Source organism: Mesorhizobium sp. BH1-1-5, assembly GCF_020165615.1.
GTDB lineage: Bacteria > Pseudomonadota > Alphaproteobacteria > Rhizobiales > Rhizobiaceae > Mesorhizobium.
Genome location: NZ_JAIUIM010000002.1, coordinates 113,376 through 333,809 on the forward strand (window position 1 = coordinate 113,376; position 220,434 = coordinate 333,809).

Genomic DNA, 220,434 nt, shown 5'->3' on the forward strand with positions numbered 1-220,434 from the left:
TGTCAGCGGATTGAGCTGCAGCACCGCCATGCGCGACATCGAGGCCGGCGGAATGCCCGGCGGGCTGATGGCGGAAAAGCCGAAGGTCGATTGCGCCGCGAACTCGACGCCCTTGTGATCGCTCCCGCCCCTGATGCGCACAGATCCCGACGCCGCGTCGCGCGCCATCTTGATGATCTTCTGCGCCTGGTCGGGATTGTCGTCGCCCTCGAGCTCGTCGATGAAGATCGGCAGGCTGTCATGGCCGACGATCTGGTAGAGGCCGGCCTCACTGGCATTGGTGGTCGACAGCATCGAGCGGCCGAGCACCGTGCGGAAAAGGCCCGTCTTGCCCGAGAGCTCGCTTTTGCCGCTGCCGCTGTCGCCGACGATGAAGATCGACGGTCGCCATTCCAGCGCCGCGCCCATGAGCGAAATGCCCTTGAAGCCCAGGGCAATCATCACATCGACGTCGCCGCGCTCGAAATTCCATGTCCGCAGCGCCTTGACGATGTCGATCGCCGGGTTGATGTCGGCCGTCACGGGTTCGGACCAAGGCACAAGCGAGGCCTGACGGCGGACGTAGAAGTAATCGCCGAGCTCGCCGGTGTCCTCGAGGCGGCCGTTGACCCACAGATATTCGCCGCAATGCAGGACGAGGCGGCCTTCATTGTCGAGCCACGCGCCACGGCCGCGCACGCGATCGGTCGGGGTCCAGGGTCCGCGCGTGCGGCAGGCGGCATAGAGATCGCGCCGCACTTCCTCCGCCTTGAACCCGGTCACGCGGCGGTTCTTGCCGGCCGACCAGCTGGGCCATGCCCAATAGAGAAAATCCTCGCAGCCGGCGAACAGCTTCTGGACGCGCTCGACGCCGAGCGCCTTGTCGCCGCTGTTGAACACCTGGCCGGACGTATCGACGAAATAATAGTCCTCGCCGGAATAGCCGAGCGGCCGCACAGGGCAGTCCGCCGGCAGATAGCCCGTCGTGTCGAGCTCGCCTTCCTCGCGCCAGGCGCCCGGCGTGATGCCCTCGTAAGGCATCCCCTTGAGCGGCCATCGAATGGCCTGGCGCTTCAAGGCATGCTCGATCCGGCCAACCGATGCGCCGATGACGGCCGACACCTTCTTTTTGCCCGCAGATTTTTTTTCGGGTGCGCCGCCGAACCCGTCATTTTGGCCAGTCATTGATGCTCGCGGTTGACAATTTTCCGGAAAATTTCAGGAGCACGCGCCTCGGGTCCGGGGCTCGAGGCGCGCGATAAGCGATCAGCGCTTTCGGTTGCCACGGCCGCCACGGTTCACAGGCGGCGCCGCCGGCGTCTCGCCGATCGACATCGGCGCCGGCTTCGTCGGCGGCTTTGCGCCAGATGCCGTCGACCTGGTCGCGCGCTTGGCGGCGTCGGCAAGGCGCTTCGCTTCGCGCTTGGCCCTCCTGTCGGCCGCCTGCGCCTGATCGTACTCGGCGATCCCCTTCTGCGCCGCGACGGCCTCAGGCCTCTGAGTGCCAAGGCTTTCCTCTTTCTCGAAGATCGTATCCGCGACGTCGATCGCCGCCGGCGCCGGCCTGGTGGCGAGCTCGAGCGCTTTCTCGGCCGCGTTCTGCGCCTCGACGATGCGCGCGACGACACTGCCGGCCGTCGAGGCGAAAAGGTCGAACGCCATTTTGATCGCGGGATCTTCCGCGTTCCAGTCGCCGACATTGCGATGCAGATACAGCGTTTCGCCACCGCAGCCGCGCTTCGCGACATAGGCGGTCATATCCTCAATCTCCGGCGTCACGTCGATGCCCTGCTCGAGCTCGTCATGTGTGAACCAGGCGGGGATCGGCTTGACCTCCCCGAATTTGAGCAGGCCGGCGAGCTCGGCCGCCGCGACATGCGCGACGCGGCCGGCGAAGCTGACCGCATTGATTTCCAGAATGTCCATTTGGTGCCTCTAGAGGGTTTGGGCGGCATTCGCGCCGCCCGGAGGGTTCGGGATCAGCGCGGCTGCTTGGTGACGGCCTTGACGGCCCACATGGCGGCGCTCTCGATTTCCGTCATGGCGACGGCCGCGCAGCGCGCGCCGGGATGGTCGCGATTGGCGGCGATCGGCGCCAGGATGTCGATCAGCTCGGCCGCCTTGGCCTTGACCAGGTCGACCGCCGCGTTGCCGCTCGGGTTGAAGTTGATGCCGACGCGATACTCGCCTTCGGTGAGCGCGCGGCCGTTCTGTGCATTGTCCATGTTTCAGTCCTCTTGGTTGAGAGCGTCGTTGACGTCCTTGCCCCAGTCTGCCGGCATCGCCAGCACCTCTACGGGCTTCTTGAACGATCGCAGGCGCGCAACGGCGCGCTCGAACAGCGCGGCCGCTTGCGGCTTGCCCCAATCGTTGTCCTTGAAGACGATCCAGGCGCTGACCGCCGGATGGTCGTGAATATGCAGGAGGCCCGACAGCGAGCCCGCCGACCACATGCGCAAGGCCGGATGCGCGACGGCGGCCGACAGCGCGTCCTCTATGCCTTCCGTGATGCCGCAGATCCCGGCGACGCCCGCCTCTGCAGCGCGCTCGGCCGAGAGGCCGGACGGCCCGTTCGTACAGCGGATGACAAAGCCCTGGACGTCGCCCTTGAACAGCTTTTCGTTGATGTCCTTGGGATCGAGGCCCTGGCGCTCGCCGAGCTCGCGCACCGGCGCCTTGCGCATGCCGTCATGGTCGATGAAGGTCAGGTGCAGCGCGTTAAGCCGGCCGTCGCCCGATACCATGGCCGAGACCATGGCGGGAAAGAGCGGGCCTCGCCCGAGCCGGCGGCCCTCGCCGTCGACTGGCGCCAGCGGCCAATACTCGCAATCAGGCCGGAAACGAAACGCCGGCGTGATGTTCGGCACGTCGGCCAGCACCACGCCGCGCGTCGCCAGATATGTCTCGACCGGCGTGCCCAGGATCTTCGGCTGGCAGGCATAGAACGTCTTGCGCACCCGCTCGCGCTGCTCGGCCGCGCTTTCGACAGCCGCCTGTTCGGCGAGATCGCGCCGATCGGCGGCTTCCTTGTCCATTTTGGCGCGTGTTTTCGGGTCGAGCTTGCGGATCCCGTAGCGGTCCTCCGCCCATTCGATCACCCGTATGCGGCTGTCCGGACTGACCGACCCTTCCTTGCCGAACGCGACCAGGTCGATGATATCGCCGGTTTCGCCTGTCGTGAAATCCTTCCAGCCGCCGGCGCGCGCGCCGGTCAGGTAGACATGCAGATTGGCCGACTTGGATCCGCTCCAGGGATTGATCAGCGCCCAGCGCAGCCGCTTCCGGCGCTTTGGATTGGCATTGACCGAACCGAACACGTCGGCGATCACCGACTTGATGTCGCCCTGCAGCTTGTCCTTCACCAGGCGAAAGCGCGAGCTCATCTGAGATCGACCAGGGCTTGACGGGCCAGGGCGCGAGCCGCGAAAGGATCGAAGCCGCGTTCCTCATAGGCCCGCTCAGTGAATTCGTGCGACGAATGGATAAGGTCGATCTCCATGCGGCGTGGGGAAAAGCCGGTCTCGAGCGCGCGCGAGATCTTCACCGTGTCGTAGTTGAACGGCGCTGCAGCGATGACGCGGCGGATGTTCGGCGGCAGGCGATCGAAATACTGCATCAGCTCGACGCCAACCGGCGGCGTCGTCGAATATTTGACGCCGCCGATCTTCTCGCCGCTGTTGCCGCGATCTTCCCTCATACAAAGCCGCTCCCGGCTCGCCGGCGGAAACGACGGACCAGCAACCGCCCTTCGGCGGTCAGCTCGAGCACGCCCTGCAGGCCGTGACCATCAGGATCGAGCGCGCCCTCGAGAAGCCCGAGCGACAGCGCATCCTTGGTCGGCGACGGCGCGTTGGCGATCGCCATGAAATAGCGCACGGGCTGCGCTAGATCTTCGCCCGCCCAGGTGAAGGCGAGATTGGCGACCACATTGAACCGGGTCGACTCGATCGCAGCCAGGCGCGCATCCATGTCAGTGCTCGCAACCGGTCCGGAGTGCGACCAGGCGCGGCAGCTCTCGCTCGATTTCCTTGATCTGCATGCGCCGGGCGTAGCGATGCGGCGCCATGGCGATGAACTCCGCCTGGATCGACGTCAGCGCTGCCATGACCGCGTCGACGGCCGGCTGTCCGCCATTGGCTGCGATCTCGAGATTGACCGTATTGAGCGCCTGCTTGATCGCGTCGCGAAACTCGCGGGTCTGGCCTTCCTGGCTGATCATCGCTAGGCGCTCGCGCTCGGCGATCTGCTCCGGCGTCAGTTCAATCGCTTCCATCGTCATGTTCCTCCAAAGAGCTGGCGTTCCAGCCGCTCGAGCGCCTGGTCGAATTGCGCGTCTTCGCGCGCGTCCTCGACGCGGCGCAGATGCTTTGAGACGTTCTGCTTGGTGCAGCCGACGATCGCAGCCACGGTAGCGCCCGGCAGGTTGCAGCCGACCGTCAGGAGGTAGAGTGCCACCGGCCGGCGCAGGTCCGCCGCCAGGCCGGAGGCCTCGACCACGGCGTTGACACCAACCGCCGCGATATGCCCCGCGCGTTCGATCAGGCGCGTCATCGCCGGCGTACCGGCGACATGGCGCTGCAGATTTCCTGCACCCGCTCGAACTTCGCCAAGGCGTCTTCGACCGACCGACCGCGCCAGTCAGTCCAGGGATCGCCACGGAAATCGAAATCAAGATTGATGACGCGGCCGTGTTCGTCGGTCATGTCCTGGAAAGCGCCCGTCGCCGTGCGAAACGCGACGCTCGTCCGCATGTCCGCTTCATTGCGGTAGATCCGGACATTTCCGCTCATAGCGTTTCGCCCTCCGCTTCCTTCTCTCGCGCGATCGTGCGCAGCGCATAGGTCAGCGCCCGGATGTGGCGAGGAAACGCGCACTGGTCCCGGCGCATGTTGGTCAGCGTCCGTTCGGTCATGCCGGCGCGGCCGGCGAGCTCCGCCAGCGTCACGCCGAGCGCGGCCCGCTTGGCCTCGATCCTCTCGAGCTCGGCCGTGGCGTCAGGCCGATACGGCTTTCGCTTTGGCTTTTCGGCGTTTTTGTTTCTGCGCGGCATGTCCCACCCGTTCCCGCCTGAAAGGGAAAGAGCGCGCCGGCTGTTGGGGCCAAACCGGCGCGCAGGGAACCGCCGCCAGACGACAACCCGGCGGATCCCAAAACGCAAAAGCAACACGCAACGAAAAGTCAGATATCGATCGACGGCGGCCCCTTCGCCTGGCCGAGCTGCGGCGCGTCGAGCGGCCAAAGCTTCGCGGCTTCCGGATCTTCCTTCTGCACCGGCGCGCCGGCCGCATAGGCCGAGAGCTCCGCGCGCAATGTCTCGAGCTCGAGCGCGATCGCGGCCGGCAAGCCGCCGGCGGCCGAGCGCACCATGTGCATGGCATTGGTCCGCTGCAGCACGAAGAGCTCGCCCGCGGGGAAATCCCGGCAGGCGTGGAGGAACACCTTTTCGTACTTCAAAACCACCGCATCGGGGCAGCGCAGCAGCACGTCGGCGCGCGCCCGATCGCCATCGGCATTGTGCAGCTGGTCGATGATCGGAAGTTTGTTGCTCATGATGCGGCCCCCCTAGTGCTTTTGCTTGAGGCGCTGGCCGGACTTCTCCCGGCATTCCGCCGCGAGCTTCACCAGCTCGGCAGCGATCGTCTCGGCCTTGTCGGGATCACAGGCGAAATGCCTGTGCGCGCCCGTCTCCGGATCGATGATGACCATATTGACGTGCGGGCAGTCGCATACGCTCAGATGCAGTTCGGTCCTGGTGGTGCTCACGCCGCTTTCCTTTCTGCTTTTTTCTTGTCGACGAGGTATTGCCGGACGTCGGCGACAGTCGCCGCGCCCTCGCCTGGCCGCAGCGCGATCACCGCCATCGGCGGCTCGCCCTTTTTCTCGATCCAGTCGGCGTCATAGAGTTGCGTGCCGATCCAGCCATCCTGCAGCGCCGCCACCTGTAGGCGCCCGAGCATGGAGGCAATGAAGGTCTGCCGGTCCTTGTACTGGCCGGTGAAGACATCGGCCGTGACAAAGCGCAGGGACGTTCTCATGCGCGCCTCCGGTAGCGCGCCTCGAGCGCGGCGCCGGCGTCAGTGTGGGAAAGGTCGATCGCGGCGCAGCAAAGCGCGCAGACGTAGAACGTCATCACCTTGTTGCGGTCGCGGTCGCACTCGCTTTGCGCCCGCACGCGGCTCTTGGCCGGGATGCCCTCGCCGCAGAGCACGCAATCATGCGGCTTGCGCGTCACCACCATGCGGTTTTCGATCAGCCGGACATTCGCGTCCCGATCGCTGGCGAAAAGGTCGAAGGCCAACACGCGCCGATCGAGCAAACTCAATTGCGGTTGCTGCAGCTTTTCGCGCCGGGTGGCGCGCATCGAAGGCGACCAGTTCATCCCTGCGCCCTCTTTTGTGCGAGGACTGCCGCACGCTCGGCGAGCTCACCCGGCGCGACGTCCTGGACGGCAAAGCAGCGCAGCGTCCGCGTCGTCTGCATCGCCGCTTCCATGTCGACGACGGCATCGACCATGTCGCGGCGATCGGTGGCGCCATGGCAGCGCCTGGTGAGCTCGCCGAGCGACAGACCAAGGTTGAACGCCCGATCGCAGGCGCGGCGAAACCAGGCGCTCATTTGCCCGCTTCCTTCGCGGCCAGACGGTCAAGCCGCTCGATCTCTGCCAAGATCAAAGCGCCAGCGCGCACCAGGTCGCGGCGCCGGTCTTTCGGCTTCCAGAATTTGAAATCCCATGACTGCGGCCAGTAGGCCGGCACGATCCAATCGCCTACGCGCTTCAACAGCGGACGAGGTTCGGCATAGAGAGCGGCGACCATCGCGAGACTTCCGTCACCGTGCTCGTCATCGTGCTCCGGCGTCCAGCCTTCAGCGTCTTGCTGCCGGTTCCGCTCGTTCATCACATCGACCAGAGCCTTTGACAGGTCTGCCGGGTCCAACCAACCGGCCTCGATCGCCGCCTCGAAGGCGCTGTCATCGGGCTCGCCCCAGGCTTCGTAGCTCATGGCCGCTCTCCGCTGTAGCTGTCGATTTCGTCAAGGATTGCTTCGATCTGGTCGGAGCGCCGTGAGACGAAGCGGATCTTTTCACGGCGCGGAAAAGGGATGATCTCGGCGCGGCGCACGAAACGCTGCTCGCCGGCGGAGAACAGCCAGTAGCCGCCCTCCCTCGACAGCGGCAGGACTGGCGCGCCGTTCATGCCGCGTCCCTTTCCACCAGGTCGGGATGCAGATGCATGAGTTGCTGCAGCAAAGCCCGCTCGCGCGCCTCGAGCACGCGTTGCACGGCGCGCAACGTGCGCAGCGTCGAGCCGCCGCCGGTTCGCCAGCGCGAAGACGTCGAGGCGGCTAGGCCAGCCTCGACCGCAAGCTTTGAAATCGGCACGCCGATCGCGGCGGCGCGCTCGGCAATGGCTTCACTGGTCAGGATTTCCGTGCGATTTTGCATTGCTTTTTTGCTCGGCGCAGGTGCATTAATGCAACCCAAATCTGATTTGGCTTTGTTGTGTCAAGTGTGTTTATGCAACGCGCGTCCGCTGTCCCCATAACGCATCCTGTTGCTCCGTTTGTTGGAGTAAGGCGGATGACGAGTGACGAGGGTTCAAGTGCTGCAACAGCCGAGTTGATCCGGCTGCAACGCGATTGGCTGCTGGACATCTGCAGACAGCTCAACCTCACGCCGACGCAGATCGCCTTGGCGGCCGGCATGGCCAAGACCACGCTGACGCGCTTGGCCGCCGACCCCAACCATCCGCACGCCTTGTCCTCTATGACCATTGACAAAATCGTGCGCAGGTTCGGCGTTTCGCCGCCGGCGTCGCCCGCCGAAGAAGCCTTCCGACACGCGGTCGAGCAGACCGTGGCCGCTCTTCACAGCCGACAGGCGCTGCAGCTCGCCTCGCCGGCGGACGTGGCGCGCACCGTCATCGAGCTCGCCGACTGGCTCGCCAGGGCCGGAAACGGCAAGGCAGAGCAGTTCGAAGGCGTCGTTTCATTCCAGGTCGAACAGCTCCGGCAGAAGCGTTCCACGTGAAACCGAAATCACTGGCTTGTTGCATTTTTTAAACAGCCAGTTGCATTAAAGCTACTTTCGAGCCATTTTTCACCCCGCAACTGATTTGCGAGGTGAGGCCATGAATTTTCAGGTACTGCCCGGGCGGCTTTCGGAGCGGCCGCCGGAACGGCAGGTGCTCAACGCGCTCGAGGTAGCGCGTTTGCTCCGGTATCGCTGTCGCGAGACCTTTCACAAGAAACAGGCGGAGCTCGAGGCGGCCGGCTTCCCCACGAAACTTCCCGGCCTGAACGGCTGGTCGAGGCCGGCAATCATGCGCTGGCTCGAGAACAACGGCAAACCCGCCGCCGCCAGCAATGATGACGCGCCGCCGGCGGCCCGGAAGCCGACCAAGCTGGAAAGGATGTTCGGATGATCGATCCGCGCAGCCTGACGGCGGCCGAGCGCGTGGCCGTCGAAATGATCCACGATCATGACCTTTACGCCAACGCCAGCGGCTACTACGGCCGCCGGCCGCACCGCATCACCCGCGCGCTTGCCGCCGGCCTGATAGGCAACGGCCTGGTCAGGCTCGACACGATCGGCGCGAAGGGCAGCAAGCTGACCCTCACCGGCGCCGGCGTCATGACCTACAACGTCATGCTCGAGCGCCGCCAGCAGCAAGCGAGGCGCGCATGACCAAGAAGCACCAAAGGACAGCGGACGAGCTGCGCGATTTTGTCGTCGCCACCCTAACGACGCGTGAAGCTGTATGCCGCAACGCCTCCTTGAAACACGAGCGAAGCTCTAAAGGCCGGGCTTGGGAACAGGGCCGCGCCGATGCCTACAAGGATTTCCGCGAGTACCTGCTTAGGCTGGACCTCTCGGCGCCGAACCTATCGGGGCAGCCATGACACCGAAGATGGAAGCCGCCCTGCAGGCCGCGCTGGACGCCGATGCCGCCGGCGGCCTTTGCTACACGGTCGCCGGCTGGATCGACCCCGGCAACTGCTGGACCTATCACGGCCCCGTCATCGTCTCGCGCCTGGTGTACGATCGCGGCTTTCTGGCGGAGGCCGGCAAACGCGGGCGCGGCCCGCAAAGTCGAAGGATCATCACCGACGCCGGCCGCGCCTATCTGGCGGCCAAGACGGTCAAGGTCGACCCCCGGAGGATCGTCACGTGACCGACGTCCTTCTCATGGCCGCGATCGGCGTCGGCCTGGCGCTCATGCTCGCCGCCGGCGTCGAGGCCGCGCACTGGCGGCCGATGCCGCGCCGCGTCGGCTTTGCCGTGCGCTACGAACATCTGCCCGAGCGGCACAACAGTTAGATCCCGTTGGGGGATCGGCCCGGCGGGATGGCTTCCTCCCACCAGCGTACCCGCCGGGCCTCTGAAACCTCGCCGTCGACGAGAGTTCGGCGAGCACCTTGGGCGGGCGGCCGTGAATGGCGCCCGCCGCATTTCTACCAACCAGGAAAGGAAGTGGAAGATGAGCAGTGCGCTATTGAGCCATGAGTTGACGATCATCGATCCGGTGAAGCTCGACGAGGCCCGCAAGGCGTTCCTATCGGTCAACAAGGCCATCCGGCGCGGAAAGGTAGCGGGGAAGGAACAGCTCGACGAGCGCCTGCGGCGCGCAATCGCCGCCTACAAGGCAGGCACGGCGATCTGATCAATACACAGGCATTTTTGACAAGCGGAAAGGATTTCACCATGGTCGCCGGTTCCAGACCACGCGAGGGGCGCCCCATGGGCCGCGTCGAAATCCGTATTCCGCTTGTCACCTGGCGCGACGGCCGGCCGCGCTTCATTCCGCCGGAGAGCCTTCGAAAACTCGGCTACAAGGGCGAGGATCTTCGCCACGGCAAATCCGGCCCATGGTTCTCGCTCGACGAGGCGATCGCCTGGTCGCAGCGCCGCGAGCTCGAGATCGTCGAGAAGCGCGCGGCGATCGCCGCCGGCGAGACGACGCCGAAGAAGCTCGCCAACGCGGCCGAGCGCGCCCGGCTCGCCGGCGTCACCACCATCAGCCAGCTGGTCGAGGCCTTCCTCGACAAGAACCCGCGTATGAAGGGCGTGCCGATCATCGACGGCAAGAAGCGCCGCAAGCCGCTCTCGGCCGCGACGGTGCGCGGCTATCGCGGATCCGCGCGCGTGCTCGAGCATCTGGAAGACGGCGCGGCCTGGCATGAGCCGGCCGACGATGTGACGCCCAAGGTGCTGACCGGCATCCTGGACAAAGTCGAGGTCAAGCACGGGCTCGCCCAGGCGCGCGCGCTGCGCGCCATGATCTCGGCCGCCTATGGGTTCGGCCGCTCCAAAGCCGGCGGCTACATCGTCAAGCACAATCCCGTTGCCGGCCTCGAGGATACGCTCCCGGTGCTCGAGCCCAGGATCCGCGTCGGCTCGATCGCCGAAATGGTGCACCTGGTCGCCGTCTGCGACGCGCTCGGCTTCCCCGACATCGGCGACAGCGTCACGCTCGGCCTCTACACCGCGCAGCGCCAGGCCGATCGCCTCGCCCTCGAGGACAGCAAGATCACCAGCGAAGGCATCCTCTTTCACCAGAGGAAGAAAGGCGGCCAGCCGCTCTTGATCCCGATGGTCGAGATCCTGCGCGATCGCGTCGTCGCCGCGGCTAAGCGCCGGGCCGACTGGCGGCTGAACTACGCGCACGTCCTAATCGACGAGCGCCTGCGCCGGCCTTGGGACGATCACCGCTACCGCAAGGCCTTCCGCGTGCTGCGCCACGCTGCAGCGTTCGGCACGCTGGAAAAGGTCGAGGGCAAGAACGCGCCGACGCCAATGGCCGTGCAGCTGCTCGGCAAGATCGACGTCCGCGCCGTGATGGACGCCGCCGGCTTGAAGCCGATGCCCAGCCTGGCCGACTTCCACGACCAGGACCTGCGCGACACGGCCGTGACCTGGTTGGCGCTGGCCGGTTGCACGAAATGGGAGATCGCCTCGATCACCGGGCACAGCTTGAAGTCGATCGACGAGATCCTGAAACACTATTTCGGCCTGCATCCCGAGCTCGCCCGCTCCGGCATGGCCAGGATGGAGAAGTGGCGGAGGACGGCACGATGACGGCCGAGCAGCTTGTTCTCTTGGCGTTTGTAGGCGGTCTTGTGTGGATGGCGTTCTTCGCTAGCACGCGGCCTTGACGCCGCCACCGGCGGCGCCATCATTTAGCGATGGCTGATAGAACGACCGACATCGACATAGGCGACGAGATCACGCTCGAGATCACGATCGTCAGGATGCTGGACCAGGAGCGCGCCAGCTGTCAGATCGCCGGCTACGACTTCCCGTTTTCCATGAGGGTGCCGCCCAAGTCTAAACCCGGCGATCACCTGGAATTGACGCGCGAAGCCCTCCGCGTCGACGACGACCTTGGCACCGTCACCGTGAACGTCGGCTACCCTATCACCGTGCGCCAAGCATCTGTCGGCGTCACTAAGGCCCCATCTCGCAAGAAGCCATTGCGCGACAAACCCACTTAGAGGAAAATTTTCCTGCGCCGCTTGACGGCCGCCGCCGGCGGAACGAAATCGGAACGATGGATCCGCTTTTCGACGCCGTTCCCGGCAAGGCCTACTATGCCATCAGTTTCCGCGACATCCCGGAAACCTACATCTTGGGCGGCCGCTGCATCCTGTGCCGGCATATCGGCCCGGTCGATCGGCACCGGATCGAGAAGCGCCACGGTGCCGGCGAGCAGCTGCGCTATGTCGGCCGCCATTTGCGTTGCCTCGCTTGTGGCAACACCGTGCGCAATCACTTCACGGTCGTCGGCTGCTATCTCACCCGACTGTTGACCTAGCCGACGTCAAGTTCCGACATTGCCTGGGCCAACAGCTGTTTCACCTTATCGCGCGTGTCGCTGGTAAGCTCAAACGAGCCTTCAAGCCGGGCCGCCACCTCTTCGTTGAAGCTGCGGCCGTTTTCGGCTGCAGCAACCTTCAGCTTCTTTTTGAGCTCCGGCGTCAGACGGATATGAGAATCAAGGCGGCTGGTCATATCGATTTTATGGCCGAAAGCGAGACGCGGGGAAATCGGCCCAACTAGTGGGTTAAAATGCCCACAACAGCGCCCACTTTTCCCCGCTCTTCACAGCCCGAAATATTTGGACACACTAATGTGATTGATCGACCCGGTTGCGGCTGTAAGTTTTTCTAATCCCGCCGGATTGAAGCGGGACGGGCAAGACCAGTGGCGGGGTCATGCGGCTTCCTGTGTGAGGGACGGGAAGGAGCGGCGGAATTTCGCGCGGTTTTAAGTTCGAGGCAAACCAGCAACGGCGGCCGCAAGAGAGGCCGGCGAAGCCAAACTGCGTGGAGTTAAAAAAAGAAATGGACAACGACGGGCGTATCAACGCGATCGATCTCTATAACAACGAGGTCGAGGGCATCCTGGACGTTCTGGTCTTCATCGGGATCGAGGCCGATCCGGACCAGCACCAGGCGCTCAATGGAGCTTGCGTGACACTGCTCTATCTGGCCAGGGAGCGCTTAAAAAAGGCCGGCGCAAAACTGCACGAGCTGCGGGCCGCCGCCTGAAAGCTCACGTGAGCCGTGAGCCGGTCTCATGACCGGCTCATGTTCTCGGCCTGTTCCAAGGCTCTATCACCTAAGCGATTGAAAAGATTGGTGGGTGTGACAGGGATCGAACCTGTGACCCGCTGATTAAGAGTCAGCTGCTCTACCAACTGAGCTACACACCCACACCGCCGGAAAAACCAGCGTCGGCGGCGCATATAGCCGCCGCTTTCGGGGATGTCCAGCCCTGCCGGGATCATTTCCCGACAAATCGCCTAAGTGCCGCACCCATCAAACAAAAAGCTGGCCTTCAGCCACCTTGATCGCATGGCCGCCGATGCGCGCGGAGGCCAGTTTTCCAGCTTCGACATTGAGCTCGAGCCGGATGCGCGACGGCCTGCCCATTTCCAGCCCCTGCTCGATCCAGAGCTGCGAGATGCCGTCGGTCGGAGCGTCGAAATGCATGATTGCGCCGGCAAAGGCCGCCGCGGCCGAACCGGTCGCGGGATCTTCATAGGAAGGCGTGCCGGGCACGATCATGCGCACGTGGAAGGCGCTGTCGTGATGGACCCGCTCGCGGCAATAGACATAGGGGCTGGCGAAGGCCCACTCGCTCTTGCGTGGTGCCAATTCCGACCACGCCTGGTCGTCCAGCCTGATCTTGGCCGCCTCTTCCAAACCGGCAACCGGGATCGTCACATAAGGCACGCCGGCCGACCAGAAGGCGACGCGGTGATTCTCGAAGCCGATCTCGTGCGGGGCAAGGCCGAGCGCCGCGCCGATTGCTTCGGGATCGGCCTTGAGCTCCAGCGGTTCCGGCAGTTTCGCCAGATCGAACTCGGCGAAGGTCGAGCCGTCATGCTTGCTCACCGCGCAGCGCACCGGCCCGATATTCTCCTCCAGCACGAAGATGCCGGCCGCCTCGCCGGCGAGCTCGGCCAGCGCGATCGCCGAGCCGACCGTCGGATGCCCCGCAAAAGGCATTTCATAGTCGGGCGTGAAGATGCGGATACGGTTGCGGTGCTTCGGATTGTCGGGAGGCAGCACGAACACCGTCTCGGAAAGATTGAATTCGCGCGCGACAGCCTGCATGCCGGCAGTGTCGAGCCCATCGCTGTCGAGCACCACCGCGAGCGGATTTCCGGCCAGCCTTTCGGTGGTAAACACATCGTAAAGCAAGTAATTGCGCGCCATGGAGAAGACCTTTCGCCTCGCCCCGAATTTCTGCCTCAATCCCAACATGAGGGAAATTTAATTTGAAATTCGAACCTTAAGGCCTGATTTGTGCACGGATAGGGACATCAATTTTCAGCATAGGGGTCCGGCGTGGACCAGCTTGTCAATCCGCCAAATGCGGAATCCGGTACTTCCATAGAGGCAGCGCTCGGGCTCGACCGCAAGGGCGTGAGCCGCAAGCGCCGCCGCTTCTGGCGCTACGCGCTGCTGGCGATAGCGATGGTCGCGGCCGGCATTGTCCTCTATCGATGGTATGCCGCAGCGCCCCCCAGGATCGAATACACCGCCGTGCCCGCGGCGATCGCCGACCTCACGGTCGAGGTATCCGCCACCGGCACGCTGCAGCCGCTGACCCAGGTCGACATCTCCAGCGAGCTTTCCGGCATCGTCCGCTCGGTCGCGGCCGCAGAGAACCAGCAGGTCAAGAAAGGCGACGTGCTGGCGACGCTCGACACCGCCAAGCTGGAGGTCCAGATCGAGCGCGCCACCGCCTCCGCCAAGGCGGCGGCCGCGTCCGTCGAGGACGCCAAGGTGACCTTGCAGGAAAACGAGAACGCGGTTGTGCGCGCCAGCGCGCTGACCAAGCGCGGCATGGCGACGGACCAGTCGCTCGAAGCGGCGACCGCGACGCGCGATCGCTCGAAGGCGGCGCTCGACAGTGCCGAAGCCAATCTCGCCATCGCCCAGGCCGACCTCAAGGCACAGCAGACCGATCTGGCGAAAAGCACCATCTATGCGCCGATCGACGGCATCGTGCTGACGCGCTCGGTCGATCCCGGCCAGACGGTCGCGTCCTCGCTGCAGGCGCCGGTGCTCTTCGTCATCGCCGCCGACCTGAGGAACATGGAATTGCAGGCCGCGGTCGACGAGGCCGATATCGGCGCGGTGAAGCCCGGCCAGCATGCCCGCTTCACCGTCGACGCTTTCCCGGACCGGCCGTTCGACGCCGAGATCCGCGACATCTCCTACGCTTCGGTCACCACCGACGGCGTCGTCACCTACAATGCGCGGCTTGAAGTCGATAATGGCGAGCTTCTGCTCAGGCCAGGGATGACGGCGACGGTCTCGGTCGTCACGAGGCAGGCCAAGGGCGTGCTCACCGTTCCCTCGACGGCCTTCCGCTATCGCCCGATGCAACAGCAGGCGCGCGGCTGGAGCCTGCGCGACCTCTTCACCGGCCGCATGGGCCGCCCCAACCGGCAGCGCGAGGCGACGAAGGCGCCGGCCGACGGCTCGCGCACGCTTTATGTGCTGGAGAACGGCCGGCCGCGTCCGGTCAATGTCAGGATCGGCTCGACCGACGGCGAGTTGACCGAGATCACGTCAGGCCTCGACGAGGGCGTGCAAGTCATCACCGGCGCGCAGCAGCGGAGCTGACGAAATGTCGGCTCCCATGCTCATCACGTTCGACAAGGTCTGGAAAAGCTATGGCGAGGGCGAGGCCCGCGTGCACGCGCTGGCCGGCGTCGATCTCGCCATCCGGCGTGGCGAATTCGTCGCCATCATGGGTCCTTCCGGCTCGGGCAAGTCGACGGCCATGAACATCATCGGCTGCCTCGATACGCCGACGGCCGGAACCTACTCCTTCATGGGCGTCGATGCCGGCCGCCTCGACCGCAACCGCCGCGCGCTTTTGCGCAATCTCTATGTCGGCTTCGTCTTCCAGGGCTACAATCTCCTGCCGCGCACCACGGCGGCGGAAAATGTCGAGCTGCCGCTGATCTATCGCGGCGTCGCCGCGCACGAACGTCGCGAGCTGGCCATGCAGGCGCTGGCCGAGGTCGGGCTGGTCGGGCGCGAGCACCACACCCCGGCCGAGCTCTCTGGCGGCCAGCAGCAGCGCGTGGCGATCGCCCGCGCCATCGTCACCAGGCCGACGCTGCTGGTCGCCGACGAACCGACCGGCAATCTCGACACCGCGCGCACGCATGAGATCATGGAATTGCTGACCCGGCTCAATGCCGGGCTCGGGCTTTCCATCGTCATGGTCACGCATGAAGCCGATGTTGCGGACTATGCCGGCCGCACCATCCGTTTCCTCGACGGCCATGTCGCCTCCGATACCTTGAAGGCGGAGGAAGCGGCATGATCTGGGAGACCGTTCGCCTCTCGCTGCGCTCGATCCGCCGCAACGTGCTGCGCTCGTTCCTGACGCTGCTTGGCATCGTGATCGGCGTCGCGGCCGTCATCGCCATGCTCACCATCGGCTCCGGCACGACGGAGAAGGTCAAGGCCGATATCTCGAAGCTTGGCAGCAACCTTCTCGTCGTACGCGCCGGCCGGCCGGCAGGCCCCGGCGGACCGGGAGGCCTCGACCAGGCGGTGCGGCCGCTGGCCGAAAAGGATATCACCGCGCTCGACGCGCATCTGAGCGGCGCGCGCGCCATTTCGCCGGCGTCGCAAAAACAGGTCCGCGTCATCTTCGGCACCGAAAGCCTGACTTCGGGCGTGACCGGCACCGACAGCGCTTATCTGGATGCCCGCGACTGGAAACTGGTGTCGGGTCGTCCCTTCAGCGATTCCGAAACGCGTGCCGGCGCCGGTGTCTGCCTGATCGGCGAAACCGTGCGCCAGCAATTCTTCGGCGCCGGCGATCCGGAGGGCGAGATCATCCGCGTCAACCGTACCTCCTGCAAGATCATCGGCCTGCTCGAGCCGAAGGGCTATACCGGCTTCGGCCAGGACCAGGACAATGTCGTGCTGATGCCGCTGCACGCCTATCAGCGCCGCATCGCCGGCAACCGCGACATCGACAACATCTATATCGCCGCCGACGACCGCACGCCGACCACCGAGTTGCAGCCGCGCGTCGAGGACATCTTGCGCGACACGCGCCGCATCACGCCCGACCGCGATCCCGATTTCGCCATCCGCGACATGACCCAGATCGCCGACGCGATGACCAGCGCCACCACCACCATGACCGGCATGCTCGGGGCCGTCGCCGGCGTCAGCCTCCTGGTCGGCGGCATCGGCATCATGAACATCATGCTGGTGTCGGTCACCGAGCGCACACGCGAGATCGGCATCAGGCTGGCGATCGGCGCGCATGAAAAACACATCCTCATCCAGTTCCTGGTCGAGGCGACCGTGCTCTCACTGCTTGGCGGCATCATTGGCATCCTGATCGGCCTGTCGCTGGCCGGCCTCGCCTCGATGGCGCTGACAATACCTTTTGCGCCGAGCCCGGCCGTCATCCTGCTCGCTGTCGGCTTTTCGGCGCTGATCGGCATGGTGTTCGGCTTCTTCCCGGCGCTGCGCGGCGCCAGGCTCGACCCGATCGACGCGCTGCGGCACGAGTAGGGCGGCATTTGCCGCCCCCTTGGCTGCGGACCATCAAAACGGCAGCCGCGCGTTCTCCTTGACCTCCTTCATGACGAAGAAGGTCCTGGTTTGCCGAACGCCAGGCAGCGCGATCAGCTTCTGGCCATGCAGCTTGTTGAAATCCGCCATGTCGCGCACGCGTATCTTCAACAGATAGTCGAAGTCGCCGGCCACCAGATTGCAGTCCAGGACCTCCTTGAGCTTGAGGGCGGCATCCTCGAAAGCGGCGAAGCTTTCGGGTGTCGAGCGGTCGAGCACGACGCCGACCATGACCAGCGCGCCGAGCCCGACCGCGGCCGGCGCGATCTCCGCCCTGACCCCGGTGATGTAGCCTTCTTCGAACAGGCGTTGCGTGCGCCGGTGGCATGTGGCGGCGCTGACATTCACGCGGGCCGCGAGCTCCGCGTTGGTCAGCCGCCCCTCGGCCTGAAGCGCCCGCAGGATCTTGATGTCGATGCGATCAAAAGTCTGGTCGGAAGATTCTTCCATCTTTGCCTGCTTCTATGGACGATTGAACTAAATGTAGCGCAACTCGTTGCAAAGATGCAAAAAAGCTGAGGCCTCTTCGAGAGCACCTTTCGCCCCAGTTCGTCTATTCTCTGGGCATCGAAAAACGAACACGGCGGAGGCAACTCGATGTCACTTCTCGACAAGTTTGAACGGTATCCGCTGACCTTTGGCCCGACGCCGATCGAGCATCTGCCGCGCCTCAGCGCGGCGCTCGGCGGAAAAGTGCAGGTCTACGCCAAGCGTGACGATTGCAATTCCGGGCTGGCCATGGGCGGCAACAAATTGCGCAAGCTCGAATACATCGTGCCCGATGCGATTGCGTCCGGCGCCGACACGCTGGTGTCGATCGGCGGCGTGCAATCGAACCACACCCGCATGGTCGCCGCGACGGCTGCCAAGATCGGCATGAAATGCGTGGTCATCCAGGAGAAATGGGTGCCGCACTACGATGCGGTCTATGACCGGGTCGGCAACATCTTGCTGACGCGGCTGATGGGCGCCGACAGCCGGCTGGTCGAAGACGGTTTCGACATCGGCATCCGCAAAAGCTGGCAGGATGCGATCCAGTCGGTGAAGGACGCGGGCGGCAGGCCCTATCCTATTCCCGCCGGCGCCTCGGTGCACAAGTTCGGCGGTCTAGGCTATGTCGGCTTTGCCGAGGAGGTCGCCAGGCAGGAGAGCGAGCTCGGCTTTGCCTTCGACTACATCATCGTCTGCGTCGTGACCGGCTCAACGCAGGCCGGCATGATCGTCGGCTTCGCCGCGCAAAATCGCGCCGACCGGGTGATCGGCATCGACGCCTCCGGCACGCTCGACCAGACCCGCGCGCAGGTTCGCCGCATAGTCGACGACACCGCCGCTCTCATCGGGCTGGGCCGCGCCGTGCGCGAGGACGAGATCGTCATCAATCCCGACTATGCCTATCCCGCCTATGGCGTTCCGTCTGAACAGACGAATGACGCGATCCGGCTGGCGGCCCGAACCGAAGCGATGATCACCGACCCGGTCTACGAGGGAAAGTCGATGCAGGGGCTGATCGATCTGACCAGGAAAGGCTTCTTCCCGGAGGGATCGAGAATTCTCTATGCGCATCTCGGCGGCGCGCCGGCCATCAACGGCTACAGCTATTATTACAAGGATGACGGCGGCCCGCGGAAAGGCGCGCAGCATGACCGCGACGCGCTGCCGCCGCTCTTTCCATAGGGCGCACCCGCCGGCACCGATGCCGCAGGTCAGGAAACCTTGCTGCCGTCGGCGAAATGCCACTCGATCAGCGGCTTCATGTGGGGCATCAAGCCGTCGGGCAGATCGGCGGCACTACGGATGATGACCGGGCCTTCGATCTCCGGGTCCGTCTCGGTGGCGACGAAGGCGCTGATGCGCCGCGCCAGATCGTCGGCCGTTTCGGCCACGCGGTAGCGACGGAAGATCACCGTGCCGCTCGGCGTCGACAGCGCGTAATAGCGCTGTCCGCGTTCGGCCGTCGAAAGATCGAGCCCTGTCTCCTCCCCCACCTCGCGGATCATGTTGAAGTCGACATCGACCAGCCCCTCGCGAAAGTCGATCGGCTCGAACGAGCCGGCGGCGAAATAGACGCGGCCGGCATTGACCGTGCGCGGCCCCATGCGGATCGCCACCAGCGCATTGTCGCCGGCCACCAGCACGGCGTGCGCATAGGCGTGCTCGGCGCCGGAATTCTCGCGCCGCTTGCGCCACAGCAGGAACGTGGAATAGTTCACGGCATGGCAGCGGCCGACGAGGCGATTGTCTCGATAAGCAAGTTCGGAAAGCAGCACCACGGTGCCGTCGAACAGCGCCGGATTGGCCGCAATTTCCTGCCGCCAGTTCTCGGCGATCGCCTCTGCGTTGCCCAGTACGAAGGGATGCGGGCCGGGATCGAGGCGGACGTCGACCGCATCGACCGGCAGGATGACGTTGCGCGGCAGGTCGAAACTCAAGATGGTCACGCCATGTCCAGGGTGATCGCCACCGGACAGTGATCGGAGGCCTTTGGCCTGTCCCAGCCGGCGCGCGGAAAACGCTCGACCTCCTGTCCGGGCGGAAAGATGGTGCGCCAGGGCTGACCGTTGCGGATGATATCGGGAACGGCTGTGGCGTTCTTCGCGGCCAGCGCCTTCGACAGCAGGATATAGTCGAGCTGGCAGAGATGCCGCTCCTCCGGGCCGCGCGTGTGGTAGAAGCTCCAGCGGTCCATCTCCGGCCGCCGCTCGACGACATTTTCGCAAAAGCCGCCGGCGGTAAGCACATCGATCGAGGACCGGGCTTCGTCGACAACCTCGAAACGGTAGCCGTCGATGGTGTCGCCATCGATCTTCACACGCTGCCGATAATCGTTCATGTCGCCGCAGACCGCCCAACGCTTGTCGGCGGCGTGGTCCTTGCCGAAACGCTCCTCGATGATGCGGCGCACCGCCTGCGCCTCGGCAATGCGCAGCGGCATTGACGCCTGGCGGCCGTCCAGCCCGTTGCGCGGCGGACCCATCGATTTGAAATGCACGAGGTAGAGCGTCAACGGCGCGCCGCCGACCCGCAGGTCGATCTCCAGGCAGTCACGGCGAAAGATACGCTCATTGGCGAGGTAGCCGAGCGTGGCAAGTTCCGGCGTGAACAGCCCGAACTGCTCGAAGGTGACATAGGCGTGGCTGGTCATGCGCACGAACTCGATCGGCTGCCCCTGCGCGGTCTCGTTGCGCATCATCACGGCGACATCGATGCCGCGCGTGTCGTTGCCGGCGGTGGTGTATTTCTGCCGGTAGCCCTGCCCGACCATCTTGAACAGATAGCCGTATTCGAAAGCCTTCAGGGCCTCGATATTGTCGACCTCCTGCATGCAGATGACGTCCGCGCGGGTGGCCGCGATGGCGAGCGCCGTCAACTGGCGGGTGTCATCGGACTGGGCGATCGCGCGGGCCTGCTCGAGGATGCGGTATTCCGCCTCGCTCTGGATGTCGAACAGCGCCAGCGTGCGGTCTTCATTGAGCTGGTTGCGGTAGCCCGAGAAATCGAACCTGTTCATCAGGTTCTCGACATTGAAGGTGGCGAGGCGCAGCGACATGGCCGTGACCTTTGCCTGCAAGCGATGGCGAAGACAAGGGCCAGGCCAATGCTCGTCATGGTTGATGGAACCTTTCCGTTCATCCCCCGTTCAGACGGAAAGTTCCAACAATGGGCCTTTCCCCGGGGTGTGCTGGGCGTGGGGCCTTTACTCCTTGGAGAGTGAGATGAAACCGCTTTTTTCTTCCCTGAGATCCGGGCTCCTGGCCCTGGGCCTCGTTGCCGGCGTGACGGCGCCATCGGTCGCGGGTCCAATCCTGCAGCCCGATCTCGGCGTCGCGACGAACACCGCCGCGCCGAATATTATTCCCGTGCGCGCCGGCTGGGCCGGCAACAACAACGGCGGCAACTTCCAGGACTGGCGCTGGCGTAACCGCGGCGGCGACTTCAGATGGCGTGGCGGCGATCGTCGCTTCTCGCGCCACTGGGATGGTGGCCGATGGGACGGCGGCGGCGACTGGCGCTGGCGGCACCACCACCGCCGGCACTTCCGTGGCGGCGACGCGGCGATCCTTGGGCTGGGCCTCGGCCTAGGCTTGGGCAGTGCCTATGGCAACTACTATGATCCCTATCAGTACGATTACTACCCGCGCTACGCTCAGCCGCGGCGCATTTACCGGACCGAGCGGCTCTCCAGCGCGCATGTCCGGTGGTGCTACGACCGCTACCGGTCGTATCGCGCCTGGGACAATACTTTCCAGCCCAACTATGGCCCACGCAAGCAATGCTGGTCGCCCTATAGGTGAGCGGCCGCCAGCACAGACATAAAAACGGCGCCCTTCGCGGCGCCGTTTTTATTTTGCGGCAACTGTGGCTACGATAGGCGATAACCCTAAATTTATCGGCGGCTTCTATTCAGCCATGCCAATGTCCCGACACGACGATTCGCGCGAACAGGGTGCGAGGACGTGCCCGCCATGGCCGAAAACGAACACAGAAACCAACACAGGCAACGCGTGCTTAAGGGCGCCGCAATCCTGACCGGCATCAACAATTCCGAAGTGAAATGCGCGGTGCGCAACATGCATTCGAAGGGCGCGGAGTTGAAAGTGCCGATCGACGCACGCGTGCCGGACGAATTCCTGCTCTATGTGCCGGTCGACGGGATCGGCTACAAGGCGGTGGTGCGCTGGCGCCGCGAGGATCGCATCGGCGTCGAGTTCACCGGCACTGAGCCCAAGCCGCACTGGCACTACGGCTGAGCAGCACCAATTGGCTTGCCTGGCAAAGAAAGAGGGCCGACGGATCGCTCCGCCGGCCCTTGTCAGATGCATACGGAAGTCGAGAATTAATTTTTCGCCTTGTCGACCAGCTTGTTCTTGGCGATCCACGGCATCATCGCGCGCAGCTTCGCACCGACTTCCTCGATCTGGTGGCTGTCGTTGTTGCGGCGGATGCCCTTGAAGCGCGACAGACCGGCGCGATATTCCTGCATCCATTCCGAGGTGAACTTGCCGGTCTGGATGTCCTTCAGGATGCGCTTCATCTCGGCCTTGGTGTCGGCGGTGATGATGCGCGGACCCGAGACATACTCGCCCCACTCGGCGGTGTTCGAAATCGAGTAGTTCATGTTGGCGATGCCGCCCTCATAGATCAGGTCGACGATCAGCTTCACTTCGTGCAGGCACTCGAAATAGGCCATTTCCGGCGCGTAGCCGGCTTCCACCAGCGTCTCGAAGCCGGCACGGATCAGCTCGACCAGGCCGCCGCACAGCACAACCTGCTCGCCGAACAGGTCGGTCTCGCATTCCTCGCGGAAATTGGTCTCGATGATGCCTGAACGACCGCCGCCGACGCCACAGGCGTACGACAGAGCGAGGTCGAGCGCATTGCCCGAAGCGTCCTGGTTGACGGCGACCAGGCACGGCACGCCGCCGCCCTTCTGGTATTCGCCGCGCACGGTGTGGCCCGGGCCCTTCGGCGCGATCATGACGACGTCGACTGAAGCCTTGGGCTCGATCAGGCCGAAATGCACGTTGAGGCCGTGCGCGAAGGCGATCGCGGCGCCGTCGCGGATGTTCGGCGCGATCTCGTTTTTGTAGATATCGGCCTGCAATTCGTCGGGCGTCGCCATCATCATCAGGTCGGCCCATTTGGCGGCGTCGGCCACGCTCATGACCTTGAGGCCGTCGGCCTCGACCTTCTTGGCGGTGGCGGAACCGGCCTTGAGACCGATGGCGATCTCCTTGGCGCCGGAATCCTTGAGGTTGAGCGCATGCGCCCGGCCCTGGCTGCCATAGCCGATGATGGCGACCTTCTTGCCCTTGATCAGATTGAGATCGGCGTCACGATCGTAATAGACACGCATGTTGGTCTTCCTTCCCGTTTTGAAAATCAGGGGCTTTGCAGCCGGTTGTTTGCTCCGAAGAGAGCGAGAAACTGCTGCGTCGCGCGGCGGGCATCGCCGCCGATCGCCGCCTCAGTCGATTCCACCCGGTCGCCGAGCAGCAGACGGATCTGCACGTCGCGGCCGACCAGGCCGAAAAAGGTCCGGAACGCCGTCTCGGCGTCCTCGAAATCGAGCAGCCCGGCCTGCCGGCCTGCTTCAAGCACCGGCTTCAGCCGCTTGGCAAGCGCGAAGCGGCCATTCTGCAGCACGATCGCGCCGAGATCGTCCTTGCCGGAACCGGCATGGCTGACTGCCACACGGTTCAGCGCGATCGAAGTGTCGCTGGAGATAACCTTCAGCCAATCCGAAGCGAAACGGTCCAGGCTCGCCGTGAGCGAACCGATATCCAGTCTTTCACGGTCGATGGCCGCCACACGCACCTTGGACGCCTGCCACTGCACCGTCGCCGTTAGCAGGCCATCGCGGTCGCCGAACCATTTGTAGAGCGTTTCCTTGGAACAGCTTGCCCGCCGCGCCACCGCCGTCATGGTCAGGTTGTCGCCCTCCTCGACCAACAGGCGGAGCGCCGCGTCGAGAACGGCCTGCTGCCGCTCGGTGAGCGCTTCGCTCGTATCGATCTCCGCTGGCTGCAACACCGCTGTTCCCAATTCCGAATGCGTATTCAAGGCGTACCGTACGTTACGGTTCGGCTTATGGCGCATTCCGGTTTCCGATGCAAGGGGCCATTGTCGAAAATCAGGACGGCAGGGGCGGAAGAAGACCTCGCAATAGGTTCCCCCAACACACCGGTCGTATGTTTGTGTTGGCAGGTCACACACCTTGGAGAGTGGGCGTTTCGGCCAATCTCCAAGGCCTCCCCCCTGCCAACGCTGACAACCGGTCAAATCCCCGTGCTGGGGAACTAAGCGCTGGTCGGCGGATCCCGCAGCCGCCCGAGCAGGCTGGCCAATGTCTTCAGGTCCTGGACTGAAAGCCTGTCGCCCAATCGCTCGGCGATGGAAGCGCCATAGATCGCCCAGATGCGGCGGCGCATCTCACGCCCGCTTGCCGTGATGCGAACGGTCTGCCCGCGGCCATCGTCGGAGACAGGCAGCTTTTCAATCAGGCCATCCACTTCCAGCCGGGCCAGCAGCCTCGAGACGCCATACTGCGCCAACAGCACGCGATCGGTCAGCTCGAACGGCCGAAGGCCCCCCTCGCCCGCTTCGGCAAGCTCGTGCAGCACGTCGTACCAGGCGAGCGGCGGCAAGCCGTTTGCCTTGAGCGCATCCTCGATCCTTTCGACCAATTGACGCGAGACGCGCACGAGGCGCGCCCAGGCGGCGATGGCCTCGGGTGATGGGGATTTCTTCGTCATCGGCGCAGCCTATTGGATAGATGCAGTTGCATCAAGCTTGACGATCGATGCATTTGCATTCATATAGATGCAATTGCATCGACAAGGAACTCTCCGATGAAACATGAAATCTGCAAGATCGCCGATATCCCGCGAACCGGCAGCCTGATCGCGCCCTTCTTCGGCCGTGAGGTCCATGTCTGGCGCAGCGGCGAGCGCATCCGCGCCGCGGCCAATGTCTGCCTGCATTTCGGAGGATCGCTGGACTGCAAGGACGGTGCATTCGTCTGCCAGTGGCATGGCGCGAAATTCGACATGGATAACGGCGAGCGTCTCGAAGGGCCGGCGCCGAAGGGCTCGCGCCTGTTGTTCCTGTCGACCCGCATTGAAGACGACGCGCTCAACTATGTCTGGGGAGAGTGAAATGACCGCAACGCTCACCCTCGTCAGCCATCATTTGTGCCCCTACGTCCAGCGCGCCGCGATCTCGCTTGCCGAGAAAGGCGTGGCGTTCGAGCGGGTCCATGTCGACCTTTCCAACAAGCCGGAATGGTTCAAGGCCGTCTCGCCGCTCGGCAAGGTGCCGCTGCTCCGCGTCCGGCATGACCATCCGGAGGAAGTGATTTTCGAATCCGCCGTCATCCTCGAATTCCTCGAGGAGACCGAGGCCAATCCCTTGCACCCGGCCGATCCGCTGGCGCGAGCCAGGCATCGCGCCTGGATCGAATTCGGCTCGGCCATCCTCAACGCCATCGGCCGCCTCTATTCCGCTGCCGACGAGGCCGCTTTCCTCCATGAAAGCAGAGGTTTGTCCGACATGTTTTCACGTCTGGAAGCAGAACTGTCGGCAAGGCAAAGCGGTTCGTGGTTCGCCGGCGGGCGCTTCTCGCTGGTCGATGCCGTCTACGGGCCGATCTTCCGCTATTTCGACACCTTCGACCGTATCGGCGATTTCGGTATCCTCGACGGCAAGCCGCTCGTCCAGGCCTGGCGCGCGGCCTTGAGCAGGCGGCAATCGGTCAAGGAGGCGGTCAGCGCGGACTATCCGCAGCGGCTGCATGCCTTCCTGCTGGCAAAAAGATCCTACATGTCCGGGGTCATTCGGCTGCAGGCCATTGCAGTTCCGCAAGCCCGATCCGCCTGAACGGGTCGATCACGGTTCCGGCGACCATGGCGGCGAGGAATTGCGGCCCCGGCGGGATCCTCGCCAGTGCCGCCACCATGCGGTCGCGGACAAAGGGCAGGGCCGCGGAGTCCGACTGGTAGAACGGGGTCAGCGACAGCGACAGCGCTTGGAAGACGCGCACATGCCAACGGCGCGCGCTCGCATAGGTCTCCAGCGCGTGCTCGACGCTTTTCGCTTGCGCCAGCGCGTGGCTGACCGCCGCCGCGTCGAGCAGCGCCATGTTCGCGCCTTGCCCGAGTTGCGGGCTGGTCGAATGCGCGGCGTCGCCGATGACGGCAAGCCGCCGGCCGGCGGGCAGCGACATCGTGTGGTGGCCGTAACGGGCGAGCGAGAGCTGCTCGAAACTGTCGATCTGGCTGGTGAAGGCCTCGCACTCAGGCCACACCGAAACCACCCTCGCCTTCCAGGCACCCAGGCCCTTCGCCTTCACCTGTTCCGCGTCGCCCGGCTTGAGGCTCCAGAAGAAAGCCGCCATGTCTTCCGCGCCCCCCTCCGGCCGGCCGATCGGCAGCACGCCGACCATGACGCTTGCCTTGTCGTAGCGCTGCAGCAGCGCGCGTTTGTCGAAGCCGTCCCGCCAGCCGAGCGACGCCCAGAATGCTCCATAGGCGAGCGGCCGCGGCATTGCGGCATCGCCGAGATAATGCCGCAGCTTCGAGCGCGCGCCGCTGGCATCGACGATGAGGTCGAACGGCCCGAGCCGCCTGCCGTCGCCGCAGACGAGCATCGCGCGCTCAGCCGTCTCCAGCCTCTCGACCTCGACATTGGTTTCGATGGCGATCGCTTCGCGCAAGGCAGCGCGATAGAGCACCCCGAACAGCGCCGCCCGATGCACGGCGAGGCCGAAACGACGGCCGCGCCGCGCGTCGTAGCGGACTTCGAGCACCGTGCGGCCGCTGCCGGCGTCGGTGCCGTGCAGCCGCTCGATGCGGCTGCCCAGCGACAGGATCTCGTCGAGCAGGCCGAGATCGGCAAGCACGGTCAGCCCGGTCGGCTGCAGGATGAGGCCGGAACCGACCGGCTTCGGCACATCGAAGCGCTCGAAAACGGTGACCTTATGCCCGGCCCGCTTAAGGTAGAGCGCTGCCGCCAGCCCGGCCGGACCGGCGCCTGCAATCGCGATCTCGTAAGACTTGCCCATCGCCCCCCCGAACCGGCGGGGACAATCCCGCGTGGAACGCGCCGGATCAATCGGGCGCTTTGACGCTTGTAGCGGGAAATCAGTCTTGGGTGGCGTCGAAGGCGGCGCGCGCGTTGCGCACCGCGTCATGATTGAGCTCGGCCCATTGGACGAGATGATAGAGCGGGTCGAACATCGATCGTCCGAGGTCGGTCAGGCTGTATTCGACGCTCGGCGGCTTGGTCGGGAACACTTCGCGATGCACATAGCCGTCGCGCTGCAGGTCGTGGAGCGTTTGAGTCAGCATGCGCTGCGAAATGTCGGGGACTAGGCGACGCAACTCACCGAAGCGATATGGCTTCTCGGCCAGCGCCATGACCAGCAGCGAACTCCACTTGCCGCTGATGCCCTGGATGACGTCGCGGACCGGGCAGTCGGCGAAATTGGCGCCATTCGTCATGGCCTTATAGACCTCGAGCTTGGCTTTCAGATTGAAGATCTTGCTGTCCATGGCGACATCCGCTGATCGAAAACTCGGCCACCCAGGTGGTTCCCCGGCTGTGCCTACCTCCCGAAAAACTGCCTTCTTTACGGCTCGAGGTCAATTCCTATTTTAGTGCTGGTCTCTTTTTGAGACCACTCAACTCGACCCGCCTCTTGGCAATTCAAGGGATCCCCAATGTCCGAAACCCTTCTCGTCACCGGCGCTTCCGGCCATCTTGGCCGAGCCGTCATCAATCATCTGCTGAACACATTCAAGGTTCCAGCGGAACGCATCATCGCCACCACGCGCACGCCGGCGAACCTTGCCGAGCTTGCCGGGCGCGGCGTCGCAGTCCGGGAAGCCAATTTCGACGACACGGCGTCACTCGCCCAGGCTTTCGCGGGCGCCAGCCGCGTGCTCATCATCTCGACCAGCGAACTGGTGATCCAGGGGAAGCGGCGCGAGCAGCAGCTTGCCGCCGTCGCCGCAGCCAAACAGGCGGGCGTCGCCCACTTACTCTACACCTCGCTGCCCGATCCGGAGCCGGGCTCGCCAATCCTGTTCGCGCCCGACCACTACGATACCGAGCAGGCAATCAAGGCGGCCGGCATACCCTACACATTCTTCCGCGACGGCTGGTATGATGAGAACCTGTTCATGTCGCTGCCGCAGACCCTAGCGTCGGGACACTGGTATACTTCGGCGGGCGATGGCCGGATCTCCTATTGCGCGCGCGACGACATGGCGGCGGCGATCGCTGGCGGGCTGGCCTTGGCCTCCGATCAAAGCACCACCTACACGCTGACCGGCCCGAAAGCCTACACCGTCGCCGAAGTTGCCGCCCTGGTCACCGAAGTCACCGGCAAACCGATCGAGGTCGTGCAACTCTCGGACGAAGCGCTGACAGAAGGCATGAAGGCGGCAGGCCTGCCCGAGCCTATCGCCCGGCTTCTCGTCTCCTTCGACGCCGCCACGCGGGCCGGCGGCCTCGGCATGGTGACCGATGCCGTCGAGAAACTGTCTGGCCGGAAGTCCCTGTCGCTCCAGCGGTTTTTGGAAGCCAACAAGGCCAAGCTGGCTGGTTGAATATCTTTCTGCGCGGCGGGAGGCCTTATCCTGCCTGTCGCCGCGCTACTTCGCCTTCTTGAGCAACCCAAGCCGGACCAGGCTTTCCGCGGTGGCAACCAGCGCATCCTCGCGCGATCGCGGCGTCCAGCCCAGCATGCGCGTGGCCTTGGCGCTCGTGGCGTTCCTCGGCTTGCCCAGCTCCGTCACGATCTGGGCCGCCTGCCCATCGAACATCCCGACGATCCGGACCAGCCAGTCCGGCAGCACTCTGGTCGTGATGCGCGATCCCGCGTTGCCCAGCCGCGCCTTCAGCGTCCGCGCGATCTCCAGCATCGTCATGAAGTCGCCGCTGATGGCCAGGAACCGCTGGCCCCGGGCGGCGGGATTGGTCATGGCGCGCAGATGCAGGTCCGCGACGTCGCGCACGTCGACCACGCCGAACACCATGCGCGGCAGGCCGGGCATCTCGCCATCCATCAGGCGCCTGATGAAATCCGTCGAGGTCGAATGATCCGGCCCCAGGACCGGCCCGAAGATGCCGACCGGATTGACGACGGCCAATTGCAGTGATCCGCCTTCGCGATCGATGAAATCCCAGGCCGCGCGCTCGGCCAGCGTCTTCGACTTCACATAGGCGCTGACCTTCTGCGACAGATCGGTCCAGTTCTCTTCCGTGAACGGACGGCCCGCGACCGGTGTCTGGCCATAGCCGATAGCGGCAAAGGACGAGGTGAGCACGACGCGTTCGACGCCGGCATCGCGCGCCGCCCGCAGCACGCGCAACGCCCCTTCCCTGGCCGGAACGATCAGCTCGTCCTCGTGCTTCGGCACGCCGGGCGGGAACGGCGAAGCGACATGAAGGACGTATCGGCATCCGGCGACCGCTTCGGGCCAGCCCTTGTCGCTGATGAGATCGGCATAAGCGAAGGAAAGCGCGTCGCCCGGCTCGGCGCCGCCGACCTTCAGCATGGCAAGAACATCGGCTTCGCGCCTAGCCGAGCGCACCGTCGTGCGCACGCGGTAGCCCGCGTTCAACGCCGCAAGGATGCAATGAGCGCCAAGAAAGCCGGACCCGCCGGTCACAAGCACCAACTCGCCGCCCATGCCCCGCCCCTTTCGAAAGCGATCCCTGGAAAACTGCGTCTTCCATCCGGAATTGCGTGACGTCAGCCTGTGCGGCGCAGTCTGTCAGATCGCGACCTGCGTGCCAATCTCCACCACGCGCCCGGTGGGAATCTGGAAATACTCCGTCGCATCCGCTGCCGTCTTCGCCAGGCCGATGAACAGCCTGTCCTGCCAGATCGGCATGCCGGAATTGGGCGACGCCTTCAACGAGCGACGCGACAGGAAGAAGGACGTCGTCATGATGTCGAACTTCCAGCCCTGCTTGCGGCAGATGGCCAGGGCGCGCGGAATGTTGGGCTGCTCCATATAGCCGAAGGTCAGCGTCACGCGCATGAACAACTCGTTGACCGTTTCCAGCTTGACGCGCTCGCTGTCGGGCACCACCGGTTGCGGCGCCGTCACCACCGACAGGATGACGTTCTTCTCGTGCAGCACCTTGTAGTGCTTCAGGCTATGCATCAGCGCGGTCGGCGCGCTCAGCGGATCGCTGGTCAGGAACACGGCGGTGCCCGAGACCAGTTGCGGTTTCTTCTTCAGGAGATTCCCTGCCAGGAAATCGAGCGGGATCTCGTTGCGGCGGGTCTTGTCGAACAAATAGCGGCTGCCGCGGACCCAGGTCCACATGCCGAGGATGATGGCGAAGGCGACCGCAAGCGAAGCCCAGCCGCCCTCGAACACCTTGACGATGTTGGAGGCAAAGAAGCCGATGTCGATGAAGGCGAACACCGCCGTCAGTGCGGCGGCCGGCCAGATGTTCCATTTCCAGATGCGGGTCATGACGATGAACAGCAGCGTCGTCGTCACCAGCATGTTGCCGGTGACCGAGATGCCATAGGCCGAGGCGAGCTTGCTGGATTCGCCGAAACCGACCACCAGCATCATCACGACCAGCGCGATCAGCATGTTGACGCGCGGCATATAAACCTGGCCCGACTGTTTCTCCGACGTGTGCAGGATTTCGAGCCGCGGCAGCATGTTGAGCTGCACCGCCTGTCTCGTCAGCGAATAGGCGCCGGAGATCACCGCCTGGCTGGCGATGACCGTTGCCGCCGCCGCCAGCACCACCATCGGGATAAGCGCCCAGCCCTCGTTCATCTCGAAGAACGGGTGGCCGACCGTGCCGCCCTTGGCGAGCACATAGGCGCCTTGCCCGGCATAATTCAAAAGCAGGCACGGGAATACGATCGCCAGCCATGCCAGAACGATCGGCTTGCGACCGAAATGACCGAGGTCGGCGTAGAGCGCCTCGGCGCCGGTGACGGCCAGGAACACTGCGCCGACAGTGACAAAGGACACGTCGGGCGAATTGATGAAGAAGGCCACGATGTAATGTGGGCTGATTGCCCACAGGATTTCCGGATCGTCGATGATGTGATTGAGGCCGGACAGGCCGATGGCGAGAAACCAGATGGCGGTGACCGGGCCGAAAACCAGGCCCACGCCGCCGGTGCCGAAGCGCTGGACCGCAAACAGCATCGCAAGGATCAAAAGGGTCAGCGGCACGACATAGGGCTGGAAGGCCGGCGTGACGACATTCATGCCTTCGACCGCCGACAGCACGGAGATGGCGGGCGTGATGACCGCGTCGCCGAAGAACAGCGATGCTCCCACGATGCCGATGCCGAGCACGATCGCCGAACGTGTCGGGAAAGTACCGCGCGCCAGCGCCATCAAGGACAGCACGCCGCCCTCGCCGCGGTTATCGGCGCGCAACACGAACATGATGTACTTGACCGTGACCGTTATCGTCAGCGACCAGATGATCAGCGACAGCACACCCAGAATGTCCGCGCGATTGGCGACGTCGCCGCCTGAGGAAGCATGCAGCGCCTCGCGGAACGCGTAGATCGGGCTGGTGCCGATATCGCCATAGACGACACCGAGCGCGCCCAGCATCAGCACCTTGGTGCTGTGCTGCTCGATTTCCGGGTGGCTCGATTGGTCGGCGGGTTCTGCCTCAGCACCATTGGCAAGGGCCATGGACGACACTCCGATAAAACGCGCGGTGCTCTACGCTTGCTGCGGTGCAATATCAAGTGCCCTGACGTGAGGGCTCCCATGCCGCCGACGCACGGCTTTCAGTTACGGAACGGCCGGGCCTCTTCATCCGGAAAAAATCGGCGTCGTCAGATGGCGACCTGCGTGCCGATCTCGACCACGCGCCCGGTGGGAATCTGGAAATATTCGGTAGCGTCGGCCGCCGAGCGTGCCAGGCTGATGAACAGCCTGTCCTGCCAGACCGGCATGCCGGAATTGGGCGACGCCTTCAGCGAGCGTCGCGACAGGAAGAAGGATGTCGTCATGATGTCGAACTTCCAGCCCTGCTTGCGGCAGATGGCCAGGGCCCGCGGAATGTTGGGCTGCTCCATGTAGCCGAAGGTCAGCGTCACGCGCATGAACAGCTCGTTGACCGTCTCCATCTTGACGCGCTCGCTGTCGGGCACCACCGGCTGCGGCGCCGTCACCACCGACAGGATGACGTTCTTTTCGTGCAGCACTTTGTAGTGTTTCAGGCTGTGCATCAGCGCCGTCGGCGCACTCAGCGGATCGCTGGTCAGGAACACAGCGGTGCCCGAGACCAGCTGCGGCTTCTTCTTCAAGAGGTTCGCCGCCAGGAAATCGAGCGGGATCTCGTTGCGGCGCGTCTTGTCGAACAAATAGCGGGTGCCGCGGATCCAGGTCCACATGATCAGCCCCATGAGGCAGGCGACGGTGATCGACACCCAGCCGCCCTCGACGATCTTGACGACATTGGCCGAGAAGAAGCCGAGATCGATGACGCCGAACAGCATGGCCAATGCCAATGCGGCCGCAACCTGCCATTTCCAGAGCCAGCGCATGACGACGAACAGGAGAATCGTCGTCATCAGCATCTCGCCCGTCACCGAAATGCCGTAGGCGGACGCCAGCGCGCTCGAGCTGCCGAAACCGACGACCAGAAGCATCACGCCGAGCGCGACGAGCAGGTTGACCCTCGGCATGTAGATCTGGCCGCGCTGCATCTCGGATGTGTGCTGCACCTCGATGCGGGGCAGAATGTTGAGCTGCACCGCCTGCCTTGTCAGCGAAAAAGCGCCGGAAATGACCGCCTGGCTGGCGATGACCGTGGCTGCCGTCGCCAGGCCCACCATCGGCATCAGCGCCCATTCGGGCAGCATCTGGAAGAACGGGTTGGTGGGCTTGCCGCCATGCGAGAGCACGAACGCGCCCTGCCCGAAATAATTCAACAGCAGGCAAGGGAAAACGATTGCGAACCAGGCCATCACGATCGGCTTGCGGCCGAAATGGCCGAGGTCGACATAGAGCGCCTCGGCGCCGGTGACCGCCAGGAACACGGCGCCGACGGTGACGAAGGCGCCCGTCGGCGTGGTGGCGAGATAATAGAGCGCGTAATACGGATTGATCGCCAGGAAAACGGATGGATCGTCGACGATGTGGTAGAGGCCAGCCGCGCCGATCGCCACGAACCATGTCGCGGTCACCGGCCCGAACACAGCTGCCACCTTGCCCGTGCCGAAACGCTGCACGGCGAAAAGCACCGCCAGGATGACCAGCGTGATCGGAACCACGTAGGCATCGAGCGCCGGCGTGACGACTTCCAGGCCTTCGACCGCCGAAAGCACGGAGATCGCCGGCGTGATGATCGAATCGCCGAAGAACAGCGCCGCGCCGCAGAGGCCGATCACCAGGATGAGACGCGAGCCCGGAGGATAGGCGCTGCGCGCCAGCGCCATCAGCGACAGCGTGCCGCCCTCGCCCTTGTTGTCGGCCCTGAGCACGAAGGCGACATATTTGATCGTGACGATGATGGTGAGCGCCCACACGATCAACGACAGGACGCCCAGCACGTCATGGCGGGCGACCGAGCTCGACGAGGCATGCAGCGCCTCGCGAAAGGCGTAGATCGGGCTTGTGCCGATATCGCCGTAGACGACGCCCAGCGCGCCAAGCATCAGCACCTTGGTGCTCTGCTGCCGTTCGGTCTCGGCATGGCCCGGGCGTTCGAGGGATTCCGTCTCGCTGGCGTTGGCTAGCACCATGAACCCCACTTCACCGGATTCGTCACGCTCCGAGGCCGCCGCAACGCGCGGGACGCACCAAGACTGCCGAAACTACGCAAGGCGCCCTACCATCCGCAGGCCTTCAAGAACCGCCCGACCGTGCCGGCCATGCCATACTCCAGCGCATCGGCTGTCAACCCGTGTCCGATCGATACTTCGGCCAATGCCGGAATGCGCTTGGCCAGTGCCGGCAGGTTTTGCACGGTCAGATCGTGGCCGGCATTGACGCCGAGCCCGGCCTTGAATGCAGCGTCCCCGGTTTTTCCCAATCTTTCCAGTTCTTTCGCCGCCTTTGCGGAATCGGAATGGAAGCCGCCATAGGGGCCGGTATAGAGCTCGATGCGGTCGGCGCCGGTGTCGCGAGCCGCATTGACCGCGTCCGGAGCCGCATCGGAAAACAACGACACGCGGAACCCGCCTTTCTTCAGCCGCTTGACGATCGGAGTGAGGAACGCCGCCTGGGCGACGAAGTTCCAGCCATGGTCCGAAGTCGCCTGCGCCGGGTCGTCCGGCACCAGCGTCACCTGCTCGGGCTGGGTTTTCTCGACAAGCGCCAGGAAATCCTCGGTCGGATAGCCTTCGATGTTGAACTCGGCGCCCGGAAATTCGTCGTCGATCAGCGCCCTGATCTCCGGCAGGTCGGAATGCCTGGTGTGCCGCTCGTCTGGCCTCGGATGCACCGTCAGCCCATGCGCGCCGGCGGCAAGGGCGATGCGGCCAAGTCCGGTGACGCTCGGCCATGGCAGGTCGCGGCGGTTGCGCAGCATGGCGACGGCGTTGAGATTGACCGAAAGCTTGGCGGGCATGAGCTGGGTCCAGTGGATCGGCGCGCATCTATACCGTCTTTGACGGGAACAGATAGAGGGTTTCGCGTGTTCCAGGGGATAGATGGAGGCTAACGTAAGGATCTATCAGTGAATTTCCTCGAAGCCGTGCCGGCGATCCGCCGCATCGAAACCAATCGCGACGCGCTTTTCGCCATTGACGTCGTCGGCGACGTCTCGCCGGCCGATGCGGAAAATCTGTTCGGCCTGCTGGAGGCCGCCTACGCGCTGCATCCGAGGATCGACGTGCTGGTCAGGCTGACCGACGAGGAAAGCGTGGACTGGGCCAATATTTCCAAGGACACGCTGCGTCAGGGCGTTGCCGACGCGATGCAACATGTCGTGCGCTGCGCGGCCATCGGCGAGCCGGGTTGGGCCGCTCTCGTCACCGGCGTTTTTCCCAAGACGCCGCCCTTCGAATTCAGACGCTTCGATGTCGACGACGAGGAGGCCGCCTGGCAGTGGCTTGGCGCAAGGCCGACGGATTAGGCCAGCCTCTCCTGAACCCCGACGCCCCTAGCGTACCACAGTCAGCCGCTCGGCGGCGCGGGTAATGGCGGTATAGAGCCAGCGCTGCCTGGTTTCCTTGAAGGCCCAGCTTTCGTCGAACAGCACGACGTCGTTCCACTGCGAGCCCTGCGCCTTGTGCACGGTCAGCGCGTAGCCATAGTCGAAATCGTCGAAACGCTTCTTCTGTTGCCAGGGGATTTCGGCATCCGGGTCCTCGAAGGCCGCCTTGAGCAGCTTGATCTTGGCGACGCCGCGGTCGGGATCGTCCTCTTCCGGCGAGACCAGAAGATTGATGCCGGGCTTCACCGTCTCGCGCGACGAGGTCATCACTTTCCACAGCGAACCGTTGAGCAGCCCCTTGGCCGGATCGTTGCGCAGGCAGACCAGCTTGTCGCCGGCCTGCGGAAAATCGGCATTGAACCCCTTCAGCTCGCGCAGCCTTTGATTGTAGCGCCGGCGCGTGCGGTTTGTGCCGACCAGCACCTGATCGGCCTTGAGCACGAGGTCCTGGTTGACGCCTTCCCTGCCGATGACCTGCGCCGTGCCGTAGTCGCCATGCATGAATTCACGGCCTTCGCGCACGTCGAGGGCGAGGCGGATGATCGGATTGTCGCGCGCCTGGCGGTGGATCTCGGTCAGCAGCACGTCTGGTTCGTGTTCGGTGAAGAAGCCGCCACCCGAGATCGGCGGCAGCTGCGCCGGATCGCCCAGCACCAGGATTGGCGTGCCAAAACTCTGCAGGTCGCGGCCGAGCTGCTCGTCGACCATCGAGCATTCGTCGATGACGACGAGCTTCGCACGCGATATCGGGCTTTGCCGGTTGAGCGAAAAGGTCGGCGACATCGAGGTCTTGCCGGTCACCTCGTCCGCGACCGATTCTTCCCCCTTCGGCCTATAGATCAGCGAATGGATGGTGCGGGCGTTGGTCGCTCCCTTCGAGCGCAGCACCTGGGCCGCCTTGCCGGTGAAGGCAGCGAACTGCACCTGCCCGTCGACATGCTCGGCGAAATAGCGCGCCAGCGTCGTCTTGCCGGTGCCGGCATAGCCGAACAGCCGGAAGACCTGCGGCCGGCCCTCCTTGAGCCAGCGCCCGACCGCTTTCAGCGCCTCATCCTGTTGGGGAGAAAATTCCATCAGTGCGACAGACCGGATTCGCTGACGAAAGACAAGGTTGGCCGCAATGCCGGCCGTTGTCGGCAGCAATCGCTAGCGCATCCGACAACTTAGGCTATCAGTCACAAGCCGGAACGTAAAGAGAACAAAATTGCAGTGCCTCGGTTGGCTCCGACGAAGAACAAGTCAGCCGAAGGCAGCCACTGCCGGCGGCGGGGGCGGATCGCTGCCAGCCGTCGGAACGGGCGCGTAGTGGTCGAACTGCATCGTGTAGGTCGCGCGGTCCCGGCTTATCGAGCGCAGGTTGTCGAAGTACTTGAACATGGTGGCCAGCGGCACCATCGCGTTGACGACGATGGCCTCGCCGCGGCTTATCCGACTCTTGACCAGACCGCGGCGGCCGTGCAGGTCGCCGATAATGTTGATGACATAGATTTCCGGCGTCACCACCTCGACCTTCATGATCGGTTCGAGCAATTGTACGCCAAGCTTGGGTGCGGCTTCGCGGAAACAGGCGCGGCCGGCGATCTCGAATGCGAGCGCCGAAGAGTCGGTATGATGGTAGGCGCCGTCCATCAGTGTCGCCTTGACGCCGCTCATCGGGAAGCCGGCAAACGGGCCGGACGTCATGACGCTGCCGATGCCCTTCTCGACACCCGGGATGTATTCCTTCGGAACCGCAGCACCGACGATCCTGGATTCGAACACGAACTCGCTGCTGTCCGGGTTCGGTTCGAACAGGATCTTGACGCGAGCGAACTGGCCCGTACCGCCGGTCTGCTTCTTGTGCGTGTAGTCCAGCTCGTGCTTGCGGGTGATGGTCTCGCGATAAGCCACCTGCGGCGCGCCGACATTGGCTTCCACCTTGAACTCGCGACGCATGCGGTCGATGATGATGTCGAGGTGAAGCTCGCCTGTGCCGGAAATGATCGTCTGCCCCGATTCCTCGTCAGTCTTGACGTGGAAGGACGGATCCTCGTTGGCCAGCGTCGACAGGGCGACACGCAACTTCTCCTCCTCGGCTCTCGACTTCGCCTCGATCGCGATTTGCAGCAAAGGCCATGGTGCGGGAGGCTTTTCCATCATGACGACATGGTCGCTGGTCGCCTCAATATTTGCAACTGAGGGCGGACGCGAAATCCAGACGAAGATAGTAAAAGACTAACTGGCCGTTTGGTCTGACTGGCGTAGACGCCGTCAGGGCCCTGGATCGTTCTCCAGCAGGATCGGCTTGCCGTGCGGCGTGGCATGCGCGGCGCGTTCCCATGCGGCAGCCAACTCATCGACCTCGCCCTTTCCAGCGACCCCCTTGCGCGACAAAAGCTTCTCCAGCGCCGCCAGCCAATGCTCGTAATAATCGTGGCCGTCCGTTGCCGCGTCCGGCTTCTTCACCTCGGCCGACAAGGCCTCCGCCCATTCGCTCCATGAAAACAAGCCCTTGCCGTGCAGCGCGACCGTCAGGGCGAAGGCTTCGGCCTGCCACGGCTCGGCGAAGACCGGCTCGTCGAAACCCGCCGGCAACTTGGCCTCATGCAGGCTCAAGATAGCTCTCCCAGGCATCGACCGAGACGCTGAGCGTCGGATCGGCGCCCTCGCCCCAGATTTCGGCTCCGTCGAACACCACCGTATAGACCCATTGCGGGTTCTCGCCCTTGCCATGCGCGTTGCTGTCGGGGAAGACGAAGCCGTCGCGCACCGCCTCGATCGTCCCCGTCTTGCCGCGCGCGTAGCGCGGCAGGCGCGTATGGCCGGTCGGGTTGAAATTCTTCGTGCGCACCCGATCGCCCGCCTGGAACCGCGCCGGCGTGGCGCCCGGCCGGGCGCACGGGCCGCCCTTGGCCAGCACCGCCGGCACATCCGCCGCCTTCAGCACTCTTTTCGGCGTCGCGGCCGCATCGACGGCCTTGCCGGCGGCAAGGTCGCGCTCGCTGACGAAGCCGTGGCGTTTCAAGAGCGTTTCCAGCGCCTTGATCCATATCTGATAGTAGCTCGACGAATAATAATCGGCGGGATGCAGCGATTCCCGCGCATGCCGGCTTTCATCGATGTTCCAGGCGCCCATGCCGCCGGCCGTCAGCGTGACGCCGAGCGCCCGCCTTTCCCATGCCGCATGGAAATAAGGCTCGTCTTTCTCGGGCGCGACCGGTCCGAAACCCATCTGCCCGCCGAGATCCTGCGGCCCGTTCATGCGGGTTCCTTCGCGACTGCCGTGCCGATCATCGCGTCGCGGCTGACCAGTCCGGCGAGCTGCTCCTCGCTCCAGCCTTCGGTGCCCTTGGGCCGCATCGGCACAACGAGGTAGCGAAGCTCGGCGGTCGAATCCCAGACGCGGATTTTCTTCTCCGCCGGCAGCGTCAGCCCGAACTCCTCGAGCACGCCGCGCGGATCGATCACCGCCCGCGAGCGGTAAGGCGGCGCCTTGTACCAGACCGGCGGCAGGCCGAGCACCGACCACGGATAGCAGGAGCAGAGTGTGCAGACGACGAGGTTGTGCGTCTCCTCGGTGTTGAACACGGCTTGCATGTGTTCGCCCTGGCGGCCGGTATAGGAAAGCTTCTCGATCGCCGCGGTTGCGTCGCGCTTGAGCCACTCGGCATAGGCAGGATCGTTCCAGGCCTTCGCCACCACCCGCGCGCCGTTGCGCGGACCGATCTTCGTCTCATAGGTGTCGACGATGACGTCGATGGCGGCAGGATCGATCAGGCCCTTCTGGGTGAGGATCGTCTCCAACGCGCGCACGCGCGCTGCGAATGGATCGAGCTCGTTGTCGTGATCATGGGACATGGCCCAAAACTACGGCCCCAATGCGCCAGCCGCAAGCGCAAGGCCTTGGGCCAGCGTCTATCCGAGCCGCATCATACGGTCATTCGGCAGCTGTTTTCTGCGGCTCTCTCGGGATGTCGTCATTGGTGCCGAACAGAGAGGGCTGGTCGCCATTTTCAACGACACTCAACTCCGCCTTCCGCTTCGGCATGAGCCGGATCAGCCAGCCCGAGAAATTCTCCATGTACACGTAGATCACCGGCGTGACGAACAGTGTCAGCGCCTGCGAGGCGAGGAGGCCGCCGACCACCGCGACGCCGAGCGGCTGACGCAGCTCGGCGCTGGCGCCGGTGCCGAGCGCGATCGGGAACGTGCCCATCAACGCCGCCAGCGTTGTCATCATGATCGGCCGGAAACGCATCAGGCAGGCCTTGTGGATGGAATCTGTTGCCGACATGCCCTCTCGCCTGAGCTCCAGCGCCACGTCGACCATCATGATGCCGTTCTTCTTGACGATGCCGATCAGCATCAGGATGCCGATCACCGCGATCACGGACAGGTCCATTCCGGCGAAGCGTAGCGCAACGAGCGCCCCCAGCACCGCCGAAGGCAGGCCGGTGAGGATGGTGAGCGGATGGATGAAGCTCTCATAGAGCATGCCGAGCACGATATAGATCGTCAGGATCGCGCCGCCGATCAGCAGGCCCTGGTTGGCGAGCGAATCCTGGAAGGTCTTGGCCGTGCCGGCAAAGCTCGTCGAGATCTCCTTTGGCAGGCCGATCTGGTCCTTGAGCTGCTCGATGCGGGTCACCGTGTCGCCGAGCGACACGCCCTGCGGCAGATTGTAGGAAATCGTCACCGCCGGAAGCTGGCCGAGCTGATTGACCGTCAGCGCGCCGGCCGTGCGATCGACATGCGCGAAAGCGCCGAGAGGCACCAGGCTGCCGCTCGCCGTCCGCATCTGGATGGCGAGCATCCGCTCGGGCGACCATTCGATCTTGGGATCGAGCTCGGTGATGACCTCATAGCTGTCGGCAGAACCGAAGATCGTCGAAACCTGGTCGGTGCCGAAGCCGCCATAAAGAGCCGTGCGCAGCGTGTTGGTATCGATGCCGAGCTGGGCGGCCTTGTCACGGTCGATCACCAGAGAAGCCTGAAGGGCATTGTTCTGCAGATCGCTGGTGACGTCGGTAAAGTGTGTGTGGTCGGCTGCCATGGCGTCATCGAGCTTCTGCGCCCAGATGTCGGCCTGGCCGGTATCGAGGCCCTGCACCACGAGCTGATAGGCGCTGGCCGACGACCGTGAGCCCAGCCTGAGATTCTGCACCGGCTGCATATAGGCCTCGATGCCGGCCACGTTCGACAGTTGCTTCCTCAGATCGGACTGCACCTTCTCGATGTCGGGGCGCTGGCTCTTGTCCTTCAGCTGCACATAGAGCCGGCCTTGATTGAGCGCGCTTTGGCTGCCGCCTACCGACCACGCGACATGCGTCACATAGGGAGAATGCGAGAAGACGTCGGCAACCTTGCCCTGCAGCTTGACCATGGCGTCGAAGGAGATGTCCTGGCGCGCGAGCGTGGTCACCGAGATCTGGCTAATGTCCTCCTGCGGAAAGAAGCCTTTCGGCGAAACCTGGATCAGCCACACCGACGCCGCCGCCGTTGCCACGAAGACGAGGAACACCAGGAAGGTGTTTCGCAGGCAGAAGCCCAGGATCCGGTCGTAGCCGCGCGTGATGAAGTCCGGCCTGTGGCCGGGGGCATGCTTTTCGCGATCGGCCTTGCTCACCGACAGCAGGCGCGAGCAGAGCATCGGCGTCAGCGTCAGCGACACGAACATCGAGGCCAGGATGGCGACGGTCACCACGACGGCGAATTCGTTGAAGATGCGGCCGATGACGCCGCCCATCAGCAGCACCGGAATGAACACCGCCACCAGCGAGATCGAGATCGAAATGATGGTGAAGCCGATTTCGCGCGCGCCCTTCAGCGAGGCGTCGAAGGCCGACAGCCCGTCTTCTTCCATGTGGCGGAAGATGTTTTCCAGCATGACAATGGCGTCGTCGACGACAAGGCCGACGGCAAGCGTCAATCCCATCAGCGAGATGTTGTCGATCGAGAAGCCGAACAGGAACATCGCGCCGAGCGTGGCGATCAGCGAGATCGGCACCGCCACGGCCGGAATGATCGTCGCCGTCACCCGGCGCAGGAACACGAAGATCACCATCACCACCAGGGCGATGGTCAAGAGCAGCGTGAACTGGACGTCGTCGACGGCTTGCCGGATCGAGGTCGAGCGGTCGTTGAGCAGCTTGATGTTGGCCGCCGCCGGCATCTGGTCCTGGAAGGACGGCAGCATCGCCTTGACCTTGTCGACCACCTCGACGGTGTTGGCGTCTGGCTGGCGCTGGACCGCGAGGATGATGGCGCGCGTGCCGTCATACCAGCTTGCCGTCGTCGTGGTCTCGACCGAGTCGACGACGCGCGTCACCTCGCCCAGCCGCACCGGGTGACCATTCTTGGTGGCGATGATCAGGTTGGAGAAGCCAGCGGCGTTGTCGAACTGCGTGTTGGCGGTGATGGTCAGCTGCTGCTTGTTGTTCTGCAGGACGCCGAGCGGCGTGTTGCTGTTGGCCGAAGTGATCGCAGCCTGCAGCTGATCGATCGAGATGCCGCGCGCGGCGAGCGCGGTCGGATCGATCTGGATGCGCACGGCATATTTCTGCTGGCCGTAGATCGAGACCTGCGCCACGCCGTCGATGGTCGACAGCGAGGGTGAAATGACGTTTTCGGCGAAGGCGTCGAGATCGGTCAGCGGAACCGTGTCGCTGACCAGCGACATCAGAAGGATCGGCGCGTCGGCCGGATTGACCTTGCGATAGCTCGGCGGCGCCGTCATTTCCGGCGGCAGCGATTTCTGCGTGCGCGCGATCGCCGCCTGGACATCCGCGGCCGCCGCGTCGATATCGCGGTTGAGCACGAACTGGATGGCGATCGAGGTCTGGCCGAGCGAGTTGGTGGTCGAGATCGAATCGATACCGGCGATCGTCGCGAATTGCTTGATCAGCGGCGTCGCCACCGATGTCGCCATTGTCTCCGGCGAAGCGCCGGGCAGGCTGGCCGAAACGTTGACCACCGGAAATTCGGCGCTCGGCAGCGCCGCCACCGGCAGGAACTTGTAGGCAAAGATACCGCCCAGAATGAGGGCGAACGACATCAGAAGGGTGGCGACAGGCTTGCGGATGCAGAATTCGGAGATCATTGGCTCGCCCCGCCGGCCTTGTCGGCCTCCGCGACCTTGGGCGATGCCTGATCACCGGATCCAGCCACGGCTTTGCCTTCATGCACCGCCGCGCCGTTCTTCAGTCGCGTCTGGCCTTCGACGACGACCTTCTCGCCGCTCTTGAGGCCATCGCTGATGGCGCTGTTTTGGCCTTCCGTCAGCGCCACCTGCACCGGCCGCATCTCGACGGTGTTGTCCGGCTTGACCACGTAGACGAACGGACCCTTCTGGCTTGGCTGCACCGCGACCGTCGGGATCGAGGTCATCTGCGGCATCGTGCCGGCCTCGAGCACCACGTTCACATATTGCCCGGGCCACAGCGAAAGATCCGGGTTCGGTATGGCTGCCCGCGTGGCGATGGTGCCGGAAGCCGTATCGACGCTGGAATCGACGAAATCGAGCGTGCCCTTGCCGATCGGCGTCGGATTGCCGTCCTGGGTCAGCGTCACGCCGCCTTGCGTCGGATTCGCCAGTTCCTTGTGCAGCAGAGCAAGGTTGCTTTCCGGCAGGGTGAAGTTCACCTGTAGCGGGTCCATCTGCGTGATGGTGACCAGCGGCGTCGCCGTGCTCGAATTGCCGTTGCTGACGGTGACAAGGTCGCCGACCGAGACGTTGACGGCGCCGAGCCTGCCCGCGATCGGCGCCGTGATCGTGGCAAAGCCGAGCTGGACATTATCGGCGTCGATCGTCGCCTTGTCGGCGTCGACGGTCGCGGCCGCCGCTTTCTGCGCCGCTACCGCCTGATCATAGGTTTGCTGGGTTCCGGCCTGCTTGGCGACAAGGTCCTTGGCGCGCTGGAGATCGGAATTCGAACTGGCAAGCAGCGCCTGGTCCTTGGCTAAAGTGGCCTGATCCTTGGCAAGTTGCGCCTTCAACGCGCGGTCGTCGAGCTGGAACAGAACGTCGCCGGCCTTCACCATCTGGCCGTCCTTGACGTCGATCGACACGATCTGGCTGGAAACGCGGGCATTGATGCTGACCACCGCCGGCGACGAGACGAAGCCGATGGCATAGCGGCGTATCGGGAAATCGGCGGTCGTCGCGGTCGCCGAAACGATTGAGGCCGAACGCCCGCCGCCTTTCGCATTATCCGACGCACTGGCTGTCTTGTCACCGCCGGCCGTCTTGTCCGCCGCGACAGCGCCAGCCTGCTGGCCTGAAATCAGTTGCTGGACCTTGGCCAACGTCGTGGGCGAAAAATAGAGCCCGGCGCCCGCCAGACAGGCGACCGCTGCAACTGCAAAGGCGATTTTTCCGCGCATCGACAAATAAGCCCTCTACCCGACACGCCGATCTCGGTGGTCCATCTTAGCTCGATTCACGGCCCTTTGCCGCGATTTTCGCCGAATAGATAGGACAAGGCTCTGGCGGAAAAGGGCCAAAACGCGGCATTACGAAGATTTAATGTGCAGTGCACAATCGTTGGGCAGCCGGCAAACGAGGTCGCGAGCAGCTTTGCGGCCCGTGCGAAAAGCTGCCTGGATGTGTTGATATCCAGGTCAGGCCGGCCTCACCTGAATATCGGCGCGTCTAACGGAGCATCGGCCACAGCGTCGCCGCGAGCAGCACGCCCATGGCGATGTTGAACCATTTCAGCCGCACCGGATCCGACAGGAAGCCGCGCAGCGCCGTGCCGAATCCGGCCCACACCGAAACGCTGGGCAGGTTGACGACGGTGAAGGCGATCGAGATCAGCGCCACCGAGACGAACGGGTGGTCGGAATTGGTGTAGACGGCCATGGCGGTGATCGCCATCACCCATGCCTTAGGGTTGACCCACTGGAATGCGGCGGCGTCGATGAAACGCATCGGCCGCCCCTCCGCCCCTTTCCTGTCGCTCATCGAGCGCGACATGGCGATCTTCCAGGCGAGGTAGAGCAGATAGGCGGCGCCCGCGATCTTCAGCGCCGTATGCAGCGCCGGGAACGCCGTCAGCACCGCGCCGAGCCCGAAGCCGACGGCCAAGAGCAGCACCAGAAAGCCGATGCTGATGCCCAGCATGTGCGGAACCGTCCTAGCGATACCGAAATTGACGCCGGAAGCCAGCAGCATGAGGTTGTTCGGTCCCGGCGTGATCGAAGTCACGAAGGCGTAGACCAACAGGGCAAGGAATGCGTCGAGCGACATGATATCCTCCCGGATATGTCAGCCTTGCTGTCCTTTTGGCGGATGCGCAAAAGCCAGGAACAGCCAACTGCCGGGCCAAAGCTGCAAACAGGCCAAAGCTGTAAACAGGCCAAAGCTGCAAACAGGATGGTCGTCCTGTTTACATTCCCTGCGGGCCGCGGTTCATCGCCGCCACACCGGTGCGGCAGATCTCGACCAGGCCGAGCGGCTTCATGATGGCGATGAACTGGTCGAGCTTGGACCCCTTGCCGGTGATCTCGAAGATGAAGTGCTCGGTGTTGGCGTCGATCACCGAGGCACGGAAAGCATCCGCAAGGCGAAGCGCCTCGACCCGGGCATCGCCGGTCCCGGCGACCTTGACCAGCGCGAGTTCGCGCTCCAGCGGCCGATCCTGGCCCATCTCATGCGAGCGCACGGTCAGATCGACCACCCGATGCACCGGCACGATGCGCTCGAGCTGGTGCTTGATCTGCTCCATCACATGCGGCGTGCCACGCGTCACGATGGTGATGCGCGACAGATGCCGTTCGTGCTCGGTCTCGGAGACGGTAAGGCTCTCGATGTTGTAGCCGCGACCGGAAAACAGGCCGATGACACGGGCGAGCACGCCCGGCTCGTTGTCGACCAGCACGGAAAGCGTGTGCGTTTCCGGCTTCTCGGTCTCCTTGGCGATGAAATAGGCGGAGCCGGTCGGTTGAAGGTGCTGTGCGTTCATAAGGTGAATCTCGATTTCAGACTTTTGAGCTAATTCTCTGTTTGCGCACGGCTTTCTTGCGACAGCCCCGCCTTTGTGGCTGGTGTTATGGCTGGAGCATGATGTTGCCCGAAAACCGCTTCACACTTTACGGCATCATGCTCTAGACCAGTTCCCTGCCCTTGGCGTCGATGGCGTTGGCCACCGCCTCGTCGGTGGCCTCGTCCGGCAGGAGCATTTCATTGTGCGCCTTGCCCGACGGGATCATCGGGAAGCAATTGGCCAAGGTCGCCACGCGGCAGTCGAACAGAACCGGCTTCTTCACCGAGATCATCTCCTTGATCGCGTCGTCGAGCTCGTCCGGCTTGTCGCAGCGTATGCCGTGGCCGCCATAGGCTTCCGCCAGCTTGACGAAGTCCGGCATCGCTTCGGTGTAGGAATGCGACAGCCGGTTGCCGTGCAGCAATTGCTGCCACTGGCGCACCATGCCCATATACTGGTTGTTGAGGATGAAGATCTTGATCGGCGCCTCATACTGCACCGCCGAGCTCATCTCCTGCATGGTCATCTGCACCGAAGCGTCGCCGGCGATGTCGATGACCAGCGCGTCGCGATGCGCGATCTGCACGCCGAGCGCGGCCGGCAGGCCGTAGCCCATCGTGCCGAGACCACCGGAGGTCATCCAGCGGTTCGGCTTGTCGAAATGGTAGTGCTGCGCTGCCCACATCTGGTGTTGGCCGACCTCGGTGGTGATGTAGGTGTCCATGTCCTTGGTCAGCGCATAGAGCCGCTGGATCGCGTATTGCGGCATGATGACGTCGTTGTTCATCTTATAGGCGAGCGAATCCCGCGCGCGCCATTTCGCGATCTGCTCCCACCATGGATAGAGCGCCTTCTTGTCGGCCTTGACGGTCGCCCGCCACAGCCGCACCAGATCCTCCAGCACGCGGCCGACATCGCCGAGGATGCCGACATCGGCATGGACGTTCTTATTGATCGACGACGGATCGATGTCGATGTGGATTTTCTTGGAGTTCGGCGAGAACGCAGTCAGCCGGCCGGTGATGCGGTCGTCGAAACGCGCGCCGATGCAGACCATCACGTCGCAGTCATGCATGGCCATATTGGCTTCGTAGGTGCCGTGCATGCCCAGCATGCCGACCCAGTTCTTGCCGGATGCCGGATAGGCGCCGAGCCCCATCAGCGTCGAGGTGATCGGGGAGCCGGTGAGGTCGACCAGCTCGCGCAGCAGGTGGCTCGCTTCCGGACCGGAATTGATGACGCCGCCGCCCGAATAGATGATCGGCTTCTTCGCGCCCGCCATCAGCTCGACCGCGGCCTTGATCTTTTCCAGATCGCCCTGGACCTTCGGCTTGTAGCTGGTACGCGGCGCCGTCTGCGGCGGCACATAGATGCCTTTGGCGAACTGCACGTCCTTCGGAATATCGACCACCACCGGGCCGGGGCGGCCAGTGGTCGCGACATGGAAGGCCTCGTGGATGGTGGCGGCGAGCTCGTTGACGTCCTTCACCAGCCAGTTGTGCTTGGTGCAGGGGCGCGTGATGCCGACCGTGTCGCATTCCTGGAAGGCGTCGGAGCCGATCAGCGAGGTCGGCACCTGGCCGGTGAGGCAAACCAGCGGGATCGAATCCATCAGCGCGTCCTGCAACGGCGTCACCGCATTGGTGGCGCCCGGGCCCGATGTCACCAGCATGACGCCGGCCTTGCCGGTCGAGCGGGCATAACCCTCGGCCGCGTGGCCGGCGCCCTGCTCGTGCCGGACCAGGATGTGCTCGACATCGTCTTGTTGAAAAATTTCATCGTAAATCGGGAGAACGGCGCCGCCCGGATAGCCGAAGACGTGCTTGACGCCGTTGTCCTTCAGCGCCTGCACCACCATCTCCGCGCCTGTCATTTCGCGCCGCTCGTTCTGTCCGTTGCTCATCGGTCTGGTCCCGTACTGTCCGCCATCTGGCGATTTGCTGGTCGTTTAGTCGTGTTTCAGGCAATAAAAAAGGCCCCCGAGGGAGCCTGTGTGATGCGCATGGGAGGTTTTCGCCCGGCGGTTACACCGCCTTGCCCACGCGCCAACTTACGAGAATGAGTGCCGTTTTCATGGGCGCGGACAATAAGGGCGAAAACGCGGGCTCGTCAATGGGGTCCCGTGCGAATTCACCCGTCTGTGAGAACGGCGCTGGCGCGCCCCCATGATACAGCTACCATAGTACAGTTGAGCGTGCCTCTCCGGCGCACCACTATGCGCTGGCAAAGGACGTGCGAGGAGGACGCATGGCTGGCGAACGGGAGCATATCCGCGAGATCGAGCAGGTTTTGTCCGGCGCGCGATCCGTCCGCGACGATATCGTCGTTCAATCCTGGCTGCGTTGCATCGATACCCACCGGCTCGACCCGGCGCGGCCGACGGAAGCCTACATCGTTCCCGACACTCAGCTGCGCGAGCACCGGGAGCAGTCGGAACGGTTGATCGCCATCGCCCGCAGCGGGCTGGAGACATTGTTCAAGCAGGTGGCGGGCCAGAACTACGTCCTGCTGCTGGCCGATGCCAAGGGCGTCACCGTCGACTTCCTCGGCGACCCGCTGTTCATGGACCAGTTGCGCACGGCCGGTCTCTATCTCGGCTCCGAATGGTCGGAAAGCCGCACCGGCACCTGCGGCGTCGGCTCCTGCATCGTCACCGGCGAGGCGATGACCATTCACCAGACCGACCATTTCGACATCACCCACACGCCGCTCTCCTGCACTGCCGCGCCGATCTTCGACACCAAGGGCGAATTGACCGCCGTGCTCGACATATCGCTGCTGCGCTCGCCGCAGCCGAAGGTCAGCCAGAACCTCGCGCTACATCTGGTGACGGCGTCGGCCCGGCGCATCGAGCTCGCCAATTTGATGGCGCAGATGCATTCGGAATGGGTGCTGCGCTTTTCACGCTCGCCCGAATTCCTCGACGTCGATCCCGAAGCGGCCATCGCGCTCGACGCCTCGGGCCACATCCTCGGCACGACGCGCGGCGCGGCGCTGCTCCTGGCGCAGGCCGGCGGTGTCGACTGGCGGCGCTCCTCGCCGATCGGCCAGCCGATCTCGCGTTACCTCGACATGGATATCGACGACTTGCCGAGTTTGACGCGCGGTCGCCCGACCGAGGAGCGGCTGGTGTTCGGCCGCAACGGCAGCGCGCTGTTCGCGCATGCCATCGAGCCGCAGCCGTCGAGCGGACGCCGCGCGCCCGTCGAGGCGCTGCCTGGACCGATCGCCGAGCTTTCCGGCGGCGACCCGGCCATGGCGGCAATGCAGCTCAGGGCCGCCAAGCTGGCGCGCACCACGATCCCGATCCTGATCCATGGCGAGACCGGTTCCGGCAAGGAATATCTCGCCCGCGCCCTCCATGACAGCTCCGGGCGCCCCGGCCCGTTCGTGGCCATCAACTGCGCGGCGATCCCCGAACATCTGATCGAGAGCGAGCTGTTCGGGCACGCAGCGGGTGCCTTCACCGGCGCCACCGCCAAGGGACGCAAGGGGCTGATCGAGAGCGCCGACGGCGGTACGCTGTTCCTCGACGAGATCGGCGACATGCCCTACGCGCTGCAATCGCGTCTGCTGAGGGTGATCGCCGAGCGCGAACTGGTCCCGGTCGGCGGCGTTGCGCCCCGGTCTGTCGACATCAAGATCATATCCGCCTCGCATCATGACCTGCGCCAATTGGTTGCCGAGGGCCGTTTCCGCGAAGACCTGTTCTATCGGCTCAACGCCGCCTCGCTGACATTGCCTGCGCTGCGCGAGCGCACCGATTTCGAATGGCTGCTGGAACGGCTGGTCGGCGGGCGCGCTCGTCTTGCCGGCCGGCCGGCAAGACTGTCTGCGGCGGCGCGGCTGGCGCTGATCCGCCATGACTGGCCCGGCAACATCCGCGAACTCGTCAACGCCGTGGATCTGGCGGTGGCGCTTTGCGATGATGAGATGATTCAGCCCACGGACCTGCCCGATTTCGTCACGCACCGCGTGGCGCCCCCGACTTCGTCCGCCAGCTTAGTCGCGCTTCGCGCCCCCTCGCCCGAGGAAGAGCGCAGCGCCCTGCTGGCCGTGCTGGCGGCAACTGGCTGGAACATTTCCGAGGCCGCGCGGCGTCTCGGCGTCGACCGCACCACGGTGCATCGCCGGATGAAGCGCCTGCGGCTGGAGGCGCCGAACTGATAGTGCAAGGCTGTGGCGCGCCGTAGCGCGTGCAACGCGGGCGCCACAGGCAAGGCGACGGAAGAGCGTCCTAACAGGTTGATTCCATTGTAATCCATGATCAGCGCTACGGTTGGCACGCCGCTTGCTGCTCATGGCACACTCTAGCAAAAGTGGAGGAGAACAAATGCTCGAGAGAACACCCACCACCAAGGCGCAGGCGCTGCTCGACAAGTTCGGCAAGGCACTGGAGGCCGGCGATATCGACAGCGCCGTCAATTGCTTCCAGGCCGACTGCTACTGGCGCGACCTCGTCACCTTCACCTGGAACCTGAAGACGATGGAAGGTCAGGACCAGGTTCGCGCCATGCTGCAAGCAACGCTGGCCAGCACCAAGCCGACCGGCTGGGCGGTGGCCAAGGGCGAGGAAGCGGGCGAGGACGGCGGCATCATCACCGCCTGGATAACCTTCGAGACGAGCGTGGCGCGCGGCTTTGGCCTTGTGCGGTTCAAGGGCGACCTGATCTGGACCCTGCTCACCACGATGGCGGAGCTGAAGGACCATGAGGAGAAAGCGGGCTTCACCCGTCCGCTCGGCGCCAAGCATGGCCACGGCAAGGACCGCAAGACGTGGCGTGAAGAGCGCGACGACGAGATCGCCGAGCTCGGCCATACCAGGCAGCCTTATGTCGTCATCATCGGCGGCGGCCAGGGCGGTATCGCGCTCGGCGCCCGGCTGAAGCAGCTCGGCGTGCCGGCCATCATCATCGAGAAGAACGAGCGTCCGGGTGACTCCTGGCGCAAGCGCTACAAGTCGCTCTGCCTGCACGACCCGGTCTGGTACGATCACCTGCCCTATATCGACTTTCCGAAGAACTGGCCGGTCTTCGCGCCGAAGGACAAGATCGGCGACTGGCTGGAAATGTACACCAAGGTGATGGAGCTGAACTATTGGAGCTCGACATCAGCGAAATCCGCCAAATACGACGAGAAGGCCAAGGAGTGGACGATCGTCGTCGAGCGCGGCGGCAAGGAGATCGTGCTCAAGCCGAAGCAGTTGGTGCTGGCGACCGGCATGTCCGGCAAGGCGAACTGGCCGAAATACAAGGGCCAGGACGTCTTCAAGGGCGAGCAGCAGCATTCATCGAGTCATCCCGGCCCGGACAGATACCGCGGCAAGAAGGTGGTGGTCATCGGCTCCAACAACTCGGCGCACGACATCTGCGCCGCGCTATGGGAAGGCGGCGCCGATGTGACCATGGTGCAGCGCTCGTCTACCCATATCGTCAAATCCGACACGCTGATGGATATCGGCCTCGGCGCGCTCTATTCCGAGCAGGCGGTCGAGAACGGCATGACGACGCGCAAGGCGGACATGATCTTCGCTTCGCTGCCCTACCGCATCCTGCACGAATTCCAGATTCCGCTTTACGAACAGATGAAGGAACGCGACGCGAAATTCTACGCGGACCTCGAAAAGGCCGGCTTCCTGCTCGACTGGGGCGACGACGGCTCGGGCCTGTTCATGAAATACCTGCGCCGCGGCTCCGGCTATTACATCGATGTCGGCGCCTGCGACCTCGTCATCGACGGCTCGATCAAGCTGAAAAGCGGACCGGGTGCCGCGGTGCAGGAACTCACCGAAACCGGCGTCAAATTCGTCGACGGCACGGAATTGCCGGCCGATCTGGTGATCTATGCCACCGGCTACGGCTCGATGAATGGCTGGGCCGCGGACCTCATCTCACAGGAAGTCGCCGACAAGGTCGGCAAGGTCTGGGGCCTCGGCTCCGCCACCACCAAGGATCCCGGCCCTTGGGAAGGCGAGCAGCGCAACATGTGGAAGCCGACGCAGCAGGAAGCGCTGTGGTTCCATGGCGGCAACCTCCACCAGTCGCGCCACTACTCGCAATATTTGTCGCTGCAGCTCAAAGCCAGGCAGGCCGGCCTGCCGACGCCTGTCTATGGGCTGCAGGAGGTCTTTCACAAAGGCTAGACGATTTCCGAACCCTTCTCGGCAAAGGCGTCGCCCTGGCGGCGCCTTTGCCGAACCGTCGACAACGCTTTGCCTTCGGGCGGCCGCGATGCGGCGGCGCGCTCGTCTGGCTTAGCTTCTCTGCATTCATCCGGCTGATATGCCACCAATGCGTGTTCGCCGTCGAAGCAGAAACACATGGCTTTCTCCCCAGACTTCTTCGCCCTCTAAGCCGCCTTTTGCGCCGCGAACTTTTTCACCACGCGCTGCAGCAGCGGCACGTAGTCGCGAAAGGCTCGCGTCTTCATGTCGGCGATCTTGCCGCCCTCGTCCCAGATGCGCACGCGCACCGCTTCGTCGTGGAAGGGATTGCTGCGGAACTCCGCCACTTCCTCCGCGCTCATCGGCCCGCCTTGCAGCGACAGCGTATGCACCGAAGCCTGCGACAGCTTGCCGAAATAGGTCGGATCGGTGGCGCAGAGATAACGCTTGGCCGAGACATGCAGTCGGACGCACTCGACGATGACCGGCGGAAAGAAAGGCGCAAGCACCTCGCCGCCCGCCTCGTCATGGTGCTTGTCCTCGACATCGTCGGGCGAATAGGTGCCGAACTCGCTGGTGTAGTGGCCGATGTCGTGCAGCAGCGCCGCCGCAACGAGCTCCTCCGGCGCGCCGTCCTGCTCGGCCAGCCATGCGCCCTGCAGCATATGCTCCGACATGGTGACGGGCTCGCCGAGATAGGATTCCGCCCCGCGGCGCTCGAAGATATCGGCGATGAACTCGACGATGTTTCCCGCATTCAATTCCTTCGGTTTCATTCCGCCGCCTCCTTGAAGCCGTGCTCGATCGCCGCAAGCGTCGAAAGCAGGCCGTCCTTGTCGGCGTAGCAGCCTTGCAGCCAGCGCTTGCCGCTCCCTGAAAACGCCTTGCGCGCATGCATGACGCGGGTGTTGTCGACGATGAAGGATTCTCCCGCCTCGAGCTTGAAGGTCACTTCGAACGAAGGATCCTCGATCAGCTCGGCGAAGCGGCGATAGGCTGCGTAGTATTTCTCCATCTCGGCGAACGGCACGTCGACGGCCGGCGCCAGCGAGCGGTTGTTGAAGCGGATGCAGATGAGCTCGCCATCAGACCCAAGCTCGATCATCGGCCGCTTCGACTGCAGCCGCACACCCGACGAGCCGGCATATTCGAAGCGCGCCGGACAGGAAGACAGCAGCCGGAAACCGTCCGGGTTTTCCGCCTGGAGTGCTGCCGCCACCGCGAACCCGTCGACGACGCTGGATTCGCCACCTTCGACCGTGTTCTCGATGCAGGCCAGGATCTGCAGCGTCGGCACCGGATCGCGATAGGGGTTGTCGGTATGCGCCTGCAGGCCGAGATTGGTGTAGGCGAGATTGCTCGGATTGACCTCGGCGCGCACCTCGAACCAGCGCCCGTAATTGGTCTCCCGGATATAGCCGAAGAGGTCAGCCACCTTGCACAGCGCGCCGGATTCGGTCGGCAGGCCGTCCATGACGGCGAAGCCGTAACTGCGGACCGCAGCCAGCCATTGCCGCAGCACATCGCTGTCGCGGCTGGCGTCGGCATAGGCCGCGCGCGGCACGGAATTCTGCATCGTGGCTTTCGTCCAGCGCCGTATGTCGCCCGCCGTCCAGCCGGGCTCGCGAGCCTCCTGGCGATCATAGGCATGGCTGCGCAGCCAGCCGGCGGGAAAGCCTACGGTCTTGCCTTCGGGAGCGAATGTGACTTCGAGCACCTCGCCCTTGATCGAGGCCGCGGCGATCCGCGTCTCGGCCGGAATGTCGAGGATGGTGATCAGCCGCTGGCCGTTGCCGGCGCTGCGCGTCTTGTCGTCCAGCGCATTGTCGCGCAGCCACATGGCATGGAAGCGGCTCACCGCTCCGTCTTTCCAGCCAAGCTCGATCGTTCGTCCGCCTTCGCCCGGCGTTACCGTCGTCAACATATCCCGGAAGCTCCCATCCTCTGCCCGCCACCACGGCCACGGGTTGCATGGTGGCTTCATCAAAGGCATAATTCAAATTATCGTTTTGTGGATAATGACACTAAATTTCTGATGGCTGGAAAAGCTTTCGATACGATGCCCCCGCTCGACTGGCTGCGCAGTTTCGAGGCCGCCGCCCGCCTGTCGAACTTCACCGCAGCGGCTTCGGAGCTCGGCCTCACCCAGGCCGCGGTCAGCCAGCACATCCGCTCTCTGGAAGAACGGCTCAAGACGCGGTTGTTCGCGCGCCTGGCGCGCGGCGTGGCGCTGTCGCCGGAAGGCGCGGCCTATCTCCCGCACATCCAGTCGGCATTCGCGACCATTGGCAACAGCACGAACGAGCTGTTCGAGCCGCGCGCAGTGCAGACCGTCAGCGTCCGCGTCCCCATCTCCTTCGCGCTGCTGGTGCTGGTCCCGGCTCTTCCGGACCTGGCAAAGGCGCTGCCGCGGGTGAGGCTTGATCTGGTGACCATCCATCGGCCGACCGACTACGACCAGCCGGGCTCGGCGCTCGACATACGCTTCGGCAACGGGTCCTTTCCCGGGCGCGAAGCCGACCGGCTGACGGTCGAGCGGCTTGTCCCGGTCGCGGCGCCAACACTCGCCCTCGGTGGCGATTGGACGTCGTTGCCGCTTCTCCTGGTGGCCGGCGCGCGCGAGATGTGGGCGGAATGGTTTGCCGCAGCAAGGCTTGCCGGCCATTCCCGGCGCTCGCATCGCTTCGACAGTTTCGTCGCCGCCTTGGAAGCGGCGAAGACCGGCGCCGGGGCGCTGCTGGGCTCCCGGCCTCTGGTCGACGCCGCGCTCAGGGACAAGGCTCTGGTCAGGCTTTCGGATTTCGAGCTGTCGAGCCCGTCGGGCCATTTCCTGACGAGGCCGTCATCGTCGCGACTGTCCGGCGCCGAGCAGGATTTTCGCCGCTGGCTCCTGTCGCGCATCGCCAAGGTTTCAGCATAGCGCGCCGGCTGCCGCTCCGATCCGTTTCCAGTAGATAAGGGTGCCGGTCAGCCCGCCATGCGGCTTGAGCGCGAAATCGGGGATCTCGCCGGTCAAGGTGAAACCGAGTTTCTCATAGAGGCCGGCCGCGCCCTCCTCGCTCGCCGTGTCCAGCACGAGCAGCGTGCGGCCCTTCTCGACGGCGAGTTCCTCGGCGGCGCGCATCAGGCGGGTCGCGACGCCTTTGCCGCGATGGTCGCGGCCGGTCATCAGCTTGGCGATCTCGGCGCGGTGCGGCTGATTGGCCGGGAAGTCGAGCAGCAGCGTGACGGTGCCGGCAAGCGCCCCGCCCCGCCATGCGCCCAGCACCGCCCTTTCGCCGCGCGCGGCCGCGGCAAGCGACTTGCACCAGAAATCCCGCGCTGCTCCAGGTGACAATGGATGCATGAAGCTCACCGATCCGCCGGCCGCAACTGTCTCGATCAAGAGATCGGAGAGCATGGCCGCGGTTGCCGCGTCGTCGGTCAACGTCCGGATTTCAAGGGAGTTCATGCTGGTGCTCCAGGGGTATCGGGGACGAGATCATTCGAAATGGCTGGTCCGCTTGCGTCGTCGCGCCCGCCTGATTTCGGCGATACGGTCGGCATCGTCCTCGCTGAGATGGCGCCCGCGCTCCAGGATCTCGAGCGTGTATTCCTCATAGGTCAGCCCGAGCCGCTCGGCCCTCTCCACCCGCATCAGCATGATGGCCTGGCTTGGCGCCTTCCAGGCCTTGTCATGGGCGGCGCGCCAGGCGAGGAAAATGTAGGCGTCGCCCTTGCCCCAGGGCGGGCCGTCATAGTCGTCGAGCGGCGGCCCGCCATTATGCGAGCGTTTTGGCCGGCGCGGCATCGCAATCAGTCCCTGACCAGCGCCACGAGATACTCCGCCGCGTCCGGCCCGGGAGCACGAAAGACGCAATCCGAGGGTGCGCCCAGCGCCAGGCAGTCGCCGGGCTCGAGCCGGTGCACCACATCGCCCTCGGTGAAATCCAGCCTCCCGTCGATCAGCCATATCTGCTGCTTGATGAAGGCGTAGGATGCGGCCGGGAGGCTGACCTTGGCGCCCGGCGGCAGGCTGACCCTGATCAGCTCCAGCGGCATCCGCGATGACGGCGACAGATGCCGCCGGATGTAGCCGGTTGCCGGATCCCGCCAGACCGGCTGCTCGTCCTTGCGCGAAACGCCGCCGCCTTGCATCTCGGCTCGTGCGATCAGCGTCGACAGCGTCATGCCGAAGGCCGCCGCGATGCGCACCAAGAGCGCCGCGGTCGGGCTGGTCGTGCCGCGTTCGATCGCGCTCAGCATCGCCTTCGAGACGTCCGAACGTTCGGCCAATTCGGCAAGCGACCAGGCCCTCACCGTCCTCTCGGAGTGTATCCGCCTGCCGATCGTGGCGTTGAGGTCATTCGATATATCGTTCATTCGTCCAATATATCGGAATCCTGCACGCTGAGAAGAGGGTTTCGATCGAATTGCCGCGGCTGGCTTAACGCTGCCTACACCATCCGACCTCACCTGACTTTAACCCCGATTGGATAGGGTCGACGCTCCAGGGGAATGGGACCAGGGCATTATGTTTGTTGAACGCGAAGCCTCCGTTGGGGAACCGACCTCGCAGGAACGCCGCAACATCCAGCAGAACGACAAGCGCATTCTGGGCAATGTCGTGCAATGCGACGGCGCGCGCGCCACCATTTGCGCCTATGCGGAAGACGCCGAAGGCGCCGTCACCGGCCTTTGGACAGTCGGCAAGATGATCTCCATCAATCTCGGCTCGACAAGAACGGTCGGCCTTGTCTATGCCATCGGCAAGTCGGACCTCGCCTGGAACCACGAAGGGCAGAACCTGATCGAGGTCAGCGTCGAACTGGTCGGCGAAGTGCGCGACGGCGCCGAGCCCGGCTCCAAGCCGGTGTTCGACCGCGGCATCACCACCTATCCGCATATCGGCGCCATTGCCCACAGCATCCGCAGCCGCGACCTGCAGGCGGTCTACGACCTGGCCGGGCGCCATTCGGTGACCATCGGTACGCTATCGCAGGATGAATCGATCGATGCCAACATCGCCATCGACGACACGCTGGCGCGCCATTTCGCCATCGTCGGCACCACCGGCGTCGGCAAGTCGACGGCGGTCTCGCTGCTCTTGCGCAAGACGATCGAGGCGCGTCCGGACTTGCGTGTGCTCATCCTCGACCCGCACAACGAGTTCGCCGCCTCGCTGCCGGAATATTGCGTCAAGGTCGATTCCAAGACGCTCGACCTGCCGTTCTGGATGTTCAGGCTGGAGGAGTTCGCCGAAGTGCTGTTTCGCGGCCGCGAGACGGTGCCCGAGGAAGTGGATGTCCTGCGCGACCTGATCCCGGCCGCCAAGAACCTCTACCGCAACCCGAATTCCGGCACCTATGTCCGGCGCGGCAGCGATGCGCTGACGGCGGACACGCCGGTGCCTTACCGCATCGCCGATCTCATCAAGCAGATCGACGAGCGCATGGGCCTGCTTGAAAGCAAGAACGACCGCCCGACCCTGAAATCGCTGAAGATGCGCATCGAATCGGCCGCCGCCGATCCGCGTTATCGCTTCATGTTCAATTCACGCCTGATCGAGGACACGATCCACGAAACGATCGGCAATATCTTCCGCGTCCCCAGCCATGGCCGCCCGGTCACTTGCTTCGAGATGGCGGGCATGCCTTCGGAAGTCGTCAACTCGGTCTGCTCGGTGCTGGCGCGCCTGGCCTTCGACCTGGCCCTGTGGAGCGAGGGCCGGCTGAGGCTGCTCCTGCTTTGCGAAGAAGCCCACCGCTACATGCCGGCAGATCCGCGTCTCGGCTTCGCGCCGACCCGCCATGCTTTGTCGCGCATCGCCAAGGAGGGCCGCAAATATGGCTGCTATCTCGGCGTCGTCACCCAGCGCCCAGGCGAGCTTGACCCGACCATCCTGTCGCAATGCTCGACCTTCTTCGCCATGCGGCTTGCCAACGAGCAGGACCAAGCGATTATCCGCTCGGCCATCGCCGACTCCTCTGCCTCGACCCTGGCCTTCCTGTCCTCCATGGGCCAGCGCGAGGCCATCGCTTTCGGCGAAGGCGTCGCGACAACCATGCGGCTGAAGTTCGAGAAGCTGCCACAGCAATTCATCCCCGGAACCGCCAAGGGCGAGCAGATCGAACCCTCCGTGGACGGCAGCGACGTCGACCTGGCCATGATCGTCGAGCGGCTGCGCAACGTTCCGAAGCCGCAGCAATCCATGGCGTACGCCGAGGCCGTGGACTCTTCGCGCCAGGCCGGCGACCCGGACTATAAGAAGCCGGCCACCGCCGCCGCCCGCGTCCAGCCCGACGACGACTTCGACACGCGCTACGGCCTGAAGCCCTCGACCTTCGGCATGCGCCAGCTCAACGATTGATCGGCCATCCTCGCAAGCAGGTAAATCCCGCCAGGAAATTCGTCAGGCTCAGTCGGGTGAAGTCGCCTTCGAGAACCGAAGCGAAGCGGACATAAAGTCCGTGAGCACGCGCATGACCCCGAAAATCGAGAGCGATTTTCGGAAAGGCTCACGCGCAAAGTCAAAAGTGCTACAGCGGCCTTTGCGCGTCCGAACGGGCGCGCGGCGCTGTAGAAGCGCAGAAGGCGGCTTCAGACGGCCAGCCTGACGAATTTAGTGGTGGGATTTCAGGCGCAGACGCGATTGCGGCCCTGCTTCTTCGCCTCATAGAGCTGGCGATCGGCGCGGCGGTAGAAATCCTCCGCGCTCTCCTTATGATCCCAGACGGCAAGGCCTACGCTGGTGGTGACCTTCAGCCGCACATTGCCCGACATGATCGACATGTTGGCGATCGCCTTGCGGATGCGCTCGGCGAACCTGGCGAGCAGTTCGACATCCATGTTGGGGGTGACGACGGCAAACTCCTCGCCGCCCAGCCGCGCCACCACATCGTGATAGCGCGTCATGCCTCTCAGGCAAGTAGCGACGGCCCTCAGCACCTCGTCGCCGACATCGTGCCCATGCGTGTCGTTGACCTGTTTGAAATGATCGAGATCGAGGATCATCAGCCCGACCGGCCTGTCGATGCGGCGAAACTCGTGCAGATATTCGCGCAGCGCATCGTCGAAATAGCGGCGGTTCTGCATTCCGGTGAGACTGTCGGTGAGCGCCGCCTGCTCGAGCGTCTGCGAACGGGCGCTGAGCGAAACCGTCATGGCCCTGAGCTTGCCCTCTTCCCGCACCTGGCCGCGGATCAGCGGGTAGATGAAGAAGGTGCCGAAGAACAGCGCGGTCGCCAGCAGCGCGCCGGTGACGAACAGCAATTTGTTGAGATAGATGATTTTGTCGACGCGCGAAGCCGTATCGAGGTCGGCGGCGATGTCCTGCAATTGGCCATAGGCATGGAAGGTCACCAGGCCCGCGGCCAGGATCACAAAAATAAACACGAAAAATGCGGATTCCGCCTTATGGAAACGCATCTACTCCCCGCGGCACTGTAGCCCCTGAGGTTATGGCATGGCTGACCTTACGGACCGTTAACCCGGACAACCTTGGCGAGAATTAGAGCCGGGGATTTTAAGGTGCTGATTGAAAAAGCTTTTAGTCAGTCCTGGACAGCCGATTCGTCGCCCGCCGCAGCCTGCGCCATTCCGCTCCCAGCTGGTGCCTGAACCAGGTCGACTGGCGCTTGGCATACTGCCGCGTCGCGATCTTGGCGCGTTCGATGGCTTCGGGAAAATCCGACTGTCCGGCCATTGCCGCCTGGAGCTCGCGCACGCCGATCGCTTTCATCGCCGGCAGATCCGGGTCGAGGCCGAGCGCGGTGAGCTGACGCACTTCGTCGAGCGCGCCCTTGTCGAGCATCTGGTCGAAACGCGCCTCTATGCGCCGCACCAGTTGCTCCCGGTCCGGCTCGATGACCAGGAAGCGCGCGCTGTCGCGATCGATCAGCGGTCGGCCGCGCTCCGCCTGCCATTCCAGGATCGAGCGCCCCGAAGCATCGAGCACCTCGAGTGCCCGCACGATGCGCTGGCCGTCGGTCGGCCTGAGCTGCATGGCCATAGCCGAGTCCTCGTGCATCAGCAGGCGATGCAGTCTTTCGGCCCCTTGTTCCTTGAGCTCGTAGCGCCAGCGCTCACGGACGGTCGGTGGAATGTCCGGCATATCCGAGATGCCTTCGGCCAGGGCGCGGAAGTAGAGCCCGGTGCCGCCGACGAAAACGACCGGACGGCCCGACAGGACGCCGTCTTCTATGAGCCTCGTGACATCGCGCAGCCAAGCACCGGTGGAATAGGCCGTGGAGGGATGCACATGGCCGTAGAGGAAGTGCGGAACGCGTGCCATTTCGGCGGCGCTCGGTCGCGCCGTCAGGACATCGAGCACCGAATAGCCCTGCATGGAATCGGTGTTGACGATGACGCCGCCATCGCGCCCGGCGAGATCGAGCGCCAGCGCCGACTTGCCGCTGGCGGTCGGCCCGGCTATCAGGATTGCGTTCTTGACGCGGCCTTCGCCCGCCTGCTTGCCGGAATTCTCGATGCCGCTGATCGCCACTTTAGTGTCCCGTCCAGAAGCCCGCGCCGTGCCGGCCTCGCTTGCGAATATGGCCTTGCGGGCCGCCGGCGCAAGCGCCGTTCATTGGCTGGCCGAGGACATCGCCTGCGATCTCGTTTTGCCGCAGACGCCCGATATCGGCGAAATGACCGCCAATCTGCGCGCCGCATTGGCGTCCGAGCCGGTCGACGTGATCGTCCAGCTCGCTGAAGCCAGGCGCAAGAAGATCCTGCTTGCGGACATGGATTCGACGATGATCGACCAGGAATGCATCGACGAGCTTGCCGACGAGATCGGCGTCAAGGACCATGTGGCGGCGATCACCGCGCGCTCGATGAATGGCGAGATCGCCTTCGAACCCGCTTTGCGCGAACGCGTCGCCTTGCTCAAAGGCCTCGACACCGCCGTTGTCGACCGCATCATCGCCAACCGGCTGACGCTCGCCGCGGGCGGCCGCGCCTTGGTGCAAACGATGCGCGCCAACGGTGCCTGGACGGCGCTGGTCTCCGGCGGCTTCGACGTCTTCACCAGCCGCATCGCCGATATGCTCGGGTTCCAGGAAAACCGGGCCAACCGGCTGATCGAGGACGGCGGCGAATTCACCGGCATGGTGGCCGAGCCGATCCTCGGCCGCGCCGCCAAGGCCGAAGCGCTGCTCGACATCGCGGGGAGGCTCGGGCTGACGACCGAGGATGCCATCGCGGTCGGCGACGGCGCCAACGATCTCGACATGATCCGTCTTGCCGGCACCGGCGTCGCGCTTCACGCCAAGCCGGCGGTGGCGGAACAGGCGCGGATCCGCATCGATCATGGCGACCTGACCGCGCTGCTCTATCTCCAGGGCTACCGCCGGGACGAGTTCGCCGAATGAGACCTCTTCAGAATTCGCTCCGGCGAGACATGTGGCGTGGCTGTCGAGAACCGGAGCGGAGCGGACATTTGAGTCCGTGAGCACCGGAAGCGCAGAAAGCCGCGTCAGATGTCCGCCGGAGTAGAATTATCAAGAGGTCTCCCATGACGCCGATCCGCACCGAGCGCCTGATCCTGCGCAACTGGGAAGAGCGCGACCGCGCGCTTTTCCATCGCATCAACTCCGACGAGCGCGTGATGGAATTCTTCCCGTTTCGCCGCGACCGTGCCGCGGCCGACGCCAAGATGGACGAGGTGCGCGCCTGGATCGATGAGGATGGCTACGGCTTCGCCGCGGCCGAGCTTGCCGCAACTGGCGAATGCATCGGCTTCGTCGGATTGTCCGGGACGGAAGACATCGATGTGCTGGCGCCCGGCACGATCGAGATCGGCTGGCGGCTGGCGCCGGAATTCTGGGGCAAGGGCTATGTCACCGAGGCGTCGGAAGCCTGGCTTGCCTTCGGCTTCGAAACGCTTGGCGTCGACGAAATCGTATCCTTCGCGGTCGCCGGCAATCATCGCTCGATCGCCGTCATGAAGCGGCTCGGCATGCGAGCCGATGCGGACGCCGATTTCGATCATCCTGCTGTCCCCGGCAGCCACCCGCACCTCAAGCGGCATGCAATGTACAGGCTGTCGCGCGAGGACTGGCAGGCACGAAAAAGGGCGGTCCGCTAGCCGCCCTTTTCATTGAAGCCGAGTTGGTTGGGCGCGTTTGCGGACTCAATCCATCCGGATCGTGACGAAGCGCAGCTCACCGGTCTTCGAGGCCAGCATCAACAGCGCGTTCTTGCGGCCCTGTTCCTTCAGCGCGCCGATCCGGTCCATCACATCCTTCGGCGTGCCGACCGATTCCTGCGCGATCTCGGTGATCACCTCGCCGGGCTGGATGCCGCGCTCGGCCGCCGCCGAATCCTTGGCGACATCGGTGATGACCACGCCCGACACGTCGGCCGCGATGCCGAACTTCTGCCGCGTCTGGTCGTTGAGTTCGCCGACCGTCATGCCGAGCACCGAGGCCGTCGATACCGGAGGGGCCGCCTTGTCGCCCTTGTCCTGGTCGGTGTTGCCGTTCTCGCCGCTGGCCAGCTTCTCGCCGTCCTCGAGCCGGCCGAGCGTCACCTTGACGGTCTGCTCGACGCCCTTGCGCACGATGACCACGTCGACCGCCTTGCCGACCGGGCTTTCGGCGACGACGCGCGGCAGGTCGCGCATTTCATGGATATCCTTGCCGTCGAACTTGATGATGACGTCGCCGGCCTGGACCGAGCCGTTGTCGACCGGCCCGCCCTTGATGACGCCGGCCACCAGCGCGCCCTTGGCGGTCGCCATGCCGAGGCTTTCGGCTATGTCGTCCGTCACCGGCTGGATACGCACGCCAAGCCAGCCGCGCCGCGTCTCGCCATACTGGCGAAGCTGGTCGACGACGCCCGCGGCAAGCTGCGAAGGAATCGAGAAGCCGATGCCGATCGAGCCACCCGACGGCGAGATGATCGCCGTGTTGATGCCGATGACCTCGCCTTCGGCGTTGAACAGCGGACCGCCGGAATTGCCGCGGTTGATGGCGGCGTCGGTCTGGATGAAGTCGTCATAGGGTCCTGAATTGATGTCGCGGTTGCGCGCCGAGACGATGCCGACCGTGACCGTGCCGCCCAGGCCGAACGGATTGCCGATCGCCATCACCCAGTCGCCGACGCGCATCTTGGTGGAATCGCCGAATTTCACCGCGGTCAGCTTGTGGCCTTTCGGATCGACCTTCAGCACCGCGACATCGGTCTTGGTGTCGGTGCCGACCAGCGTCGCCTTCAGCGTGATGCCGTCGGAGAAGTTGACCTCGATATCGTCGGCATCGGCGATGACGTGGTTGTTGGTCACCACGATGCCCTGCTCGGCGTCGATGACGAAGCCGGAGCCGAGCGACTGCACTTTCTGCGCGGCTCCCCCCTTGTCACCGCCACGGTTCTTGAAGAAATCGTCGAAGAAATCCTGGAACGGCGATCCCTCGGGCAGTTGCGGCATTGGCACCGCGCCCGGTCCTTCCGTGCCTTTCACCGTCTGCGAGGTCGAGATGTTGACCACTGCGCCGAGCAGCCGCTCGGCGAGATCGGCCACCGAAGGCGGTCCATCGGAGGCGATCGTCGGCGTGACGAAAGACGGAACGGCAACAATGCCAACCGCGAATGCCGTGGCGCCGGCAAAGACCATGCGCCGTGCCGCGCGCAACAGGGTGTCGGATATCATCATGGCCTCCCGGTGTTTCTGAAAAGGAAAAGCGCATCCGCAAAGGCGCCTGTCCGGTTCATGTTGGCAAGAAATAAGGCACGTTTGCGGCCATAGCTATCGGCAGAAGATAAATCGTCAATCGCTTCGGCACCAAGGAATTTTCATTCGAGCAATTCCAGGAAAAGTGCCAAGCGGTTTTCCGTCCGGAATTGCGTAAGACAAACAATTAGCCGCGGACCAGCCAGATGATGCCGACACCGATGGCGATCGCCACCAGCCCGCCGATCCGCAGCACATTTTCCGGCACCGACAGCACCTCGGTGGCGAGTTTCCGGGCCAAAGCCGGAAACCCTCCATAAACCAGCCCTTCGATCACCAGGACCAGGCCGATCGCCGCCAGAAAGTCCTGCACCGCCCGCTACTGGGCGGTGCCGGTCGCAGGCGCCGGAGCCGTCGCAGGCGCGGCAGGTGCCGGCCCGGGCTTGCTGTCCGGATCGCGGAAGTAGCGGAAGAACTCGGACTCGGGCGAGAGCACCATCGTCGTTCCGGTGTTGTCCAGCGCCGTGCCATAGGCATTCATCGAGCGATAGAAATCGAAGAAGGCCGGATCGCGCTTATAGGCGTCCGCGAAGGTGGCGCTGCGCTGCGCATCGCCCTCGCCGCGCAGGATTTCCGATTCCTTCTGCGCCTCGGCGACGATCTCGACGACCTCGCGGTCGGCTCGCGCCCTGATGCGCTGCGCAGCCTCGTTGCCGCGGGCTCTCAGCCGCTCGGCTTCCGCCAGGCGCTCGGCCTTCATGCGGTCGTAAGTCTGCTGCGAGACCTCCGCCGTCAGATCGGTCCGGCGGATGCGCACATCCTCGATGTCGAGGCCGAGCGAGGTCGCATCGGGGCGAAGCTGGTCGCGCACCTCGCGCATCATGACGCCGCGCTCCTCGGAGAGCGCAGCCTCGAAGTCGCGCAGGCCGTAGACACGGCGCAGCGCCGCGTCGAGACGCGTCCTCAGCCGGGCTTCGGCCAGTTCCACCTGTCCGGACACCGCCGCGCGGAAGGTGCGCGGGTCCGAAATGCGGTAGGCGATGAAGGCGTCGACCTCGTAGAACTTGCCGCCCGACACCTGCACGCGGATGTTGTCGAGGTCGAAGCGCATTACGCGCTTTTCGACCATTTGCACGCTATCCGCATCGAAGAAGGCGAACGGCGCCTTGAAGTAGACCCCGGGCTCGCTCTTGACGTCGATGATCTCGCCGAACCTGAGCACGATCGCCTGCTGACCGGCATTGACCACGAAGATCGAGGAGTAGAGCAGGAACAGAAGGACGGCCGCGATGACGGCGATGATGGGAAGACGGTTGGCCATCACTGGTTACCTCCCGTCGTCACGCCCAGCGCCGGCGCCGGTGGCGCCTTCGGCTGCAATGCCGGCAGCGGCAGGTAGGGCAGCACGCCCTGACCATTGCCCTGCTCGACGACGACCTTGTTCGAGTCCTTCAGGATCTTCTCCATGGTTTCGAGATAGAGGCGCTTGCGCGTGACGTCGGGCGCCTTGGCGTATTCGTTGTAGACGGAGATGAAGCGCTGCGCCTCGCCCTCCGCCTCCTGCACGACACGGTTCTTGTAGGCGGCGGCGTCCTCGCGGACCTGCGCCGCCTGACCGCGTGCCTGGCCGAGCTTCTGGTTGGAGTACTGGTTGGCCTGCTCGACGAACTTGTCCTCGTCCTGCTCGGCGCGCTGCACCTCGTCGAAGGCATCGGCCACTTCGCGCGGCGGCGCTGCGTCCTCGATCGAGATCGCGTTGACCTGGAGGCCGGTCTTGTAACCGTCGAGCGTGCCCTGGATGATCTCGCGCACCGCCGTTGCGATACCCTGGCGATCGTCGCGGAAGATGTCCTGGGCCGGGCGCCGGCCGACGACTTCGCGCATGGCGCTTTCGGCGACCTGGGCCAGCATGCCGTCGGGATCGGAAACGTCGAACAGATAGGCCTTGGGATCGGAGACCTGGTAGGCGACGGAGAACTGCACGTTGACGATGTTCTGGTCGCCGGAGAGCATCAGCCCGGAGCCGCTGCTCGCGCCGCCACCGACGCTGACGAGCTGCTCGGAGATCTTGGCGGTCTCGACCGTTTCGATCGGCCACCAGTGGAAATGCAGGCCCGGCTGCGAAAGCTCGGCCTTCGGCTTGCCGAAGCGCAGTTCGACCGCGACTTCGTCAGGCTGCACGGTATAGATCGCCTTGAAGGCCCACAGCGCGATGAGCGCCAGCGCGATCAGTCCGAGCACGGCCGGGCTGGCGCCGCCACCTCCCGGAAGCGCGCGCCGCAGCCTGTCCTGGCCGCGGCGGATGATGTCCTCGAGATCGGGAGGCGAACCTTGCGGACCGCTTGGCCCTTTCGGTCCCTGCCCCCAGGGCCCCTGATTGCCGCCGCCGCCCCAAGGGCCGCCGCCACCGCTCTTGTCGTTCCAGGGCATGAATGTCCTTTCGCTTCGGTTCCCTCAGGCCTTACGGCGCAATCCTAGCGCATGACCCCAAAAACCCATATCGGTTTTCGGAAAGGAAACATGCGCCAAAATCAAAGTTTTACAGCGACCTCTTGCGCGTCCGGTTGGACGCGCGCTGCTGTAACATCGTTCTTCTATAGGGACGCGTCGATCCGCTTTCAACGCGATGTGCCGTCGCCACGATGCGATTTGGAGAGGTAGCGACCCTTTGTCGTCGTCAATGAGCGTCGCGACGGCGTTCGTACACTGTATAGCGCGTGGCGTGGCTGTCCTTCTCGCCGGCAGGAAAATCCTCGGCGCGGACAACTTGCCAGACATCTGGATCGATCGGCGGGAAATGCGCGTCGCCACCGACGCTGGCCAGCACATGCGTCACGTGCAGCCGGTCGGCAAGCGGCAAAGCCTGCGCGTAGATCTCGCCGCCACCGACCACGCAGATCTCCTCCGCTCCCGCCATGCAGCGGCCGCGCACCTTGGCCAGCGCGATCGCGTCATCCAGCGAGTGGGCCACTTCTATACCCTCGGCGCGCCAGGTCTCGTCGCGCGTCACCACGATGTTGAGACGGCCGGGCAGCGGCCGGCCGATGCCTTCATAGGTCTTGCGGCCCATGATGATCGGCTTGCCCATCGTGTCGGCCTTGAAGCGCTTGAGATCGGTGGAAAGCCGCCACGGCAGGCCGCCCTCCCGGCCGATCACGCCGTTTTCGGCGATGGCGACATAGATCGCGATGTCCATCAGCCGCCGTTCCCGCCATTGTCCGACGGCTCCAGCAGCAGGATGTCGATGTCGTGCTCGGGATAGAAATCCTTGGCGGTGATCTCGAACGTCGTCGGCCCGACCTTTTTGACATTGTCGCCGCAGAAGGAGACGAGGTTCTTGGGGCTGCCCTTGTCGATCGTCAGCTTGAAGTTGCCGATAGTGCCGGAGGCCCAATTACCCCCCGTGGTCAGGATGTAGGCGATCCGGCTCTCGTAATATTTCGGATAGCCGTCGGGGTTTTCCTTCGCGGCCTTGCGGACCGCGTTCTCGAACGCGCCGTCCATGCAATAGCGGGTCTTGTAGGCCGCATACTGGCCCTGGAACTGGCCGTCGGAGAAGAAACTGACCGAGGAGGTGCCGCCGACGCTCGGCTTATAGCGGTGCGAAACATGGACCTCCTTGTTGGCAGGGAAGGTCGAGCGCCACCAATAGGTCGAGCGCAATTGCCAGAACGGCGCATAGGCGGTTTGCATGCCCGAGCCGTCATCGGCGGTATCCTCGATGATGATGCCGCGGTCTTCCCAATCCTTGGCGACATCCTTTGGCAGCTTCGCCAGCGCCGCCTTGGCGGCATCGCCGAACGGATAGAGCGGCACGTTCTGCGCCTTGAGGTCCGTGGTGATGTCGATGCCCAGCGCAAACGCCCTTTGCTCGAGCTGGGGCTTCGCGTCGACGCCGTCGATCGTCACCTCGAAGCCGAGGAAATTGTCGCTCTGCGCTTCCGGGATCGCCGGCATCTCGTTGGGATCGCCCTCGATGTCGGGCATCGGGAACGCGACGATGGAGCTGACATCCTTGTCGGTGTTGTTGCGGAAGACATAATCGACCGTCACCTTCTCCGGCGAGATGAAAAGATCCTCGCTCTGCATGGCGACCGCATCGCTGCGCGACAGGATCAGCCCGCCGGTGCCGAGCTCGGCGACGGAATCATTGGCGAGGGCCGGAGCGGCCATGATTGCCAGCGCTGCGGCCACTACGGTGCGTAACATGGACCCTCCTCTCTGCAACGATGCCGGGACCAGCCGGATGCGCGCTTCCATCTAGCCGTTTCCAGACGGCGTTTCAAAGCCCTTCGTCACCCTGTACCGGTACTTCTGGACACCGCGCCGCCGATCGGGCAGGAGATCGCCATGCGCAAGCTTCTCGTCATCGGCATCGGCGCCGGCAATCCCGACCACATGACGGTCCAGGCCATCGACGGCCTGAACCGAGCCGACGTGCTGTTCATTCCCGACAAGGGAGCGACGAAGAACGATCTCGCCGATTTGCGCCGGCAGATCTGCGACCGCTTCGTCACCAATCCGAAATCGCGCCCGGTCGAGTTCGATGTGCCGGTTCGGGCCGAGCCGACATCGTCTTACCGGACGACCGTCGACGACTGGCACGAGGCGATCGCCGAAATCTACGAGACCTTGATCCGCGAGGAGCTTGCCGAAGATAGCTGCGGCGCGTTCCTGATCTGGGGCGATCCGTCGCTCTATGACAGCGCGCTGCGCATCCTCGAGCGCGTGCGCCTCAGGGGCAATGTCGGCTTCGAGCTCGAAGTCATCCCCGGCATCACCGCGATCCAGGCGCTGGCCGCCGCCCACGCGACAGCACTCAACCGCATCGGCGATTCGATCCTGGTCACCACCGGGCGGCGGTTGACCGAAGAAGGACTGCCAGCCAATGCCGGCTCGACCATAGTCATGCTCGACGGCAAATGCGCCTTCAACACGCTGGCCGACCAGAACGTCCTCATCCAGTGGGGCGCCTATCTCGGCACGCCGGACGAGATCATTATCGCCGGCCGGCTGGGCGATGTCGGCGCCGAGATCCAGACGGTGCGTGAAGAAGCCCGGCGAAAGAAGGGCTGGATCATGGATACGTATCTGCTGAGGAAGCCAGAGGATTAGGCAGTAGGGATTAGGCAATAGAGAGTCGTGGAATTTCGTGCGCGTCGAGCAACGCTCGGACATCACTGCCTACTGCCTACTGCCTACTGCCTACTGCCTACTGCCTACTGCCTACTGCTCATCCCGCATCGATTTCCGACTGCAAGGCCTGCATATGCACGGCGGCGGCCGATGAAGCGGCTCGCTCTATCGCCCGAAACCGGCTGACGACCGCCAGACCCACCGATGTCAGTTGCGCGCCGCCGCCTTTGCGGCCGCCTGTCTGCGCCGCGACCAGCGGCTTGCCGAATACCCGGTTCATGTCCTCGACCAGGTCCCAGGCATGCTTGTAGGACATCTCCATGCCGCGCGCCGCGGCCGAGATCGAGCCGAAGGCGGCGATCTGTTCCAGCAACTCGATCTTGCCGGGGCCGATCCGGCCGTCGGGGTCGAGATTTATCCGCAGGCTCAACGATGGCATGCCTTGTCCTCCGCGATCATGCACAGATTACCCTCTCTGGCGCCAGATCGCTATTCCAAATCAACATAGCGATATTGCTCTTTCGTCAACCATCGGCCTCAATCGACAGCCCTGCCCCGGTCGTCGCGCTGTCGAAGCTCACTGTCTTGATCACCGCGAACACCTGGCGGCCAAGCGCCAGACGAAGGGTGTGTTTGGACTGTTCGGTGATACGCGCCAGCACGACCGCGCCATTGCAGTCGATGGCGATTTCCACCGTCGGCCCTATGCCCGGCCTGACAGCCGTGATCGTCCCCGCCAAAATGTTAAGCGCGCTGAGGCCCGCCGGCTGCTCGGTGGCGATCATGACGTCGCGGGCGCGGATGCGCAGCCGCACCGTGGCTCCGACCGGCCGGGCCAGCCGCGGCACACGTATCTCACCGGCCTCCGAGCCGAGCACGGTCATGCCGAATGCCTCGTCGTGGCGCAGAATTTTGGTATCGAGCACCGCTCCGCCCTCGCCGCGCTCTTCCGCCGGCAACAGGTCGAGCCGCTGCATGATCGCCTCGGTCGGGCCTGAGGCCGCGACCTTGCCCTGAGACAGCACCACGACGTCGCTCGCCAGCCGCGCCACCTCGGCGACGGAATGGCTGACATAGACGATCGGGATCTTCGTCTCGTCGCGCAGCCGCTCGATATAGGGCAGGATCTCGGCCTTGCGCGCCTCGTCGAGGGAGGCGAGCGGCTCGTCCATCAAAAGCAGTTTCGGGCTGGCGAGCAGGGCACGGCCGATCGCGACACGCTGTTTTTCACCGCCCGAAAGTTTCGCCGGCCGCCGGTCGAGCAGATGCCCGATGCCGAGCAGATCGACCACCGCATCCATTTTGGCGTAGCGTTCGGAAGCCGGCGTGAACCAGCGGCCGTAGCGCAGATTGCCGGCGACGCTCATATGCGGGAACAGCCGCGCATCCTGGAACACCATGCCGATCCGCCGTTTGTGCAGAGGCACGAAGACGCCCGCAGCGGTGTCAGCCAAAACGCGCCCGTCGACGGCGATGCCGCCCTTGTCCGGATGGATCAGGCCAGCGATCAGGTTGATCAGCGTCGACTTGCCCGAGCCGGACGGCCCGAACAGCGCCGTCAGCCGGCCGGCGCTCTCGAAACGCGCTTCCAGGGCGAAATCGCCGAGCCGATGGCTGATGTCGACGGAGAGCGTCATTCGATGTCCATCCGCCGGCCGACGCGCCGCGCCAGCACTTCCGACGCGATGAGCGCGACCATCGAGATGGCGATCGAGATCAGCGTCAGCCTGAGCGCGCCTTCATCGCCGCCGGGAACCTGGGTGAAGGTGTAGATCGCGGAAGGCAGCGTCTGCGTTTCGTTGGGGATGTTGGAGACGAAGGTGATTGTGGCGCCGAACTCGCCCATCGCCTTGGCGAAGGACAGGATCGCACCGGCGATGAGGCCGGGCAGGATCAGCGGTAGGGTGATGGTGGCGAACACCCAGAGCGGATTGGCGCCGAGCGTGCCGGCCGCTGCCTCGATTCTGCGGTCGACAGCCTCGATCGACAGCCGGATCGCCCGCACCATTAACGGAAAGCCCATGACCCCGCAGGCCAATGCCGCGCCCGTCCACCGGAACGAAAAGACGATGCCGAAATGCTCGGCAAGAAAGGCGCCGGCCGGCCCACGCCGGCCGAAGGTCAGCAAGAGGAGATAGCCGGTCACCACCGGCGGCAAGATCAGCGGCAGATGCACCAGCCCGTTGAGCAGGTTCTTGCCCCAGAAACGCCCCCGCGCGAGCAAGAGCGCTATCAGGATGCCCGGCGGCAGGCTGGCGATCATCGCCACCGTCGCCACCTTGATCGACAGCCGGACCGCATTCCATTCGTCGGGAGTGAGGTCCAGCAGCCAATTCATGGTAGCGTTTGCGCGGTCTTTCTCAGTTGCTCGGCGCGAGCACCGTGAAACCCTGCTCCTTGAAGAGCGCGGCGGCCTTGGCCGACTCGACGCATTTCAGGAAAGCGACCGTATCCTTGTCCTTCGAATCCGCGGTCTGGGCAATCGGGTAGATGATCGGCGGATGCGAATCTTCCGGGAAGGTGCCGACGACCTTGACGCCCTTCTCGGCATGCGCGTCGGTGGCGTAAACGATGCCCAGCGCCGCCTCGCCCGTCGACACCAGCTTCAGCGCCGCGCGCACATTCTCGGCCTGCGCGACCTTGCCCTCGACCGACGACCATACGCCGAGCGATTCCAGCGCCGCCTTGCCGTATTTGCCCGCGGGCACGGCCTTGAAATCGCCCATGGCAAGCTTGCCGTCACCGATCAGCTTGACGAGGTCGAAGCCCTTCTCGACCTTGGTCTCGACCGTGGAATCCTTCGGCGCCACCAGCACGATCTGGTTGCCGAGCAGCTTCACTTCGGTATCCGGCTTGGTCAGCTTCTTGTCGGAGAGGTATTTCATCCAGTCGAGATCGGCCGAGACGAAGATATCGGCCGGCGCGCCGCCTTCGATCTGCTTGGCGAGCGCCGAGCTCGCCGCGTAGGAAATGGTGGCGGCCTCGCCGACTTCCGGCTCGCAGGCCTTGTTGACGGCGTCGAGCGCGTCCTTGAGGCTCGCCGCGGCAAACACGACCACCTTGTCGTCGGCATGGGCAGCCGGAACCGCCGCCATCAGCATTGCCGTGAGACCTCCAATAGCGATCGCCTTCAACCCAAAACCCTTGCCCGTCATGGAGTCTCTCCCTGGTTTCAAAATCCGTACGGCCCAAAGCCTCGGACCGATATATCCGTATGAACATAACAAGGAAAGGCTTTTCACCTGTCGCGGCATTGTGCGCGGTCGTGGTCTCAGCCTACGATGAATGGAAACGAAACGGCGAAGCTCAAAAGGAAAGACGCATGAAGATCAGCGCCCGCAACATCCTCAAGGGTAAGGTCACCGAGATCGTCAAGGGAGCCACCACCTCGCATGTCAGGATCGATATCGGCGGCGGCGTCATCGTCACCTCCTCGATCACCAACGAAGCCGTCGCCGACCTTGCGCTCGATAAGGGCAAGCAGGCCTATGCGGTGATCAAGGCCTCGGACGTCATGGTCGGCATCGACTGATGCCGCAAGTCTAATGCGGCGCCAGAGGTGTGTTGAGATTCAGGTCAGACCGAGTCGAAAACGGTGACTTCCGAGAACCGGAGCGGAGCGTACTTGAAGTACGTGAGCACCGGAAGCGCAGGAAGCCGCCGTTTGCAGGCCGGGCTCACCTGAATATCAACATACCTCATACGGCGATAGGCGCCTTGATGCTCGCATCCGCGAAATAATTCTCGAGCCGGAAATCCTCGAAGCGGAAGGCGAAGAGGTCCTTCACCTCCGGATTGATCCACATCGTCGGCAAGGCCTTGGGCGTACGCCGCATCTGCTCGCGCGCCTGCTCGAAATGGTTCGAATAAAGATGCGCGTCGCCGAGCGTGTGGACGAAGTCGCCGGGCTTCAGCCCGGTCGCCTGCGCCACCATCATGGTGAGCAAGGCATAGGAAGCGATGTTGAACGGCACGCCGAGGAAGATATCGGCCGAGCGCTGGTAAAGCTGGCAGGAGAGCCGGCCTTCCGAGACATAGAACTGGAACAGGCAGTGGCAGGGCGGCAACGCCATCGCCTCGACTTCGGCCGGATTCCAGGCCGAGACGATCAGCCGGCGTGAATTAGGATTCTTGCGTATCTCTTTCAAAAGATTCGCGATCTGGTCGATCTCGCCGCCATGCCCGTCCGGCCATGAGCGCCACTGCTTGCCATAGACCGGTCCGAGATCGCCGTTCTCGTCCGCCCATTCGTCCCAGATGGTGACGCCATGATCGTTGAGATATTTGATGTTGGTGTCGCCTGCCAGGAACCACAGAAGCTCGTGGATGATCGACTTCAGATGCAGCTTCTTGGTGGTCGTGACCGGGAAGCCGCGCGAAAGGTCGAAGCGCATCTGGTAGCCGAACACCCCACGCGTGCCGGTACCGGTGCGGTCGCCGCGGTCGGCGCCGTTCTCCAGCACGTGCTTCAACAGGTCAAGATATTGGCGCATCGGCTCCGCCTCGATTCGGGCTTACAGCCAATCATAGCCGACTGACAGCCCGTCGAACACCGCAAAGCAGGCTGCGGATGTGGATCGCGCCAAAAGTTTACGGTGCCGGCACGGTTACGTGCCGGCCGCCGGATGGCAGTGCCTCAGAGCGAGCCGAGTTTGCCGAGATCCTTCGCGACCAGATAATAGAAGGTCACGCGGCTTTTGGTGTTGTCGGCATGCATCGCCTTGCAGGTCTTCTCGATCGATGCGTTGGCCTTTGCGGCATCCGCGATGCCGAGCTTCTTGCCGATCCAGTTCTCCCGCACGCGGTCGAGTTCCTTCGGGTCGGTGCAGGACACCAGCGAGGAATCGCGGTTCCTGAGCGCAATGCCCAGATGCTTGACGATCTTATCGACCGTGTCGGCGCTGGCGCCGGCATCGTATTTCTTCACATCCGCAAGATAGTCGGCCATCAAACTTCCCCTCGTCGGCGCCACCGATCCGATCGGTGAGGGTTGTGGCGCGCTACGCAACCTGTGCGCTAAGTCAGAGACTCCTCACCGGGAGCGAGATTTGATTGACTGGGCGCGCAAGTCAACCCTTGGCTGCACAGTTTGGCATAACCGGATAAGCGCCGGTTTGGCCTTTCTTTTTCCGTTATCGGTCCCTATATTCGCTTCGTCGGCTTGACCGACTATGGCGATAAACAGGCGATGAAATAAGCCGTTCGGACCCGGGGGCGGTACCCGGCGCCTCCACCAAAAACCGCTCTCCTAAATGGGAGCGGCTTTTGCTGGGGGCGAAATAGGATCGACGAAGGTGTAAAGATCGTACTTTTGCCCGGCATTGTACCACCGTCATCGGGCTAAACTTATAGTTGCCAACGACAACTATGCGGAAGCTCGTCTCGCTGCTTAATGCGGCGCGAACGCTTCAAATCAAGTCCTAGCGGTTCGCACTTCTAGGCGGGGTTCGGAGGTACCTGGCAACAGAAACCTCCACCTTCCCCCTCTTTGCGTCTTCCCAGACCAACCGCACGGCCAAGGCTCGTCCGGCGCTCGATGCGCGGCGTGCAGCCTTGCCGTCCATCATCCATGGACAGCGATGCAAAACGATTGCGACCGATTCTTCGTGCTGACCGGCGGTCCGGGTTCCGGCAAGACCACCTTGATCGAGGCGCTGCGGGCCCAGGGTTTCGCGACAGCCCCCGAAGCCGGACGCGGCATCATCCGCGACCAGATGGCCATCGACGGCCCTGCCCTTCCCTGGCAGGACCGCACGCTTTTTGCCGAGCTGATGCTGTCGTGGGAGCTGCGCTCCTGGCACGCCGCGCGTGCCAAACCGCCCGGCCCAATCTTCTTCGACCGCGGCGCGCCCGACACGATCGGCTATCTCAGGCTCTGCGGCCTGCCGGTGCCCGACCACGTCGCAAGCGCTGCGCGGAAATTCCGCTACGCGCGCCGTGTCTTCGTCGCGCCGCCCTGGCCGGAGATCTTCACCCAGGACGAGGAGCGCAAGCAGACGCTCGACGAGGCCGGGCGCACATTCCGCTCGGTGACCGGCGTCTATGCGGAGCTCGGTTACGAACTGGTGCCGTTGCCTCTCGCCCCGGTCGAGGAACGGGTGCGCTTCGTCCTCGATCGGAGTGCGGTCTGAGCGGCCTTGCGGCCGCTCAGGGCACCGTCTCCACCCTGCCGCTCCCGCTGACATGCGAGCTGATCTTCGGGTTGCCATGGACCTTCACATTGCCGCTGCCCGACACGCGGATGTCGGCCTGGTCCTGCGGAGCGACATCGGCGTCGCCGCTGCCGCTGATCTGGATACTGGCGGTCTTGGCCGCGAGCTTGCCAAGGTCGCCCGAGCCCGAGCCTGAGATACGCAAGGAGAGATCCTGGACGCTGCCGCTGGCGCGCCTGGGCGACATCCTCTTCGCTGCGCCCGGAAGCCCGCGCCTCGTCGAAATGGGCAGCGTAGTCGGCGACGATTTCGTCGACTTCGGCCGAAGGCAGTCCGGCCAGGCTGGCGCGCAGGGAAACAAGGAACGAATCGCGGCTCATTGCATCTCTCCAAGGAACAGGTCGACGGCATCGACAAAGCTCCGCCATTCCTGGCTGCGCGCTTCGTAGGCGGCCCTGCCGGCCGGGGTGAGCCGGTAGTATTTGCGAGGGGGCCCGCTCGTCGATTCGACCAGCCACGTCTCGACGAGCCCGTCGCTCTGCATGCGCCGCATCAGCGGATAGATCGTCCCTTCCCCCATGCCGACACGCTCGGCAAGCGTGCTGGCGATCTCGTAGGCGTAGCTTTCGCGTCGGGCGAGCAAGGCGAGCACACACAATTCGAGCGCCCCCTTCTTCAGCTGGACGTCATTTGGATCGGTCATGGTCGCTCCCGCCGTCTCCGGTACAACATATAGGCAGGTATCTTTTTATACAAGGTACCAACTTAAATGTGATAGCCGTGTAACGGCAGCGGCGCGGCCGACCAAGTGGCTGAAGCTCTCAAACGACATTGCTGATGAGATAGCCGCATCGCGCAAAGCCGCGGCCTCGGGTGCAGTTTATGCCAGACACAAAAAAGGCCGGGATCGACCCGGCCTTCCTGTCTTGTCGGCGATTGCTTACTCCGCCGGCGCTTCGACCGCTTCGCGTGCTCGGCCGAGCGTCAGCTTGGCCAGCGTGAAGGAGATCACCGCGCAGAGCGTGATGCCGGCCACCATCGGCAGCGGCGTGCCGTCGAAGAAGATGCCGGCAACGCCCATCGCCAGCGCACCGATGGCGAAATGCAGCGTGCCCATCAGCGCTGAGGCCGTGCCGGCGATCTCGCCATGCTCTTCCATCGCCAGCACCGAGGTGGTCGGGATGACTAGGCCAAGGAAGCCGTAGCCGACGAAGAGCAGTGCGGCCATCACATCGAGCCGGTCGACGCCCGAGGCCATGATGGCGAACAGCGCCACCATGACCGTGGCATAGCCGGTGACCGCCACCCAGACGACGCGCTTCAAACCAAAACGGTCGGCGAGCATCCCGGTCAGCTGCGACATGCCGATGAAGGCGACAGCGTTGATCGAGAAGAACACGCTGTAGACCGACGGCGACAGGCCGTAATGGTCGATCAGGATGAAGGACGAGCTCGACAGATAGACGAAGAAGCTCGCAATGCCGAAGCCCGCGATCGCCACAAGGCCTAGGAAGTTGCGGTCGCCCATCAGGTAGCGGTAGCCGGCAAGCGCCGTGCCGAAGGACGAGCCGGCGCGCTCCTCGACCGGGCGGGTTTCCTTGAGCGAGGTGGCGAGCAGGATCGTTGCAAGCGCCGCGGCGCCCGTGACGGTCCAGAACACGGCGCGCCAACCAAAACTCTCGATGATCTGGCTGCCGGTCAGCGGCGCCAGGATCGGCGACACCGAGAACACCAGCATCAGAAGCGACATCAGCTTGGCGGCCTCGTTGCCGGTGTGCAGGTCGCGCACGATGGCGCGCGGCACCGCCATGCCGGCGCTGGCGCCGAGCCCCTGCAGGAAGCGGAAGGCGATCAGCCACTCGATGGTCGGCGCCATCGCCGAGCCGACGCCGCCGACCATGAACAGCGCGAGGCCGGCATAGAGCGGCGCCTTGCGGCCGACCATGTCGGAGATCGGGCCGACGACGATCTGCCCGAAGCCCATCGACAGGAAGAAGATCAGAAGGCTCATCTGCACGGCGGCCGTGCCGGCATGCAGATCCTGGCCTATCGAAGGCAGCGCGGGCAGATACATATCGATCGCAAATGGGCCGATCGCGGACAACAAGCCGAGCACGACCGCGATGCGGAGGAATTTAGGACTCATGATAAGGCTCTTTTCGGATCTGGTTGTCGCCGCAAATACCGGCGTCTGAACCCAGGACGTTCCATCCCGTGGGAAATCCTACAGTCCAGAGCGAATTCATTCGCCTGTCAGGGCGAACATATTCGTCTCTCCAGCGGGATTCCCCCTTGTTTTGTCCACAAATTTAGACAGGCTTGTCCAATTCGTCAATCACCGCTATATAGATTTTCATGAAGCACGGCGTTTCTCCTGACACTTTCCCGCCACGCAGCCATGAGGCCAAGCGCGTGTCGGTGGTGGATGCAGCCGCTTCCGTCTTCTGCCGTGAAGGTTATGCCGGCGCCAATATCGACCTGATCGCGGCCGAGGCCGGCGTCTCGCGCCAGACCGTCTACAACCATCACGGCGATAAGGAAAAGCTTTTCGTCGCCGTCGTGCGCGACCTGACGGAGCGCTGCAATGCCGGCATCTTCGCCACCATCGCCAGTTTCCCCGACCAGCCCACGGACCTGGAAGCTGATCTCATCGCCTTTGCCGTGCGCATGAACCGCAACTGCATCTGCAACCGCGACGGCCGTTTCCTGCGCAAGCTGATCCAGGCCGAAGGCGAGCGTTATCCGGAACTGTTTGCCGAATGGCGCCAACAGGGCCCGAGCCGCACCTGGTCGGCGCTTGCCGCGCGCTTCGCCCGGCTTGCCTTCGCCGGGCATCTGTCGATCGGCGATCCCGACGTCGCGGCACGTCAGTTCCTCGCCCTCGTCAACGCCGAGCTTCAGATCACTTTCATGCTGGGCGGCATGCCGACCGAGGAAGAGGTGCTGCGCTCCGCCACCAACGGCGTGCGGACCTTTCTCGGCGCCTTCGCCAGGAAGAAGTCGCCAGCCGGCAAACAGGCAGCGCTCGTTCACGCCTGAGCGATCAAATCGCCGGCACCCCCCTTGGCCTCACGCCTTTGCGCCTATATGCGGTTTACGCCGCGCCCAAGCTTGATTACAGCTATGCGGACGATTCAACGGAACCCGACCATCAGATGGCCGACGACCACATCCGTTACGATATTCTGGCCCAGGAGGCTCTGCGCGGCGTGATGCGCAAGGTCCTGGCCGAGGTCGCGCGCACCGGCCTTCCGGGCAATCATCATTTCTTCATCACCTTCCTGACCGGCGCGCCCGGCGTGCGCATCTCGTCCAGGCTGCGCGAGCGCTATCCGGAGCAGATGACCATCGTCATCCAGTTTCAGTATTGGGACCTCAAGGTGACGGATGCCGGCTTCGAGGTCGGGCTTTCCTTCTCCGACGTGCCGGAGAAGCTGGAGATCCCCTTCTCCGCCGTGCGCGGCTTCTACGATCCGTCGGTCAATTTCGAGCTCGAATTCGACGTCAAGACGGAGAGCGCCGAAGACGAGGCCGCCGCTCCGGCGCCCGAGCCGATCGCGGTCGTCCCCGAGAAGAAGGCGGAAACGAAGAAGAAGGCCGCCGAGGCCGAAAAGAAGCCGGCGGTCGCCGAGACAGGCGGCAAGGGCGCCGACGTCGTTTCGCTCGACGCCTTCCGCAAGAAGTAGCCCGGCGCCATGGGCGAGGTCGTCAATCTCCGCCAGGCCCGCAAGCAGAAAGCGCGCATCGAGAAAGAACGCCAGGCCGGCGAGAACCGGGCGCTGCACGGCCGATCGAAGACGGAACGCGAGCGTGACCGGCTGGCCTCGGAAAAGGCCGAGAAATTCGTGGCCGGCCATCGCCGGGAAAAGCCCGACGACCCCGGCAAGCGCTGAGTCTGACAATGGCCGCGGTCGAAAAACGTTCGGTAACGATCCGCGGTCACCGCACCAGCTTTTCCCTGGAACAGCCTTTTTATGACGACCTCATCGCCATCGCCGCGCAACGGTCGCTGTCGCTCGCGGCCCTGGTTGCGGAGATCGACGAGACGCGCACCCGCGACGCCAACCTGTCATCCGCGCTGAGGCTCTATGTGCTGGCCTGGGCGAAACGCGGCGGCAACGCGACCTAGAGCGTTTCACCGTTTCACCGAAACGGCGAACCGCTCTATCTTCTTGTTTTGACGCAATTCCGGACGGAAAACCGCTCACATTTTTCCTGGAATTGCTCTAGGCCGCGCTGTCGCTGACGCCTTTTTGCGCCTTGCGCTTTGCGCCAAAGCTGAGCAAGGCGGTGCGGTCGCGCTCCTCCGCCTGCTTTTTCGACCGCACCCGCATCATGTCTTTCCAGCCGATATAGCCGATGAGCCGTTCATCCTCGCGTGAGACCACCGGCAGGTGCGAGACATTGGCAAGCAGCAGCTTGTCGGAAAGCGCCTCCAGATATTCGTCCGGATAAGCGAGCGTGATCTTGCTGCCGGCGAGCAGTTCGCCGAGGGTCGCATTGCGGTGCTTGCCGTTACGACGCCAGCGCAGGATCGCCGGCGGATCGATGACGCCGAGCACATGCCCCGCTTCATTGATCACCGGAAAGCTCGGATGCCGTGTGTCCGGCGCGGTCAGGAACGTTGCCGCGCCATGCAGCGTCATCGTCGCCGGCACGCTCTCGACCTTGGTCGTCATCACTTCATTGACCCTGGTCAGGGCGAAAGGATCGACGCGGTATTCGCGCACGAGGTGATGCCCGCGCCGCGCCACTTTCTCGGTCAGGATCGAGCGCTTCATCAACAGCACGGTGACGGCGTGCGCGGTGGCGCAGGCCGCGATCAGCGGCACCAGCACATGCGTGTTGCCGGTGAGTTCGGTGGCGAAGAAAGTCGCGGTCAGCGGCGCGCGCATGGTGCCGCCCATGGTCGCAGCCATCGCCAGCAGCGGCCAGAAGCCGGGGCTCGCCTCGGGCAGGATGCCCGAAAGCACCGCTCCCATCGCGCCGCCCATGATGAGCAGCGGCGCCAACACGCCGCCCGAGGTTCCCGACCCCAGCGCGACCGCCCAGATGACGGCCTTTACCACCAGAAGCAGCAGCGCGGCGGTGGCGACCGTGCGGCCGTCGAGCATGTTGGCGATGTTGTCGTAGCCGACGCCAAGCGCGTGCGGCTCGATCAGCCCGCCGATGCCGACCACCAGGCCGCCGATCATCGGCCACCACATCCAGTGTATCGGCAGCTTCAGGAAGGCGTCCTCGCAGGCATAGACCAATTGCGTCAGCAGTCCCGAGAGCAGCCCGGCGGCGATGCCGACCAGCACCCAGCCGCCCAGCCCGGCGATCGATGAATCCATGGTCCCGGAGAACGGAAAGATCGGACTCGGCAGGTGCAGCAGGGTGCGCTCGACCTCCGCGACGATCGCGGCGACGGCGACAGGGATGAAGCTGCGCGGCGTCCACTCGAACAGAAGCAGCTCGACGGCAAGCATGATGGCGGCGATCGGCGTGCCGAACACCGTCGTCATGCCGGCCGCCGCGCCCGCCACCAGCAGCGTCTTGCGCTCATTGTCGCTGACCGGCAGCATCTGCGCGATCAGCGAGCCGATGGCCCCGCCGGTCATGATGATCGGGCCTTCGGCGCCGAACGGTCCGCCCGAGCCGATCGAGATCGCCGAAGACAGCGGCTTCAGCACCGCGACCTTGGCGTCGAGCCGCGAGCGTCCGAGAAGGATCGCCTCGATGGCCTCGGGAATGCCGTGGCCGCGGATCTTCTCGCTGCCGAAGCGCGCCATCAGGCCGATGATCAGCGCGCCGACCACCGGCACGATCACGGCGGCGAGCCCAAGCGGCGTATCCTCGAGCTTGAGGTCGGCCAGCGAGAACTGGCCGAAATAGGCGATGTTGGTGGCAAGCCTGATGAGCTTCAGGAGCACGATGCCGGCAAGGAGCCCGGCGGTCGCCACCACCACGGCGATGGCGGCGATGAGGAGCACGCGCGGATCGGTCGTGAAGTCGCGAAGATGGCCGTTGCCGGCGTGAGCGGATTTCATTTTGGGAGCCTGAACTTTCTGGCGGCGCGAAGGCCGTCCGGTTTCAGCTGGCCTCATATCGTAATACGATATAAATCTTCAAGTCGTTTTCGAACGCTGCGCCGCGTCATTTTGCACAGGATCGCGACGGCCTGTTGAGCTTTTGCGGGAAAGGACCATAAGTCGGGGAATGACGCCGCCGAAACCACGCCCCGCCATCAGCCAGGCTGACTACCAGCGGCTGTCGCAGTTCCGTTACCTGATCCGCCGCTTTCTCGAATTCAGCCAGGTCCAGGCGAATGAGGCGGGCCTCACGCCGCGCCAGCATCAGGCGCTGCTGGCGATCAAGGGATTTCCCGGCGGCGGACCGGTGGCTGTGGGCGATCTCGCCGAGCGGCTGCGCATCCGCCACCACAGCGCGGTGGAACTGGTGAACCGCCTTGCCGAGGCAGGCCTGGTCATTCGCGACCAGGACAAGAGCGATCACCGCCGTGTCTTGCTGCAGCTCACCTCTTTGGCCGACGACCACCTGGCCGACTTGTCGGCCGCGCATCTCGACGAGCTTTCGCGCATCGAGCCAGTGCTGCGGCGTCTGCTCCCGCGCCAGGAAGAGTCGTAGGCGCCAAGATATTCAAGTAGGCCGTGAACTCATAAACGCCGGGGCCGGTTCTCGAGTGTCCGCTATCCGGTAGTCGCGAAGCGTCGGGTGGACTTCCGAAATGCGCCAATAACGGACACACTCCCAACCTGTTCAACCCTGCAACATGCCGCATTTGCGACTATAGCATTCACAATGCAGGACGAACCTATCATCGGCACTGTCTCGCTCGTCCGGAGACGGCCGCTTCAACTTGAGGAATATTAGTTGAAAGAAACCACTCTTTCTTCCGTGCCTGACGCAAAATCACCGGCAGGGGCAGATATCCGTTTCATCATGGACGGCGCTACTGGGAATATGATCCACAGCACCGTGCCGCCCCGTCAGATTAATAGAGCAACGATTCACGCGACGGTCAGTGAGTTCTGGTACGTGTTGGAGGGAGCGGGAGAAATCTGGCGAAGGGACGAGACAGAAGAGCGTGTGACGGCGCTCGTGCCCGGAGTGTCTGTCGACATACCAGTTGGCACCGCCCTTTCAATACAGAAACGTCGGTGACACCCCCTTCAAGTTCATCTGCATCTCAATGCCTCGGTGGCCGGGGGACCACGAAGCGTCGCATCTGATTGGTGCGTGGGAGCCTTCCATCTGACTTAGAGATGCAGGTGACGTCGCTTTGGGTCATTTTGCGAATTAGGTGGGCGTTTCGTCCAATCTCCAAGGCATGCCAACGCAAACAGAACCGACCGGTCAAATCCCTGTGCTGGGGAACCAGGTCCGCCAAGCGTGTGACGTGAAGCTCAACCGCCGTCGAGCGACTTCAACAGATTGTCGATCGTGAACGGATTGGCCTTCGGCTTCGCAGGTGCCGGGGTCGAACCGTCATTGACGCCGGGCAGCGATCCGTCGACCTTGCGCATTTGCTCGGCCGCCTTGCGTGCTGCTTCCAGCTTCGCCTGCTCCGCCTTCTTGCGATCGGCTTCCGCCTGCGCCTTGGCCGCCTCGTCCGCGGCCCGCTGCTCGGCCTCGGCCTTCGCTTGTGCATCGGCCTTCGCCTTGGCATCCGCGTCGGCCTGCGCCTTGGCGTCGGCTTCCGCTTTCGCCCTCGCCTCTTCGTCGGCCTTGGCCTTTGCCTCGGCTTCCGCCTGTGCCTGCGCTTCAGCTTCGGCTTTCGCCTTGGCTTCCGCCTCGGCCTTCTGCCGCGCCTCTTCCTCTTGCCGGCGCAGCTCCTCGGCCGCGTTGTCGCGCTCCGTCTGCAGCGCCGCGTAGTAGCGCACCTCGCGCCGCAGCCGCTGCTTCTCGAGCAGTGCCGCCTGCATCGCCTCGACTCGCTGCTGTTCTTTTTCCAGCGCGCGCTGCGTCAGGAATTGCGCCAGCGGACCGCTGTCGAATTGGGGCGCGGTCGCCCCGAGCGGGCCGGCCAGGCTGAAATTGACGGCAGGTTCGGAGCCGACCAGCGCCTCGTCGCCGGGGCGGTAGGTCAGCGCCCCCTTTGCCGTGACGGTGCTCGTGTTGAGATCGGCCGTCACGTCGGCGGACAAACTCGCGCCTGGATTGTCGAGGCTGATCGGCGGCGCCCGCAGCGTGCCGTTGGCGACGGTGAAGGCTACATCCGTGTCGCCGGCGGCAAAGCTGCCCTCCCCGACGATCTGCGGCGCGAAGTCCGCCGTCTTGGCCGTGTCGATATCGCGTCCGATCGCATCGGCCTTGGCGATGATCGCGCCAAAGCCGTCCGGATTGACACCGTCGACTTTCAATCCCTTCAGCGCCGCGGTGCCGGATCCGGACAGGGCCGCGATCATGGCATCGACCGATTTGCCGCTGGTCGACAGCGCCGCCGAAAGATCGCCGCTGCCGCCGATACCGGCGCCCGGCATGACCGCGGAAAGATCGCCGCCGGCGAGCCTCATCTGGCCGGAGAACAGGCCGGTGCCCTCCGTGTTCTTCAAGTCGAACAGGCCGGTCAGATCGCCGCCATAGAGCTTCGCCTTGAGCTCGGAGACATGGATGCCTTCGCGATCGAGCTTGAGCGAGAATGAAGCGTCATGCGCCGTCGCGAACGGCCCGGCGGCGAGCGCCGACGTGTTGAGATCGAGGTCGGCGTTGAACGGCAGGGTCGATTTCTGGCTGAACGGCGTCGTCGGCCATCCGCCCTTGGCGGGGGCGAAGGACTGATCGCCGAACAGCGAGACCGCCAGCGGATCGAGGTCTAGCTCGTCGAGCGCCAGCGCTCCGGCAAGATGCGGCAGCCCGTCCTTGGCGTCGATGTTGACGTCGCCGGAGACCGCCGCCTTGTTGATCGAACCGTTGAGACCGCTCAGCACCAGGAGCCCATTGCCGAAATCGGCATCGGCCGAAAGCGACGTCGACGTCCCGGTTCCCATGCCGGGCAGGCCTACCCCCGTCGTCATCAGCCACGGCTCGATATCGGCGGCATCGAGATTGACCTTGCCTTTGGCGGTGGCGCCTTGCGCCGCCGCGGCGACGGTGCCGTCGAAGCTCGCCTTGAAGTCATCTGCCGTCAGGTTGAAGCTGGTCGCGAGACCGCCGGCGAGCGAGCCCTTCGCCGAGACGTCGGTGTTGGCGTGGCCGAGCATGCCGAGCGGCAGCGCCGGCAGGCCGTAAAGAGCAAGCAGCGTGGTGGCATTCTCGTTGCGGGCGTTGAAGGTGATCGACACCGGTGCCTCGGAGAGCTTGTCCGCGGCTCCCTTGCCGGAAAGCGAGGCCGAGAAGGCCGAGCCGCCGGCCTTGCCCTGGGCTGAGAGCGCCAGGCCCGTGGTGCCGTCGCCATTGTCGGCGGCGCTGGTCAAAAGGTCGATGCGCGCGTCCTGGAACAGTTCGGGATAGGCCGCCGCGCGGCTGGCCAGGCCCTTGAGCACGCCACTGTCGGGATAGTGCTGGGCCGCGACATCGATCAGCGGCTTGAGGTCCACCGCTACCACGGAAGCGTTGAGCTTGCCGGTCGGGCTCTGCGGAAAATCCTTGACCCGGCCCGTGGCGCTGATCGAGGCGCCGGCCAGGCCGCCGATCGAAAGCCGGTCGATCTCGAGCAGGCCCTCGCGCAGCCGCAGCGCCGTGTCGACGGTGTCGGCGCTCAAGCCGCCGGCGCTGACCGGACCCGCCTTGATCTGGAAATCGAGGTCGCGATCGGAAAAGCGGTTGGCGCCCTTGTCGCTGATGAAGATCGAGGCGAAGGCCGCTAGCCCGTCCAGGTCCATTTCGCCGCCTGTCAGCCGCATCAGCACCGATGGCCTGGCGCCGTCCGGCTGGCTGGAATCGATGCTGCCCGAAAATTTCGCCTTGCCGAGGATGAGTTCGAGATCGCTGAAGGACTGCCGGTTCTCGCTGAGATCGACCTTGGCCTTGAAGCCTGCCGCGGGCAGCCGGCGGATGGCCTCGTCGACATCCTTCGACAGCCAGGCGGCAAAGCCGGAAGGCTGTCCGACGGCCAGCAGCAACGAACCGGTGAAGCCGAAATGGTCCTCGACGCTGAGCATGCCGTCGGCTTCGAGCGTCGTGCGGCCAGGCAGCGTCGCGGCAAGCGACTTCACCGACCAGCCGCCTTCGACCGGCTCGGCCGACAGCCGCACGTCGCGCACCGTCGTGTCGCCCGCCACCACCGCCGGCAGCCTTACCTCGACCGTGCCCGGTATCGTCGGCTTCGGCATGTGCTGCAGCGTCTGCTCGAATGCCGCCATGCGCTGGTCGAGCGTGAAGCCGGCGCCGGCGGCCGCGCCGACGGCCTCGTCGAATTGCACCTGCGCGCCGCTCGCCTCGACCGCAAAATGCGGCTTCAGGCCGAGATCGACCGATGCCTTGCCGTCGGCGGTATAAGGATTGTCGAGCGGTCCGGTCTCGAAGCGGAACTCATCGACATTGAGCTTCTGGTGGTCGAGCGCGAACTTGCCGTTCAGCCGGAAGCCCGGGTCGGGCTTGCCAGTGCTGATCTTGACCGGCTCGCCACCATTGCCGCGCAGCTCGGCCGAGTTCTTGTCCGCACCGGAAATCTTGAACTGGCCGGAATAGACGGCCGCACCCTTGACGATGCCGGCATTGCCGTCGGTTTCGATGATCAGCGGATAGGCATCCGGATCCGCTTTCAGCCTGAGCCGCATCTGACCGTCGGCCTCGAGCTTGCCGGTGGAAGCCGACACTTCCGCGCGCATGCCATCGAAGCGCAACGTGCCGTCCATGCGCCAGGGCCCGATGAGCGCCTTGGCTGAAATCGTCGAGTTGATCTTGGAGATCACGTGACGGCGTCCGCCAGCGGCATGGCGCAGTTCGATCTGCCCTTCGGTCACGGTCAGCTTCTCGATGGCGATCTGACCCGGGTCGAATGGCGTCGACGGCCGGATCGCCCAATCGACCTTGCCGTCGCCGGCGACGTCTATGGTCGCCTTGGGGCGCACCAGCCGCATGTCGAAGATCAGCACCTCGCCGCGCAGGAAGGGCGCGAGCTCCGCGTCCATGGAGAAAGTCTCGACCGTCATCGCCGGCTGACCTTCTGGACCGCCCGCGACCTCGACATTCGAGAAGGTCACCGAGGGAAACGGCAGCAGCCGCGCCGTCGCATCGCCCTTCACCGTCACCTTGCGGCCAAGGAAAGCGCTCGCCTCGCGCTCGAAATCGCTCCGGTAGCCCGTCCAGTCGATGAAATACGGCACCACCAGCGCCGCGCACAGCACCAGCACGAACAGGCCACCGAAGATCACGAACAGGCGGGCGAGCATCTGTTTCCCGGGTTGAAAGTCAGCCGCACTCTACCTGCATCCGCGTGTCGATAAAGAGGCAATTCCACCATCGACGGCTTGTGATTGCCGAGCAGTGTCCGCTGTTGCGCGACCGCAAGCGGTCGCGATATCTTTTTCCGGACCATCCCGCCCCAACGGCCATGTCCTGGCCGTCTCATCTGAACCCAGCACGGAGCATTCCCGATGTCAGGCAAGAACTGGGATAGAGTGCCTATCGACGCACAGAGCGTCGACGCTCCTCTATCGATGGCCGCGATTTTCCTGGTGGTGACGGTCGGCAGCGACAAGGCCGCGTTGTCGAAGGTCGCTTCGGTGCTGGGCGAGCTTGACGACCTCGTCAAGAATGTCGGCTTCCGCGACCTATCGGGCCGCCTGTCCTGCATTGCCGGCATCGGCGCCGGGCTGTGGAACCGTCTGTCGCCCAACCGGCGGCCGCGCGAGTTGAAACCCTTCGCGCCGATCGAGGGAGCGGCGCATTCGGCGCCCTCGACACCGGGCGATCTGCTCTTCCACATCCGCGCCGAGCGGCCCGATATGTGCTTCGAATTCGAGCGCATTTTGCTGAACGGCCTGGGCGACGGCGTGACCGTCGTCGACGAAGTTTCGGGCTTTCGCTATTTCGACGCGCGCGACCTTTTGGGCTTTGTCGACGGCACCGCCAACCCGACCGGCCTCGACCTGCCTGCTTCCGCCTTGGTCGGCGACGAGGACGGCGACTTCGCCGGCGGCAGCTATGTCGTCGTGCAGAAATACCTGCACGACATGGCCGCCTGGGGAAAAACGCCGACTCATGTCCAGGAAGAAATCATCGGCCGCACCAAGATCGACAACATCGAGATCGATGACGACGACAAGCCGCGCAAGTCGCACAAGTCGCTGGCCACGATCGAGGACGACGCCGGTAACGAATACGACATCCTGCGCGACAACATGCCGTTCGGCCGTCCGGGGCAGAACGAGTTCGGCACCTATTTCATCGGCTACACGCGCTATCTGTGGGTGATCGAGAAGATGCTGCAGCGCATGTATGTCGGCGAGCCGCCCGGCGCCTATGACCGGCTGCTCGACTTCTCCACCCCGCACACCGGCACGACCTTCTTCGCGCCGACACGGCCCATGCTGCAGAAGCTGGTCGAGGGGGCGGCGGAATAGATTTGGGCGGCGGGCTATCCCGCCGCCGGCAAAATCTTGCCCGGGTTCATGATGTTCAGCGGATCGAGCGCCTGCTTGATCGTGCGCATGACATCGACGCCATGGCCGAGCTCGTGGCGCAGGAAGCCGACCTTGCCCTGGCCGATGCCGTGCTCGCCGGTGCAGGTGCCCTCCATGGCAATGGCGCGCATGTTGAGCCGGGCGACGAATTTCTCGGCGAGCGCGATCTCGGCCGGATTATCGACATCCATCAGCACCAGCACGTGGAAATTGCCGTCGCCGGCATGGCCGACGATCGGTGCTACCAGTCCCATTTCCGCGATGTCGGCTTCGGTCTCGGTGACGCATTCGGCAAGCCTGGAGATCGGCACGCAGACGTCGGTCGACAGCCCCTTGGCGCCCGGGCGCAGCGTTAGCGACGACCAATAGGCATCGTGCCGCGCTTTCCAGAGCTTTGTTCGCTCCTCGGCGACACTGGTCCACAGGAATGGTCCGCCGCCATTCTCCTCAGCGATCATGCCGAACGTCTCGGCCTGTTCGGCGACTCCGGCGTCGCTGCCGTGGAACTCGACGAACAGGCACGGGCTCTCCGGATAGTCGAGCTTGGAATAGTTCTTCATCGCCCGCATCTGCAGCGCGTTGACCAGTTCGATGCGCGCCACCGGAATGCCCATCTGGATGGTCGCGATCACGGTGTTGCAGGCCGCCTCCAGGCTCGGAAACGGGCAGACGCCGCCGGAGATCGCCTGCGGAATGCCCTGCAGCCTCAGCGTCAGCGAGGTGATGATGCCGAGCGTGCCTTCCGAACCGACCAGAAGCCGCGTCAGGTCGTAGCCGGCCGAGCTTTTCTTCGCCCGCTTGCCCGTAGTCACCGTCTCGCCGTCGGCCATGACGGCGGTCAGCGACAGCACGTTTTCGCGCATCGTGCCGTAGCGCACTGCATTGGTTCCAGAGGCGCGCGTCGCCGCCATGCCGCCGAGCGAGGCGTTGGCGCCCGGATCGATCGGAAAGAACAGGCCGGTGTCGCGCAGGTGCCTGTTGAGGTCCTCGCGCGTCACCCCGGGCTCGACGGTGCAGTCGAGATCCTGCGGATTGACGGCGAGGATCCGGTTCATGCGCGAGGTGTCGATGGAGATGCCGCCGCCCGGCGCGTTGGTGTGGCCCTCGAGCGAGGAGCCGACGCCGAAGGCGATGACCGGCACGCGGTGGGCGGCGCAGGCGCGCACGATCTCCTGCACATCCGCGCTCGTCTCGACGAAGGCGACGCCGTCCGGCGCCTGGGTCGCGATATAGGTGGTGGTGTGCGCGTGCTGGCCGCGTATCGCCTCGCCGGTCTGGAAGCGCTCGCCGAAGCGCTGCTTGAGGATGCCGAGCACCGTGGCGATGCCTTCCTCGTTTCGTTCGACCGGGTTGAGGTCGCTCAAAGCCATGAATTCCTCCGCGAATGGACCAGCGGCCACCCTTGTTATGCAGCTATGGATGATGCCTAAAGCAATTCGAGGACAAGTGCCAAGCGGTTAGGCTCGGCGACTTTGCGCCAGAACAACGAGAATCTTAGCAGCCACGCCCTGTCCAGCGACGATCAAGGAAAACCAATGACGATCCCTGCCCCTATCATTTCCCGCCCATTGGCGATCGAGAAGGACTGGATCGACTATAATGGCCATCTCAACATGGCCTATTACAACGTGCTGTTCGACCGCGGCACCGACGAAGCGTTCACAATGATGGGAGTGGACGCAAACTATACCAGGGAGCGCCACCTCAGCGTCTACACCGCGGAAGTCCATGTCTGCTACGTGCGCGAGCTGCATCTCCACGACACGGTCATGGTCTCATTCCAGCTCATCGATCATGATGACAAGCGGTTGAGAACCTATCAGGAAATCCGCCATGTCGACGGCTGGCTCGCCGCCACGTCCGAAACGCTGTCGCTGCATGTCGACATGGACGGACCGAAGGTCGCTCCCTTCCCTGCCGATGTGATGGCCAAGTTGGAAGCCGTGCGCGCCACCCATGCGGCGCTGCCGATGCCGGAGCGCGCCGGCCGCTCGATCGGCATCAAGCGCAAGAGCGCTTGAAGCACCCGAACGCCCGCGTTAACCTTACCAAGGTTTTAACGTGAACAAGTCGGTTGAGTCCGTTGAACGACTCACTGGCGCGTTCGAAAACCGCCCCGGGTTTGCGCGCGGGCGGCTGGCGGAATGCGGTGCGAGGACAGTGCATGAAAACCGACATCAAGGTCGAAGTGGAACGGTTGGCGGCCGATCCACGCATTACCGACTATGATTTCTGGCGATCGCTGAAGAACGTCAACAACGAGATCTTCCACATCGCCAACAACAACGAACCTATCCCGTTCGACATGATCCGCTGGCGCGCGATTCTGAAGCAGGCGCGCATGAAGCGCGGCCACGCCTGACCTTCCTGTTCCTGCGCAATTCCGAACCGCGCGGCGCTTTCCGGGATTGCTCTATCGGCCCGTTACTTCTGCTTGAAGCCACCCAGCGGCGAGCGCGGCTCGACCGGTGACGACTGGATGATGGCGGTGTTGGTCATCGCATAGGGGATGATCCGGTCGATGACGCGCTCGAGCTCGCTCACCGAGCCGACATGGGCGAGCGCGATGAAGCAATCCTCGCCGGTCACCCGGTCGCATTGCGCGATTTCCGGCAGTTCGCGGATGATGTCCGCCACCACGGAAAGTTGTCCCGGCACGGGCCTTATCCTCAGCCATGCCGACAGCTTCATGCCGAGAGCGGCCGGGTTGATCCTGACCGTGTAGGCCTCGATCACGCCGTTCTCCTGCAGCTTGCGGATGCGCTCCGCGACGCTCGGCGCCGACAGCCCGACCGCGCGCGCCAGTTCCGCCGTGCTGATGCGCGCATCCTTTTCCAGGAGCCGCAGAACCTTCAGATCGATCGCGTCGAGATCGACATTTTCGCTTCGAAGGTTTTTCAAATCGAATCTCTTCCATAAGAAAGCAAAATGGCTTCCAAGCCATTCACGACGCATATAGTTCGCGAATTTCGCCTGCGATAATGCGCGCATGAAAACTCAAACGCAAATCCCTGCTGCAAACCGGGCCACCGGTGATGCCGACGCGCGGCCCGCCCTCGCCCGCCCCACGACACTTGCTGGAATGGCCAACACGTTGCCGCCGCATGTCTGGTTCTGCGTCAGCGCCGTGTTCCACTATCTGGGGCCGGCCTTCGCGGTGCTGCTTTTCGACCAGGTCGGGGTGCTCGGCATGGCCTGGCTGCGCATCGCCACCGCCGCTCTGATCTTCGCCCCGTTGACCAGACCCTGGCGCGTTTTCGCCGACGCGGATCGCGCTCAGCGGCTCCTGTTGCTGGCATTCGGCATCTGCCTGGCGGTGATGAACTGCTCGTTTTATCTGGCGCTCGACCGGCTGCCGATCTCGCTGGTGGCGGCGATCGAATTCGTCGGCACGATCGGGGTGGCGCTGGTCGGCCTGCGCAGCCGGCGGAACTTAGCTGCGCTGGCCGTCGCCGTCATCGGCACCTTGCTGCTCATAGACGTGAAATGGTCCAGCGATCCGGTCGGCTTGTTCTGGGCTTTTTTGAACGGCGCGCTGTTCGTCGGCTACATCGTGATCGGCCACCGCGTCGCCCAGGCAGGCATCGGCATCGCCGGCCTCGGGGCCGCCATGGCGATCGCATTCCTTATCGTGTTGCCCATCGGCTTCCGCGAGGCGCTGCCCGCCTTCTCATCGCCGCAACTGCTCGCCGCCGCTATCGGCGTCGGCGTCTGCTCCTCGGTCATCCCCTACATCTGCGACCAGTTCGCCATGGCGAGGCTGCCGCGAGCGAGCTTCGCGCTGATGCTCTCGCTCCTGCCGCTCACGGCAACGCTGATCGGCGTCATCGTGCTGCACCAGGTGCCGAGCATCACAGACTGCATGGGTATCGCGCTGGTGATCGCAGGCGTCGCCTTCCACAAGCCGGCGGCAAATGCCTAGACGACTCGGCTATGCGAGCTTGTCTTTCAGGAAGGCGATCGTTCGACCCCAGGCGAGATCGGCGGCCTTCTTGTCAAAACGCGCGGCCGAGGTGTCGTTGTTGAAGGCATGGTTGGCGCCCTCATAGACATAGACCTTGTATTCGACATGCGCGGCGTCGAGCGCCTTCTTGTAGGCATCGATGCCGGCATTGGTGCGCGTATCGAGCCCGGCGTAGTGCAGGAGCAGCGGCGCCTTGATCTTCGCGGCGTCCTCGGCCTTGGGCTGCATGCCGTAATAGGCGACGCCGGCGCTGAGGTCGGGCGCATGGACGGCGAGTTGGTTCACCGCGCCGCCGCCCCAGCAGAACCCGACCGCCCCGACCTTGCCGTTGCCGTCCTCGAGGCCCTTGAGATAGGCGATCGTCGCCACGCCCTCTGCCGCGACTTGGGCAGCGTCGAGCTTGGTGAACATGTCGCGCGCCTTGTCCTCGTCGGAGGGGGTGCCGCCAAGCGGCGACAGGAAGTCCGGCGCCAGCGCGACGAACCCTTCCAGCGCCACACGCCGCGCGACATCGCGGATATGCGCGTTGAGACCCCTGTTCTCATGGATGACGATGACGGTGCCGCGCTTGCCGGACTGACCGGCCGGCTTGACCAGGTAGCCCTTCATCGCGCCGCTTGAACCGGGATAGGTGATGTCCTCGCCCTTAACGCGGCTGTCGTCCTCGGCGACGATCGCCGCCTTGGCGGAATTGGCCGCCAGCATCGGCGCGATCGCGGCCGCCGCGGCGCCCGAGCCCGCCAGCTTCGTCAATTGCTCCATGAAGCGGCGGCGGTCGAGCGTCAGATGCGTGTATTCGTCATACGCATCGATCATCGCCTGAGTGATGGCGGGTTCGGTCATGGCTGTCCTCGACAGTTCAGGGATGATCCGCAAGATAGGGTCGAGAATCACGCGGTCCAGTCACGCTCGGGTGACGATCCCTTGCAGAGCCTTAGTAGAGCCGCTTTGCCGACAAGCCAGCTTGATTCATCACGTTTTGGTCATTTCCGAAAGTCTTGATGGTGTTGTCACATTAGGGGGCGAGGTTGCCTGAGCCGCCGCACCGACACGAATGACGAAAGGGGAATGCCATGAACGTCCAGGATATCATCAACACCGTTTCCTCGAAGGCCGGCCTCGACGAGCCGACCACCGAGAAGGTTGTCGGCACCATCTTTTCCGTGCTCGAGCACGAGGCTGAAGGCACCAGCGTTTCGTCCTTCTTCGACCAGATCCCCGGCGCCGGCGCGCTAGCCCAGAAATATGACGTGATGGCCGCCGGCGCGGCGGCAAGTTCGGGCGGCGGACTTCTGTCGTCGCTGCAGGGCGCGCTTGGCGGCGTGCTGGGCGAAAAAGCCGGCGCGCTGATCAACGGCGTCGCGGCGCTCAAGGCTTCGGGCCTCGACATGGCGCAAATCCAGAAGGCCGGCGAGACCTTGATCCAGCAGGCCGAGGCCGCCGCCGGCCCTGACCTGACCAACCAGGTGTTGGACCAGGTACCGAGCCTGAGGAGCCATCTCGGGCTTTGAAGCATTCCGAACGGGTCCTGGGTGGCCATTCGGCAACGGGCTGATTCGCTTTTTTGCCGGTCGCGTTCGACGACAGATCGCGGGATATCCCGCCGGATGCGGCTCTGTTTGCCTGGAATATCGATATTATTCCTACTTTAGAACCTTCGTACATATTCCGGAAACCATTTCCATAGCCGCCAAGGCTCCGTTAATTGCAATTAACCACCCATTAGAAGTTGCATCCGATTGTGCTGATTGAACTATCGGTATCCGCATTGGGGGCGGCTGCCTTTCATCGCCTCGGTCAAACCCCTCGCCCGGATATGGCAATCGGCCGTTCGCGCTGACGGACGCCGGGCGGCCGTTTGAGGAGGCAAGAAGGTCCGGCACCCCCGAAAACGAAGGGTTACCCGGCCATGATGCGCGTCATCTCCTGCGTGACGGTCGATCACAATTTGTGGCTCGTGCTGGTCGCTGCGCTGGTCTGCAGCGCTGGCTCCTGGGCGACGATCCGGCTTTTCCTGCGTGCGCATGAAGCCAAAGGCCTGCAGCAGGTCGGCTGGCATTTCCTGACCTCGGTCTGCGCGGGATCATCCATCTGGTGCACGCATTTCATCGCCATGCTGGCCTACGATCCCGGCGCCCCGATTGCCTTCGATCCGGTGCTGACGATCACCTCGCTGTTCATCGCCATCACCGGCACCGCCGCCGGCTTCATCGCGGCAACGACCCACGCTCCGCGCGTCGCCCCGATCGTCGGAGGCGTCATCGTCGGCCTCGCGATCTCCGGCATGCACTACACAGGCATGGCCGCCTATCATGTCGACGGCATCGTCGAATGGAACACGACCTATATTGCCGCCTCTGTCCTGCTCTCCGTGGTCTTTGCCTGCCTCGCCGTGAGCGCCGCCCTCAACGAGCGGCTGTCCGGTCGCAACTACTGGGCCGCGGCCGTTCTGGTGCTGGCCATCGTCAGCCTGCATTTCACCGCGATGGCGGCGGTGCAGGTGACGCCGCTGGTGACGCGCGGCGCCAATGGCGATGCGATGGCCTTGCACGCCATGGCGCTCGGTGTTGCCGTCGCCGGCCTGATCATCATCGGCACGGGCCTTGCCAGCTATCTGATCGACGACCGGACGCGCTCGGAAGCCTTCCAGCGCCTGCATCATCTGGCGATGAACGACACGCTGACCGGGCTGCCCAACCGGGCGAACTTCAACGATCATCTCGACCGCGAGATCGACCGGGCCCGCGAGCTCGGCGGCAAGGTCGCGGTGATCGGCATCGATCTCAACCGGTTCAAGGAGATCAACGACATCTGGGGGCACGGCGCCGGCGACCAGACCTTGAAGAACCTGGCCGAGCGCATGGGTGCGCTGCTGCAGGAAGGCGAGTTCGTCGCCCGCCTCGGCGGCGACGAGTTCGCCGGCGTGAAGCGCATGAAGAACCAGTCGGACCTTGTCGATTTCATTTCGCGCCTCGAAGCGGCGCTGTTCGCGCCGATCAGGGTCGGCGACATCGAAACCACCACCGGCGCCAGCCTCGGCATCGCCATCTACCCGAATGACGCGCACAACCGCGAAACGCTGGTCAACAACGCCGACCTTGCCATGTACCGCGCCAAGGCGAACATAACCCAGAATGTCTGCTTCTATGAGCAGGCCATGGACGAGGCCGTCCGCGCCAACCGGACACTGGCCAACGACCTGCGCGATGCCGTCGAGAATAGCCAGCTCGACCTCCATTACCAGGTCCAGACTTCGGTCTCGACCGGCGACATCCGCGGCTATGAGGCGCTGTTGCGCTGGAAGCATCCGACCAGGGGCAATATTTCTCCGGCCGAGTTCATTCCGCTGGCCGAGGAAAACGGTCTCATCCTGCCGCTCGGCGAGTGGGTGCTGCGCACCGCTTGCGCCAAGGCCGCCTCCTGGGATCATCCCTACAAGGTCGCGGTCAATCTCTCTCCGGTCCAGTTCGCCCATGCCGACCTGCCGAAGCTCGTCCACGAGATCCTGCTCGAGACCGGGCTCAAGCCGAGCCGGCTGGAGCTCGAGATCACCGAAACCACCATCATCGCCGACAAGATCCGCACCTTGAACATCCTGCGGCGGATCAAGGCGCTGGGCGTCACCATCGCCATCGACGATTTCGGCACCGGCTATTCCTCGCTGGAGACACTACGCGCCTTCCCGTTCGACAAGATCAAGCTCGATCGCTCCTTCATGTCGGAGGTCGAAACCAGCCCGCAGGCCAAGGCCATCATCCGCGCCGTTCTGGCGCTCGGCCAGAGCCTCCACATCCCGGTGCTGGCCGAGGGCGTCGAGACGCACAGCCAATTGTCGATCCTGCGCGCCGAAGGCTGCAACGAGGCGCAAGGCTTCCTGCTCGGCCGCCCGGCGCCCTTCGGCGAGATCTTCGCGCTCGGCCACCGCGCCGAGGTCGCGACAAGCGCAGCGTCGTTTACGGCACCTGCCCAAGCCGTTGCCTAGCGCATAGGTGTGCTGAGATTCAGGTCAGGCCGAGCCGAGAATGGCTCGGTCCGAGAACCGGAGCGGAGCGTGCTAAAGTACGTGAGCACCGGAAGCGCAGGACCGGGCCATTCGCAGGCCGGCCTCACCTGAATGTCAGCGCACCTATTTGGGCAGCGTGTAGGCCATCACATAGTCGCCCGGCTTGGTGCCGACCGAGCCGTGACCGCCGGCGACGATGACGACGAACTGGCGGCCGTCGGCAACCGTATAGGTCATCGGTGTCGACTGCCCGCCCGCCGGCAGCCGCGCCTGCCAGAGCTGCCTGCCGGTGGTGAGGTCGTAGGCGCGCAGATAGTCGTCGACGGCAGCGCCCAGGAACGCGACGCCGCCGCCCGTGATCATCGGCCCGCCAATGCCTGGAACGCCGACCTTGAGCGGCAGAGGCAGCGGCGTCATGTCGTAGACGGTGCCGTTGCGGTGCTTGTAGGCGATGTTTCCCGTCTTGAGGTCGACGCCGGCGACATAGCCCCAGGGCGGCGCCTGGCAGGGAACGCCGAGCGGCGATAGGAACGGCCCCATCACCACCGCGTAAGGCGCGCCCTCGTTGCGGTTCAGCCCCTGCTCGCTGCCCTTGGTGTTGTCGCCCGGCGCCGGCACGTCCGCGCGCGGGATGAGCTTGGACGTGAAGGCGAGATATGTCGGCATGCCGAACATCACCTGCCGCACCGGATCGACGGCGACGCCGCCCCAGTTGAAGACGCCGAAATTGCCGGGATAGATCAGCGAGCCCTGCAGCGAAGGCGGCGTGTAGCGCCCCTCATAGCGCAGCTTCTTCAACTCGATCCGGCACGCCAGTTGGTCGAACATGGTGATGCCCCACATGTCGGCGCCGGTCAGCGGCTTCGGATTGAAGGAGAGGTCCGAGGCCGGCTGCGTCGGCGAGGCATGATCGCCCTCGATCGCGCCGCCGGGCGCGGGCACTTCCTTCACCGGAATGATCGGCTCGCCCGTTCGCCGGTCGAGCACGTAGAGATCGCCCTGCTTGGTCGGCCCGACCAGCGCCGGCACCACGCCGCTCGCCGTGGTGATGTCAACCAGCGACGGCTGCGCCGGCACGTCCATGTCCCACAGGTCGTGATGCACGGTCTGCCGTACCCAGCGCAATTGCCCGGTGTTGAGGTCGAGCGCGGTGATCGAGGAGGAGAATTTCTCGACATTGGCGCTGCGGCCCATGCCGAGCTGGTCCGGCGTCTGGTTGCCGAGCGGCACATAGAGCAGCCCGAGCTTTTCGTCGGCGCTGGCGGTCGACCACATGTTGGGCGAGTTGTGCGTGTAGGTTTGCCCGGCGGGCAGTGGCGTCGTCACGTCCGGATTGCCGGAATCCCAATTCCACAACAGCGCGCCGCTGTCGACGTCGAAGGCGCGGATGACGCCTGACGGCTCCTCGGTCGAGTAATTGTCGTTGACCGCGCCACCGACGATGATCTTGCCGCCAACGATCAGCGGCGCCGACGTCGAATAATAATAGCCCGACTTCGGATAGGGCATGTTGGCCATCAGGTTCAGCGTGCCGCCCTCGGCGAAGGACGGACACGCCTGCCCGCTCGCGGCGTCGAGCGCGATCAGCCTGGCGTCGGAAGTCGGCAGATAGACGCGCGCGGCACAAGGCTGGCCGGCGGCGACTTTGGCGTCGGCGTAGTAGGACACGCCACGGCAGGTCTGGTGCTGGCGATCGGGATCGAGCTTGATCTTCGGGTCGTAGCGCCATTTCTCCTTGCCGGTCGCGGCATCGATGGCGATGGCGAAATTGTGCGGCGTGCAGATGAACAGCGCGGCGCCCACTTTCAGAGGCGTCACCTGGTAGGTCGTCTCGCCGATATCGTCGGGGCCTTTCACGTCGCCGGTACGGTAGGTCCATGCCGGCTGCAGCTTGGCGACATTGTCGGGCGTGATCTGGTCGAGCGGCGAATAGCGCTGGCCGAACGGCGTGCGGCCGTAGAAGTGCCACTCGCCGGCCGGCGTGTCGCCGCCGAGATTGGCCGCCGTGGCCACCTTTTCAGTGCCGAGCGTGCCGCCGATATCCTTGGGATCGGCGGTCATCGAATAACCGGCGACCGCAAGCGATGCCAGCACGGCCAGGATCAGCGGCGCGCGTCCGTCCGGCCCCCGCAAGCCCCGCCTTGCCCACGGCGTCAGCAGCCACAAGGCGATGAGCACGATGATGCCGCCGCGCGGACCGAGCTGCCACCAGTCGAAGCCGATTTCCCAGACCGCCCAGCACAAAGTGGCGAGCACGAACAGCGCGTAGAGCCAGAGCGAGGTCGACCTGCGCCTGAAAAGCAGCCAGCCGGTGACCAGGAAGACCAGGCCGGCGATCAGGTAATACCAGCTGCCACCCAGCGCGACGAGCCAGATGCCGCCGCCGCCGAGAACGAGACCGATGAGGAAAAGGACGAGGGAGGTGATGGTGACAGCCAAGACGTGCTCCTTCGACTGTTGCGCGCTTTCAAGCAATTTCAGGAAAAGTGTGAAGCGGTTTTCCGTCCGGAATTGCGTCAAACAAAAGATAGAGCGGTTCCAGGCGACGACACGCCGTCCCCTGCCTGCGCAGCTTTCCCCTGCCCGCTCCGGCTGTCAAGTTGGTCCGGGACACGCGAAACTAGAACAAAACGTAGACAGTTCTGGTCTTTCGCCCCCGAATCACTACATTCGGTGGCGATGTCGGGCTTTTCCGAGGACATGCCTTTTTTCGATGAACCGAATGCGCGGCCGGCGGCGGCCCCATCCGGCATAGCCGCGCGCGCCATGGCGGCGCGTAGCGGCCAGAACAGTGCGCCTGATTATCTGAAGGGTTTGAACCCGGAGCAGCGGCTCGCCGTGGAGACGACCGAAGGTCCGGTTCTGGTGCTCGCGGGCGCCGGCACGGGCAAGACGCGGGTGCTCACCACCCGCATCGCCCACATCCTTGCCACCGGCAGGGCTTTCCCCTCGCAGATCCTGGCCGTCACCTTCACCAACAAGGCCGCGCGCGAGATGAAGCAGCGCATCGGCCACCTGATCGGCGAAGGCAATGTCGAGGGCATGCCCTGGCTCGGCACCTTCCACTCGATTGGAGTGAAGCTGCTTCGCCGGCACGCTGAGCTCGCCGGGCTGAAATCGGATTTCACCATCCTCGACACCGACGACGTGGTGCGGCTGATCAAGCAGCTGATCCAGGCCGAAGGGCTGGACGACAAGCGCTGGCCGGCGAAAACCTTCGCGCAGATGATCGACGGCTGGAAGAACAAGGGGCTCGGCCCCGACGAAATCGCCGAAGGCGATGCGCGCAGCTTCGCCAACGGCAAGGGCCGCCAGCTCTACAAGGCTTATCAGGAACGGCTTCAGACGCTGAATTCCTGCGACTTCGGCGATCTGCTCTATCACCCGATCCGCATCTTCCGCGCCTATCCGGACGTGCTGAAGGAATATCACCGCAAGTTTAAATACATACTGGTCGACGAGTACCAGGACACCAATACCGCGCAGTACATGTGGCTTCGCCTGCTGGCCCAGCGGCCCAATGTCGGGCGCAGCGCATCGGCCGAAGGCCGCAAGCCCGACCGGGCGTCGGCCGGTCAGGCCGCCCCCGCGGAGGCCAGCGAGCGGAGCGAGCGCGCGGCCGTGAGCGAGAACAAAGTGAACATCTGCTGCGTCGGCGACGACGACCAGTCCATCTATGGCTGGCGCGGCGCCGAGGTCGACAACATCCTGCGCTTCGACAAGGATTTCCCGGGCGCCACCATCATCCGGCTGGAGCGCAACTACCGCTCCACCGCGCATATCCTCGGCGCCGCTTCCCACCTCATCGCCCACAATGAGGGCCGCTTCGGCAAGACGCTGTTCACCGACCGCGACGACCCCGAGGACGACAAGGTGCATGTCCATGCCGCCTGGGACTCCGAGGAAGAGGCGAGAGCCATCGGCGACGCCATCGAGGCCTATCAGCGCCCCGATAGACAAGGGAATCGGCACAAGCTCAACGACATGGCGATCCTGGTGCGCGCGTCTTTCCAGATGCGCTCCTTCGAGGACCGCTTCATCACGCTCGGCCTCAACTACCGCGTCATCGGCGGCCCGCGCTTCTACGAGCGGCTGGAAATCCGCGATGCGCTCGCCTTCTTCCGCGTCGTCGCCAATGGCGGCGACGACCTCGCCTTCGAGCGCATCGTCAACACCCCGAAGCGCGGGCTCGGCGAAGCCACCATCCGCCAGATCCACGACACGGCGCGCGCCATGCGCATTCCAATGCTGGAGGCCGCGGCCACACTTGCCGAAAGCGACGAGTTGAAGCCCAAGCCGCGCGCGGCGCTGCGCGAGGTCGCGGCCAATTTCGAGCGCTGGCAAAAGGCGCTGGAAGCCACGCCGCACACCGAGCTCGCCGAGACCATCCTGGAGGAAAGCGGCTACACCGACATGTGGAAGAACGACCGTTCGGCGGATTCGCCTGGCCGGCTGGAAAACCTGAAAGAACTGATCCGCTCGATGGAGGAGTATGAATCGCTGCGCTCCTTCCTCGAGCATGTCGCGCTGGTCATGGACGCCGAGCAGAATGCCGAGCAGGACGCGGTCTCGATCATGACGCTGCACTCGGCCAAGGGCCTCGAATTCGAGACCGTCTTCCTCCCCGGCTGGGAGGAAGGCCTGTTCCCGCACCAGCGCGCGCTGGATGAAGGCGGCCGCTCCGGCCTCGAGGAAGAGCGCCGGCTCGCCTATGTCGGCCTGACGCGGGCGAAAAAGAACCTGCACATCTGGTTCGTCTCCAACCGTCAGATTCATGGACTGTGGCAATCGACCATCCCGTCGCGCTTCGTCGATGAACTGCCGGAAACCCATGTCGAAATCGCCGACAGCGGCAACAGCTATGGCGGCTACGGCAACCCCTATGGCGGCGGCTCATTTGCTTCCGGACGCGGCGGCGGCCGGCAGAATCCCTACGGTGCCTCGCGCTTCGACAATGTCGGCGCCAAGGACCAGGGCAGCTTTTCCAACACCTATGCCACGCCCGGCTGGCAGCGCGCGCAGGCCAACCGCACCGAGGCCACCGACCGCAACTGGGGCACCCGCTCCGGCCACCAGGTCGAGCGCATCGGCTATGGCGAGACCGATAGCGGCTATGGCGCCGGCCGCACCTCGGTCAAGGGCCGCACCATCGAAGGCGAGCTGGTTGCCAAATCCGTCGCCGACACCCCGTCCGCCTTCAATGTCGGCGACCGCGTCTTTCACCAGAAATTCGGCAACGGCAACATCGCGGCCATCGAGGGCAACAAGCTCACCATCGACTTCGACAAGGCCGGCCAGAAACGCGTGCTGGACGGGTTTGTGGTCGGCGTTTGAAGTTCACAGCCGACCCAACCGAATTCTCCTGCCTCACCGATACCTTGCCTGGTTCCACTTGTGGCCGAGCAGCGACAGGATGATGATCAGCCCGTTGAAGAACTGCACGTAGAAGCCGCTCAGGCCTGCCGCCACCACGCCGGTCTGGATGAACGACACCGTGACCGCGCCGATGGCGCCGCCGACGACGGTGCCGATGCCGCCCCAGGTCGGCGTGCCGCCGACGAACACCGAGGCCAGCACGGGCAACAGATAGCCGTCGCCCGCCGTTGGCCACCAGGTGAAGTTGATCATCACCGAGAACGTGCCGGCGATCGCGGCCCCTATGCCGGTGAAGACGAACACCTTCACCCGCACGAGCTTGACGTCGATGCCCATCTGCTTGGCGCTGTCCGGATTGTCGCCGACGACCTTCACCTGCGCGCCGAAGCGGTGGCGGTTGTAGAGCAGCGCCGAGAAGACGACGAAGGCGATCGCCCAGAAAATCTGCACCGGAATGCCCCAGAGCTGGCTGGAGAAGATCGCGTAGGCCGAGCTGTCGGCAAGGCCGGTCAGCGCCATCGACTTGCCCTCGTTGATGATCTGGATCAGGCCGCGCAGCAGGAAGTTCATGCCGAGCGTGGCGATCAGCGACGACAGCCCGCCATAGACGACCAGCGACCCGACGAGGAAGCCGAGCAGCGTGCCGGTGACCAGCGCCGCCGCAATGCCGATGAACGGATCGTAGCCCGCCTGCACGACCAGCGCGAAGACCCATGAGGCGAAACCCATCGTCGCGGGAAATGACAAGTCTATCTCGCCGCAGGTGACGACGAAGACCAGCGGTACCACCACGAACAGCGCGACGGGAAGCGTCGTCAGCACCGAGCTGTAGAGATACCAGGTGGTGAAGACGGTTGGGTTGGCGATCAAGAACACCGCCATCATGACGATGAACACGGCCAGCGTGCCGAGGGCCGCGCGGTTGTCGAGGACGAAGCCGCGCAGCCAGTGTTCGGACGGATGGCTCCATTCCTTAGCCGCTTGGCCGCTTGTTCTTCCCAGAGAAGACTGCAGATCGGGTTCCATGGCCTTGCTCATCACGCTCTCTGCTCCGCGTCCGTGCCCTCGTGCAGGCCCGGCAACCCGCCAGGATGCGCCACATCTTCCATAAAGTTGATCAGGTCGTCGGCCGACTTGACCTCGCTGCGGTCGGTCGTCAGCGCCACCTTGCCGCGATCGAGCACCACGAAACGGTCGGCGATGTCGAAGACGTGGTGGATGTTGTGGCCGATGAACAGGATCGAGCGGCCGCTCGCCCGCACCTGGCGCACGAAATGGAAGACCTTGGCGGTCTCGGTCAAGGACAGCGCCGTCGTCGGCTCGTCGAGGATGATCAGCTCGGCCTGCTTGTAGATGGCGCGGGCGATCGCCACGCCCTGGCGCTCGCCGCCCGAGAGCTGGCCGACGATCGAGTGCGGCGTGAACACTTTCGAGGTGAAGCCGATCTCACGCATCAGCCGGCTCGCCTCCTCGACCTCCTTGTTAACCTTCAGCCAGCCGAGAAAGCTTGTCAGCTCGCGGCCCATGAAGATGTTGCGCACGATGGTCTGCTGCACGGCCAGAGCCCGATCCTGGAACACCGTTTCGATGCCGGCGTCGCGCGAGCGCGCCGCGCTCCATCCGCTGACCGGCTTGCCGCGCACCAGGATATCGCCGTTGGTCGGCTTCACCACGCCCGACAGTATCTTGATCAGCGTCGACTTGCCGGCGCCGTTGTCGCCGATCAGGCCGACCACCTCGCCGCGATCGACGCTGAGATTGACCCCGCCCAGCGCATAGACCTGGCCATAGGATTTCTTGATGTCGCGCAGTTCGATGATGCGTTCGCTCATGCGATCCTCGCTGGAATTGTCTGCCTGCCGGTCGTCTCGCCGGCCGGGCAATAATCCCGGCCGGCAGCCTGGGAGGTCAACGCAGCGCCTGCTTGGCAAGCTCGGAAACGATCTCGTAGTTCTGCGGCGTGACGAAGCCGGCGCCGGTATCGACATTCATCGGCGCCAGCCCGAGCACCACCTGCTGGCAGAGGCTGAGGATCGGCAGATAGCCCTGCAGGAACGGCTGCTGGTCGGCCGTCAGCTGCACCCAGCCGCCCTTGAAACCCTCGACGATCTGCGGGCTGGTGTCGAAGCCGAAGTTGAAGATGTCGCCGGGCTTGCGTCCCGCCGCCTGCATGTAGGTGGCGACGTTGCCGAGCATCTGGCCGCCGGGATAGCCAACCGCCTTGACGTCGGGGTGGTTGAGCAGTGCTGCCGTGATCACCGGAATGGCGAGGTTGGGGTCCGACGCCCATTCGCCGCTCGGTGGCGAGGACAGCTGGATGACCTCGACCCCCGCTTCCTTCAGCGCAGCGACCGTGCCGCGCTCGCGCGCGCCGCGGCTCTCGTTTTCGAACGGACCGATCATGATCGCCTTGTCGCCGGCCTTGAGCTTGCCGAGCTTGAACGCCTCGGCGCCGAGCGCGCGGCCCTGCTGCTCCTGCTGCGCGCCGACATAGCCGCCTCCGAACGCGGCCGTCACTTTAGGCACCGGGACGTTCTGGTACATCATCTTGATGCCGTCCTTGTGCGCCTGCTCGGCGAGCGGCATGATCGCGGCGTCGCCCGGATGGCCCATCATGGCGATGCCCTGAGGCTTGACCGCGACCGCCTCGCGCAATTGCTGCACCATCTTCTCGACATCCCACTGGGAGAAGATGTAGTCGACCTTCGGCCCGAGATCGGCGGCCGCCTGCTTGGCGCCATTGTAGACGATGGTGCCGAAGGCGTCGCCCTCGGCGCCGCCGACGAAAAAGCGGATGTGGACGTCCTTGCACCATTGGGCGTCGAGCGCCTGCGCCGGCAAGGTGGAGATCGAGGCGCAGAGCGCCGTGGCGGCCACCACGACGGTCGAGCGCAGAACAGTCCTTCTGGTCGTCATGCTCATGCACGTTCCTCCCTTTTTGTCCCTCGCAATCGGAGGGCGTTTTCGACGATTGCTTCGGCTCAGCGCCGCAGTCTTCAGCCGGCTCCTCCCGCCGGCCGCTGCTCAAGCCGGATTGGGCAGGTAGCTGTTCCCTCCCCGGCATTGCTTCAGGTAGTCGAGCGCGCGCGCCTGGCCGGTGATCTCGAGATCGCCGCGATAGACCGGGTCATGCCAGCCTTCGATGTCGATGGCGCCCTTGTAGCCTGCCGACCGCAACTCGCTGATCACGCGTGTCCAGTCGCTGTCGCCGAAACCCGGTGTGCGCATCTGCACGAAGGGCAGGCGGCCGAACACGCCATGCTCGCGGATCACGTCCCAGCGCACCGTCGCGTCCTTGCCGTGGACGTGGAAGATGCGCGGCGCCCATTTGCGGATCTGCGGAATCGGGTCGATCAGGTAGACGAGCTGGTGGCAGGGCTCCCATTCGAGCCCGAGATTGTCGTTGGGCAATTCGTTGAACATCAGCTCCCAGGCGTCGGGGTTGTGGGCGATGTTCCAGTCGCCGCTCGCCCAGTTGCCGTCCATGGCGCAGTTCTCGAAGGCGATGCGCACGCCCTTGTCGGCGGCCCGCTTGGCCAGCGCCCCCCACACCTCGCGGAAACGCGGCAGGCTGTCGGTCAGCTTCTTGCCGCGGAGGCGGCCGGTGAAGCCGCAGACCATTGAGGTGCCGAACAGATGCGCGTTGTCGATCACCGTCTCCCAGGCCGCGAGCACGCCGCGATCGGCCTCGTCCCCTTCCAGCGGATTGCCGAACACGCCGATCGACGACACCGTCACGTCGGCGTCCCCGATCGCCTCGCGAATCTCACCGGCGAGACGCGGCAGATCCTTGCCGCCCAGCGTCTGCCAGAAGAAAGGCTGGATACTCTCGAAGCCGAGCGGCAGGATCTGCCTTACGTAGGCGGCCGGATCGTCGAGATTCGCCCGCACCATGGTGCCGATCCTGATATCGAGAAGCGGGTTCGGCATCATTGTGCTTCCTGTCTGATCGCCACTCGCCGTCCGGTTTCGGCGCTTTCGATCGCACCGAACACCATGGCGAGGCTCTTGATGTTGTCGGCGCCGCGCGTCTCGGGCTCAGTGCCGGTTTCGATCGCGTGCATGAAATCCTTGATGATGCCGAGATGGCCGTCGACCCGGTCGGCGGGATCGAGCGGTGGCACCTCGATGGCTTGCGTCTTGTCGATGATACCGTCGCGGCCGGTCGCAACCACCTCCGCCTTCAGCCCGTCATGGCCGTCCCACAACAGGCTGCCGCGCTGGGCGACGATGCGCCAGCTGCCTTCCCAGCTCGTGCGGAAGCCGTCGGCGCACCAGGAGCCGGCATAGGTGAAGACCTTGCCACCGCCGAGGTCGAAGACGGCACTCGCCGACGAACCCTGCCGGTACCAGGAATTGGCCGGCTCCCATTCCTGGCAATAGACGCTGGCCGGCTCGCCGGCGACCATGTAGCGGGCGGCATCGAAAGTGTGGATCGCCATATCGAGCAGCAGCACGTGGCGCATCTCCTCGCGAAAGCCGCCGAAATGCGGCGCGACGAAGAAATCGGCATGGATGCTGGTCGGCTTGCCGATGGCGCCGGAATCGAGGAACCGCCTGATCCGCCTGACATCGGCGATATAGCGGCGGTTCTGGACGACGGCGTGAACGCGTCCGGCGCGACGCGCCGCCTCGACAATGGCGCGCGCGTTCTCCGGGCTGTCGGCCAGCGGCTTCTCGGTCAGGAGATGGCAATTATGGGCAAAAGCGGAAAGGGCCACTTCGCGCCTGGCCGCTGGAACCACGACGTCGAACACGGCATCCGGCTTTGTCTGGTCGAGAACGGCGTCAACGCTGGTGCCAATGACGGCGGCGGCAAGCCCGTATTCGCGCGCCCTCGCCTGCGCCCGCTCGGCATCGAGATCGACAAGGCCGGCAACGGCCAGCCCTTCGATCTGCCTTGCGGCGTCGAGCCAGCGGTTGCTCATGGCTCCGCACCCGACCAGGACGACCTTCATCATCCAGCGCTCCTCCCGCTCGGCCCCTCCAGGCCAAGTGTCACAGCGTCGACGGCATCACCGTAAACGTTTACGAGAACACACCCGATGGCGTAGAATGTCAATCACCTGCTCGCGAAAATCGACATCCACTGCTTGGCCTGAGGGTCGGCCGGTGCTAGCGAAGACAGGGGGAGAACGGCCTTGGCGTCCAGCATCCACGATCTCGCGCGTCACCTGAACATTTCGATCGGCACCGTGTCCCGCGCGCTGAACGGCCGCGCCGACGTCAATGCGGAGACGCGCCAGCGTGTGCTCGAGGCGGCCAGGAAGCTGAACTATTCGCCCAACCAGTCGGGCCGCAGTCTGCGCCAGGGCGCCACCCGCTCGATCGCCTTCATGCTGCAGCCGCATCCGGGCGACCAGCAATATGGCGAGCCTTTCTTCATCCCGTTCCTGACCGGCCTGCAGGCGCGGTTCGCCGAAAGCGACCTCGATCTGATGGTCGTCATGGGTGAGCCCGGCCAATATCAGCCGGAGAGGCTGCGCCGCGTGGTTGAAACCCGCCGGGCCGATGCGGTCGTGTTGGCTAACACACGGCGGAAAGACGATCGGATCGACTATCTCAGCAAGGCCGGCTTTCCATTTGCCACGCTTGGCCGGAGTCAGTCCGGCGGCGACACCTATCCTTCGCTCGATATCGATTTCGAGAGGGCGGGCGATGAAGCCGTCGACCGGCTGGTCGCGCGCGGCCACCGCCGCATAGCGGCCATCCGCCCTTCGCTTGATCTCAACTTCGGCTACCTGTTCCTCGACGGCTACCGCAAGGCGCTGAAGAGGCACGGCATCGAAGTCGACCCCGGCCTGATCGCCGACGGCTTCATCAACGAGACCGGCGGCTACGAGGTGACGCCGCGCGTCATGCTCTCCAAGGAAAGGCCGACCGCCATCATCTTCAACAATGACGCCATGGCCCTCGGCGGCTGCAAGGCGCTGGCCGAGATGGGCATCAGGCCGGGCCACGACGTCGCGGTGATCGTCATCGTCGACACGCCGCTTTGCCGCTACTTCTCGCCGGCATTGACCGCCTTCCGTCCGTCGCTGGAGCCGATGGGGCGGCGGCTGGCCGAGATGCTTCTGGCGTCGCTTCCCGCCTTCGCCGGCCCTGAAGGTACGCGCATCATCCGCGAGGTCTGGCCGCTGGAGCTGGCCGCAAGAGAGAGCGATTGAGCACCTCTCCCTTTTCCCCTTGTGGGAGAAGGTGGATCGGCGCGCAGCGCCGAGACGGTTGAGGGGTGTTCCAGCGGAGTGAAACGTTAGCATTCCCTGGAACACCCCTCATCCGACCGAGCTTCGCTCGGCCACCTTCTCCCACAAGGGGAGAAGGAGAGACCCTCCTGTCACGCAACCATCACGTTCGCGTCCTAGACCGCTCGACGGCAAGGGTAGGCCGCATCGTCGATGCCACGCCCTTCTGAGCCAATGGTCGCTCTGCTCGTCAAGAAGGGGATATCGATGAAACATCTCAACCGAACCGTCGCGCTCGGCGTGGCACTTGCCCTGTTCACCGCTCTGACCCCGGCGCTCGCCGACGGCGTCGCCTATGTCAACAAGGGGTTGGTCGGCATCGGCCGCATTCCGGCCAGCCAGAGGGACAAGTTCGGCGAGACCTTCGGTTCCGGCTCCGGCATGTCGATCGACACCAAGGGCTGGGCGCGCGACGGCGCGGGCTATAAGGGCTCGCTCTGGCTGCTGCCGGACCGCGGCTATAACGTCGTCGGCACGACCGACTATCGCCCGCGCCTCAACACGATCGCGATCGAGCTGGCGCCGACCGCTCCAGGTGCCGCGCCCGCCGCTGGGCAGGAACAGACCGGCGTCAAGGCGACGCTTGCCGACACCATGCTTCTGACCGACGACAAGGGCGCCGATACCACCGGCCTCGATCCTCTGAACGGCGTGCGACCGGCCGCCGGCGACATGCCGATCCTGCCGCAGGCCGACAACGGCAAGCTGGCGCTGGACGACGAAGCGATCGTGCGGCTGCCCGACGGCACAATGTTCATCTCCGACGAATATGGACCCAACATCTATCGCTTCTCGGCCGAAGGCCGCCTGATGTCGGCGACGCAGCCGCCCGCGGCCCTGGTGCCGATGCGCCACGGCAAGCCGAACTTCGCTTCCGACAATCCCGGGCCGGGCGCCGCCGAGCCCGATCCGAAGGATCCCGAGACCGGCCGCCAGAACAACCAGGGCCTCGAAGGCATGTCGATGACGCCGGACGGCAAGTTCCTGATCGCCGTGCTGCAATCGGCGACCCGCCAGGACGGCGGCGATTCCGGCTCGACCCGCCAGAACACCCGCGCGCTGGTCTATGATGCTTCCGACCTCGCTCACCTCAAGCTGGCGCACGAATATGTCGTGCCGCTGCCGGTGTTCAAGGACGCCAAGGGCAAGACCAAGGTCGCCGCGCAGAGCGAGATCGTCGCGCTCTCCGACAAGAGCTTCCTGATGCTGGCGCGCGACTCGGGCAACGGCCAGGGGCTGAAGGGCGACGAGTCGCTCTATCGCAAGATCGAGATCGTCGACCTTTCCACCGCGACCGACATCGCCAACGGTCCGTTCGATGCCGCCGACAAGCCGGTCGCGCCCAAGGGCGTCGTTGACCCGTCGGTGACGCCTGCCAAGCTCACCTCCTTCATCGACATCAACGACAAGGGCGAGCTCGGCCGCTTCGGCCTTCACAATGGCGCGCCGAACGACAAGGACAATCTCTCGGAGAAATGGGAAGCAATGTCGCTGGTCTCCGTGCTCGACCCGAAGCTGCCCGACGACTATTTCCTGTTCGTCGCCAACGACAACGACTTCCTCACCCAGGACGGCTTCCAGGTCGGCGCGCCCTACAAGGCCGAGGACGGCGCCGATGTCGACACCACCTTCCTGGTCTATCAGGTCACCTTGCCTGGCCTTTCCGGCAACACCACCCAGTAATGGGACACGGGCGGCGACGGCAGCCGTTGCCAAGCGTAATGGGATGCATGAGCGTCAGGCCTGCGATAGCATCGCGGGCCTGATTCATTTTCGGTGCCCACCATGGATAACAACATGGATGACAAAAAGCCCGCCCGCCGGCGGACCCACGACCTGACCAGCGGCCCGATCCCGCGCACGCTGCTGTTGTTTGCGCTGCCGGTGCTGGGCTCCAACGTGCTGCAGTCGCTCAACGGCTCGATCAACGCGGTCTGGGTCGGCCGCTTCCTCGGCGAGGCGGCGCTGACCGCGACCTCCAACGCCAATCTGGTGCTGTTCCTCATCCTCGGCACGGTCTTCGGCATTGGCATGGCGGCGACTATCCTGGTGGCCCAGTCGGTCGGCGCCCGCGACCTCCCCGAGGCCCGGCGTATCGTCGGCACCAGCGCCACCTTCTTCTTCCTCGTCTCGGTCGTGTTCGCCGTCTGCGGCTGGATCTGGGTCGACGCCATCCTGACCGGGCTCGGCACGCCGGCCGATGCCTTGCCGCTGGCGCGCGCATACTTACGCATCATCTTCGTCGCCGTGCCGATGATGAACCTGTTGTCCTTCGTCATGACCGTGCTGCGCGGCGCCGGCGATTCGCGCACCCCGTTTGTCTTCATGGCACTGGCGGTCGTCCTTGACGTCGTGCTCAATCCGCTGCTGATCCGCGGCATCGGCCCCTTCCCCGCGCTCGGCATTGCCGGCTCGGCGACGTCGACATTAATAGGTCAGACGGTGAGCGTGATCGCCATCCTGATCGTGCTCTATGTGCGCAAACATCCGCTGCGGCTGGCGGGCGCCGATCTCGCCTTGCTCAAGCCGGACCCGGCGCTGCTGCGCATCGTCGTCTTCAAGGGCATTCCGATGGGGCTGCAGATGATCGTCATCTCGGCCGCGGCATTGACCGTGATGGGCATCGTCAATTCCTACGGATCGCAGGTCGCGGCCGCTTACGGCATCGCAGCCCAGCTCTGGACCTATATCCAGATGCCGGCTCTGGCGATCGGCGCCGCTGTCTCCTCGATGGCGGCACAAAATGTCGGCGCCGGGCGCTGGGACCGCATCGGCAAGGTTGCGGCGTCCGGCGTCGGCTTCAACCTGGTGCTGACCGGCGCGCTGGTGGCGCTGCTTTTCGTCTTCGACCGCCCGGTGCTCAGCCTTTTCCTCATCGGCGACAGCGCCGCGATCGACATCGCCGCGCACATCAACAAGGCGGCGTCCTGGTCGTTCATCCTGTTCGGCGTCACCATCGTGCTGTTCGCCACGGTGCGCGCCACCGGCGCCGTCATGCCGCCGCTGATCATCCTGATCATCTCGGTGCTGATCATCCGCACCGGCTTCGCCTATTCCATGCGCAGCGTCATCGGCCAGGAAGCGCTGTGGTGGAGCTTTCCGGCCGGCTCGATCGCTTCGCTGGTGCTGGCCGCCGCCTATTATCGCTTCGGCCGTTGGCGGACCATGCATATGATCGAGGACCGGCCGGCCGCGGGCGAGCCGCCCGACACGGGCCTCGGCGTGCCGCGCCAGCGCGCGCAACTGCTGCCGGAGCCACCGAACAGCTAACACTACCGCGCGTATTTGGCGCCGAAGCCGAGCGCCACCAGCGAGAAGACGATGATCATGCCGGCAAAAGCCAGGCTTGCCATGGTTGCGTTCGCCAGGCTCGACAGGATGCCGATGCCGATCACCGGCAGCGCGTTGCCGCAGAAGCAGCAGATGAAGAAGGCCGACACGACCTCGGCGCGGCGGTCGGCGGGCGCGATCTGATTGACCACTTGCAAGCCGCCGCGATAGCCGAGCGCCGCCGCCACGCCGCAGACCGCCGTCGCGGCGATCATAAGCGCCATCGATGCGTAGACCTGCGCCGCCACGACCAGCGCCACGGCGGGGATCATCAGCGCCAGCGCCGCGAGCATGGTGGAGCGGCTGGAGAGCCAGGCGGTGGCGACGATGGTGATGGCCGCCACAATCGACAGCTCGAAGAAAAGCCCGCCGGCCTCGGCGTGATTGGTTGCATGGAGCTGCTGTGCTAGGATGCTCGGCGCCAGCGCGGCATAGAAGCCGACCAGCGCCATGGCGCCGAAACCGGTCACCGCCGGCGCCACGAATTGCGCGCGGATATTGTCGGGCACCGAAAGCTGTGGCCGAAGCGACACGTCGGAGAACCGTCCCGGCCTGGAGACGGTTTCCCGCGTGCGCCAGATCAGCAGGGTGACCAGCGCAAGCAGGAGGAGATAGACGGCAAATGTCAGCCTGAGCGGCCAGGGCGCATATTGGGCGAGCAATCCCGACATGAGCGCGCCGACGCCGAGGCCGACGAAGTTGGTGCTGGTGGCGATGACGGCGGCGCGCGACTTGTCCTTGCCCTCGATCAGTTCGGCCAGCCACGCGGTTCCGGCGCCCGCGCCGATACCGATGCCGAGCCCGCTGAGGATGCGGGCGATGTCGAGCCAGGCGAGGTTTTCGGCAAAGAGGAAAGACAGCGCGCTGACCAGCGCAACCGCCATCGCGGCGAGTGCCGCAGGGCGGCGTCCGACGGCATCGGACAGGCGGCCAAAAAACAGCAGCGCCGCCAGGTTGCCGACGACGTAGACCGCATAGACCAGCGTCAGCGTGATCTGCGAGAAGCCGAAGGCCTGCTTGTAGATCACGTAGAGCGGCGTCAGCGCGGTGCTGCCGGCAAAAAGCACGGCGATCATGGCGGCGACGGCGGCCTTTGCGGCGCCCCCGCCAAGTTCATTGTCACGCGTCATGGTCTGAGCGTAGCTGGTCATGGCGACCTCCGGCGGTTGCAAGCCCAACGCCTAGTTAATGACGGCTGTTCCAGCCGGCGAACGCCCTCCTGACAATTCTGGCAGGATGGCCAGGCGCCGCGTCCTCCCGTAACGTCTGCCCGGAGTGAGGGAGGAATCATGGGCAAGGGACGGGTCGAGGCATTCACCGATGGCGTCGTCGCCATCATCATCACCATCATGGTGCTGGAGCTGAAAGTGCCGCATGGCGAAGATTTCTCGGCGCTCATGCCGCTGTGGCCGATCTTCTTCTGCTATGTGCTGTCCTTCATCAATGTCGGTATCTACTGGAACAATCTGCACAACATGTTCCACACCGTGCAGCGCGTCGACGGACGCGTCCTGTGGGCCAATCTGAACCTCCTGTTCTGGCTGTCGCTGATGCCGGTGACCACGGCGTTCATGGGAGAGAACCACTTCGCGCCCGCGCCGGTCGCCGTCTATGGCATCGACCTCGCGCTTTGCGCCGTCGCCTACACCATCCTGGTCATCAAGCTTCGTCATCTGCACGGCGTCGACACGACCTTCGCCAAGGCAGTCGGCCATGACAAAAAGGGCAAGATCTCGCTGGCGCTCTATATCGTTGCCGTGCTGCTGAGCTTCTTCAACCAATGGATCAGCGTGGCGATCTATGTGCTGGTGGCGGCCGTCTGGTTCGCGCCGGACAAGCGCTTCGAGAGGCTGATCGAAAAATAGGACCTACTTGCGCATCGCCTTCAGTTTCTCCGCCGCCGAGGCGGCAAGGTCGGCATAGCGTTCCTCCAGCCGTTCGGCCGCCTTGATGACCGGAAAGTCGTGGCCGAACTTTTCCAGGGCGAGACGCAGCTTCTCGGCGAAATCGGCGTGCTTTTCCAGCGCCGAAAACAACGTCTTCACCTGCGCTTCGTCGATGTCGGGATTGGCGAGCATCTTCGGCACCTCGCGGCCCATCTGGTCGCCGTTGGCGGTCTGCTCCTTCAGGATTCCGATCCAGTCGGTCAAATGTCGAACTCCTTTTCAGGACAACATGCGCGGCGGGCGCTGCAACGGTCAACCCGTTGCGGCAACCGCGGTCAACCGGTTGCCGCCATTGCGGTCAACCCGTTGCCGCTCCTGCGGTCAACCATCGGGATGGACCGGCCTTGCCTCGGCGGCGCCTCGCGTTAAGTTCGGCCCGACCCGAACCAGGATAAAAATCATGACCAGCGACGCCCAGATCCAGACCGCCCTGCCCGCTTTCGCCTCCGGCAATGTCGCCGTCATCACCGGCGGCGCCAGCGGCATCGGCCTTGCCGCCGCGAAACGCTTCGCGGCGATGGGCATGAAGGTGGTGCTTGCCGATATCGGCGGCATGCGCCTCGACCAGGCAAGAGAGGCGGTCGCGGCGATCGCCGGCGACGATGCCGTGCTTCCGATCCCCACCGACGTCTCCAAGGGAGAAGAGGTCGACCGGCTGGCGGACCTCGCCAACGGCGCCTTCGGCGCGGTGTCGGTGCTGATGAACAATGCCGGCGTCGGCAACAATCCGGGCAAGCCCTGGGAGAACCGCGACGCCTGGAAGCGGCTGCTCGACATCAATTTCTGGGGCGTCGTGCATGGCGTCGAGGCCTTCGCGCCGCGCATGCTCGCGGCAGGCGAACCGGGCCTGATCATCAACACCGGGTCCAAGCAGGGCATCACCACGCCGCCCGGCAACCTCGCCTACAACGTTTCCAAGGCCGGCGTGAAGACTTTTACCGAAGGGCTGGCGCACGCGCTGCGCAACGAGCCTGGAGCCAGGGTGTCCGCGCATCTGCTGATCCCCGGCTTCACCTATACCGGCCTGACCGAAGGCGCGACGGAAAAGCCCGCCGGCGCCTGGACCGGCGAACAGGTGATCGACTTCATGCTGACATCGCTGATGGACGACGACTTCTACATCCTGTGCCCCGACAACGACGTCGCGCGGCCGACGGATGAAAAGCGCATGGCCTGGGCGATCGGCGACATCATCGAGAACCGCCCTGCTTTGTCGCGCTGGCATCCCGATCACAAGGATGCGTTCGCGGCCTTCATGAACCGCTGACGGCTCTCAAGCCGCCGCCTTCTTCTTCGAGGCGTTCTTCCCGGCCGCAGGCTTCTTTGCGGCCGCGCCGCCGGTCTTGGGCGCATGCCCGGTACCGTTCTTTCCGGCCACGGCCTTCTTGGCCGCCGTTTCCGCGATCTTGCGGCCATGCCGCTTTGCCGCCGCCTCGCATTTGTCGCGGATTTCCTCGACCTCGGATTCCGTCAGGTGCTCGATGCCGATGAAATGATTGTGGGCGCGGCTGACCCTGATCAGCTCGTCCAGCTTGGCCTGGATCGCCGCGCCGTCGCGGTTCTGCGTGTTCTGGATCAGGAACACCATCAGGAAGGTTATGATGGTGGTGCCGGTGTTGATGACCAGTTGCCAGGTGTCCGAGAACCCGAAGACCGGGCCGCTTGCCGCCCATGCAACCACGATCAGCACGCAGATGGCGAAGGTCGGCGGCAGGCCCGCCAGATGCGCCACCCTGTTGGCTATCGTGGTGAAAACCCTTTCGATCATGCAAATCCTCGAAAACCGTGGACACGCGGACATTTGCGAAGAAACAAACTGCCGCTGCTTGCGGTTCCCAGGGATTGAACTTTCTTGGCCACAGCCGGTCGCAATCGGATGCACGCAAGAAGCGCAGCCGCGTGAAAAACCACCTTATCGGTTTGTTTGCGATAGTGCCGAGGCAGGCAAAGAAGCCTGTTCCTTCCGCTTCACGGCGGTTTACCTCCAGCCCCTTCCGCTGCGCCACCCCCGCATGGCGGAAGGGGCAACAATTCCCAAGAACAAGCGTAGCATCCAGACAGCGCCGTCATGCTTCTTGACGACGTTCTCTGCTGCGGGTCAGTGGGTATTATCTTCCCAACGGTCGAGGAAGGCTTCGATCGGCATGGCCTGCATGTCGGGGATTGCGCGCGCCAGTTTCTCCGGCGCCCAGTCCCACCAGGCGAGCGCTTCGATGCGCGCCGCGACAGCCGCCGGGAACCGCTGGCGCAGCGGCTTGGCCGGAACGCCGGCGACGATCGTGTAGGGCGCGACGTCGTGCGTCACCACTGCATTGGCGCCGATGACGGCGCCGTTGCCGATCGCAACGCTCGGCATGATGACCGCGCCATGGCCGATCCAGACATCGTGGCCGACGCTGACCGGTTTTGCCTGCCGCCGCGCGCGGAACTCCGTGTCGACGCCCAGCCAGCGGAAATACTCGTTCGGCCGGTAGCTGACCTTGTGCTGCGTCAGCCGCTCGATCGGATGCTCGAGCGCGTTGATGCGGCTGTTCGCGGCGATCGAGCAGAACTTGCCGATCGTCGTGTAGATCGCCTCGCAATGACGCTCGAAATAGGAGAAGTCGCCGACGCTCACCTCGCGCAGGATCACCCGCTCGCCGATCGAGGCATAGCGGCCGAGCTTGCAGCCTTTGAGCTCCGCGGTCGGATGGATGCGCGGCTCGGGATCCTTGAGGACGAGGTTTTCAGGACGGTCCATGACGCGGCTTTACGCTGGCGGGGACGCCCCCGCAAGCGCGACCTGCCCCCGGCTAAGCCTGTCGGGAAGCTATTGCGGCTTGCCCTTGGTCCACACCACGTTCTGGCCGTAAAGCGGCACGGTCGTGATCGACATCTTCGCCGAGCCGTTTTGCACCTGGCGCGAATGCGACAGATAGATCAGCGTCTCGTTCTTCTTGTCGTAGATGCGGTTCACCACCTGCTTCTTCCAGATCAGGCTGAGGCCTTGCTTGAACACCTCCTCGCCGCCCCCGCTCATGTCGATGTCGCCGATGGTGATCGGCCCGGTCTGGCGGCAGGAAATCGAGGAATCGGAGGGATCCTCGAACCAGTTGCCCTTGTGCAGCCGGTCGATGATGCTGCGGTCGAAATAGGCGACATGGCAGGTGACGCCATCGACCTTCGGATCCTTGATGGCGTCGACCATGATGTCGTTGCCGACCCAGTCGACACCCACTTTGCCCACCTCGTCAGCCATGGCCGCACCGGCGCTCAGGGCAAGACAAGCGGCGAACAAGCCGATCAGTTTTCGCAAGTAAGCCTCCACGGTTCACATTTGCCGATGTCAGGTGGGACGGGATCGTGGCGTTTGCAAGCCGCACGATGATCGAGAAGACCTAAGCCTGCCGGAAGGCCAGCATCTGCCGCAGCACGTTCGACTTCAGCACAAAATGCTGGACGAGCGCGCCGGCGATGTGCAGCAGCACCACATAGAGCAGGATGTTCTTGCCGAGGACATGCACCAGGCCTGCGCCGGGCACCTGCAGGAACCATGCCGCGGCGCCGGAAAGCGGCACGATGAAGATGAGTGCGTAGATCGCCAGATGCGTCAGCCTGGCGAGCAGCCGCAGCGCCGGATGCTCCATGCCCGATACCGGCGGGACGCCGCGGGTGGCCCGTAGCCACAGCCGCCAGGCGGCAAGGACCAGCACCGCGAGGCCAAGCACGACATGCATGTAGGCCAGCGGCCAGTCGCCGGCGGCGGCCTCCTGCCCGCGGCGCAGCGCGCGCCACACATGCTCCATGCCGTCATGGGCGACGAACTGGACCAGGATAAGCGCCGCGATGCTCCAATGCAGCCAGATCTGGGTCTTCGAATAGGATATTGGCGCGCCGGCCATCGGTTGCTCCATCATCAAAGTCTTATGGAAGATAGAAGATAGGTGGCCGGCAAAGCCGTTCAAATTAAGGATCGGTAAGGCGCAGCACCCCGACCGGCCTGCACCGGCAGCTTGCGGCAACGCGACATCTTTGCGCGCCCGGCGCCGACCCGTTAAGACTGTCGCCAAACTTGGCTTCCTGCCAAGGCAATGGCGACGGACATTCACTGATGATGCGTTCAATCCTGGTCGGCATTCTCGTCCTGATGGCGGCGGGCATCGGCTGGCTGACATTCGACTGGTACCGGGGCCACTATGGCGGCGAGCCCTTCGGCGCGCCCTTCACCCTGGTCGACCAGAAAGGCGCGCCGATCACCGAAGCGGCGTTCAGGGGCCACCCGAGCGTCGTGTTCTTCGGCTTCACCCATTGCCCGGAAGTCTGCCCGACGACCCTGTTCGAGCTTGCCGGCTGGCTGAAGACGATGGGCGACGGCGGCAAGAACCTCAACGCCTATTTCGTCACCGTCGACCCGGAACGCGACACGCCGGAGACGATGAACACCTATGTCAGCAATTTCTCCGACCGCATCACCGGCATCACCGGCGATCCCGACAAGGTGCACGCCATGGCCAAGGCCTTCGGCATCTACTGGAAGAAGGTCGACACCGGCGACGGCGACTACACGATGGACCACACTGCTTCGGTGCTGCTGCTCAATGCCAAGGGCGATTTCGCCGGCACCATCGCCTATGGCGAGAGCGCCGACACCGCCATCGCCAAGCTGAAGCGGTTGGCTGGCGGTGGGCAAACCTAATGGGGCAGACCAGGCTCCATTTCACCGCCAACAAGGTCGAGGCCGACCGCATCTTCGCGGCGCTCGACGCCGCTTTCGAGGATGATGGCCTGCCGATCGCCGTGCTGGAGTTCGACGAGGAGAAAGACATCCACGAAGTGTCGCTCTATGCCGATGGCGACGTCGATCCCGTCGAAGCGCGGGTCAGGGATATACTCGCCGGTCTTGGCCTGCCGAAGCCCGTCGAGCGCGAGGTCCTTCCCGATGTCGACTGGGTGTCGCGCTCGCTGGAAGGCTTGAAGCCGGTGCGCGCCGGCCGCTTCCTGGTCCATGGCTCGCACGACCGCGCCAAGCGCCACGCCGGCGACCTCGCCATCGAGATCGAGGCGGGCCTTGCCTTCGGCACCGGCCATCACGGCACCACCGCCGGCTGCCTTGAAATGCTGGACCTGGTTGTGCGGCGCGAGAAACCGCGCAACGCGCTCGACCTCGGCACCGGCAGCGCGGTGCTTGCGATTGCGCTCGCCAAGCTCGCGCATATCCCGGTGCTGGCGACCGACATCGACCCGGTCGCCGTCCGCGTCGCCGCGGCCAATGCCCGTCTCAACCATGTCAAGGCGTTGGTCGAGGCGGTGACGGCGCCCGGCTTCCATCATCCGATCTTCGCCAGGCGCGCGCCCTTCGACCTCATCGTCGCCAACATCCTGGCCCGGCCGCTGATGCGGCTCGCGCCGCAGATGGCCAAGCACATCAGCCTGGGCGGCTCGCTGGTGCTCTCCGGCATCCTGGACCGGCAGCGCGACGCGGTGATCTCGGCCTATGTCGGCCAAGCCTTCCGCCACGTCCGCACGCTGCATCGCGAAGGCTGGGTGACCATCCACCTCAAGCGCTGAAGCCGGCCATCCGCCGGCCGGCAGCGCCTGGTGTCTAGAACTTGACGCCGAGATTGGCCTTGAAGCCATTGTCGAAGGCGTCGGGACCGAACTGCCCGGCATAGGAAAGGCCAAGCGTCATATTGGCCGCAAGCCGGACGTCGAAGCCTACTTCGACCAGCATCGCATCCCTCGCGATCGGCACGCCGGCGATGCTGAAATCGTCGCCGCCGGCAAAGGCGAATGTCGAGGTCGGCATGACATCGCCATAGGTATGGCGCCAACCGAACATTCCGCGCGCCGTGGCCGAAATTCCGCCGAGCGTAACATCGGTCGAAGCCCTGACGCCGAGCGTGGTGAAGGTGGCATCGGTGGTCGAGCTGGCGCTGGTCACCGCGGCCGCGCCGCCCGTCTCGGCAAAACCGTCCGTGTGCAGATTGACATAGGCGAGATTGGCGAAGGGTTCGAAGGCAAACGGCCCGGCATCGGTCCTGTAGGCCAGTTCGCCGAAGGCCTGCGCGGTCCCGGCATCGTAATCGGCCGACAATTGGTCGGCGAATCCCTGGAAAGCGACCGAACGCGACGTCGAGATCCTGTGCCAGCTATAGGCAGCACCGGTGCGCAACGCGATCGAACCCCAATTCGTCCCGCCATAGACGCCGAGATGATAGTTGTCGCTGTCGCCGGAAGAATGCCGGTCGTCGACATCGAAGCTGGTGTGGCTGTAGCCGCCGACAAGGCCGACGCGCCAATCGCCCATCATGCCGTCGGCGCCCATCAGGAAACCGCCGGTCGAGCGGTCGAAAGCGGCGGCGTCGCCGTTGCTGTCGGCGCCACCCCAGGAACCGAAGCCCTGCCCCCATACGGCGAAGCGATCCGTATCCGCGGTCACCGGCTGAACGCCGTCCTCGCCATAGGCCATGACGGGCAGCGCCGCTGTCGTGCCGCTGTCGCCGAAGGCGGCGCGCAGGCGCGCCGTCACGGCGTCCTGCAGGAAGTGGCTGTCCTGGACGAGCGCGCCCTTGGCGGAAGCATGAAGCTCGCCCGACAATTGATCGAAGGCGTCCTGCGCCGCCGCATCGCTCGGCAGCGCAAGCACCGCGCTGGTCAGGGCGCTGCCGGCCGCACTGTCCAGCCCGGCGCCGGCCGCGATCTGGTTCGGTGTCAGTCCGGCCGAACCGAAGCTCTTCGTCTGGTCGATGTCGACGTAAGCGTGGGTTGCGTCGGAGACGGCTGTCGCGCTGAGGAAAGCGGAAAGCTGCGGATTGTTCACCGTGAAGGTGCCGCTGACGCTGCTGGCCTCGAGCACGGTATAGCGTGTGCCGGCAACGAGGCCGCCGGCGCCGACATTGGTCACGGTCAGGCCCGCGCCGCTGGCGATGGTGGCCGCGCCCGACGCATCGATCAGGTCCGATAGTCCGGCGGAATTGAGTTCCACCGCATAGGTCGAACCCGACTGGAAACTCGCGGCGCCGTTGACCGTCAGCGTCCCGATTGCGTTGTTGCCCGGCGCGACGGTGCCCGAAACATCGAGCGACTTGATCGTGCCTCCGCCGCCAAGCGTGGCGCCGCCGTCGACCTTGACGGCGGAACCGCCCAGCGAGCCGCTGACCAGCAGCGTCCCGGCCTCCACCTCGGTGGTGCCGGACAACGTGCTCGCGCCCGAGAGCTCGAACGTGCCGCTGCCCATCTTAGTCAGGCCGCCCGAACCCGAGAGAGTCCCGGAGAATATCGTCGACTTGCCGTTGCCGCCGGTCGTCAGCTTCGCCGAACCGTTGTCGACCGTGCCGGCGCCGGCGAGCGAGCCGATCGCCTGGCTGAAATTGTTCAGCGAAAGCGTGGCACCGCTCTCGACCGTATAGGCGCTGTAGGCGCTGAAAATATTGGTCGCGTCCGCCTTAAGCGTGCCCTCGGCGACATCCGTGGCGGTCGAATAATTGTTGCCGCCGGACGTGCCGGTGATCGTCAGCGTTCCGGAGCCCTTCTTGGTGAAAGTTCCCGACGGCGTATCGATATCGGCCATGGTCGCGCCGATGCTGAGATCGTACGCCTGCGTGTCGATGGCGCCGCCATTGGCCGTGAACTGGAGGAAGGTGTTGGGCAGGTCGAGATTGTCGGCGCCGGCCTGCAGCGTGCCGCCGTCCAGCGTGATCGGTCCCGTCCCAAGCACATGGTTGCCCGTGACCTGCAGCGTTCCTTCCTTGATGTCGGCTCCCGAGCCGAAACTGTTGCCGTTGTTGGTAAGGACGAGCGTCCCGCCACCGGTCTTGACGATTGTGGACGGGTCGCCAAACTCAAAAATCTGGCCGGCATAGGTCCCGGTTGCTCCCGAGCCGACATTGAATATCTGACTGACGTCGATCGTCATGTTGTTGTTGATCGTGACGCCGTCCTGGATGTCGATCACGGTTCCGTCGAATGCGGACAGCCATCCGGTGCCCAATGCGTTGTTGTCGTCCAGGCTGAGCGTGCCGGCGTAAAGATTGGTCCCGCCCGTATAGGTGCTGGCTCCGTTCAGCGTCAGCGTGCCGCTTCCGGTCTTGGTCAAGGACGCCGGACCGCCGCTCTCGCCGATACCCGACGACAGCGTGAGATCGCCATCGCTGGTATCGATCGTTGCCGACCCGTCGAGCGTGACGGTTTGCGCGAATATGCGCGCCCCGCCGCTGGCGCCGAATGTCGTGCCGCCGGCCATGGTCAGGCCACCGCTACCGAGCGCCGCGTCATTTCCGATCAGCAGGGTTCCGCCGCTCAGGATCGTCCCGCCGCTGTAGGTGCTTGCCCCCGTCAGCCTCAGCGTGCCCGACCCGACCTTCTCGATCGACAGCACGCCATCCTGTTCCTGGATCTGGGCGTCGAGCGTCGTGGTATCGGCGTTGACGCCACCAATCTGGAACGTGCCGGTCGAGCCGCTCGGATTGCCGTAATAGGAGAGGACACCGGAGCCTTCGACCGAGCCGAGCGTAAGCGTGCCTGATCCCGACAAGGAGATAGAGCCACCATTGAGCACAAACGTCGCGTTCGCTCCCGAAGCGTTGGCGCCGGAATAGAAGGCCAGACCGCCATAGGCATTGACGGTGTAGACAACGTTGCTGCCGGCATCAGCGTTCTGGAAATTGATGAACGACCCGGCCCCGCTGCCCGAATCGCCCGTGACCGTGAAGTTCTGGGTCGTGCCCGAAGTGTTGGTCACCCCGCCGAAGATGTTCAGATAGGCCGTGTTCGAGACATTGACCGTGTAGGCGCTGCCCGGATCGTTGAAGGTAACGGTCCCCGCGGAGTAGAGGCCCTGCGGTGGAGAGGCGCTGTAGGCCTGATTGAGATCGACGGTGGTGGTGCTCGCGCCCGCGCCGAAGATCACCGACGCAACATTCGAGTTGGGAACCGAGCCGCCGCTCCAGTTGCTGCCGATCGTGTAGTCGGAACTCGTCGCGCCGGTCCATTGCTGCGCGGAAGCGTAACCTGCCGTCAGCGCCAAGCCGGTGAGCGCCGAACTGGTCAGAAGGCCCCATCGCCATGCGCGCTTGGCGGCCCTATCGGCCGAATGGCGCCCGATACGCGAATTTTGCTTGTACACCCGAATCCCCAACCCTGACGCGATCAGGGGACCCCACCGCCCGATCAAACCCAGCACCAGCACAACAGATAGCTTGCCCGGCAGACCGCCGCATTTGCAAAAGATGGCCCGTGCTGACTTTTTCTGGTGTGAATTCCGTATGTTAGCAAAATCTGAAATTCCAATTGGATGTCGGCTTAGCTATGTGATTGAGGTAATCGCTGGCCCAAGCGCCCACAGGTTGAAAACCGCCAGACCCCATTGCACCTTGCCATGTCGCGAGAGCCGGAAATCGATTCCGATTTCCCGGAGCATCGGCTACGGTCAAACCCGCGGTGGCGTAAGAGGGAGCCAAAAATGTTCCAGACCTTTGATTCCGCTGGTGATCCGGCCGTCGGCAAGCCGCGCGTGGCGCTGCTGCGGCAATGGCTGGCCGAGAACGGCCTGGATGGCTTCCTTGTCCCCCGCGCGGACGAGCACCAGGGCGAATATGTCGCCGACCGCTCGGCGCGGCTGAAATGGCTGACCGGCTTTTCCGGTTCGGCCGGCGTCGCGATCGTGCTGCGCGACCGCGCCTTCATCTTCGTCGACGGCCGCTACACACTGCAGGTGCGGGGCGAGGTCGACCTTTCGATCTTCACCGTCGAAAGCCTCATCGACAACCCGCCGGCCAGCTGGATCAAGGACAATCTCGGCAAGGGCGCAAGGCTCGGCTTCGACCCCTGGCTGCACACGGTCGGCGAGATCAAGGCGCTGAAGGCGTCGGCCGAACAGTCCGGCGCGACACTGGTACCGCTCGACAGGAACCCCATCGACATCATCTGGAAGGACCAGCCGGCACCGCCGCGCGCGCCCGTCGAGATCCATCCGCAAAACCTCGCCGGCGAGCTTGCCAAGGACAAGCTGGCACGGCTGGCAGGCGCGATCGAGAAGGATGGCGCCACCCACGCCGTGCTGACCGATCCCTCCTCGATCGCCTGGGCCTTCAACATCCGTGGCGGCGACGTGCCGCACACGCCGCTGGCGCTCGGCTTTGCCATCCTCGCCGCCGACGGCAAGCATCAGCTGTTCATGGACCAGCGCAAATTCTCGCGGCAGGTCGCGGCCTATCTCACCCAGCTTGCCGATCTGCATGATCCAGGCGAGTTCGAAGCCGCGATCATCGAGCTCGCCAAGGGCGGTGCGAAAATCGCGCTCGATCCCGTGCTGGCGGCGGAGAAGCTCCGCATGCTGGTCGAGGACAATGGCGGCAAGGTCGTCTTGGCGGCTGACCCGGCGCGTATTCCCCGCGCCACCAAGAACCAGGCCGAGATCGCCGGCAGCCGCGCCGCGCATCGCCGCGACGGCGCCGCGGTCGCCAAGCTGCTGTGCTGGCTCGACCGCCAGAAGCCTGGCACGCTCGACGAAATCGACGTCGTCACCAAGCTCGAGGAAGTGCGCCGCCGGACCGGCGAGGAAACGCAGATGCCGCTGCGCGACGTCTCCTTCGACACGATTTCCGGCGCCGGCCCGAACGGCGCGATCATGCACTACCGCGTGTCGCGCGCCACCAGCCGTAAGCTGCAAAGCGGCGAGCTGTTCCTGCTCGATTCCGGCGGGCAGTATCAGGACGGCACCACCGATATCACCCGCACCGTGCCGATCGGCCAGCCAACGGAGGAGATGCGCGAGCGCTTCACGCTGGTGCTGAAGGGCATGATCGGCATCTCGACGCTGCGTTTCCCCGCTGGCACGCGCGGCTCGGAAATCGATGCCGTCGCGCGCATGGCGTTGTGGAAGCATGGCTGCGACTTCGCCCATGGCACCGGCCACGGCGTCGGCTCCTATCTCGCCGTGCATGAAGGGCCGCAGCGCATCGCCCGCACCGGCACCGAAAAGCTGCTGGCCGGCATGATGCTGTCCAACGAGCCGGGCTACTACAAGGAAGGCGCCTACGGCATCCGCATCGAGAACCTGATCCTGGTCACGCCGGCGGAGCAGATCGAGGGCGGCGACATCGCCATGCAGGGCTTCGAAACGTTGACGCTGGCGCCGATCGACAAGCGGCTGATCCGCACCGACCTGCTGCACCGGGATGAGTTGCAATGGCTCGACCGGTATCACGCCTGGGTTCTGGCCGAGATCGGCCCGATGGTCGATGGCGAAACGCTGGCCTGGCTGGAAAAAGCCACCGCGCCGCTGCCGCACGACGCAAAGATTTGAAACTGGCTCTTTCTCCCCGTTCTACGGGTAGAAACGCCCGGGAGGGCAATGAGGGGCAGTGCCGACGATCCGAAACGATCGCGCCAGCAAGGTCCTATCCGACGAACTGACGCGCCAGAATAAGGACAGCGGCCCCGGCCAAAAACATCGCCATCAGGCCGCCGCGCAGCGATACCAGCACCGTGACGATCAGAGCCGCCCATTCTGCCGGCCCGGCATGCAGCAGCTCCGGCGCTACGAGCGTCGTCAGCACGGCGGCCGGCACGGCGTTGAGGCCGGCCTCGACGCGCGGATGGATGGTCTCGAAACGCGAGATGACGAGGTGGCCGCCGACGCGGGTCAGGTAGGTCGCGACGGCGCCGGCGAGGATGATCCAGAAGGTCGTGCTCATGGCCGCTTGCCCACGCCGCTGTGGTGTGGCGGCAGGATCACCGCCAGGAGGACGCCGGCGAGCGCGCCGATCGAGACGTGCCAGGGCGAGCCGACGGTTCGATAGGCGATGATCGAGGCGACGGCGCTGGCGGCGACGACGGGCGCCCAGAGCGGCCGCTTGCGGAAGCCAAGCACCAGGCCGAGGAAATAGATCGGCAAAAGGAAATCAATGCCTAGCGCATGCGTGTCCGGGATCATCTTGCCGAATACGGCGCCCAAGCCGCTTTCGACCACCCAGAAGAGATAGACCGGCAGGCCGAGCCCCAGATACCAGATGAAGCCGACGGGGCGGCCGGACTCGGCCCTTGCCTCGGCGATGGCGAATTGCGGGTCGGTGAGGATGAAATAGCCGGCGGCCTGCTGCAGCACCGGCCAATGCGCGATCCGCCGGCCGATGCCGGCCGAATAGAGCACATGGCGGAAATTCACCGCGAAGATCGACAGCACGATCAGCCACGGCGCGACGTGCTGGCCGAACAGCTCGATGCCGACCATCTGGCTGGCGCCGCCATAGATCATGGCGCTCATCAGGAAAGCTTCGAGGACGGAGAAACCATTGTCGACCGCGATCGCGCCGAACAACACCGCGAACGGGGCCGAGGCCACGACGACCGGCATCGACAGCCGCACGCCGTCCCAGAAATCGCCGATGGTCCTGCCTTCAGAGATCGCTTCCGCCGTCATCAAGCCGCTCCTAATGCATGTCGCCCAGAAGCGTGCAGCGGTTCTGGGACAACGACATGCATCAACAAAAAGACTTAAAGCGCGTCGCCTGGATTGGTTTCAGCGCGACGCGCTTCAAGAGCGGCCTGATTTAGGGAGCGTCGTCTCGCTTGTCACACCAATTCGCTTGACCCAGCGATCAGCGGAACTGATTGCCGGGTTGCAAAGCGCCGAAGGTCTGCTGGCTCAGCTGACGAAATAGCGCTGCCATTCGAAGTCGGTGATATGCGACGCCTGCCAGGCATCGAACGCTGCCTGCTCGGCGCGGCGGCTTTCGGCGTAGTTGTCGCGGAATGCTTCGCCGAAAGCCTCGGCGCAGAAATCGGATGCGGCAAAGGCTTCGATGGATGCGTTCAGCGTGCGCGGCAGCTTCGGCTTGTCGAGATGGGCAAGGTTGGACGTCACCGGCGCCTCGAGCGGCAAATCCTTCTCGATGCCTTCGCAGCCGGCCGCCAGGATCGCGGCGATCGACAGATAGGGATTGACGTCGGCGCCCGGCGCCCGGTGCTCGAACCGGCAGGCGGCGTCGTTCGGCGTGGTGATGGCGCGGATCGGCGCCGTTCGATTTTCGAACCCCCAGGCGACGTCTTCCGGCGACCACGCGCCGCGATCGAAGCGGCGGTACGAATTGACCGTCGGCCGAAAGAAGATATGCGTCTCCTGCATGCGATTGAGCACGCCGGCGAGGAATTTTTCCGCGACCGGCGTCAGCCGGTTCGGGCCGGCGGCGAAGGCAGGCTTGCCGTCGCGCCACAGGCTGACATGGTGGTGCGCGCCGCAGGCGCTTTCCTTGCCGGGCGGCTGGAAGCGCGTCATGAAGGTGGCGACCAGTCCGCGCTCGGCGCACAGCTCGCGCAGATGCAGCTTGGCGCGCATGGCTGCATCCGCCGCGGCGAGAGCGCTCTTCGGCGTCAGCGCATATTCATACATGCCGTAGCCATATTCGGTCACCAGCGAGGCGACGCCGATGTCGATGCTCTTCATGCGCGTGATGAACTCGGCGGCGAAATCCTGGTACTCGCCGCTGCGCACCAAGTCGTAGTTGATCAGCGAATGGCCCCACGGCTTCAGCTCGCGATAGCGGCCGGCGCGCATCAGATCGTGGTCGGCGTGGAAGATGCCGAACTCGTATTCGAGCGCGAATTTCGGCTCGTAGCCGAGCGCCCTGGCGCGCTCCTCGACGCGCGCCAGCACGCCGCGCGGATCATACGGACAGACCGCGCCGTCGAGCATGTAGGAGCGCGTGATGGCCGAGGCGAACTTAGGCTTCCAGCCATGCTGCACGACCGTGTCCGGATCGATGATGCCCTTGATGTTGGGAAAGCCGTTCTCCTCATTGGCGCTCGGCGAAGCGAAGGCCACGTCCCCCATCGGTTGCCCGTCGCCATGCGTGACGCAATAGAGAATGGCGTTGATCGCCTCGCCATAGGTGGAAAGCTTCAGCGGCGTGATCTTGGAGCGCACGACGCCCGACGTGTCGACCGTATGCACCTCGACGAACTCGACGCCGCGCTTTGCAAGCTCTGCCTGCAGCGCCTCGAGCTTCGGCGCATATGCCGCCACCCTCTCCTCAAATTCCACGTTCAACCCTCCACCAGGAAATGACTGAGCTATTTGGCGTTGCGACGCAACAGAAGCGAGAACAGCTCGTCTAGCTCATGCCGGCCGCTGATGCCGCTTGGCCGGAACGCCATGCAAAGCACGATGACCACGCCGAGCGCCACGCCCGACAGGCCGAGCAGCTGCGGCATTTGGATACCCGCGACGGTCACGCCGGACTCGATGCTGCGGATGAATTCCAGCCCGATCGAAAGCACGATGACGCCGGTGACGGCCCCTGTCACCGTCGCCATGCCGCCGAGAATCAGCATCGCCAGCGTGTTGAAGATCATCTGGAAATAGAACAGCTTCGGGCTGATCGTGCCGGCGAAATAGGCGAAGAGCACGCCGGCGAGCCCGCAGATCAGCGCCGACAGCACCCACGACATCAGCCGCAGTTTCTTGGCGTCGATGCCGAGTGCTGCCGCCGCCTGCGGGCTCTGTGCGCTGGCGCGCAGCTGCAGGCCCCAACGGCTGTCCTTGAACAGCCGCGCCAGAACGATCGCCAGCACCGCGAAGACCAGCATCCATGGCAGGCCGACCACTTTCGGAATGCCGAAGAAAGCCTGGTTGCCCTTGAACAGGTCGGTCCAGTTGAGGAATACCGAGTGGACGATGATCAGCAGCGCCAGGCTGACGATGGTCGCCGCTACCCCCGACAGCCGGCTGATCACCTTGCCGCTGACCAGCGCCACGATGCCGACGACAGCGAGCGCGATGATCGCGGATGAAACCGGATCAAGCTCCAGCGTCGCAAAACCGAAAGGCGCGTTGGGGATCGACAGCTTCTTCATGGCAAGCGGCGTCGACAGGATGGCGACGCCATAGGCGCCGAGCCCGACAAAGGCGCTGTGGCCGAGATTGGCGATGTTGGAATTGCCCATGAACACCTGCAGCCCGACCACCACGATCAGGTTCACGAAGGCGCCGAGCGCCAGGAAGGTGTAGTAGGTCGGCGCGAAGTTCAGCACCAGGAGCCCGATCACCAGCACCGGCAGCGCCGTGACCAGCCCGCCGATCAGCGAGCGGACAAGCGCATTGCTGGATCGCTTTGCGCCAGTCGGCGCCGCCATCTGGTCGACCGCTTGCGAGAGTTCGGAGCCTGTCACGTCAGATCTCCCCGCCCTAAATCTCTTTATCGCCGAGTTCGATGCGCTGGCCGAGCAGGCCTTCCGGCCGGTAGACGAGCAGCGCGACGATGATGGCGTAGGTAAGCGCATCCCTGAAGCCCGCATATTCCTGCGGCAGGGCGACGAGCAGGCCGACTTCGATGAAACCGAGCAGCATGCCGCCGACAGCGGCACCGGGCAGCGAGCCGAAGCCGCCGATGACGCAGGCGACGAAGGCCTTCAACACCAGGCCGAAGCCGAGATCTGGCGAGACGCTGCCGCGCCGCGCCAGGATGAAGACGGCGGCGACACCCGCCAAGGCGCCTGAAATCGCAAAGGCCGTGGCAATCACCCGGTTGGCCTTGATCCCCATCAGCCGCACCGTTGCGAAGTCGCGCGAGGCGGCGCGGATGGCGAGCCCCAGCGTCGAGCGGTTGAGGAACAGCACCAGCGCAAGGATGGTCAGCCCCGAGACGATCAGTTCCATCACCTGCAATGACGACACGGCGAACGGGCCGAAGAACCACATCTGGTTCAAGCCGTTGAGGATCGAGACCGACTGCGGCTTGGGCGAGATCAAAAGCATGAAAAGGTTCTGCACCACGATCGACACGCCGAAGGCGGTGAGCAGGCCGGTCGTGGTCGGCGCGTAGCGCACTGGACGGAAGGCGACGCGCTCGAACACGACCGCCGCCAGCGCCGCCATGCCGACGGCAAGCAGCACCGCGACGAAGGGCGAGGTCAGCCCGAGCGCGGCAGCCAGGAATACGCTGTAGGCCGAGACGCCGATGATTTCGCCATGCGCGAAATTCACCAGGCCCATGATCGAGAAGACGACGGCGAGCCCGAGCGCCACCAGCGAATATTCGGCGCCGAAGGCGAGCGCGTTGAGAAGCTGCTGCAGAGCATAGTCCATCTCGCCGCCTACCCGCCGATATAGAGGTTGAACAGGCCGTGCTCGTCGGCGAGCTTGGCCGGCGGTCCGTCATAGCGCAGCGTGCCCGAGCTCACGACATAGACGCGGTCGGCGAAGCGCAGCGCCTGCTTGGCGTTCTGCTCGACCACCAGCAGCGTCAGCCCTTGCGCCTTCAGCTCGCCGATGAAATCGAAGATGCGCGCCACGATCTTGGGCGCCAGCCCGAGCGACGGCTCGTCGAGCAGCAGAAGCTTCGGCCGCGACATCAGCGACCGGGCGATCGCCAGCATCTGCTGCTCGCCGCCCGAAAGCGTGCCGGCCGCCTGGCCGAAGCGTTCGGAAAGCACCGGAAACAGCGACAGGAACCGTTCGATGTCCTGGCGTACGCCCGCGGGGTCGCGCCTTGTCGCGGCCCCCAGCCGCAGGTTTTCGCCGACGCTCAGATTGGAGAAGATGTGCCGGCCTTCCGGCGTCGAGGTCAGTCCGGCGCGGATGCGATCCTCGGTGCGGACATGCGAAATATCCTTGCCGTTGAGCACGATGCGCCCCGAAGCCGGCGTTACCAGGCCGGTCAGCGCATTGATGGTCGAGCTCTTGCCGGCGCCGTTGGGCCCGAGCAGGGCGACAAGCTCGCCCTGCCCGACCTCGAGCGACAATTCGCGCACCGCCGTGACGGCGCCGTAGCGCACGACAAGCTTCTCAACCTTCAGCACCTGGTCCCCGCCCCGCCTTAGTTCAACGCCGGAACGAAGGTCGGCGGCGTGTCGGTGATCAGTACCCGCTTGCCGTCGGCAAAGCCCATCACCGGCACAGCCTTCACCGGATAACCCTTCTTCTCGGCGAAGGAGATCGTCGGCGCCGTCGTGCCTGGATAGCCGCCCGGTGCCCGGATCGCCTCGCGCAAGGCTGCGGGGTCGACGGTGCCGGCCTTCTTCGCCGCTTCGTAGCTGATCTGCACCATGTCGGCGCCGAGCGCGTCGAAGATGCCGTTGATCTTGTAGCCGTCGGCCTTGCACTGGGCGAGGAATTTGTCGATCGGGCCGTCGACGCCCGTCGCGCCATGGGTCGCGAACATCACCTTGTCCAGCGATTTCGGATCGCCGACGGTGCCTTCCAGCGACTTGTCGTCGAAGGCGTCGCAGCCGGCCACCCAGCCGTCATAGCCATTGGCGCGCAGCTGGCGGATGAGGATGCCGACATCCGGCAGCACGGCGCAGATATGGATCGCGTCCGGCTTCTGCGGCAGCGCCTTGATCGAGGCGATCTGCGGCGACCAGTCGGTGGTGCCGTAGGAATAATTGAACTTGCCGACCACCTTGCCGCCGAGATGCTCGAACACCTCGCCGAACCATTCGGGCAGCTTTTCCGAGTAGGAACCGGCGTCGGGCGACACCATCAGCGCGACAGTCCGCGCACCCTTGCCGTAAAGCGCGTTGGCGGTGGCCGAGGCGTTGATCGGATCGGGCACGGCGCCGGCGATGAAATTGTCGAGGCCGGCCTGCTGCATCTCGAGCTGCGTGTTCGGCGCCGAGAACACGGTGGCGCCGTAAGGCTGCGCGGTCTGCGCCATCGGGATCAGCGCATCGGGAAACGGCACGCCGGTGATGATCTGCGCGCCGGCATCGAGGAATTTCTGGCCGAGCGAAACCGAAAGCTGCGGGTCGGAGCGGTTGTCCTCGATCATCAGCTCGACCTTGGGATCGTTCGCGCCCGCAGCCTTGTTCAGTTTGTCGGCCATGCAGCGCGCGCCCTCCGCCTCGCTGTAGGGCGCGTAGGCGCCGGTCATGGCGACCGCGAGCCCGATCTTGAGATCGGCGGCGCCAGCATGCCCTGCCTGCAGCAGGCCGGCGGTCAGCACCGCGGCTCCCAGCAAAATCTTTTCCATTCTACCCCTCCTTCCTCTCGTTGTGGTTGTTCTTCCCGGGCCCTCAGGCTGTCTCCGACTGCCCGACATAGACCTCGATGACGCGCGGATCGCGCCACACTTCTTCCGTCTCGCCCGAAGCGATCACCTGGCCCTGGTCCATCACGCAAAGCCGGTCGCAGAGCCGGTTGATGAAGCGCAGGTCGTGGTCGATGACAATGGTGGCGCAGCCGACGTCGCGGCGGATGCCTTCGATCGCCATCGCCAGCGTCTCCGACTCGACCTCGTTGAGGCCGGCCGCCGGCTCGTCGAGCAGCAACAGCGACGGCGCCAGCGCCAGCGCGCGGGCGATCTCGAGCCGGCGCTGGCTGCCATAAGGCAGCGTGCCGGCCGGGCTGTCGGCGAAGCCCGCCAGCCCGTATTGCTGCAGCAGCTGATCGACGCCGATCCGACCGGCGGCGTCGGGGCGCACGGCGCGGCAGGTGATATGCGCCACCTCGACGTTCTGGCGTACAGTCAAATCCTTGAACAGCTTGATGGTCTGGAAGGTGCGGCCGACCCCTGCCCGCGCGCAATGCTCCGGGCTGCGGCCGGTGATCTCCTCGCCCGCCAGGCGCACGCTGCCGCTGTCCGGTTTGAGCACGCCCGAAATGGCGTTGACGAGGGTCGACTTGCCGGCGCCATTCGGACCGATGAGGCCGAGAATCTCGCCGGCCTCGCAGGTCAGCGAGGCGTTGCGCAACGCCTGCACGCCGCCGAATGTCTTGCTGACTGCCTCAACCGACAGCATCGGTCATCTCTCCCATTCCCGGCCGCTGGCTGTTCTCCTGTCGGCCGGTCAAAAGGATGCTAGTCCCCCGACTTTTCCAGAACAAGTATTTTTTTCCATTTTAGAAAAATTCTTGAGCGGAAAGGCCTGGACCCGTCGATCAGGCGCCTGCCCGCGGCGGCAACCCGTCGCGCGGCACGGTGTTCGACATCAGCATGATGACGGGCTCGTCGCCGAGCGCGACATAGGCGTGCTGCATTTCGCCGTCGAACAGAATGCTGTCGCCAGGCTGCAACACGGTCGGGTCGTAATGGAGCGTGTGGAGCTGCAGGCTGCCGCTCAGCACGTGGATGAACTCCTCACCCGAATGGCTGCGCCAGCCGCCGTTTTCCTCGAAGTTCCTGGCGTGCAGCGTGACGCGCCAGAAAATGTTGGTCTTGTCGCGGAAATCGCTGCACAAGACCTCGAATTCCATGGCATTGCCTTCGTGCAGGATGCCGCTGCCGGCGCGCGTGATCGAGCGCCGCGCCTGCGGTCCGGGCTTCGGGCTGAACAGGAACGAGGCCACCGGCACGTGCAGCACGCCGGCGATCATCAGCGCGATGTCGACCGTCAGCCTGGCTTTGCCGTTCTCCAGCTTCGACAGTTGCGAGACGGAAAGGCCGGAGCGCTCGCTGAGGTCGCGCAAGGTGATGTTTTGCTGCTTGCGCGCGTCGCGGATCTTGCTGCCCACATTGCCTTGCATCGTCCACGCCCATGGCTGTCGTGTTTCCAATTCGACAAGCTCTAGCGTTCCGCTATTTGAGCGTCCAGCCTTTAGACGGCTACGGCTGATTGCGGCCATAAGGATATCGCGACGGTGGCAAAGGCAGCCTCCAAGATGCGGCTGATGCGTTCGAATGTTTCCGGATTGGCCAGGAGATCGTTGCGGACCTCGAGGTAGAGGCAGGGCCGGCCCTGTTGCAGCCCATGCCGGTTCAGCGTGTAACCGACAGCCTGGCGCCAGTCGTAAGGTTCGTTGTCGCCGATCCTGAAGCCTGCGTCCGCGCCCTGGGTCCTGAGCGTTTTCAGCACCGCGGTGACGAAGGGCGACTGGTCCCGCCACAGCACGCCGATATCGACATTGCGCTGCACCCCGCCCATCACCGGCGTGAAGGAATGCACCGAGATCAGCGCCCGCCTGCCGGCGGTCGCTTCGATGATCGCCCGCTCGACCGGCGCCCAGGCGACAAGCTTGCGCAGCCGCAAATCCGCGGCATCGACTGCCAGATTGCCCGGCACCGGAATGCCGCCGAGGTCCGGCCGCATGAAGTCCCATTCCTCGGCCGGTCGGTTGTAGTCGAGGAACAGCCGAGAATAGCGCGCGATCACCGCCGGCGCCCGCAACGTTTGCGAGAGCCGCCGCGTCAGCGCATCGACACCAATATCGACCGCGAAATGGGTGCCGAGATAAGGCTCTGCCAGGCCAAGGTCGCGCCACGCCGCCGGCACGGCGTTGCCGGCATGCTCGGCGATCAAAAGATAGGGGCTGGCCGCTTCCGGCAGCAGCCGTTCCACCCCGGCCGCGGCAAGCGCCGCGACCGCCGCATCGCCAAGCTTTTCAAGGCCCCGCACGGTCGGATGCCGCTGGCAGTCAGGCGATGACGGAGCGGACATGGTAAGCTTTCGCCGCCGTCGCCTCGATCAGGCCGGCGCGCCCGTTGGTGCGCCCGAGACCGGAGTTCTTGATGCCGCCCCACGGCAGATAGAGGTCGGCATGGTCGCAACGGTTGAGATAGACCGTGCCGGCCTCGACCTCGTCGAGCAAGGTCACGCCGCGCTCGACATCGCGCGTCCAGATCGAGGCGCTGAGGCCATAGTCGCTGTCGTTCATCAGCCGGATCGCTTCGTCGTCACCGCTCACTGCCTGGACGCAGGCCACCGGCCCGAACAGCTCGTCGCGCATGATCTGCATGGTATGATCGACGCCGGTCAGCACTTCAGGCGCGACATAGGCGGTCCCGAGCTTTGCCGCCTTGAGCGCGCCGTCCTGCGGCATCAGGCGCTTCGCCCCTGCCCGCACCGCGCTTTCGGTAAGGCCGCGAATGGTGTCGGCCGCGACCGCGCGCACAACCGGACCGACCATCGGCTTTTCGCCGATCGGGTGGCCGATGGACCATTTCGCCGTCTCGGCGACCAGCGCCTCGACGAAACGGTCGTGGATCGAGCGGTCGACATAGATGCGCTCGACCGAGCAGCAGGACTGGCCGGCATTGGAATAGCTGCCCTCGGCGATCAGCGGAACCGCCGCTTCGAGGTCTGCATCCGAGCGCACATAGGTCGGATCCTTGCCGCCGAGCTCCAGATGCACCTGGGTGAAAGTGCCGGCCGCCGCCGCATGCACGCGCCGGCCGCCATTGACCGAGCCGATGAAATTGACGGCGTTGAAGATGCCCGACGCGATGAGGCGCTCGGCATCCGGATGGTCGAGATGCAGGCTCTGGAAAACGCCTTCCGGTCCGCCGGCGGCCCGGAAAGCCTCCTCGGCAAGCTCCGCGATCAACGGGGTCTGCGGCGAATGCTTGAAGACCACCACATTGCCCGCGGCAAGCGGCGACGTGACCAGATAGCCAAGCATGGCGGTCGGGTAGTTCCAGGCGCAGATCGAAAGATGCAGGCCGCCCGCCACCGGCCTAGCGTAGCGGCGGATGCTCTCGTCCGACGGATAGGGCATGTCGGCCAGCGTCTCGGGGGCGGCGCCTGCAAGCAACTCGCCGATCAGCGCCAGGCGCGGCGTCTCGTCGGCCTGCCATAGCGGCCTGCCGATCTGCCATGCCACCGCCTCGGCCAGCGGGGCGGCGCGCGCCTTCATCTCCTGGCCGAAGCGCAGAAGGATCGCCAGGCGCTCGGCCAGCGGCGTGCGCCGCCAGCCCGGCAGCGCCGCGCGGGCCCGGGCAACAGTCGCCTCGATCGTCGGGCCGTCCGCATAGCTGCGCGTGGCGTAGATCGAGCCGTCGACAGGAGAGGTCACCGAAAATGTCCGCGTGCCGGAATGCAGGTTCATGGTCTTGGAATCCACCCATAGGAAGCTGTCGATCGCGGCACGATATCGCGATTTTCCATTTTGGCAAATTTTTTCGAATACGGCTTGATGGTTTTTTTGTCCGCCCCTATTGTCCCGCTATTGCGCCTTGGCGCCAACACCAAGAGGGGTGACGGATGGTCGTCTTTGATTTCACCGGCAGGCATGCGGTCGTGGCTGGTGCCGGCGGCGGCATGGGCGAGGCCATCGCGCTTGCGCTGCTCGATGCAGGCGCCTCCATCACCGCCATCGACGTCAAGGCGCGTCCGGCCTCGCTGGCCGGATATGACGACCGGCTGACCTTCGCCCAGGGCGATCTTACCGACGCCGCCTTCGTCGAAGAGGTCATCGGCACTGCCGGCCGCGAGCGCGGCGGCATCGACTATCTGGCCAATGTCGCCGGCGTTCTGTGGTTCGGTCGCGACAGGTCGGCGCTCGACATGGATCTCGGCGTCTGGGATGACGTCTTCAACATCAACCTGAAATCCTTCGTGCACACGGCGCGCGCGGTCGTCCCCCATATGCGCGCCGGCGGGCGCGGCGGCGCCATGGTGCATTTCTCGACCATCCAGTGGTATCGCGGCGACCCCAACCCGCAGGACGCCTATCAGGCCTCAAAAGCCGGCGTGTGCGCGCTGTCCAAGTCGCTAGCCATGCAGCTTGCGGGCGAGCGCATCCGTTCGAACGCGATCTGCCCCGGCATGGCGCTGACACCGTTGCAGGCGCGCTGGGACACCGAGGAGAAACGCGCCGCCGTGGCGAGTTACGCGCCTCTCGGCCGCATCGGCACGCCGCAGGACATGGCCAACGCCGCGCTCTTCCTGCTCTCTGACGCCGCGAGCTACATCACCGGCATCGAACTCGCTGTCGACGGCGGCCTCTTGATGCGGATGTGAGCGGCTGGCGACCGCCGGACGGCGGCGTCAACACATGTCTCCCGAAAGTGGGAACCGGTTTCGGGATAAAGACATGCGTAAAATCAAGAACCTAAAGCGCATGGAGCGAATCTGAAAGATCGCGACGCGCTTTAGGCCGCCACGGCCGTCCCCTGGATCGCCCTGCCCCAGTCGAGCAGCGGCTTGGCGCCAAGCGTGAACCCGACGAGATCGTCGACCAGCGCCGGCGAATGGATCGTCGCCGGATCGATGTCGTGCCGGACCACGAAATGCCGGTTGCGCACCGCTTGCGCAAGATCCTCGTCGCCGACGTCCTCGAAGCCGCGCGGCGCGCGCTTGAGGCGATCCTCCGCATCAAGCTCGAGGCCCGCCTTCTTGAGTGAAGTGACCATGGCGCGGAACGCGGCCGGCTTGGTCACGATCGCCTTGCGCATGGCCTGCAGCAGCTCCGGCGCCGGCTGCCACCATGCAACGCCGGCGAAGCAACGCTCCAGTCCGATATGCACATAGAAGACGCCTTGCGACATCTTGCTGCCGTCTGGCGACAGGATCGCCGACAGGTGCCGGTTGTAGGGCCGCTTGTCCTTGGCGAAGCGCACGTCGCGATTGATGCGGAACAGCGATCTCTTGCGATCGCCGCGCAGACCGAGCTTCGCCGCCTCGAATCGCTCTGTGAGCGTCTCGACCAGATCGCAGAGCGGCCCATGCAGCTCACTGTCGTAAAGGTCGCGATTCTCCTGGAACCATTCGCGGCTCTGGTGGAAGTCGAGCGCCTTGAAGAAAGGGATGGCTTTAGGCCCAAAACCCTTGAACTCGCCCGTCATCACGCCTTGCCGACCCGCTGCAGCCAGGTGTCCTCGTCGATGACTTCGACGCCGAGTTCACCGGCAAGTTTCAGTTTGGAACCCGCCCCTGGCCCGGCCACCAGCAGATCGGTCTTGGCCGACACCGAGCCCGCCACCTTGGCGCCGAGCCGTTCTGCCATTGCCTTGGCCTCGGACCGTGTCATCTTTTCCAGCGTGCCGGTGAAGACGATGGTCTTGCCCGCAACCTCGCTATCGGCCGAAACGGTGACGATATACGACTTCGGCTTGACCTGCTCGAGCAGCCTGTCGAGCACGTCATCGTTGCGTTCGTTGCCGAAGAAGTTGCGCAACGCATCGATGACGGTGTCGCCGATGCCATTGATCGACGGGAACACGGTGTGGGGATCCTCCGCCTTTGCCGTTTCCTTGCCGATGCGGATCAGTTCCTCGATGGTCGAGAACTGGCGGGCAAGCACGGCGGCCGTCGTCTCGCCGATATGGCGGATGCCGAGCGCGAAGATGAAGCGGTCGAGCTCCGGCTCGCGCCGCGCGTCGATGGCCGCGAAGAGCTTGTCGAGGCCTTCATAGTTGCGCTCCTCGACGCTGCGCACATTCTTGCGTGTCTTGCCCGAGGCTTCCTCGCGCAGCCGCGCTTGCTCCTCGCGCCGCTCGGCCAGCGCCTTGGTGACCGCTGGCCTTCGGTCCTTCAGCGTGAAGATGTCGGCCGCTGTCTTGACCAGCCCCGAATTGAAGAAGAGGTCGATGTTTTCCGCGCCGAGGCCCTCGATATCGAGCGCGCCGCGCGACACGAAGTGGCGCAGCCTTTCCACCGCCTGCGCGGCGCAGATCAGCTCGCCGGTGCAGCGGCGGCGTGAGTCTTCCTTACCCGTCTTCTCGTTGATCTCGCGCGTCGCCGGCGAGCCGCAGACCGGGCAGGTATGCGGGAATTCATAGGGAACCGCGCCGGCCGGCCGCTTGTCGATGACGACGCTGACGATCTGCGGGATGACGTCCCCTGCCCGCTGGATCACCACCGTGTCGCCTATCCGCACGTCGATGCCGTCGCGGATCGGCTGGCCGTTGCTGTCGAAGCCTTTGATATAGTCTTCATTGTGCAGCGTGACGTTTTCGACCACCACGCCGCCGACCGTGACCGGCGCTAGCCGCGCCACCGGCGCCAGCGTGCCGGTGCGGCCGACCTGGATGTCGATCTTCTCGACCGTCGTCATCGCCTGCTCGGCCGGGAATTTGTGGGCGACGGCCCAGCGCGGCTCGCCGGTCACGAAACCCCATCGGCGCTGCAGCTCGAGCTGGTCGACCTTGTAGACGACGCCGTCGATGTCGTAGCCGAGCGAGGAACGCCGTTCCTCGATCTGGTGATACTGCGCGATCAGGTCCTCGATCGACTTCGCCCGCACCATCAGCGGGCTGACCTTGAACCCCCACTCGCCGAATTTCTGCACCGCCTCGAACTGCGTCGGCGCGGGGTCCGCCGTCGTGTAGCCCCAGGCATAGGCGAAGAATTTGAGGTTGCGGCTGGCGGTGACCGACGGGTCCTTCTGGCGCAGCGACCCTGCCGCCGTGTTGCGCGGATTGACGTATTCCTGGCCGCCGACCGCCGCCGAACGCTGCTTCAGGGCCTCGAATTCGGCGTAGGTCATGTAGACCTCGCCGCGGATTTCGATCGTCTCCGGCCAGCCCGACCCCCTCAGCGCCTTCGGAATGTCGGCAATCGTCTTCAGATTGGCGGTGATGTCCTCGCCGACAGCGCCGTCACCGCGCGTCGCGCCCTGCACGAACACACCGTTCTCGTAGCGCAGCGAGGCCGACAGACCGTCGATCTTCGGCTCGGCGGTGAAGGCGATGTCGAGGTCCTTGTCACGGTCGAAGAAACGCCGGCCGCGTTCGATGAAATCGGCGACGTCCTGGTCGGTATAGGCCTTGGCGAGGCTGAGCATCGGCACGGCGTGGCGTACCTTGGCAAAACCTTCCGCCGGCGCGGCGCCAACCCTGAGCGACGGCGAATCCTCACGCAGCAGCCCCGGGAACTGCTCCTCGATGGCAAGATTGCGCCGCCGCAGCGCGTCATATTCGGCATCGGTGATCGTCGGCGCGTCTTCCGTGTGATAGCGCCGGTCGTGCTCAGCAATCTCGGCCGCCAGCCGCTTCAGCTCATCAGCTGCTTCGCTTTCGCTCAGCGATTCGACTGGTTTTTCCGACATGCTGCGCGATCCTCAAAGTGTGGCAGGCCACTATAAATCAGGATTCGCCGGCAAGGGGATGGCCTGTGGAAAAATCATTGGCTGACAGGAAGATACAGACATCTCCTGACTCTGCTTCCGAGGGGCCAAGGCGTCGAACTTCTAAGCGGCGGCCGTGTTCTCGCGCAACAGTCGATCCGCCGCCGCGCGCGCTTCGTCGGTGATGGTGGCGCCGGCCAGCATGCGGGCGATCTCTTCCTGGCGCGCGGCGCGGTCCATCTCGGCGATGCCGGTGGCGACGCGGTCCTTGCCGCCGGATTTCGAGATCAGGAAATGCGTCGCCGCGCGTGCCGCGACCTGCGGCGCATGCGTGACCGATAGCACCTGCACCCGCTTCGACAGCCGCGCCAGCCGCTGGCCGATGGCGTCGGCCACCGCGCCGCCGACACCGGTATCGATCTCGTCGAAGACCAGGGTCGGCGCCGAGCCGCGATCGGCAAGCGCCACCTTCAGCGCCAAAAGGAAGCGCGACAGCTCGCCGCCAGAGGCGACCTTCATCATCGGCCCAGGCCTGGTGCCCGGATTGGTGCGCACCCAGAATTCGACCTGGTCGATACCTTCTTCCATGCGGCTCTCGGCATCGCTTGCGATCTCGACGATGAACTCGGCCCGCTCGAGCTTCAGCGCCGGCAATTCGGCCATCACCGCCTTGGTCAGCCCCGCCGACGCCGCATGGCGCAGCGACGACAGCTGCGCGGCGGAAATATCGTAGGCCTCGCGCCCTGCGGCGGCCTGCTTTTCCAGCGCATGCAGCCGCTCCTCGCCGGCATCGAGGTCAGCAAGATCGGCCACCATCGTGTCGCGCAGCTTCGCCAGGTCGTCGACCGGCACATTGTGCTTGCGCGACGCGGCGCGCAGCGCAAACAACCGCTCTTCCGCCTTCTCCAGACGCTGCGGATCATATTCGGTGGCGCGCAGCGCAGCTTCGACGCCGGACTGCGCCGCATCGAGCGAGATCATCGCCTCGTCAAGCGACTTCACCACCTCGTCGAGCAGACCGGGCGCTTCGCCCGATTTGCGCTGCAACCGCCGCAACAGGCTGGCAAGCTGGGGCAAGGGCGAAGACGGTCCCGACAGCACGTCCTGCGCGTCATGGATTTCGCCGGCGATCCTTTCGACGCGCATCATCTGCGCGCGCAAATCCGCAAGCTCCGTTTCCTCGCCCGGCGCCGGATCGAGCTTTGCGAGCTCGGCCACGGAAGCGCGCAGGTAATCGGCCTCGCGCGCCGCCGCCTCGACCTTGGCGCGATGCCGGGAAAGCTCCTGCTCGCAATTTCGCCAGTAGCGCCAGGCTTCGCCCGTGCCGCGCACGGCACCCAGATGGCCGCCGAAACTGTCCAGCAATTCGCGATGCGCGCCGGGATCGACCAGGGCACGTTCGTCATGCTGGCCGTGGATCTCGACCAGCGCGCGGCCGACATCGCGCATCAGCGTGACGCTGGAGGGCTGGTCGTTGACGAAGACGCGGGTGCGGCCGTCTGCCGTCTGCACGCGGCGCAGGATGACGTCGCCATCGTCCTCGATCTCGTTTTCGGCGAGCAGCGCGCGAGCCGGATGATTGCGCGGCACGTCGAACACCGCGATGACCTGGCCTTGCGCCGCGCCGTGGCGGACAAGCGAAGCATCGCCGCGCGCGCCGAGCGCCAGCGACAAGGCATCGAGCAGGATGGATTTGCCGGCGCCGGTCTCGCCGGTCAGCACCGAAAGCCCAGGCAGGAAGTCGATGTCCAGCTTCTCGATCAGGACGATATCGCGGATCGACAGTCTGGACAGCATCGCAAGCTTCAGGCGCCGGTGATCAGCTTCCCGGCCTTGGAGATCCACGACCCGGCATTTTCGCGCGGCTCAAGCCCGTTGCTCTGCAGGAGCTTGTAGGAATCCTTGTACCACGAGCTGTCAGGATAGTTGGTGCCGAGCACCGCTGCGGCCGTCTGCGCCTCCGAGGTCAGACCCATGGCATAGTAGGACTCGGTCAGGCGCGCGAGCGCCTCCTCGACATGGCGGGTGCTGGAATAGTTCTCGACCACGGTGCGGAAGCGCTTCACAGCGGCGATGTATTCGCGGCGCTCGAGATAGTAGCGGCCGATCTGCATCTCCTTGCCGGCGAGCTGGTCGTTGGCGAAGCGGATCTTGTCCTTGGCGTCGCCGACATATTCGGAGTTCGGCCAGCGCGTCACCAGATCCTGCATGGTCTGGATGGTCTGGCGGGCTTCCTTCTGGTCCTGGGTGACGTCCTTGATCTGCCGGTAATAGCAGAGACCGATGATGTACTGCGCGTAAGCCGCATCGTCGGTCGAGGGATAAAGCGTCAGATAGCGCTTCGCGGTGCCGATCGCTTCGTCATAATTGCCGCCGCGATAGTCGGCGAAAGCGCCCATCACCATCGATTTGCGGGCGAATTCCGAATAGGGATGCTGGCGGTCGACCGCGTCGAATTTCTTGCTCGCCTCGTCGAGGCGGCCGGCATTCATGTTGGCCAGGCCCTGGTTGTAGAGAACGTCGGCCGGTTCGGTCTGGTCGACATAGGTCGCCAGGTTGACATCCTTCTCGGAGGACATGCAGGCCGACAACACGAGCGCGGGAGCCACCACCGACAGCGCCAGCAAAGCACGTCGACGCGGCGTTGCCGATTGACCAACTCGCGAAAAAAACATGTTTGGATTCCGCCCCTTCGGCGTCGTTTCGGTCCGGGCCGAAGCCATAAACCATTATCCCCTTGCCCGGCAACGCTATGTCCGGCCAATCGCACATTTTTGTGGCGACCGCGGAACGCCGCAAACAAGCTGCGATTTGGCGCCCCGGTGATGCAATATTACCACACAGCCTTGCCCCACATCAAACCGGCCGGCTGCGTCTTGCCACATCAGGCGAGATATTGCCCCGTCGATCGCAAAGGAACCGTTACATGTCCCGGGAAGTGGAAACACCGTGCCTGTTGCTGAAGCCCGTGATCCCGGCCGACCGGGATGATCTTTTCGCTCTGGAGCAGGATCCGGACGTGATGCGCTTTCTCAATGGCGGCAGGCCGACGCCGCCGGACGGTACCGATCCTTCTGCCGATTTCCTGATGCCGCGCGGCACCGAACAGGGCGTTTGGAGCGCCCGGGAGAAGGTATCCAGCGCGTTTGTCGGCTGGTTCTCGCTATACGATCGCGGCGATGGTTCGGCGGAATTAGGCTATCGCTTGCGGCGCGCGGTTTGGCGGCTCGGCTACGCTAGCGAAGGCGCGAGAGCGCTGGTCGAGTCCGGTTTCTCCCGCTTCGGTTTTGTCCGAATCATTGCCAGCACGATGGCCGTCAACAAGGCTTCGCGCCGTGTCCTGGAAAAGGCCGGGCTCACGCATGTCGGCACGTTCTATGTCGAAGAGCCCGACAGGCTGCCGGGGGCCGAGCACAGCGATGTGGAATACGAAATCCGGCGCGAAACCTGGGACGCGTCGGCTCAGATCACCCAGGGCGCGTAGACCGGCCGGCTGACGGCGATCATCTCGGCGACGCGGCCGCGCTCGCGGCGCCGGGTCTCGACGATCTCGAAGGCCGTGTGGTCGGAAAGCAGCCGGCGCAACGCCGAGGCGTTCATCCGGTGGCCGCCGCGATAGGAGCGGAAGCAGCCGATGAAGCGAGCGCCGGCCAGCGCCAGGTCGCCCATCGCATCGAGCGTCTTGTGGCGGGCGAACTCATTGGAATAGCGCAGCCCGCCGACATTGATGACGCGGTTGTCGTCGCCGATGACGAGCGAGTTTTCGAGCGACGAGCCGAGCGCGTAGCCTGCGGCCCAAAGCCTCTCGACGTCCTTCATGAAGCCGAAGGTCCGCGCCCGCGCGATGTCGCGGCGGAAGATGTCGGGATTGATGTCGGAAGCGAATTGCTGTCGACCGATCGCCGGGCTCTCGAAATCGATCTCGATCTCGAAGCGCGTGCCGTCATAGGGGCGGAACTCCGCCCAGGACGCGCCTGCTTCCACGCGTACCGGCTTGACGACGCGGATATAGCGACGCTTCACCGCCAGCGTCTCGATGCCCGCCTGGTCGATGGCTTCGACGAAGGCCATGGCGCTGCCGTCGAGAATGGGAACTTCCGACCCGTCGATCTCGACGATGAGGTTGTCGATGCCGAGGCCAAACACCGTGGCCATCAGATGCTCGACCGTGCCGATATGCTCGCCGGCCGGGTCGCCAAGCATGGTGCAGAGATCGGTGGCGCCGACTTCCGCGACCAAAGCGCGGAACTCCCGGGCTTCGCCGCCATTCGAAAGATGGAAGACGATGCCCGTATCGGCGTCCGCCGGCAGGAAATGAACTGTGACGGTCTTGCCGCTATGGACGCCGATGCCAGCCAGCGTCGCGCGCGATTTCACTGTCGTCTGATAGTCGTGCAAGAGTAACCCCATACGCCCAAAATGCCTGCGTCCGCTCCATCGGCCCTGGGTATCTTGCAGCCAGGGTGTTGGTCTGGCGCTCGCACAAAGGCGGCAAAATAAGCAAGGGCATGCGGCTCTGGTATGGTCGGCAGGCAGGGCTACTCCCCGAATCCCAGCTAACCGACTTTAGTCCGTCGCGAAGATAATGGCCCGCCCTGGAGACTCCAAATCACGGTTTCTTACCCCGTGTAACCACGGAAACCTGTCAAAAATAGCTCATAAGCCATTGTTATTAATGAATATTACAAAAGCAACAGGCAGACGAGATCTCGTCTGCCTGTTAACAACCGTTATATATCGTTAACGATCAGCGGCATGCTGTATCGCGATCAGCGGCACGCCGTATCGGCGATCGGCGCCGCCGTGTCGATTAGTTGGCCTGGCGGCGCAGGAAAGCCGGAATTTCCAGCTGGTCGTCTTCCTGAACCGTGCGGGCCTGCGGCGTCAGCCGGCCCTGGTCGTCGAGCTGGCCGCGGCGCGGCGCGTAGAGCTGCGGATCCTGGCTGGCGAGACGGCGCATTTCCGGCGCGGCCTGGCGCAGCTTCGGCTCGCGCGGCTGCGCCGGCTGGAGCCGGGCCGGCTCTTCCTCGCGGCGGGTCAGGCCGTTGGTCAGCCGCTTGATCAGCCCCATCGGACCGCTGTTCTCATGATCCGCGGGCCGGGTCTTGGCTTCGACTTCAGCCCTTACCACCGGCGGAAAGTCTTCCACCCGCGGCATACGCTGCGGCGCCTGGGCCACCGGCTGCGGCATCTCGCGCTCCGGCGCGGGCTGCTGCATGACCTGCTGCGGCACCACTGGTTGCGGCTGCGGCTGCGCCGGCGGGGCCTGGAAGATCTTGCTCTGCGGCCGGAAGTCGTCGACCGGCACGGCGCGCGGCTGCGCCATGGCGGCCGCGTTTGCCTCGGCAAGCTGGATCGCCTCGGCGACCGGATCGACCGCGCGCGGCTCGTAGGCCTGCGGCTGGACCGGAGCGGGGCGGATTTCAGCGACCGGAGCCGCCGCCGGACGGGCGGCCGGCTTCTGCGGCGCGCGGATCGAGATCGGCGCGGCCGCGATTTCGGCCGCCGACTTGTCGATGCCGGTGGCGACGACCGACACCCGGATCACGCCTTCCAGTTCCTCGTCGAAGGTTGCGCCCAGGATGATGTTGGCGTCCTGGTCGACCTCCTCGCGGATGCGGGTCGCGGCCTCGTCCACCTCGAACAGCGTGAGGTCGCGGCCGCCGGTGATCGAGATCAGCAGGCCCTTGGCGCCCTTCATCGAGGTCTCGTCGAGCAGCGGGTTGGCGATAGCGGCTTCCGCCGCGGCCATCGCGCGGCCCTCGCCCGAAGCCTCGCCGGTGCCCATCATGGCCTTGCCCATCTCGCGCATCACTGAACGCACGTCGGCGAAGTCGAGATTGATCAGGCCTTCCTTGACCATCAGGTCGGTGATGCAGGCGACGCCCGAGTAGAGCACCTGGTCGGCCATGGCGAAGGCGTCGGCGAAGGTGGTCTTGTCATTGGCCAGCCGAAACAGGTTCTGGTTGGGGATGACGATCAGGGTGTCGACGCATTTCTGCAGTTCCTCGATGCCCATATCGGCCGTCTTCATGCGGCGCTGGCCTTCGAAATGGAACGGCTTGGTGACGACGCCGACCGTGAGGATGCCCTTCTCGCGCGCCGCGCGGGCAACGACCGGAGCAGCGCCCGTGCCGGTGCCGCCGCCCATGCCGGCGGTGACGAAGCACATATGGGTGTTGGACAGATGATCGATGATCTCGTCGATGCACTCTTCCGCCGCCGCGCGGCCGACTTCCGGCTGCGAGCCGGCGCCGAGACCTTCGGTGACGTGCGCGCCGAGCTGGATCAACCGCTCGGCCTTCGACATGGTCAGCGCCTGCGCGTCGGTGTTGGCCACCACGAACTCGACGCCGCGCAGGCCGGCTGTGATCATGTTGTTCACGGCATTGCCGCCGCCGCCGCCGACACCGAACACGGTGATGCGGGGCTTAAGCTCGGTGATGTCCGGCTTTTGCAGATTGATGGTCATTGTCTCCGTCCTTTGCCTTTCCCGCCGCCTCGCCGCTGCGGCCGCCTATGGGGCTGTCCCCGTCAAATTAAAAACTGTCTCTCAACCACTGACTCATGCGATGCAGTTTTCCGCCCGTTCCGGTCATCCTGAAACCGGAAAGTCCTTTCGCAGAATGGCTCTCGAAGCTCGCCATCTGCGGATAGATCATCAGTCCGACCGGGGTCGAGAATGCCGGTCCCTTGGCCGCTTCCGGCAGACCCGCGACGCCCAGCGGCCGGCCGATGCGCACATTGCGCCCGAGAATGCGGCGCGCCGCTTCCGGCAGGCCGGCCAGCTGGCTGGCGCCGCCGGTGAGCACGACGCGTTTGCCGACGGCATTGCCGTAGCCGGACTTGTTCAGCCGGTCGCGCAGAAGCTCCAGCGTCTCGTCGATGCGGGCGCGGATGATGCGCGTCATCACCGAACGCGGGATCTGCAGCGGCACGTCGCCCTCCTCGCCGATCGGCTGGATCGAGACGAGGTCGCGGTCGTCGGCGCTGCCAGGCAGCGCCGAGCCATGCATGACCTTCAGCCGCTCCGCGGCATCGAGCGAGGTCGACAGGCCCTTGGCCATGTCGAGCGTCACATGGTTGCCGCCGATGGCGATGGCGTCGCCATGGACGAACTTGCCTTCCGAGAAGACCGAGATGGTCGTCGTGCCGCCGCCCATGTCGATACAGGCGGCGCCCATTTCGAGCTCATCGTCGACCAGCGAGGCAAGCCCGCTGGCATAGGGCGTCGCCACCATGCGTTCGACCGACAGATGCGAGCGGTTGATGCAAAGCTCGAGATTGCGCATCGGCGCGGCATCGCCCGTCAGCACGTGCATGTCGACGCCAAGCGCATCGCCCACCATGCCGCGCGGATCGCGCATGCCGCGCTCGCCGTCGAGCGAGAAGCCGACGGGCAGCGAATGGATCACCTCGCGCTCGGCCCTCAACGCCTGCTTGGCGCCGGCGGCGAGCACGCGCTTGATGTCGACTTCCTCGACCTGATGGCCGCCGAGATTGATGGTCGCCGAGAAGGCTTCGCTCTTCAGCCGGCCCGCCGTCATGTTGACGATGAGGGAATCGACCGTGAGCCCGGCCATGCGCTCGGCCGCATCGACGGCAAGCCGGATGGCATGCTCGGCGCGATCGAGATCGACCACCACGCCGGACTTCACGCCCTGCGACTTCTGGTGACCGATGCCGATTACCTGGATGCGATGCGAACGTCCGCGCAGGAGCTTGCCGTCCTCGTTCGGCTTGAGCTTCGCCACCACGCAGCAAACCTTGCTGGAGCCGACATCGAGCACCGTGAGCGTGCCCGACCGGCGCGAGGAAGCTTCGGTACTGCCGCCAAGCCAGTTCATATCTTTGTCCCCGCCTTGCGCTTGGCCAGGCTCTTCGGCTTGTCGCTGAGCGCGGCTTCGCGCTGCGTCGCGGCTTCCGGCGAAAGCTCCACGACCAGCCGATCGGGGAGCCGCATATCGACGGCGGCGATGTCGCGCGTCAAAAGCCCGTTGTCATGATCGATCTTGATGAGCTCGGCGATCGCCTGGTCCTCGTCGTCTTCCGGCAGCTTGATCGTGATGCCGTTCTCAAGCTTCAGGTCCCAGCGGCGCTCGCCGACACGGATGTAACCTTTGACCCGCGCCGCGAGCTCGGGGTAGCGCTCGATCTTGGCGAGAAAGGCTGGCGCCATCGCCGGCGCGCCGGCACCGATGATCAGCGGGAGCAACGCCTGCTTGCCGCCCGAGAACGGAGCGATCACCTCGCCCGACCGCTCGATGACCGAAACCGAAGTGCCCTGCTGCCAAAGCGCGAAGGGCTGACGCTCCTCGATGCGAACTTCCAGCGTATGCGGATAGATCTTGCGGACCGCCGCACCCTCGACCCAGGGCAGCGTCGCGATGCGCTCGCGGGCCGATTCGGCGTCGAAGCCGATCAGCGAGGTCCAGCCGTCGAGGCCGAGCCGGTCGAGCACGTCGATTTCGGACGTCTGGCGGTTGCCGACCACCTTGATCTGATCGACGGCAAAGCCGGTGCGCGCCGTCACACCCTGCACGATGCTGTCGCTGTAGCCGCCGAGATAGGCGCCGTAGGCGCTGCTGGATGCGATCAGCGCGGCGGATAGGATCACCGCCGAAAAGCGCGGCGCCTCATATTCGCCGCCGCACAGGCGCGCCAGTACGCGCATCGGCCGGCGAAGCTGACGCGGCAATACGAAACGGTCGAATGACAGAGACATGCCGAACAGCGCGAAACCAGCCGCGCCACCGCCATTACCCTGTCCCCACCTCAACGCAGACACGAAGCGTCCTCCACCATCCAACTCAACAAATCGCCGAACGAGTGTCCCGCTTGCGCGGCGATTTCAGGCACCAGAGACGTCGGCGTCATGCCCGGCTGAGTGTTGACCTCGAGCCAGACAACCTCGCCGTTTTCGGAGTGACGGTCGTCGTAACGGAAGTCCGATCGGGAAACACCCCGGCAACCAATGGCAAGATGAGCCTTGAGGGCCAGTGTCTGTATTTTTTGGTAAATATTCGGTGAAATTTTAGCAGGGATTTCGTGTTTTGATCCGCCGGGAACGTATTTTGAATCGTAATCGTAGAAGGAATGTCCGGTCGGGATGATCTCGCAGACGCCGAGCGCCACGTCGCCCATCACGGCGCAGGTCAATTCGCGCCCATGGATGTAGCGCTCGACCATGACGATCTCGCCATACTGCCATTCGGTAGAGCCGATCACCTGCGGCGGATGCGACTGCCCCTCATGCACGATGACCACGCCGAAGCTCGATCCCTCATTGACCGGCTTAACCACATAAGGCGGCTTCATCGGATGCTTGTTCTGGACAGCGAAGCGGTTGACCACCTTGGATTCCGCGACCGGAATGCCGGACGCCTTGGCAACCTTCTTGGCCTGCTCCTTGTTCATGGCCAGCGCCGAAGCGAGCACGCCCGAATGGGTGTAGGGAATTGCGAGATATTCGAGAATTCCCTGGATGGTGCCGTCCTCGCCGAAAGGACCGTGCAGCGCATTGAAAGCGACGTCAGGCTTGAGCTCGGCAAGGACAGCCCCGACATCGCGCGAAACATCGACACGGGTGACTTGATAGCCTTCATTCTCGAGCGCATCCGCACACGCCTTCCCCGAGGACAGAGACACGGGCCGCTCCGAGGAGAATCCACCGAGGAGGACAGCCACATGCTTCTTCTTCATTCCCGTCATCCCCTCTCACGCCGGGTCTGCAACCGATATTCCCGCACCGCATTTCCAAGCATTGAGTCCGAGTCTTCCGGCAGGTTGCCCCCCCAGACGGAAAACGCGACTTAACGCGTCGAACGACTCAAATCAGGAAACGCTTTAGAGCAGAGAATCAGAGAGTTGATTCGCTGGCAAGTGCCTATGATTCCGAGAGATTCACTTTCCGCGAAAACAGCCGCAAAAAGTGAATTGTGAGTCTTTGAAGCAACGGTTTTGCGGCCATTTCAGATCGCTGGAAGGTCAAGCATCACATGAACTTCAGCCTGAGCTAAAGGAGCTGGCCGAGGAACTCCTGCACCGCATGGCCGGGGCGGAAATTGCCGAGGCGCTTGATCTCCCAGTGCAGCCGGATGCCGGAATTCTCGAGCACCCGCGCCCGCACCGTCTCGCCGAGATATTCGAGGTCGTAGCCGGTCGCCGTGCCGGTGTTGATCATGAAGTTGCAATGCATCGGCGACATCTGCGCGCCGCCGATCATCAACCCGCGGCAGCCGGCCTTGTCGATCTCCTTCCAGGCCGAGGTGCCTTCCGGATTCTTGAAGGTCGAGCCGCCGGTTTTTTCGCGGATCGGCTGCACCGTCTCACGGTGGTTCTGCACGGCATCCATCGCCGCCTTGATCGCCGCCTTGTCCTCCAAGATGCCTTCGAAGATCGCCGAGGTGAAGATCAGGCCGGCCGGAGCGGACGAATGGCGATAGGCATAGCCCATATCGGCATTGCTGAGCGTATGGAGATTGCCCTTGCGGTCGAGCGCCCTCACCTCGACGACCCGCTCGCGGGTCTCGACGCCATTGGCGCCGGCATTCATGCGCAGCGCGCCGCCGATGGCGCCGGGAATGCCATGGTAGAAATGGAAGCCGCCGATGCCGGCCTCATAGGCCACGGCGGCGACACGTTTGTCCGGCGTTGCGGCGCCTGCCTTGATCGTGGTCGGCCCGGTGGCCTCGGCCTCGCCAAAGCCCTTGGCCGAGAGCCTGACGACGAAACCGGGAATGCCGCCGTCGCGCACGAGAAGGTTGGAGCCAACGCCGACCACCATGACCGGTATCTCTTCAGGCACCGCGCGCAGGAAGGCCGCGAGATCTTCCTCGTCGGCCGGCTGGAACAGCGTCTCGGCGAGGCCGCCGGCCCGGAACCAGGTGATCTTATCCATCTCCGCGTTCGGCGTGATGCGGCCGCGCAGGCCGGAAAGCTTGTCGCCCAACTTGTCGATGAGGTCCTGGCCGCGCATCATGAGGGCGTCCCACCAAGTTCCTTGGGCAGCGCGTAGGCCCACTGCGTGATGTTGCCGGCGCCGAGGAAGACGACGAAATCGCCAGGCTTGGCGAGCTCGCGAATGGCAGGCGCGATCGCCGCCGCGCCATCGATATAGCGCGCGTCGCGGTGGCCGCCAGAGCGGATGCGCGACACCAGCGCGTCGGAAGTCACGCCTTCGATAGGTTCCTCGCCGGCCGCATAGACCGGGGCCACCATCACCGTGTCGGCGTCGTTGAAGCAGACCGAGAATTCCTCGAAGAGGTCGTGCAGGCGGGTGAAGCGATGCGGCTGCGCGATGGCGATCACCCGCCCCTTCGTCGCGCTGCGCGCGGCCTTCAGCACCGCCGCGATCTCGACCGGATGGTGGCCGTAGTCGTCGAACACCTCGACGCCGTTCCACGAGCCGGTATGGGTGAAGCGCCGCTTGACGCCGGCGAAGGACGACAGGCCCTTCTTGATCGCCTCGGCCGAGAGGCCAAGCTCATGCGCGACCGCGATCGCCGCCGTCGCGTTGGAGACGTTGTGCCGGCCGGGCATCGGCAGGCGCAGATCCTTGATCGTCGAGGTACCGCGCCCCTTGCGGTCGCGGATCACCACATCGAATTCGGAGATTGCGCCCTGCATGCGGTGGTTGGAGAAGCGCACATCGGCCTGCGCGTTCTCGCCATAGGTGATGACGCGCCGGTCCTCGATGCGGCCGACCAGAGCCTGCACTTCCGGATGGTCGGTGCACATCACGCCGAAACCGTAGAACGGCACGTTCTCGACGAACTGGCGGAAGGCCTCGCGCACCTTGTCGAAGCTGCCATAATGGTCGAGGTGCTCGGGATCGATGTTGGTGACGACGGCGATGTCGGCCGGCAATTTCAGGAACGTGCCGTCGCTCTCATCGGCTTCGACCACCATCCACTCGCCATCGCCCATGCGCGCATTGGTGCCGTAGGCATTGATGATGCCGCCATTGATGACGGTCGGGTCGAGCCCGCCGGCCTCGAGCAGCGTCGCCACCATCGAAGTGGTCGTCGTCTTGCCATGCGTGCCGCCGATGGCGACGGCCTGGCGGAAACGCATCAGCTCGGCCAGCATCTCGGCCCGACGGACGATCGGCAGCAGCTTTTCGCGCGCGGCTTTCAGTTCCGGGTTGGACTTCTTGATGGCGGTCGAAACGACCACGACTTCGGCGTCGCCGAGATTCTCGGCCCTGTGGCCGACGAAGCATTCGATGCCCTTGTCGCGCAGCCGCTGCACATTGGCGCCGTCGGCCTGGTCGGACCCCTGCACCTTGTAGCCGAGATTGTGCAGCACCTCGGCGATGCCGCTCATGCCGATGCCGCCGATGCCGATGAAATGCACGAGGCCGATCGTCTGCGGCATCTTCATGCGCGCGTCCTCCTATAGTCCGAAACCGTTTTGCCGGACGCAATAGCCTCTGTCAGATCGGCGAGCAACCGCGCCGCGTTCGGTTTCCCGGCCGAGCGGGCGGCTGCGGCCATGGTCGCCAGCCGGTTCGGGTCCTTGATCAGCCCGCCGACCAGCTCGGCGATCCGTTCCGCCGACAGCGTCGACTGCGGATGAAGCTCGGCCCCGCCGGCGGCTGCGAGCGCGGCGGCATTCGCCGCCTGGTCGTGATCGAGCGCATGCGGATAAGGCACCAGCAGCGCCGGCCGGCCGATGACGGCGATCTCCGAAACCGTCGAAGCGCCGGAGCGCGACATCACCAAATGCGCCGTCGCGATGCGCGCCGCCATGTCGGTGAAGAAGGGCGAAACCTGGACGTCGACGCGGAGGTCGGCATAGGCGGCCTTCACCCGCGCCACATCCTCGGCGCGCGCCTGCTGGGTGATCGCCAGCCGCTTGCGCAGCTCTTCGGGCAGCAGCGCGACCGCCGCCGGAACGGCATCGGAAAAGAACTGCGCGCCCTGGCTGCCGCCGAACACCAGGAAGCGGAACGGTTCGCCTTCGTTCGATGCGACATACGGCGTCTTCGCCGCTTCGAGCACCTGCGGCCGGACCGGATTGCCGGTGGTCACCGTCTTTGCGCCGTCAGCGCTGGCGCCCTCCGGCAGGAAGCCGCCGGCGATCGCGTCGACGCGGCTGGCAAGCGCCTTGTTGGCGCGGCCCATGACGGCGTTCTGCTCATGGATCAGCGTCGGCACTCTTCGCCTTGTCGCCGCATAGAGCGGCGGCAGCGTCGGATAGCCACCGAAGCCGACGACCGCCTCTGGCTTGATCCTGGCGATCACCCGGCCGGCCTGCCGCACGCCCTGCCAGATTTTCCAGAAGGCCGAGAGCGCGGCGACGGGATTCTTCGAACCCAGCGTGGCCGAGGGGATCGTGTGGATATCGGCCGCCGGGAAATGGCCGGAATAGCGCTCGGCGCGATGGTCGGTGGCAAGATGCACCTTCCAGCCGCGTTCGATCAGTTCATGCGCCAGCGCCTCGGCCGGAAACAGATGTCCGCCCGTTCCACCGGCCGCAAGCAGGATGACACCCTTCGCCATCCTGCCTCATTCCGCCGGCATTGCGCGCTGCGAAAGGACGAAGCCCATCTGCTTGCGCTTTTCCGGACGCTTGCGCGTCAATGCGAGCACCATGCCCATCGAGACGGCGATGGCGATCTGCGAGGAGCCGCCATAGGAGATGAAGGGCAGCGTCATGCCCTTGGCGGGCATCAATTGCAGGTTCACGCACATGTTGATGGCCGATTGCAGGCCGAAGACGGTGACCAGTCCACCGACGGCGTAGCGGGTGAAATCGTCATGCTCCTTGAGCGCGATGTTCAAGCCGCGCAGCACGATGAAGGCGAAGATCGACATGATGAAGAAGCACATGATCAGCCCGAACTCTTCGCCCGCGACCGAGAAGACGAAATCGGTATGAGCATCCGGAACAATGCGCTTGACGGTTCCCTCACCCGGCCCAACACCGAACCAGCTGCCGTTGATCAGCGCCTCGCGGCCCATGTCGACCTGAAATGTATCGCCTTCGCCGGTAAGGAACTTGTCGATGCGCAGGGCAACGTGCGGGAACACCGAATAGGCGGCGAACAGGCCGCTTGCCCCGACAGCGCCGAGAGCGACGATCCATAGCCACGGCAGGCCGGCCATGAAGAACATGACGCCCCAGGTGCCCGTCACCAGCATGGTCTGGCCGAGGTCGGGCTGCGCCACCAGGAGCGAGATGACCAGCGCAAGCAAGAGCATGGCGAACAGATTGCCCGGAATGTCGGGCTGACGCCTATGCTCGGCAAAGAGCCAGGCGCAGATGATGACGAAGGCGGGTTTCAGGAATTCGGACGGCTGGATGGAAAGGCCTGCGAGCGACACCCAGCGGCGCGCGCCCTTCACCTCGACGCCGATGTAGAGCACCGCCACCATCAGCACCAGCATGATGCAGAGCATCACCAGCGACATGCGCCTGATCTGCCGCGCCTGCAGGAAGGAGACCGCGAGCATGACGATGAGCGCCGGGATGGTGAAGATGACCTGTCTGGTGGCGAAGTGAAAACTGTCGAGGCCGATGCGCTCGGCCACCGCGGGGCTTGCGGCGAAGGACAAGACGATGCCCAGCCCCATCAGCGACAGGAACGCGGCCAGGAACCAGCGATCGATCGTCCACCACCACGTGGCGACAGGACTTTTGTCGAGACGGCTTTGCATCAACGTGGCCCTCCGATGGGTTTCACACCATCAATAGCAGTCGCAGCTTGCCTGAAGGCTTCGCCGCGAACTTCGAAATTCTTGAACTGGTCGAAACTGGCGCAGGCCGGCGACAGCAGCACCACGGCCTCGCCGCCGGTGTCGCGGGCCGCGTCATGGGCGGCATGCTCGACCGCCGCCGCAAGCGTTCCGGATATTTCGTAAGGCACCGTCTCGCCGAGCGTCGCGGCAAAGGCGGGCGCCGCCTCGCCGATCAGATAGGCCTTGGCGATGCGCGGGAAGAAGCCGCGCAGCGGCTCGATGCCGCCTTCCTTGGGCAAGCCGCCGGCGATCCAGTAGATACGATTGGCGAAGCTCGACAGCGCGGGTGCCGCCGCATCGGCATTGGTCGCCTTGGAATCGTTGACGAACAGCACATGGTCCTTGCGGCCGACCTGCTCCATGCGGTGCGCCAGCCCGGGGAAGCTTTCGAGCCCGGCCTGGATCTCGCCAAGCTCGAGCCCGACCTTGAGGCAAGCGACGACGGCCGCCAGCGCATTCTGCGCATTGTGCTGGCCGCGCAGCGAGCCGATGCCTTCGAGGAAGGCGACGCGGCTGTATCGGCCATGCACGGCTTCCATCAGATTGGCGCCGTCGGCGAAATAGCCGTCGGTCAAAGGCAGGCGCTTGGAAATGCGGATCACCTGCTGCCCAGCCCGCTCCAGCCGGTCCGCGATCTGGGCGCCCCAGGAATCGTCGACGCCGACGATCGCGGTGTCGCTGCCCGCAACCAGCCTTTCCTTGATCGAGGCATAATGCGCCATGGTGCCGTGCCGGTCGAGATGGTCGGGCGTCAGGTTGAGCAGGATGCCGGCGGTCGGGTTGATCGAGGGCGCGAGATCGATCTGGTAGGACGAGCACTCGACCACATAGTCCCGTTGAGACTCGGGCGGATCGAGCGTCATGATGGCGCGACCGATATTGCCGCCCATCTGCGTGTCGCGGCCCGCCGACTTCAGGATATGCGCCGTCAGCGCCGTCGTTGTCGACTTGCCGTTGGTGCCGGTGATCGCGATGAAGGGCGCTGCCGGCGCGCGGCTGATGCGCTCGCGGCAGAACAGCTCGATATCGCCGATCACCTCGACGCCGGCGCCGCGCGCCAGCTCCACCGTCCAATGCGGCTTCGGATGCGTCAGCGGCACCCCTGGCGACAGCACGAAGGCTGAGAAGAGCGGCCAGTCGGCGGCGCGCAGATCGCCGGTCGCAATCCCCGCGGCCGCCGCCTTGGCGACGCTGTCTGGATTGTCGTCCCAGGCCAGCACCTCGGCGCCCCCCGCGATCAGCGCATGCGCGGTGGCGATCCCCGAGCCGCCAAGCCCGAAGAGCGAAACGCGTTTGCCTGAAAGGGAAAAGGCGGGGATCAAGCGGCGAGTCCTATCTGAGCTTGAGGGTGGAGAGGCCGACCAGCGCCAGGATGACGGCAATGATCCAGAAGCGGATCACCACCTGGCTTTCGGTCCAGCCGAGCTTTTCGAAATGGTGATGGATCGGCGCCATCAGGAAGACGCGCTTGCCGGTCATCTTGAAATAGCCGACCTGGATGATGACCGACAGGATCTCGACCACGAACAGGCCGCCGACGATGACCAGCACGATCTCGTGCTTGGTGGCGACCGCGATGGTGCCGATCAGGCCGCCCATCGCCAGCGAGCCGGTGTCGCCCATGAAGATCGCGGCCGGCGGCGCGTTGAACCAGAGGAAGCCGAGGCCGGCGCCGATCACCGCGCCGAGCACGACGGCGAGCTCGCCGGTGCCGGGAACGAAGTGGATCTGCAGATATTCGGCGAACACCGCGTTGCCCGAAAGATAGGCAATGACGCCGAAGGACGCCGCCGCGATCATGATCGGCACGATCGCCAGGCCGTCGAGACCGTCGGTCAGGTTCACCGCATTGCCCGCGCCGACGATGACGAAGCAGGAGAACGGGATGAAGAACCAGCCGAGGTTGACCAGGAATTCCTTGGCGAAGGGGAAGGTCAGCGACGACGAGAACGGCGCCTGGCCGTTGTGCATGATCACCCACGCCGCGATGGCGGCGATGACGAACTCGATCGCCAGCCTCGCCTTGCCGGAAAAGCCCAGATGCGACTGCTTGGTGACCTTGAGATAATCGTCGTAGAAGCCGATCGAGCCGAAGCCGACGGTGACCAAAAGCACCACCCAGACATAGATGCTGGATAGGTTCGCCCATAGCACGGACGACCCGATGATGCCGGACAGGATCATCAGCCCGCCCATGGTCGGCGTTCCGGCCTTCTTGAAATGGGTCTGCGGGCCGTCGGCGCGGATCGGCTGGCCCTTGCCTTGCCGCAGGCGCAGCGAATTGATGATCGTCGGCCCGAAGATGAAGACGATCAGCGCCGAGGTGATCAGCGCGCCGCCGGTGCGAAAAGTGATGTAGCGGAAGACGTTGAAGAACGAGATCTTGTCCGCGAAATCGACGAGCAGTGTGAACATGGTCCTTCCGTCTCCCGGAACCCGACCTAGGCCGGCTTAATGTTTGTGGCTTCCGCCGGAAATTTGCCGAGCAATGCCTCGACCAGCTTTGAAAACCCGATGCCCTTCGACGACTTGACCATCACCACGTCGCCGGGCCTGAGCGCGGAGATCACGATCGGCTTCAGCTCATCGGCGCCGGCCCGATACTCCGTCTGGACGTCGGCAGGCAGAACCTCGGCCAGCGCCTGCATTTCCGGTCCGCCGAGAAAGACGTTGCGCGTGCCCGTGCCGACGATCAGTTCGGCAAGCGCGGCGTGGAGCTTAGCCGAATGACTGCCGAGCTCCAGCATGTCGCCGAGCACGGCGATGCGCCGGCCCTCGCCCGAGACCGGCGTGGCGTTGAGCAGCGCCATGGCCGCCGCCATCGACGCCGGATTGGCGTTGTAGCTCTCGTCGATCAGCGTGATCGGCCCGTTGGGATGCTGCAGGACATGGCGCCGGCCCCGCCCGCGCGCGGCCGAAAGATCGGCGAGCGCGGCCGAGACCTTGTCGAGGTCGGCTCCGACCAGTTGCGCGGCGCCCAGCACCGCCAGCACGTTCTGCACGATATGGCGGCCGGGCGCGCCGACACGGGCCGTCAGGTCCCTCTTGCCGATCTTGACGGCGATTTCGGAATGGTCGGCATGAAGCTCGCAGCCGGCAAGGCGGAAGGCCGAGCGGGCATTTTCGCCGAAGCCGTAGACATGCTCGACGCCCGCGTCTTTCGCCATTTTCCCGAGCAGCTTCCAGCGTGGATCGTCACGATTGAGCAGCGCGGCGCCGCCAGGCTCGATCCCCTCGAAAATCTCGGCCTTGGCCATGGCGATCTCGTCGAGGTTCTTGAAGAAGCCGAGATGGGCGGCGGCAATGATCGTCACGATGGCGACATGCGGCCTGACCATCTTGACCAGCGGCCTGATCTCGCCGGGATGGTTCATGCCGATCTCGAAGACCGCGTAGTCGCAATCCTGCGGCATGCGCGCCAGCGTCAGCGGCACGCCCCAATGGTTGTTGAACGACTGTGCCGAGGCGTGCACCTTGCCGACCGCCGACAGCACATGGCGCAGCGCTTCCTTTGTGGTCGTCTTGCCGGCCGAGCCGGTGACCGCGATAATCCGGGCCTTCGAGCGCGCGCGGGCCGCGACGCCGAGCTTCTCGAGGGCCGCAAGCACGTCCTGCACGACGATCATCGGCGCCGTCAGCCGGCCGAGCGAGGGCAGCTTGCCCTCGGCGACGACCAGCACCGCCGCTCCGGCCTTGACCGCGGCTGTCGCGAAATCATGGCCGTCCATAGCCTCGCCCTTGATGGCGAAGAAGGCGTTGCCCGGCTCCAGGCTGCGGCTGTCGATGGAAATACCGGTGATGCCATCCGGCAGCGAGCCGATTGGCCTGCCTTCCATGGCTTCGACCAGCGCTTCCGACGTCCACAGCAGGCTCATGCGGCGCGCTCCTTCAGCGCATCGCGCACTTCCTCATGGTCGGAGAAATGGAAGGTCTCGGTGCCGACGGTCTGGCCTTCCTCATGCCCCTTGCCGGCGACGATCAGCGTATCGCCGGCACGCAGCATCGCCACCGCCTCGTGGATTGCCTTGCGGCGGTCGCCGATCTCGATGGCGCCGGGCGCGGCGGCAAGAATCGCCGCGCGGATGGTTTCGGGCACTTCCGTGCGCGGGTTGTCGTCGGTGACGACGACGACATCGGCGAGCCGCGTCGCGATCTCGCCCATGATCGGCCTTTTTCCCCGATCGCGGTCGCCGCCGCAGCCGAACACCACGACGACCCGGCCGGTGGTGAAGGGCCGCACCGAGGTCAGCACATTCTCCAGCGCATCGGGCTTGTGCGCGTAGTCGACATAGACGGGAGCGCCGGCGGCGGTGGTGCCGACGAGGTCGAGCCGGCCCGGCGCGCCTTGCAATTTTTCCAATGCCGCCAGGGCCTTGCTTGCCGGCGTTCCAGTAGAGATGGCAAGCCCGGCCGAGACCAGCGCGTTGGCGATCTGGAAATCGCCGGCCAAAGGCAGGTCGACCTCGTAGAGCACGCCGTCCGCCACGACCTCGGCGCGCTGGCGATGGCGTTCATGCTCCACCCGCTTGAGGGTCAGGAAGTCGCCATGGCGGCCGACGGTCAGCACCTTCAGTCCCGCCGCCTTCGCGGCTTTGATGGTGGGCTCCGACCACGGGTCGTCGGCAAAGACGATCGCCGGCGCGCCCTTCGGCAGCAGCGTGTCGAACAGGCGCAGCTTGGCGCGGTGATAATCCTCGACCGTCGGATGGTAATCCATGTGGTCGCGGCCGAGATTGGTGAAGGCGCCGGCCGCGAGCCTCACGCCGTCCAGGCGGCGCTGGTCGAGACCGTGGCTCGAGGCTTCCATCGAGGCGTGAGTGACGCCCGCATCCGCCAGTTCCCTGAGCAATCGGTGCAGCGCCACCGGATCGGGCGTCGTCAGTGAGCCATATTCGTTGCGGCCGGGCGCCACGACGCCGGTCGTGCCGATCGAGGCGGCGGCAAAACCCGCCTGCTCCCATATCTGGCGGGTGAAGGCGGCGACGGATGTCTTTCCGGCGGTGCCGGTGACAGCGACCATTGTCTGCGGCTGGCGTCCGAAGAAGCGCGCCGCGCTGAGCGCCAGCGCCAAGCGCGGATCATCGACGGCGAGAACCGGGATCGACAGGCCGGAGATGGCCGTGCCCCTGCCGGTGACGATCGCCGCTGCGCCTCGGGCTGCGGCATCGGCGGCATAGGTCGAACCGTCGGCCTTGCTGCCGGCAAGTGCGAAGAAGACGACGCCGGTCTTGACCGAGCGGGAATCGGAGGAAAGTCCGGTCACCTCCAGATCGGGGGAAGCTGTTCCCTCGACAGGCAGGACACCGGCTAGATCTTTTAGATGCATTGAGTCCCGTTCACCGCAACAAAATAGCGCGCAGTTGCCGGCGCGCCCCAAGAATCACTGATAGGAAACCAGCGTTGCACCATTTTCATGGCTGAAATCTGGCTTCACGCCAAGCATGGCCGCTGCGCGCCTGATGATATTGCCGGCCATAACCCCCGCATTGTTGGCGGCGACGTCCGTCATCCCGGGCTTTTCCGGATGCGGAGCGTCGGCGATCGTGAACACCAGAAATTGCGGATCGTCCATCGGGAAGGCGGCGACGAAGGTGTTGAAATTCAACTCCTTGGAGTAGCGGCCGTTGATGACCTTCTCGGCTGTTCCGGTCTTGCCGCCAACGCGGTAGCCGGGGACCCTGGCATTTCTGGCCGAGCCCTTCTCGGCGTTGAGCGTATAGAGATAGCGCATGCCTTCGACCGTCTTGTCGCTGACCACTTTCTTGGCGACGGCCATGGCCTCCTGCTCGCTGCGGACCAGGAAGGTCGGCTCGATCAGATAGCCCTGCATCAGCGCCGCGCAGCCGACAGCGGCCTGCAGCGGCGTCGTCGACACGCCATGGCCAAAGGCGATGGTGAACGAATTGACCTGTTTCCAGACCTTGGGTTCGGTCGGACGCGCGACCTCCGGCAGTTCGGTCTGCATCCTGTCCAGGATGCCAAGGCGATGCAGGAATTCGCGATGCCCCTCGATGCCGACCAGCTCGGCCTCCCTGGCCGACCCGATGTTGGACGAATAGAGGAACACCTCCGGCAGCGACAGCACACGGTTCTTGCCGTGGAAATCGTGGATGGCCTGATGGCCGACCCGGATCGGATGCGACGCGTCGAAGCGGCTCGCCATCGTCGCCTTGCCGGAATCGAGCGTCATGGCCGAGGTGAAGCTCTTGAAGGTCGAGCCCATCTCGTAGAGGCCGGCCGACATGCGGTTCAGCCGGTCTTTTTCCTGTGCGTTATACGGATTGTTCGGGTCGAAGTCCGGCACCGAGGCCATCGCCATCACTTCGCCTGTCTTGATGTTCAGCACGACGGCGCCGGCGCCCAATGCGCGATAGCGCTCCAGGCCGGCGGCGATCTCATCGCGCACCACATGCTGGACGCGCAGATCGATCGACAGCTTGACCGGCTTGAGATCCCTGGCCACCGCCAGACCCGACGCCTGCAGGTCGCTCAGCCCCTGCTCGTCGATATACTTCTCCATGCCGGAGATGCCCTGGTTGTCGATGTTGGTGAGGCCGACGATGTAGGACGAGGTCTCGCCGCTCGGATAGAAGCGCCGCTTTTCGGTACGGAAGCCGAGGCCGGGGACGCCCAGCGCCATGATGTCGGCCTGCTGCTTCGGCGTCAGCTGGCGCTGCAGCCAGACGAAGCCGGCGCCGCTCTTGAGCTTGCGGTAGGTCTGCTCGTAATCGATCTCCGGCAGCACGGTCGACAATTTCTCGATCGCTTCGTCGGCGTCGACGATGCGGCGCGGCTCGGCGAACAGCGACGCCGTCTTGATGTCGGTCGCCAGCACCTCGCCGTTGCGGTCGACGATGTCCGGACGCGACGCCGTGACCCGGCTCTCCGGGCCGCCCGAGAGATCCGGGTTCTGCATGCCGAGATAGACGAGCCGGCCGGCAATGGTCGAATAGATGGTGAAGAACACCGCCATCGTCATGACGATGCGCGTCCTTGCCTTGCCGCCTGTCGCCTTGCGGGCGGCATCGACGACGATCGAGCCGTCCTCGGCCTGCTTCTTGCGGCGCTTCAGCAGGTTACCGATCCTTGGAAACCCGCCGATCATTGAACGGTGCTCCCGGTGACCACTGGATCCTTACTGTCCGACGGCTCCTTACCCGAATTGTCGGCCATGCCGCCAAGCCGCTGCGAGGAAAGGTCCTCGATGGTCACGGGTTTCACGGGGATGTCGTCGAGGCTGCCGATCTGGTGCGCGTTGACCGGTTCGAGCCCGAGCTGGCTCTTATAGACATCGGCAAGCTTCTGCAGCCGCGACGGCTGCGTGAGCAGGCTCCAGTCCGCCTTGAGGAGATCGATCGTTTCTTCCTCGTAATGGATCTGCGCCTGTATCTTCTGCACCGCCGCCAGTTGCTCCTCGGCTTCCCGCTTCGTCTTGTAGGTCAGGGCCGCGGCCGAGACCATGACGGCGATCAGGACTATGTCGCTGGTACGAAACACGTTCTTACCTCTCCCCCGGCCGCTCGACGGCGGGAAGCTTTGGAAGGCCGAAAATCGAAAAATCGCCGGCGCGCGCCGGGGCATCGGTGCGGATCGCCGCGCGCAGCCTGCCCGAGCGCGCCCGCGGATTGGCCTCCGTCTCGGCCTCCCCCGGCGTCACGCCGCCGCCGGCCTTGCGGAAGGTCGCGGCGCGCTGGGGCGCGTCGGGCATGTGGCGCGAGCCGCTGGCGGCTTCGGAACGGTCGGCGATGAAGCGCTTGACGATGCGGTCTTCCAGCGAATGGAACGTCACCACGGCAAGCCGTCCGCCGGGCTTCAGCACACGCTCGGCGGCCAGCAGCGCCCTTGCCAGTTCGCCAAGCTCGTCATTGACGAAGATGCGCAGCGCTTGGAAGACGCGCGTGGCCGGATGGATCTTGTCCTTCGGTCCCCGCCCGATATGCGTCTCGATGGCGTCGGCGAGATCGAGCGTGCGCTCGAAAGGCTTCTTCTCGCGCCGGCTTTCGATCATGCGCGCGATGCGGCCGGCATGGCGCTCCTCGCCGAGAAAGCCGAAGATGCGGGCAAGATCGCCCGCCTTGAAAGTGTTGACGACGTCGGCGGCGGAAAGACCAGCCTGCGCCATACGCATGTCGAGCGGCCCGTCGGCGCGAAAGGAAAAGCCGCGCGCCGCCTGGTCGAGCTGCATGGAGGAAACGCCGATGTCGAGCACGACGCCGTCGGCGTCCTCGACATGCTCGTCCAGCGTCGAGAACGGCGCCTGGACAAGCCTCAGCCGGCCGCCGGCCCGTTCTTCGATCGCCCTGCCCGCCGCGATTGCGTCCGGGTCGCGGTCGATGGCGACAACGGAGGCGCCGCGGTCGAGGATGGCGCTGGTGTAACCGCCGGCGCCGAATGTCCCATCGACCATCGTCTCACCGGCCTTCGGCGCGAGCGCGTCGAGCACCTCGGCAAGGAGGACCGGAATGTGACGGGCCAGTCCGCCAACGGCGTGAGGGTCATCGCCGTGGCCAGCCATCATTCCGATCGCTCCCCGGGCTTCGTCCCCTGCCGAAGCTGCAAAAGCCTGGCCCGCGCCTGCGCCCCATAGGCCGCAAGCCGTCCCGGCTCCCAAATCTGAAAGAAATTGCCGCGGCCGACAAAGGCCACCTCGTTCGCGATGCCCGTATGCTCGCGGATGAAATCGGTCATGGTGATGCGGCCGTCCTGGTCCAGCTTCAGAAATGTCCCGTCGCCATGGCAAAAGAACGACATGTCGTCCGCCGCCTGCAGGAACGGGTCTTCCAGCGCGATCCGCTGCTCGTAGCGGTCGAGCAGGTCGAGCCCTCCGACATCCATGGCCGGCAAGTCCAGGCAACGCAGCGCGTAGAGTTCCGAATAACCGCGCTTTTGCACCACCGCGCGAAAATGCGCCGGAACGGACACCCGCCCCTTCGCGTCGATCCTGCTCACCGTGTTTGACAGAAACCGGTCCAATAAACGCTACAGCCGCTGTTGCCGCTGCACCCCTCATGTTGTTCTCCGCGTCCTCGCCGCATGCGCGGCAAATCGCTTCATTCACCGAGGCGAAAACCGGCAAACGCACCGCCGCCGCGGCTGCCCGATTGGCGTACGCTTCACCCTGACGCGGAACGAAAGCTTGATGATGCGAATGGGATATCATGGGGCACTATGGGCGTCAACGGGAGCAGGCATCACAAACACGCACGCCACAACCAGAAAGCGCAGGCTGAAGGCACGTCTCGTCTTTATCGTCCATTAAGCCTAACGAAGCGTTTAGAGCCGTCTGGCCCAAAAAGACGCGGCTTGCTGCGCGCAGCCGCCGCGCATAGCGTCGGTTGAAGTTTTCTGCCCTGACCAAGGATCGAGCCGATGTCCGACACTGCGAAGTCACGCGCCGCGACACTTGCCCATTTGCGCAGCGCCGGTTTCGCCAAGGGCGATCCTATTCCGTTGCCGTTGACCATGGCCTCGATCTTCCACGCCCCGGGCGATGCGACCGGCTTCGATCAGTATGGCCGCTTCAGCAACCCGACCTGGCATGCGGTCGAGCACGCGCTTGGCCATCTGGAAGATGCGCAATGCGTTGCCTTCCCGTCTGGAATGGGTGCGATTTCCGCGGCCTTTTTCGCGCTCCTCAAATCGGGCGACCGCATCCTCTTGCCCTCGGACGGCTATCACACGACGCGCGCGCTGGCGGAGCGTTTCCTGAAACCCCTCGGCGTCGCCTACGACCTGCGGCCGACGGCAAGCATGCTCGACGACGGTTTTGCTGGCTACCGGGCGGTTTTTGTCGAAAGTCCGTCGAACCCGCGGCTGGACATCTGCGACATCACCGCCGTCGCCAAGGCCGTCCATACGCAAGGGGGCGTCCTGATCGTCGACAACACGACGATGACGCCCTTCGGCCAGCGCCCGCTGGATCTCGGCGCCGACATCGTGGTCTCGGCCGATACCAAGGCGATCAACGGCCATTCGGACGTTCTCTTCGGCCATGTCGCGAGCCGCGATCCCGACATTGTCGCCAGGGTGAAGGATTGGCGCGAGACGGCCGGCGGCATCCCCGGGCCGTTCGAAGCATGGCTCGTGCATCGCGGCCTCGAAACGCTGGAGGTGCGCTTCGACCGCATGTGCTCGTCGGCCGAAACGATCGCGCGGCGCCTGAAAGACCATCGCGCCGTCGGCGGCCTGCGCTTTCCCGGGCTCGAGGGCGATGCCTCGCACAATCTGGCGCGCGTCCAGATGGAGCGCTTCGGCTTCCTGATTTCCTTCGAGCTCGGCTCCGAAGAACAGGCCGAGGCGTTCATCGACGGCTGTCGGCTTGTTGAAGCGGCAACCTCCTTCGGCGGCGTGCACACATCGGCCGAGCGGCGCTCGAAACGTGGCGATGCCGTGCCGCCGGGCTTCGTTCGCCTGGCGATCGGCTGCGAGCCGGTCGAGCAGCTCTGGCAGGCGATCGAGGCGTCGCTGGACAAGATTGCCGGCTGAGCAGCCAAGGTCCCAGATCCTCCGCCTCGATCTTGCGCCGGCCATGCAGCACGCGCAGGATTTCGATCGCATCGTCGCCAATTCGATAGAAAGTAAGATATTCGCCAACAACGAGGTGGCGAATGCCCGAGGCGATATCGTCGCGCGGAGGCCCTGAATACAGATAGGCCGCCAGTTGTTGGCAACGGACCTCGATCCGATCTAGCAGTCTATCCGCTGCAGCTTCGTTATCCCGCGCCACGTGTTGCCAGATCGCGATTAGATCGTCTTCAGCGTGCGCCGTACGGATGATCGGCAGCAACTTCATGCCGCGTCGTTGGATTTCCACCGCTTACGGGCTTCGGCCTTTATTTCATCCATCGATACGAAACGCCCCGGCCCGCTGTCGATCCCTTCCTGCACAAGCTTGCGCAATTCCTCGACGGTGTGGCCGAGCAGGTCGCGCCGGTCCTTCCATTGCCTGAGCGCATCGCGGATCACCTCGCTGGCCGAGGCGTATTCTCCTGCCGCGACAACATCATCCACAGCGGCCGCCAATTCCGGGGAAAGCGTGATGCTGCGTTTGTCGACGTGACCCATGATGTGCTCCTGCTCTTCTCTAAAGGTACGATTTAATCGCACCAGCTTCAAGGAACAGGTCATCGCGTTCAGGGCGATTACGACCTGGCGTTGAATCAAAAGGCACGCCTCCCGGCGTAACCTCCTGATCCCGTTCAGCTATCGCCACGAGAAAAATGCCAGCTGGCCTGTAAGCCGGGTTCTGTATGGCCCTCGCCTTGCGACGAGAACGTGGCGGCCATTCATCTTGGGCGCATGTTGCCATGCGCCTCACGCAACCTACCCGGACGGTGGGCCGGAAACAGCCCTCGAAGGTTTCCCCTCGCACCGCCCCTATTCGGTTTTGCTCCCGGTGGGGTTTGCCCTGCCGCTTCTGTTGCCAGTCGCGCGGTGGGCTCTTACCCCACCCTTTCACCCTTACCGTGGCGGATGCCGCGGCGGTTTGCTTTCTGTGGCACTTTCCCTGGGGTCGCCCCCGCCGGCCGTTAGCCGGCACCGTGTCTCCATGGAGCCCGGACTTTCCTCACCCGCAGCCTTTCGGCTCTCGCGGGTGCGGCCGCCCAGCCAGCTGGCAAGGGCGTATAAAGGGATTCCCGCCCGAAAACGCAAACGAAAAAGCTGACCTATCCCGCCCAAAAGCCGTCATGTCGACCTGAGCGTCCGCAGCGGGTTTTGGGGCAACGACATCCATAGAGAACACACGCTGCCCAAATCCGCTTCGACGGATGAGCCTCAGGCCGGCGAGCCCAACGCCACCAACTGCACCTTCACCTTGCTGCAATAGGCGGCCGAAACCGGATTCATCCGCGTCGCGCCATGACCCGCATTGTATTTGAGGATCGTGCCGCAGGTGGTGCCGCCGCCGAGGTCTCGCGCCATGGCAAGGTACTTCATGCCGTATTTGATGTTGGTGTCGGGATCGAACAGTCCCTTGGCCGAGCCGGTGTAACCCATCATGCGCGCTGTCGCCGGCTTGATTTGCATCAGGCCGATCTCGCCGGCGCCGCCGACCATGTTCGGCCGAAAGTTGCTTTCGATCTTGATGACGGCCTTGGCCAGCGACACCGGCACGCCATAGCTTACGGCGTAGCGGGCAATGGTCGCCGAATACTGGCCGTCGCCAGCCGCAGCCGGCGTCGCCAGGGCGGTCTTGCCGGGGTTGATCGAGGCAGTCGTGGTGAGATCGATGGCCTTTCTGCCGCGCTTGGCGCGTTTGGCCGTCGATTTCGCCGCCCTGGTCGCGGTGGCTTTCTGCACCTTTGCCGGGGCTCTCTTGGTCTTTGGCGTTTTGCTGCCCGGTGCAGCCTTGGTCGTCGCGGGGGCAACGGCAAGACCATTGTCTGCCCGAAGGCTTAAGGGGGCGCCGCTTGCCGAATTGAAGGCAAAACTTATCACTCCGGCAGCAACAGCTGCCGCTACAACGGTCAATTTTTGCATGTAGTCCTGTTCTGTTAGAACCGCGCGAAGAACTTCGAGCGGTTACGCCAATTCAACATCGGATCATCAGGGAGGGATAGACGCCCGACGACTTGCGGGAGAGGCATTTGGAGGTGGAATTGGCGGCAAAGAAGGCGGCGCAATTCACTTTAAATGACAGATTGTAATTTAAGTAGCCTGGCGGGACTATCTGGCGGGGGCTGCCTTTGCGGAAGCCAGGAGCCTCTGCAGCGTGCGGAGCGTCGAATTATCCGCCGCACCATCCACCAGTCGCCGCCGGAAATGACGCTGGAAAGCCGCCACCACGATTTCCGTCTGCTTGTCGTAGACACCCGATATCTCGACGCCATAGCCGTAGAGCGCCAGCATCGACTGCAGCGCCTCGACATCGGCGCCGGTGTCGCCGGCCTTCAGCGCAGCGCCGGGCTTGATCGGCGCGGCCGGCACGAGGTGGCCGATACCGGCCACGAACAACGTCTTCCATGGAAATTTTTCGCCGGGATCGACCTTGCGGCCGGGGGCCACGTCCGAATGCGCGAGCACCCTTGCCGCGGGAATGGAATGACGGCCCACGATGCCCGAGCACAACTCGATCACGGCATTGATCTGTCGCTTCGGGAAGGCCCTGTAGCCCAGCGAATGCCCGGGATTGACGATCTCGATGCCGACCGAACAGGAGTTGATGTCGGTGCGCGCGAGCCAGGAACTCTTGCCGGCATGCCAGGCGCGATCGCTCTCGCGCACCATCTGGATGATGCGGCCGTCCTCATGGACAAGATAATGCGAGGACACTTCGCTCGCCGGATCGCAGAGCCACGCCTCGGCGCCGGCGCCGCTTGCCATGCCGGTATAATGCAGCACGATCATATCGGGCCGGAGCGTCTCGCGGCGCGGACCGAAATTCGGCGACACCCGGACCTCGGCACCTGGCTGGTCGGGCAGGAAGCCGCTCATACGTGCCTGAGGCCCCGCTCGATCATCTCATAGGCGGCGTTGATCGCCGCGACCCTGGTCGTGGCGATCTTGATGAACTCCTGCGGCAGGCCGCGTGCGATCAGCCTGTCGGGATGATTGTCCGAGATCAGCTTGCGATAGCGTTTCCTGACCTCCTCGAACGGCTTGCCGCGCTCAATGCCCAGAACGACGTAGGGATCGGCGGCGCCGAGATTGACGTGCCGCGACAGGATCGCTTCGTAATGTGCCTCGTCGATCCGGAAGATTTCGGCGATGCGGTGCAGGAATTGGCCCTCATGCTCATGAATCAGGCCATCCGCCTTGGCGATATGGAAGAGACCGTCGAGGATGTCTTCCAGCATCATGCAGTTGGCGTGGCCGGATCCGCAGAGCTGCGCCATGCGCTGGGCATAGGTCTCGAAGCCGGCGACGTCCTGCTTGGCGATGTCGTAAAGCCGCGCCACGTTGCGTGTCTCGCTCGGCGGAACCTCGAAGATTTCCTGGAAGGCCCGCACCTCGTCCTGCGTGACGATGCCGTCGGCCTTGGCCATCTTGGCCGAGAGCGCGATCATGGCCACGGAAAAGGCCACGCGCCGGCGCAGGTCGGGATCGCCGGAAAAAACGGTGCGCACGGCTTCGACGACATCCGCGACGCCCGAGGACGCCGACGACGAAACACGAGCGATGAAGTCGCCAAGGCGGTCCCAAATCGACATGCCGGCTTCATAGTGCGAACCGGGCGGTTCTATCAAGTCGGGACTATGCCGCAGGCCACCGGCGCTGCGCGGGATCGATGACAAAAGGAAGGCCGGCAAGGCCGGCCTTCCTCGATGCTGTCGGTCCGATTCTTACTGCGCGGGCGCGGCAGGGGCCGGATTTGTTGCCGGAGCCGGTTCAGCAGGCTTTGAAGCATCGGGCGAAGCCGGCTTCATCGGCTGCTCGTTGGCCGGGGGGTTGGTGCTCTGGGTGGTGGTCTTGTCGGTACCACTGTCGCTACAAGCCGCGACCCCCAGCAGGGTGAGCGCCGAAACAGACGCCAAAATGAGCTTCTTCATGGTATCTCTCCTTCAACAGACGCTCACATTTCGGTGAGCGGTCGCAGGAGAAATGTATCAACAGGCTCGCCGGTTTCGTAACGTTGCATTTCCATGTGTAACATCAACTTGCGATTGCTGGCGCCATAATCCCGAACTAACAGAACATACGCTCGAAGAGAATTTGGATAAGCAGAATGCCGGCAGCCTCGGGGATTGGAAAATGGGATTTTTGGATCGACCGCGGCGGCACTTTCACCGACGTCATCGGTCGTGATCCGCAAGGCCGGCTGCACCCTCGAAAACTTTTGTCCGAAAATCCCGAGGCTTATGCGGATGCCGCTATCCAGGGCATCCGCGATCTGCTGCGCTTGAAGGCCGGCGCCGCCATTGCCGCCGAGGCGATCGGCGACGTCAAAATGGGCACCACCGTCGCCACCAATGCGCTGCTCGAGCGCAAGGGCGATCGTGTGCTGCTCCTCATCAGCAAGGGTTTTCGCGACGCACTGCGTATCGCCTATCAGGCGAGGCCGGATATCTTCGCCAAGGAAATCATCCTGCCCGAGCAGCTCTACGAGCGGGTGATCGAGGTCAACGAGCGCGTGCGTGCCGATGGCTGCGTCGAGCGCCTGCTCGACATCGCGGCCTGCCGCCCGGCGATCGAAAAGGCCAAGGCCGACGGCATCGACGCGGTCGCCATCGTCTTCATGCATGCCTGGAAATATCCCGACCATGAAAAGGCCGTGGCCAAGGTCTGCCGCAAGATCGGCTTCAGTCAGATTTCCGTCAGCCACGAGGTCTCGCCGCTGATCAAGCTGGTCGGCCGCGGCGACACCACCGTGGTCGACGCCTATCTGTCGCCGATCCTGTCGCGCTATGTGCAGCGGGTGGCGGGAGAGCTGGGCGCCGGCCCGCGCCTGATGTTCATGATGTCGTCGGGCGGCCTCACCGCCGCCGACCTGTTCCAGGGCAAGGACGCACTGCTTTCGGGGCCGGCGGGCGGCGTCGTCGGCATGGTCGAGACGGCCAAGCTCGCCGGTTTCGAAAAGGTCATCGGCTTCGACATGGGCGGCACCTCGACCGACGTCGCCCATTACGACGGCGAATACGAACGCGCCTTCGACACCGAGGTCGCCGGCGTGCGCATCCGCGCGCCGATGATGCGCATCCATACGGTCGCCGCCGGCGGCGGCTCGATCCTGCACTATGAAGCCGGCCGCTTCCGCGTCGGCCCGGATTCGGCCGGCGCCAATCCCGGCCCCGCCGCCTACCGGCGCGGCGGCCCGCTCGCCGTCACCGACGCCAATGTCATGCTCGGCAAATTGCAGCCCGATTTCTTCCCGGCGATTTTCGGCGCGGGCCAAGACCAGCCGCTCGACGTCGGCACGGTTGGCGAGAAATTCCGCGCACTTGCCGCCGAAATCGGCGATGGCCGGACGCCCGAGGCGGTCGCCGAGGGTTTCATCACCATCGCCGTCGAGAACATGGCCAACGCCATCAAGAAGATCTCGGTGCAGCGCGGCTATGATGTCACCGAATATCTCCTGAACTGCTTCGGCGGCGCCGGCGGCCAGCATGCCTGCCTGGTGGCCGACGCGCTCGGCATGGAAGCCGTGCTCATCCACCCCTTCTCCGGTCTGCTTTCAGCCTACGGTATCGGCCTCTCATCGGTCTTCGCCTCGCGCCAGCAGGGTCTGCTGCAGCCGCTTGCGGAGGAATCGCGCGCAGCGATCGAGGCGCTCATCGTGTCCTTGCGCAGCGAGGTCATCGCCGAGCTTGGCGAGCAGGGCATTGCCGAGGACGTGGTTTCAACCAAGCCTGTCTTGCACATCCGCTATGACGGCACCGATACGGCGCTGCCGGTGAATTTCGAGCATGGTTCGATCTTCCGCGCCAGAAGCGACTTCGAGGCCGCGCACAAGGCGCAGTTCGGTTTCGTCTATGACGATAAGCCGATCGTCGTCGAAACTGTCGCCGTCGAAGGCATGGACGCGGCTCGGCAGGACAAGGCCGAAGCCTACGCCCCTGCCGGACCGGCGGGGATCGAGGCCAAGCCTTTGGAGAACCGGCGTTTCTACACCGAGGGCCGCTGGCACGAGGCCGGCGTCTATCGCCGCGAAAACCTGCGGCCTTCCAACACGGTCGCCGGACCCGCGCTGATCATCGAGCCGAACCAGACCATCGTTGTCGAGCCGGGCTGGTGCGCCGAGATCACCAATCTCAACCACGTCGTGATCCGCCGCACGAAACGGAAGGCGCGTGCAGCGGCCCTCGGCACCGACGCCGATCCGGTGATGCTGGAGGTCTTCAACAACCTCTTCATGTCGATCGCCGAGCAGATGGGTGTGACGCTGCAGAACACCGCCTATTCGGTCAACATCAAGGAGCGGCTCGATTTCTCCTGCGCCGTGTTCGACCGCCATGGCGCGCTGGTCGCCAACGCGCCGCACATGCCGGTGCATCTGGGCTCGATGGGCCGTTCCGTCGAAACCATCATCCGCTTGAATTCCGGCGACATCCATCCGGGCGACGTGTTTGCCCTCAACGCCCCTTATAATGGCGGCACGCATCTGCCCGACATCACGGTGGTGACGCCCGTCTTCGACGATGCGCAGAACGAGATCCTGTTCTGGGCGGCCTCGCGCGGCCATCACGCCGATGTCGGCGGCACCGCGCCGGGCTCGATGACGCCTTTGGCCACAACGGTCGACGAGGAAGGCGTGCTATTCGACAATTTCCGCATCGTCGATCGCGGCCGGTTCCGCGAGAGGGAGTTGGAGACGCTGCTCACCGACCACCCCTACCCCGCGCGCAACCCCGTCCAGAACATCGCCGACCTGAAGGCGCAGATCGCCGCCAACGAAAAGGGCGTGGCGGAACTGCGCAAGATGGTCGCGCATTTCGGCCTCGATGTCGTCGAGGCCTATATGGGCCATGTCCAGGACAATGCCGCCGAGAGCGTGCGCCGCGTGCTGGAGCGGCTCCCCGACAGCGCGGCATATGAATACCCGACCGACACCGGCCAGGTGATCAAGGTGAAGATCACCGTCGACCGGCAAAAACGCGAGGCGACCGTCGATTTCACCGGCACGTCGCCCGTCATGAAGAACAATTTCAACGCTCCGGAGCCGGTCGCCCGCGCCGCCGTGCTCTACGCCTTCCGCGTCATGGTCGAGGACATGATCCCGATGAACGCCGGCTGCCTCAGGCCGATCAACATCGTCATCCCCGACGGCTCGATGCTGAAGCCCGCCTACCCTGCCGCCGTGGTCGCCGGCAATGTCGAGACCTCGCAGCATGTCACCAATGCGCTATTCGGCGCGATGGGCGCGATCGCCAACGCGCAAGGCACGATGAACAACCTCACCTTCGGCAACAAGAAATACCAATATTATGAGACCATCTGCTCCGGCTCGCCGGCTGGCCGGGTGAATTCGGGACGCGGCTTTGCCGGCACGTCCGGCGTTCACACCCACATGACCAATTCGCGGCTTACCGACCCGGAGGTGCTGGAACTGCGCTTTCCGGTCGTGCTGGAAGACTTCCACATCCGCGAAGGCTCCGGCGGCAAGGGCAAGTGGAATGCCGGCGACGGCACCAGGCGCACCATCCGCTTCCTCGAAAAGATGGAATGCGCGATCCTGTCCTCTCACCGCAACCGGCCGCCCCAGGGCCTCGAAGGCGGCGGCGACGGCGAGGCCGGCTCGACCAAAGTCAGGCGCAATGACGGCTCGGTCGACGTCCTGAAGGCCTGCGACCAGACCACGCTCGAGGCCGGCGAAGCCGTCATCGTCACCACGCCGACGCCTGGAGCGTTCGGAAAAGCGTGAGATTCGCATCAGCCTGCCGTCAACAGGCTGTCACCTGCCTGTCATGACGCTGCGCTACCCGCTTGCGCCAACGCAAACGGGGAATCACCTTTCCATGTCGGACGTATCCGGAGAACTCGTTTATCGTCGAGGCAAGGAAGTCGGAAAGGCCGTCTACCAGAACCGCGCATTGTCGAAGGACGGCATTTCCGAGCGGTTGTTCGCCTTCCTCTTCTCCGGCCTCGTCTATCCGCAGATCTGGGAAGACCCCGATGTCGACATGGAGGCCATGCAGCTTGGCGCGGGCCATCGCGTCGTCACGATCGCGTCGGGCGGCTGCAACATCCTGGCTTACCTGACCCGCTCGCCGGCCAGGATCGATGCCGTCGATCTCAACGCCGCGCATATCGCGCTGAACCGCATGAAGCTGGAAGCGGTGCGCCATTTGCCGTCGCAGGGCGACCTGTTCCGCTTCTTCGGCGCCGCCGGCACCAGCCACAATTCCGATGCTTATGATCGCTTCATCGCGCCGCATCTCGATCCCGTCAGCCGACACTACTGGGAACGCCGCAGCTGGCGCGGGCGTCGCCGCATCTCGGTCTTCGACCGCAACTTCTACCAGACCGGCCTGCTCGGCCTCTTCATCGCCATGGGCCATCGCGTCGGCAAGCTGTTCGGTGCCGACCCGGCCGGCATCATGAAGGCGCAGAACGTCGGCGAGCAGCGCCGCTTCTTCAACGAGGAGTTGGCGCCGGTCTTCGACAGGAAGCTGCTGCGCTGGGCGACCTCGCGCAAGGCTTCGCTGTTCGGCCTCGGCATTCCGCCGGCCCAGTATGATTCCCTGATCACCTCCGGCGACGGCTCGATGGCCAGCGTCTTGAAGGCGCGGCTTGAAAAGCTCGCCTGCGACTTCCCGCTCAAGAACAACTATTTTGCCTGGCAGGCCTTTGCCCGCCGCTATCCGCAACCCGGCGAGGCGGCGCTGCCTGCCTATCTGGAACAGCGCAACTACAAGACAATCCGCGACAACATCGACCGCGTCGCCATCCACCACGCCAACCTGATCAAGTTCCTGGCCGCCAAGGAGGCGGGCACCGTCGACCGCTTCGTCCTGCTCGACGCGCAGGACTGGATGACCGACGATCTCCTCAACGCGCTGTGGACCGAGATCACCCGCACGGCTTCGGTGGGCGCACGTGTCATCTTCCGCACCGCCGCGGAACCGAGCCTCCTGCCCGGCCGCGTCTCCAGTTCGCTGCTCGACCAATGGACCTACGAGGCCGACGCCTCGCGCGAATTCTCGGCGAAGGACCGCTCGGCCATCTATGGCGGCTTCCACCTTTACGTGAAGCGCACCGCATGAGCACGACGGAGCTGCCGGCCAGCCATGCCGAACTGATGGACGGCGTCTACCGCTGGCAGCGCCACATCTATGACCTGACCCGCAAATACTACCTGCTCGGCCGCGACCGCTTGATCGACGGGCTGGATGTGCCGCAAGCGGGCACCGTGCTGGAGCTCGGCTGCGGCACCGGCCGCAACATCGCGCTTGCAGCGCGCCGCTATCCGGAGGCCCGTTTCTTCGGTTTGGATATCTCGGCCGAGATGCTGGAGACGGCAAACGCCGCCATCGCTCGTGAAGGTCTTTCCGACAAGGTCAGCTTGGCACGCGGCGACGCCACCGATTTCAACGCCAAGACCCTCTTCGGCATCGAGCACTTCGACCGCGTCTTCGTGTCCTATTCGCTGTCGATGATCCCCAGCTGGGAGAAAACCGTATCGGCTGCCCTTGCCGCGCTCGCGCCCGGCGGCTCGCTGCACGTCGTCGATTTCGGCCAGCAGGAAGGTCTGCCAAACTGGTTCCGCGCCCTGCTGCGCGGCTGGCTGCGGAAATTCCACGTCACACCGCGCGCCTCGTTGCGTGACGTGCTTGAATCGGAATCCGAGCACGCCGGCGCAACCTTCCGTTTCAGAACGCTTTATCGCGGCTATGCCTGGCTCTCGGTAATTAAGATCGACCTCTGATATGATAGACAGTAGTTGCGGAGTGTTGGGGCGCCATTGGTCGCCCACCGCTCTGGTTCCTACCTAAGTATCAGTTGAGGTGAGACATGTTGATGACCGCACGCAAGTCCGCGACGGTTGGCGAAATCCTCACGGAAGAGTTCATGCAGCCGCTCTGCCTGACACAGACGGCTTTGGCCGAGGCCATGGGCGTCCAGCGCAAGCATGTGAACGAATTGTGCAACGACCGCCGCAACGTTACCGCGGCAACCGCGCTCATCTTGGCGCGTGTATTTGGGAACAGCTCGGATTTCTGGCTGAACGTCCAGCGCCGCAGCGATCTTTGGCAAGTGATGAACTCGCCTGACGAGCGGGCGCGTGTGGATCGCGCCAAACCTTTGCCGACCGCCGCGTAAGCACGCTTGCGGCGACCGTCGATCAGGTCCCGCTAGCTAGTGCAGCGCCTTCACCAGCGCTCCCACCATCGTCTGTGGACGATAGCCCAACTTGGCCGGGGTCAGCCCAAGCCGCACCACGACCAGTTGCTCCGAGGGGATGATCGCCACCGTCTGGCCGTCATGGCCCTCCATCCAGTAGGTGTCCTTGGGCAGGCCTGCAGTGACGCCCGCGCCGGGATTTCCCTCGTCGCCCGGACCTTCAATCCACAATTGCCCCTTGCCATACACCTTCGAGACCGGCGCCGGCTCGCGCATCCAGTCGACGAAACCGGCGGGCAGGATCTGGTTGCCGTTCCAGACGCCGCCCTGCAGCAGGAACTGGCCGAAGCGCGCCCAGTCATTCGCGGTGGCGTAGAGATAGGACGAGCCGACAAAGGTGCCCTGCTCGTCGGTTTCGAGGACCGCGCTGTGCATGCCGAGCGGCTCGAACAGCGCCGTGCGCGGCCATGCCAGCGCCTTCGCCTTGTCGCCGATCGCGTCCTGCCACAACCGCGACAGCATCACCGCCGTGCCGCTCGAATAAGAAAACACTTTGCCCACATCGCCGGTCAGCGGCTTCGCCGCGGCGAAGCCAGCCATGTCCGGCTCGAGGTAGAGCATGCGCGTCACGTCGGCGACGTCGCCATAATCCTCGTTGAACTCCAGCCCGCTCGACATCGCCATCATGTCGGCAAGGCTGATGGCGGCGCGGCCATCGGCCTTCCAGGGCGCGAACAAGCCCTTGTTGTCGACCGCCATCTTGCCGTCCTTGACCAGCGTGCCGATGATCGCGGCATTCACCGTCTTGGTCATCGACCAGCCGAGCAGCGGCGTCTTGGCCGAGAAGCCATCGCCATAACGCTCCGCGACGACGCGGCCGTTCTTGACCGCCACGATGGCGCGCATGCCGATGCCGGCCATGGCGGCATCGTTGACGATTTTCGCGACCTCGGGATTCTGCGAGGCATCCACCCGCTCGCCGTCAGGCCACAGCGCATCTGGCTGCGTCGCCGCCGGCGGCGCGGCGCGCAGCGATGTCTGTCGTGCCTTGCCGGTATCGCCATTGGGAACCGAGGCGCAGCCGACGCCGTCGCGTTCCACCGCAACACTCTTGCCGAGAACCCACAGCAGGCCGGCGGAGACCAGTCCCCGCTCCTTGTCGACGGAGACTTTCATCAGCCTGAGCAGCGGATGGCCGGGCGCCTGCACGTCGACCGCCAGCACCTCTTTGGCGTCGCGGCCGGCGATGAAGACGTTCGAGCAGACGATCTTAGCCGAATAGCCGGAGCCGACGCGGATCAGTTCCGGCGGCGCGAAATAGAGCCAGGCGAAGAGCGCGGCCACCGCCAGGATCACAAGGCCAAGCAGCCATTTGATGAACTTCACGACAGCCCGCATCTTTTCCGCCCTTCGGATTCGCCGGCTCGATTTATGTCATCGATTTGCCGCCATTGCTTCCGCAAAATCGCCGGCGTTGTCGAGCGCCGTCAATGGATTATCAACCATGTTCGGCGATCTACTGCTCCATGTCGCCCAAGAGTGCGCAGCGGTTTTGGGACAACGACATGGACGGACAACAGCGACTGGGGCGATCCTGTGGGGCGATCGTCCGGAGGGGGCCTGCGCGAGCAACGGCCATCTGCAAAGACCCATCAGCGGCCGGCTGAACCCGGCCTGGGAAATGCCATGCGCCGTCTCGCGGCCATTTTTATGCTGACGCTGCTTAGCGCCTGCTCGACGGTGGACGATCTTTCGCCGCTGTCGCCGTCCGCGCAGACGGTCGCCGTGCGCGCGCCCAAATTCGAGGACTCCAAGCCGCATGAATGGGACAGCGGCGCGCCGTGGAACTATGCCATCCACGGCACCGATGTTTCCAAATACCAGACCTCGGTCGACTGGCCGGCTGCCCGGGCAAGCGGCATTTCCTTCGCCTTCATCAAGGCGACGGAAGGCGGCGACCGCTTCGACGAGTATTTCAACGAGCACTGGGCGCGCACCCGGGCCGCCGGACTTCCGCGCGCCGCCTATCATTTCTTCTATTTCTGCACGCCGGCCGAAACCCAGGCGCGCTGGTTCATCGCCAATGTCCCGAGAGACCCGTCGGCCATGCCGCCGGTGCTCGACATGGAATGGAACCCGAAATCGCCGACCTGCAGGCTGCGCCCCGATCCGGCCACCGTGCGCAGCGAAATGACCGTCTTCCTCCAGATGGTCGAGCGCTATTACGGCAAGAAGCCGATCATCTACACTTCGATCGACTTCTTCGACGACAACCAGTTGGCGACGTTCCGTGGCTATCCCTACTGGCTGCGCTCGGTCGCGGGCCACCCGCGCGAGAAATACGGCAGCCACCCGTTCACCTTCTGGCAGTACACCGGAACCGGCATCGTGCCCGGCATGACCGGCAAGTCCGACATCAACGTCTTCAACGGCTCGGAAGCCGCCTGGAAGAAGTGGCTGCGGCAGAACACCCGTTGACATCGGCCGCCCCGCCTGCTTTTCGACACGGCGGGCGGCGAAACATGCAACCGCTGGTAATCTGGAGCGGCGCATCCGTGCGAGTGCCTGGCGCGGCTCCTGGGCTTTGAAATCCTCGCATGCGCCTGTCCGATCCTGGTCCGGGGTCGCGATAGGCCCATGCGCCGGTCTCGGAAGGAAAGCGATGCGATTGCGCGTTGAAATCCTGGCGGCGCTCTTTGTCGGCGCGCTTGCACTGCCCGCGGCGGCGCAGGAATGCGGCGGCGATTTCGAGGCGTGGAAGCAGGGCGTGGCGACTGAGGCCAAGGCGGCCGGCATCGGCCCCATCGGGCTCGACGCGCTGGAGGACGCCACCATCGACGAGCGGGCGCTTGCGCGCGACCGCGCCCAGGGCGTCTTCACCCAGACTTTCACCGAATTCTCCAGCCGCATGATTTCGGCCTACCGCCTGAAGCAGGGCGCAGCCAATCTGAAGAAATATGCCGACGTCTTCGCCCGCGCCGACAAGGAGTTCGGCGTCCAGCCGGCCATCATCGCCGCGTTCTGGGGGTTGGAGACCGATTTCGGCGCCGTGCAGGGCGACTTCCACACCCTCAACGCGCTGGTGACACTCTCGCATGACTGCCGCCGCCCACAGCTTTTCCGGCAGCAATTGGTGCCGCTGCTGACGCTCATCGACCGCGGCGTGCTGCCGGCCGACGTCAAGGGCGCCTGGGCCGGCGAAATCGGCCAGACGCAAATCCTGCCGACCGACTACCTTGCCGAGGGCGTCGATGGCGACGGCGACGGCAAGGTCGATCTCAGGAGCAGCGTGCCGGACGTCATCATGACGACGGCCAACAAGATCATGTCGCGCGGCTGGAAGCGCGACCAGCCCTGGGTCCAGGAAGTGCGCGTCCCCGACGAGATGCCATGGGACCAGACCGGCCGCACCAACAAGCTGCCGCTGTCGCAATGGGTGCAATGGGGCGTGACCAATCCGGACGGCTCGCCGCTCGTCGACAACGGGCTCAAGGCCGGTCTGGCGCTGCCCATGGGCCGCAAGGGGCCTGCCTTCCTGGCTTACGACAATTTCGACGTCTACCTGGAATGGAACCAGTCCTTCACCTACGCGCTGACCGCGGCCGTGCTTGCCACGCGCCTTGCCGGCGCGCCGCAATTCGATCCGCGCATGCCCGAGCCCGGCCTCAACGGCGACCAGATGAAGGCGCTGCAGACCAAGCTCGAAGCCAAGGGCTACGACGTCGGCACGGTCGACGGCATCCTGGGCACCAACACGCGCGAAGCGGTCCGCAAGGAGCAGACGCGGCTTGGATTGCCGGTGGATGGCTGGCCGACGGCGGAATTGTTGGCGAAGCTGTAGCGCCCTTCCCGACGTTGGCGTTCCCCGGAACACCCCGCACCTTCGGCGACACCTTCTCCCCTTTTGGGAGAAAGGAAAGACTCAATCCGCCATCGTCTCCAGGCTCGCAAACCCCTGCGGCGCATCGCCTTCGTCGAACGGCGTCGTCACCTCGACGAAAGTGTCGGGGTAAAAGCCGTTGAAGCGCGTCCTCAGCGACAGCGAGTAGGCGCCGATATGGCCGATCTCGATCCAGTCGCCGGTGTCGACCGTTTCCGGCAGCCAGAACGGCCTGGACAGGATATCGACGGAATCGCAGGTCGCGCCGCAGACCTTGAACGGCACGATGGTTTTCTCGTCGCCGTTGCGCGTGCGGATCGCGGGGTCGGGGATGAAGCGCGCCGGCAGCGTGATCTTGCCGGTCCATGAATCCGACAGCGAGGCCCAGATGCCGTCATTGATGTAGAGCCGCTTGCCCTTGCGCAACAGCACCCGCACGATCAGCGAGAGGCACCGCGCCACGATCACGCGTCCGGGTTCGGCCACCAGTGGCATCTGGTCGAACTGGTATTCCCTGAGATCGCCGGCCAGCCGCGACATCAACTGGCCGAGCGACGGCATCTCGACCTGCTTGCGATTGGGATCATGGCCATACTCGGCCGGAAAGCCGCCGCCGACATCGAGACCGGCAATGTCGAAGGTCAGGCGGTTGCGCACCCAGTCGGCCGAGGCGAGCGCCCGTTCATAGGTATCGGGATCCTCGATCTGGCTGCCGACATGGAAGCAGAGCCCCACCTTGTAGCCGGTGCGGTTCAGGCGCTCGGCAAGCTCGACGGCATTGGCAGGCCCGGCGCCGAACTTCTTCGACAATTCATAAGCCGCATGACCCTTGGTCTGGATGCGCACGAAGACGGTGATGGCGCCCGGGTCGATATCGAGCGCGCGTACGACGCGCGTCAGCTTGGTGATCTCGTCCTCGTGGTCGAGCGAAATCACCCGGATGCCATATTTCTCGAGCGCCAGCTTGATGTCCGACTGCGCCTTGACCGGATGCATGTAGAGCATCTCGGCATCCGCCGAGACGGCACGCACGGCGGCGAACTCGCCGGGCGAGGCGACGTCGAAGGTGCTGACGCCTGCTTCCACCAATGTCTTCAGCACGATCTGCTCGCCATTGGTTTTCACCGCATAAGCGGTCTTGCCGGGAAACATGCCCATGAACTGCAAGGCATCCGCCTTCAGCACCTGGGGGCGGAAGCAATAGACCGGATCGTCGGGACGGAGCGCCAGTGCCGCTTCACGGGCATTTTCGAATCGCTGCATGGACGAATCCTCAGGTCTGGAGCGCGCACAATTAATCCTAGCTAGCCGCCAAAGAAAACAGTTCTGTGTCTGGCGGCCCGGAGCGGCCGGCCGCACATTTCGCCAACGCTAAACCACCGGTCAGGTTTCGGGTGGCTCTTGCCGCCGAACTCGATATCGGTTGTTGCGATGTTTGACGGGCTGAGGTTGCGATCGGCCCGGGGAGGAGCAGGACATGTCGATTACGGCCGGCGCCGCGCCGACGCGCGGACCGATGACGCTCACGGATTGGGCGCAGCTTCTCCTGCTCGGCGCGATCTGGGGCGGTTCGTTCTTTTTTGCTCGCATTGCCGTGTCGGAAATCCATCCGCTGGCGCTGGTGCTGTTTCGCGTCGCCATCGCCGCGATCGCACTCCAGCTCTATCTGGCGGTCCGCGGCCCTTCGTTCCGGCTCGCCTTCCCGCATGCCGGCCTCTTCTTCCTTTTGGCGCTGACCAACAACGTCGTGCCCTTCTCGCTCATCTTCGCCGGCCAGACGCAGCTCGGCGCCGGCGTCGCCTCCGTGCTCAACGCGACGACGCCGTTCTGGACGCTGATCCTCGCCAACGCGCTCACGACCGACGAGAAGCTGTCGTGGAACAAGCTGGCCGGAATCGCGCTCGGCGTTGCCGGAACGGCGGTCATGATCGGCCCTGGCCTGCTTGCCGGGCTCGGCGGGCCGGTCTGGGCCAAGTCCGCGTTGGTCGGCGCTTCGCTCTCCTACGCCGTCGCCCTGATGATCGCGCGCCGCTTCAAGGGCGTGCCTTCGCCGGTCATCGCCACCGGGCAGCTGACCGCATCGACCATCATCATGATCCCGGTCGTGCTGATTGCGTATGGCCCCTCAGGGCTTTTCTCGGTTTCGCCACCCGTCTGGGCCGCGGTCCTGGGCCTGGCGTTGCTGTCCACCGCCTTCGCCTACATCCTCTATTTCAACCTCGTCGCCTCGGCCGGCGCCACCAATGCCTCGCTGGTCACCCTGGTCGTGCCGGTCAGTGCGGTGCTGCTCGGCTTCCTCTTCCTCGGCGAGCGGCTGGCGCTGTTCGAGATCGGCGGCATGACGCTGATCGGTTTAGGCCTGGTCACCATCGACGGCCGATTGTTCGGCAAATGTTAGCGGTGTCATGCCACACCGCCGCCACAATTTATTCACAACGGCGAAGCCGGCTTTTGCCGAAGAGTTTCAACGGCTAACGGCAAATTCCAGGTCGCGAATTCCACAATCATGTCGCATTGCAGCACGTTTTCCGCTTGCCTGTGGCACAAATGACCCTAGACTCCTGCCATAGCTCTGAAGAGGAGGCTATGACATGGGACTGACGAGGCCGATCAACGCTTTGATGATTTGTGCCGCATTCGCATTCATCGGTGCCCTTATCATAGGCGTTCTTCCCTGACCCGCCAAAGCCGGGAAGAAAAGCACCGAGAGTAGTCCAGACAGTTCGAAAAGGCCGGGTTCCACTCGGCCTTTTCCATTGCAGCCCGCCTTATGCGGCAGCCGAACCAGCCGCCTCCGCTTCATGCGAACGGATACCGATCATGTGGCAGACGGCAAAGACGAGGTCGGCACGGTTCATCGTGTAGAAATGGAAGTCGCCGACGCCGCGCTCGACGAGGTCGAGCACCTGCTCGGCCGCCACGGCGGAGGCGACGAGCGCATGCGTCTGTGGATCGTTCTCCAGCCCCTCAAAACGCTCAGCCAGCCAGGCCGGCACCAGCGCCCCGCAGCGCGACGAGAAATTGGCGACCTGGGTGAAATTATGCACCGGCAGGATGCCCGGCACGATCGGGATATAGATGCCGGCGCGGCGCGCCCGCTCGACGTAACGCTCGTAAAGATCGTTGTCGAAGAAGAACTGAGTGATCGCTCGCGTCGCGCCATTGTCGACCTTGCGCTTCAGCATGTCGATGTCGGTGGCGAAGTCAGGGCTTTCCGGATGCTTTTCCGGATAGGCCGAGACCGAGATGTCGAAATCGCCGACGCTCTTCAGCGCCCCGACCAGCTCGGCGCCATTGGCATAGCCGTCGGGATGCGGACGGTAGCTGGTCCCCACGCCGGCCGCCGGATCGCCGCGCAGTGCGACGAAGCGCTTGACGCCCATGTCGGCGAATTCGCGGATGACCGTGTCGACCTGATCGCGCGCGGCGTCGACGCAGGTCATATGCGCCGCCGGCGTCAGCGTCGTCTCGTTGAGGATGCGCTTGACGGTGCGTGCCGTGCGCTCGCGGGTCGAGCCGCCGGCGCCGTAAGTCACCGAGACGAATTTCGGTTTGAGCGGTTCCAGCCGGGTCACCGTGTCCCAGAGCCTCGCTTCCATCTCGTCGTTCTTCGGCGGGAAGAATTCGAACGAGACCCGGATCTTGTCGCCGATGTCGGGGCGGCGGGAAAAGCGGAACTGGTTCATCAGGCTGTTTCCCTCACTGGCAAGGAATCGTTGGATGGATCGGCAATCAAAAGGCGACGGTCGCGGCCGAGCCAGAGCTTGACGGTGAGCCCCGCCTCGTTGCCGCCGCGCGGCTCGAATTCCTGGCTGTCCTCCAGGTCGAGCCCCGCCTCAGCGAACCAGTCGGACATCTGCCGGTCAGAGAAGCCGAGCCGCATATGGGCATGCTGGTCGCGCAGGAATTCCAGCGCGTGCGGCGCGAAGTCGACGACGATCAGCCGGCCCGACGGCCTGAGCAGCCTCGCCGCCTCGGCGATGGCGCGGGCCGGATCGTCGAGATAGTGCAGCACCTGATGGATGGTGACGAGATCGAAGGCGTTGCGCTCGACCGGCGGCGAGAAAATGTCGCCCTGGCGCACCTGCGCATTGGCGATGCCGGCCTTGTCGAGATTGGCGCGCGCCACCGTCAGCATCTCGCGCGACATGTCGATGCCGACGCCCCGCCGGTAAAGCGGCGCGAAGATTTCAAGCAGCCTGCCGGTGCCGGTGCCGAGGTCGAGCATCGACTGGAATGGCCGCTTGCCGACGAGCTTGATGAGCGCCGCTTCCACCGCGCGGTCCGGCACATGCAGCGAGCGGATGTGATCCCAGCTCGCGGCGTTTTCCGAGAAATATTCGGCCGCCCGGTCCTGCCGCTTGCGCTTCACCGCCGCCAGCCGCTCGAGATCGCGCACCACTTGCGGATCGGCCTCGCTTATGCCTGACACCAGGCGCTGCACGAAATCGCGCGAATTATCCGTATCGGTCAGCCTGAAAAAGGCCCAGGACCCTTCCTGGTAGCGGCCGATCAGCCCGGCATCGAGCAGCAGCTTCAGATGGCGCGAGACGCGTGGCTGCGACTGCCCGAGGATCTCGGTGAGGTCGGAGACAGTAAGATCGCCGCGCGACAACAGCACCAGGATACGCAGCCGGCTGGATTCGGCCGCCGCCTTCAATGTATCTACCATTGTGTCGAGCGAGACATGCATGAGCGGGTTCTCGTTGAAAGATATAAAGATATGTTTATGTCGATTTTGAAACCCTGGCAAGCGCTATGTCGCTTCCGGACAAGAAAATGGCGCAGCCGTGATCCGCGCCAGGCAGTTGGGTCTTCGACAGGATGAAGAGGATGTTTGAGACACGCGAAGGTGAAACGCTTCTTGCAGCCGATCCGGCGGAACTGCGGCCGGACGGCCATGTCGTCTTTATCGGCCGCATCGTCTCGCCATGGGTTGGTCGCGAGGATTGCCCCAAGAACATGCGCGCCGCCCGCGAATCCGGGCAAGCCGCGACGGTCCTGATCGACGAGCCCTATCGCCCCGGGTTGCAAAACCTGGAACGCGCCAGCCATGTCGTCATCCTGTCCTGGCTCCATCACGCGCCGCGGAATCTGATTGTACAGAAACCGCGCCATGCGGCTGAACCGAAAGGCGTTTTCTCGTTGCGTTCCCCTGCCCGGCCGAACCCTGTCGGCCTGCATGTGGCGAAGCTTGTCGCGCTCGACATCGAGGCCGGCCGGATCGGGATCGACGCCATCGATGTGCTCGACGGCACGCCGGTCATCGACATCAAGCCCTACCACGCCTCGACCGACGCCTTCCCCGAAGCGACGATCGCCGGGCGCGACGAGAAATGAGCGCCCCCACCGGACGGCGCCGCGCAATCGCCAAGGCGCTGACGGCGCTGTTGCCGCTCGCTCCCTACGCGGACATGGAAAAGATCCGCGCCGAAGCCGGCTCAGTGCATATGAAGAGCTTGCCGCCGACGATCGCGGTTTGGCTGGCAACCATCGCCCATGTCCGCCATGTCCACACCGACTACGAGAAGCTGCTCGCCGAAGGCTATGACCGGGATTCGGCGCGTTTCTTCGTCATCGGGCGGACCAACGAGGTGCTCACCCGCTGGCGGGCGACGCGCCTGCTCGAAGAGGACGACGAGGACGAGTGAGGTCGGCGACCCACCAGACGTCTGATAAGTCTCTTACCCGGAGGCATGACGATCCGGCCTCGTCGAGCGCGCTGCCTGTTCCCGGCCCTGCCGCCAAATAATTCCGGCGGCGCCTCTGGAAAAACGACCAAAGCGCCGTACATGCAGCAAGCGGAGCATCCTCCGCTTATATCCGGAATACATCGTCACCAGGGCAATTCCAGGGAAAACGCGTAGCGCTTTCCCGCCTGGAATTTCGCAAAAACAACGACTTGGAGCGGCTCGGCGACCCTGAGAGGCGCTGCACCGCTCCAAGGGCAAGGATCACAGATCATGACTGATAAGGTTTGGTTCATCACCGGATCGTCGAAAGGCTTTGGCCGCGTCTGGGCCGAGGCCGCGCTCGCCCGCGGCGATCGCGTCGCGGCAACCGCGCGCGATGCCGGCACGCTTGCCGATCTCGTCGAGAAATATGGCGACAAGGTCGCCGCCATTGAGCTCGACGTCACCGACAAGCAAGCGGTCGACGCCGCGATCGCCGAGGCGCACAAGCGCTTCGGCCGGCTCGACGTCGTCATCAACAACGCCGGCTACGGCCATTTCGGCGCCATCGAGGAAGTGACCGAGCAGGAAGCGCGCGACCAGATCGAGACCAACGTCTTCGGCGCGCTTTGGGTGACGCAAGCCGCGCTGCCGATCATGCGGACGCAACGCTCCGGCCACATCATCCAGGTCTCGTCGATCGGCGGCGTCAACGCCTTCGCCTCGCTGGGCCTTTACCACGCCTCGAAATGGGCGCTGGAGGGCTTCAGCCAGTCGCTCAGCCTGGAAGTTGCCGGCTTCGGCATCCACGTCACCCTCGTCGAGCCGGGTGGTTTCTCCACGGACTGGGCTGGGCCCTCGGCAAAGGTCTCCAAGCCGCTGGATGCCTACGAACCGATCCGCGCGGCGATGGCCGAGCGACGCAGCCGTTCCGCCGCCGGCGATCCGCAAGCGACCGGCCCGGCGATGCTGGCGATCGTCGATGCGGCCGAGCCGCCGTTCAGGGTCTTCTTCGGCGATGGCGGCCTGCCGATGATCAGGCAGGAATATGCCAACCGCATCGCCACCTGGGAAAAGTGGGACCATGTCTCGGTGATGGCGCAGGGCGCCAACAAGAACCGCAAAGCCTGAAGCTAGGACGGGCCACGCCGTTCTCGCGGCGTGGCCTTTTGCTCAGGCCGGGTAAATCCACTGCTCGGGCACCCGCACCGAGATCTCTTCGCCGGCCCTGATGACGCCCGGCTTCTCGACCCAGGCGACAAGGCCGCGCAGCCGCTTCGCCTCTTTTGGAAAGAGCAGCGCGGTGGCATTGTGATCCACGGCGCCGACATGCTCGGCGATCGACTGTCCGGCCACGCGGCACGGCTTGTTCTGGCCGTCGACCTTGAGCGTCACACCACCCTTGAAGAACATCAGCGAACCGGCGGGCAGCATCGAAAGCTGCGGCACGCCTTCGACCAGGAGGTTGGCGCCGATCCACTCCGGCCTGATCTCGTCGAGCCCCATTCGTTGGGCAACGATGGCAAGCTCGTCCGCCGCGACAAGCGACAATTGCCGCTCGTTGCGCATCTCGGTGCCGCGCGGGTACCAGGGCTCGCGCCCGCCGGAACGCCGCGTTGTTCCGCCATGGAAGTCGCCCGCTATGCCGTCGAAGCCAAGATGCAGTCCCTCGACCGCCCTCGTCTCGAAATGATCGTGCGGGGCGGCATAGAGCGCCGCCGCCTTTGCCGTCAGCTTACGGCCCGGCACGATGTCGACCACAGATTCAGTCCCGGCAAAAAGGTCCAGCATCGGCTTCATCCTTCAAGATGGCGCTTCCTTGCATTTCGGACGGCCACACGGCAAGGGCCGTTTCAGCCAACGCCTCCAGCTCTTCGGTCGAAGCTCCGTCGCGCGCCTGGATCGACATTCCGTTCATGACCCCCGCCAGGTATTTGGCAAATCCCTCAACCGTTACGCCCGCTGGTAGCTCACCCGCCGCGAACCCTTTTGCCAGCCGCGCCGCGATGCCGGCTTCGGTCGCCTTGCGATACGCCTTGAGCGCGTCGGCAACGCCTTGCGCCTGCGGCGATGTAGCCAGCGCACCGCTGATAAACAGGCAGCCGCCGGGCTTGCCCGGCCTTGTATAGGCTTGCGCGGCTCCCAACAGCAGCAGCCGGATCGCCTCTCGGGTCCGCACCGGCGCGCCGAGCGCATCCAGGGCAAACGATATCTCTCTGTCGTGGTATCGCGCCAGCGCACGGCGGAACAGCGTCTCCTTGTCGGTGAAGGCGTTGTAGATCTGCGGCGGCGTCAGGCCCATGGCCTCGCGTAGCATGGCAAGCGAGGTCGCCTCATAGCCGTGCTCCCAGAAAAGCAGCATGGCCGCGTCGAGAGCGGCCTCCGGGTCGAACGCGCGCGGCCTGCCTCCACGTGATTTTTCAAGGTCTTCCATAGTGATCGATACGAAACATGTTGACTTACCTGCTTTAAGTAACGTAACAATCAATACGTAACATGGCAAGCGGAACCACCCGCAGCACGAAGGAGAACCAACATGCCGATCACCGTGACCGCGCCCGAGGGCGTGCTGACCGAAGCGGGCAAGCGCGAAATCCTGCCTCGCCTTAGCGCCGCTCTCATCGAAGCCTCCGGGGCCACCGGAAATTCATTCTTCACCGGAATCGTCGGCGGAACGGTTCATATCCTGCCGATTGATCGCATTTATGCCGGGGGCGCCAACCGGCCCGTCGTCATGGTGGAGTTGAAGCTGCCGAACATCGGCCTGGCGACTGATGAGGCACGCGGAACCTTCATCACCGCAGCCACCAGGATCGTCGCCGAGTATTGCGTGCCGGGCCACAAGCCAAACAACACCTGGATCAACATCCTCAATGCCCCTGACGGCGGTTGGGGCATAGGCGGCCGGCAATATTCGGGCGAAGCGCTTGTCGCCGCGGCAAAGGCCGCCGCGTAACAGCACCGGCTTGATCACGACATTCTTACCGGCTTCGACTTTCTTTCGTCTGCCGCGCCGTCTTAAACGCGTGGCAGACGAGAGGCTCGATCATGCAGGTTGGACACGCCGTCGCAGCGCTTTGGCTGTTCTGGGCCCTATCGTGGCTCCTGGCCGCCTTCTGGGCCGATCCCGCGCAAAAGCGCGCGGCTTTAACGGCGGAGGCGCTCTATCGCGTCTTCTGGCTGGCCGGCACCGTGCTGCTGTTCGTGCCGGCGCACGGCTATGTCGGTAGGATGCGGCTCTGGATGCCGACGCTCACCGAGGCCTGGATCTGCGTTGCCCTGATCGCGGTCGGCATCGCCTTCGCCTGGTGGGCGCGCCTGTATCTCGGCCGCCTGTGGTCGGCCAACGTCACCGCCAAGGCCGATCATCGCGTCGTCGACACCGGCCCCTACCGCCTGGTGCGCCACCCGATCTACACCGGACTGCTGCTGTCTGTTCTCGCCACCATGGCGGTCAAGGGCACGGTATGGGGCATAGCCGGCGCCGCCCTGCTGCTCGTCGGCGTCGTCGTCAAGGCGCGGCTGGAAGAGAGCTTCCTGCGCGGCGAGCTCGGCCCGGCCTATGACGACTACGCCAGGCGCGTGCCGATGCTGGTGCCCTTCGCGCCGGTCTGACCGCCGGCTTAGAGCATCCTGAGCAACGCGCCGCCGATCGAATAGCCGGCGCCGAAGGCGCAGATCAGGCCGAAATCGCCGGCCTTCATGTCGGCATGGTTCTCCGACAGCGCCACGATCGCACCGGCGCCGGCTGTGTTGCCGAGCCGCTCCAGCACCATCGGCGCGCGATCATGGTCGACGTCGTGGCCGAACGACAGTTTCAGGATCATCGCATTCATGCGCGCGTTGGCCTGATGCAGCCAGAAGCGGCGGATGCCTTCCGGTGTCAGCCCGTGCTCGGCCAGGAATTCGACGATGAATTTCTGGCCGGCGACGGTGACTTCCTTGAACACCTTGTTGCCGACCTGCTTGATGAGATTGCCTTCCAGGTTGATCATGTAGGGATCGTCCTGGGCCGTGCGCGTGTGGTAGCCGAGATTGGTGCGGATGTTGTTCGACATCTGTGTCCAGGTGCGCGTGTCGAGCACCTCGAAGCGCCCCGGCCGCTTTTCGCCTTGCGCCAGTCCCTCGACGACCATGGCGACCGAAGCATCGCCGAAGATGAAATGCGTCTGCCGGTCGCGGAAGTTGAGGTGGCCGGTGATGATTTCGGGCGTCGACACCAGGATGCGCTTGTGCGCCCCCGACCTGACCAGATTGACGGCGACATGCAGCGCCGCCGCCGCCGAAGAGCAGCCAAGCCCCATGTCGAAGCCGGCGCCCTTGGTTCCAAGCGCCTCCTGCATCTCGATGGCGATGGCCGGATAGGGCCGCTGGTGGTGCGAGGCCGAGCAGATCACCAGGTCGACGTCGGACCCATCGACGCCTGCATGCGCAAGCGCCTTCCTGGCCGAGGCGATGCCGAACTCCGCCTCCAATGACAGCGCGTCGTCCGGCCGTGCCGGAATGCGCGGCGACATGCGGGTCGGGTCGAGGATGCCCTCACGCTCGACGACATGGCGGCTCCTCACGCCCGAAGCGTGCACGATGAAGTCGCTGTCCGATTTCTGCAAAAGCGGCTCGCCGGTGTCGGCGCGGCGCGCATTCTCGGTGTCGACCCAGCTGTTGAAGCTTGCGACCAGCTCTTCATTGGTGATGACGGGTTCGGGGATCTCGGCGCCGATGCCGCTGATGATGACGCGATGCATGTCCAATCCGTACCGAGCCCGGCCGTAACGGGCTCTGATGTGGGCGCGGAAATGGCCCGGCGCAACCCTTGTCGCATTTGGCCGGTTTATACCAGCTTAAACTCCGCCCTGGCGGCTCACCAGGCACACAGCTTTGTGTTGGTCTGCGGATTGTTCCAGCAGGCGCCGTCGTCGCGGCTGCGCACGAATTGCCCGGGCAGCGATCGGTTGCGTCCGCCTAACTTGGCATAGCCGAAGGCAAAGCCCGGCTGGTCGATCTCGAGCGTGATGGTGGGATAGCCGGGCGCCGAGACGCGGAAGCTGCCCTCGCCGTCCAGGGCCTTGTAGTTGCACGGATAATAGCCGTCATCCGTGGTGAAGCAGCGCGCCGGCTTGGCCTCGGCTGCCGTCGAAAGAAAAACCACCGCAGCCATGCACAAGCAGCCTGCGAGCCCGATCTTGCCCAATGTCATTTGCCACCCCCTGCCCTGCGGCCCCCTCCAAGGGATAGCCGACCGTGGTCCAGATGGGTGAAATGCGCATGAGGGCGCAAACCGGTCAAGCAGCAGGGCGAGTAAGGGTGTGTTGAGATTCAGGTCAGGCCGAGTCGGAGTCGAAGACGGGCGCGAAGCGACCAAACTGGGTAGCTTCCGAGAACCGGAGCGGAACGTACTTGAAGTACGTGAGCACCGGAAGCGCAGGAAACCGCCATTTGCAGGCCGGCCTCATCAACACACCCTAGGCGCGTTTGGCGACGATGAAGATACGCGGAAAGCGCAGCAGCACCTTGCCGTTCGCCGTCTTCGGGTAGGCCTTGGCGATCTTTGCCGTGTAGCTGTCGAGAAACACCTTCTTCTCATCCGCGTCGAGCGGATCGAGGAACGGCTTCAGCCCGGTCGCCTTGACCCATTCGACGATCGCCTCGGCATCGGCAAGCGGATGGTTGTAGGCCGTGTGCCAGATATCGAGCCGGTCGGCGAGCGGTGACAGAAGATCGTAGTAGAAGGACACCGGCGGCAGCGGCCCGCGCGCCGCACCTTCGAGCTTGGCCGCAAACGGCAGTTCCGCCGCTGTCTCGCGCATCAGCTGATGCGACGGCTCGCCGAGATTGTCGGGCATCTGCACGGCCAGCGCGCCGCCCGGCGCCAGAAGCCCCATCAGCCGCTGGAACACCGCCGGGTGCTCAGGCAGCCACTGGAAGACGGCATTGGCGAAGATGACGTCGACGGGATGCTCGGGCTGCCATCCGGCGGCATCCGCCAGCCCGAAATTGACGTTGGGCAGCCGCGCCCTCGCCTTCTCGATCATGTCGGGCGAAGTGTCGAAGCCGCTGACCAGAGCATCCGGCCAGCGCTCGACCAGAAGCTCGGTCGAGTTGCCCGGACCGCAGCCGATATCGACGACGCGGCGTGGGAAATCAACCGGCACCTGCGCCACGAGATCACGCGCGGGGCGCGTGCGCTCATCCTCGAACTTCAGATACTGGGCGGCGGACCAGTCGGCCATGTAAGAACCTCGCTCTGTTCGCCGCCCTTTGGACTGATGCTACCGCGTCAGCCGCTTGTGCGTCATGCGGTGCGGGGCGGGGGGGGGGGGGGGGGGGGGGGGGGGGGGGGGGGGGGCGTCAGGCGGGGCGGGGCGGCCGCCGCGGCGCCGAGGCGGCGCAGCTTGTCCTTTTCGTATTCCTCGAAATTGCCTTCGAACCATTCGACATGCGCGTCGCCCTCGAAGGCGAGCATGTGGGTGGCCATGCGGTCGAGGAACATGCGGTCGTGGCTGATGATGACGGCGCAGCCGGCATAGGCTTCGAGCGCATCTTCCAGCGCGGCCAGCGTTTCGGTGTCGAGGTCGTTGGTCGGTTCGTCGAGCAGCAGCACATTGCCGCCGCCCTTCAGCATCTTGGCCAGGTGCACGCGGTTGCGCTGGCCGCCCGAAAGATTGCCGACCTTCTGCTGCTGGTCGCCGCCGCGGAAGTTGAAGGACGAGCAGTAGGCGCGGCTGTTGACCTCGTGCTTGCCGAGCTTGATGACCTCGGCGCCGCCGGAAATCTCTTCCCACACCGTCTTGTTCGCATCGAGCGCATCGCGGCTCTGGTCGACATAGCCGAGCTTGACCGTCTCGCCGATGCGGATCGTGCCCGCATCCGGCTTTTCCTGGCCGGTGAAGGTCTTGAACAGCGTCGTCTTGCCGGCGCCGTTCGGGCCGATGACGCCGACGATGCCGCCCGGCGGCAGACGGAACGACAGGTTCTCGATCAAAAGCTCGTCGCCAAAGCCCTTGTTGAGGCCTTCGACCTCGATGACGACATTGCCAAGGCGCTCGCTCGCCGGGATGACGATCTGCGTGTCGGTCGGCTTGCGGTTTTGCGACTGCTCGACCAGTTCCTCATAGGCCTTGATACGCGCCTTCGACTTGGTCTGGCGCGCCTTCGGCGAGGACTGGATCCACTCGCGCTCGCGCCAGATCGACTTCTGGCGGGCGTCGTCCTCGCGGCCTTCCTGGATCAGGCGCTTGGCCTTGGCGTCGAGATATTTGGTGTAGTTGCCCTCATAGGGAATGCCGCGGCCGCGATCGAGCTCCAGGATCCAGCCGGTGACGTTGTCGAGGAAGTAGCGGTCGTGGGTGATGATCAGCACCGAGCCCAGATAGTCGCGCAGGTGCTTTTCCAGCCACGCCGTGGTCTCGGCATCGAGATGGTTGGTCGGTTCGTCGAGCAGCAACAGGTCGGGCTGGCGCAGCAGAAGCTGGCAAAGCGCGACGCGGCGGCGCTCGCCGCCCGAGAGATTGGTCACTTGGGAATCGCCTGGCGGGCACTGCAGCGCATCCATCGCCATCTCGACCTGCTGTTCGAGATCCCAAAGGTTGAGCCGGTCCATCTCGTCCTGGAGCTTGCCGGACTCGTCCGCCGTCTCGTCGGAATAGTTCATCATCAATTCGTTGTAGCGCTCGATGATGGCGGTCTTCCGGGCGACGCCTTCCATGACGTTTTCCATCACGGTCTTGTTGGGGTCGAGCTGCGGCTCCTGCGCCAGGTAGCCGACGGTGGCGCCCTCGGCCAGCCACGCCTCGCCCTGGAACTCCTTGTCGAGCCCGGCCATGATGCGCAGGATCGTCGACTTGCCCGAGCCGTTGGGGCCCAGAATGCCGATCTTGGCGTCCGGATAGAAGGACAGGTGAACGTTATCGAGCACCTTCTTGGTGCCGTAGGCCTTCGACAGGCCGGACATGTGATAGATGAACTGGCGAGCCACGCGCGCTTTCCCTGGAAACTGAAGTGTCAAGGTGGATGGGGGTTGCGCGCTATGTAGGCGATGAAGGGCCGAACGGCAATCGCTTTCGGCGAGAGACGGCCAAACGGTGCGCATTCGCCCGGTTTGCACCCCTAAAGTCGGCCCACAGCTTTTCGCCGCCGCCGGCGGCAGCCTGAAATCAGTGGTTAACCATTCGCCTGCAAAACGCTAATAGATTGGGAAATCGCGGCCATGCCGTGGTTTCGGGGAAAAATCGGATCGACGACGTGCTGAACGGTGTCCTGCTCCTTGCCGAAGCGGTTCTGTATTTCGGCGCCATGGTCACGCTCTTCCGTTTCCGGCGCCGCATCGGCCTTGGCTTGTTCGTCTGCGCGCTCGGCGTCATGCACTTCCTCGAAACCTACCTTGCCAGCGTCTTCTATGTCGCGCTGCCATTCGGGCTGGTGTCGCCGGGTTCCGCCGTGCTGTTCTCCGGCAAGCTGGTCATGCTGCTTCTGCTCTACATGAAGGAGGACGCGGCGACCGTCCGCCAGCCGATCTATGGCCTGCTGCTCGGCAACGCCCTGATGATCGGCCTGGTGCTGGTCCTGCGCCTGCACGCGATCGCCCCGCTTCCGAGCGGCAGGATTCCCGACATTGCCTTCATCGACGAGATGGGCTGGCTGATGGTCTGGGGCACCTCGCTGCTCTTCGTCGACGCCATCCTGATCATCCTGCTCTACGAGAAGCTCGGCGCCTATCTGCGCGCCAGGCCGTTCATGCGCATCCTCGCATCGGTCGCCTGCGTGCTCACCTTCGATCAGGCCGGCTTCTTCATCGCGCTGCATTTCGTCGCCGGCGCGCCGATCGAGGTCTTCTTCGGCGGCTGGTTCGCCAAGATGGGCGCAGCACTCGCCTATAGCGGCATGCTCGTCGCCTATCTCAAATGGGTCGAGGACAACGATGTCGCCGTCCCGCGCGGCCTCTCCGACATTTTCGACACCCTCACCTATCGCGAGCGCTATGAAGCGCTGATCAAATATGTCGGCCGCGACGGCCTCACCGGCCTCTTACATCGCGGCAGTTTCGATGCCGACGGCGAATCCGCTGTTTCGGCCGCCATCAGGATCGGCAAGCCGCTCAGCCTGCTCATCGTCGACGTCGACCATTTCAAGTCCATCAACGACCGCTTCGGTCATGCCGAGGGCGACAAGGTGCTGAAATCGATGGCGGCTTTGCTGGCCGAGACGGTCGGCGGCAACGATCAGGTGTTCCGCATCGGCGGCGAGGAATTCGCCGTGCTGACACAGCAGTTGCACGCGCCGGCCAGGCTGCTCGGCGAGACCATCCGGAACGCCGCCAAGACATCGGCGCATACCAACCGCTTCAACATCACCGTGAGCGCCGGCGTCTCCACCGTGAGCGAGACGACACGTTGCCTCGCCGACATTTTCGCGCTGGCCGACCAGCGACTCTACAAGGCCAAGCTGAGCGGCCGCGACCGCGTGGTCGGCGAACCCGGCAGCGAGGCGATCATCCTGCAGGCCGCCCCCAGATCAGCCTGACACAAGAACCAGCCTGACCAATATCCGCCCGGCCAGGGAACTCCCTCCTACTGGAAGCCGATCGCGTCGACGGTGCCCTTCGGGCAACCGGCCTTGCCTGTCGACGCCGATGCCATCATGAGATCGGCAAGCTTGCTGTCCGGTCCGATCGGGCCGGACAGGCCGAGCGTCAATTCGCCGATCAGGCGCCGGCCGCTCGACGGGTCGACCAGGCAGGACACGCGCACGCGGTCGCCCGCGCCGGCGCCGAAGGCTTCGTTGAAGGCGCCTCGGATCTGGTCCGAGGTCAATTGCTTGCCGATGTTCTTGTTGAAGAGATCGCGCACCGCGGACGCGTTCACCGCCCGCACCAGGTTGAGCGCGTCGGAGAAATACTCCTGCTGGCTCTTGCCGTAGCAGGTGCCGTGCTTGATCCATTCGTGGCGCTCGAGCTTGGAAGCCGTGCCCGGCATCACCTGGTCGAGCTCGGCGCGCGTGTTGGCGTCGAGATCGACCGGCGGCAGGTCTCCCCAATGCGTCGGATTGTCATTGGCCTTGTCGCTCGCCGATACCTGGCAATAGAAATTGCCGTTCGGCTGCGGCCATAGCCCATGCAGTGTAAAATGCGAGGCATCGAACTCGCTTGGGCTTTGCGCCTTGCATTCAGGCTTGCTCGCCTTGGTCTCGCAGAATGCCGGCTGCCAGCTCAGCGCAAAGACATATTCGGGTTTTCCGGAGGCAGACGACGGCTTGGCCTGACCGGAAGGCGCTGGGGTAGCCGCGCTGCCGCCGCTGACATGGCCGCAGCCGATCTTCACCCAGCGCCGCTCGGGATCGGCGCCCGGCACCTGGATAAGGTAGTGGGTCGGCTCGTCCTTGTTGGCGGCAAGAAGGTCGTAGCTCTTTCCGGCTTCGGTCGAGATGTTGCCGGGGTTCTTGCCGCTCTTGATGGCCTGCGTCGCGGGACAGGCGCTGTCGGCAACGAAAGTGCCACTCATCTTCACATCGGCATGCGCCGCGCCGGCACCGGCCACGGCCAGCACCATCGAACCCCACAACGCCCAAACCCGCATCCCGCTCTCCCGGCGATCATTGAACCGTATTGGATTCGTCACACTAGAACAGCCGGCGTGTCAGAATTGCGATCTTTTTCACCACGCGAAAAAACAATCCCCAGCTCAGCGCTTCCGTCGGCGTATTCGCAACTGCCCTGGGCGCTTCCGCGAAACGACGGATTGCCGGCGTTGCATATCGGCAAGCGCGCTCGTCCACTTGACGCCGGCAAAGCCCTCGCCCAACAGTCGACCAGAGCATGATGCCGAAAAGTGTGAAGCGGTTTTCGGACGCCATCATGCTCTATCTCTTAGATTTAGAGCGAGACATGCCATTCGACAGAAAGACCAGCCTGGCCTCACCGACCGGGGCCGAGCTCAACCTCTATGTGAAACAAGCCGCCGGTAATCCGCGCGCCGTGGTCCAGATCAACCACGGCCTGGCCGAGCACGCGGCGCGCTATGCCCGCTTTGCCGATTTCCTGAGCGGGCGCGGTTTCCACGTCTATGCCCACGACCATCGCGGTCACGGCGCGACGAAGGCGGCCGACGCGCCGCTCGGCAAGTTTGCGGCTGTCGACGGCATCGCCAAGGTGATCGCCGATGTCGACGCCATTCACGACCTGATCGCGGCCGAGCATCCGGGACTGCCGGTGATTGCTTTTGGACATTCGCTCGGCGCTTCGGTCACGCTGAACTTTGTCCTGCGCCATTCCGAACGCGTCCATGCCGCTGCGATCTGGAACGGCAATTTCTCGCAAGGTCTGCTCGGCCAGTTGGCGCTGCTCATCCTGGGCTGGGAGCGGATGCGGCTGGGCTCGGACGTGCCGTCTCGCCTCCTGCCCAAGCTTACCTTCCAGGCCTGGGGCAAGGCTGTGCCCAATCACCGGACCTTGTTCGACTGGCTGTCGCGCGACCCGGTCGAGGTCGACAAATATGTCGCCGACCCGCTCTGCGGCTGGGATGCTTCGGTCTCGATGTGGCGCGACGTGATCGACATGGCGCTTCACGGCGGCAAGGACCAGAGCTTTGCCGGCGTCCGACGCGATCTCTTCGTCAACCTTGTCGGCGGCGAGAAGGATCCCGCGTCGGACTACGGCAAGGCCGTCGATCACCTGGCAAAGCGCATGCGGGCGATGGGCTTTTCGAATCTGGTTTCAAAGGTTTATCCGGAAACCCGCCATGAAAGCCTGAACGAGATCAACCGCGACGCCGTCATGAACGATTTCGCCGTCTGGGTGGACAGCGTGCTGAAATCCTGACGCGGTGGCCTATCGCATGGGTCGTGACACGGCCGGCACGGGTTGCTAGAGGCTGCGTTTCGTTAGAACACGGTGATCCATGGCAGAACCCCCGCTGAAAGGCATCCGCGTTATCGAGCTCGCCCGCATCCTCGCGGGACCCTGGGCCGGGCAGTTGCTGGCCGATCTCGGCGCCGATGTCATCAAGGTCGAGAGCCCGGATGGCGGCGACGACACCCGCAAATGGGGCCCTCCTTTCGTCATGAGCCATGACAGCGAGAACCTTTCGGCGGCCTACTACCATTCCTGCAATCGCGGCAAGCGTTCCATCGCCGTCGATTTCTCCAAGCCCGAGGGTGCCGAGACGCTGCGCAAGCTGGTCGCCACCGCCGACGTGCTGATCGAGAACTTCAAGCTCGGCGGCCTGAAGAAATACGGCCTCGACTACGAAAGCTTGAAGGCGATCAACCCGCGCCTGGTCTATTGCTCCATCACCGGCTTTGGCCAGGACGGTCCCTATGCGCCGCGCGCGGGCTACGATTTCATCATCCAGGCCATGGCCGGCATGATGTCGATCACCGGCGAGCCCGGCCGTGAGCCGCAGAAGGCCGGCGTCGCCATCTCGGATCTCTTCACCGGCCTCTACTCGGTCGTCGCCATCCAGGCAGCGCTTCGCCATGTCGAAATGACCGGCGAGGGCCAGCATATCGACATGGCGCTGTTCGACAGCCAGATCGCCGCCCTCGGCAACCAGAACCTCAACTATCTGGTCTCCGGCAAGTCCCCGGTGCAGATGGGCAATGCGCATATGAACATCGCCCCTTACGAGGTTCTGCCGGTGAGGGACGGCCACATCATCCTCGCGGTCGGCAATGACGGCCAATTCGGCAAGTTCTGCGCCGCCGTCGGCCTCACCGATCTGCCGGCAAACCCGGATTTCGCCACCAACCCGGCGCGCGTCGCCAACCGCGTGAGGCTGCGCGAGACGATCGTCGCGACGCTGGCGGCACTCGATCGCGATCCGTTGCTGGCGAAGCTGGAGGCCGCGGGTGTTCCGGCAAGCCCGATCAACACGATAGGCCAGATGTTCGCCGATCCGCAGACCATCGCGCGCGGCATGCGGCTCGACCTCGACGACGGCCATGGCAACCACCTGCCTTCCGTGCGCGCGCCGATGGTTATGTCGGGCACGCCGCTGGTCTATGAGCGCCCGTCGCCACGCCTTGGCGAGCACACGGACGAAATCCTTGCCGAACTGGAGAGAGCAAAATGAAGACCGGCGGACAACTGATCGTCGAGGCGCTCGAAGCGAACGGCACCGACCGCATCTTCTGCGTTCCGGGCGAATCCTATCTCGCGGTGCTCGATGCGCTGCATGACTCTTCGATCCGCACCATCGTCTGCCGCCAGGAAGGCGGTGCCGCGATGATGGCCGACTGTCAGGGACGGCTAACCGGCAAGCCCGGCATCTGCTTCGTCACCCGCGGCCCCGGCGCCACCAACGCCTCGGCAGGCATCCATATCGCGATGCAGGATTCGGTGCCGCTGATCATGTTCATCGGCCAGGTCGCCAGCCACGCCAAGGAACGCGAGGCCTTCCAGGAGGTCGACTACAAGCGCTTCTTCGGCGACATCGCCAAATGGGTTGTCGAGATCGACGACGCCGCGCGCATCCCCGAATTCGTGACGCGCGCCTTCGCCGTCGCGACCTCCGGTCGCCCGGGCCCGGTGGTCATCTCGCTGCCGGAGGACATGCTGACCAGCGAGGTCGAGGCGCCGGAAGCGCTGCCGCACACGCCGGTCGAGACGCGTCCGGGCGAAGCCGAGCTCGATGCGCTGCAAATGCTGCTCGCCAATGCAAAGCGGCCGTTCGTCATCCTCGGCGGCACGCGCTGGAATGAGCAAGCGGTGGCGCATATGCGCACGATCGCCGAGGCCTGGTCCCTGCCGGTCGGCTGCTCCTTCCGCCGCCAGATGCTGTTCGACCATCTGCACCCGAACTACGCCGGCGATGTCGGCATCGGCATCAATCCGAAACTGGCGGCGCGCATCAAAGAGGCCGACGTCGTGCTCCTGCTCGGCGGCCGCCTTGGCGAGATGCCGTCTTCCGACTACACGCTGCTGAAAAGCCCCTACCCCGACCAGGCGCTGGCGCATGTCCATGCCGATGCCGGCGAGCTCGGCCGAGTCTACCGGCCGACGATAGCCATCAATGCCTCGCCCGCCGCTTTCGTCGAGGCCTTCGCCAGACGCAAGCCCGCCGCCAGGCCCGCCTGGGCGGACGAGACGGAAAAGGCGCACGCCGCCTATCTCGAATGGTCGACGCCGCCGCAGACCGGCCCGGGCGCCATTCAGATGGGCCCGATCATCGAACATCTGGGAAAGGTCCTGCCGGAAGACGCCATCCTCACCAACGGCGCCGGCAACTACGCCACCTGGGTGCATCGCTTCTACCGCAACCGCCGCTTCGGCACGCAGGCGGCCCCCACCTCCGGCTCGATGGGCTACGGCACGCCCGCCGCCGTTGCCGCCAAGTCGCTGTTCCCGGATCGTACAGTGATTGCCTTCGCAGGCGACGGCTGCTTCCTGATGAACGGCCAGGAATTCGCGACGGCTGTCCAGTATGACCTGCCGATCATCGTGATTGTCGTCAACAACGGCATTTACGGCACGATCCGCATGCATCAGGAGCGGGAATATCCGAGCCGCGTCGTCGCCACCGAGCTCAAGAATCCGGACTTCGCAGCACTTGCCCGCGCCTATGGCGGCCATGGCGAGACGGTGGAAAAAACCGCCGACTTCGCGCCGGCCTTCGAACGCGCACGCGCCAGCGGCAAGCCGGCGATCGTCGAGATCAAGCTCGATCCCGAAGCGATCACGCCGACCCGCACGCTGACGCAAATCCGCAACAAGAGCTGAGGCGGCGACTTCCTACTGGCTAAACGACAAAAGGGGCGGTGAACCGCCCCTTTTGCGTCTTTACATAGCCTTCTCGATCTGGCCGCGGATCTCGCCGTCCTTGTTCTTGGCGGTATGGACGTTGACGTAGTATTTGCCGGCCTCGAGGTCGGCTGCTTGCGCGTCAGTGAGCGTCGCCGACCCCTTGATCGGGCTCTTCAGCTTCTTGAACGGGATGACCGGGTCCGCGTTTGCCCCCATGTCCGCCGGCCCGTGGATGTGGGCGGCAACGGCCGGCCCGCTGAGGCCGGAATATTTGACGTTCCAGCTGAGCTTCTTGCTTGTGCTGTCGAAGGTGAATGTGGCGGTTCCCTTGCCCTTGGTGGTGACGGGCGGGCTCTGCTGGCTGCCGTCGAGCGTCGCCTTGAACTTCATCGTCTCGGCCATGGCCGGTGAGGCGAGGAGAAAGGCGGTCGAAACGGCTAAGGCCGAAAGCATCGGCACGGAAAGGATGCGCATGAAGAACCTCCGTTGATGGCAGCATCCCGCGCGGCTCCCCGACGCGCGGATGCATCACTGCAACGGTTGGGTCGCCGGATGTATCCCGGCACACAATTATTTTACCGCGGGCAACGAAAAAGGGGCGGTCGCCCGCCCCTTTCCATCTTCCGAGTTGAGAGCGGAGCTTACTTGATCGCCTTGTCGGTGATCGCGGTCGTGTAGGCGCCGCTCGCCTCCTTGCTGATGATCTTCTGGTCGAGCAGCGCCTTGGCGGTGCGCTCGTAAGCGGCCGGGATCAGCTTGCCGTCGGCATTGTCGATCAGCTTGGCCACTTCCTTCATCATGAACTTCTGGTGGTTCTCGTCCTGGCCGCCATTGTCCACGACGATCCCAGCTGCCTCGTCGGTGTTCTCCGTGGCGTATTTCCAGCCCTTCATCGAGGCGCGCACGAAGCGCACCATCTTGTCCTCGAAGGCCGGATCCTTGAGCTTGTCCTCGAGCGTATAGAGCCCGTCCTCCAGAAGGTCGTTGCCCATGGCCGAGTAGTTGAACACGGTGAGGTCTTCGGGCTTGTAGCCGGCGTCCAGCACCTGACCGTATTCGTTGTAGGTCATCACCGAGATGCAATCGGCCTGCTTCTGGATCAGCGGCTGCACGTCGAAGCTCTGCTTGAGCACGGTGACGCCGTCCGGGCCGCCATCGGTCTTGAGGCCGATCTTGTTCATCCAGGCGTAGAACGGATATTCGTTGCCGAAGAACCAGACGCCGAGCGTATGGCCCTTGAAGTCGGCTTCGGTCTTGATCGGTCCGTCCTTCGGGCAAACCAGTTCCATGCCCGCCTTCTTGAACGGCTGGGCGATGTTGACGAGCATCACGCCCTTGTCGCGGGCGGCGAGTGCGCCACCCATCCAGTCGACGATGACGTCGGCGCCGCCGCCGGCGATCACCTGCTCGGGCGCGATATCGGGGCCGCCCGGCTTGATGTCGACGTCGAGGCCTTCGGCGTCATAGAAGCCTTTGGCCTTGGCGACATAGTAGCCGGCGAACTGGGCCTGCGTGACCCATTTCAGCTGCAATGTCACCTTGTCGGCGGCCATCGCCTGGAAGGCGGCCAGCGACATGGCGCCGGCCAAAGCAGAAATCAGCAGTCTTTTCATGTTATTACCCTCTGAAGTTAGCACCCAAACCCACCGCCCCTATCCACCTCGGACAGAGGGATGCCAAAACGTGACGGCTCTCTCGATGAGAGCGACCACGCCATAAAAGACCGAACCCGCAAGGGCTGCAACTGCGATTTCGGCCCACACCATGTCGATGTTCATCCGCCCGACTTCCGTCGAAATGCGGAATCCCATGCCGACCACTGGCGTACCGAAGAACTCCGCGACGATGGCGCCGATCAGCGCCAGCGTCGAGTTGATCTTCAGCGCATTGAAGATGAACGGCATTGCCGCCGGCAGCCTGAGCTTCAGCAGCGTCGGCCAATAGCCCGACGCATAGGTGCGCATCAGATCGCGCTCCATATGCCCGGATGCGGCCAGCCCCGCGACGGTGTTCACCAGCATCGGGAAGAAGGTCATGATGATGACGACGGCGGCCTTGGACGGCCAGTCGAAGCCGAACCACATGACCATGATCGGCGCCACACCAATGATCGGCAGCGCCGAAACCATATTGCCGATCGGGAGCAGCCCGCGCCGGAGGAACGGCACGCGGTCGGCGAGGATGGCGACGGCGAAGCCGGCGAGATTGCCGACGACATAGCCGATGAGCACTGCCTTGAAGATCGTCTGTCGCACGTCCGAGCCCAGGATCGGCAGCGAGTTGGCGATGCGCACGCCGATGGCGCTCGGCGGCGGCAAAAGGATGAAGGGAATGCCGGCGCCGCGCGTGATCGCTTCCCAGATGATCAGGATCCAGGCGCCGAAGATTGCCGGGATGACGAGGCGCAGCGCCGTCTTCGCCCAGCCCTGCGCGGGGCGCAGCGACGACAGCAGGGCGACGCAGCGCCAGGCAAGCAGCCAGGCAGCCGCAAGCAGCAGGAAATACGGCGCCAGCGCCGTGCCTTCGAAACCGGCTATGCCCTTGATCAGGAGCCAGGCGGCGGCATGCGCGCCGACGAAGAGCAAGATGGCTTCCGCGACCGGCGTCAGCTTTGCGGTCGAAACCAGCGCAGCGATGAGCAACAGCCCGATGATCAGCCCCTTCGCACCTATATAGGGATAGGCGAGCGTCGCGGCCGGCTCCGCCAGCGCGGCGGCTTCGGGCTTCGTCATCGCGCCGAGCGCGAAGGCAACGAGGCAAAGCGCAATTGCCAGCACCGATTGCCAGGACGGTTTCAACCAGCTCATGCCGGCCTCCCACCCATGGCGCGGTCGACCAGGCGCCCGGCGATACCTACCGCCATCACCAGCAGCGCGGCGACGATCGAGCCCGCGACCAGCGCCGACCAGATATCGATCGTCTGGCTGTAATAGGCGCCCGCGAGCAGCTTCGCGCCGATGCCGGCGACCGCACCGGTCGGCAGCTCGCCGACGATGGCGCCGACCAGGCTTGCCGCCACCGCCACCTTCATCGAGGTGAACAGGAACGGCACCGAGGCCGGCACCCTGAGCTTCCAGAAGGTCTGCGAGGCGCTGGCGTTATAGGTATGCATCAGGTCAAGATGCATGAGCTCAGGGGAGCGCAGGCCTTTGACCATGCCGACCGCGACCGGGAAGAACGACAGATAGGTCGAGATCAGCGCCTTCGGGATCAGGCCGGTGATGCCGATTGCCGCCAGCACCACGATGATCATCGGCGCCACCGCCAGGATCGGAATGGTCTGCGAGGCGATGATCCACGGCATAAGGCTGCGGTCCAGCGTCGCAACATGCACGATGCCGACCGCAATGACGATGCCGAGCGCGGTGCCAAAGGCAAAGCCGAGCAGCGTCGACGACAGCGTCACCCAGGCGTTGTAGACCAGGCTGCGGTTCGAGGTGACGCCGCGCAGGAAGGTGTTTTCGAAGAAATTCACCGCCACCTGATGCGGCGCCGGCAGCGTCGGCTTCGGCTGCGACAACGTCTTGCCGATGAACTCGACGACGCCCGGCGTCTCATTGGCGCGGCGGTCGAGATCGCGTTGGAACGGCGCGTTGAGGATGACGGCGAAGACGTACCAGAGCACGACCACGCCGGTGAGGATGGTGGTGACGGGGACGATCTTGGAGCGGAAGCTATCCATCTAGCAGGGCGCCTCAATCATCATAGCTGTGCCCAGCCCTGAGGCCATCGCGCACGCGCGCGGCGATCGCCAGGAATTCCGGCGTCTCGCGGATGTCGAGCGGGCGCTTCCTCGGCAGCGTCGATTCGATGACGTCGGTGACGCGGCCGGGCCGCGGCGACATCACGACGATGCGCGTCGAGAGATACACCGCCTCGGGGATCGAATGGGTGACGAAGCAGATCGTCTTGTTGGTCCGGTCCCAGAGGTCGAGGAGCTGCTCGTTCAGATGGTCGCGCACGATCTCGTCGAGCGCGCCGAAGGGCTCGTCCATCAAAAGCAGGTCCGCATCGAAGGCCAAGGCACGCGCGATCGAGGCGCGTTGCTGCATGCCGCCGGAAAGCTGCCAGGCATATTTCTTCTCGAAGCCCGAGAGGTTGACGAGCCCCAGCGTGCGCTTGATGCGCTCCGCCTGCTCGGCCTGACTGAGGCCCATGACCTCCAGCGGCAGCGCCACGTTGCGCTCGATCGTGCGCCACGGGAACAGGGCCGCCGCCTGGAAGACATAGCCATAGGCGCGTTTCTCGCGTGCCTGCTCAGGCGACATCCCGTTGACGGAGATCGTCCCGGAGGTCGCCTTCTCCAGATCGGCGATGACGCGCAGCAAGGTGGTCTTGCCGCAGCCGGACGGGCCGATGAAGGAGACGAATTCGCCCTTGCCGATGGTCAGATCGACATTGGAAAGCGCCTGCACCGGACCGTCATTGGTCTGGAAGGTGAGGCCGAGCTTGCTTGCCGAAACGACGGCTGGCGGCTGTTCGGTCATTGGCTGCAGCCTGCCTTTCGCAGCCGCTGCCGCGCTGCCCGCAATCCGGTTGATTTTATGATAGCGTTGCTTTCCACTCGTCCTGTCCCACCCGATCGACGCCGCCCGGAGCCTTGCCGATGTCGCCTAAACCCACCTGTCATCTCGTTCGCCCCGAAAGCACTTACCAGGGCAAGCAGGGACTGAGCTATTTCGCCGGCATCGCCGCCGAGACCGTCGGCTCGTCCGGCATCTGCATGCATCTTCTCACCATCCCGCCCGGCGCCCGCGCCAAGGCGCATAAGCATGAAAGCCACGAGACGGCCATCTACGTGCTCTCGGGCGAAGTCCACACCTGGTACGGCGACCGGCTCGAGCATCACATCGTCGTCAAGGCCGGCGACCTCTTCTATATTCCGGCGGGCGTTCCGCATCTGCCCGCCAATCTGAGCGGCGCGCCTTCTTCCGCGGTCATCGCCCGCACCGATCCCAACGAACAGGAAAGCGTCATCCTGCTGCCGGAGTTGGACGGCCTTGTAGCCTAAGGCATTTTGCAGCCAAGCGGCATCGCTTGGCGTCGCATAGATGCGGCCGGAACGAACACGCCTCTCAGGAATCGACGGAATCGCCGTCATTTGCATCGGGAGACTTCGCCCATCACGTTGCCGTCCCCGTCGGCCACCACCAGCTTCTTCACGTTCTTCGCACTGCGCTTGATAGTGAACTTGGTCGGCGCCTGTCCCTCTTCGCCTTCCGCCTCGCACTTCGCAGTCACCACCAGCGATCCGTCGGCCTGAGCCTGCCTCTCGCTGAAGGTGCAGGCGCTGGCCGCCGTGATCAGTTCCTTGTCGGTCAAGAGCAGCATCTTGTCGGCGGCGACTTCCTGGCCGTTCCGGTTGATGCAGCCATATTTGTCGCCATAAGGCTTGCTGAGGTCGATGCCCGCGGCGAGCGCCTGGCCGGCGGCCAGCACAGCAGTCGCCGCGATCGCAAGATGAAGAGCCCGCATGGTCAGACCCCGGTGGCCGGAATGCCGGTACGCTCCACCTTGCGCGGCGCGGAAATCTCCTTCCAGGTCGACAGTGCCCGGTTGACCGCGGCGTTCGGCTCACGCGCGACGAACTCGCCATGGCCGACCTTGGCCTTCACGTCCGCTTCCTCGATCGACAATTCGCCGCGCGAGAAGACGAAGCGCGGCAGGCCGGTCACCTCGACGCCTTCGAAGACGTTGTAGTCGATCACCGACTGCTGCTTCTTGGCCGAGATGGTCTTCTTGCGCTTCGGATCCCAGACGATGATGTCGGCGTCTGCGCCTTCGACGATGGCGCCCTTCTTCGGATACATGTTGAGGATCTTGGCGATGTTGGTCGAGGTCACGGCGACGAACTCGTTCATCGTCAGCCGTCCGGTGTTGACGCCTCTCGTCCACAGAACCGGCAAGCGGTCCTCGAGCCCGCCTGTGCCGTTCGGGATCTTGGTGAAGTCGCCGACGCCGTTGCGCTTCTGTTTGGTCGTGAAGGCGCAGTGGTCGGTCGCCACCACCTGCAGCGAACCGGCCTGCAGGCCGGCCCACAGCGAATCCTGATGAAGCTTGTTGCGGAAGGGCGGGCTCATCACCCGGCGTGCCGCGTGGTCCCAGTCCTTGTTGAAATATTCGGTCTCGTCGAGCGTCAAATGCTGGATCAGCGGCTCGCCGAACACCCGCATGCCCTTCTGGCGGGCGCGGCGGATCGCCTCGTGGCTCTGCTCGCAGGAGACATGCACGACATAGAGCGGCACGCCGGCCATGTCGGCAATCATGATGGCGCGGTTCGTCGCCTCGCCTTCCACTTCCGGCGGGCGCGAAAAGGCGTGGCCCTCGGGGCCGTTGTTGCCTGCGGCGAGCAGTTTTTGCGAGAGCGCGGCGACGACGTCGCCATTCTCGGCATGGACCAGCGGCAGCGCGCCGAGATCGGCGCAGCGCTGGAACGAGGCATACATCTCGTCGTCGTCGACCATCAGCGCGCCCTTGTAGGCCATGAAATGCTTGAACGAGGTGATGCCCCTGTCGACCACCGTCGCCATCTCGTCGAACACCTGCTTGCCCCACCAGGTGATCGCCATGTGGAAGGAGTAGTCGCAGGCGGCCTTCGATGTCTTGTTGTCCCACATCTGCAGGGCTGCGAGCAGCGACTGCTGCGGCGCCGGCAGGCAGAAATCGACGACCATGGTCGTGCCGCCGGAAAGTGCTGCGCGCGTGCCGGATTCGAAATCGTCGGCCGAATAGGTGCCCATGAAGGGCATTTCGAGATGGGTGTGCGGATCGATGCCACCCGGCATGACATAGCAGCCCGTGGCGTCGAACTCATGGTCGCCGTGCAGGTTCGAGCCAATGGCGACGATCTTGCCGTGCTGCATCAGCACGTCGGCCTTCCACGTGCGGTCGGCAGTGACGACGGTGCCGTTGCGGATGACTTTGGTCATATCTGTTCCCCTGTTCTTTCGCGCTTCTTTGCGGGCGGCGTTGCGAGGTGATTGGTCCAGAGCAATTTCAGGAAAAGTGTGACGCGGTTTTCCGTCCGAAATTGCGTTGAAACAAAGAGCTAGAGCATTTCGCCGTTTCCGTGAAACGGTGAAATGCTCTAGCAGGTCATTCGACGATCCCCGCCGTCTCCACCACCGCGTGGAACAGCACATCGGTGCCAGCCGCCGCCCATTCCCTGGTGATCTCCTCGGCTTCGTTGTGGCTGAGCCCGTCCACACAGGGGCACATCACCATCGCGGTCGGCGCGACGCGGTTGATCCAGCAGGCATCGTGGCCGGCGCCCGACACGATGTTGCGATGCGAGTAGCCGAGACGCTCGGCGGCGTCGCGGATTGCCTTGACGCAGTTCTTGTCGAAGGTGACCGGATCGAAATGGCCGACCTGCTCGATCTTGTATTGGATATCGAGCGCGTCGCAGATCGTGTCGATGCCTTCGCGGATGCGGCCGTCCATGGCGTCGAGCACTTCCTTTTCCGGCGAGCGAATGTCGATGGTGAAGACGGTGCGGCCCGCGATGATGTTGCGCGAATTGGGATAGACTTCCATGTGGCCGACAGCACCCACGGCGTCGGGCTGGTAGTCCATGGCGATCTCGTGCACCAGCTCGATCACGCGGGCCATGCCGAGGCCAGCATTGCGGCGCTTCGGCATCGGCGTCGAGCCGGTATGCGCCTCCTTGCCGGTCAGCGTCACCTGCAGCCATTTCAGGCCCTGTCCATGGGTAACGACGCCGATGTCGATGCCTTCGTCCTCCAGGATCGGCCCTTGCTCGATGTGCAGCTCGAAGAAGGCATGGATCTTTCGGTCGCCGACCTTCTCGTCGCCCTTCCAGCCGATGCGCTCCAGCTCCTCGCCGAATTTCTTGCCGTTCTTGTCCGTGTGCTCATAGACATCGGCTTGGTCGAGCACGCCGGCGAAGACACCGGACGCCATCATCGCCGGGGCGAAGCGCGCACCCTCCTCGTTGGTCCAGTTGGTGACGACGATCGGGTGCCTGGTCTTGATGCCGAGATCGTTGAGCGAACGCACCACTTCCAGCCCGCCCAGCACGCCGAGCACGCCGTCATACTTGCCGCCAGTCGGCTGCGTGTCGAGATGGCTGCCGACATAGACCGGCGGCAGGCTGGGGTCGGTGCCTTCGCGGCGGGCAAACATCGTGCCCATCTCGTCGAGGCCCATTTCGAGCCCCGCCGCCTCGCACCAGCGCTTGAACAGATGGCGGCCCTCGCCGTCCTCGTCGGTCACGGTCTGGCGATTGTTGCCGCCGGCAATGCCGGGGCCGATCTTCGCCATCTCCATGATGGAATCCCACAAGCGGTCTGAATTGATTCGCAGATTTTCGCCGGGTGCGGCCATTTGCGGTTCCCATTTTCACCAGGGGTCTTGTCGCCCCTTGAGTGGTTTGCATCCTGACCGTATGGTCAGCTTTCAGACTACACAAGCTGACCAAGCGGTCAACGAGAATCTTGGGGGAGACATGACCGAACCCACCCGTCCCATGCGGCGCCAGGACATAAGGCGGGAGAATGAAAAAGCCATTCTGCTGGCCGCCGAAAAGGTGTTCGCGGAGGCCGGGTTCGGCGGCGCCACGATGCAGTTGATCGCCGACCTGGCGGGGCTGCCGAAGGCAAATCTTCACTATTATTTCGCTACCAAGGAAGAGCTCTACCGGTCCGTCGTCCAGAACATTTTCGAGATCTGGCTGCAGGCTGCCAATTGCTTCGACGCGGCGCGCGGCCCGGTGGACGGTATCAGCGCCTATATCGACGCAAAGATGGAAATATCGCGTCGTCATCCGGACGGCTCGAAGGTCTGGGCCTCGGAAGTGATGCACGGCGCGCCGGTGCTGCAGGACTATATGGAATCGACGCTGCGCGAGTGGACCGACGGCCGTGTCGAGATCATCAGGCGCTGGATCGAGGAAGGCAAGATGGACCGGGTGGACCCGCGCCATCTCCTCTACATGCTGTGGGCTACCACCCAGCATTACGCCGATTTCGGCCACCAGATCGAGACGCTGAACGGCGGCAAGTCGCTCTCCGACCGGCAATGGCGGGAAGCCAAGGAAAACATCAAGCGGGTGATCCTGACCGGCATCGGCGCGCAGCCCGCCTGATTGGAACCGCTCTTGAGGTCGGCGCATGTCCGCCGACCTCGCCCAGCCGCTTCACGAACACCCTCCCCTGACGGGAAAGGTGCCCGCGCCGGCTTATCAGTCGATCGACCTCAGCACGTCGCGAACATGGTCGATCAGCTCGTTGATCTGGCCCTTGGTGATGATCAGCGGTGGCGACAGCGCGATGATGTCGCCGGTGGTGCGGATCAGCGCGCCGCGCTCGAACGCCTTGACGAAGGCCGAGAACGCCCGCTTGGTCGGGCTGCCGGCGATCGGCGCGAGCTCGATCGCGCCGATCAGGCCGATGTTTCGGATGTCGATGACATGCGGCTCGCCCTTCAGCGAATGCAGCGCGTCTTCCCAGTAAGGCGCCAGCTCCTCGCCGCGCGTCAGCAGGCCCTCTTCCTTGTAGGTGTCCAGCGTGCCGAGCGCCGCGGCGCAGGCGATCGGATTGCCCGAATAGGTATAGCCGTGGAAGAACTCGATCATGTGTTCCGGGCCGGTCATGAAGGCGTCGTGGATCTCCTTCTTGACGAACACCGCGCCCATCGGGATGACGCCGTTGGAGACGCCCTTGGCGGTGGTCATGATATCCGGCGTGACGCCGAAATAGTCGGCCGCGAACGGCGCGCCGAGGCGGCCGAAACCGGTGATCACTTCATCGAAAATCAACAATATGCCGTGCTTCGTGCAGATTTCCCGAAGCTTCTGCAGGTAGCCCTTCGGCGGCAGGATGACGCCGGTGGAGCCGGCGACCGGCTCGACGATGACGGCCGCGATGGTCGAAGCGTCATGCAGGGTGACGAGGCGCTCGAGCTCGTTGGCGAGTTCCGCGCCATGGTCCGGCACGCCCTTCGAGAAGGCGTTCTTCTCGGGCAGGTGCGTGTGCGGCAGGTGGTCGACGCCGCCGAGCAGCGTGCCGAACATCTTGCGGTTGGTGACGATGCCGCCGACCGAGATGCCGCCGAAATTGACGCCGTGATAGCCGCGCTCGCGGCCGATCAGACGGGTGCGCGAGCCCTCGCCTTTCACGCGGTGATAGGCGATCGCCATCTTCAGCGCGGTCTCGACCGATTCCGAACCGGAATTGGTGAAGAAGACATGGTCCATGCCCTTGGGCGCGATATCGACCAGCCGGTTCGCCAACTCGAACACGATCGGATGGCCCATCTGGAAGGCAGGCGCGTAGTCGAGCTCGGCGGCCTGGCTCTGGATAGCCTCGGTGATCTTCGGCCGGCAGTGGCCGGCGTTCACGCACCACAGGCCCGCGGTGCCGTCGAGCACCTTGCGGCCGTCGCTGGTCGTGTAGTGCATGTCCTTGGCGGACACGAACATGCGCGGCGCCTGCTTGAACTGCCGGTTTGCCGTGAACGGCATCCAGAATGCGCTGAGATCGTTCGGCGTGACTTTCAGCCGGTTGGACATGACCAAGACTTCCCCTTGTAACCTGTTTCGGTGCGGCCAACGCTTGGTCTTCGCTGCGTTTTCGTGCTACGCAAAATTTTGACCGGTTGGACAAACGTTAGCACCGCCTGTCGGCGGTCAAGGGGATTACTAGCGGAAATGCGGCATAAAAAGCGCGCTCCACAGGCCAAGGAAAAACTGGTCCAGACAATTGGTCCAGAGAGCTCGCGCGAAGACGGCCGGCAAGGATGACGGATACGATGGAAGGCTCCGCTCCCCGCCGCACCCGTATCCAGCAGGAAAAGCGCGAGCTCATCCTGGAAGCCGCGCTCGAAGTCTTCTCCGCCAACGGGTTTCGCGGCTCGACCATCGACCAGATCGCCGAAGCCGCCGGCATGTCGAAGCCCAACCTTCTCTATTACTTCCGCCGCAAGGAAGACATTCACGAGACGTTGATGCAGCGCCTGCTCGACACATGGCTGGCGCCGCTGCGCGAGCTTGACGACATCGGCGATCCGCTGACGGAGCTCAGAAGCTATATCCGCAGGAAGCTCGAAATGGCGCGCGACTTCCCGCGCGAAAGCCGGCTCTTCGCCAACGAGATCCTGCAGGGCGCCCCGCGCATCATGCCGATGCTGGAGGGCGACCTGAAGACTCTGGTCGATGAGAAGGCCACCGTCATCAAGGGCTGGATGCGCGCCGGCAAGATCGCCCGCACCGATCCCTGGCACCTTATCTTCTCGATCTGGGCGACGACGCAGCACTATGCCGATTTCGACGTCCAGGTGCGCGCCGTGCTCGGCGCCGACCGCGGCGGCAACGGCCGCTTCGAGGACGCGGCGCGCTTCCTGGAGCAGTTGTTCCTGGATGGGCTGAAGCCGAAGGGCTAGCGTCTGGTCGAATAGCTTAAGGACGGAATCGACCTGCCAGCCGTTTGGCTGTTGCTGCCCTTGGAGATTGGCCGAAGCCTCTCAGCTTCGTCATCCACGGGCGGAGCAAGGAGCGTAGCGACGCGGCGCAGACCCGAGGATCCATTCCGCGACGTTGAGGCGTTGCAACGGTGCAAAATTCTGCTCCGCGGCACCCCACGGCCGAGGTAACGGAATGGATCCTCGGGTCTCCGCTCCCGCTCCGCCCGTGGATGACGAAGCTGAGAGGCCTCAGGCGCTGCGCCGCTCGGTTGGAAGGTCGTCGAGCAGCTTCTTGAGCTTGGCGACCGAGTTCTGCTCGGCAAGCGGCGTGTAGACGATCAATCGCATATCCGAACCGTCGTCGATCGACAGGCTCATATGCTCGAACGTCATCGCGCCGGCGATCGGATGCCGCAAATGCTTCAGGCCGGACAGCCGGTGCACCACATCGCGCTGCGGCCACCACTCGCGAAACTCCGGACTTGAACGCATCATCAGCGCGATCAGCCGCTCGAAATCCGGATCTCCGGTGTATTTCGCGCTCTCGGCGCGGAACGCGGCAAGGGTTGCGCGCGCCAGCTGTTCCCAGTCCACGAGCAAATGCCGCCGATGTGGATCGGTGAAGACGCCGTGGATGATGTTGCGGGCATCGCCCTCCAGCAGGCCGTAGTCGCCGAAAATCGCGACCGCCGCGTCATTCCATGCCAGCACGTCCCAGCGCGGGCCGACGACATAGGCGGGCTGCAGGACCAGGCTCTGCAGCATGTGCAGCAACGGTCCCTCGACCTTTGCCTCCACGATGCGCCGTCGCTCCGGCTGCTGGCGGCCGGCGAGCGTGAACAAATGTCGCTGCTCGGCGCCGTCGAGCCGCAGCGCCTGGCAAAGCGCTGTCAGCACCTCGACCGAAGGCCGCACGTCCCTGCCCTGCTCGAGCCATGTGTACCAGGTCGTGCCGACGCCGGCGATCATCGCCACTTCCTCGCGCCGCAGCCCGGGCGTGCGTCGCCTCTGGCCGGCGGCAATGCCGGTATCCGAGGGCGAAAGCCGCTCGCGGCGGGAACGCAGGAAGGCGCCGAGCTCGCGCCGGCGGTGATCTTCGGGGGAATGGGCGACGGCATCCATGCGCCTATTATAGCAGTACTGATACCAGGATAAAGTTTGAACTGTTTGAGATACGCGCCGTGTCCCATCTTTGCGTTCAGAGCAACGCAAGGAGGCTCCGAACATGGAACTCAAGGACAAGATAATTCTCGTCACCGGCTCGACCGACGGCGTCGGCCGCGTGGTCGCCGAACGGCTCGGCGCCGCCGGCGCCCGCGTGCTGGTGCATGGCCGCGACGAAGGCCGCGGCAAGGCGACGATCGCAGCCATCGAAGCCAAGGGCGGCAAGGCGGAATTTCTCGCCGCCGACCTCGCTTCGCTTGCTGAAGTGCACCGCCTCGCCGAAGCCGTGCGCACAAGGACCAACCGGCTCGACGTCTTGATCAACAATGCAGGCGTCGGCACCGGCGGCCAGGGCGCGAAGCGGCAGATAAGCGCCGACGGCTATGAACTGCGCTTCGCCGTCAACTATCTCGCCGGCTTCCTGCTGACCTCGGAACTTTTGCCGCTGCTCAAGGCAAGCGCGCCGGCGCGCATCGTCAATGTCGCTTCGGCCGGTCAGCAGGCGATCGATTTCGACGATGTCATGCTGACGCAGGGCTACAGCGGCGTGCGTGCCTACTGCCAGAGCAAGCTGGCGCAGATCCTGTTCACCGTCGATCTGGCCGAGCAGCTCGAAGGCACCGGCGTCAGCGTCAATGCCTTGCACCCGGCAAGCTACATGGACACCACCATGGTCCGGCAGGCCGGCGTCACACCGTGGAGCTCGGTCGAGACCGGCGCCGACGCCATCCTCAACCTCGCGGCATCGCCGGCGCTCGAAGGGCGCAGCGGCCGCTACTTCGACGGCCAACGCGAATCGCGCGCCGACGCGCAGGCCTATGACGAAAAGGCTCGCCGCCAATTGCGGACCTTGAGCCTCGAACTGATCGAGGGTCCATCCTCCAAACCTAAGGAACAGCACTCATGAGCGAGACCATCGAACATTGCGTCATCATCGGCGGCTCGTCCGGCATCGGCCTTGCCACGGCCAAACGGCTGGTCGGCCCCGGCATGAAAGTGACCATCACCGGCCGCAACGAGGAGAAGCTCAAAGGCGCGTGGAAGGCCCTTGGCGGCACCGTCGGCAAGGCCGTGTTTGACGCCGCAAAGCCGGACGAGGTTCGGCATTTCTTCGGTGAACTCGGGCCGGTCGATCACCTGGTTCTCGCCGCGAGCGGCGGCAAGGGGCTTGGACCGTTCGCGACGCTCGACCTCGCTGACATCGGCAGCGGCGTCGACGAGAAGATCCGGCCGCAATTGTCCTGTCTGCAGGCGGCCCTGCCGACCTTGAACAAAGCCGGATCGGTCACCTTCATCTCGGCCGTCTCGGCGCAGATCGCGGCGCCCGGTGTCGCCGGCATCGGCGCCATCAACGGCATGCTCTTGACCGTCGCGCCGATCCTGGCGGTCGAGCTGAAGCCGCTGCGCGTCAACGTTGTGGCGCCCGGCGTCATCGACACGCCCTGGTGGGATTTTCTCCCCGAGGAGCAGCGGCAGGCGGTGTTTGCCGAATATGCCAGCAAGACGCCGGTCGGCCGCATCGGACGCGCCGAGGATGTCGCCGAGGCGATCGCCTTCCTGGTCTCCAACGGCTTCATGACCGGCCAGGTGCTCACCTGCGACGGCGGCCTGAGGTTCGCTGCCTAGCCCGGACGCTCGCGGCCGCGACAGCGCGGCCGCCTACACGCCCTGCGCGATCAGCGCCAGGAACCCACCGGCCAAAGCGACATTGCTGACGACGCCGTTGATGCGTGACGCGCGATCCGCGCCTTGATGGTCCCAGAAATTGTGGAACATCGGCGTCGCGACGACGAGGAAGACGATCAGCGCGGCGGCTGCCAAAGCGGTCCATAGGCCGGCGATCACCAGCACGCCGGCAACGACCTGCAGCACGATACCCAACCACAGAGCCAGCGTCGCCCGCGGCACGCCGCGCGCGGCCATCAACGACGCGACCAGCTTTCTGTTCTGGATGTTGCGCAGGCCGGCAAAGACGAAGGCGCCGCCGAGCAGCAGGCGCGCCATAACCAGAATCTCGTTCTGAAAATTCTCAAACATGTCGTTGATCCTGAAAATGAAAAAAGCGTGGGCCCATCACAGGCCCACGCTGTCGATGGATAAACTCAGGCGGCTTTTGCGGACGGCATCGGATGAATGGCGTGGAACGGAATGCACAGCCGGTTCCAGGTGTTGATCATGCCGAGCGCGACCGAGAGCTTGACCAGCTCCTCTTCCGAGAAATGCTCGAGCGTGCGGGTGTAGAGCTCGTCCGACACGCCATTGTCGGCGATCAGCGTCACGGCCTCGGTCCACGCAAGGGCGGCGCGTTCGCGCTCGGAAAACAGCGGCGATTCCTTCCAGGCGGCGACGAGATAGAGCCGGGTTTCGGTCTCGCCGTCGCGCCTCGCCTCACGGCTGTGCATCTCGACGCAATACGAGCAGCCATTGATCTGCGAAGCCCTGAGCTTGATCAGGTGCAGCAGGCTCACCTCCAGCCCGCATTCGTCGACGGCCTTGTTGAGTGCCGACACCGCCTTCATGATCTCCGGCGCTTTGGCGAAGAACTGCATTCTCTGTTTCATCGTCTTTCCTTCCAGTTTTTGGGTGGGTCTAGATCTGCTTGGATGAAGCGGATTTCTGCGGCCGCTGGTGGCGCTCGACGAAAGCGCAGCTTGCAGCATAGGATCGCGGATCGCCTTCCGCGGCGTACTCCGCCACGATGTCGGATATCTTCACTTCGGCGAGCGCCGCCCGATAGGCGCGCTCGGCCTTGAGCATCGCGGCATTGATGCCGCAGGGTTTGACATAGGCCGACGCGTCGATCTTGACCGGGCCACGCTGGCGGATTTCGCCGCAGCGAAAAGCAGGCTCCCGTCCCTCGACGGCCAGCACGACGTCGAGCAACGTGATCTGTTCCGCCGCTCGGGCCAGCCGATAGCCGCCCGCCGGCCCCGGCAGCGATTCCAGGATGCGCGCCGCCGTGAGCTGGTTGAGATGCTTCAACAGATAGCTCGGCGACAGCCCGAAGCACTCGGCAAGCGCCGCGCCCGGCATGGTGCTGTTGCCGTCGACGCTCGCCAGCGTCGCTGTGCAGTGAATGGCCGCCTCGACCCCTTCGCTCAGCTTCATGGCTTCGATCTCCTATTCGTCGATATGTTTTATCCTGGATAATTTTTATCTGCAATAGAGAAATGAAGAGTGCCCGCCGATTCGCAATGACAGAGAGTGAGAGAGAGGCGCTTCGCAGAACTTGGGTTCCTCGCACCCCGCAAAGCGGGGGAGAGGTGGCACGGCGAAGCCGGGACGGAGAGGGGGACGCCCTCTGCGAAGCCAAAACCGGTCAGGGACTAGGCGCAAGAAAGATAGATAAAAGACAATCTAGGGCCTCGGCAGTGTCCAGCCGTCCCGAAGGCCCCTCTCCGTCCCGGCTTCGCCGGGTCACCTCTCCCCACTGCGTGGGGCGAGGAACCCAAGCTTATTCCGCAGCCACCTTGGCCATCGGATTGTTGGGGTGTGTCGTCCAGTTGGCGTAGATCGGCGATACCGGCTTGCCGGTTCGCTCGTCCATCGCGCCGGCGGCCAGCGGCTCCATGGTGATGCAGCCCTCGACCGGACAGACATTGACGCAGAGGTTGCAGCCGACGCATTCGGCCTCGATCACCTCGAAATGCCTGGCGCCGTCGACCATGCTGGTGATCGCCTGGTGCGAGGTGTCCTCGCAGGCGATATGGCAGCGGCCGCATTTGATGCAGGCGTCCTGGTCGATATGCGCCTTGGCGACATAGTTGAGGTTGAGATACTGCCAGTCGGTGACGTTGGGCGTTGCGCGGCCGATGATGTCCGAGAGCGAGGCATGGCCCTTCTCGTCCATCCAGTTCTCCAGCCCGGCGATCATCTCCTGCACGATCTTGAAGCCGTAGGTCATGGCCGCAGTGCAGACCTGCACATTGCCGGCGCCGAGCGCCATGAATTCGGCGGCATCCCGCCAGGTGGTGATGCCGCCGATGCCGGAGATCGGCAGGCCGTGCGTTTCGGGATCGCGCGCGATCTCGGCCACCATGTTCATGGCGATCGGCTTCACCGCCGGGCCGCAATAGCCGCCATGCGAGCCCTTGCCGTCGATGGTCGGCTGCGGCGCGAAGCTGTCCAGATCGACGCCGGTGATCGAGTTGATCGTGTTGATCAGCGACACCGCGTCCGTGCCGCCGGCCAGTGCCGCGCGCGCGGGCTTGCGCACATCGGTGATGTTGGGCGTCAGCTTGGTGATGACCGGCATGCGGGTATTCTGCTTGCACCAGCGCACCACCATTTCGATATATTCCGGCACCTGGCCGACCGCTGCGCCCATGCCGCGCTCCGACATGCCGTGCGGGCAGCCGAAATTGAGCTCGATGCCGTCGGCTTCGGTCTCCTCGACCACCGGCAGGATCGCCTTCCAGGCGTCCTCGACGCAAGGCACCATCAGCGAGACGACGATGGCGCGGTCCGGCCAGTCCTTCTTGACCTGCTTGATCTCGCGCAAATTGACCTGCAGGTCGCGGTCGGTGATCAGCTCGATATTGTTCAGGCCGAGCAGACGGCGGTCGGCGCCCCAGATCGCGCCGTAGCGCGGCCCGTTGACGTTGACGACCGGCGGGCCTTCCTCGCCCAGCGTCTTCCATACCACGCCGCCCCAGCCGGCCTTAAAGGCGCGGATGACATTGTAGGCCTTGTCGGTCGGCGGCGCCGAGGCCAGCCAGAACGGATTGGGCGACTTGATGCCGACGAAATTGTTGCGGATGTCTGCCATGCTCATGCCCTCCCGTTTGAGGTCAGCGCCCGGTGGATGCTCTCGGCGGCGTCGCGCCCTTGAGCCACCGCCGAGACAGTGAGGTCGTCGCCGCCGAAGATACAGTCGCCGCCGGCCCAGACTTTTGCCAGCGAAGTGCGGCCTTCCGCATCGACCCTAATGCGTCCGCCTTCGAGGTCGATCTGCTCGCCGCTGCCGTTGAGGTGCGCCGGCACGAAACTCTGGCCGATCGCCTTGAACACCTGGTCGGCGATAAGCGTGAGCCGTTCGCCGGTGCCGGCGAGCTTGTCGCCGTTCATCGCCGTGTATTCGAGCTCGATCGCGGAAACCTTGCCGTTCTCGGCAAGGACGCGCTTCGGCTGCAGCCAGTGGCGGATGGTGACGCCGTTGGCGGCGGCCAGATCCTGCTCGAAGCCGGAGGCGTTCATGTGTTCCTGGCCGCGCCGGTAGCAGACCGTCACCTCTTCCGCGCCGAGCAGCTTCGACTGCACCGCGGCATCGATCGCCGTCATGCCGCCGCCGATGACGACCACGCGCCGGCCGACCGGCAGGCTGGAGAGATCGCTCGCCTGGCGCAGTTCCGAGATGAACTCGACGGCATTGGCGACACCGTCCGTGTCCTCGCCGTCGGCGCGCAGCGCGTTGACGCCGCCAAGCCCCAGCCCAAGGAATACGGCATCGTAGTTGCGCATCAGGTCGGCCAACTGGAAGTCGCGCCCGAGCGCCTTGCCGTTCTGGATGTCGATGCCGCCGATCGCGGTGACGTAGTCGACCTCGGCCTGGGCGAAATCGTCGACGCTCTTGTAGGCGGCGATGCCATATTCGTTGAGGCCGCCGGCCTTCGGCCGTGCCTCCAGGATCGTCACCTCATGGCCGTGGCGGGCAAGCCGATGCGCCGCCGCCAGCCCCGCTGGGCCGGCGCCGACCACGGCAATGCTCTTGCCCGTCGCTTCGGCGCGCTTGTAGAACTGCTTCTCCTCGCTCATGGCGACGTCGGTGGCGTAGCGCTGCAGCCGGCCGATCTGCACCGGCTTGCCTTCCGCCACCTCGCGCACGCACACCTCTTCACACAGCGTCTCCGTCGGACAGACGCGGGCGCACATGCCGCCAAGGATGTTCTGGTCGAAGATCGTCTTGGCCGAGCCAAGCGGATTGCCGGTCGCGATCTGCCGGATGAACAGCGGGATGTCGATCGAGGTCGGACATGCGTTCATGCACGGCGCGTCGTAGCAGAAATAGCAGCGATCGGATTCGACCAGCGCCTCGTGGTGGTCGAGCGGCGGATGCAGGTCGGAAAAATTGTCGGCATATTGCTCTGAAGACAGCCGGCCGCCGGCAATGCCTTCGATGAAATGACCAGTCGCCATTCCAGTTCCCCTTGTTGTCGTTTTGGGGAAGGCTAGCACGTTTTATTTTTTTATCAATTGGTCAATTTTCGACCAAGTTACTGTATTGGTTGCATAAAAACATGATAATTATAGTCATGTTATAGCAGCGACATCCATGGCCGCCGGCTCGCTTCCGACGATCCTGTGACCGTGGATCGAACGGATTTCGTCCGCCACCAGTCCCTGCAGCCGCCACAGATTGCGATCATGGATGCCGAAGGCCTCGAGATGGCTGACGGTGTTGTAGAGGTATTCGGCGCCGGAGCCGACATGGCCGCAGGCGCGTGCCAGCACCCATGCCACCTTCTCCAGCGGCTGCCTGAGCGACGTACCCTTGCCGGTCACGCCGACCCAGAAGCCCAGCGCCCTGAGCGCCCCTTGCGCCGTGCGCACCGGAACCCACCGGACCGAGCTGACGGCCTCGTGATCGTCGATTTCGCGTCGCAACAGGCGTTCGATCTGTGCGGGTTTTTCGCCATCCGGCAGGCGATAGATGACGCCGTCGCAGCGGCCGCCGCGTTCCAGCGCCATCATCAATCCGGGCTGTTCGCGGCTGCCTCGCCAACGCTCTATGTCGAGGCAGAACGACCGGTGCCAGCCATGTGCCGCCGCACGCCGCTGTTCGACCGATTCGAAGGCAGGCTTCCAGATCAGCGAGCCATAGGCGAGCACCCAGAGTGGACCCTCATCGGCTTCATTGGCGAGGCGCGAGGCGAGCATGCTGAAATCGTCGTCGCTGAGCTGCGTCCACTCCCCGCTCGGACCGGGATCGATTTCCTCACGATGGCACAGAGCCACAAGCTCAGGCGTGAGCGACATTCGACGCATGGAAACAAGCCCCTCTTTGACGGCAGCAAAGTCGAAAACCCTCGGGCACGCAAGATCGCTGGTGCTGAGCAATTCCAGGAAAAAGGGCGTAGCGGTTTTCCGTCCAGAATTGCGTAAAACAAAAGAGATGGAGCGGTTCGCCGTTTCCGCGAAACGGATGAAACGATCTAGCGCCTTGCCGTCCCCGATTTTTGGCCCAAATGTCGGATTTCTGTTGCCGAGATCGTCCTAGGATGGATCGAACCGCGATCGCTGCCTGAACCGGTGAGGAGACCGACCATGCCGAAATCCCCGCAACCTTTCTTCTGGTACGAATTGATGACCACCGATCTCGACGCCGCCGAGGCTTTCTACACTGCCGTTGTCGGCTGGAAAGCCGAGCCCTTCGACAAGGCGCCCGGCATGCCCCGTTACATCGTCGTGAACTCCGCCGTGCGCGGCGTGGGCGGGTTGATGACCATGCCGGAAGAGCCCGCCAAGATGGGCATGCCGCCGGCCTGGATGGGCTACATCTACACCAAGGACGTCGACGCCTCGACGCAAGCGCTCAAGGACGCCGGCGGTGTGGTGCATCGCGCGCCGGACGACATTCCGGGCGTCGGCCGCTTCGCCGTCGTCGCCGATCCGCAAGGGGCGGCCTTCATGTTCTTGCAGCCCAACCAGCCCGAACAGCCGCCGGTGCCCGCGATCACGCTTGGCCATGTCGGCTGGCAGGAGCTCTACACCTCGGACTGGAAGGCCGCCTTCGACTTCTATTCCAGCCAGTTCGGCTGGCAGAGCGCCGGCCAGTTCGACATGGGCGAGATGGGCATCTACCAGACTTTCGGTGCCGGCCCCGAATCCGGCGGCGGCATCATGAACAAGCCGCCGCAGATCCCGGTCGCCGTCTGGCAGTTCTATTTCAACGTCGAAGCCATCGACGCCGCGGCCAAGCGCGTCACCGACAATGGCGGCAAGGTGCTGATGGGACCAATGGACGTGCCGAGTGGCCAATGGATCATCCAGTGCCGGGACCCGCAAGGCGCGCATTTCGCCTTGTTGGCTCCGGCGCGGTAGCAGCGCTTACTGGATGGGCTGGCGCCGGATCATTCCGGCGTCAGCACCGCCACCTTGAGATCGGCCTTTTTCGCGCCGCTGAGCTGGATGATCGCCGCGCCGCCGGCGAGCTTGAAGCGCACGCTCTTGCGAATGCCAGGGCAGGTTTTCACGCCGCTGAAGGCCGCCGATTTCACCGTCTTGCCGTCCTGCACGACATCGATCCAGGCCTCGTCGGACAGGCTGAGCTGGAGCTCGCCTTGAGGCGGCACGGTCACATTTGCCGTCGCGCCGAACGTGCCCGCCGCCGGCGCACGTTCCGGCGGCACCTCGAAGCTGACCGTGTTGACGGCCTCGAGCGAGAAATCGACCGCTTGCCCGACCGCTAGGGCGGCGCCGGACTGCGCGGCGGGCGCCGCCGGGAACAAGGCCTGCTCGCGCGCGACCGGCCATTTGAAGGCATCGCAGCCGGTATCCGCGGCTACGGCAAAGCTGGTGCTGGCAAGGAATGCGAAGAGGCTGATGACGACTTTTCTCATGGCTAAGGGGACTCGCATGGTTGGTGTATGCGCATATCAATACAACTTTAGAGAGATAATTGCAACCATGAAGAGAACAAATACGGGAACTGAAACCATTTCCACTCACCGATTGTTGATGGCAGGCCATGGGAAGTGAGTGGTCCATCGCCGGGCGATAATTTATCGCCGGAAGGGGGTAAAATGGAGTTTTAGATGAAGCTTTTTGAAAGCCTTGCCCAGTACCGGCCGCAGGCGCTGGGCGTGCTGCGCATCATGACCGCCTTGCAGTTCATCGAACATGGCTCGCAGAAGCTGTTCAACTTCCCGGTCAGCGCCCAGCCGCATGCCCTAACCGGGTTGACGACGGCTGCTGGCATTCTCGAATTCGCCGGCGGCATCCTGCTTGCGCTCGGCCTCTTCACCCGCCCGGTTGCCTTCCTCCTCGCCGGCGAAATGGCGATCGCCTATTTCATGGCGCACATGCCGCGCGACTTCTTCCCCGTCAACAACAGCGGCGACGCGGCGATCTCGTTCTGCTTCATCTTCCTCTATCTGATCTTCGCCGGCTCCGGCGCCTTCGCATTGGACAATCGTCGCGGCTGACAAGCATGCACCGCCAGTGCATGTCGCCCAAAAGTGCCTAAAGCGCATCGGCGCAGCCGCGGTGCTTCAGGCGCGCAGCCGCTCGAAATTGGCATCGAACAGCGGCGCGGATTGGATACGCGCCGCGCGCCGCTTGCCGAGGATCTCGATCTCGAATCCGTCCGGTCTGTCGGCGATCTCCTTCGGCACGTAGCCCATGGCGACCGACTTCTTCGAGTGATGCGCATATCCGCCCGAGGTGACCCAGCCACGCACGACACCGTCATGCCAGATCGCCTCGTCGCCGATCACATCGGCATCGGTGGCGTCGACGATGAAGCTGCGCAGCCGAAGCTTGCCGCCCTCTTTGCGCTCGGTCACCGCTGCCTCCTTGCCGATGAAGTCGGCGTCCTTGCCATAGGCGACGAAGCGATCGAGCCCGGCCTCGACCGGCCCGTAGATCGGCCGGTACTCGCGTGCCCATGAGCCGTAGTTCTTCTCGAGCCTCAGCGCATTGAGCGCGCGAGAGCCGAACAGGCCGATGCCGAATTCCTCGCCCGCAGCCAGCAGCGCCTGGTAGGCGGCGCGCTGATATTCCGGCGCCACCCAGATCTCGTAGCCGAGATCGCCGGTGTAGCTGACGCGGCCGACGAGGCACGGCGCCATGCCGATATCCATCCGCGCAACCGCCATGAAGGGGAACGCCGCGTTGGAGACATCGGCGCGGGTGACCTTGGCGAGCACCTCCCGCGCCTTCGGACCGGCAATCGCAAGGCCGGTGAGCTTCTGCCCCAGCGCCTCGATCCGCACCGAGCCATCCTTGGGCAGATGCGCCTCGAACCACCGCATATGGTACTGCTCGGCAATGCCGGAGCCGGCGATGAACCACTCTGCGTCGTCGATATTGGCGAGCGTGAAATCGCCGATCAGCCTGCCGTCATCCTTCAGCATCGGCGTCAGCGTCATGCGGCCACGCCTGGGCAGCCTGCAGGCAAGCATGCGGTCGAGCCAGGCCGCCGCGCCCTCGCCCGTCACCTTGTATTTGGCGAAGTTCGAGATCTCCGACAGGCCGACGCCATTGCGCACGGTTGCGACTTCCTTGGCGACATGCTCGAAGTCGGTCGAGCGCCGCCACGAGAACTCGTCCTTGACGCCTTCCGGCGCATACCAGAGCGGCACTTCCAGCCCATAGGACACGCCCCACTGCGCACCCCTGGCGGCAAGCGTGTCGTAGACCGGCGTCGTCTTGAGCTGGCGCCCGGCCGGCAATTCCTCATTCGGGAAGCGGATCGAAAAGCGCCGCGAATAGTTTTCCCGCACCTTGGCATTGGTATAGGCCATCGTCGCCCAGTCGCCGTAGCGCGCCACGTCCATCGCCCAGATGTCGGCGCCCGGATCGCCCTCGATCATCCAGTTGGAGAGCGCCAGCCCGACGCCGCCGCCCTGGCTAAAGCCGGCCATGACGCCGCAGGCAACCCAGAAGCCCGGCAGACCGCGCACCGGGCCGACCAGCGGATTGCCGTCCGGCGCGAAGGTGAAGGGGCCGTTGATGATCTGCTTGATGCCGGTCTTCTGAAAGGCGGGGAAATGGCGGAAGCCGACTTCCAGCGACGGCGCGATGCGGTCGATGTCCGGCTCGAGCAGCTCATGGCCGAAATTCCAAGGTGTGGTGAACTCCGACCACACCTTGTTGGCCTTCTCATAAGTGCCCATCAGCATGCCGCCGCGCTCTTGGCGCAGATAAAGCTCGCCGTCGAAATCGACCGCATGGATGATCTCGGTGCCGGTCTTCTTGTTCCAGTCGGCGACCTCGGGCATGTCCTCGGTGATCAGGTACATATGCTCCATCGCGAGCACCGGCAGCTCCAGCCCGACCATGCGGCCGACCTCGCGCGCCCACAGCCCACCGGCATTGACGACATGCTCGGTCACCACCTCGCCCTTGTTGGTGATGACGCGCCACAGCCCGTCGGGCCGGCGCACGATGTCCTCGACCTTGGTGA

Annotated in this window: 224 protein-coding genes, 1 tRNA gene, 2 other RNA genes and 4 pseudogenes (2 of these 231 running past the window's edge); 78 read left to right on the plus strand and 153 right to left on the minus strand. The window is 64.4% G+C overall.

The features are described from left to right. From LB572_RS03055 to LB572_RS03140, 18 genes are all read right to left on the minus strand, one after another. On the minus strand, nt 1-1,101 hold the 5' portion of the coding sequence (locus tag LB572_RS03055) for a hypothetical protein (protein WP_224666664.1). It extends 723 nt beyond the left edge of the window; the window shows 1,101 of its 1,824 coding nt (coding positions 1-1,101); its start codon is at nt 1,099-1,101; the stop codon falls past the left edge of the window. Between the two features lie 144 nt (nt 1,102-1,245). Next, a complete protein-coding gene (locus LB572_RS03060) occupies nt 1,246-1,905 on the minus strand; it encodes a hypothetical protein (protein ID WP_224666665.1) in 660 nt (219 codons plus the stop codon). A gap of 53 nt (nt 1,906-1,958) precedes the next feature. Continuing rightward, on the minus strand, nt 1,959-2,204 hold the full coding sequence (locus LB572_RS03065) for a hypothetical protein (protein ID WP_224666666.1): 246 nt from the start codon (nt 2,202-2,204) through the stop codon (nt 1,959-1,961). A gap of 3 nt (nt 2,205-2,207) precedes the next feature. Next, the gene (locus LB572_RS03070; RefSeq protein WP_224666667.1) at nt 2,208-3,362 is read right to left on the minus strand and encodes a toprim domain-containing protein; all 1,155 of its coding nucleotides are present in this window, start codon (nt 3,360-3,362) and stop codon (nt 2,208-2,210) included. Then, on the minus strand, nt 3,359-3,676 hold the full coding sequence (locus tag LB572_RS03075) for a hypothetical protein (RefSeq protein WP_224666668.1): 318 nt from the start codon (nt 3,674-3,676) through the stop codon (nt 3,359-3,361). Before LB572_RS03075 ends, LB572_RS03070 begins: the two co-directional genes overlap by 4 nt. Beyond that, a complete protein-coding gene (locus tag LB572_RS03080; protein ID WP_224666669.1) occupies nt 3,673-3,948 on the minus strand; it encodes a hypothetical protein in 276 nt (91 codons plus the stop codon). Before LB572_RS03080 ends, LB572_RS03075 begins: the two co-directional genes overlap by 4 nt. Before the next feature lies 1 nt (nt 3,949). After that, a complete protein-coding gene (locus tag LB572_RS03085; protein WP_224666670.1) occupies nt 3,950-4,252 on the minus strand; it encodes a hypothetical protein in 303 nt (100 codons plus the stop codon). A 2-nt stretch (nt 4,253-4,254) separates the two neighbouring features. Beyond that, complete coding sequence (locus LB572_RS03090) at nt 4,255-4,530, minus strand: hypothetical protein (RefSeq protein WP_224666671.1); 276 nt, start codon at nt 4,528-4,530, stop codon at nt 4,255-4,257. Further along, nucleotides 4,527-4,769 (minus strand): hypothetical protein, encoded by a 243-nt coding sequence (locus tag LB572_RS03095; RefSeq protein WP_224666672.1) that lies wholly within the window; start codon nt 4,767-4,769, stop codon nt 4,527-4,529. The genes LB572_RS03090 and LB572_RS03095 overlap by 4 nt, the downstream gene beginning before the upstream one ends. Further along, nucleotides 4,766-5,029: a hypothetical protein gene (locus tag LB572_RS03100; RefSeq protein WP_224666673.1), complete on the minus strand. Its 264-nt coding sequence runs from the start codon at nt 5,027-5,029 to the stop codon at nt 4,766-4,768. Before LB572_RS03100 ends, LB572_RS03095 begins: the two co-directional genes overlap by 4 nt. A 128-nt stretch (nt 5,030-5,157) precedes the next feature. Then, nucleotides 5,158-5,529, minus strand: a complete 372-nt coding sequence (locus LB572_RS03105; protein ID WP_224666674.1) for a hypothetical protein — start codon at nt 5,527-5,529, stop codon at nt 5,158-5,160. 12 nt (nt 5,530-5,541) lie between these two features. Continuing rightward, nucleotides 5,542-5,742 carry a hypothetical protein gene (locus LB572_RS03110; protein WP_224666675.1) on the minus strand — a complete coding sequence of 67 codons (201 nt, stop codon included), beginning with the start codon at nt 5,740-5,742 and terminating at the stop codon, nt 5,542-5,544. Next, the gene (locus LB572_RS03115) at nt 5,739-6,014 is read right to left on the minus strand and encodes a hypothetical protein (protein ID WP_224666676.1); all 276 of its coding nucleotides are present in this window, start codon (nt 6,012-6,014) and stop codon (nt 5,739-5,741) included. The genes LB572_RS03110 and LB572_RS03115 overlap by 4 nt, the downstream gene beginning before the upstream one ends. Beyond that, on the minus strand, nt 6,011-6,358 hold the full coding sequence (locus tag LB572_RS03120; RefSeq protein WP_224666677.1) for a hypothetical protein: 348 nt from the start codon (nt 6,356-6,358) through the stop codon (nt 6,011-6,013). Before LB572_RS03120 ends, LB572_RS03115 begins: the two co-directional genes overlap by 4 nt. Next, complete coding sequence (locus LB572_RS03125; protein WP_224666678.1) at nt 6,355-6,594, minus strand: hypothetical protein; 240 nt, start codon at nt 6,592-6,594, stop codon at nt 6,355-6,357. Before LB572_RS03125 ends, LB572_RS03120 begins: the two co-directional genes overlap by 4 nt. After that, the gene (locus tag LB572_RS03130) at nt 6,591-6,980 is read right to left on the minus strand and encodes a hypothetical protein (protein WP_224666679.1); all 390 of its coding nucleotides are present in this window, start codon (nt 6,978-6,980) and stop codon (nt 6,591-6,593) included. Before LB572_RS03130 ends, LB572_RS03125 begins: the two co-directional genes overlap by 4 nt. Further along, a complete protein-coding gene (locus LB572_RS03135) occupies nt 6,977-7,174 on the minus strand; it encodes a hypothetical protein (protein ID WP_224666680.1) in 198 nt (65 codons plus the stop codon). The genes LB572_RS03130 and LB572_RS03135 overlap by 4 nt, the downstream gene beginning before the upstream one ends. After that, nucleotides 7,171-7,422, minus strand: a complete 252-nt coding sequence (locus tag LB572_RS03140; RefSeq protein ID WP_224666681.1) for a hypothetical protein — start codon at nt 7,420-7,422, stop codon at nt 7,171-7,173. The genes LB572_RS03135 and LB572_RS03140 overlap by 4 nt, the downstream gene beginning before the upstream one ends. 135 nt (nt 7,423-7,557) lie before the next feature. Here LB572_RS03140 and LB572_RS03145 point away from each other — a divergent pair, with 135 nt between their 5' ends. From LB572_RS03145 to LB572_RS03190, 10 genes are all read left to right on the plus strand, one after another. Next, nucleotides 7,558-8,007: a hypothetical protein gene (locus LB572_RS03145; protein ID WP_224666682.1), complete on the plus strand. Its 450-nt coding sequence runs from the start codon at nt 7,558-7,560 to the stop codon at nt 8,005-8,007. A 154-nt stretch (nt 8,008-8,161) separates the two neighbouring features. Continuing rightward, the gene (locus LB572_RS03150) at nt 8,162-8,401 is read left to right on the plus strand and encodes a hypothetical protein (protein WP_224666683.1); all 240 of its coding nucleotides are present in this window, start codon (nt 8,162-8,164) and stop codon (nt 8,399-8,401) included. Next, the gene (locus tag LB572_RS03155; protein ID WP_224666684.1) at nt 8,398-8,664 is read left to right on the plus strand and encodes a hypothetical protein; all 267 of its coding nucleotides are present in this window, start codon (nt 8,398-8,400) and stop codon (nt 8,662-8,664) included. Before LB572_RS03150 ends, LB572_RS03155 begins: the two co-directional genes overlap by 4 nt. Further along, nucleotides 8,661-8,879, plus strand: coding sequence for a hypothetical protein (locus tag LB572_RS03160; RefSeq protein ID WP_224666685.1), 219 nt, complete (start codon nt 8,661-8,663; stop codon nt 8,877-8,879). Before LB572_RS03155 ends, LB572_RS03160 begins: the two co-directional genes overlap by 4 nt. After that, a complete protein-coding gene (locus LB572_RS03165; protein ID WP_224666686.1) occupies nt 8,876-9,151 on the plus strand; it encodes a hypothetical protein in 276 nt (91 codons plus the stop codon). Before LB572_RS03160 ends, LB572_RS03165 begins: the two co-directional genes overlap by 4 nt. Further along, on the plus strand, nt 9,148-9,297 hold the full coding sequence (locus LB572_RS03170; protein WP_224666687.1) for a hypothetical protein: 150 nt from the start codon (nt 9,148-9,150) through the stop codon (nt 9,295-9,297). Before LB572_RS03165 ends, LB572_RS03170 begins: the two co-directional genes overlap by 4 nt. Before the next feature lie 160 nt (nt 9,298-9,457). Next, a complete protein-coding gene (locus LB572_RS03175) occupies nt 9,458-9,640 on the plus strand; it encodes a hypothetical protein (protein ID WP_224666688.1) in 183 nt (60 codons plus the stop codon). 77 nt (nt 9,641-9,717) lie between these two features. Continuing rightward, nucleotides 9,718-11,055, plus strand: coding sequence for a hypothetical protein (locus tag LB572_RS03180; RefSeq protein ID WP_224666689.1), 1,338 nt, complete (start codon nt 9,718-9,720; stop codon nt 11,053-11,055). Nucleotides 11,056-11,162: 107 nt separating this feature from the next. Beyond that, the gene (locus LB572_RS03185; RefSeq protein WP_224666690.1) at nt 11,163-11,471 is read left to right on the plus strand and encodes a hypothetical protein; all 309 of its coding nucleotides are present in this window, start codon (nt 11,163-11,165) and stop codon (nt 11,469-11,471) included. Nucleotides 11,472-11,527: 56 nt separating this feature from the next. Next, nucleotides 11,528-11,791, plus strand: a complete 264-nt coding sequence (locus tag LB572_RS03190) for a hypothetical protein (protein WP_224666691.1) — start codon at nt 11,528-11,530, stop codon at nt 11,789-11,791. Here LB572_RS03190 and LB572_RS03195 read toward each other — a convergent pair. Continuing rightward, on the minus strand, nt 11,788-11,988 hold the full coding sequence (locus LB572_RS03195; RefSeq protein WP_224666692.1) for an Arc family DNA-binding protein: 201 nt from the start codon (nt 11,986-11,988) through the stop codon (nt 11,788-11,790). The genes LB572_RS03190 and LB572_RS03195 overlap by 4 nt on opposite strands. A 332-nt stretch (nt 11,989-12,320) precedes the next feature. Here LB572_RS03195 and LB572_RS03200 point away from each other — a divergent pair, with 332 nt between their 5' ends. Beyond that, nucleotides 12,321-12,527, plus strand: a complete 207-nt coding sequence (locus LB572_RS03200) for a hypothetical protein (protein WP_224666693.1) — start codon at nt 12,321-12,323, stop codon at nt 12,525-12,527. Nucleotides 12,528-12,615: 88 nt separating this feature from the next. Here LB572_RS03200 and LB572_RS03205 read toward each other — a convergent pair. Then, nucleotides 12,616-12,691 (minus strand) — tRNA-Lys (locus LB572_RS03205). Nucleotides 12,692-12,797: 106 nt separating this feature from the next. Then, the gene (locus LB572_RS03210) at nt 12,798-13,700 is read right to left on the minus strand and encodes a PhzF family phenazine biosynthesis protein (protein WP_224666694.1); all 903 of its coding nucleotides are present in this window, start codon (nt 13,698-13,700) and stop codon (nt 12,798-12,800) included. Nucleotides 13,701-13,832: 132 nt separating this feature from the next. On the opposite strand from LB572_RS03210, the gene LB572_RS03215 reads away from it, so the two are divergent. The 3 genes from LB572_RS03215 to LB572_RS03225 are packed head-to-tail and all read left to right on the plus strand — an operon-like array spanning nt 13,833 to nt 17,045. After that, on the plus strand, nt 13,833-15,119 hold the full coding sequence (locus LB572_RS03215; protein ID WP_224666695.1) for an efflux RND transporter periplasmic adaptor subunit: 1,287 nt from the start codon (nt 13,833-13,835) through the stop codon (nt 15,117-15,119). A gap of 4 nt (nt 15,120-15,123) precedes the next feature. After that, nucleotides 15,124-15,831: an ABC transporter ATP-binding protein gene (locus LB572_RS03220; protein WP_224666696.1), complete on the plus strand. Its 708-nt coding sequence runs from the start codon at nt 15,124-15,126 to the stop codon at nt 15,829-15,831. Continuing rightward, nucleotides 15,828-17,045, plus strand: coding sequence for an ABC transporter permease (locus LB572_RS03225; protein WP_140807118.1), 1,218 nt, complete (start codon nt 15,828-15,830; stop codon nt 17,043-17,045). The genes LB572_RS03220 and LB572_RS03225 overlap by 4 nt, the downstream gene beginning before the upstream one ends. Before the next feature lie 33 nt (nt 17,046-17,078). On the opposite strand, the gene LB572_RS03230 is transcribed toward LB572_RS03225, so the two are convergent. Continuing rightward, a complete protein-coding gene (locus LB572_RS03230; RefSeq protein WP_140807119.1) occupies nt 17,079-17,555 on the minus strand; it encodes an Lrp/AsnC family transcriptional regulator in 477 nt (158 codons plus the stop codon). Between the two features lie 147 nt (nt 17,556-17,702). Between LB572_RS03230 and LB572_RS03235 the strand changes: the two genes are divergently transcribed. Next, on the plus strand, nt 17,703-18,779 hold the full coding sequence (locus LB572_RS03235) for a 1-aminocyclopropane-1-carboxylate deaminase (RefSeq protein ID WP_224666697.1): 1,077 nt from the start codon (nt 17,703-17,705) through the stop codon (nt 18,777-18,779). A gap of 29 nt (nt 18,780-18,808) precedes the next feature. On the opposite strand, the gene LB572_RS03240 is transcribed toward LB572_RS03235, so the two are convergent. Continuing rightward, entirely contained in the window at nt 18,809-19,534 is a 726-nt protein-coding gene (locus LB572_RS03240; RefSeq protein ID WP_224666853.1) for a hypothetical protein, read from the minus strand. A 5-nt stretch (nt 19,535-19,539) separates the two neighbouring features. Next, entirely contained in the window at nt 19,540-20,652 is a 1,113-nt protein-coding gene (locus tag LB572_RS03245) for an endonuclease/exonuclease/phosphatase family protein (RefSeq protein WP_140807121.1), read from the minus strand. A gap of 166 nt (nt 20,653-20,818) precedes the next feature. Between LB572_RS03245 and LB572_RS03250 the strand changes: the two genes are divergently transcribed. Together LB572_RS03250 and LB572_RS03255 are read left to right on the plus strand one after the other, a co-directional pair. Further along, nucleotides 20,819-21,397 (plus strand): BA14K family protein, encoded by a 579-nt coding sequence (locus tag LB572_RS03250; RefSeq protein ID WP_224666698.1) that lies wholly within the window; start codon nt 20,819-20,821, stop codon nt 21,395-21,397. A gap of 171 nt (nt 21,398-21,568) precedes the next feature. Further along, nucleotides 21,569-21,853, plus strand: coding sequence for a PilZ domain-containing protein (locus tag LB572_RS03255; protein ID WP_140807123.1), 285 nt, complete (start codon nt 21,569-21,571; stop codon nt 21,851-21,853). A gap of 86 nt (nt 21,854-21,939) precedes the next feature. Here LB572_RS03255 and ilvC read toward each other — a convergent pair whose 3' ends face one another. The 3 genes from ilvC to LB572_RS03270 form a co-directional block, all read right to left on the minus strand. Then, nucleotides 21,940-22,959, minus strand: a complete 1,020-nt coding sequence (gene ilvC, locus LB572_RS03260; RefSeq protein WP_140807124.1) for a ketol-acid reductoisomerase — start codon at nt 22,957-22,959, stop codon at nt 21,940-21,942. 26 nt (nt 22,960-22,985) lie between these two features. Beyond that, complete coding sequence (locus LB572_RS03265) at nt 22,986-23,636, minus strand: TetR/AcrR family transcriptional regulator (protein WP_224666699.1); 651 nt, start codon at nt 23,634-23,636, stop codon at nt 22,986-22,988. 266 nt (nt 23,637-23,902) lie between these two features. After that, complete coding sequence (locus LB572_RS03270) at nt 23,903-24,358, minus strand: MarR family winged helix-turn-helix transcriptional regulator (RefSeq protein WP_224666700.1); 456 nt, start codon at nt 24,356-24,358, stop codon at nt 23,903-23,905. Nucleotides 24,359-24,454: 96 nt separating this feature from the next. On the opposite strand from LB572_RS03270, the gene LB572_RS03275 reads away from it, so the two are divergent. Together LB572_RS03275 and LB572_RS03280 are read left to right on the plus strand one after the other, a co-directional pair. Continuing rightward, entirely contained in the window at nt 24,455-24,760 is a 306-nt protein-coding gene (locus tag LB572_RS03275) for a Rieske (2Fe-2S) protein (RefSeq protein ID WP_224666701.1), read from the plus strand. A 1-nt stretch (nt 24,761) separates the two neighbouring features. Then, on the plus strand, nt 24,762-25,481 hold the full coding sequence (locus tag LB572_RS03280) for a glutathione S-transferase family protein (protein ID WP_224666702.1): 720 nt from the start codon (nt 24,762-24,764) through the stop codon (nt 25,479-25,481). Here the strand turns inward: LB572_RS03280 and LB572_RS03285 are convergent. Together LB572_RS03285 and LB572_RS03290 are read right to left on the minus strand one after the other, a co-directional pair. Further along, nucleotides 25,435-26,664, minus strand: coding sequence for an FAD-dependent oxidoreductase (locus tag LB572_RS03285; RefSeq protein ID WP_224666703.1), 1,230 nt, complete (start codon nt 26,662-26,664; stop codon nt 25,435-25,437). The genes LB572_RS03280 and LB572_RS03285 overlap by 47 nt on opposite strands. Before the next feature lie 79 nt (nt 26,665-26,743). Further along, nucleotides 26,744-27,154 (minus strand): winged helix-turn-helix transcriptional regulator, encoded by a 411-nt coding sequence (locus LB572_RS03290; RefSeq protein ID WP_224666704.1) that lies wholly within the window; start codon nt 27,152-27,154, stop codon nt 26,744-26,746. Between the two features lie 168 nt (nt 27,155-27,322). Between LB572_RS03290 and LB572_RS03295 the strand changes: the two genes are divergently transcribed. Then, the gene (locus LB572_RS03295) at nt 27,323-28,213 is read left to right on the plus strand and encodes an SDR family oxidoreductase (RefSeq protein WP_224666705.1); all 891 of its coding nucleotides are present in this window, start codon (nt 27,323-27,325) and stop codon (nt 28,211-28,213) included. Nucleotides 28,214-28,258: 45 nt separating this feature from the next. Here LB572_RS03295 and LB572_RS03300 read toward each other — a convergent pair whose 3' ends face one another. From LB572_RS03300 to LB572_RS03315, 4 genes are all read right to left on the minus strand, one after another. Further along, complete coding sequence (locus LB572_RS03300; RefSeq protein WP_224666706.1) at nt 28,259-29,299, minus strand: SDR family oxidoreductase; 1,041 nt, start codon at nt 29,297-29,299, stop codon at nt 28,259-28,261. An 84-nt stretch (nt 29,300-29,383) separates the two neighbouring features. Continuing rightward, the gene (locus tag LB572_RS03305; protein WP_224666707.1) at nt 29,384-31,300 is read right to left on the minus strand and encodes a potassium transporter Kup; all 1,917 of its coding nucleotides are present in this window, start codon (nt 31,298-31,300) and stop codon (nt 29,384-29,386) included. Nucleotides 31,301-31,446: 146 nt separating this feature from the next. After that, a complete protein-coding gene (locus tag LB572_RS03310) occupies nt 31,447-33,360 on the minus strand; it encodes a potassium transporter Kup (protein WP_224666708.1) in 1,914 nt (637 codons plus the stop codon). 86 nt (nt 33,361-33,446) lie between these two features. Next, on the minus strand, nt 33,447-34,187 hold the full coding sequence (locus LB572_RS03315) for a pyridoxine 5'-phosphate synthase (protein WP_224666709.1): 741 nt from the start codon (nt 34,185-34,187) through the stop codon (nt 33,447-33,449). 108 nt (nt 34,188-34,295) lie between these two features. Between LB572_RS03315 and LB572_RS03320 the strand changes: the two genes are divergently transcribed. Beyond that, on the plus strand, nt 34,296-34,694 hold the full coding sequence (locus LB572_RS03320) for an STAS/SEC14 domain-containing protein (protein ID WP_140807135.1): 399 nt from the start codon (nt 34,296-34,298) through the stop codon (nt 34,692-34,694). A gap of 27 nt (nt 34,695-34,721) precedes the next feature. On the opposite strand, the gene LB572_RS03325 is transcribed toward LB572_RS03320, so the two are convergent. The 10 genes and pseudogenes from LB572_RS03325 to LB572_RS03370 all read right to left on the minus strand — a co-directional run bounded on the left by LB572_RS03325 (nt 34,722) and on the right by LB572_RS03370 (nt 46,640). Then, on the minus strand, nt 34,722-35,849 hold the full coding sequence (locus LB572_RS03325; protein WP_140807136.1) for an ATP-dependent DNA helicase: 1,128 nt from the start codon (nt 35,847-35,849) through the stop codon (nt 34,722-34,724). 165 nt (nt 35,850-36,014) lie between these two features. Then, nucleotides 36,015-36,917: pseudogene (fusA, locus tag LB572_RS03330) on the minus strand (elongation factor G); the annotation flags it as partial. 108 nt (nt 36,918-37,025) lie between these two features. Beyond that, the gene (locus tag LB572_RS03335) at nt 37,026-37,388 is read right to left on the minus strand and encodes a nitrile hydratase accessory protein (RefSeq protein ID WP_181179705.1); all 363 of its coding nucleotides are present in this window, start codon (nt 37,386-37,388) and stop codon (nt 37,026-37,028) included. Then, a complete protein-coding gene (gene nthB / locus LB572_RS03340; RefSeq protein ID WP_224666710.1) occupies nt 37,357-38,016 on the minus strand; it encodes a nitrile hydratase subunit beta in 660 nt (219 codons plus the stop codon). Before nthB ends, LB572_RS03335 begins: the two co-directional genes overlap by 32 nt. Next, on the minus strand, nt 38,013-38,612 hold the full coding sequence (gene nthA, locus LB572_RS03345; RefSeq protein ID WP_224666711.1) for a nitrile hydratase subunit alpha: 600 nt from the start codon (nt 38,610-38,612) through the stop codon (nt 38,013-38,015). The genes nthB and nthA overlap by 4 nt, the downstream gene beginning before the upstream one ends. A gap of 79 nt (nt 38,613-38,691) precedes the next feature. Further along, nucleotides 38,692-41,853, minus strand: coding sequence for an efflux RND transporter permease subunit (locus LB572_RS03350; RefSeq protein WP_224666712.1), 3,162 nt, complete (start codon nt 41,851-41,853; stop codon nt 38,692-38,694). Next, entirely contained in the window at nt 41,850-43,136 is a 1,287-nt protein-coding gene (locus tag LB572_RS03355; protein ID WP_224666713.1) for an efflux RND transporter periplasmic adaptor subunit, read from the minus strand. Before LB572_RS03355 ends, LB572_RS03350 begins: the two co-directional genes overlap by 4 nt. Before the next feature lie 268 nt (nt 43,137-43,404). Further along, nucleotides 43,405-44,001, minus strand: a complete 597-nt coding sequence (locus LB572_RS03360) for a LysE family translocator (protein ID WP_224666714.1) — start codon at nt 43,999-44,001, stop codon at nt 43,405-43,407. A gap of 139 nt (nt 44,002-44,140) precedes the next feature. Next, complete coding sequence (ilvN, locus tag LB572_RS03365) at nt 44,141-44,716, minus strand: acetolactate synthase small subunit (protein ID WP_140807339.1); 576 nt, start codon at nt 44,714-44,716, stop codon at nt 44,141-44,143. 142 nt (nt 44,717-44,858) lie between these two features. Then, entirely contained in the window at nt 44,859-46,640 is a 1,782-nt protein-coding gene (locus LB572_RS03370; protein WP_224666715.1) for an acetolactate synthase 3 large subunit, read from the minus strand. 344 nt (nt 46,641-46,984) lie between these two features. Here LB572_RS03370 and LB572_RS03375 point away from each other — a divergent pair, with 344 nt between their 5' ends. Then, a complete protein-coding gene (locus LB572_RS03375; protein WP_224666716.1) occupies nt 46,985-48,904 on the plus strand; it encodes a sigma-54-dependent Fis family transcriptional regulator in 1,920 nt (639 codons plus the stop codon). 166 nt (nt 48,905-49,070) lie between these two features. Then, nucleotides 49,071-50,879, plus strand: coding sequence for an NAD(P)/FAD-dependent oxidoreductase (locus LB572_RS03380; RefSeq protein ID WP_224666717.1), 1,809 nt, complete (start codon nt 49,071-49,073; stop codon nt 50,877-50,879). Between the two features lie 206 nt (nt 50,880-51,085). Here LB572_RS03380 and LB572_RS03385 read toward each other — a convergent pair whose 3' ends face one another. Together LB572_RS03385 and LB572_RS03390 are read right to left on the minus strand one after the other, a co-directional pair. Beyond that, nucleotides 51,086-51,676, minus strand: coding sequence for an HD domain-containing protein (locus LB572_RS03385; RefSeq protein ID WP_140807343.1), 591 nt, complete (start codon nt 51,674-51,676; stop codon nt 51,086-51,088). Then, nucleotides 51,673-52,824, minus strand: a complete 1,152-nt coding sequence (locus LB572_RS03390; RefSeq protein ID WP_224666718.1) for a gamma-butyrobetaine dioxygenase — start codon at nt 52,822-52,824, stop codon at nt 51,673-51,675. The genes LB572_RS03385 and LB572_RS03390 overlap by 4 nt, the downstream gene beginning before the upstream one ends. A gap of 111 nt (nt 52,825-52,935) precedes the next feature. Between LB572_RS03390 and LB572_RS03395 the strand changes: the two genes are divergently transcribed. Continuing rightward, a complete protein-coding gene (locus LB572_RS03395; RefSeq protein WP_224666719.1) occupies nt 52,936-53,820 on the plus strand; it encodes a LysR family transcriptional regulator in 885 nt (294 codons plus the stop codon). Here LB572_RS03395 and LB572_RS03400 read toward each other — a convergent pair. From LB572_RS03400 to LB572_RS03410, 3 genes are read right to left on the minus strand one after another with little or no spacing between them, the layout of a single operon-like run. Next, the gene (locus LB572_RS03400) at nt 53,812-54,351 is read right to left on the minus strand and encodes a GNAT family N-acetyltransferase (RefSeq protein ID WP_224666720.1); all 540 of its coding nucleotides are present in this window, start codon (nt 54,349-54,351) and stop codon (nt 53,812-53,814) included. The two genes, LB572_RS03395 and LB572_RS03400, sit on opposite strands and share 9 nt — an antisense overlap. Before the next feature lie 30 nt (nt 54,352-54,381). Further along, nucleotides 54,382-54,690: a hypothetical protein gene (locus LB572_RS03405; RefSeq protein ID WP_224666721.1), complete on the minus strand. Its 309-nt coding sequence runs from the start codon at nt 54,688-54,690 to the stop codon at nt 54,382-54,384. A 5-nt stretch (nt 54,691-54,695) separates the two neighbouring features. Further along, complete coding sequence (locus LB572_RS03410; protein ID WP_224666722.1) at nt 54,696-55,262, minus strand: helix-turn-helix domain-containing protein; 567 nt, start codon at nt 55,260-55,262, stop codon at nt 54,696-54,698. 151 nt (nt 55,263-55,413) lie between these two features. Between LB572_RS03410 and LB572_RS03415 the strand changes: the two genes are divergently transcribed. After that, on the plus strand, nt 55,414-57,249 hold the full coding sequence (locus LB572_RS03415) for an ATP-binding protein (protein ID WP_224666723.1): 1,836 nt from the start codon (nt 55,414-55,416) through the stop codon (nt 57,247-57,249). 266 nt (nt 57,250-57,515) lie between these two features. On the opposite strand, the gene LB572_RS03420 is transcribed toward LB572_RS03415, so the two are convergent. Both LB572_RS03420 and miaA read right to left on the minus strand, forming a co-directional pair. Next, nucleotides 57,516-58,307, minus strand: coding sequence for a GGDEF domain-containing protein (locus LB572_RS03420; protein WP_140807349.1), 792 nt, complete (start codon nt 58,305-58,307; stop codon nt 57,516-57,518). Nucleotides 58,308-58,428: 121 nt separating this feature from the next. After that, nucleotides 58,429-59,376: a tRNA (adenosine(37)-N6)-dimethylallyltransferase MiaA gene (gene miaA / locus LB572_RS03425; RefSeq protein ID WP_224666854.1), complete on the minus strand. Its 948-nt coding sequence runs from the start codon at nt 59,374-59,376 to the stop codon at nt 58,429-58,431. On the opposite strand from miaA, the gene serB reads away from it, so the two are divergent. Together serB and LB572_RS03435 are read left to right on the plus strand one after the other, a co-directional pair. Further along, nucleotides 59,366-60,253 (plus strand): phosphoserine phosphatase SerB, encoded by an 888-nt coding sequence (gene serB / locus LB572_RS03430; protein ID WP_140807350.1) that lies wholly within the window; start codon nt 59,366-59,368, stop codon nt 60,251-60,253. The two genes, miaA and serB, sit on opposite strands and share 11 nt — an antisense overlap. Nucleotides 60,254-60,396: 143 nt before the next feature. Continuing rightward, nucleotides 60,397-60,969 (plus strand): GNAT family N-acetyltransferase, encoded by a 573-nt coding sequence (locus LB572_RS03435; RefSeq protein ID WP_224666724.1) that lies wholly within the window; start codon nt 60,397-60,399, stop codon nt 60,967-60,969. 45 nt (nt 60,970-61,014) lie between these two features. On the opposite strand, the gene LB572_RS03440 is transcribed toward LB572_RS03435, so the two are convergent. The 6 genes from LB572_RS03440 to LB572_RS03465 form a co-directional block, all read right to left on the minus strand. Beyond that, nucleotides 61,015-62,532: a DegQ family serine endoprotease gene (locus tag LB572_RS03440; protein WP_224666725.1), complete on the minus strand. Its 1,518-nt coding sequence runs from the start codon at nt 62,530-62,532 to the stop codon at nt 61,015-61,017. Between the two features lie 208 nt (nt 62,533-62,740). Next, nucleotides 62,741-62,926, minus strand: a complete 186-nt coding sequence (locus LB572_RS03445) for a DUF2065 domain-containing protein (RefSeq protein ID WP_140807353.1) — start codon at nt 62,924-62,926, stop codon at nt 62,741-62,743. Nucleotides 62,927-62,932: 6 nt separating this feature from the next. Next, a complete protein-coding gene (gene hflC, locus LB572_RS03450) occupies nt 62,933-63,874 on the minus strand; it encodes a protease modulator HflC (RefSeq protein WP_140807354.1) in 942 nt (313 codons plus the stop codon). Beyond that, nucleotides 63,874-64,983: an FtsH protease activity modulator HflK gene (hflK, locus tag LB572_RS03455; protein ID WP_224666726.1), complete on the minus strand. Its 1,110-nt coding sequence runs from the start codon at nt 64,981-64,983 to the stop codon at nt 63,874-63,876. Before hflK ends, hflC begins: the two co-directional genes overlap by 1 nt. A 247-nt stretch (nt 64,984-65,230) precedes the next feature. After that, nucleotides 65,231-65,749 carry a dihydrofolate reductase gene (locus LB572_RS03460; protein ID WP_224666727.1) on the minus strand — a complete coding sequence of 173 codons (519 nt, stop codon included), beginning with the start codon at nt 65,747-65,749 and terminating at the stop codon, nt 65,231-65,233. Further along, a complete protein-coding gene (locus tag LB572_RS03465) occupies nt 65,749-66,762 on the minus strand; it encodes a DUF4424 domain-containing protein (RefSeq protein ID WP_140807357.1) in 1,014 nt (337 codons plus the stop codon). The genes LB572_RS03460 and LB572_RS03465 overlap by 1 nt, the downstream gene beginning before the upstream one ends. A gap of 141 nt (nt 66,763-66,903) precedes the next feature. Between LB572_RS03465 and cobF the strand changes: the two genes are divergently transcribed. Then, the gene (gene cobF, locus LB572_RS03470) at nt 66,904-67,668 is read left to right on the plus strand and encodes a precorrin-6A synthase (deacetylating) (protein WP_224666728.1); all 765 of its coding nucleotides are present in this window, start codon (nt 66,904-66,906) and stop codon (nt 67,666-67,668) included. Between the two features lie 118 nt (nt 67,669-67,786). On the opposite strand, the gene LB572_RS03475 is transcribed toward cobF, so the two are convergent. The 4 genes from LB572_RS03475 to modA all read right to left on the minus strand — a co-directional run bounded on the left by LB572_RS03475 (nt 67,787) and on the right by modA (nt 70,844). Further along, nucleotides 67,787-68,128, minus strand: coding sequence for a winged helix-turn-helix domain-containing protein (locus LB572_RS03475; protein WP_027168775.1), 342 nt, complete (start codon nt 68,126-68,128; stop codon nt 67,787-67,789). 85 nt (nt 68,129-68,213) lie between these two features. Then, nucleotides 68,214-69,326 (minus strand): molybdenum ABC transporter ATP-binding protein, encoded by a 1,113-nt coding sequence (gene modC, locus LB572_RS03480; protein ID WP_224666729.1) that lies wholly within the window; start codon nt 69,324-69,326, stop codon nt 68,214-68,216. Further along, nucleotides 69,323-70,027, minus strand: coding sequence for a molybdate ABC transporter permease subunit (gene modB, locus LB572_RS03485; RefSeq protein ID WP_224666730.1), 705 nt, complete (start codon nt 70,025-70,027; stop codon nt 69,323-69,325). The genes modC and modB overlap by 4 nt, the downstream gene beginning before the upstream one ends. A gap of 22 nt (nt 70,028-70,049) precedes the next feature. Then, nucleotides 70,050-70,844 (minus strand): molybdate ABC transporter substrate-binding protein, encoded by a 795-nt coding sequence (gene modA, locus LB572_RS03490; protein WP_224666731.1) that lies wholly within the window; start codon nt 70,842-70,844, stop codon nt 70,050-70,052. Between the two features lie 167 nt (nt 70,845-71,011). Here modA and LB572_RS03495 point away from each other — a divergent pair, with 167 nt between their 5' ends. After that, nucleotides 71,012-71,221: a TOBE domain-containing protein gene (locus tag LB572_RS03495; protein ID WP_224666732.1), complete on the plus strand. Its 210-nt coding sequence runs from the start codon at nt 71,012-71,014 to the stop codon at nt 71,219-71,221. A gap of 166 nt (nt 71,222-71,387) precedes the next feature. Here LB572_RS03495 and LB572_RS03500 read toward each other — a convergent pair whose 3' ends face one another. Both LB572_RS03500 and LB572_RS03505 read right to left on the minus strand, forming a co-directional pair. After that, on the minus strand, nt 71,388-72,182 hold the full coding sequence (locus LB572_RS03500) for a thymidylate synthase (protein ID WP_224666733.1): 795 nt from the start codon (nt 72,180-72,182) through the stop codon (nt 71,388-71,390). A 143-nt stretch (nt 72,183-72,325) separates the two neighbouring features. After that, on the minus strand, nt 72,326-72,637 hold the full coding sequence (locus tag LB572_RS03505) for a DUF2853 family protein (protein WP_140809541.1): 312 nt from the start codon (nt 72,635-72,637) through the stop codon (nt 72,326-72,328). A gap of 168 nt (nt 72,638-72,805) precedes the next feature. Between LB572_RS03505 and ssrA the strand changes: the two genes are divergently transcribed. Further along, nucleotides 72,806-73,167: a transfer-messenger RNA gene (gene ssrA, locus LB572_RS03510) on the plus strand. A 101-nt stretch (nt 73,168-73,268) separates the two neighbouring features. Continuing rightward, nucleotides 73,269-73,820, plus strand: a complete 552-nt coding sequence (locus tag LB572_RS03515) for an AAA family ATPase (protein WP_224666734.1) — start codon at nt 73,269-73,271, stop codon at nt 73,818-73,820. Nucleotides 73,821-73,836: 16 nt separating this feature from the next. On the opposite strand, the gene LB572_RS03520 is transcribed toward LB572_RS03515, so the two are convergent. The 4 genes and pseudogenes from LB572_RS03520 to LB572_RS03535 all read right to left on the minus strand — a co-directional run bounded on the left by LB572_RS03520 (nt 73,837) and on the right by LB572_RS03535 (nt 75,987). Then, complete coding sequence (locus LB572_RS03520) at nt 73,837-74,088, minus strand: GIN domain-containing protein (RefSeq protein ID WP_224666735.1); 252 nt, start codon at nt 74,086-74,088, stop codon at nt 73,837-73,839. A gap of 49 nt (nt 74,089-74,137) precedes the next feature. Then, nucleotides 74,138-74,269: pseudogene (locus tag LB572_RS34570) on the minus strand (hypothetical protein); the annotation flags it as partial. Then, nucleotides 74,218-74,544 carry a PadR family transcriptional regulator gene (locus tag LB572_RS03530; RefSeq protein WP_140809549.1) on the minus strand — a complete coding sequence of 109 codons (327 nt, stop codon included), beginning with the start codon at nt 74,542-74,544 and terminating at the stop codon, nt 74,218-74,220. The pseudogene LB572_RS34570 and the gene LB572_RS03530, both read right to left, overlap by 52 nt. A 237-nt stretch (nt 74,545-74,781) precedes the next feature. Further along, on the minus strand, nt 74,782-75,987 hold the full coding sequence (locus LB572_RS03535; protein WP_041011951.1) for a multidrug effflux MFS transporter: 1,206 nt from the start codon (nt 75,985-75,987) through the stop codon (nt 74,782-74,784). A gap of 209 nt (nt 75,988-76,196) precedes the next feature. Between LB572_RS03535 and LB572_RS03540 the strand changes: the two genes are divergently transcribed. The 4 genes from LB572_RS03540 (at nt 76,197) to LB572_RS03555 (ending at nt 77,970) form a co-directional block, all read left to right on the plus strand. Next, complete coding sequence (locus LB572_RS03540; RefSeq protein WP_224666736.1) at nt 76,197-76,880, plus strand: TetR/AcrR family transcriptional regulator; 684 nt, start codon at nt 76,197-76,199, stop codon at nt 76,878-76,880. A 116-nt stretch (nt 76,881-76,996) separates the two neighbouring features. Continuing rightward, a complete protein-coding gene (locus LB572_RS03545) occupies nt 76,997-77,527 on the plus strand; it encodes an SspB family protein (RefSeq protein ID WP_140809555.1) in 531 nt (176 codons plus the stop codon). Between the two features lie 9 nt (nt 77,528-77,536). Continuing rightward, a complete protein-coding gene (locus tag LB572_RS03550) occupies nt 77,537-77,734 on the plus strand; it encodes a DUF4169 family protein (protein ID WP_224666737.1) in 198 nt (65 codons plus the stop codon). An 8-nt stretch (nt 77,735-77,742) separates the two neighbouring features. Next, nucleotides 77,743-77,970: a ribbon-helix-helix domain-containing protein gene (locus LB572_RS03555; protein WP_140809561.1), complete on the plus strand. Its 228-nt coding sequence runs from the start codon at nt 77,743-77,745 to the stop codon at nt 77,968-77,970. 97 nt (nt 77,971-78,067) lie between these two features. Here the strand turns inward: LB572_RS03555 and LB572_RS03560 are convergent, their stop codons facing one another. After that, nucleotides 78,068-79,873: a chloride channel protein gene (locus LB572_RS03560; RefSeq protein ID WP_140809563.1), complete on the minus strand. Its 1,806-nt coding sequence runs from the start codon at nt 79,871-79,873 to the stop codon at nt 78,068-78,070. A gap of 169 nt (nt 79,874-80,042) precedes the next feature. Between LB572_RS03560 and LB572_RS03565 the strand changes: the two genes are divergently transcribed. Then, entirely contained in the window at nt 80,043-80,471 is a 429-nt protein-coding gene (locus tag LB572_RS03565; protein WP_224666738.1) for a MarR family winged helix-turn-helix transcriptional regulator, read from the plus strand. A gap of 246 nt (nt 80,472-80,717) precedes the next feature. Continuing rightward, nucleotides 80,718-81,008, plus strand: a complete 291-nt coding sequence (locus LB572_RS03570) for a cupin domain-containing protein (RefSeq protein ID WP_224666739.1) — start codon at nt 80,718-80,720, stop codon at nt 81,006-81,008. A gap of 242 nt (nt 81,009-81,250) precedes the next feature. On the opposite strand, the gene LB572_RS03575 is transcribed toward LB572_RS03570, so the two are convergent. Then, nucleotides 81,251-85,180 (minus strand): AsmA family protein, encoded by a 3,930-nt coding sequence (locus tag LB572_RS03575; RefSeq protein WP_224666740.1) that lies wholly within the window; start codon nt 85,178-85,180, stop codon nt 81,251-81,253. Nucleotides 85,181-85,384: 204 nt separating this feature from the next. Here LB572_RS03575 and LB572_RS03580 point away from each other — a divergent pair, with 204 nt between their 5' ends. Then, a complete protein-coding gene (locus tag LB572_RS03580; protein WP_224666741.1) occupies nt 85,385-86,353 on the plus strand; it encodes a Dyp-type peroxidase in 969 nt (322 codons plus the stop codon). A 14-nt stretch (nt 86,354-86,367) separates the two neighbouring features. On the opposite strand, the gene LB572_RS03585 is transcribed toward LB572_RS03580, so the two are convergent. After that, complete coding sequence (locus tag LB572_RS03585; protein WP_224666742.1) at nt 86,368-87,783, minus strand: FAD-binding oxidoreductase; 1,416 nt, start codon at nt 87,781-87,783, stop codon at nt 86,368-86,370. A 165-nt stretch (nt 87,784-87,948) separates the two neighbouring features. Between LB572_RS03585 and LB572_RS03590 the strand changes: the two genes are divergently transcribed. Next, nucleotides 87,949-88,434 (plus strand): thioesterase family protein, encoded by a 486-nt coding sequence (locus LB572_RS03590; protein WP_224666743.1) that lies wholly within the window; start codon nt 87,949-87,951, stop codon nt 88,432-88,434. Nucleotides 88,435-88,577: 143 nt separating this feature from the next. Continuing rightward, nucleotides 88,578-88,775: a hypothetical protein gene (locus tag LB572_RS03595; protein ID WP_027168755.1), complete on the plus strand. Its 198-nt coding sequence runs from the start codon at nt 88,578-88,580 to the stop codon at nt 88,773-88,775. 62 nt (nt 88,776-88,837) lie between these two features. Here the strand turns inward: LB572_RS03595 and LB572_RS03600 are convergent, their stop codons facing one another. After that, the gene (locus tag LB572_RS03600; RefSeq protein ID WP_224666744.1) at nt 88,838-89,314 is read right to left on the minus strand and encodes an Lrp/AsnC family transcriptional regulator; all 477 of its coding nucleotides are present in this window, start codon (nt 89,312-89,314) and stop codon (nt 88,838-88,840) included. An 88-nt stretch (nt 89,315-89,402) separates the two neighbouring features. Between LB572_RS03600 and LB572_RS03605 the strand changes: the two genes are divergently transcribed. Next, a complete protein-coding gene (locus tag LB572_RS03605; RefSeq protein WP_412033530.1) occupies nt 89,403-90,335 on the plus strand; it encodes an EamA family transporter in 933 nt (310 codons plus the stop codon). A gap of 9 nt (nt 90,336-90,344) precedes the next feature. Here the strand turns inward: LB572_RS03605 and LB572_RS03610 are convergent, their stop codons facing one another. Then, complete coding sequence (locus LB572_RS03610; RefSeq protein ID WP_140809049.1) at nt 90,345-91,220, minus strand: dienelactone hydrolase family protein; 876 nt, start codon at nt 91,218-91,220, stop codon at nt 90,345-90,347. Nucleotides 91,221-91,450: 230 nt separating this feature from the next. On the opposite strand from LB572_RS03610, the gene LB572_RS03615 reads away from it, so the two are divergent. Further along, nucleotides 91,451-91,888, plus strand: a complete 438-nt coding sequence (locus LB572_RS03615) for a hypothetical protein (RefSeq protein WP_224666746.1) — start codon at nt 91,451-91,453, stop codon at nt 91,886-91,888. A gap of 398 nt (nt 91,889-92,286) precedes the next feature. Then, a complete protein-coding gene (locus LB572_RS03620; RefSeq protein ID WP_318013984.1) occupies nt 92,287-94,359 on the plus strand; it encodes a putative bifunctional diguanylate cyclase/phosphodiesterase in 2,073 nt (690 codons plus the stop codon). 144 nt (nt 94,360-94,503) lie between these two features. Here the strand turns inward: LB572_RS03620 and LB572_RS03625 are convergent, their stop codons facing one another. Continuing rightward, nucleotides 94,504-96,819, minus strand: coding sequence for a glucose/quinate/shikimate family membrane-bound PQQ-dependent dehydrogenase (locus LB572_RS03625; RefSeq protein ID WP_224666747.1), 2,316 nt, complete (start codon nt 96,817-96,819; stop codon nt 94,504-94,506). Between the two features lie 240 nt (nt 96,820-97,059). Between LB572_RS03625 and LB572_RS03630 the strand changes: the two genes are divergently transcribed. Further along, nucleotides 97,060-99,714 (plus strand): ATP-dependent helicase, encoded by a 2,655-nt coding sequence (locus tag LB572_RS03630; protein WP_224666748.1) that lies wholly within the window; start codon nt 97,060-97,062, stop codon nt 99,712-99,714. A 33-nt stretch (nt 99,715-99,747) separates the two neighbouring features. On the opposite strand, the gene LB572_RS03635 is transcribed toward LB572_RS03630, so the two are convergent. From LB572_RS03635 to LB572_RS03655, 5 genes are all read right to left on the minus strand, one after another. Beyond that, nucleotides 99,748-100,794 carry an ABC transporter permease gene (locus LB572_RS03635; protein WP_224666749.1) on the minus strand — a complete coding sequence of 349 codons (1,047 nt, stop codon included), beginning with the start codon at nt 100,792-100,794 and terminating at the stop codon, nt 99,748-99,750. After that, nucleotides 100,794-101,588, minus strand: coding sequence for an ATP-binding cassette domain-containing protein (locus LB572_RS03640; RefSeq protein ID WP_224666750.1), 795 nt, complete (start codon nt 101,586-101,588; stop codon nt 100,794-100,796). Before LB572_RS03640 ends, LB572_RS03635 begins: the two co-directional genes overlap by 1 nt. 76 nt (nt 101,589-101,664) lie before the next feature. Further along, entirely contained in the window at nt 101,665-102,678 is a 1,014-nt protein-coding gene (locus LB572_RS03645; RefSeq protein WP_140809065.1) for a substrate-binding domain-containing protein, read from the minus strand. 102 nt (nt 102,679-102,780) lie between these two features. Further along, nucleotides 102,781-103,689: a sugar phosphate isomerase/epimerase family protein gene (locus LB572_RS03650; protein ID WP_224666751.1), complete on the minus strand. Its 909-nt coding sequence runs from the start codon at nt 103,687-103,689 to the stop codon at nt 102,781-102,783. Continuing rightward, nucleotides 103,686-104,717 (minus strand): Gfo/Idh/MocA family protein, encoded by a 1,032-nt coding sequence (locus tag LB572_RS03655; protein WP_224666752.1) that lies wholly within the window; start codon nt 104,715-104,717, stop codon nt 103,686-103,688. The genes LB572_RS03650 and LB572_RS03655 overlap by 4 nt, the downstream gene beginning before the upstream one ends. 180 nt (nt 104,718-104,897) lie before the next feature. Between LB572_RS03655 and LB572_RS03660 the strand changes: the two genes are divergently transcribed. The 3 genes from LB572_RS03660 (at nt 104,898) to LB572_RS03670 (ending at nt 109,271) form a co-directional block, all read left to right on the plus strand. Then, a complete protein-coding gene (locus LB572_RS03660; RefSeq protein WP_224666753.1) occupies nt 104,898-105,923 on the plus strand; it encodes a LacI family DNA-binding transcriptional regulator in 1,026 nt (341 codons plus the stop codon). Between the two features lie 285 nt (nt 105,924-106,208). Further along, complete coding sequence (locus LB572_RS03665; RefSeq protein ID WP_224666754.1) at nt 106,209-107,684, plus strand: esterase-like activity of phytase family protein; 1,476 nt, start codon at nt 106,209-106,211, stop codon at nt 107,682-107,684. 114 nt (nt 107,685-107,798) lie between these two features. After that, nucleotides 107,799-109,271, plus strand: coding sequence for an MATE family efflux transporter (locus LB572_RS03670; protein WP_224666755.1), 1,473 nt, complete (start codon nt 107,799-107,801; stop codon nt 109,269-109,271). A 2-nt stretch (nt 109,272-109,273) separates the two neighbouring features. Here the strand turns inward: LB572_RS03670 and LB572_RS03675 are convergent, their stop codons facing one another. Further along, the gene (locus LB572_RS03675; protein ID WP_224666756.1) at nt 109,274-110,482 is read right to left on the minus strand and encodes an MFS transporter; all 1,209 of its coding nucleotides are present in this window, start codon (nt 110,480-110,482) and stop codon (nt 109,274-109,276) included. 138 nt (nt 110,483-110,620) lie between these two features. Here LB572_RS03675 and LB572_RS03680 point away from each other — a divergent pair, with 138 nt between their 5' ends. Then, entirely contained in the window at nt 110,621-111,196 is a 576-nt protein-coding gene (locus LB572_RS03680; protein WP_224666757.1) for a TMEM175 family protein, read from the plus strand. A 3-nt stretch (nt 111,197-111,199) separates the two neighbouring features. On the opposite strand, the gene LB572_RS03685 is transcribed toward LB572_RS03680, so the two are convergent. Then, nucleotides 111,200-111,481, minus strand: a complete 282-nt coding sequence (locus LB572_RS03685) for a hypothetical protein (protein WP_140806920.1) — start codon at nt 111,479-111,481, stop codon at nt 111,200-111,202. A 196-nt stretch (nt 111,482-111,677) separates the two neighbouring features. Here LB572_RS03685 and LB572_RS03690 point away from each other — a divergent pair, with 196 nt between their 5' ends. After that, nucleotides 111,678-112,544, plus strand: a complete 867-nt coding sequence (locus tag LB572_RS03690) for an SDR family NAD(P)-dependent oxidoreductase (RefSeq protein ID WP_224666758.1) — start codon at nt 111,678-111,680, stop codon at nt 112,542-112,544. Between the two features lie 6 nt (nt 112,545-112,550). Here LB572_RS03690 and LB572_RS03695 read toward each other — a convergent pair whose 3' ends face one another. From LB572_RS03695 to LB572_RS03710, 4 genes are all read right to left on the minus strand, one after another. Next, the gene (locus LB572_RS03695) at nt 112,551-113,045 is read right to left on the minus strand and encodes a low affinity iron permease family protein (protein WP_181179646.1); all 495 of its coding nucleotides are present in this window, start codon (nt 113,043-113,045) and stop codon (nt 112,551-112,553) included. Nucleotides 113,046-113,375: 330 nt separating this feature from the next. Beyond that, nucleotides 113,376-114,017, minus strand: a complete 642-nt coding sequence (locus LB572_RS03700; protein WP_224666759.1) for a DapH/DapD/GlmU-related protein — start codon at nt 114,015-114,017, stop codon at nt 113,376-113,378. Between the two features lie 69 nt (nt 114,018-114,086). After that, nucleotides 114,087-114,515, minus strand: coding sequence for a CreA family protein (locus LB572_RS03705; protein WP_224666856.1), 429 nt, complete (start codon nt 114,513-114,515; stop codon nt 114,087-114,089). A gap of 139 nt (nt 114,516-114,654) precedes the next feature. Next, entirely contained in the window at nt 114,655-115,158 is a 504-nt protein-coding gene (locus LB572_RS03710) for a cytochrome b (RefSeq protein WP_181179648.1), read from the minus strand. A 209-nt stretch (nt 115,159-115,367) separates the two neighbouring features. Here LB572_RS03710 and LB572_RS03715 point away from each other — a divergent pair, with 209 nt between their 5' ends. Next, entirely contained in the window at nt 115,368-115,952 is a 585-nt protein-coding gene (locus tag LB572_RS03715; RefSeq protein ID WP_224666760.1) for an SCO family protein, read from the plus strand. Next, complete coding sequence (locus tag LB572_RS03720) at nt 115,952-116,824, plus strand: 50S ribosomal protein L11 methyltransferase (RefSeq protein ID WP_224666761.1); 873 nt, start codon at nt 115,952-115,954, stop codon at nt 116,822-116,824. The genes LB572_RS03715 and LB572_RS03720 overlap by 1 nt, the downstream gene beginning before the upstream one ends. A 34-nt stretch (nt 116,825-116,858) precedes the next feature. Here LB572_RS03720 and LB572_RS03725 read toward each other — a convergent pair whose 3' ends face one another. Beyond that, nucleotides 116,859-120,380 carry an autotransporter domain-containing protein gene (locus tag LB572_RS03725; RefSeq protein ID WP_224666762.1) on the minus strand — a complete coding sequence of 1,174 codons (3,522 nt, stop codon included), beginning with the start codon at nt 120,378-120,380 and terminating at the stop codon, nt 116,859-116,861. 336 nt (nt 120,381-120,716) lie between these two features. Here LB572_RS03725 and LB572_RS03730 point away from each other — a divergent pair, with 336 nt between their 5' ends. Next, nucleotides 120,717-122,561 carry an aminopeptidase P family protein gene (locus LB572_RS03730; RefSeq protein ID WP_224666763.1) on the plus strand — a complete coding sequence of 615 codons (1,845 nt, stop codon included), beginning with the start codon at nt 120,717-120,719 and terminating at the stop codon, nt 122,559-122,561. 94 nt (nt 122,562-122,655) lie between these two features. Here LB572_RS03730 and LB572_RS03735 read toward each other — a convergent pair whose 3' ends face one another. The 11 genes and pseudogenes from LB572_RS03735 to LB572_RS03785 form a co-directional block, all read right to left on the minus strand. Continuing rightward, nucleotides 122,656-122,952, minus strand: coding sequence for an AzlD family protein (locus LB572_RS03735; RefSeq protein WP_140806929.1), 297 nt, complete (start codon nt 122,950-122,952; stop codon nt 122,656-122,658). After that, nucleotides 122,949-123,677 carry an AzlC family ABC transporter permease gene (locus LB572_RS03740; RefSeq protein ID WP_224666764.1) on the minus strand — a complete coding sequence of 243 codons (729 nt, stop codon included), beginning with the start codon at nt 123,675-123,677 and terminating at the stop codon, nt 122,949-122,951. Before LB572_RS03740 ends, LB572_RS03735 begins: the two co-directional genes overlap by 4 nt. Nucleotides 123,678-123,902: 225 nt before the next feature. Beyond that, the gene (locus tag LB572_RS03745) at nt 123,903-125,297 is read right to left on the minus strand and encodes a glutamine synthetase family protein (protein WP_224666765.1); all 1,395 of its coding nucleotides are present in this window, start codon (nt 125,295-125,297) and stop codon (nt 123,903-123,905) included. A 29-nt stretch (nt 125,298-125,326) separates the two neighbouring features. Then, a complete protein-coding gene (locus LB572_RS03750; RefSeq protein ID WP_224666766.1) occupies nt 125,327-126,424 on the minus strand; it encodes a branched-chain amino acid ABC transporter permease in 1,098 nt (365 codons plus the stop codon). A 16-nt stretch (nt 126,425-126,440) separates the two neighbouring features. After that, nucleotides 126,441-127,340: a branched-chain amino acid ABC transporter permease gene (locus LB572_RS03755; protein WP_224666767.1), complete on the minus strand. Its 900-nt coding sequence runs from the start codon at nt 127,338-127,340 to the stop codon at nt 126,441-126,443. A gap of 8 nt (nt 127,341-127,348) precedes the next feature. Continuing rightward, nucleotides 127,349-128,053 carry an ABC transporter ATP-binding protein gene (locus LB572_RS03760; protein ID WP_224666768.1) on the minus strand — a complete coding sequence of 235 codons (705 nt, stop codon included), beginning with the start codon at nt 128,051-128,053 and terminating at the stop codon, nt 127,349-127,351. A gap of 17 nt (nt 128,054-128,070) precedes the next feature. Beyond that, a complete protein-coding gene (locus LB572_RS03765; RefSeq protein ID WP_224666769.1) occupies nt 128,071-129,225 on the minus strand; it encodes an ABC transporter substrate-binding protein in 1,155 nt (384 codons plus the stop codon). A gap of 43 nt (nt 129,226-129,268) precedes the next feature. After that, nucleotides 129,269-129,934 (minus strand): annotated as a pseudogene (locus LB572_RS03770) (ABC transporter ATP-binding protein); the annotation flags it as partial. 199 nt (nt 129,935-130,133) lie between these two features. Continuing rightward, complete coding sequence (locus LB572_RS03775; protein WP_140806936.1) at nt 130,134-130,718, minus strand: helix-turn-helix domain-containing protein; 585 nt, start codon at nt 130,716-130,718, stop codon at nt 130,134-130,136. 71 nt (nt 130,719-130,789) lie between these two features. Then, on the minus strand, nt 130,790-131,629 hold the full coding sequence (locus LB572_RS03780) for an N-formylglutamate amidohydrolase (RefSeq protein WP_224666771.1): 840 nt from the start codon (nt 131,627-131,629) through the stop codon (nt 130,790-130,792). Continuing rightward, on the minus strand, nt 131,607-133,016 hold the full coding sequence (locus LB572_RS03785) for an aldehyde dehydrogenase family protein (RefSeq protein ID WP_224666772.1): 1,410 nt from the start codon (nt 133,014-133,016) through the stop codon (nt 131,607-131,609). Before LB572_RS03785 ends, LB572_RS03780 begins: the two co-directional genes overlap by 23 nt. A 155-nt stretch (nt 133,017-133,171) precedes the next feature. Between LB572_RS03785 and LB572_RS03790 the strand changes: the two genes are divergently transcribed. Next, entirely contained in the window at nt 133,172-133,930 is a 759-nt protein-coding gene (locus LB572_RS03790) for an SDR family NAD(P)-dependent oxidoreductase (RefSeq protein ID WP_140806939.1), read from the plus strand. A 131-nt stretch (nt 133,931-134,061) separates the two neighbouring features. Here LB572_RS03790 and LB572_RS03795 read toward each other — a convergent pair whose 3' ends face one another. The 4 genes from LB572_RS03795 to LB572_RS03810 form a co-directional block, all read right to left on the minus strand. Beyond that, nucleotides 134,062-134,754 (minus strand): DUF2461 domain-containing protein, encoded by a 693-nt coding sequence (locus LB572_RS03795; protein ID WP_224666773.1) that lies wholly within the window; start codon nt 134,752-134,754, stop codon nt 134,062-134,064. Beyond that, on the minus strand, nt 134,754-136,958 hold the full coding sequence (gene ligA, locus LB572_RS03800; protein ID WP_224666774.1) for an NAD-dependent DNA ligase LigA: 2,205 nt from the start codon (nt 136,956-136,958) through the stop codon (nt 134,754-134,756). Before ligA ends, LB572_RS03795 begins: the two co-directional genes overlap by 1 nt. Before the next feature lie 141 nt (nt 136,959-137,099). Next, entirely contained in the window at nt 137,100-138,773 is a 1,674-nt protein-coding gene (gene recN, locus LB572_RS03805) for a DNA repair protein RecN (protein WP_224666775.1), read from the minus strand. Between the two features lie 8 nt (nt 138,774-138,781). After that, a complete protein-coding gene (locus LB572_RS03810; RefSeq protein WP_140806943.1) occupies nt 138,782-139,651 on the minus strand; it encodes an outer membrane protein assembly factor BamD in 870 nt (289 codons plus the stop codon). 251 nt (nt 139,652-139,902) lie between these two features. Here LB572_RS03810 and LB572_RS03815 point away from each other — a divergent pair, with 251 nt between their 5' ends. Continuing rightward, entirely contained in the window at nt 139,903-140,460 is a 558-nt protein-coding gene (locus LB572_RS03815) for a GNAT family N-acetyltransferase (RefSeq protein WP_224666776.1), read from the plus strand. Here LB572_RS03815 and lpxC read toward each other — a convergent pair. The 17 genes from lpxC to mraZ form a co-directional block, all read right to left on the minus strand. Next, a complete protein-coding gene (gene lpxC, locus LB572_RS03820; RefSeq protein WP_224666777.1) occupies nt 140,439-141,386 on the minus strand; it encodes a UDP-3-O-acyl-N-acetylglucosamine deacetylase in 948 nt (315 codons plus the stop codon). The genes LB572_RS03815 and lpxC overlap by 22 nt on opposite strands. Nucleotides 141,387-141,786: 400 nt before the next feature. Further along, complete coding sequence (gene ftsZ / locus LB572_RS03825; protein WP_224666778.1) at nt 141,787-143,448, minus strand: cell division protein FtsZ; 1,662 nt, start codon at nt 143,446-143,448, stop codon at nt 141,787-141,789. 67 nt (nt 143,449-143,515) lie between these two features. Then, nucleotides 143,516-144,823, minus strand: coding sequence for a cell division protein FtsA (gene ftsA, locus LB572_RS03830; protein ID WP_224666779.1), 1,308 nt, complete (start codon nt 144,821-144,823; stop codon nt 143,516-143,518). Beyond that, the gene (locus tag LB572_RS03835) at nt 144,820-145,764 is read right to left on the minus strand and encodes a cell division protein FtsQ/DivIB (protein ID WP_224666780.1); all 945 of its coding nucleotides are present in this window, start codon (nt 145,762-145,764) and stop codon (nt 144,820-144,822) included. The genes ftsA and LB572_RS03835 overlap by 4 nt, the downstream gene beginning before the upstream one ends. Beyond that, complete coding sequence (locus tag LB572_RS03840; RefSeq protein ID WP_224666781.1) at nt 145,752-146,678, minus strand: D-alanine--D-alanine ligase; 927 nt, start codon at nt 146,676-146,678, stop codon at nt 145,752-145,754. The genes LB572_RS03835 and LB572_RS03840 overlap by 13 nt, the downstream gene beginning before the upstream one ends. A 313-nt stretch (nt 146,679-146,991) precedes the next feature. After that, entirely contained in the window at nt 146,992-147,957 is a 966-nt protein-coding gene (murB, locus tag LB572_RS03845) for a UDP-N-acetylmuramate dehydrogenase (RefSeq protein ID WP_224666782.1), read from the minus strand. Beyond that, nucleotides 147,954-149,360 (minus strand): UDP-N-acetylmuramate--L-alanine ligase, encoded by a 1,407-nt coding sequence (murC, locus tag LB572_RS03850; RefSeq protein WP_224666783.1) that lies wholly within the window; start codon nt 149,358-149,360, stop codon nt 147,954-147,956. The genes murB and murC overlap by 4 nt, the downstream gene beginning before the upstream one ends. Beyond that, nucleotides 149,357-150,481 carry an undecaprenyldiphospho-muramoylpentapeptide beta-N-acetylglucosaminyltransferase gene (murG, locus tag LB572_RS03855; protein WP_224666784.1) on the minus strand — a complete coding sequence of 375 codons (1,125 nt, stop codon included), beginning with the start codon at nt 150,479-150,481 and terminating at the stop codon, nt 149,357-149,359. Before murG ends, murC begins: the two co-directional genes overlap by 4 nt. A gap of 6 nt (nt 150,482-150,487) precedes the next feature. Then, entirely contained in the window at nt 150,488-151,639 is a 1,152-nt protein-coding gene (gene ftsW / locus LB572_RS03860; RefSeq protein ID WP_140806894.1) for a putative lipid II flippase FtsW, read from the minus strand. After that, the gene (gene murD / locus LB572_RS03865) at nt 151,639-153,042 is read right to left on the minus strand and encodes a UDP-N-acetylmuramoyl-L-alanine--D-glutamate ligase (RefSeq protein ID WP_224666785.1); all 1,404 of its coding nucleotides are present in this window, start codon (nt 153,040-153,042) and stop codon (nt 151,639-151,641) included. Before murD ends, ftsW begins: the two co-directional genes overlap by 1 nt. Nucleotides 153,043-153,052: 10 nt before the next feature. Further along, a complete protein-coding gene (gene mraY / locus LB572_RS03870; RefSeq protein ID WP_140806896.1) occupies nt 153,053-154,135 on the minus strand; it encodes a phospho-N-acetylmuramoyl-pentapeptide-transferase in 1,083 nt (360 codons plus the stop codon). A 26-nt stretch (nt 154,136-154,161) separates the two neighbouring features. Further along, nucleotides 154,162-155,595, minus strand: coding sequence for a UDP-N-acetylmuramoylalanyl-D-glutamyl-2,6-diaminopimelate--D-alanyl-D-alanine ligase (locus tag LB572_RS03875; protein WP_224666786.1), 1,434 nt, complete (start codon nt 155,593-155,595; stop codon nt 154,162-154,164). After that, nucleotides 155,592-157,046, minus strand: coding sequence for a UDP-N-acetylmuramoyl-L-alanyl-D-glutamate--2,6-diaminopimelate ligase (locus tag LB572_RS03880; protein ID WP_224666787.1), 1,455 nt, complete (start codon nt 157,044-157,046; stop codon nt 155,592-155,594). Before LB572_RS03880 ends, LB572_RS03875 begins: the two co-directional genes overlap by 4 nt. A gap of 54 nt (nt 157,047-157,100) precedes the next feature. Continuing rightward, a complete protein-coding gene (locus LB572_RS03885) occupies nt 157,101-158,825 on the minus strand; it encodes a peptidoglycan D,D-transpeptidase FtsI family protein (protein WP_140806899.1) in 1,725 nt (574 codons plus the stop codon). Further along, on the minus strand, nt 158,822-159,217 hold the full coding sequence (locus tag LB572_RS03890) for a hypothetical protein (protein ID WP_140806900.1): 396 nt from the start codon (nt 159,215-159,217) through the stop codon (nt 158,822-158,824). Before LB572_RS03890 ends, LB572_RS03885 begins: the two co-directional genes overlap by 4 nt. 4 nt (nt 159,218-159,221) lie before the next feature. Next, nucleotides 159,222-160,238, minus strand: a complete 1,017-nt coding sequence (gene rsmH / locus LB572_RS03895; RefSeq protein ID WP_224666788.1) for a 16S rRNA (cytosine(1402)-N(4))-methyltransferase RsmH — start codon at nt 160,236-160,238, stop codon at nt 159,222-159,224. Continuing rightward, the gene (gene mraZ / locus LB572_RS03900) at nt 160,235-160,693 is read right to left on the minus strand and encodes a division/cell wall cluster transcriptional repressor MraZ (protein ID WP_140806902.1); all 459 of its coding nucleotides are present in this window, start codon (nt 160,691-160,693) and stop codon (nt 160,235-160,237) included. Before mraZ ends, rsmH begins: the two co-directional genes overlap by 4 nt. Nucleotides 160,694-161,089: 396 nt before the next feature. On the opposite strand from mraZ, the gene LB572_RS03905 reads away from it, so the two are divergent. After that, on the plus strand, nt 161,090-162,205 hold the full coding sequence (locus tag LB572_RS03905; protein WP_224666789.1) for a cystathionine gamma-lyase: 1,116 nt from the start codon (nt 161,090-161,092) through the stop codon (nt 162,203-162,205). 43 nt (nt 162,206-162,248) lie between these two features. Here LB572_RS03905 and LB572_RS03910 read toward each other — a convergent pair. From LB572_RS03910 to LB572_RS03940, 7 genes and pseudogenes are all read right to left on the minus strand, one after another. Further along, nucleotides 162,249-162,512 (minus strand): annotated as a pseudogene (locus tag LB572_RS03910) (type II toxin-antitoxin system RelE/ParE family toxin); the annotation flags it as partial. Then, nucleotides 162,509-162,784 carry a type II toxin-antitoxin system ParD family antitoxin gene (locus LB572_RS03915; protein ID WP_224666790.1) on the minus strand — a complete coding sequence of 92 codons (276 nt, stop codon included), beginning with the start codon at nt 162,782-162,784 and terminating at the stop codon, nt 162,509-162,511. The gene LB572_RS03915 and the pseudogene LB572_RS03910, both read right to left, overlap by 4 nt. Before the next feature lie 154 nt (nt 162,785-162,938). Then, nucleotides 162,939-163,335, minus strand: an RNA gene (rnpB, locus tag LB572_RS03920) — RNase P RNA component class A. A 160-nt stretch (nt 163,336-163,495) separates the two neighbouring features. Continuing rightward, nucleotides 163,496-164,200, minus strand: a complete 705-nt coding sequence (locus LB572_RS03925) for a lytic transglycosylase domain-containing protein (protein WP_140806905.1) — start codon at nt 164,198-164,200, stop codon at nt 163,496-163,498. A gap of 186 nt (nt 164,201-164,386) precedes the next feature. Next, nucleotides 164,387-165,154 carry an N-acetylmuramoyl-L-alanine amidase gene (locus LB572_RS03930; RefSeq protein ID WP_224666791.1) on the minus strand — a complete coding sequence of 256 codons (768 nt, stop codon included), beginning with the start codon at nt 165,152-165,154 and terminating at the stop codon, nt 164,387-164,389. Beyond that, the gene (locus LB572_RS03935) at nt 165,151-165,870 is read right to left on the minus strand and encodes a J domain-containing protein (protein WP_224666792.1); all 720 of its coding nucleotides are present in this window, start codon (nt 165,868-165,870) and stop codon (nt 165,151-165,153) included. Before LB572_RS03935 ends, LB572_RS03930 begins: the two co-directional genes overlap by 4 nt. A 132-nt stretch (nt 165,871-166,002) precedes the next feature. After that, nucleotides 166,003-166,209, minus strand: coding sequence for a hypothetical protein (locus LB572_RS03940; RefSeq protein ID WP_224666793.1), 207 nt, complete (start codon nt 166,207-166,209; stop codon nt 166,003-166,005). 176 nt (nt 166,210-166,385) lie between these two features. On the opposite strand from LB572_RS03940, the gene LB572_RS03945 reads away from it, so the two are divergent. The 4 genes from LB572_RS03945 (at nt 166,386) to LB572_RS03960 (ending at nt 172,417) form a co-directional block, all read left to right on the plus strand. Further along, nucleotides 166,386-170,018 carry a hydantoinase B/oxoprolinase family protein gene (locus tag LB572_RS03945; protein ID WP_224666794.1) on the plus strand — a complete coding sequence of 1,211 codons (3,633 nt, stop codon included), beginning with the start codon at nt 166,386-166,388 and terminating at the stop codon, nt 170,016-170,018. Nucleotides 170,019-170,061: 43 nt separating this feature from the next. After that, the gene (locus tag LB572_RS03950) at nt 170,062-171,360 is read left to right on the plus strand and encodes a DUF3419 family protein (protein WP_224666795.1); all 1,299 of its coding nucleotides are present in this window, start codon (nt 170,062-170,064) and stop codon (nt 171,358-171,360) included. After that, on the plus strand, nt 171,357-172,022 hold the full coding sequence (locus tag LB572_RS03955) for a class I SAM-dependent methyltransferase (RefSeq protein WP_224666796.1): 666 nt from the start codon (nt 171,357-171,359) through the stop codon (nt 172,020-172,022). The genes LB572_RS03950 and LB572_RS03955 overlap by 4 nt, the downstream gene beginning before the upstream one ends. Nucleotides 172,023-172,108: 86 nt before the next feature. Further along, nucleotides 172,109-172,417, plus strand: coding sequence for a HigA family addiction module antitoxin (locus tag LB572_RS03960; protein ID WP_224666797.1), 309 nt, complete (start codon nt 172,109-172,111; stop codon nt 172,415-172,417). Between the two features lie 36 nt (nt 172,418-172,453). Here LB572_RS03960 and LB572_RS03965 read toward each other — a convergent pair whose 3' ends face one another. Beyond that, nucleotides 172,454-173,836, minus strand: a complete 1,383-nt coding sequence (locus tag LB572_RS03965) for a serine hydrolase domain-containing protein (RefSeq protein WP_224666798.1) — start codon at nt 173,834-173,836, stop codon at nt 172,454-172,456. A gap of 288 nt (nt 173,837-174,124) precedes the next feature. On the opposite strand from LB572_RS03965, the gene LB572_RS03970 reads away from it, so the two are divergent. Together LB572_RS03970 and LB572_RS03975 are read left to right on the plus strand one after the other, a co-directional pair. Then, the gene (locus tag LB572_RS03970; RefSeq protein WP_224666799.1) at nt 174,125-174,916 is read left to right on the plus strand and encodes a glycoside hydrolase family 25 protein; all 792 of its coding nucleotides are present in this window, start codon (nt 174,125-174,127) and stop codon (nt 174,914-174,916) included. A 184-nt stretch (nt 174,917-175,100) separates the two neighbouring features. Next, nucleotides 175,101-176,279, plus strand: a complete 1,179-nt coding sequence (locus LB572_RS03975; RefSeq protein ID WP_140806915.1) for a lytic murein transglycosylase — start codon at nt 175,101-175,103, stop codon at nt 176,277-176,279. Between the two features lie 81 nt (nt 176,280-176,360). Here the strand turns inward: LB572_RS03975 and LB572_RS03980 are convergent, their stop codons facing one another. After that, nucleotides 176,361-177,581 (minus strand): alanine racemase, encoded by a 1,221-nt coding sequence (locus LB572_RS03980; RefSeq protein WP_224666800.1) that lies wholly within the window; start codon nt 177,579-177,581, stop codon nt 176,361-176,363. Nucleotides 177,582-177,795: 214 nt separating this feature from the next. Between LB572_RS03980 and LB572_RS03985 the strand changes: the two genes are divergently transcribed. Next, nucleotides 177,796-178,716: a DMT family transporter gene (locus LB572_RS03985; protein ID WP_224666801.1), complete on the plus strand. Its 921-nt coding sequence runs from the start codon at nt 177,796-177,798 to the stop codon at nt 178,714-178,716. Nucleotides 178,717-179,086: 370 nt separating this feature from the next. On the opposite strand, the gene metF is transcribed toward LB572_RS03985, so the two are convergent. Continuing rightward, the gene (metF, locus tag LB572_RS03990; protein WP_224666802.1) at nt 179,087-180,004 is read right to left on the minus strand and encodes a methylenetetrahydrofolate reductase [NAD(P)H]; all 918 of its coding nucleotides are present in this window, start codon (nt 180,002-180,004) and stop codon (nt 179,087-179,089) included. After that, nucleotides 180,004-181,011 carry an ArsR/SmtB family transcription factor gene (locus LB572_RS03995; protein ID WP_140810100.1) on the minus strand — a complete coding sequence of 336 codons (1,008 nt, stop codon included), beginning with the start codon at nt 181,009-181,011 and terminating at the stop codon, nt 180,004-180,006. Before LB572_RS03995 ends, metF begins: the two co-directional genes overlap by 1 nt. Before the next feature lie 140 nt (nt 181,012-181,151). Here LB572_RS03995 and tsaA point away from each other — a divergent pair, with 140 nt between their 5' ends. The 3 genes from tsaA (at nt 181,152) to LB572_RS04010 (ending at nt 183,121) form a co-directional block, all read left to right on the plus strand. Next, nucleotides 181,152-181,658: a tRNA (N6-threonylcarbamoyladenosine(37)-N6)-methyltransferase TrmO gene (tsaA, locus tag LB572_RS04000; RefSeq protein ID WP_181179929.1), complete on the plus strand. Its 507-nt coding sequence runs from the start codon at nt 181,152-181,154 to the stop codon at nt 181,656-181,658. Then, on the plus strand, nt 181,655-181,969 hold the full coding sequence (locus LB572_RS04005) for a DUF2293 domain-containing protein (RefSeq protein WP_140810118.1): 315 nt from the start codon (nt 181,655-181,657) through the stop codon (nt 181,967-181,969). The genes tsaA and LB572_RS04005 overlap by 4 nt, the downstream gene beginning before the upstream one ends. 312 nt (nt 181,970-182,281) lie before the next feature. Then, nucleotides 182,282-183,121, plus strand: coding sequence for an SDR family oxidoreductase (locus LB572_RS04010; protein ID WP_224666803.1), 840 nt, complete (start codon nt 182,282-182,284; stop codon nt 183,119-183,121). Nucleotides 183,122-183,163: 42 nt separating this feature from the next. Here LB572_RS04010 and LB572_RS04015 read toward each other — a convergent pair whose 3' ends face one another. Beyond that, a complete protein-coding gene (locus LB572_RS04015; RefSeq protein ID WP_224666804.1) occupies nt 183,164-183,781 on the minus strand; it encodes an MOSC domain-containing protein in 618 nt (205 codons plus the stop codon). Next, the gene (locus tag LB572_RS04020; protein WP_263497809.1) at nt 183,756-184,352 is read right to left on the minus strand and encodes a TetR/AcrR family transcriptional regulator; all 597 of its coding nucleotides are present in this window, start codon (nt 184,350-184,352) and stop codon (nt 183,756-183,758) included. Before LB572_RS04020 ends, LB572_RS04015 begins: the two co-directional genes overlap by 26 nt. Nucleotides 184,353-184,526: 174 nt before the next feature. Between LB572_RS04020 and LB572_RS04025 the strand changes: the two genes are divergently transcribed. Both LB572_RS04025 and LB572_RS04030 read left to right on the plus strand, forming a co-directional pair. Further along, on the plus strand, nt 184,527-184,946 hold the full coding sequence (locus tag LB572_RS04025) for a tautomerase family protein (protein ID WP_224666805.1): 420 nt from the start codon (nt 184,527-184,529) through the stop codon (nt 184,944-184,946). A gap of 92 nt (nt 184,947-185,038) precedes the next feature. Beyond that, nucleotides 185,039-185,605 (plus strand): methyltransferase family protein, encoded by a 567-nt coding sequence (locus LB572_RS04030; RefSeq protein WP_224666806.1) that lies wholly within the window; start codon nt 185,039-185,041, stop codon nt 185,603-185,605. 8 nt (nt 185,606-185,613) lie between these two features. On the opposite strand, the gene LB572_RS04035 is transcribed toward LB572_RS04030, so the two are convergent. The 4 genes from LB572_RS04035 to ettA form a co-directional block, all read right to left on the minus strand. Then, nucleotides 185,614-186,735 carry a beta-ketoacyl-ACP synthase III gene (locus LB572_RS04035; RefSeq protein ID WP_224666807.1) on the minus strand — a complete coding sequence of 374 codons (1,122 nt, stop codon included), beginning with the start codon at nt 186,733-186,735 and terminating at the stop codon, nt 185,614-185,616. A gap of 116 nt (nt 186,736-186,851) precedes the next feature. Further along, nucleotides 186,852-187,187 carry a hypothetical protein gene (locus tag LB572_RS04040; protein ID WP_224666808.1) on the minus strand — a complete coding sequence of 112 codons (336 nt, stop codon included), beginning with the start codon at nt 187,185-187,187 and terminating at the stop codon, nt 186,852-186,854. A 265-nt stretch (nt 187,188-187,452) separates the two neighbouring features. Beyond that, the gene (gene tam, locus LB572_RS04045) at nt 187,453-188,220 is read right to left on the minus strand and encodes a trans-aconitate 2-methyltransferase (protein WP_224666809.1); all 768 of its coding nucleotides are present in this window, start codon (nt 188,218-188,220) and stop codon (nt 187,453-187,455) included. Nucleotides 188,221-188,282: 62 nt separating this feature from the next. After that, nucleotides 188,283-189,965: an energy-dependent translational throttle protein EttA gene (ettA, locus tag LB572_RS04050; RefSeq protein WP_224666810.1), complete on the minus strand. Its 1,683-nt coding sequence runs from the start codon at nt 189,963-189,965 to the stop codon at nt 188,283-188,285. A gap of 266 nt (nt 189,966-190,231) precedes the next feature. On the opposite strand from ettA, the gene LB572_RS04055 reads away from it, so the two are divergent. Then, nucleotides 190,232-191,509 carry a sensor domain-containing diguanylate cyclase gene (locus tag LB572_RS04055; RefSeq protein ID WP_224666811.1) on the plus strand — a complete coding sequence of 426 codons (1,278 nt, stop codon included), beginning with the start codon at nt 190,232-190,234 and terminating at the stop codon, nt 191,507-191,509. Between the two features lie 47 nt (nt 191,510-191,556). On the opposite strand, the gene LB572_RS04060 is transcribed toward LB572_RS04055, so the two are convergent. Further along, the gene (locus LB572_RS04060; protein WP_224666812.1) at nt 191,557-192,561 is read right to left on the minus strand and encodes a ribonuclease T2 family protein; all 1,005 of its coding nucleotides are present in this window, start codon (nt 192,559-192,561) and stop codon (nt 191,557-191,559) included. A 43-nt stretch (nt 192,562-192,604) separates the two neighbouring features. After that, nucleotides 192,605-192,841, minus strand: a complete 237-nt coding sequence (locus LB572_RS04065; RefSeq protein ID WP_224666813.1) for a hypothetical protein — start codon at nt 192,839-192,841, stop codon at nt 192,605-192,607. A 28-nt stretch (nt 192,842-192,869) separates the two neighbouring features. Here LB572_RS04065 and LB572_RS04070 point away from each other — a divergent pair, with 28 nt between their 5' ends. The 3 genes from LB572_RS04070 (at nt 192,870) to LB572_RS04080 (ending at nt 196,700) form a co-directional block, all read left to right on the plus strand. Then, nucleotides 192,870-193,802, plus strand: a complete 933-nt coding sequence (locus tag LB572_RS04070; protein WP_224666814.1) for an alpha/beta fold hydrolase — start codon at nt 192,870-192,872, stop codon at nt 193,800-193,802. A 79-nt stretch (nt 193,803-193,881) separates the two neighbouring features. Next, a complete protein-coding gene (locus LB572_RS04075; RefSeq protein ID WP_224666815.1) occupies nt 193,882-195,054 on the plus strand; it encodes a CaiB/BaiF CoA transferase family protein in 1,173 nt (390 codons plus the stop codon). Continuing rightward, nucleotides 195,051-196,700 carry a thiamine pyrophosphate-binding protein gene (locus LB572_RS04080; RefSeq protein ID WP_224666816.1) on the plus strand — a complete coding sequence of 550 codons (1,650 nt, stop codon included), beginning with the start codon at nt 195,051-195,053 and terminating at the stop codon, nt 196,698-196,700. The genes LB572_RS04075 and LB572_RS04080 overlap by 4 nt, the downstream gene beginning before the upstream one ends. A 60-nt stretch (nt 196,701-196,760) precedes the next feature. Here LB572_RS04080 and LB572_RS04085 read toward each other — a convergent pair whose 3' ends face one another. The 5 genes from LB572_RS04085 to LB572_RS04105 form a co-directional block, all read right to left on the minus strand. Then, nucleotides 196,761-197,198, minus strand: coding sequence for a CHRD domain-containing protein (locus tag LB572_RS04085; RefSeq protein WP_140706426.1), 438 nt, complete (start codon nt 197,196-197,198; stop codon nt 196,761-196,763). A 167-nt stretch (nt 197,199-197,365) separates the two neighbouring features. Beyond that, nucleotides 197,366-198,337 carry an ABC transporter substrate-binding protein gene (locus tag LB572_RS04090; RefSeq protein WP_140807219.1) on the minus strand — a complete coding sequence of 324 codons (972 nt, stop codon included), beginning with the start codon at nt 198,335-198,337 and terminating at the stop codon, nt 197,366-197,368. 39 nt (nt 198,338-198,376) lie between these two features. Further along, nucleotides 198,377-199,531 (minus strand): ABC transporter permease, encoded by a 1,155-nt coding sequence (locus tag LB572_RS04095; protein WP_224666817.1) that lies wholly within the window; start codon nt 199,529-199,531, stop codon nt 198,377-198,379. After that, complete coding sequence (locus LB572_RS04100; protein WP_140807217.1) at nt 199,528-200,406, minus strand: ABC transporter permease; 879 nt, start codon at nt 200,404-200,406, stop codon at nt 199,528-199,530. The genes LB572_RS04095 and LB572_RS04100 overlap by 4 nt, the downstream gene beginning before the upstream one ends. Before the next feature lie 13 nt (nt 200,407-200,419). After that, complete coding sequence (locus LB572_RS04105) at nt 200,420-201,211, minus strand: ABC transporter ATP-binding protein (protein WP_224666818.1); 792 nt, start codon at nt 201,209-201,211, stop codon at nt 200,420-200,422. A gap of 119 nt (nt 201,212-201,330) precedes the next feature. On the opposite strand from LB572_RS04105, the gene LB572_RS04110 reads away from it, so the two are divergent. After that, nucleotides 201,331-201,735 (plus strand): cupin domain-containing protein, encoded by a 405-nt coding sequence (locus LB572_RS04110; RefSeq protein ID WP_412033531.1) that lies wholly within the window; start codon nt 201,331-201,333, stop codon nt 201,733-201,735. An 86-nt stretch (nt 201,736-201,821) separates the two neighbouring features. Here LB572_RS04110 and LB572_RS04115 read toward each other — a convergent pair whose 3' ends face one another. From LB572_RS04115 to LB572_RS04125, 3 genes are all read right to left on the minus strand, one after another. Beyond that, nucleotides 201,822-202,199 carry a hypothetical protein gene (locus LB572_RS04115; protein WP_224666820.1) on the minus strand — a complete coding sequence of 126 codons (378 nt, stop codon included), beginning with the start codon at nt 202,197-202,199 and terminating at the stop codon, nt 201,822-201,824. 2 nt (nt 202,200-202,201) lie between these two features. Further along, on the minus strand, nt 202,202-203,653 hold the full coding sequence (gene hydA, locus LB572_RS04120) for a dihydropyrimidinase (protein ID WP_224666821.1): 1,452 nt from the start codon (nt 203,651-203,653) through the stop codon (nt 202,202-202,204). Nucleotides 203,654-203,819: 166 nt separating this feature from the next. Then, on the minus strand, nt 203,820-205,070 hold the full coding sequence (locus LB572_RS04125; RefSeq protein WP_224666822.1) for a Zn-dependent hydrolase: 1,251 nt from the start codon (nt 205,068-205,070) through the stop codon (nt 203,820-203,822). Nucleotides 205,071-205,191: 121 nt separating this feature from the next. On the opposite strand from LB572_RS04125, the gene LB572_RS04130 reads away from it, so the two are divergent. After that, a complete protein-coding gene (locus LB572_RS04130; RefSeq protein WP_224666823.1) occupies nt 205,192-205,830 on the plus strand; it encodes a TetR/AcrR family transcriptional regulator in 639 nt (212 codons plus the stop codon). Nucleotides 205,831-205,926: 96 nt separating this feature from the next. Here LB572_RS04130 and LB572_RS04135 read toward each other — a convergent pair whose 3' ends face one another. Beyond that, complete coding sequence (locus LB572_RS04135) at nt 205,927-207,255, minus strand: aspartate aminotransferase family protein (protein ID WP_140807210.1); 1,329 nt, start codon at nt 207,253-207,255, stop codon at nt 205,927-205,929. A gap of 239 nt (nt 207,256-207,494) precedes the next feature. On the opposite strand from LB572_RS04135, the gene LB572_RS04140 reads away from it, so the two are divergent. Next, complete coding sequence (locus LB572_RS04140) at nt 207,495-208,124, plus strand: TetR family transcriptional regulator C-terminal domain-containing protein (protein ID WP_140807229.1); 630 nt, start codon at nt 207,495-207,497, stop codon at nt 208,122-208,124. Nucleotides 208,125-208,394: 270 nt separating this feature from the next. Here LB572_RS04140 and LB572_RS04145 read toward each other — a convergent pair whose 3' ends face one another. Continuing rightward, complete coding sequence (locus LB572_RS04145; protein ID WP_140807209.1) at nt 208,395-209,267, minus strand: helix-turn-helix transcriptional regulator; 873 nt, start codon at nt 209,265-209,267, stop codon at nt 208,395-208,397. A 103-nt stretch (nt 209,268-209,370) separates the two neighbouring features. Here LB572_RS04145 and LB572_RS04150 point away from each other — a divergent pair, with 103 nt between their 5' ends. Together LB572_RS04150 and LB572_RS04155 are read left to right on the plus strand one after the other, a co-directional pair. Further along, a complete protein-coding gene (locus tag LB572_RS04150; protein ID WP_224666824.1) occupies nt 209,371-210,216 on the plus strand; it encodes an SDR family NAD(P)-dependent oxidoreductase in 846 nt (281 codons plus the stop codon). Continuing rightward, nucleotides 210,213-210,935, plus strand: a complete 723-nt coding sequence (locus tag LB572_RS04155) for an SDR family oxidoreductase (RefSeq protein WP_140807207.1) — start codon at nt 210,213-210,215, stop codon at nt 210,933-210,935. The genes LB572_RS04150 and LB572_RS04155 overlap by 4 nt, the downstream gene beginning before the upstream one ends. Before the next feature lie 33 nt (nt 210,936-210,968). Here the strand turns inward: LB572_RS04155 and LB572_RS04160 are convergent, their stop codons facing one another. From LB572_RS04160 to LB572_RS04185, 6 genes are all read right to left on the minus strand, one after another. Next, nucleotides 210,969-211,346, minus strand: coding sequence for a DoxX family protein (locus LB572_RS04160; RefSeq protein WP_224666825.1), 378 nt, complete (start codon nt 211,344-211,346; stop codon nt 210,969-210,971). A gap of 65 nt (nt 211,347-211,411) precedes the next feature. Then, nucleotides 211,412-211,870 carry a carboxymuconolactone decarboxylase family protein gene (locus tag LB572_RS04165; protein WP_140807205.1) on the minus strand — a complete coding sequence of 153 codons (459 nt, stop codon included), beginning with the start codon at nt 211,868-211,870 and terminating at the stop codon, nt 211,412-211,414. A 28-nt stretch (nt 211,871-211,898) separates the two neighbouring features. Next, nucleotides 211,899-212,417 (minus strand): RrF2 family transcriptional regulator, encoded by a 519-nt coding sequence (locus LB572_RS04170; protein WP_140807204.1) that lies wholly within the window; start codon nt 212,415-212,417, stop codon nt 211,899-211,901. A gap of 346 nt (nt 212,418-212,763) precedes the next feature. Beyond that, entirely contained in the window at nt 212,764-214,077 is a 1,314-nt protein-coding gene (preA, locus tag LB572_RS04175) for an NAD-dependent dihydropyrimidine dehydrogenase subunit PreA (RefSeq protein ID WP_224666826.1), read from the minus strand. 2 nt (nt 214,078-214,079) lie between these two features. After that, on the minus strand, nt 214,080-215,444 hold the full coding sequence (locus tag LB572_RS04180; protein WP_224666827.1) for an NAD(P)-dependent oxidoreductase: 1,365 nt from the start codon (nt 215,442-215,444) through the stop codon (nt 214,080-214,082). A 114-nt stretch (nt 215,445-215,558) separates the two neighbouring features. Continuing rightward, nucleotides 215,559-216,293, minus strand: coding sequence for a gamma-glutamylcyclotransferase (locus tag LB572_RS04185; protein WP_224666828.1), 735 nt, complete (start codon nt 216,291-216,293; stop codon nt 215,559-215,561). A gap of 279 nt (nt 216,294-216,572) precedes the next feature. On the opposite strand from LB572_RS04185, the gene LB572_RS04190 reads away from it, so the two are divergent. Next, complete coding sequence (locus LB572_RS04190) at nt 216,573-217,349, plus strand: VOC family protein (protein ID WP_224666829.1); 777 nt, start codon at nt 216,573-216,575, stop codon at nt 217,347-217,349. Nucleotides 217,350-217,378: 29 nt separating this feature from the next. Here LB572_RS04190 and LB572_RS04195 read toward each other — a convergent pair whose 3' ends face one another. Beyond that, on the minus strand, nt 217,379-217,867 hold the full coding sequence (locus LB572_RS04195) for a hypothetical protein (protein ID WP_224666830.1): 489 nt from the start codon (nt 217,865-217,867) through the stop codon (nt 217,379-217,381). Between the two features lie 195 nt (nt 217,868-218,062). Here LB572_RS04195 and LB572_RS04200 point away from each other — a divergent pair, with 195 nt between their 5' ends. Beyond that, nucleotides 218,063-218,452, plus strand: coding sequence for a DoxX family protein (locus tag LB572_RS04200; protein WP_224666831.1), 390 nt, complete (start codon nt 218,063-218,065; stop codon nt 218,450-218,452). A gap of 66 nt (nt 218,453-218,518) precedes the next feature. Here the strand turns inward: LB572_RS04200 and LB572_RS04205 are convergent, their stop codons facing one another. Next, nucleotides 218,519-220,434, minus strand: the 3' portion of a protein-coding gene (locus tag LB572_RS04205) for a GcvT family protein (protein WP_224666832.1). The gene runs 511 nt beyond the window's last position; the window shows 1,916 of its 2,427 coding nt (coding positions 512-2,427); the start codon falls outside the window, past its right edge; its stop codon occupies nt 218,519-218,521.

What these genes read in the sequence shown, in the direction of transcription:
- LB572_RS03405 (WP_224666721.1), bottom strand. Translation starts at nt 54,690, where the DNA reads ATGCCGCGCCGGCCAAAACGCTCGCATAATGGCGGGCCGCCGCTCGAC.
- LB572_RS03755 (WP_224666767.1), bottom strand. Translation starts at nt 127,340, where the DNA reads ATGGACTATGCTCTGCAGCAGCTTCTCAACGCGCTCGCCTTCGGCGCC.
- murB (WP_224666782.1), bottom strand. Translation starts at nt 147,957, where the DNA reads ATGATGCGCGGCCAGGACCTCATCGACAAGTTGGGCGACAAGCTTTCC.
- LB572_RS04035 (WP_224666807.1), bottom strand. Translation starts at nt 186,735, where the DNA reads ATGCATCGCGTCATCATCAGCGGCATCGGCGCCGAGATCCCCGAACCC.
- LB572_RS04140 (WP_140807229.1), top strand. Translation starts at nt 207,495, where the DNA reads ATGGAAGGCTCCGCTCCCCGCCGCACCCGTATCCAGCAGGAAAAGCGC.
- mraY (WP_140806896.1), bottom strand. Translation starts at nt 154,135, where the DNA reads ATGTTCACACTGCTCGTCGATTTCGCGGACAAGATCTCGTTCTTCAAC.
- LB572_RS03220 (WP_224666696.1), top strand. Translation starts at nt 15,124, where the DNA reads ATGTCGGCTCCCATGCTCATCACGTTCGACAAGGTCTGGAAAAGCTAT.
- LB572_RS03235 (WP_224666697.1), top strand. Translation starts at nt 17,703, where the DNA reads ATGTCACTTCTCGACAAGTTTGAACGGTATCCGCTGACCTTTGGCCCG.
- LB572_RS03155 (WP_224666684.1), top strand. Translation starts at nt 8,398, where the DNA reads ATGATCGATCCGCGCAGCCTGACGGCGGCCGAGCGCGTGGCCGTCGAA.
- LB572_RS03960 (WP_224666797.1), top strand. Translation starts at nt 172,109, where the DNA reads ATGTTGATGACCGCACGCAAGTCCGCGACGGTTGGCGAAATCCTCACG.
- LB572_RS04085 (WP_140706426.1), bottom strand. Translation starts at nt 197,198, where the DNA reads ATGCGCATCCTTTCCGTGCCGATGCTTTCGGCCTTAGCCGTTTCGACC.
- LB572_RS04170 (WP_140807204.1), bottom strand. Translation starts at nt 212,417, where the DNA reads ATGAAGCTGAGCGAAGGGGTCGAGGCGGCCATTCACTGCACAGCGACG.
- LB572_RS03705 (WP_224666856.1), bottom strand. Translation starts at nt 114,515, where the DNA reads ATGGCTGACGAGGTGGGCAAAGTGGGTGTCGACTGGGTCGGCAACGAC.
- LB572_RS03075 (WP_224666668.1), bottom strand. Translation starts at nt 3,676, where the DNA reads ATGAGGGAAGATCGCGGCAACAGCGGCGAGAAGATCGGCGGCGTCAAA.
- modC (WP_224666729.1), bottom strand. Translation starts at nt 69,326, where the DNA reads ATGACGCTCTCCGTCGACATCAGCCATCGGCTCGGCGATTTCGCCCTG.
- LB572_RS03280 (WP_224666702.1), top strand. Translation starts at nt 24,762, where the DNA reads ATGACCGCAACGCTCACCCTCGTCAGCCATCATTTGTGCCCCTACGTC.
- LB572_RS03420 (WP_140807349.1), bottom strand. Translation starts at nt 58,307, where the DNA reads ATGCGTTTCCATAAGGCGGAATCCGCATTTTTCGTGTTTATTTTTGTG.
- LB572_RS03720 (WP_224666761.1), top strand. Translation starts at nt 115,952, where the DNA reads ATGGGGCAGACCAGGCTCCATTTCACCGCCAACAAGGTCGAGGCCGAC.
- LB572_RS04040 (WP_224666808.1), bottom strand. Translation starts at nt 187,187, where the DNA reads ATGACATTGGGCAAGATCGGGCTCGCAGGCTGCTTGTGCATGGCTGCG.
- tsaA (WP_181179929.1), top strand. Translation starts at nt 181,152, where the DNA reads ATGTTTGAGACACGCGAAGGTGAAACGCTTCTTGCAGCCGATCCGGCG.
- LB572_RS03880 (WP_224666787.1), bottom strand. Translation starts at nt 157,046, where the DNA reads ATGCATCTAAAAGATCTAGCCGGTGTCCTGCCTGTCGAGGGAACAGCT.
- LB572_RS03765 (WP_224666769.1), bottom strand. Translation starts at nt 129,225, where the DNA reads ATGGAAAAGATTTTGCTGGGAGCCGCGGTGCTGACCGCCGGCCTGCTG.
- LB572_RS03655 (WP_224666752.1), bottom strand. Translation starts at nt 104,717, where the DNA reads ATGATGAAGGTCGTCCTGGTCGGGTGCGGAGCCATGAGCAACCGCTGG.
- metF (WP_224666802.1), bottom strand. Translation starts at nt 180,004, where the DNA reads ATGAACCAGTTCCGCTTTTCCCGCCGCCCCGACATCGGCGACAAGATC.
- LB572_RS03180 (WP_224666689.1), top strand. Translation starts at nt 9,718, where the DNA reads ATGGGCCGCGTCGAAATCCGTATTCCGCTTGTCACCTGGCGCGACGGC.
- modB (WP_224666730.1), bottom strand. Translation starts at nt 70,027, where the DNA reads ATGAATTGGCTGCTGGACCTCACTCCCGACGAATGGAATGCGGTCCGG.
- LB572_RS04125 (WP_224666822.1), bottom strand. Translation starts at nt 205,070, where the DNA reads ATGGCCGCACCCGGCGAAAATCTGCGAATCAATTCAGACCGCTTGTGG.
- rsmH (WP_224666788.1), bottom strand. Translation starts at nt 160,238, where the DNA reads ATGATGGCTGGCCACGGCGATGACCCTCACGCCGTTGGCGGACTGGCC.
- LB572_RS03145 (WP_224666682.1), top strand. Translation starts at nt 7,558, where the DNA reads ATGACGAGTGACGAGGGTTCAAGTGCTGCAACAGCCGAGTTGATCCGG.
- LB572_RS03690 (WP_224666758.1), top strand. Translation starts at nt 111,678, where the DNA reads ATGACCAGCGACGCCCAGATCCAGACCGCCCTGCCCGCTTTCGCCTCC.
- LB572_RS03565 (WP_224666738.1), top strand. Translation starts at nt 80,043, where the DNA reads ATGACGCCGCCGAAACCACGCCCCGCCATCAGCCAGGCTGACTACCAG.
- LB572_RS03305 (WP_224666707.1), bottom strand. Translation starts at nt 31,300, where the DNA reads ATGGCCCTTGCCAATGGTGCTGAGGCAGAACCCGCCGACCAATCGAGC.
- LB572_RS03290 (WP_224666704.1), bottom strand. Translation starts at nt 27,154, where the DNA reads ATGGACAGCAAGATCTTCAATCTGAAAGCCAAGCTCGAGGTCTATAAG.
- LB572_RS04095 (WP_224666817.1), bottom strand. Translation starts at nt 199,531, where the DNA reads ATGAGCTGGTTGAAACCGTCCTGGCAATCGGTGCTGGCAATTGCGCTT.
- LB572_RS03915 (WP_224666790.1), bottom strand. Translation starts at nt 162,784, where the DNA reads ATGGGTCACGTCGACAAACGCAGCATCACGCTTTCCCCGGAATTGGCG.
- LB572_RS04165 (WP_140807205.1), bottom strand. Translation starts at nt 211,870, where the DNA reads ATGAAACAGAGAATGCAGTTCTTCGCCAAAGCGCCGGAGATCATGAAG.
- LB572_RS03925 (WP_140806905.1), bottom strand. Translation starts at nt 164,200, where the DNA reads ATGCAAAAATTGACCGTTGTAGCGGCAGCTGTTGCTGCCGGAGTGATA.
- hflK (WP_224666726.1), bottom strand. Translation starts at nt 64,983, where the DNA reads ATGCCCTGGAACGACAAGAGCGGTGGCGGCGGCCCTTGGGGCGGCGGC.
- ilvC (WP_140807124.1), bottom strand. Translation starts at nt 22,959, where the DNA reads ATGCGTGTCTATTACGATCGTGACGCCGATCTCAATCTGATCAAGGGC.
- LB572_RS03335 (WP_181179705.1), bottom strand. Translation starts at nt 37,388, where the DNA reads ATGCCTGGGAGAGCTATCTTGAGCCTGCATGAGGCCAAGTTGCCGGCG.
- LB572_RS04155 (WP_140807207.1), top strand. Translation starts at nt 210,213, where the DNA reads ATGAGCGAGACCATCGAACATTGCGTCATCATCGGCGGCTCGTCCGGC.
- LB572_RS03310 (WP_224666708.1), bottom strand. Translation starts at nt 33,360, where the DNA reads ATGGTGCTAGCCAACGCCAGCGAGACGGAATCCCTCGAACGCCCGGGC.
- LB572_RS04090 (WP_140807219.1), bottom strand. Translation starts at nt 198,337, where the DNA reads ATGAAAAGACTGCTGATTTCTGCTTTGGCCGGCGCCATGTCGCTGGCC.
- LB572_RS03795 (WP_224666773.1), bottom strand. Translation starts at nt 134,754, where the DNA reads ATGACGGGCGAGTTCAAGGGTTTTGGGCCTAAAGCCATCCCTTTCTTC.
- LB572_RS03295 (WP_224666705.1), top strand. Translation starts at nt 27,323, where the DNA reads ATGTCCGAAACCCTTCTCGTCACCGGCGCTTCCGGCCATCTTGGCCGA.
- LB572_RS03070 (WP_224666667.1), bottom strand. Translation starts at nt 3,362, where the DNA reads ATGAGCTCGCGCTTTCGCCTGGTGAAGGACAAGCTGCAGGGCGACATC.
- LB572_RS03105 (WP_224666674.1), bottom strand. Translation starts at nt 5,529, where the DNA reads ATGAGCAACAAACTTCCGATCATCGACCAGCTGCACAATGCCGATGGC.
- murC (WP_224666783.1), bottom strand. Translation starts at nt 149,360, where the DNA reads ATGAAGATGCCGCAGACGATCGGCCTCGTGCATTTCATCGGCATCGGC.
- LB572_RS03735 (WP_140806929.1), bottom strand. Translation starts at nt 122,952, where the DNA reads ATGAGCACGACCTTCTGGATCATCCTCGCCGGCGCCGTCGCGACCTAC.
- LB572_RS04025 (WP_224666805.1), top strand. Translation starts at nt 184,527, where the DNA reads ATGCCGATCACCGTGACCGCGCCCGAGGGCGTGCTGACCGAAGCGGGC.
- LB572_RS03250 (WP_224666698.1), top strand. Translation starts at nt 20,819, where the DNA reads ATGAAACCGCTTTTTTCTTCCCTGAGATCCGGGCTCCTGGCCCTGGGC.
- LB572_RS03995 (WP_140810100.1), bottom strand. Translation starts at nt 181,011, where the DNA reads ATGCATGTCTCGCTCGACACAATGGTAGATACATTGAAGGCGGCGGCC.
- LB572_RS04065 (WP_224666813.1), bottom strand. Translation starts at nt 192,841, where the DNA reads ATGATGGCGTCCGAAAACCGCTTCACACTTTTCGGCATCATGCTCTGG.
- LB572_RS03245 (WP_140807121.1), bottom strand. Translation starts at nt 20,652, where the DNA reads ATGTCGCTGCGCCTCGCCACCTTCAATGTCGAGAACCTGATGAACAGG.
- LB572_RS03540 (WP_224666736.1), top strand. Translation starts at nt 76,197, where the DNA reads ATGAAGCACGGCGTTTCTCCTGACACTTTCCCGCCACGCAGCCATGAG.
- LB572_RS03085 (WP_224666670.1), bottom strand. Translation starts at nt 4,252, where the DNA reads ATGGAAGCGATTGAACTGACGCCGGAGCAGATCGCCGAGCGCGAGCGC.
- LB572_RS03195 (WP_224666692.1), bottom strand. Translation starts at nt 11,988, where the DNA reads ATGACCAGCCGCCTTGATTCTCATATCCGTCTGACGCCGGAGCTCAAA.
- LB572_RS03700 (WP_224666759.1), bottom strand. Translation starts at nt 114,017, where the DNA reads ATGGACCGTCCTGAAAACCTCGTCCTCAAGGATCCCGAGCCGCGCATC.
- LB572_RS03790 (WP_140806939.1), top strand. Translation starts at nt 133,172, where the DNA reads ATGGTCGTCTTTGATTTCACCGGCAGGCATGCGGTCGTGGCTGGTGCC.
- LB572_RS03950 (WP_224666795.1), top strand. Translation starts at nt 170,062, where the DNA reads ATGACGCTGCGCTACCCGCTTGCGCCAACGCAAACGGGGAATCACCTT.
- LB572_RS03465 (WP_140807357.1), bottom strand. Translation starts at nt 66,762, where the DNA reads ATGTTACGCACCGTAGTGGCCGCAGCGCTGGCAATCATGGCCGCTCCG.
- LB572_RS04110 (WP_412033531.1), top strand. Translation starts at nt 201,331, where the DNA reads ATGTCGCCTAAACCCACCTGTCATCTCGTTCGCCCCGAAAGCACTTAC.
- ftsZ (WP_224666778.1), bottom strand. Translation starts at nt 143,448, where the DNA reads ATGACCATCAATCTGCAAAAGCCGGACATCACCGAGCTTAAGCCCCGC.
- LB572_RS04105 (WP_224666818.1), bottom strand. Translation starts at nt 201,211, where the DNA reads ATGACCGAACAGCCGCCAGCCGTCGTTTCGGCAAGCAAGCTCGGCCTC.
- LB572_RS04010 (WP_224666803.1), top strand. Translation starts at nt 182,282, where the DNA reads ATGACTGATAAGGTTTGGTTCATCACCGGATCGTCGAAAGGCTTTGGC.
- LB572_RS03985 (WP_224666801.1), top strand. Translation starts at nt 177,796, where the DNA reads ATGTCGATTACGGCCGGCGCCGCGCCGACGCGCGGACCGATGACGCTC.
- LB572_RS03610 (WP_140809049.1), bottom strand. Translation starts at nt 91,220, where the DNA reads ATGACCGAACCCGCCATCACTCAGGCGATGATCGATGCGTATGACGAA.
- LB572_RS03115 (WP_224666676.1), bottom strand. Translation starts at nt 6,014, where the DNA reads ATGAGAACGTCCCTGCGCTTTGTCACGGCCGATGTCTTCACCGGCCAG.
- LB572_RS04150 (WP_224666824.1), top strand. Translation starts at nt 209,371, where the DNA reads ATGGAACTCAAGGACAAGATAATTCTCGTCACCGGCTCGACCGACGGC.
- LB572_RS03200 (WP_224666693.1), top strand. Translation starts at nt 12,321, where the DNA reads ATGGACAACGACGGGCGTATCAACGCGATCGATCTCTATAACAACGAG.
- LB572_RS03710 (WP_181179648.1), bottom strand. Translation starts at nt 115,158, where the DNA reads ATGGCCGGCGCGCCAATATCCTATTCGAAGACCCAGATCTGGCTGCAT.
- LB572_RS04135 (WP_140807210.1), bottom strand. Translation starts at nt 207,255, where the DNA reads ATGTCCAACCGGCTGAAAGTCACGCCGAACGATCTCAGCGCATTCTGG.
- modA (WP_224666731.1), bottom strand. Translation starts at nt 70,844, where the DNA reads ATGACGGGCAAGGGTTTTGGGTTGAAGGCGATCGCTATTGGAGGTCTC.
- LB572_RS03560 (WP_140809563.1), bottom strand. Translation starts at nt 79,873, where the DNA reads ATGAAATCCGCTCACGCCGGCAACGGCCATCTTCGCGACTTCACGACC.
- LB572_RS03065 (WP_224666666.1), bottom strand. Translation starts at nt 2,204, where the DNA reads ATGGACAATGCACAGAACGGCCGCGCGCTCACCGAAGGCGAGTATCGC.
- LB572_RS03360 (WP_224666714.1), bottom strand. Translation starts at nt 44,001, where the DNA reads ATGTCGCTCGACGCATTCCTTGCCCTGTTGGTCTACGCCTTCGTGACT.
- LB572_RS03620 (WP_318013984.1), top strand. Translation starts at nt 92,287, where the DNA reads ATGATGCGCGTCATCTCCTGCGTGACGGTCGATCACAATTTGTGGCTC.
- LB572_RS03395 (WP_224666719.1), top strand. Translation starts at nt 52,936, where the DNA reads ATGGCTGGAAAAGCTTTCGATACGATGCCCCCGCTCGACTGGCTGCGC.
- LB572_RS03810 (WP_140806943.1), bottom strand. Translation starts at nt 139,651, where the DNA reads ATGTTTTTTTCGCGAGTTGGTCAATCGGCAACGCCGCGTCGACGTGCT.
- LB572_RS03650 (WP_224666751.1), bottom strand. Translation starts at nt 103,689, where the DNA reads ATGATGCCGAACCCGCTTCTCGATATCAGGATCGGCACCATGGTGCGG.
- LB572_RS03875 (WP_224666786.1), bottom strand. Translation starts at nt 155,595, where the DNA reads ATGAGCCTGCTGTGGACGTCGGAAGCGCTGGTCGAAGCCATGGAAGGC.
- LB572_RS03460 (WP_224666727.1), bottom strand. Translation starts at nt 65,749, where the DNA reads ATGGACATCGCGATCTATGTCGCCATCGCCGAAAACGGCGTGATCGGC.
- LB572_RS03160 (WP_224666685.1), top strand. Translation starts at nt 8,661, where the DNA reads ATGACCAAGAAGCACCAAAGGACAGCGGACGAGCTGCGCGATTTTGTC.
- tam (WP_224666809.1), bottom strand. Translation starts at nt 188,220, where the DNA reads ATGGCCGACTGGTCCGCCGCCCAGTATCTGAAGTTCGAGGATGAGCGC.
- LB572_RS03495 (WP_224666732.1), top strand. Translation starts at nt 71,012, where the DNA reads ATGAAGATCAGCGCCCGCAACATCCTCAAGGGTAAGGTCACCGAGATC.
- LB572_RS03555 (WP_140809561.1), top strand. Translation starts at nt 77,743, where the DNA reads ATGGCCGCGGTCGAAAAACGTTCGGTAACGATCCGCGGTCACCGCACC.
- LB572_RS03375 (WP_224666716.1), top strand. Translation starts at nt 46,985, where the DNA reads ATGGCTGGCGAACGGGAGCATATCCGCGAGATCGAGCAGGTTTTGTCC.
- LB572_RS03090 (WP_224666671.1), bottom strand. Translation starts at nt 4,530, where the DNA reads ATGACGCGCCTGATCGAACGCGCGGGGCATATCGCGGCGGTTGGTGTC.
- nthA (WP_224666711.1), bottom strand. Translation starts at nt 38,612, where the DNA reads ATGTCCCATGATCACGACAACGAGCTCGATCCATTCGCAGCGCGCGTG.
- murG (WP_224666784.1), bottom strand. Translation starts at nt 150,481, where the DNA reads ATGGCGAAGGGTGTCATCCTGCTTGCGGCCGGTGGAACGGGCGGACAT.
- LB572_RS03975 (WP_140806915.1), top strand. Translation starts at nt 175,101, where the DNA reads ATGCGATTGCGCGTTGAAATCCTGGCGGCGCTCTTTGTCGGCGCGCTT.
- LB572_RS04030 (WP_224666806.1), top strand. Translation starts at nt 185,039, where the DNA reads ATGCAGGTTGGACACGCCGTCGCAGCGCTTTGGCTGTTCTGGGCCCTA.
- LB572_RS03645 (WP_140809065.1), bottom strand. Translation starts at nt 102,678, where the DNA reads ATGAGCATGACGACCAGAAGGACTGTTCTGCGCTCGACCGTCGTGGTG.
- LB572_RS03255 (WP_140807123.1), top strand. Translation starts at nt 21,569, where the DNA reads ATGGCCGAAAACGAACACAGAAACCAACACAGGCAACGCGTGCTTAAG.
- LB572_RS04185 (WP_224666828.1), bottom strand. Translation starts at nt 216,293, where the DNA reads ATGCGTCGAATGTCGCTCACGCCTGAGCTTGTGGCTCTGTGCCATCGT.
- LB572_RS03730 (WP_224666763.1), top strand. Translation starts at nt 120,717, where the DNA reads ATGTTCCAGACCTTTGATTCCGCTGGTGATCCGGCCGTCGGCAAGCCG.
- LB572_RS03120 (WP_224666677.1), bottom strand. Translation starts at nt 6,358, where the DNA reads ATGAACTGGTCGCCTTCGATGCGCGCCACCCGGCGCGAAAAGCTGCAG.
- LB572_RS03550 (WP_224666737.1), top strand. Translation starts at nt 77,537, where the DNA reads ATGGGCGAGGTCGTCAATCTCCGCCAGGCCCGCAAGCAGAAAGCGCGC.
- LB572_RS03060 (WP_224666665.1), bottom strand. Translation starts at nt 1,905, where the DNA reads ATGGACATTCTGGAAATCAATGCGGTCAGCTTCGCCGGCCGCGTCGCG.
- recN (WP_224666775.1), bottom strand. Translation starts at nt 138,773, where the DNA reads ATGCTGTCCAGACTGTCGATCCGCGATATCGTCCTGATCGAGAAGCTG.
- LB572_RS03135 (WP_224666680.1), bottom strand. Translation starts at nt 7,174, where the DNA reads ATGAACGGCGCGCCAGTCCTGCCGCTGTCGAGGGAGGGCGGCTACTGG.
- LB572_RS03785 (WP_224666772.1), bottom strand. Translation starts at nt 133,016, where the DNA reads ATGAACCTGCATTCCGGCACGCGGACATTTTCGGTGACCTCTCCTGTC.
- LB572_RS03585 (WP_224666742.1), bottom strand. Translation starts at nt 87,783, where the DNA reads ATGGCTTTGAGCGACCTCAACCCGGTCGAACGAAACGAGGAAGGCATC.
- LB572_RS03515 (WP_224666734.1), top strand. Translation starts at nt 73,269, where the DNA reads ATGCAAAACGATTGCGACCGATTCTTCGTGCTGACCGGCGGTCCGGGT.
- preA (WP_224666826.1), bottom strand. Translation starts at nt 214,077, where the DNA reads ATGGCAGACATCCGCAACAATTTCGTCGGCATCAAGTCGCCCAATCCG.
- LB572_RS04070 (WP_224666814.1), top strand. Translation starts at nt 192,870, where the DNA reads ATGCCATTCGACAGAAAGACCAGCCTGGCCTCACCGACCGGGGCCGAG.
- LB572_RS03190 (WP_224666691.1), top strand. Translation starts at nt 11,528, where the DNA reads ATGGATCCGCTTTTCGACGCCGTTCCCGGCAAGGCCTACTATGCCATC.
- LB572_RS03595 (WP_027168755.1), top strand. Translation starts at nt 88,578, where the DNA reads ATGAAAACCGACATCAAGGTCGAAGTGGAACGGTTGGCGGCCGATCCA.
- LB572_RS03955 (WP_224666796.1), top strand. Translation starts at nt 171,357, where the DNA reads ATGAGCACGACGGAGCTGCCGGCCAGCCATGCCGAACTGATGGACGGC.
- LB572_RS03315 (WP_224666709.1), bottom strand. Translation starts at nt 34,187, where the DNA reads ATGCCCGCCAAGCTTTCGGTCAATCTCAACGCCGTCGCCATGCTGCGC.
- LB572_RS03185 (WP_224666690.1), top strand. Translation starts at nt 11,163, where the DNA reads ATGGCTGATAGAACGACCGACATCGACATAGGCGACGAGATCACGCTC.
- LB572_RS03350 (WP_224666712.1), bottom strand. Translation starts at nt 41,853, where the DNA reads ATGATCTCCGAATTCTGCATCCGCAAGCCTGTCGCCACCCTTCTGATG.
- LB572_RS03095 (WP_224666672.1), bottom strand. Translation starts at nt 4,769, where the DNA reads ATGAGCGGAAATGTCCGGATCTACCGCAATGAAGCGGACATGCGGACG.
- LB572_RS03175 (WP_224666688.1), top strand. Translation starts at nt 9,458, where the DNA reads ATGAGCAGTGCGCTATTGAGCCATGAGTTGACGATCATCGATCCGGTG.
- LB572_RS03675 (WP_224666756.1), bottom strand. Translation starts at nt 110,482, where the DNA reads ATGACCAGCTACGCTCAGACCATGACGCGTGACAATGAACTTGGCGGG.
- LB572_RS03100 (WP_224666673.1), bottom strand. Translation starts at nt 5,029, where the DNA reads ATGCCGCGCAGAAACAAAAACGCCGAAAAGCCAAAGCGAAAGCCGTAT.
- LB572_RS04015 (WP_224666804.1), bottom strand. Translation starts at nt 183,781, where the DNA reads ATGCTGGACCTTTTTGCCGGGACTGAATCTGTGGTCGACATCGTGCCG.
- LB572_RS03905 (WP_224666789.1), top strand. Translation starts at nt 161,090, where the DNA reads ATGTCCGACACTGCGAAGTCACGCGCCGCGACACTTGCCCATTTGCGC.
- LB572_RS04060 (WP_224666812.1), bottom strand. Translation starts at nt 192,561, where the DNA reads ATGCGGGTTTGGGCGTTGTGGGGTTCGATGGTGCTGGCCGTGGCCGGT.
- LB572_RS03640 (WP_224666750.1), bottom strand. Translation starts at nt 101,588, where the DNA reads ATGAGCGAACGCATCATCGAACTGCGCGACATCAAGAAATCCTATGGC.
- LB572_RS03680 (WP_224666757.1), top strand. Translation starts at nt 110,621, where the DNA reads ATGGGCAAGGGACGGGTCGAGGCATTCACCGATGGCGTCGTCGCCATC.
- LB572_RS03415 (WP_224666723.1), top strand. Translation starts at nt 55,414, where the DNA reads ATGTTTGTTGAACGCGAAGCCTCCGTTGGGGAACCGACCTCGCAGGAA.
- LB572_RS04075 (WP_224666815.1), top strand. Translation starts at nt 193,882, where the DNA reads ATGGCAGAACCCCCGCTGAAAGGCATCCGCGTTATCGAGCTCGCCCGC.
- ilvN (WP_140807339.1), bottom strand. Translation starts at nt 44,716, where the DNA reads ATGAACGCACAGCACCTTCAACCGACCGGCTCCGCCTATTTCATCGCC.
- LB572_RS03545 (WP_140809555.1), top strand. Translation starts at nt 76,997, where the DNA reads ATGGCCGACGACCACATCCGTTACGATATTCTGGCCCAGGAGGCTCTG.
- LB572_RS03885 (WP_140806899.1), bottom strand. Translation starts at nt 158,825, where the DNA reads ATGATCGGCGGGTTTCCAAGGATCGGTAACCTGCTGAAGCGCCGCAAG.
- LB572_RS03500 (WP_224666733.1), bottom strand. Translation starts at nt 72,182, where the DNA reads ATGCGCCAATATCTTGACCTGTTGAAGCACGTGCTGGAGAACGGCGCC.
- LB572_RS03390 (WP_224666718.1), bottom strand. Translation starts at nt 52,824, where the DNA reads ATGTTGACGACGGTAACGCCGGGCGAAGGCGGACGAACGATCGAGCTT.
- cobF (WP_224666728.1), top strand. Translation starts at nt 66,904, where the DNA reads ATGCGCAAGCTTCTCGTCATCGGCATCGGCGCCGGCAATCCCGACCAC.
- hflC (WP_140807354.1), bottom strand. Translation starts at nt 63,874, where the DNA reads ATGGCCAACCGTCTTCCCATCATCGCCGTCATCGCGGCCGTCCTTCTG.
- LB572_RS03815 (WP_224666776.1), top strand. Translation starts at nt 139,903, where the DNA reads ATGTCCCGGGAAGTGGAAACACCGTGCCTGTTGCTGAAGCCCGTGATC.
- LB572_RS03780 (WP_224666771.1), bottom strand. Translation starts at nt 131,629, where the DNA reads ATGTCCGCTCCGTCATCGCCTGACTGCCAGCGGCATCCGACCGTGCGG.
- LB572_RS03165 (WP_224666686.1), top strand. Translation starts at nt 8,876, where the DNA reads ATGACACCGAAGATGGAAGCCGCCCTGCAGGCCGCGCTGGACGCCGAT.
- LB572_RS03740 (WP_224666764.1), bottom strand. Translation starts at nt 123,677, where the DNA reads ATGACGGCGGAAGCGATCTCTGAAGGCAGGACCATCGGCGATTTCTGG.
- LB572_RS04145 (WP_140807209.1), bottom strand. Translation starts at nt 209,267, where the DNA reads ATGGATGCCGTCGCCCATTCCCCCGAAGATCACCGCCGGCGCGAGCTC.
- LB572_RS04115 (WP_224666820.1), bottom strand. Translation starts at nt 202,199, where the DNA reads ATGCGGGCTCTTCATCTTGCGATCGCGGCGACTGCTGTGCTGGCCGCC.
- LB572_RS03475 (WP_027168775.1), bottom strand. Translation starts at nt 68,128, where the DNA reads ATGCCATCGTTGAGCCTGCGGATAAATCTCGACCCCGACGGCCGGATC.
- lpxC (WP_224666777.1), bottom strand. Translation starts at nt 141,386, where the DNA reads ATGGGGTTACTCTTGCACGACTATCAGACGACAGTGAAATCGCGCGCG.
- LB572_RS03385 (WP_140807343.1), bottom strand. Translation starts at nt 51,676, where the DNA reads ATGAAACCGAAGGAATTGAATGCGGGAAACATCGTCGAGTTCATCGCC.
- LB572_RS03435 (WP_224666724.1), top strand. Translation starts at nt 60,397, where the DNA reads ATGACGCCGATCCGCACCGAGCGCCTGATCCTGCGCAACTGGGAAGAG.
- LB572_RS03355 (WP_224666713.1), bottom strand. Translation starts at nt 43,136, where the DNA reads ATGCGCGGAAAAATCGCCTTTGCAGTTGCAGCGGTCGCCTGTCTGGCG.
- LB572_RS03945 (WP_224666794.1), top strand. Translation starts at nt 166,386, where the DNA reads ATGCCGGCAGCCTCGGGGATTGGAAAATGGGATTTTTGGATCGACCGC.
- LB572_RS03965 (WP_224666798.1), bottom strand. Translation starts at nt 173,836, where the DNA reads ATGCGGGCTGTCGTGAAGTTCATCAAATGGCTGCTTGGCCTTGTGATC.
- LB572_RS03125 (WP_224666678.1), bottom strand. Translation starts at nt 6,594, where the DNA reads ATGAGCGCCTGGTTTCGCCGCGCCTGCGATCGGGCGTTCAACCTTGGT.
- LB572_RS03670 (WP_224666755.1), top strand. Translation starts at nt 107,799, where the DNA reads ATGGATGACAAAAAGCCCGCCCGCCGGCGGACCCACGACCTGACCAGC.
- LB572_RS03440 (WP_224666725.1), bottom strand. Translation starts at nt 62,532, where the DNA reads ATGATATCCGACACCCTGTTGCGCGCGGCACGGCGCATGGTCTTTGCC.
- LB572_RS03840 (WP_224666781.1), bottom strand. Translation starts at nt 146,678, where the DNA reads ATGAAGAAGAAGCATGTGGCTGTCCTCCTCGGTGGATTCTCCTCGGAG.
- LB572_RS03410 (WP_224666722.1), bottom strand. Translation starts at nt 55,262, where the DNA reads ATGAACGATATATCGAATGACCTCAACGCCACGATCGGCAGGCGGATA.
- LB572_RS03970 (WP_224666799.1), top strand. Translation starts at nt 174,125, where the DNA reads ATGCGCCGTCTCGCGGCCATTTTTATGCTGACGCTGCTTAGCGCCTGC.
- LB572_RS04005 (WP_140810118.1), top strand. Translation starts at nt 181,655, where the DNA reads ATGAGCGCCCCCACCGGACGGCGCCGCGCAATCGCCAAGGCGCTGACG.
- LB572_RS04180 (WP_224666827.1), bottom strand. Translation starts at nt 215,444, where the DNA reads ATGGCGACTGGTCATTTCATCGAAGGCATTGCCGGCGGCCGGCTGTCT.
- LB572_RS03225 (WP_140807118.1), top strand. Translation starts at nt 15,828, where the DNA reads ATGATCTGGGAGACCGTTCGCCTCTCGCTGCGCTCGATCCGCCGCAAC.
- LB572_RS03940 (WP_224666793.1), bottom strand. Translation starts at nt 166,209, where the DNA reads ATGAAGAAGCTCATTTTGGCGTCTGTTTCGGCGCTCACCCTGCTGGGG.
- LB572_RS03270 (WP_224666700.1), bottom strand. Translation starts at nt 24,358, where the DNA reads ATGACGAAGAAATCCCCATCACCCGAGGCCATCGCCGCCTGGGCGCGC.
- nthB (WP_224666710.1), bottom strand. Translation starts at nt 38,016, where the DNA reads ATGAACGGGCCGCAGGATCTCGGCGGGCAGATGGGTTTCGGACCGGTC.
- LB572_RS03695 (WP_181179646.1), bottom strand. Translation starts at nt 113,045, where the DNA reads ATGATCGAAAGGGTTTTCACCACGATAGCCAACAGGGTGGCGCATCTG.
- LB572_RS03130 (WP_224666679.1), bottom strand. Translation starts at nt 6,980, where the DNA reads ATGAGCTACGAAGCCTGGGGCGAGCCCGATGACAGCGCCTTCGAGGCG.
- LB572_RS04200 (WP_224666831.1), top strand. Translation starts at nt 218,063, where the DNA reads ATGAAGCTTTTTGAAAGCCTTGCCCAGTACCGGCCGCAGGCGCTGGGC.
- LB572_RS03520 (WP_224666735.1), bottom strand. Translation starts at nt 74,088, where the DNA reads ATGTCGCCCAGGCGCGCCAGCGGCAGCGTCCAGGATCTCTCCTTGCGT.
- LB572_RS03935 (WP_224666792.1), bottom strand. Translation starts at nt 165,870, where the DNA reads ATGTCGATTTGGGACCGCCTTGGCGACTTCATCGCTCGTGTTTCGTCG.
- LB572_RS03580 (WP_224666741.1), top strand. Translation starts at nt 85,385, where the DNA reads ATGTCAGGCAAGAACTGGGATAGAGTGCCTATCGACGCACAGAGCGTC.
- LB572_RS03210 (WP_224666694.1), bottom strand. Translation starts at nt 13,700, where the DNA reads ATGGCGCGCAATTACTTGCTTTACGATGTGTTTACCACCGAAAGGCTG.
- serB (WP_140807350.1), top strand. Translation starts at nt 59,366, where the DNA reads ATGCCGCTGATCGCCACTTTAGTGTCCCGTCCAGAAGCCCGCGCCGTG.
- LB572_RS03530 (WP_140809549.1), bottom strand. Translation starts at nt 74,544, where the DNA reads ATGACCGATCCAAATGACGTCCAGCTGAAGAAGGGGGCGCTCGAATTG.
- LB572_RS04160 (WP_224666825.1), bottom strand. Translation starts at nt 211,346, where the DNA reads ATGTTTGAGAATTTTCAGAACGAGATTCTGGTTATGGCGCGCCTGCTG.
- LB572_RS03605 (WP_412033530.1), top strand. Translation starts at nt 89,403, where the DNA reads ATGAAAACTCAAACGCAAATCCCTGCTGCAAACCGGGCCACCGGTGAT.
- LB572_RS03930 (WP_224666791.1), bottom strand. Translation starts at nt 165,154, where the DNA reads ATGAGCGGCTTCCTGCCCGACCAGCCAGGTGCCGAGGTCCGGGTGTCG.
- LB572_RS03535 (WP_041011951.1), bottom strand. Translation starts at nt 75,987, where the DNA reads ATGAGTCCTAAATTCCTCCGCATCGCGGTCGTGCTCGGCTTGTTGTCC.
- LB572_RS03590 (WP_224666743.1), top strand. Translation starts at nt 87,949, where the DNA reads ATGACGATCCCTGCCCCTATCATTTCCCGCCCATTGGCGATCGAGAAG.
- LB572_RS03575 (WP_224666740.1), bottom strand. Translation starts at nt 85,180, where the DNA reads ATGCTCGCCCGCCTGTTCGTGATCTTCGGTGGCCTGTTCGTGCTGGTG.
- ftsA (WP_224666779.1), bottom strand. Translation starts at nt 144,823, where the DNA reads ATGAACTGGCTTGGCGGCAGTACCGAAGCTTCCTCGCGCCGGTCGGGC.
- LB572_RS03630 (WP_224666748.1), top strand. Translation starts at nt 97,060, where the DNA reads ATGTCGGGCTTTTCCGAGGACATGCCTTTTTTCGATGAACCGAATGCG.
- ftsW (WP_140806894.1), bottom strand. Translation starts at nt 151,639, where the DNA reads ATGCAAAGCCGTCTCGACAAAAGTCCTGTCGCCACGTGGTGGTGGACG.
- ligA (WP_224666774.1), bottom strand. Translation starts at nt 136,958, where the DNA reads ATGTCGGAAAAACCAGTCGAATCGCTGAGCGAAAGCGAAGCAGCTGAT.
- LB572_RS03370 (WP_224666715.1), bottom strand. Translation starts at nt 46,640, where the DNA reads ATGAGCAACGGACAGAACGAGCGGCGCGAAATGACAGGCGCGGAGATG.
- LB572_RS04130 (WP_224666823.1), top strand. Translation starts at nt 205,192, where the DNA reads ATGACCGAACCCACCCGTCCCATGCGGCGCCAGGACATAAGGCGGGAG.
- LB572_RS03505 (WP_140809541.1), bottom strand. Translation starts at nt 72,637, where the DNA reads ATGGCCGACTATCTTGCGGATGTGAAGAAATACGATGCCGGCGCCAGC.
- LB572_RS03615 (WP_224666746.1), top strand. Translation starts at nt 91,451, where the DNA reads ATGAACGTCCAGGATATCATCAACACCGTTTCCTCGAAGGCCGGCCTC.
- LB572_RS03275 (WP_224666701.1), top strand. Translation starts at nt 24,455, where the DNA reads ATGAAACATGAAATCTGCAAGATCGCCGATATCCCGCGAACCGGCAGC.
- LB572_RS03775 (WP_140806936.1), bottom strand. Translation starts at nt 130,718, where the DNA reads ATGCAAGGCAATGTGGGCAGCAAGATCCGCGACGCGCGCAAGCAGCAA.
- LB572_RS04195 (WP_224666830.1), bottom strand. Translation starts at nt 217,867, where the DNA reads ATGAGAAAAGTCGTCATCAGCCTCTTCGCATTCCTTGCCAGCACCAGC.
- LB572_RS03300 (WP_224666706.1), bottom strand. Translation starts at nt 29,299, where the DNA reads ATGGGCGGCGAGTTGGTGCTTGTGACCGGCGGGTCCGGCTTTCTTGGC.
- LB572_RS03140 (WP_224666681.1), bottom strand. Translation starts at nt 7,422, where the DNA reads ATGCAAAATCGCACGGAAATCCTGACCAGTGAAGCCATTGCCGAGCGC.
- LB572_RS03980 (WP_224666800.1), bottom strand. Translation starts at nt 177,581, where the DNA reads ATGCAGCGATTCGAAAATGCCCGTGAAGCGGCACTGGCGCTCCGTCCC.
- hydA (WP_224666821.1), bottom strand. Translation starts at nt 203,653, where the DNA reads ATGACCAAAGTCATCCGCAACGGCACCGTCGTCACTGCCGACCGCACG.
- LB572_RS04080 (WP_224666816.1), top strand. Translation starts at nt 195,051, where the DNA reads ATGAAGACCGGCGGACAACTGATCGTCGAGGCGCTCGAAGCGAACGGC.
- LB572_RS04190 (WP_224666829.1), top strand. Translation starts at nt 216,573, where the DNA reads ATGCCGAAATCCCCGCAACCTTTCTTCTGGTACGAATTGATGACCACC.
- LB572_RS03665 (WP_224666754.1), top strand. Translation starts at nt 106,209, where the DNA reads ATGAAACATCTCAACCGAACCGTCGCGCTCGGCGTGGCACTTGCCCTG.
- LB572_RS03400 (WP_224666720.1), bottom strand. Translation starts at nt 54,351, where the DNA reads ATGAACTCCCTTGAAATCCGGACGTTGACCGACGACGCGGCAACCGCG.
- LB572_RS03635 (WP_224666749.1), bottom strand. Translation starts at nt 100,794, where the DNA reads ATGAGCAAGGCCATGGAACCCGATCTGCAGTCTTCTCTGGGAAGAACA.
- LB572_RS04100 (WP_140807217.1), bottom strand. Translation starts at nt 200,406, where the DNA reads ATGGATAGCTTCCGCTCCAAGATCGTCCCCGTCACCACCATCCTCACC.
- LB572_RS03715 (WP_224666760.1), top strand. Translation starts at nt 115,368, where the DNA reads ATGATGCGTTCAATCCTGGTCGGCATTCTCGTCCTGATGGCGGCGGGC.
- LB572_RS03325 (WP_140807136.1), bottom strand. Translation starts at nt 35,849, where the DNA reads ATGGAATTTTCTCCCCAACAGGATGAGGCGCTGAAAGCGGTCGGGCGC.
- LB572_RS03080 (WP_224666669.1), bottom strand. Translation starts at nt 3,948, where the DNA reads ATGGATGCGCGCCTGGCTGCGATCGAGTCGACCCGGTTCAATGTGGTC.
- LB572_RS03380 (WP_224666717.1), top strand. Translation starts at nt 49,071, where the DNA reads ATGCTCGAGAGAACACCCACCACCAAGGCGCAGGCGCTGCTCGACAAG.
- LB572_RS03285 (WP_224666703.1), bottom strand. Translation starts at nt 26,664, where the DNA reads ATGGGCAAGTCTTACGAGATCGCGATTGCAGGCGCCGGTCCGGCCGGG.
- LB572_RS04020 (WP_263497809.1), bottom strand. Translation starts at nt 184,352, where the DNA reads ATGCTGCTTTTCTGGGAGCACGGCTATGAGGCGACCTCGCTTGCCATG.
- LB572_RS03230 (WP_140807119.1), bottom strand. Translation starts at nt 17,555, where the DNA reads ATGGAAGAATCTTCCGACCAGACTTTTGATCGCATCGACATCAAGATC.